Below are 230,686 nucleotides of genomic sequence, written 5' to 3' on the forward strand. Positions count from 1 at the left end.
TTAATGTTTTTAGCTTCACGGTACTGGTCATTTTTAACATATTTCCATGAAATATTCGTACCATCCCAGCCCTCTAATTTAAATGCCCCATTGTAAATTAAATTTTCACTACTTGTTGCGTATTTATCACCTTTTTCCTCCACCGTCTTTTGATGTTGCGGATAGAACGTCGGTTTAGCTAGTAAAGAACTCAAGTAAGGAATCGGATGATCTAACTCAATTTCTAAGGTGTAATCATCTTTAGCTTTCACTCCTAATTCAGTTGGTGCCTTCTCACCTTTTTTGATTGCCTCGTAATTTTTAAATCCTTCAAACAAATGAGCATACTCAGAAGCCGTCTTCGGATCCGCTGAGCGTTGCCATGAATAAACAAAATCATGAGCCGTCACAGGATCTCCATTACTCCATTTACCGTCTTCTTTCAACTCAATTGTATATTTTTTTCCATCATCTGTAGGTTCAACAACAGCCTTAGCCAAAGCCGGCTGACTCGTGCTATCATCCGCAAACTCATATAACCCTTCCATTACCTGACTAATCGCAGAAAAACTCACCACATCTGTTGCCTTAGATAAATCCATCGAAGGCAACTCTGCAGACTCCACAACTTTTAAGGTTTGACGCTCTGTCTTACTCTCTTTTTTAGTGCTCTTCTTATCCTTTGACTCCTCATTATTACCACAAGCCACCAGTAACGTTAAAGACCCTACCATCATCCCTTGAACCATTCGCTTCATTTTCATCCCTTGTTTCCCCCTTTTTTACATTAAAATATAATTAGAAATATTAGAATTTGATAATAATATTATCTGTGTTCTTTATTAAAGTCAAGAAAATTACCATAACATTTGTCAAAAAACATAAAATATCGTATATTAAACTTAACAAAACTTATAAATACTTAAACAAACAAGAATGAAACTTAAATATAATTAAAGAGGTGATCAGATGAATCAAGACGAAAGACTCATCCAAACGATTCAATTATTAGAAGAAAAGAAACAAATCAAGCAGGAAGAATTAATGAATTACTTTAACATTTCAAAAGATACTGCCAGACGAGATATCTTAAAGTTACTAGAACAAGACCTAGCTGAACGAACAAAAGGAGGTATTAAACTTCCCGTCATCAAACAACAACTGACCGATTACCAAAACCGACTAATTACTCACAGCTTTGAAAAAGAAACACTCACAAAAAAGGCTCACCACTTGATTCAAGAAAACCAAACAATCTGGTTAGATGTATCCACAACCGTTGAGCTACTGGGAAAAGAAAAAACATTTAATAATACCCTTTTTGTGACTAATTCTGTGGATAACGCGGTTCGTTATTCAGAAAACAAAAACAACGTTTATCTATTGAGCGGTTATTACCAACCAGACTCACACTTATTAACAGGTCCTATGATTATTTCTCAACTTAACCATTTTCATTTCGATATCGCCTTTATCGGAGCAAGTGGTGTCTCAAAAGAAGGCATCTTTTTTGATGAATTAGATGACCTTGAGCTTCATCAACAACTAAAACAACAAGCTAAAAAAGTAGTCTTACTAGTAGATAGCACCAAAATAAATCAAACAACTTCCTTTAAAATAAACTGGGAAAATATTGATCTGCTCGTTACAAATCAAACTCTGCCAAACGAAATTCAAAATGAATTACTAGAACACAATATTCAAATCATTTCAGAATAGGAGAAACAATCATGCAAACACTTTTAAAACAAGCAACAATTATCAACAACAACAAAGAACAACTTGTGGATATTATCATTGAGAATCAACTTATTAAAAACATATCCACAGCTTCAGAAGAAATTAACCCAGAAAATTTTGATCACATCATTAACCTTGAAAAACAACTACTTATTCCAGGAATGATTGACGTTCACATTCACGGAGCTAATCATTACGACATGATGGACGGCACAACTAAAAGTATTCAAGAAGTATCAAAGAAATGTTTAGAAACAGGCTGCACAGGTTTTTTAGTCACCTCAGTCACTTCATCATTGGAACAACTTTTAAACATGATCGCAGCAACTAAAAAAGTCATTGGAAAAGAAGAAGGAGCAAAAATTCTCGGTATCCATTTAGAAGGACCTTACCTTAATCCAATTAAAAAAGGGATGCAAGATCCCAATTACCTACGCTTACCAGACCTAACTGAAATCAAAAATATCGTAGAACAAGCTGAAGGTCTCATCAAGATGGTCACCATTGCTCCAGAACTACCGGGAACTGATGAAGTCATTGATTACTTAATCGCACAAAATATCGTGGTTGCAGCCGGACACACAAATGCAACGTATGAAGAAGCCCAAGATGCTTTCAATCGCGGCATTAATCATATCACTCACTGTTGTAATGCCATGCCAGCCATTCACCATAGATCTCCAGGAATTACTACAGCAGCTTTAGAAGATGACCGAGTAAGCATTCAAGCAATAATAGACAATGTACATTTACATCCTGGAATGGTCCGATTAATGCATAAAACAAAACAAGCCAATAATATGGTCTTAATCACAGACGCTCTTCAAGCAATGGGCGTAGGCGATGGACATTATCATTTCGGTGGACATGAGGTTACAGTTAAAGAAGGGATTGCCACACTTAAAGATGGAACACTCGCATCTAGTACAGTGACCATGAACCAAGCCTTAAAAATTAGCACTGAAATGGGAATTCCTTTAGGAGATAGTATCGAAATGGCAGCTAAAACACCTTCTAATCTACTATCATGTCCTACAATAGGGGTTATTCAAGAAGGTTATGATGCAGATCTAATAGCTCTTGACGAAAACTTTAATGTTTCACAAATATTCCTAAAAGGGATTAAAAAATAAAAAGAAAGCAGCCCGAATCAATTGAGATTTGGTCTGCTTTCTTTAGCATAAATTGTGCATTTTTTCCAAAAAAAAAACGCGTACAGCATGGCGACGTCCTACTCTCACAAGGGGAAACCCCTCACTACCCTCGGCGCTAAGAAACTTAACTTCTGTGTTCGGCATGGGAACAGGTGTATCCTTCTTGCCATCATCGCCACACTTACGTGCGTTTTATTTAATTGAGTGATTGTTCACTCAAAACTGAATGTTTTAGTTAGACATCTTTTTTTACTTCACCGTTTTTCTTTGGTTAAGTCCTCGATCGATTAGTACTAGTCCGCTCCGTACATCACTGCACTTCCACTCCTAGCCTATCTACCTGATCATCTTTCAGGGATCTTACTTTCTTAAAGAAATGGGAAATCTCATCTTGAGGGGGCTTCACGCTTAGATGCTTTCAGCGTTTATCCCTTCCACACATAGCTACCCAGCAATGCCCTTGGCAGAACAACTGGTACACCAGAGGTGTGTCCATCCCGGTCCTCTCGTACTAAGGACAGCTCCTCTCAAATTTCCAACGCCCGCGACGGATAGGGACCGAACTGTCTCACGACGTTCTGAACCCAGCTCGCGTGCCGCTTTAATGGGCGAACAGCCCAACCCTTGGGACCGACTACAGCCCCAGGATGCGACGAGCCGACATCGAGGTGCCAAACCTCCCCGTCGATGTGAACTCTTGGGGGAGATAAGCCTGTTATCCCCAGGGTAGCTTTTATCCGTTGAGCGATGGCCCTTCCATGCGGAACCACCGGATCACTAAGCCCGACTTTCGTCCCTGCTCGAGTTGTAGCTCTCGCAGTCAAGCTCCCTTATGCCTTTGCACTCTACGAATGATTTCCAACCATTCTGAGGGAACCTTTGGGCGCCTCCGTTACTTTTTAGGAGGCGACCGCCCCAGTCAAACTGTCCATCTGACACTGTCTCCCGCCACGATAAGTGGCGCGGGTTAGAATGGTCATAACACAAGGGTAGTATCCCACCAATGCCTCCCTCGAGACTAGCGTCCCGAGCTCTACGGCTCCTACCTATCCTGTACATGTGTTACAAACATTCAATATCAAACTACAGTAAAGCTCCATGGGGTCTTTCCGTCCTGTCGCGGGTAACCTGCATCTTCACAGGTACTAAAATTTCACCGAGTCTCTCGTTGAGACAGTGCCCAAATCGTTACGCCTTTCGTGCGGGTCGGAACTTACCCGACAAGGAATTTCGCTACCTTAGGACCGTTATAGTTACGGCCGCCGTTTACTGGGGCTTCAATTCTGAGCTTCGCTACTAGCTAACCCATCCTCTTAACCTTCCAGCACCGGGCAGGCGTCAGCCCCTATACGTCATCTTTCGATTTTGCAGAGACCTGTGTTTTTGATAAACAGTCGCTTGGGCCTATTCACTGCGGCTGAACTTGCGTTCAGCACCCCTTCTCCCTAAGTTACGGGGTCATTTTGCCGAGTTCCTTAACGAGAGTTCTCTCGCTCACCTTAGGATTCTCTCCTCGACTACCTGTGTCGGTTTGCGGTACGGGCCGTTTGTTTCTAACTAGAAGCTTTTCTTGGCAGTGTGATATTAAGACTTCGGTACTAAATTTCCCTCCTCATCACAACTTGTCCTTAGAGGTAAAAGCATTTGACTCTTACCAAGACTTGTTGCTTGAACGCACATATCCAACAGTGCGATCTTGTAACCTACTGCGTCCCTCCATTGTTCAAACAAAACAAACGGGTACAGGAATCTCAACCTGTTATCCATCGCCTACGCCTATCGGCCTCAGCTTAGGTCCCGACTAACCCTGGGAGGACGAGCCTTCCCCAGGAAACCTTAGTCATTCGGTGGACAGGATTCTCACCTGTCTTTCGCTACTCATACCGGCATTCTCACTTCTAAGCGCTCCACCAGTCCTTACGATCTAGCTTCAACGCCCTTAGAACGCTCTCCTACCATAGAACCTAAGTTCTATCCACAGCTTCGGTAATATGTTTAGCCCCGGTACATTTTCGGCGCAAGGGCACTCGACTAGTGAGCTATTACGCACTCTTTAAATGGTGGCTGCTTCTGAGCCAACATCCTAGTTGTTTGTGCACCCTCACATCCTTTTCCACTTAACATATATTTGGGGACCTTAGCTGGTGGTCTGGGCTGTTTCCCTTTCGACAATGGATCTTATCACTCACTGTCTGACTCCCGGACATAAATGAATGGCATTCGGAGTTTATCTGAATTCGGTAACCCGAGACGGGCCCCTAGTCCAAACAGTGCTCTACCTCCATCATTCTAATTCCGAGGCTAGCCCTAAAGCTATTTCGGAGAGAACCAGCTATCTCCAAGTTCGTTTGGAATTTCTCCGCTACCCACACCTCATCCCCGCACTTTTCAACGTACGTGGGTTCGGTCCTCCAGTGCGTTTTACCGCACCTTCAACCTGGACATGGGTAGGTCACTTGGTTTCGGGTCTACGACTACATACTCACTCGCCCTATTCAGACTCGCTTTCGCTACGGCTCCGCTTCTTCAGCTTAACCTCGCATGCAATCGTAACTCGCCGGTTCATTCTGCAAAAGGCACGCCATCACCCATTAACGGGCTCTGACTTTTTGTAGGCACACGGTTTCAGGTTCTATTTCACTCCCCTTCCGGGGTGCTTTTCACCTTTCCCTCACGGTACTGGTACACTATCGGTCACTAGAGAGTATTTAGCCTTGGGAGATGGTCCTCCCGGATTCCGACGGAATTTCTCGTGTTCCGCCGTACTCAGGATACTCATAGGTGTGTTGTCAATTTCGTCTACGGGGCTTTTACCCGCTCCGGCTGACCTTTCCAGGTCGATTCGACTATCCACAACAGCTACCACAGCTGAGTCCTACAACCCCAACAAGCAAGCTTGTTGGTTTGGGCTGTTTCCGTTTCGCTCGCCGCTACTAAGGAAATCGATTTTTCTTTCTCTTCCTGCAGGTACTTAGATGTTTCAGTTCTCTGCGTCTACCTCTAACAAGCTATGTATTCACTTGAAAGTAACATCCTATAAAAGATGCTGGGTTCCCCCATTCGGAAATCTCTGGATCATAGCTTACTTACAGCTCCCCAAAGCATATCGGAGTTAGTCCCGTCCTTCATCGGCTTCTAGTGCCAAGGCATCCACCGTGCGCCCTTATTCACTTAACCTTTTTCTAACCTAATGGTTAGACTTTGTTTATTTAAATCAACTAGCGATAGCTAATTTAAATAATATTTTATGTATCACAATTTTAATAATAAAACTGATCAACTCGGTGTGTTAAAAAAAATGTTGATGTCTAACTTCAACTATCCAGTTTTCAATGAACAATGTTTCTGAGAGTAAACCTCTCAAAACTAAACAAAGTAAGTACAACCATGTGATTTCCGTAATATTCCTTAGAAAGGAGGTGATCCAGCCGCACCTTCCGATACGGCTACCTTGTTACGACTTCACCCCAATCATCTATCCCACCTTAGGCGGCTGGCTCCTAAAAGGTTACCTCACCGACTTTGGGTGTTACAAACTCTCGTGGTGTGACGGGCGGTGTGTACAAGGCCCGGGAACGTATTCACCGTGGCATGCTGATCCACGATTACTAGCGATTCCGGCTTCATGTAGGCGAGTTGCAGCCTACAATCCGAACTGAGAACGGCTTTAAGAGATTAGCTAAACCTCGCGGTCTCGCAACTCATTGTACCGTCCATTGTAGCACGTGTGTAGCCCAGGTCATAAGGGGCATGATGATTTGACGTCATCCCCACCTTCCTCCGGTTTGTCACCGGCAGTCTTGCTAGAGTGCCCAACTAAATGATGGCAACTAACAATAAGGGTTGCGCTCGTTGCGGGACTTAACCCAACATCTCACGACACGAGCTGACGACAACCATGCACCACCTGTCACTTTGTCCCCGAAGGGAAAGCTCTATCTCTAGAGTGGTCAAAGGATGTCAAGACCTGGTAAGGTTCTTCGCGTTGCTTCGAATTAAACCACATGCTCCACCGCTTGTGCGGGCCCCCGTCAATTCCTTTGAGTTTCAACCTTGCGGTCGTACTCCCCAGGCGGAGTGCTTAATGCGTTAACTGCAGCACTGAAGGGCGGAAACCCTCCAACACTTAGCACTCATCGTTTACGGCGTGGACTACCAGGGTATCTAATCCTGTTTGCTCCCCACGCTTTCGAGCCTCAGCGTCAGTTACAGACCAGAGAGTCGCCTTCGCCACTGGTGTTCCTCCATATATCTACGCATTTCACCGCTACACATGGAATTCCACTCTCCTCTTCTGCACTCAAGTCCTCCAGTTTCCAATGACCTTCCTCGGTTGAGCCGAGGGCTTTCACATCAGACTTAAAAGACCGCCTGCGCTCGCTTTACGCCCAATAAATCCGGACAACGCTTGCCACCTACGTATTACCGCGGCTGCTGGCACGTAGTTAGCCGTGGCTTTCTGGTTAGATACCGTCAAGGCGGGAGCAGTTACTCTCCCACTTGTTCTTCTCTAACAACAGAGTTTTACGATCCGAAAACCTTCTTCACTCACGCGGCGTTGCTCGGTCAGACTTTCGTCCATTGCCGAAGATTCCCTACTGCTGCCTCCCGTAGGAGTCTGGGCCGTGTCTCAGTCCCAGTGTGGCCGATCACCCTCTCAGGTCGGCTATGCATCACGGTCTTGGTAGGCCATTACCCCACCAACTAACTAATGCAGCGCGGGCCCATCCAACAGTGACACCCGAAAGCGTCTTTTATTATTCTCCCATGCGGGAAAACAAATTATGCGGTATTAGCACCTGTTTCCAAGTGTTATCCCCCTCTGTTGGGCAGGTTGCCCACGTGTTACTCACCCGTCCGCCACTCTCTGATTTTCGGTGGAGCAAGCTCCGGTGAAAATCAAAGCGTTCGACTTGCATGTATTAGGCACGCCGCCAGCGTTCGTCCTGAGCCAGGATCAAACTCTCAATAAAAGTTGATTAACATCTTGCGATGTTTAGCTCATTAATTTTAAAACTTGCTAGCGAATGTTATTTCACTAAATATGGTTTGTTTCTACTAAGTAGAAACGCCCTATCACATTTGGTTTGTCTTACTTTGTTTAGTTTTCAAAGGTCTAATCTGTGTTGCTTTAACAACTTTTATATCATACCAAGTTGTCAGAAGATTGTCAACACTTTTTAAAAATATTTTTTAAAGAATTTTTTTCTTTAAAATCGGGAAGACAGGATTCGAACCTGCGACCCCTTGGTCCCAAACCAAGTGCTCTACCAAGCTGAGCTACTTCCCGTATCATTCTTAAAAACGCGCCCAAGAGGAGTCGAACCCCTAACCTTCTGATCCGTAGTCAGACACTCTATCCAATTGAGCTATGGGCGCTTGTAAAAATATTATTAAAATGCCGAGGACCGGAATCGAACCGGTACGGTGATCACTCACCGCAGGATTTTAAGTCCTGTGCGTCTGCCAGTTCCGCCACCCCGGCTAAGAACTCATAAAAGCGGAAGACGAGGTTCGAACTCGCGACCCCCACCTTGGCAAGGTGATGTTCTACCACTGAACTACTTCCGCTTATTTAAAGTGCCGGCTAAAGGAGTTGAACCCTCGACCCTCTGATTACAAATCAGATGCTCTACCAACTGAGCTAAGCCGGCTTATTTTTTACAAAAAAAATGACCCGTACTGGGCTCGAACCAGTGACCCTCTGATTAAAAGTCAGATGCTCTACCAACTGAGCTAACGAGTCGTCATTCTTTAAAATGGAGGTTAACGGGATCGAACCGCTGACCCCCTGCTTGTAAGGCAGGTGCTCTCCCAGCTGAGCTAAACCTCCGAATAAAAAAAACGCGTACAGCATGGCGACGTCCTACTCTCACAAGGGGAAACCCCTCACTACCCTCGGCGCTAAGAAACTTAACTTCTGTGTTCGGCATGGGAACAGGTGTATCCTTCTTGCCATCATCGCCACACTTACGTGCGTTTTATTTAATTGAGTGATTGTTCACTCAAAACTGAATGTTTTAGTTAGACATCTTTTTTTACTTCACCGTTTTTCTTTGGTTAAGTCCTCGATCGATTAGTACTAGTCCGCTCCGTACATCACTGCACTTCCACTCCTAGCCTATCTACCTGATCATCTTTCAGGGATCTTACTTTCTTAAAGAAATGGGAAATCTCATCTTGAGGGGGGCTTCACGCTTAGATGCTTTCAGCGTTTATCCCTTCCACACATAGCTACCCAGCAATGCCCTTGGCAGAACAACTGGTACACCAGAGGTGTGTCCATCCCGGTCCTCTCGTACTAAGGACAGCTCCTCTCAAATTTCCAACGCCCGCGACGGATAGGGACCGAACTGTCTCACGACGTTCTGAACCCAGCTCGCGTGCCGCTTTAATGGGCGAACAGCCCAACCCTTGGGACCGACTACAGCCCCAGGATGCGACGAGCCGACATCGAGGTGCCAAACCTCCCCGTCGATGTGAACTCTTGGGGGAGATAAGCCTGTTATCCCCAGGGTAGCTTTTATCCGTTGAGCGATGGCCCTTCCATGCGGAACCACCGGATCACTAAGCCCGACTTTCGTCCCTGCTCGAGTTGTAGCTCTCGCAGTCAAGCTCCCTTATGCCTTTGCACTCTACGAATGATTTCCAACCATTCTGAGGGAACCTTTGGGCGCCTCCGTTACTTTTTAGGAGGCGACCGCCCCAGTCAAACTGTCCATCTGACACTGTCTCCCGCCACGATAAGTGGCGCGGGTTAGAATGGTCATAACACAAGGGTAGTATCCCACCAATGCCTCCCTCGAGACTAGCGTCCCGAGCTCTACGGCTCCTACCTATCCTGTACATGTGTTACAAACATTCAATATCAAACTACAGTAAAGCTCCATGGGGTCTTTCCGTCCTGTCGCGGGTAACCTGCATCTTCACAGGTACTAAAATTTCACCGAGTCTCTCGTTGAGACAGTGCCCAAATCGTTACGCCTTTCGTGCGGGTCGGAACTTACCCGACAAGGAATTTCGCTACCTTAGGACCGTTATAGTTACGGCCGCCGTTTACTGGGGCTTCAATTCTGAGCTTCGCTACTAGCTAACCCATCCTCTTAACCTTCCAGCACCGGGCAGGCGTCAGCCCCTATACGTCATCTTTCGATTTTGCAGAGACCTGTGTTTTTGATAAACAGTCGCTTGGGCCTATTCACTGCGGCTGAACTTGCGTTCAGCACCCCTTCTCCCTAAGTTACGGGGTCATTTTGCCGAGTTCCTTAACGAGAGTTCTCTCGCTCACCTTAGGATTCTCTCCTCGACTACCTGTGTCGGTTTGCGGTACGGGCCGTTTGTTTCTAACTAGAAGCTTTTCTTGGCAGTGTGATATTAAGACTTCGGTACTAAATTTCCCTCCTCATCACAACTTGTCCTTAGAGGTAAAAGCATTTGACTCTTACCAAGACTTGTTGCTTGAACGCACATATCCAACAGTGCGATCTTGTAACCTACTGCGTCCCTCCATTGTTCAAACAAAACAAACGGGTACAGGAATCTCAACCTGTTATCCATCGCCTACGCCTATCGGCCTCAGCTTAGGTCCCGACTAACCCTGGGAGGACGAGCCTTCCCCAGGAAACCTTAGTCATTCGGTGGACAGGATTCTCACCTGTCTTTCGCTACTCATACCGGCATTCTCACTTCTAAGCGCTCCACCAGTCCTTACGATCTAGCTTCAACGCCCTTAGAACGCTCTCCTACCATAGAACCTAAGTTCTATCCACAGCTTCGGTAATATGTTTAGCCCCGGTACATTTTCGGCGCAAGGGCACTCGACTAGTGAGCTATTACGCACTCTTTAAATGGTGGCTGCTTCTGAGCCAACATCCTAGTTGTTTGTGCACCCTCACATCCTTTTCCACTTAACATATATTTGGGGACCTTAGCTGGTGGTCTGGGCTGTTTCCCTTTCGACAATGGATCTTATCACTCACTGTCTGACTCCCGGACATAAATGAATGGCATTCGGAGTTTATCTGAATTCGGTAACCCGAGACGGGCCCCTAGTCCAAACAGTGCTCTACCTCCATCATTCTAATTCCGAGGCTAGCCCTAAAGCTATTTCGGAGAGAACCAGCTATCTCCAAGTTCGTTTGGAATTTCTCCGCTACCCACACCTCATCCCCGCACTTTTCAACGTACGTGGGTTCGGTCCTCCAGTGCGTTTTACCGCACCTTCAACCTGGACATGGGTAGGTCACTTGGTTTCGGGTCTACGACTACATACTCACTCGCCCTATTCAGACTCGCTTTCGCTACGGCTCCGCTTCTTCAGCTTAACCTCGCATGCAATCGTAACTCGCCGGTTCATTCTGCAAAAGGCACGCCATCACCCATTAACGGGCTCTGACTTTTTGTAGGCACACGGTTTCAGGTTCTATTTCACTCCCCTTCCGGGGTGCTTTTCACCTTTCCCTCACGGTACTGGTACACTATCGGTCACTAGAGAGTATTTAGCCTTGGGAGATGGTCCTCCCGGATTCCGACGGAATTTCTCGTGTTCCGCCGTACTCAGGATACTCATAGGTGTGTTGTCAATTTCGTCTACGGGGCTTTTACCCGCTCTGGCTGACCTTTCCAGGTCGATTCGACTATCCACAACAGCTACCACAGCTGAGTCCTACAACCCCAACAAGCAAGCTTGTTGGTTTGGGCTGTTTCCGTTTCGCTCGCCGCTACTAAGGAAATCGATTTTTCTTTCTCTTCCTGCAGGTACTTAGATGTTTCAGTTCTCTGCGTCTACCTCTAACAAGCTATGTATTCACTTGAAAGTAACATCCTATAAAAGATGCTGGGTTCCCCCATTCGGAAATCTCTGGATCATAGCTTACTTACAGCTCCCCAAAGCATATCGGAGTTAGTCCCGTCCTTCATCGGCTTCTAGTGCCAAGGCATCCACCGTGCGCCCTTATTCACTTAACCTTTTTCTAACCTAATGGTTAGACTTTGTTTATTTAAATCAACTAGCGATAGCTAATTTAAATAATATTTTATGTATCACAATTTTAATAATAAAACTGATCAACTCGGTGTGTTAAAAAAATGTTGATGTCTAACTTCAACTATCCAGTTTTCAATGAACAATGTTTCTGAGAGTAAACCTCTCAAAACTAAACAAAGTAAGTACAACCATGTGATTTCCGTAATATTCCTTAGAAAGGAGGTGATCCAGCCGCACCTTCCGATACGGCTACCTTGTTACGACTTCACCCCAATCATCTATCCCACCTTAGGCGGCTGGCTCCTAAAAGGTTACCTCACCGACTTTGGGTGTTACAAACTCTCGTGGTGTGACGGGCGGTGTGTACAAGGCCCGGGAACGTATTCACCGTGGCATGCTGATCCACGATTACTAGCGATTCCGGCTTCATGTAGGCGAGTTGCAGCCTACAATCCGAACTGAGAACGGCTTTAAGAGATTAGCTAAACCTCGCGGTCTCGCAACTCATTGTACCGTCCATTGTAGCACGTGTGTAGCCCAGGTCATAAGGGGCATGATGATTTGACGTCATCCCCACCTTCCTCCGGTTTGTCACCGGCAGTCTTGCTAGAGTGCCCAACTAAATGATGGCAACTAACAATAAGGGTTGCGCTCGTTGCGGGACTTAACCCAACATCTCACGACACGAGCTGACGACAACCATGCACCACCTGTCACTTTGTCCCCGAAGGGAAAGCTCTATCTCTAGAGTGGTCAAAGGATGTCAAGACCTGGTAAGGTTCTTCGCGTTGCTTCGAATTAAACCACATGCTCCACCGCTTGTGCGGGCCCCCGTCAATTCCTTTGAGTTTCAACCTTGCGGTCGTACTCCCCAGGCGGAGTGCTTAATGCGTTAACTGCAGCACTGAAGGGCGGAAACCCTCCAACACTTAGCACTCATCGTTTACGGCGTGGACTACCAGGGTATCTAATCCTGTTTGCTCCCCACGCTTTCGAGCCTCAGCGTCAGTTACAGACCAGAGAGTCGCCTTCGCCACTGGTGTTCCTCCATATATCTACGCATTTCACCGCTACACATGGAATTCCACTCTCCTCTTCTGCACTCAAGTCCTCCAGTTTCCAATGACCTTCCTCGGTTGAGCCGAGGGCTTTCACATCAGACTTAAAAGACCGCCTGCGCTCGCTTTACGCCCAATAAATCCGGACAACGCTTGCCACCTACGTATTACCGCGGCTGCTGGCACGTAGTTAGCCGTGGCTTTCTGGTTAGATACCGTCAAGGCGGGAGCAGTTACTCTCCCACTTGTTCTTCTCTAACAACAGAGTTTTACGATCCGAAAACCTTCTTCACTCACGCGGCGTTGCTCGGTCAGACTTTCGTCCATTGCCGAAGATTCCCTACTGCTGCCTCCCGTAGGAGTCTGGGCCGTGTCTCAGTCCCAGTGTGGCCGATCACCCTCTCAGGTCGGCTATGCATCACGGTCTTGGTAGGCCATTACCCCACCAACTAACTAATGCAGCGCGGGCCCATCCAACAGTGACACCCGAAAGCGTCTTTTATTATTCTCCCATGCGGGAAAACAAATTATGCGGTATTAGCACCTGTTTCCAAGTGTTATCCCCCTCTGTTGGGCAGGTTGCCCACGTGTTACTCACCCGTCCGCCACTCTCTGATTTTCGGTGGAGCAAGCTCCGGTGAAAATCAAAGCGTTCGACTTGCATGTATTAGGCACGCCGCCAGCGTTCGTCCTGAGCCAGGATCAAACTCTCAATAAAAGTTGATTAACATCTTGCGATGTTTAGCTCATTAATTTTAAAACTTGCTAGCGAATGTTGTTTCACTAAATATGGTTTGTTTCTATATAATAGAAACGCCCTATCACATTTGGTTTGTCTTACTTTGTTTAGTTTTCAAAGGTCTAATCTGTGTTGCCTTAACAACTTTTATATCATACCAAGTTATTAAGAGTTTGTCAACACTTTTTTTATTTTATTTTGTTATTTATTTTAAAAACTCTTTTAACAAGAATCTTTAGATATAAACAACGGTTGTATCTAACTGAAACAAAAACTATCTTTCGATTTGTTTTTTTATCTGTCTCAGCGACATGTATTAATATACCAAGTATTCATCGTTTCGTCAACACTTTTTTTATTTTATTTTACACAAACTTTAAATCGTTTTTTGTTTAAATAGTTCGTTTTTGACAACCTAAATCCCGTCGTTCTAACTTTTTTATTACCTGATGTCATTTTTAAACCAAAAACCCTTCAATAAAGCCCTTTCTTATTGAAAAAAAAAGGAGAAAAAATTCTCCTTTTTTTATCTCATTGTTGGGAATAACAGGACATCTCTGATTGATTGAGAGTTAGTTAACAGCATTACTAAGCGGTCAATCCCAATTCCTAAACCACCTGTTGGAGGCATTCCATACTCTAAAGCTTCGATAAAGTCTTCATCAATCCCTTGAGCTTCATCGTTTCCTAAATCTTTTTCTTTCATTTGCGCTTCAAAACGTTCTCTTTGATCGATTGGATCATTTAACTCTGTAAAGGCATTACCATATTCTTTTCCTACTATAAACACTTCAAAACGATCTGTGAAGCGATCATCTTCTGCATTTTTCTTAGCTAATGGTGAAATTGAAGTTGGATGTCCGTAAATGAATGTTGGTTGAATTAATGTTTCTTCTACATATTTCTCAAAGAATTCATTAACCACATGACCGTAATCCATATGCTCTCCTAATTCGATACCATGTTCTTTCGCGATAGCACGTGCTTCTTCGTCTGTCATTTCTTTCCAGAAATCAACGCCAGATTGCTCTTTGATGGCATCAACCATATGAATTCTCTTCCATGGACCTTCTAAGTTTACATCTAATTCGCCATACTTAATTTGTAATGTTCCTAAAACGTTTTGCGCAGCAGTCGTAATGATACCTTCTGTTAGGTTCATAATATCTTTGTAATCAGTATAAGCTGTATAAACTTCTAGCATCGTGAATTCTGGATTATGCGTTGTATCGATTCCTTCATTTCTAAAGACGCGACCGATTTCATACACTTTTTCCATACCACCAACGATTAATCGTTTTAAATGTAACTCTAAAGCAATACGTAAATATAATTCCATATCTAGGGCATTGTGATGAGTAATAAACGGACGAGCCGCTGCTCCACCTGCAATATTATGTAGAGTTGGTGTTTCTACTTCTAGATAGCCATTTGTATTTAAGTAATTGCGGACTTCACGAATAATTTCGCTACGTTTAACAAATTTATCAAAACTTTCGCGATTACTTGTTAAATCTAAGTAACGTTGGCGATATTTTTGCTCAACATTTGTTAAACCATGATATTTATCTGGTAATGGACGGAGTGCTTTTGTTAAGAATGTTAGCGTTGTTGGTTTGATTGTTACTTCACCCATGTCTGTCTTCATCACTTCACCAGTTACACCGATAAAGTCACCTAAGTCAGCTTGTTTGAATAAATCATACTCTTCTTCACCAACAGCATCTTTTCTGACGTAAATTTGGATTTGGCCTTCACGGTCTTGTAAATGGGCGAAGCCAACTTTACCTTTACCACGTTTAGTCATCATACGACCTGCTACTGTCGCTGTTAAACCTAATTCTTGTAATTCTTCTTTTGTATGTTTGTCATATGTTTCATGAAGTTCTTTTGAATTAGTAGTACGTTCAAAGCGAGTACCAAATGGATCTAATCCCTTTTCGCGTAACTCCGCCATTTTTTCTCTACGTACGATTAATTGATCATTCATCTCTTCATGACCTTGGATTTCTTTTGTCACGTTACTTCCTCCTATAGACTATTTTTTTGACAATCTGCTCCCTACTATAATGCCACAAAAAACGAAAAAAAGGCAAGTCAATTTGCCTTTTTGTCTGAATTATTAACATGCAAGTCCTTTTGCAATTAAATTTGCCACATACTCATCTAAAATATCGTTCATTTCTTGTTGCGTTTGCGCTTTATTGATTGCTAATTTTGCTTTAGCTGCTCTTGGTGCGCCTTTTAAATAATAGGCTGCATGTTGACGAAATTCTAGTGAAGCGATTTTCTCACCTTTTAATTTAACCAAGCGATCTAAATGGAGTTTCGCCGTAGCTATTTTTTCTGTAGGTGACGGCTCTTCTAATAACTCACCTGTTTCAAGGTAATGTTTCGTTCGGTAAATCATCCAAGGATTGCCTAAAGCAGCACGCCCAATCATCACACCATCACAACCGACATAATCCAGCATACGTTTAGCATCTTCTGGAGTTCTCACGTCTCCATTCCCCATAAAAGGAATCGTTAAATGTTGTTTCACTTCTTTTAAAACATCCCAGTTTGCTTTGCCTTCATACATTTGGACTCTTGTTCGACCATGCATCGCAACTGCTGAAGCACCTGCTGCTTGGGCAGCTTTCGCATTTTCGACTGCAAAGACATGCTCGTCATCCCAGCCGATACGCATTTTCACTGTCACAGGAATATTAACCGCACTTGAGACAGCTTCCACCATTTCATAAACTTTATTTGGATCAAGCAGCCATCTAGCTCCCGCTTCAGCCTTGATAATCTTACTTACAGGACATCCCATGTTAATATCAATAATATCTGCTGTTGTGTTAGCTTCTACAAATTGAGCTGCTTCGACTAAATTTTCTTTATTGCCACCGAATATTTGTAAACTTAACGGGTGCTCTTCTTCTTCGATATGTAACATATCTAATGTTTTCTTGTTTCTTTGTTGAATCCCTTTATCACTAATCATCTCGCAAACGACTAAGCCTGCGCCAAATTCTTTTACAGTTAATCTAAAGGCCGAATTACTAATACCAGCCATTGGAGCGACAACCACACGATTAGGTATTTCAACATTGCCTATTTTCCACACTAGTCGCGTTCCTCCTTATTTAATGGCTTCATCTCTTAAGACGGTTAATTCAGCTGCGTCATAATTGTATTTTTTACCACAGAAGTGACAAACAGCTTCTGCCCCTTCATCTTCTTCAATCATTTGCGTTAATTCACTTTCACCTAATGTGATGATTGCTGAAGCAAAACGTTCTTTGGAACAATCACAATGGAACTGAACAGGTGTTGTCTCTAAAATCTCAACATTTTCTTCACCTAATAAGCGTTCTAAGATTTTTTCTGGCGTTTCACCTTCATCTAGTAATGTAGATACTTGGGGAATATCCGCTAATCTTCTTTCGATTTCAACTAATGTTGCTTCGCTCGCTCCAGGCATCACTTGAATCATGAAACCACCCGCTGCTTTAACACAATCATCTGCTGTATTGTCGACTAAAACACTTAAACCGACTGCTGATGGTACTTGCTCTGAATTTGCTAAGTAATAAGTAAAATCTTCAGCAATTTCACCTGATACAATCGGTACTTGACCTGTAATAGCTTCTTTAAGTCCTAAATCTTTTACCACGCTGAAAGTTCCGTTTGTACCAACCGCACCACGTACGTCAATTTTTCCTAAAGCATTAGGCGCTAAATTAACTTCTGGGTTTTGAACGTACCCTTTAACATTTCCGTTACTGTCTGTATCCACAACAATTGCCCCTAGAGGTCCGTCTGCTTGAATTTTCACTGTTAGTTTCTCATCGTTTTTGTGCATCGCACCAAGAAGCAGAGTTCCTGTTAATGTACGACCTAAAGCTGCGGTTGCCGCGCGCCAAGTATCATGTAATTCTTGGGCTTCTGTTACGACACCTGTTGTTCTAACTGCCATCGCACGAATCTCGCCATTAAAAGCCAATGCTTTTACTAAATAATCTGTCATATCCATTCTTCCTTTACTTTATATAAGTCTTTCTACAATAGAAAAGTGGGCTACACTTTCGTATATCCCACTTATCATAACTTATTTAATTAAATCTTCAAAACGATTTTACTTATCTTCTGGCTCCATCACTTCACCATCTGGTAAGCCTTGTGACTCTTTAGATTCTTCCTGTTGCTTGTCAGCGTCTTTTCTTTCTAACGCTTCTTTGGCTTCTTCAAAAGAACCATCTTTTTCACTTGGAAATTCTTCAGATTGTTCTTTAGATGGCATCACACCGTCTTCAAACAATGAAGTAATTTCTTTTGCGTTTAACGTTTCAAACTCTAACAATGATTCAGCAATTAATTTATGTTGCTCACGGTGAGCTTCAATAATTTCAACAGCTTTAGCATGTCCACGTTTTAAGATACTGCGTACTTCCTCATCAATTTGGAAAGCCACTTGTTCTGAATAAGCTTTGGTTTGACCGTAGTCACGACCAACAAAGACTTGATGGTTTCCTTCATATTGAACAGGTCCAAGTAAATCACTCATACCGTACTCAGTAACCATTGAACGAGCTAAACTTGTTGCTTGTTCAAAGTCATTACTTGCTCCTGTTGATTGAACACCGAAGACGATTTCTTCAGCAACGCGTCCACCTAAAAGACCAACAATGCGTTCAAACATTTCATTTTTAGTGATTAAGAATTGATCTTCTTTAGGTAAAGAAATCATATAGCCACCAGCACGTCCACGAGGAACGATTGTTACTTTATGGACGATATTAGCATCATCTAGGACTAACCCACAGATTGTGTGTCCCGCTTCATGGTAAGCTACCATTTCACGTTGACGTTTACTAATCACTTTGTTTTTCTTAGCAGGACCAGCAATGACGCGGTCTTGCGCTTCATCAATATCCGTTGCATCGATTTTCTTCTTGTTACGACGAGCCGCTACTAATGCAGCCTCATTTAGAACGTTCTCTAAATCAGCACCTGCAAAACCTGGTGTTTGTTGCGCCACAACTTTTAAATCAACGTCATCTGCAAAAGGTTTGTTACGTGAGTGAACTTTTAAGATTTGCTCACGACCTTTAACATCTGGAACGCCAACTAAAATTTGACGGTCAAAACGACCTGGACGAAGTAACGCTGGATCGAGTACGTCAGAACGGTTAGTCGCTGCAATCACGATAACTCCTTCATTACCACCAAATCCATCCATCTCAACTAGTAATTGGTTAAGTGTTTGTTCACGCTCATCGTGTCCTCCACCCATACCAGCACCACGTTGACGACCGACTGCATCAATCTCATCAATAAAGATAATCGCTGGCGCTGTTTTCTTCGCATTTTCGAATAAATCACGAACACGACTTGCACCAACACCGACAAACATTTCAACAAAGTCAGAACCTGAAATTGAGAAGAATGGTACGCCAGCTTCTCCAGCTACTGCTTTAGCTAATAATGTTTTACCTGTCCCTGGAGGTCCCTCTAAGAGAACACCAGCAGGAATACGAGCGCCTAACTCAGCGAAACGACGAGGATCTTTTAAGAACTCAACCACTTCTACTAATTCTTGTTTTTCTTCTTCAGCACCAGCTACGTCAGAAAAACGAACCGTGATTGATTTTTTATCAGCTTCTTTTGTTTTTGTTTTACCAAAATTCATGACACGACCATTGCCGCCGCCTTGGCCACCTTGACCCATCATCATGTAAATCAAGAACACCATGAAGATTAATGGTAAGAAACTAAATAACAACTGAACCCAGATACCGCTACTTGATTGCTCTTTAATGTCAAATTTTGATTTTGAATCTCTTGCTGCTTTACTAATATCACTCATAGTTGAGTCATTAGGTAAGACAGTTGTTGTAAATTTTGTTGATTTGACTTTAGATTTACCAAATACCGGCAAGCCGCCTGCATCTGTTACTTTTTGTTCTTCGAAATATTCACCAGTTATTTTATAAACACCATTAGATGGTTGAACTGAGAATTCTTTAACTTTTTGATCTTTTAACTGCTCGTAAAATGTCGAATAATTAATGTTAGGGGATTGGTCTCCACCTTTTCCAAAGAAGAAATACACGATCATAATCATTGATAAGAAAACAATGATATAATAAAGTGAATTTTTCATCCCTGAATTCTTCTTATTATTCATACATGGCCTCCTTATATATTTAGTTTTAAGTTTTTAATTGCTAAGTGGCAATTATATCACAAAAAAAGACCTCGTGATATTAATTATTTTCATAAATCTCAGGTTTTAAAACACCGATATATGGTAAGTTACGGTAGTCTTCTGCGTAGTCTAAACCATAACCTACAACAAATTCATTAGGCACTTCAAAGCCAATGTAATCAGCTTCCATGTCTACAACACGGCCTTCTGGTTTATCAAGCATTGTTACGATTTTTACTGAAGCTGCTTTACGGTGTAATAATAAATCAACTAAATATCTTAAAGTACGACCGCTATCAATGATATCTTCAACAATAATAATATGACGTCCCTCAACAACTGTACTTAAATCTTTTAAAATACGAACTTCTCCTGAGGATACTGTCGCATTACCATAACTAGACACATCCATGAAATCCATTTCCATATGAATATTCATTGAACGAACTAGGTCAGCTAAAAATGGAACAGCGCCTTTTAAAACGCCAACTACAAGTGGATTTTTATCCGCATAATCATTACTAATTGCCGCACCTAAAACTTTTATGCGATCTTGGATTTGTTCTTGTGAATAAAATGTTTTTTCTATATCTCTTTCTAACATCAGGATCTCCTTCCAAACTTACTTGTCTTTTTTATAATAGTAGACAAGCTTATACTGTATTTTAGCAGTTTCATCTCGAATACTCAAATAACTTTCCCTAAAAGGAAGCAACCATTTAACAATATCTTCTTGGTCTTTAACCACCCAAGCCGAATCTCTTTTAGCAGTAGCTATTTTTTCGTCAATAAAGTAACGGGAAATTTTCTTTTTTTGCCCCTTCTCGTTCAATATCAAACGATCACCAGGCAGTCTTTTTCTAACAGTTATTGTCTCACTTAATAGTTCTGAAAAAGTCATCTCATGTTTGTCCCAAGAAGTAATTTCTTGTGGGATACAGTATTTATCTACCTCAAAAAAACCAAACCATTCTTCCTTAGATAAATATTTCCCTTCATTAAGTGACACGTTAAAAGAATCTTTGACCTCAGATGGCTTATTTTTTAAATAGATCAACGCCTGCTGATAGTCCTTCTTAAAATACCACTGCTCTTTAAGAGGATAATCAAAATTAGGACGCTCACTTAATAAATTTTGCCAGATTTGTTGTTGCTGTCTCCGACTTAAACTTACGTCCTTCTCTTTCTGAAAAGCCTCTGATAAATAATTTAAAATAAAATGTTGTTCTTTTGATGAATAACTCATGAATAATTCAACATCAATTTTAAACGCATTGCCTAAAAAACAAACACACGCCTCATATTTTGGACGAACCACTTCTTCAATAAGAGCTAAACTAATGTGTAAATCGTCTCTAAACCACAACAAATGTTCCTCAACACGCGAGTTTTCCGCCTTCAAATCAGGAATTATTTTAGTTCTCAAGCGGTTTCTCATATAGGTTAAATCCTTATTACTCTCATCCTCATAGTAGGGAATATCCCGCTCTATAGCATACTCATATAGCCAATCCTTTTTCTGCAAAAGTAAAGGACGGATGATTTCCCCATTCCCAAAGGCGCGAACCTGTTGAATCCCTGTTAAAGATTGCAGGCTATTTCCATTTAAAAGGCGCATTAAAATAGTTTCAACTTGATCATTTCTGTGGTGGGCTGTCACTAATTTATTAATCCCTTTTTTTCCCATGATCTCATGAAAAAAAAGATACCTTATATCTCTGGCTGCTTGTTCTATGTTACTGGTAATTTCTTTTCCCTCAGACCAAGTCGTTGTAAACACAGGAACCTGATGATTCAAGCAATATTGCATCACAAACGCTTCTTCTTCATCAGAAATTTCTCTTAATTGATGATTAATATGTGCCACATGGACCTTAGGACGGTATTCTGCTGGTAAATTTAGTAATAAATCAAGTAGAACCATTGAATCTACCCCACCAGAAACACCTACTAGTATTTTTTCTTCCTTTTTCCACCACTGATTTTCTTTTACCTCTTTAAGTAGTTTCTTTTCTAACATCTTTCCACATCCTTTAACCCCTTAAGAGTATTAAAAATAAAAAGACTGACAATTAGTCAGTCTTTCTATTATTAACTACGTCGACCGCCACGGCCGCCACGTTTACCTTCAGTATTACGTTTAATAGAAGTTAATCTTTCATCGCTATCTTTTAAGAATGAGGTCATCAAGTTATCGAAGCCTTCTTTCTTTGGAGCTTGCGCTGCTGGTTTACGGCCATAGTTACTATTGTTGTTTGATCTCTCAGGTCGGTCAGAGCGATTGTAATTGTTATTTGGACGTTTAGAAAAATCTTTTTTAGGCGCACGTTCTCTAACAGGACGTTCCTCTTCGTTTGCACGTTTGATTGACAAACCAATCTTTCCATCGTCTCCAATAGACATTACTTTTACTTCTACTTCATCACCGACAGTTAAAACATCGTTGATGTCTTTTACAAAACTATTTGATACTTCACTAATGTGAACCAACCCTGTTTTGCCTTCTCCCAAATCAACGAATGCACCAAAATTGGTAATTCCTGAAACTTTTCCAGGTAATTTTACCCCTACTTCAATTGACATAAAAAATTATTTCCTCCTTGAGCCTTCAAAAATATTTATTATTATTTGTTACCACTAGTTTGGGTAGAGCTATTTAAATCCGGGATACTGTAAACTTGTTCTCCCTCTTTTGAGTAAAAATATTTTGCTCGAGCTATTTTCTCAACGTACTCAGTATCATTTAGTAAATCCACTTCACGTTTGAGATTTTTTTGGTCTTTTGCAACTGTTTTGTACTCTTTTTCTACTTGACCGCGACTTTCTTTTAAGGTCAACAAATGCTGGCTATTTCTAAAAAGATTAAAACCAATTAATGAAAACACTAAAAGGGCAGAAGCGAACATAATTCCTAATCTACGGCGTCTGAAAATCATCGTACGTTGGTCTTTTTGCATAGACTTCAAGCTCAGACCCTGACTTTTATCTTTACTGTATTCTAATAATTTACGGTCTTTCTTCATTCTTTCTAGAACTCCATTCTTTTAATTAAAGATGCCTATATTATACCAAGCCATGTTCTTAATGTCTAATGCTAATCTAAACTTTCGTAGCTTGTTTCTCGTGTTTCACTCACAATTTCATACAAATCTTTGGCTTCATCTTTTTTTGTTGTATCTTTTAAATCCAAAACACGAACTTCTAAGGTCTTATTACCAAATAAAATCTTGATTAAGTCCCCAACTTTAACAGATGTTGAAGATTTTGCAATTTGACCATTTACTTGAATACGTCCTTTATCTGCAATTTCCTTCGCAACTGTTCTTCTTTTAATAATTCGTGATACTTTTAAATATTTATCTAAACGCATATTTTTCACCTCATCTAATAAAAATAGTTGATAACTTTCTTTCCAAAGGGTAACATTTCCCATTCATTTTTGGTAAACAAACGACTTTGAATCACACACGCCATGTAAACCGAAAAACCGATGACTACACCAATCAGAGTCATCATCAAACTAGCAAATCTGCCGTACTCTGACCAATTCATCTGCTCAAGAACAAAACGATAACATAATAAAATACCGCTCATTAGACTTAAGCTGATGATTAACTTACTAATGTATTCCTTGGATAATTTAATCTTGTTTTGTTGCCTAATTAAATACTGATGCATGACAAGAAAACAAACACCAAGACCTAGTATAGTACTAATACTAGCACCTTCTGTGTTGAAATAATAGGTTAATGTGGGCGTAAAAATAATTTTTGTAAACAAGCCCAGTAATGCTGCCACAAATTGATAACGCATCAAGCTTTGACTTTGATAAATAGTTTGATAACTCTGAATCATAGAAACAAAGAAAATTGAAAACATGAATAAAACCAGGGTCATCTCACCACTGTTGTCACTAAATAACGCTTTATTAGTATAAGGTAAAACTAAGGCTAACCCTACAGAAGCCGCACTGGCGATTGCTGCTGAAACTTTCAAGTAAGATTGAACCGTTTCTTGGTACTTTTGATGTTGGCGCGTGACATAATATTTAGTCAATGTTGGTAGGAATGTGGCTGTCATACTAATCGCTACAACCAATCCTAGCTGAACTAAAGGTTGCCCTCGGTCAAAAATACCTTTAGCAATCTTTGCACTGGTTTCATCAAACCCGTTAAATACTAAGTACTGCTTCACCGTAAATGAGTCTACTAACTGAAAAATGACGAGATACGCACTAAAAAAACAAAGTGTGCCGCCCTCTATAATCAACCGTTTTGAAAAATGTTTAAACCCTGCTAACTCTCGTCTTGCGAGTTTCGGGGCACTTTTATTTTTCCTTCCATAGCTAAATAGAATAAGTAGGGCGCTTAGTCCACCCACTAAAGCCCCAGCCGTTGCGATTGTTCCCATTTTATAAACAGACCAGTCATTCACTAGAAATAGATAGCCGGCAGCTAAAATGACAATGACCCGACTTCCTTGTTCTACTAATTGAGAAAAAGCTGTCGGTTTCATCTCCATCTTCCCTTGATAAAAACCTCGATAGGTCGACAAAAAGGGCACTAACAGAAACATAAAGGAGACCATTCGAATTAACGGCGCTAATTCCGTGTCACCCATAGCATGAGATAAAAGATACGATCCAAAGTATAAAATGACAAAGCCAACGATGGATAATAGACTCACAATCAAGAAGAAATAATCAACCACTTTGGTTTGCTCTTCCTTCGTTTCTTTTGCTGCTAGTAATTTAGACAGATACACAGGTAAACCAGATAAAGACAAGGTCATGGCAATCCCGTAAATTGGATACACTTGTTGATACACATAGAATCCTTCGTCTCCAACTAAATTTTGAAAAGGGACTCGGTAGACCGCACTTAATATTTTAACAATAAAAGAAGTCACTACAAGGACAACAGCGCCTTGCATCATGCTTTTTTCGATTGTTTTATCTTCCATAAGATCCACCTATTCGCTATCTTTCTTCTCTTTTTTTACGTATTTTTCTTTTCTTAAGGCCGCAATAAATTGAGATAACTCTTGTAACCAAACCACTTCAGACATCTGTTTATTTAATTTTAATTCCACAATTAATTTTTCGTCAGAATTAAGTTCTGCTTTAAGAGTTGTTGCTGATAAAGCTTTAAAAATTTGTTCAATATTATAAGCGTGTGTACCTTCTTTAGATAAACAAACCTGAACAGACATCTGATTCTTTTTAATTTTTTCAACTAAAGCAAAATCACTATTCATCTTAATTAGACCCACTGTTAGAAGATTGGCTACTTGATCAGGATACTCACCAAAGCGGTCCAATAAATCAGCTTCCAATTCATCAAACATCTCTTGATTATCCAGTTGTCTAATTCGTTTATAGATTTCGATTTTTTGGCGTTCATCTTCTATATAATCAGTTGGGATGTACGCATCAATACTTAAATCAATCTCGGTCACTGTCTTGATATCTTTACTTTCTGTTCCTTGTTTACGGTTCACTGCTTCCGTTAACATTTGGGTATACATATCAAAACCAACTGAATCAATAAACCCATGTTGTTGTGAGCCTAAGAGATTACCTGCTCCACGAATAGATAAATCCCGCATAGCAATTTTAAATCCTGACCCAAGTTCCGTAAAATCTTTAATCGCTTGAAGCCTTTTTTCACTAATTTCATTCAATATTTTTTGAGGCTCATACATAAAGTAAGCATAGGCCACTCGGTTACTACGACCGACACGACCTCTTAATTGGTACAACTGAGATAAGCCCATATGATCCGCATTTTCAACAAATAAGGTATTCACATTAGGAATATCCACCCCAGTTTCAATGATTGTCGTTGTCACTAAAATATCGTAATCCCCATTGATAAATTCCATTAAGACATTTTCAAGTTGAACTTCTGTCATTTGACCATGAGCGTAACTGATTCTCGCATCTGGTACTAACGCACGGAGCTCTTCGACTTTTTGTTCAATCGTATCCACTCGGTTGTACAGATAAAATATCTGCCCCCACGAGCAATTTCTCGCTCGCAAGCTTCTCTAATCGCACCTGGATTTTTCTCCATAACATAGGTTTGAACAGGGTAACGGTTAGCCGGTGGTGTTTCGATAACTGATAAATCACGCACACCTAACATGGACATATGCAAAGTTCTTGGAATCGGTGTGGCTGTTAGAGTTAACACATCTACTTGAGATTTTAATTGTTTCAGGCGTTCTTTATGTTTCACCCCAAAACGTTGTTCCTCATCCACAATCAATAAGCCAATATCCATAAATTCAATGTCTTTTGATAAAATACGGTGGGTTCCAACGACTATATCAATCTGTCCTTTTTTCAATTTATCCGCCGTTTCATTTTGTTGTTTTTTGGTTCTAAAACGGCTCATCAAGCCAACGTTTACAGGAAAATTAGCGAAACGATCGCGCATGGTTTCATAATGCTGTTGGGCTAAAATGGTTGTCGGCACTAAAATCGCTACTTGCTTACCATCTCGAACTGCTTTAAACGCCGCTCTAATAGCCACTTCCGTTTTACCATAACCCACATCTCCCACAAGTAGTCGGTCCATTGGGCGCTCTTTTTCCATATCTTGCTTAATTTCTTGAATACTTCTTAGTTGATCATCTGTTTCTGAATACGGGAAATTCCCTTCAAATTCCATTTGATAATCATCATCTGGCGCAAAAGCATAGCCTTTTTGCGCTTCACGTTCAGCGTATAACTGAATTAAATCATCCGCAATGTCTTCAACTTTAGCCGACACCTTGCTTTTAGTTTTAACCCATTCACTACCACCTAATTTATTGACTCGTGGTGTTTTAGACTCTGACGCCACATATTTTTGAATTAAATCAAGTTGTGTGACTGGGATAAATAGCTTGTCATTATTTTTATATAGGATGGTCATGTAATCTTGATGGACACCGCCACTAAGCAAGGTTTCCATCCCGATATATTTACCAATCCCGTGATTAGCGTGAACCACGTAATCCCCAGGTTTTAATTCATTGTAGCTTTTCAGACGCTCCGCATTAGAGATAGTTTGCTTTCTAGCTCTTTTTTTCGTTTGGGTATGTAAAATCTCTTTTTCGACTAATACCACTAACTTTTCTTCAGGAAGTTCAAATCCTGACGCAAGAGACCCTGTTTGAATTTGAATTGTTTCAGGGAGTAGTTTATTACTATTATTCACAACTGCTGAGATTTCAAAGTCCATGAGTAAGGCTTCCACTTTTTGCGTTCTTTCTTCGTTTTCAGCAAAAATAACCACACTTTGTTTTTGTTTTTTCCAACGATCCATTTCCGTTTTTAATAATGGCATTTGTCCAAAGAATTGTTGCATTGTGCGGTATTCAAAAGGATGGATACTTGAAAAACGTAAATTTCCCATACCTTTTTGGAATAAAGAAAAATAAGTCTTCCCTTGTTTAGCGTCTTTTAAAATCCCTCTAAAATCCCCACCTAAAGTATCTTCTTCAAAGAAAACACCTTCTTCTAGTTTAAGCGTGATCCATTCCCCTTCTTCTCTGAGAATTTCTCGTTCACTTTCAACCATTCGGCTATAATCATCCACCATAATAAAATCTGATGGTTTCAAATAATTCGTTAAATAGTGTTTTTTATCAAATAATAAATCACCATAGATTTTAACTTCCTCTGTAGGATGTCCTTGACTCCACTCACTGATAATCGTCTCAAAATAAGCAGCGACTTGTTGTTTTTCTTCACTTGGTGCCATTAAGGAAAGCTTTGTCTCCATTAAGGCCTGCATCTTTCCCGCCCCTTGAACGAGTTGCTCTTTTGTTACAGGGGTATCCATGGCAGGAGATATCATGATTTGATCAATCTCTTCCATTGAACGCTGTGTCTCTGCATCAAACAAACGCAATGATTCGATTTCATCATCAAATAAATCGACCCTAACTGGATAGTCACTTGTTAAAGGATAGATATCAATGATACTTCCTCTAATACTAAACTCACCAGGTTTGCCAATCATTTGTTGTCGCTCATAGCCTAATAAAACGAGGGTTTCTGGAAGGGTTGCTAAATCAACAACTCCCTCTTTTTCAAGCAGTATTGTTTGTTCTTTCCAGACTTTTGGATTGGGTAAGAACCGTCTTAAGCCCGCTAAAGGAGTCACAATGATCCCTGGGTTATTACTAGCTAAAAAATTTAAGGCATTGATTCTATCAGATAGGGCTTCTGGTGAAGAGAATGACATCTCAACCGCCGTCACCTCGTCCACTGGAAAGAAATGTAGATATTTTTCTTCTATTATATGTTGTAAATCATCTACTAATTTATTAGCGTAGTACAAATTAGGTGTGACTACTAACACTTTTTTCTTCTTAGCAAGTAATGTCGCAATGGTTAATGATTTGGCAGAACCGGCTAATCCCGTTATCAACTGTGATGACTCTTTAACAAGTTGTTCTTGCCATGCTTTTATTTTTTCACTTTGATTGAGACGACTTACTAATGCTTTATTTAAATACATCGTCTACCTTCTTTCTTATTTTTTTGAATTGTAATGGTTCATCGTATTCACAAAGTCATGACCACTCGCCCAATAATTGGCAGCTTCTGCCGAATCTTGAACGGCTTTCAACATGTCCTCGTGTGTATTTTTTGGAAACGTACTCAAAACATAAGTCACGACTTCTTGCCCACTTCTCGGACGATCAATCCCGACTTTAATTCGGTTAAACTCTTGTGTTCCAAGATGAGAAATTAAACTCTTAATTCCGTTATGTCCGCCAGCACTCCCCTTTTGGCGCAAACGAATGCGACCGATTGGTAAGTCTAAATCATCATAGATAACTAAAAGATCCTCTTCTGAAATATTGTAATACGTCATAAGCGGACGAACTGAGCGTCCTGATTCGTTCATAAAAGTTTGAGGTTTCGCTAAAATAATTTTTTCACCGTTAATGAAAAACTCTGCAATATCTGCCTCAAATTGATGTTTGTTAAAGGTTACTTTTTCTTGAAAGGCAATCTCATCTAATGTGATAAAGCCTATATTATGTTTTGTTCCACGATATTTACTACCTGGATTACCTAAACCAACGATTAATTTCATGGTTATTTCCTCCATTTATTTATTGATATATAGTTAACAAGAAAATATCCGCACACGTGTAAGTGCCCAGATTCTCACTAATTATACCATAATTCCTCCATAACCCTATCAATATTGACTAATATTTAAACTCTTGTTCCCATATTGTGTTTTTTCACAAAGCTTTCAAAATGACATTCATTTTTTTGAATGTTATAATTGACACCAAATAAGAGCTATACAAAGGAGATTTTTGTATGACAAACCATGTATCATCTCATCAAAAAATTATTGTTATTGGTAATGGCGCAGTTGGTTCAAGCTATACCTTTGCCCTAGTAACTCAAAATATTGCCCAAGAAATCGGTATTATTGATATTGATACCAACAAAGCTGAGGGAGACGCGATTGATTTATCTCACGCCCTTGCTTTCACGTCACCTAAAAAAATCTATGCCGCAAACTACTCAGATTGTCATAATGCTGATATCGTTGTGATAACTGCGGGTGCTGCACAAAAGCCAGGTGAAACTCGTCTTGATTTAGTTAATAAGAACCTAAAAATCTTCCAAAACATTGTGAAAAGTGTGGTTGACTCAGGTTTTAATGGGATTTTCTTAGTTGCTACAAATCCTGTTGATATCCTAACTTATGCCACATGGAAATTCTCAGGGTTCCCACAACATAAAGTCATTGGTAGTGGAACTTCTCTTGATTCAGCTCGTTATCGTCAAGCAATCGCTGAACTTGTTGGCGTTGATGCTAGAAATGTTCATGGTTATATTTTAGGAGAGCACGGAGACACGGAATTTCCTGTTTGGTCTCACGCTAATATTGCTGGCTTACAAATTTATGAATGGATTAAGGATCATCCAAACGTAGACGAAGAAGAACTGGTTAATTTATTCTTCAAAGTAAGAGATGCAGCTTACACGATTATCGAGAAAAAAGGCGCAACTTTCTATGGAATCGCCGTTTCTCTCGCTCGAATTACTAAAGCCATTTTAAATGATGAAAATGCTGTTTTACCACTTTCTGTTTATTTAGATGGTCATTACGGCTTAAACGATATCTTTATTGGTGCACCAGCTGTTGTTAACCGTTCAGGTATTCATGATGTCATTGAGATTCCTTTAACGGATGCTGAACAAGAAAAATTTGACTATTCAGCTAAAAAATTAAAAGAAATCATGGATGATGCTTTTAAACAATTAGATGAAACAAAATAATTATCTAGAAGTTAACGATTTTTGTTAACTTCTTTTTTATTCCTCCTTTTTTAGTAAATATCGGCGCAAAAAAAGGATCTTTAACCTCTGTCACTCGGGTAAAAATAGCCTGAAATCACAAAATCAACTAACTAATAGTCATTGAAAAAAAAAGCTATCTCCGTTAGAATTGAAAACGTGTAAATTTTCAAAGAAATCGTTCGATTTAGGTAGGAGGGGCCTATGAAAAAATATATAAAATACTTAATCGCCTTTTTAGTAATAGAAACAAGCTTAGTCGGTGCTTTTATCTGGAAAACATTTGCTGATGAAGCTGAACAACAACAAGAAAAACAAGTTTCTCTAGCTACTTCAAAGAGTTCTGAAAAACAAACGACTGAAACATCCAGCACCACACAAATAAGTGAGACTCAAACAACTGAAACTGAATCAACTAAAGAAGAACAGCCTAAAGAAGTTGTCAATGAGCGCTCCATTGCCCTAACTTTTGACGATGGACCAAAACGAGAAACAACCAGTCAATTACTCGACATCCTTAGTCAAAAAGGCATTAAAGCAACATTCTTTATTCTTGGTCAAAATATGGCTGGTAATGAAGATTTATTGAAACGTATGAAAGATGAAGGTCATGTGATTGGTAGTCATTCCATGTACCATCACAACTTAAGTCAAATGAATGAACAAACATTAAAACAAGATGTTAACGATATGGATCAAAAAGCTAAGGCGCTCTTCAAAGAACCTTTTAAATATATTCGTCCGCCTTATGGTGCTGCGAATGCCTTAGTGGCTAAAGTGGCTAATCGCCCCTTAATTGAGTGGTCAGTGGATTCAAAAGACTGGTCAAGTAAAAATACGCAAATGATTATCAATCAAGTCACACAAACAACTGGTCCTGGTTCAATTATTTTGATGCATGATATTTACCCTGAAACAATTAGCGCTGTCCCGGCTATCATCGACAATTTAACCCAACAAGGATATAACTTTGTAACCGTAGACGGACTACTGAACCAACCAAAAGAAGCCCTAAATTATTTCGGAACGAATGATTCCAGAGCTGTTAATTAATATAAAAGATTGTGGTTAACTCCTCAATCTTTTTTTATTTACTTATTTCTTAATACTTTATGAACACAAGCAAATCTGCTTGTATTTATTTGCCTATATGTTACAATATTGTTACAAAAAAAGTAGTAAGGGAGTTCTTACATGAGCAAGAAAAAATGGCTATTGGTTCCTCTAGTGCTAGTTCTAGTCCTTGTTATCGGCTATTGCTATCAATCCATTCGTTTCCAAAATCAATTTTTACCTAAAACAACTGTTGGTAATACTGATATTAGTGGACTATCTGAAAAGGATGCCAAAGCAAAATTACAACAAAGTGTTGATGCTGAAAGTTTCAAAGTCCTAAACGATGGTAAAGAGTGGAAAGTCATTCCTAAGAAAGATTTAGGGATGGAATACGACTTGGATCAAACGGTTTCTAAAGCCATGAGTAACCAAAACGCTTGGCTGTGGTTTATGTCTTACTTTAAGACACCAGAAAAAGGTGAATTAATCTCTAAAGGTTATAACCAAAAAGCGGTAGATACAGCCCTAACAGCTGTTCATAAAGAACTTGAAACCTTTAACAAGTCAAGAACAAAAACAACGAACGCATCTGTCGAACACAAAGACGGCAAGTTCCAAATTATTCCTGAAGTTCAAGGAGATTCAATTGATGAAAAAGCCTTTATCGCCGCTGCAAAAGCTGATTTAACAAAAGGTGCGGCTGAAATTGAATTAACGAAATACATTGCTAAACCAACGATTCTTTCAACGGATGAATCATTGAAAAAAGAAATGGATACGATCAACCAGATCGCTGAAATTAATGCGTCATATAGCATTAACGGACAAGATGTGGCGATTCCAAAAGACAAGATTGCTTCTTGGGTGATTTACGAAGATGGTAAAATCAATTTAAAACAAGATGAGGTTAGAAAATACGTAGAAGAGTTAGGTGCGACTTATAACACAAGTACCAATGCTTCTAAGTTCAAAAGTACTAAACGTGGTGAAGTCTCTGTGCCTGCAGGTGCTTTGAGTTGGACCATCGCAACAGATAGTGAAGTGGAAGGATTAACTGAAGCTATTCTAGCTGGAAAAGACTTCAGCGGACGCGTACCTGCTGCTGTTGGTAGTGGCACTCCTGGTGGCACTTTGATCGGAAACACATATATTGAAGTCGACCTACAAGCCCAACATATGTGGTACTATAAAGATGGCGCTGTAGCTCTTGAAACACCCGTTATCACTGGTAAACCAAGTACACCAACACCACCTGGCGTGTTCTATGTTTGGAATAAACAAAAAGATCAAATCTTACGTGGTGGTGAAGTTCCAAGTCCTGTTGATTTTTGGATGCCAATTGATTGGACTGGTGTTGGTATTCATGATTCATCATGGCAAAATCCTGATGCCTATGGTGGCGACTCTCATTTAACAGTCGGTTCTCATGGATGTATTAACACACCTCCAAGTGTCTGTGCCAAATTATATGACATGATTGATGTTGGTGTTCCTGTTATAGTCTTTTAGTATAAACTGGTCAAAAAGGCGCTTGGCTCTGAGCAACTACAAAATCTTTCGACTCAAGACCAAAAGAGGTTTGACGTAATGGAGGCTGCTGAAAAAGTCCCGATTTTCAATTAAGAAAATCGGGACTTTTATTTTTCTACCACATTACTACTATTTACATCTTGAAATAGGTACTCCATTCTCCACAAACCGTCGTTTTCAGTCTAGTATTTTAGGATTCAGAAATCCACTAATTTGAATCTTTGTTATTTTACTATTTTTTCAGCAGCTTCACGTAACGTCAGCCTCTTTTTTAATACTATGGAGGGCTCATCATGAAAAATAAATGGCTAGAAACAGATCGGTTAATTCTTTCTAATTGGTCAAAAGAAGATTTCCCCTTAGCATTTAAGCTTTGGGGAACACAGAGGTCACACGATTTATTGCTAAAGATGGTATCTTTTCAACTGAAGATATTGAAAAGCGGTTAGCATTAGAAATGGCAAACTGGAAAAAACATCACTTACAATATGCGCCTATTTTTACGAAGGAAGATGCTATCTTTATTGGTTGTGCTGGGTTGCGACCTTACGAAGAAAACACTTTAGAAATCGGTTTTCATCTCTTACCAAACGTTTGGGGTAAAGGCTACGGAAAAGAAATTGCTTTAGAAGTGATTGCTTATGCTAAAACTCTAGAAAATATTGATTATTTATTTGCCGGCCATCATCCAGAGAATACAGAATCTGAGGGTTTATTACTAAAATTAGGATTTATTCCTATTGAACCTATTTATTATGAACCAACAGGATTATTTCATCCTTCTTATAGACTAAATTTAAAAAGAGATAGCTAATCAAAATGTTGACTAGCTATCTCTTTTGTATTACTCACTAATAATAATGGTAGGTTGATTTTTGTTTACTGTGTACAATTTAGGGGCTACTTTTAAATACGTTTCAACCAATTCTTTCAGCTCTTCTATCGCCAAATCACTGCGCTCTTTTTGATGTGCATTGATTGACTCAATCACTAAAATCGCCTGAGTTGTACTTTCTGTTAACATGGTGCGCTGTGCTTCACGCCAGTTCATCGAACGACAAATTGCCCCTTCATCATCTGCATAAATGATTTCTTCTGGTAAGGCTGGTGAATCTTCTTCTGCGCCTAATGGTAAAAAGGATTCACCTCCTGTTGCTTTTTTTAATTTCAAATCACCCATGATTGACTCAATATCTTCACCACCACAAGGCACAGCATATTTTAAAGAAACGCTATTGTAGATATCAACTAATGGATTAATCGGCATAAATACTCGGTCTTGATGCACTCGTTTAAGTAAAGCTTCAATTGAAGATCGGGCACCTTTTTTCGTTTTAAATTGACGGAAAGCTTCTCGCCATTCAGCAATCACTTGATTATCTGTAAAGTTCTCTTCTGATAAATGTTTTTTCGCTCCTAAAGCGCCTTCTGCTAATAAAGACAAGTAAGCAGCGTCCTCTGTCTCACCTACTCGGTTATCTATTCCCTCTAAAACTAGCACATTAAATTGAGCCTCTTCAAACACTTCAAAAAAACTTGGTTCTACTGTAAATTTTTTCATTGTTTCAATCCTCTCTATTTTTACTTGGTTTCTTTATTATATCCCTCAATGAGTTAATTTGCGAGAATACAAAAAAGAGAATGGCATAGCATTCTCTACATTTACTTCATATTATAATTTATCTACAACATTTTTAGGGACATCTTCTTTTTTTACTTCTTCCCACGTTTCTACAAATCTACCCTTCGTATCTAACTTAAGGATGGCATTCTCTCTTAGTTCACCAGGAGCATAAAAGGTTAAATCATAGCTTTTTCCACTTTCATTGATTGCCTTTTGTGTATATAAATAGCCACCTGGCTCTTGTTTTGTTCCGTATTTACTATTCGTCACCACATATGATGGTTCCTTTTTAATCGTTACATTAAAGCGATCAAAAACTTGGCCTAAATCATTATTTTGAGTTGAAACCTGTCCTTCTGTTAATTTCGATCCTAAAATCGGTCCTCCTACGACAATTCCGCCAACTAATACTAAACCAAAAATAAATTTTTTCATTTCAAATTCCCCGTTCTTTATCTCTATTTGATAAACCTATTATAACGAGGTTTCTAGCTACTTTAAAAAGGCGGCAGACGGATTTTCATTCCGACTTTGGGCGTAAAAAAACTAGACATGCGAACGAACGTTCTGATATAATGCAAGAATAGCTTTAATTACAGGAGGTCATTATAATGAAAAAAGTAGGTTTTATTTTACTAGATCAATACGCTGATTGGGAAGGTAGTTATCTTTCTAGTATGCTAGCTCAAGAAGGGTGGGCAATTTCAACTTTATCCATCCAAGAAAAAGTCACTTCTATTGGTGGTTTTACTACTCAAGTAGACACATTAATTACTAAGGAAAATCCGATGAATGATTTTGACTTACTTGTTTTAATTGGAGGTAACTCTTGGCATCTTGATTACCCAGAAATCACTCAATTACTGACTCGCTATATTGCTCATAAAAAACCAGTCGCAGCTATTTGTGGTGCGGTGGATTATCTAGCAAGAAACGGTTTATTAACTCACTTTAACCATACAGGTAACGCACAATTCTTCTGGAACGACTTTGAAAATTACCTGAACAAGGAGCAATTTTTAGAACAACAAGCTGTTTTAGATAAAACACTGGTCACTGCAAACGGAACAGCCGCTCTTGATTTCACTGAACTTACTTTAGAGATGATTGGTTTCACTCAAGAAGAGGCTCAGAAAAAAGTTGATATGTTCCGTTTGGGATATTATGCTTTTTGTGAGAAATATGGAAATCCTTATCTTTAAATCACACCAATTTTTTAGAAAAATACAACACTAAATCGTCGTTATTGAGGCAGCTTTCTCCCCTCTGTAATTGACGATTTTCGTACCAAATACCTGAACCATCTGGCACATAACCATTTTTAATATAAAGACGTTGAGCAGCACCGTACCCTGAATGAAGTCCAACACCAATCGTCAAAATATCAGTAGAAAAACTCACTTCATAAGCAGCCCGTTTGATTAATTTTTGCCCGATACTCTTTCTTTGAAATCTCTCAAAAACATTAAAATCAACAATTTCTGGGTAAAGATCTTTAAAAGGACCTTGCTTGGATTTTGAAACAATCGTTAAATAGCCCGCCACTTGATTATCAAGTTCGGCAACTAACACTTGGCGCTTGCCTTTTTCTTGCTCACGTAAATAGTTTTCTAAAATTTCAGTTCGAGCTTCCCATTCCTGTCTGATAAATCCCTGATTAATGGCTAATATATCTGACTTTTTCATCTTTCGAATAACTAATTCCACACTGCTTCCCCCTCATCTTTGTTATGATATCTCTAGTTTATCACAATGATGAGAGTTGATTTTTTTATAATTTAATCGTATGTTAAAGAAAGATAAGTTCATTCATACAAAGGAGAGAAATTATGGAATTAATTATTAATAACGCCCCTTGGCAACGTGCCGCAGCGCTTTACGTTAGAATGTGCGTCTTTGTTTTAGAAAGAGGGATTAGTTTAGCCGACGAGTTTGATGATGCTGATATAGATGGGACGGTTTACGCTGTAATTTACGATCAGGCGCTTCCCATTGCCACAGGTCGCCTTTTAAAAGAAGATGATACACTATGTCGCTTCACTCGAATTGCTACGTTAAAAGAGTATCGAGGGCAACAGCGAGGTGCTAAAATTATCCACGCTTTAGAACAATATGCTATCTCACAAAACTTTAAAAAAGCTCAAATCCATTCAGAATTAACGGCTAAAGTTTTTTATGAGAAACAGGGATATATAGCTGTTTCAGAAGTATATGATGAAGATGGTGTACCTTGTCAGACGTTGGAGAAGGTATTTTCATGATTATCTAGATAAACGGAGCATATGGAGCTGGAAAGACAACCATTGCGGAATTACTTCATCAAAAGTTGAAAGGCTCTTATCTTTACGATCCTGAAAATATCGATGACTTTTTAGCGCCATAATTTACTTTCTCCCATTCAAAAAGGTGATTTTCAAGAGACTACAAGAAAGAAACTCTCATCAAATTACTTCGGGGACGGAAAGAGCAGATGTTATTTTAAAGCATTTTGAAAAAATTGATAATGAAAAAATTACGCCAGAAGAAGTAGTTGAAGTGATTTTAGAAATAGTAAAAAAATATAAAAAAACAAAACATCTTAGTTGATTAAAATGTCTTGTTCTTCATATTAAAAATTTACTCATATAACCCATAACTTCTCTTACATAATAAAGGGAGATAGCTCATTCATTAAATCATAAGTTGAGGATAGTGATAGTATTGATACTATGTTTTTATAGACAATATTGTGATATAATAATATTGTAAGGGACGCATTGGTAGTACGTCCCTAGATAGAACCGTTTAAGACGGTAGCAAGTAATATTATTTAAAAATAACCGTTAACTCGCCAAAGTTACGACGGTTATTTTTTTTTGTCATTTTTCAGAATGAGAACAATAGTTGATACCAATGTTAGTGTAAAACTACCAAAGGCAATCATCAATTGTAAGGCTTCCGATGTGGACAAAAGGCTTCTCCCTTCCTAGATTCAACACTTATTTTCATAAGCATCACCTCGATTCAAAGATAGCCACCGTCATAAACTTTTCTATCTTAAAATTATAACATAAATGAATTGCTATCACTTCTCGACTTTGATTTTAATAAAAAAATTAATTCAGCCAGTTTTGGTTGTTTAAAAAATTATATATAGAAATTATTAATAATATAAGGCGTGAATTACTCAGACTATTCAAGAAGATTCGGAAGCAGTAAAAGAGTTTATAATGATAGTCACTATGTAACTCCGCCCAATATTTATGAGATTCCATTCCATCAACTCCCTGTACTCGCTTTTTCTTTTATTATATACTAAATAAAAAAAGGAGGCTCCAATGAAGAAATCTGATTTAGACAAATACAATCCAAAAGCCGATGAGATGACGGATTTTGATTTTTTTAATCTTGGCAATCTAGCTTCTGAACCAACAATAAATAAAAATAATCTTAGTTTCTGGTTACCTTTTTTCACCTCTTTTGTCGGTCTCTTAATATTACTTTTAAAATCAACTTATTATCTAACCAACTATGGCGATTCTCTGACAGCTTTAGCCATTTCTCTCATCCTTATCCTAATCATAAGCGTCCTTTTTTCTTTGCTAGTTCAAGCTATTTTCAAAAATATATTCACCTAAAAATCCACTTGTTCATACTCCGTTCACAAAAGGTTATTACTCTTAGTGAGAAGAAACTATTTAGGAGGAAATCACATGAACACCATAAAAAAATGGCACCTATTTTTATTAGCCTTTACCACACTACTTATGACTCAATCAGCAAACATCGTTGAAGCTGAGTCTCTCACCAACCAAGATGAAGTCAAAAGCTTTGTCGATACCCATATGGAAAAAGACTTAGACAAGTATCACATTCCAGGTGCTGTTATTGCCATCGTTAAAGATGATGAAATTCTCTATTCAAAAGGCTACGGCATGGCAGATATTTCTAAAGATAAGAAAGTTGATGCTGACAAAAGCATGTTTAGAATTGCTTCTACTACTAAATTATTCACTTGGACAGCTGTGATGCAATTAGTCGAAGCAGGTAAAATTGATCTTGATACAGATATCAATACATACTTAACATCATTTAAAGTTCCTAACACATTTGATAAACCGATTACAATGCGTGACTTAATGACCCATACAGCTGGTTTTGAAGAAGGTGGGGTGGGCTATCAAATCACAACAGATACCAAACGTTTAAACACCACTATTGCAGAAACTCTTGAAAAACATGCCTTGGCTAGAGTTCGACCTCCTGGTGAAAAAGCGTCTTATTCAAATTATGGGGCTGCTTTAGCGGGCTTAATTGTTGAAGATGTCAGCGGATTATCATATACAGATTACATCCAAGAAAATATTTTTAATACTCTTGATATGAAACATGCCACTCTGGCAGAACCTTTACCTAAAAAATATAAGGACAATGAAGTCATCGGCTACAACTACACGAATGAAAAATTTACACCTGGAATACCTACCTATGAAGGAGGATTTAGTCCGGCTGGAGCGGGAACTGTTTCGGCAAATGACATGGCTAAATTCATGCTAGCTCATCTTAACAATGGCACCACACAAGGGAAAAGATTATTAGATAAAAAAACAACTAATACCATGCACCAAACTGCCTTTCGTTTCGATAAACGTTTACCCGGTTCTGCCCTTGGCTTTCAAGAAGGCGAAATAAACGGCAAAAAAACATTATCTCATGCGGGAGCAGATACGATGTTTATCACTGACCTATATCTCGTTCCAGAAGAGAATATTGGTATCTTCTTATCTTATAGTGGCGGTCAAGCCGATGATGCGCTAGCCTCTATGAAGAAACATATTTTTGATTATCTTTTCCCTATAACTAAAAAAGAGTCACCAACGTTTATCCCCTCAACAAAAGAGGAATTAGCTAATTTCACTGGTTCTTATAAGTTCACTCGACGTAACTATAGTCATATTGATAAATTTTTTAGTTTATTAGTAGAAATGAAAGTCGCTCAGGAAAACGGACAACTGGTCATTGGACAAGGCAACGAAAAAGAATATTTCAAAAAAATTGATACTAATTTATTTCAACAAGTTGACGGGCAACAAAAAATTTCGTTTAAAACAGATAAATCAGGAAAAGCGACAGATATGTTGTTAAGCATTATGCCTGATATGCCTCTTGAAAAAACAACTTTTTGGGATCAAAGTAGCGTTTGGTTAATTCTTCTTGCCATATCTATCGCTATCTTTATCATCGTAACGATTATTTTACTTATCCAATTAAAAAGAAATAAAAAAATAAGTCACCATTCTAAACAAACCATTTGGTTGACGATTATTACAGCCATTATTTCCATCCTAACGCTTGGTTTAACGGTCACTAATGTTTTAAACATGGATGTTCTACAAAGACTAAGTGAAGTCACCTTAGCCTTAAAATTATTCTTGTTCTTACCCTTATTTGTCGGAGGATTAACCTGTATTTTACTCGTCAGAAATGGCATGGACTGGTTCAAAAAAGAATCCTCTTTAGTGATTCGAATTCTAACAACCACTGTTTTCTTAGCTGCATTGACGACTAGTCTGTTTTTTATTCATTGGAATTTAATGGGTTGGCTTTTCGGCTAATTGACAATTAAAAAAGGAGCGTGAGAAGTATGAGTCAATTACTCATTGTTGATGACGATACCTCAATACGAGAACTAATGAAACTTTATTTAAAAAATGAGGGATTTGATATCCTTGAAGCAACTAACGGAACCCAAGCTCTATCCATTATCGAATCCCAACAAGTTGTGTTAGTCATTCTAGATATTATGATGCCCGAAATGGACGGTTGGGAATTAACTAAAAAAATCCGAAAAAACTTCTCTGACCTTCCTTTACTAATGGTTTCTGCGAAAGGTGAAACAGTCCATAGAATCAAAGGGTTTCAATTAGGAACAGATGATTATTTAACAAAACCCTTTGATCCTTTTGAATTGGTTCTAAGAGTTAAAGCTCTTTTAAAACGAGCAAAAATCAGCGCTTCTCAACTGGTAGAGTTAGAGACCTTGACTCTAAATAAATTAACCTATGATGTCATTAACAAGGACGAAAAAATCATTCTACCACCAAAAGAATTTGAACTCTTATTTGTCTTAGCAAGCTATCCCAATCAAATATTTACAAGAGAACAGTTAATTACGCGCATTTGGGGCATTGACTATGAAGGAGACAATCGAACGGTAGATGTGCACATTAAACGAATTAGAGAAAAGTTTACTCATGAAAGTGACGTTTTTTTCATTGAATCTGTTCGTGGTCTAGGCTATCGCTTGGTGATTTTATGAGAAAAACACTCTATTCACGCATTGTTTTTGTTTTTATTAGTATCTCTATCATCAGTTTAATGATGTCGACCTTTATTGGACTCTACTTATTTCAACAAAAGATTAATTACGAAGGACAAAACAGCATGATTGAAAAGGGTAAGGAAATGACTGAAATCTATAATGACTCTCAAAAGCAATCGCCTGACTCTTTTTTTAACCAGATGACTCAGCTAACTTCTTATCCCATTCATTTATATGAAACACCGGATAAAAGCCAATTTTTTACCCTAGATAATAACAATGTCGCTGATATCAGCCAAGAAAGTATTCAGGATGTTCTATCAGGTAAGACATACCGTTCGACTAAAAAACAAAAAGACACCTACATTGGCTTCCCTATGATAATTAATGAGAAGCGAGTCGCTGTTTTTTTACAGTTTTCTTATGAAAGTGAAGCGATTTTTAATCTACTTATTCTTTTCATTATTATTAGCACCTTAATTTTAGGTAGTCTATTGATTCTAATGGCTGCACGGTACCTGATTCTTCCTTTAGAAAAACTAAAAAAAGCGACAGAATTAATTGCAGCTGGTGATTTTGATGTGACTCTGGATTTAAAAAGACAAGATGAAATTGGAGAATTGGCTAACAGTTTTAATAAAATGACCTTAGAGTTAAAACAAATTGAGGAAATGCGCCAAGATTTTGTTTCTAATGTCTCACATGAAATCCAATCACCTTTAACCTCCATTTCAGGATTTGCCAAGGCATTAAAAAATGAGCAACTGATTTCTGCGGAGCAAAGGCCTTACTACTTAGATATTATTGTTTCTGAAAGTGATCGTCTCTCTAGATTAGGCGATAATCTTTTAAAATTAGCATCCCTTGATTCAGAACATCATCCATTTAATATCGAAATTTTCGATGTCACTGAACAAATAAGACAAGTCATTTTAACGCTCGAATCACAGTGGTCTCAAAAAAATATCAACTTTATATTTCTAAATGAAACGGCAACACTGATTGAAGGCGATGTTGATTTACTTCAACAAGTTTGGATCAACCTTATTTCTAATAGCATTAAATTTACTCCTGAATTCGGAAATATCACAATTGATCTTGTTTCAGACGACAAACTAGCTGCTACTATTAGTGATACAGGAATCGGCATCCCTGAAAAAGAATTATCTAAGCTATTTCAACGGTTTTATAAAGCTGATAAATCCCGTACATCAACAGAAAGCGGCAATGGTTTAGGTTTAGTCATTGTTAAAAAAATTGTTGAATTACATCACGGAGAGATTCAAGTCAAAAGTCAATTTGAAGCAGGAACACAAGTTAGTCTCGAATTACCTCTTAAACAATAAAACAAAAACCATCACCCAATTTTTCTCTGGATGATGGTTTTCATTTTTATGAATAAATAATTATATATTTTATAGGCCCTAACTTTTTTCAGCTTTCTTAACAGTACTGAAAATTACCAATATTATACTTACTAGCATAGAAAAAAAATATTTAAAAACAGAAAAATTTTCTTTTAATAATTTAGATACATTCTCCCCATTAAAATACGATTCATTTTGAATAAATAATCTAAATACTTTTATAAAATCTAGTCCATCCGCATGTTCCCCTGATAAATACTTAATATTAGTATAATCTATTCCAATAATATTTTTTACAGAATCTAGATATACAAATGGATTATACCCACTTACTGGCGTCCTAATTAACCTAGATAAATAATAACCCAATAAACTTATTATTACTAAGTAAATAAAAGATAAAACAGATTTTTTAAAATATACTACACACAACTGATATAGTACTAATATAAACAAATAATTGATTCCAAAAATAAACATTATCCGCACCCAATACTTCCATATGGGAATAAAAATAGTGGTATTTACCTTAGATATTAAAACTGGATAATCAAAATTACCACTACCATATATCACTGACGATAAGAAAAATCCTAGCACAAGAAAAACAAATAGAAACACCATAGTTTGAATATATGAAATGAATAAATGAGATAATATGAAATTAGCTCTATTTTTAGGTTGCGTAAATGATAATTTTATTTTCTCTGATTCGTAAGCCTTACCAAATGGATCTCCAAATATATATACTAAAAAAAGCATTCCAGGTAAAGAACACATAATATTTACTAAAAAATTTAAAAAACCTACGCCAGTTATTCCATACCGAAGTGATTCTTCTTCTAATCCCAGCCGTTCCAATTTCTCATTACTTAGTACCTTATTTCTAATATAATTATCAGTTAACCGGCTCTCTACATGATTAAGTTCAGTCACTGTTTTATAATCTTTTAAAAAAATATTTTCTATATTTAATGGTACTATTTTTTCACTAACATTTTTTAGATACTCTATTTCTTGATTGTGATAACAAAAAAAGACTTTTCGATCTTCTTTTGGATATTCCAATGACCATTTTTGCAGCTCTTTCTCGGCATTAGTGCTTGAATATATTAACAAAAGGCTTTGATAATCTTCTTTTAAGTAATCCAATCTCGATGTTTGCTCTTTTGAAAGAATACTTTTATTAAAGAATAATAAAAAAGGTAATAAGATAAATAATACAGATAACATGACTATATTTTTTTTAGTTTTAAAAAAATTTTTTATTATTAAATTAGTATTTTCCATATCAAACCTTCTTTATTAATATTTCCAACGTTATTTTTCGAATAATAATTATGACAAAGATGAAACTTATAATAAAATAATAGAATAAATTGGTTGTACTAAAATAATAATTTTTGATAAATAAACTAGCATTAAAAATAAAGAAGAAATAATAACTTACTGGACTAAATATCTTTTCTGATAACATATTAGCAACGTAAATACTTAAAATGCTTATTAGTAACGTTAAATGATAATTCTTTATTATCATAGAAATTAGTTCCACAACAGACATAATCAAAATGACTCCTAGCAAGTTCACCAAAGTAGTAATAACTATATATTTAGAAATCGGTATTATGTGTGTGTTATCTATAAATATTGGATAATCAACACTTCCTTGTCCATTAATGATATATCCTACAACAAAAAAAATTGAAATATACAATAAAAAAACACTTAGATAAAGACAAAAAATTGTTAAAAATTTTTTATTATAATACTTTTTTAACGGACTCGGTTGTACTTTTATTAATTTTATTTGCTGATTTTCCAATTCGCTTGTCCATATATCTGATAAAAACAAAATCAAAAAAAGAATTCCTATCGATCCAAACCATAAATCTAAAGAGAATTTCAAAAAATAAACACCACTCAGCCCTACTTCATTAGAAATTTCTGCCAAATCTTTTCGAGCTAATTCCGTAAAGACCATTCTTTTTTTCAATAAATCTTTTTCTTTAATAAAATCAGTATCATATTCTTTTTGATAATCATAAATCAAGTCATAAAAATCCTTTTCAACTTTAGCTTGCTCAGTTAAATTATTTTCATACTTCATACTTACTATTTCTTCTATCATACCCGAAATATCACTTAGCTTTTCTATTTCTCTACTATTTTTCTTTAAGACACTTTCATTAATTATTTTTTCATTAATTTCATTGTAAAGTTTAATAAATACACTTTCTTTATGATCAAAATAATCCTTATCCACGTTTTTTACATATACTACAGAGGATAATGGTATCACCAAAAATAGTACTAATATGAGTAGGATATTTTTTGTATTTTTTTGTATTTTCACTAGTTCAAATAAATACACTGCTTACCTCCTAACATTCAAATAACATCTTATAGAGTTGATACGTCATATTTTCTTTAAGTTCTATATCAAAGATAGTACATTTATTCTCTTTACATAGTGCAATAAAGTTTTCTTTTTCATACTCGTTCATCCTAATAGTTATTTTATATCGTGAAATCTTCTCAATTTGAAATGCTTTCTTTAACACATTAAATAAACTTGTTGTTATATCTAGAATCACATCATACTCCGTTTTTTGTTTCGAGAAATCTAATAGTAATTGTTGGTTATTACTTGAAATTAATTTACCTGATTTTAAAAATAAAATATCTGTGGTTAACTTTTCTATTTCCTCCAAGTTATGAGAAGATATTATTACTGTTGTTCCTGTAGAATGAAGAGCTAAAATTATTTTTCTGAAAATATCACATTTAGTTACATCCAATCCATTCAACGGTTCATCTAATAATAATAATTTTGGTTTACTCAAAATTGACATAGCCAGTAATAACGTCTGCTTCATTCCTAAAGAATATGTACTGACTTTTTTCTTCACGTATCTCTTCATATCTAAATCACTAATTAGATCTATCGTATTTTCCTGATTTATTTTATGGCATTTAGCTACATATAATAAATGATCCCATCCCGTAAGATTTGTGTATAAAATTTTACTGTCTTGCATATAAGACATTTTATTAAATATCCCACTGGAACTATTTAATTCATCAAAAATGTATATTTCTCCTGAATCTATACTTTCTAAATTACAAATAGCATTAAATAAAGTTGTCTTGCCTGAACCATTAGGAGCTACCAATCCAAGTATTTTAGGCTTCTCTATTTTAAAAAATAAATCATTAAGAATCAAATCATTTTTATAACTCTTATTAACGTTTTTTGCGTTCAAAATCATCACTAACCCACCTTTATATATATAATATTAAAAAAGTTCATAATACGCAAAATTTAATTATATTATAAACGAAATACATAATAATTTTTATAAACATCTAAAAAAAAACATCACCCAATTTTTTTCTGGATGATGGTTTTCTTCTTTATTTAATGTCAGACAATGAAACAAGTTCATCTTCTTCATAAGATTTTTGACAAGCGATGGCTACTTTTGTTGATTGTAAGCCGTCATTCGCATTAACACCTGGTTGGCGTTTTTCTTTGATACAGTTGATAAATTCAGCTGTTTCATTTACGAATGCTTGGCTGAAACGTTCTGGGAAGTTTTGTGAAGTTGGGCGTACCACACCGTGTTCATTCATGATGGTTACTAAATTTTTCTCAGGAACTTGAGCAATTCTTAACATCCCTTTTGTTCCGATTAATTCAGTTTCCACATGGTAACCATGATGACAGTTACGTCCTGCCACTAAAATACCCATTGTTTTGTCTGCCATTTGAAGCATAGCAGCACCTGTTTCAAGTTCGCCAACTTCATCAAGTTGTTTGTAAGCCGCATTTTTACCTAATGCCCACACTTTTTTAACTTCTTGGTTCGTAAACCAACGCACTAAGTCAATATCGTGAATCGACATGTCAGCAAACAAGCCGCCACTATTACTTGCTCCAGCAAATTTAACAAAACTTTCCATGCCGTCACTTGGATCAATGCCGTAACATCTCACTACGGTCAATTCGCCTAACTCACCTTTTTCTACCATTTCTTTTGCGTATTGGTAATCTGCATCATAACGACGCATGAAACCTAGCATAAAGATTTGTTCTGGATGAGCATCAATCACTGCCATTGTTTTTTCAATTTCAGCCACGTCTAAGCCGATTGGTTTTTCAGAGAAAACATGTTTGCCATTTTCCATAGCTTTTTGAATTTGCTCACAGTGAAGTCCTGATGGTGAAACGATAAAAATCGCATCTAGTTCTGGATCTTTAACCATCTCATCATAATTAGCATAAGTTTTTGTCACACCTAATTCTTTTTTAGCATACTCTAATTCTGCTTCCACCATACTACAAGCTGCGTACAACTCACAGTTTGGTACTCTAAATGCTAAGTTGCCTGCATGGACTTTTCCAAGTCGACCTAATCCAATAATTCCTACTTTAATATTTGACATTGTTTTCCCTCCTAGTGATTACCCTAGATGATTGATACGCTCCAAAATACGTTCCACATTCATAGAGATAAATTCATCATCTTGAATGCCAGTAATATGTGAGACACATTTTTTCTTCAATAGGATATCTTTAACTTCCGCTTCATGACGTTTCACTTGTGGTGCTAATAAAATCACGTCGTAATCACGGTAAGATAATTTTTCTTCAACGCGTGCAATTGGGGCATAATCAATCTCATAATCAAGTTGATGTACCTTCACGCTTTCTAACATTTTTGACACAAATAATGATGCACTAATTCCAGACTCACAAATAAAAAGAACACTTTTTCCCATGAGAAACCTCTTTTCTAGATTTTTTTGACTTGAACAGGTTTACCAGTTTTTAATGACTCGTTTGCTGCAAAGGCTAAACGTTGTGCCATAATACCATCTTCATAAGTAACAGGTGTGTCTGTGTCGTTGTGAATAGCAGCCACAAATTCTTCCACTTCTTTAATATAGGCATCGTTGTAACGCTCTAAGAAGAAATGTAATGGTTTTTGGCTATGAACGCCTTCAACTGTTGAAAGAGTCACATTATTCACTAATTCATTTTCTGCTTGAGAGGCACCTTTTGAACCAAATGCTTCTAAACGTTGATCGTAACCATACACCGCTTGACGGCTGTTACTAATGACACCTAAACAACCATTTTCAAAAGTTAATGTCACAACTGCTGTATCCACGTCCGTTCCTTTTAATTCAGAATTAACTAAAGCATCTCCCACAGCATAAACTTCCTTCACTTCACTCCCTGAAATGAAGCGTGCCATGTCAAAGTCATGTATCATCATATCAAAAAATAGTCCGCCTGACGACTCAACATATGATAAAGGTGGTGCCTCAGGGTCTCTTGAATCAATACGTAATAATTGGATATCTCCAATTGAACCATTGGCAACATGCTCTTTAACTTGAGCAAAGTTACGGTCAAAACGACGGTTCACACCAATTTGGAATTTCACGCCTGCTTCTTTAACAATTTGGTAAGTTTCAATCGTTTCTTCATCTGAGAAGCTAATTGGTTTTTCACAGAAGATATGTTTTTTCTTAGCTGCGGCACGTTTGATCATTTCAACGTGGGTATCTGTTGGTGTACAGATAAAGACGATATCAATTTCATCATCATTAAAAATTTCATCAAAATCTGCTACTAATGGGGCACCGTATTCTGCTTCAAAGGTTGGCATTTTATCAGCAAAAATATCTGCTACTTTTTTAACCGTCACACCCGACATTTGAACCAAGTTTCTTGTATGTAATTTTCCAATACGTCCGCCACCGATAACACCGACTACTAAATCTTTTTTCATGTTGACATCTCCTCGTATAATTTTTATCTTGCAAATCCGATTGGTGAGAATAAGATATATGTTCCAACAACAACAACTACAGTGATAATACTAACGACTTTGGTATGTTTCCAAGGGGTAATATCCACTTTCGTGTTGAAGACTTTTAATTCAAAATCGCCTTCTGGTTTTAATTTAGAAACGATTAACATCACAGCTAAATCTAGGAAGAATAACACACTTAATACGTATAAGAAGTGGATATCTTTTAAGAAAAACTTCGATAACGTATAAAGCACGATATGCATATAGATTGTAAATTTCGCTGCAAAGGCTGTTGCTTTTTTAGAGTAGAAAGCAAGTAAGATAATAACAAGTAATGGCATGTTGTAAAGACCATTAAACTCTTGTACAAATTGGTAAAGTCCTGCTGGTGCAAAACTAATTAATGGAGCAATTGCTACAGCTGAAAGACCGATCACAACCGTCATTAATTTACCAAAACGTGTAATTTGAGCATCTGTTGCATCTTTTTTGAAAACTGGTTTGTAGAAATCGAGTGATAATAGTGTTGACGTTGCATTTAAAGCACCTGAGAATGATGATAAAATCGCACCAAAGATAACTGCTGCAAAAATACCGTATAACATTTCAGGGAAGACATGTGTTACAAGTGCTGGGTAAGCTTCATCTGGTGTGTTAATTAATGCATCACCAAAGATGTTTCTTGCAACGATTCCTGGGAATACTAAGAATAAAGCGCCAAAGACTTTGAAGAAACCAACGATGAACACACCTTTTTGAGCTTCTGCTAAGTTTTTACCTGATAAAGCTTTTTGGACGATCATTTGGTTCGTACACCAGAAGTATAAGTTGTTAAACATCATACCTGTTAAAAGAGTTGGCCAAGGCACAACAGCTGAATCAATTGAACCAACTGAATTTAATAACCATGGTGTATTCACGACGATATGGTCTAAACCACCGACGAAACTACCATTTCCAAGCATAATGACACCTAATGCGGGAACAGAAAGACCACAAATTAGTAGTCCAAAGCCATAAACAGTATCTGAATAAGCACTTAGACGTAAACCACCGATTAATAGGTATAAAATACCCACAATTCCAATGGCGATTGATACAAAAATAATAGCGGTTAATGGGGCAACATCTAATAACTCATCAATTCTAAAAATCTTGTTAAATACCAGTGACCCTGAATAAAGTACTACTGGTAAAAATGAGGTAACATAAGTAATAACAAATAACAGTGACACAATTCGTTTGATTTTAGCGTCATAACGAATTTCAATAAAATCCGAAATCGTATTAATTCCGTATTTTAGATACTTCGGTAAAAAGACAGTGGCTAGTAAGACAATCGCAATCGCGGCTGTTACTTCCCAAGCCATAACTTCCATCCCAGCAATATAACTTTGACCATTTTGTCCCACAATTTGTTCTGTCGACAAGTTCGTCATAATAATTGAGCCGGCAATTGGAAGAGCCGTTAAACTACGGCCCCCCATAAAGAATCCTTCTGCCCCTTCAACGGATACGCCTCTTGATTTTTTAAAGGCAAATATCCAAACACACGTGATAATAACTAAAAAACTAATAACCGAAAATGAATTCATATTGGCACCTTACCTTTACAGTTTCGTGATGTCTCGAATATAATTTCGAGCATTCTGAGCATAAATAAACGGATTAGCTTTTGCTGGATCTTGTTCTGCTTCAACCACAATCCAACCTGAGTATTGATCTTTTTCAATTTCTTCCCAAATTGGAGCAAAATCGATCATGCCATCACCAGGAACTGTAAAGACACCTTCTTTCACACCAGTTAAGAAACTTGATTCATTTTGTTTTACTTCTGCCATTTTTGCTTCACGAATATCTTTAAAGTGAATATGGAAAATACGGTCTTTATGCGCGCGGTAAACCTCAATTGGGTTTTCACCAGAAAATACTAAATGACCTGTATCAAATAATAAAGATACTTTATTAGGATCTGTTTCTTTCATTAAGCGGTCGATTTCAGCGGTTGTTTGAACCCCTGTCCCCATATGGTGATGATAAACAATTTTCATGTCCTTCTCAGCAGCCACTTCACCTAATTTTTCTAACCCTGTTGTTAACAGTTTCCAGTCTTCTTCTGAGAAAATTGGTTTTTCTTTAAAAACAGGTGTGTCCATTTGACCTTGGATACTATGCCCTTGTTCTGAAACAACAATCACTTTTGCTCCCATAGCATGTAAGAAATCACGGTGCTTGATGAAAGCTTCTTTTGTTTCTTCATATGGTTTAGTTGTTAATAAGGCACTAAACCATGCACTAGCAACAGAAAGTCCACGAGGTGCTAAGTATGATTTCAAAACTTCTGGATCTTTAGGGTATTTGTTTCCAATTTCTGTCCCTGTAAATCCTGCTAAGGCCATCTCACTAATACATTGTTCGAATGTATTTTCTTTTCCTAATTCTGGCAGATCATCATTTGTCCAAGCAATAGGTGCAATCGCTAATTTTATTGACATAATATCCTCCTACGCGCCCATAAAGCGCTTTCTGTATTTTATTTTTATAAGAGACTAACGTTTAAGCTAGTCTCTATTTATAGTCAGGGGATAAAAAGTCTGCTCCCACGGCAACTTCACGAAAATCGATCAATCAAAAGAGCGATTGTTCGATTTTCCCTCCAGTTGCTCGGAGCAAAACGACTTTTGACCCACCCTGTTTCTTAATATTTCCAAGCATTCTCTAACTTTTCAGCTCGAGCTCTACTTACTTCTAGTACGGTATCCATACCTGATACTTCAGAAACACCCACGTTCCACCAACCACCATAACCATCTGTCATGGTTTTTGGTAACACTTTAATGTCAAAGAGAGTTGAAACAGTTTGTATTTTCGCATCTTTAATCGCAGCAATTAGCTCTTTACGATTATTAATACGGTAAACTTTACAGCCATAACCTTCTGCAACTTTGGCATAATCAATTTGCATAATTTGATTATCTGAATCACGTAGTTCACAGTTAAAGCTGCCACCACCGTTACCCATTTGTAAGTTATTAATACAACCATAACCCGCATTATCAAACAGCATCACATTGATTTTTTGTTTGTATTGAAGAGCTGTCACAAGTTCTGTGTGAAGCATTAGGAAGCTACCATCACCAAGAACGGCATAAACTTCTTCTTTAGGATTTGCTAACTTCGCTCCTAAAGCCCCAGCTACTTCATAGCCCATACATGAATAACCATATTCTAAATGATAAGAATTGACTGTATTTGTTTGCCATAATCTTTGTAAGTCTCCTGGTAAAGAACCAGCAGAAGCTACGACAACACTACTGTCTTCCACTTCATCATTTAAAGTAATTAAAGCATTCGTTTGAGTGAAGGTTGTGTTTAATTTTTCTGCGTACTCATTCATCACGTCTTGATCAAAATGACCTTTCACTTCAGGTGAGAAGTTATCATGATTGAATTCAACCTCTCTTAAACGGTCACGCTCGATTTTCCATTCATCTTGACAAGCTTCAAGTTCACTACCAAATGACGTTTTATAACCCGTTAAACGAGGTGCTAAACTTTCGATGGTTGCTTTTGCGTCTCCCACTAATTGCGTGGCATCGAATTTATAAGCTTGCACACGACTCACGTTGATATTTAAAAACTTCGTTGTGCCGTAGTTAAACGCTGTTTTTGATGATGTCGTGAAATCCGTATAACGTGTCCCAATCCCAATAATTAAATCTGAGGCTTGAACTGCTTTGTTAGCGGCTGATGTTCCTAAGATTCCTGAACCACCTAAGTTATATGGAAAGTTCGTTGGAATCGTTGATTTACCTGCATGTGTTTCCACTAAAGGAATACCATGAGCCGTAGCAAATGCTTCAATCACAGGTCCTGCTTCTGAATATTTCGCTCCCCCACCAACAATCATAACTGGTTTTTTACTTGCTTTAATCACTTCAACCGCCTCATTTAAAGCGCGTTCCACAGGTGTCACACGGTCTAAATAATGAACTCTTTTATTGAAGAAACTAGCATCAAAATCAAAGGCTTCGCCTTCTGTATCTTGAGGTAAACAAATCGTTACTGGACCAGATGTCGCTGGATTTGTCAGCACTTCAAAGGCACGAATCATGGCGCTCATTAATTGCTCTGGACGCTCAATTTTATCCCAATATCTTGAAACAGCTTTAAAAGCATCATTCGTTGTTAAAGCGATACTTGATTCATGTTCCAACTGTTGCAACACTGGATCTGGTTGACGTGTGGAAAATGTATCAGCTGGTAAGAATAACACTGGAATGTTGTTCGCATGAGCTGTTGCTGCTGCTGTGACCATATTTGCTGATCCAGGCCCAGCTGAAGCCGTCACCGCGTAAATTTTACGTCTTAATGATTGCTTTGCATAGCCAATCGCTGCATGGGCCATTCCTTGTTCATTTTTACCTTGAATGACTTTTAAATGGCCTGGATTTTCTTCTAATGCATGTCCTAGACCTAAGACATTTCCATGACCAAAGATATTAAAGACGCCTTCCACAAAAGGAGTTTCAACGCCATCAACTGAAATATATTGTTGATTTAAAAATTTAACTAAAGCTTGCGCCGTCGTTAATCGAACGGTTTCTCTCATCATGACACTTCCTTTTTAAGCTTGTTCTTTCATTAACGCTTCAATTTCAACAACAGTTGGCATTGCTTCTGAAGAGCTATGTTTACTAACAACAATCGCTGCTGAGGCACTACCATATTGCAGGGCTTCTTGGATTGTCTTTCCTTGAATTAACGCATAGATAAAGGCTGCTGCATAAGAATCTCCTGCACCAAATGTTTTTAATACATTTGATTTATAGGCTGTTCCACGAATCACTTCGCCAGCTTTTGTATAAGCGTATGAACCTTCAACACCATGTTTAATAACGATTAATTCTGGGGCATGTTGGAATAAGTAAGCAACTGTTTCTTCGTTTTTACCGCCTTCAATGTTTTCTAACATATCAAACTCATCACGTGTACCAATCACAACATCTGCTTGTTCAGCAACGATTGAGTAATAAACTGAAACTTCTTCACTATTTTTCCATGTGTATGGACGGTAATCTAATTCAAAAATAACTTTTACATCATTTTTCTTAGCTAACGAAACCGCTTTTAAAACTGCTTCACGAGAAGGGCTTTGTGCTAATCCTGTTCCTGATACCACAATATTTTTAGCTTCTTTAATATATTCTTCACTGATTTCATCAGTATCTAAGTAAAGGTCAGCCACTTCATCACGGTACATTAAAATACTACATTCTTCTGGACTTAAGATTTCAGTAAATGCCAAACCTGTTTTCTTACCTGATTGATCCACAACCATGTTACTTGTATCAATCCCAGCATCTTTCATGAAGCCAGTAATGAAACGTCCATGTTGATCGTCTGGAACTTTTCCAATAAAACCACATGATAAACCTAATTTAGAAGCACCAATAGCAATATTTGCTGGTGAACCTCCAACGTATTTAGTAAATGTTACTGTTTCTTCCATTGGGCGGTTATATTCTACAGCGTTTAAGTCAATACACGCGCGACCAATTGCGATTAAATCATATTTTTTTTCAGCCATTATATTAAATTCCCTTCGTCGTTAAGTTCTATGGATAATCCATTCGTGATCTTTATCATTGTTAAATTGCCATTTTTTAATTGGCCCTGCCATAATATTTAAGTAGTAACCATCATAGCCATCTGGTACTGATACTGGATGATATCCTTTTGGTACTAGGACCACATTTTCGTTTTCAACTGCCATAGTTTCATCAATGCTGCGATCATCTGTATAAACTCTTTGGAAAACAAATCCTTGTTTTGGATTCATCTCATGATAGTAAGTTTCCTCTAAGAATGATTCTTCTGGTAAATTGTCTTGATCATGTTTATGTGGTGGGTAACTTGACCAGTTGCCACTATCAGTAAAGACTTCTACCACAATCAATTTATCTGAAATAGGACTTTGATCGTCTAAAATATTGTGAACCATACGTTTGTTTTGATACAACCCGCGATTTTCCACTCGGTTATCTGTTGCTTTAATTAATGTCGTTGGCATATCCACCTTACTTGGTGCGTAACAGAAAATCACTTTAGCGTCACTTTCAGCCACCACTTTAAATTCTTTACCACTTGAAACATAGACACTATCTGTTGGGATTTTTTCAAAAACATCGTCTCTTGTTCCGATGTTTTTAAATTCATCCTCTCCAGAATAAACAGAAACTTTACCCGTTAGAACAACTAAGCAGACTTCTAAGTCTGTTAGTTGTTCTGAGTATTCTCCGCCAGTTTCCATAGCGAGTAATTTCAATTCGATATATTCTAAACCAGCGTCCTTACGTGTAACATGATGTCTTTCAATCACTTTTGGCGCGATTTCTTTATTCGTTGGAATTCTTTTTAAATATGACATGTCGATTTCTCCTTAATTAGATATCGTTTCTTGATAAGCGAGCTGTCACTACTTTGTTTCTTGTGTAGAAGTCAACGCCAGCTTTACCGTTTGCAGGTAAGGTACCGTAGAATGATGATTTCCAGCCCGAGAATGGGAACATTGCCATTGGCGCTGGGACACCTAAGTTAATGCCTAGCATGCCTGCATCCATGTTTTCTCTAAAGTAACGAACTGCTGAAGCGTTATTTGTGAATAAACAACCACCATTAGCAAATTGAGATTTGTTAGCAATTTCGATTCCTTCTTTAAGGTCTTTGATTTTCATCACTGATAATACAGGCGCGAAGATCTCATCTTGCCAAATCTTCATGTCCGTTGTCACACCTTCAAAAATAGTTGGTCTAACAAAGTAACCTGATTCATCCATATCTTCACGACCATCACAAACTAATTTAGCGCCTGATTCAACACCTGATTCAATATAGCTGATCGTACGTTTTAAGTTTTCTTCACGAATCACAGGTCCTAAGAACACACCGTCATCTAAGCCGTTACCCATTTTAATGTTACGAGCTTCTTTGGTTAATCTTTCCATGAATTCATCATAGATACCTTCTTCAACCGTCACAACTGCGGCTGCCATACAACGCTCACCGGCAGAACCAAAGGCTGCACCGATAATTGCTGGTAGGCTATCATCTAAGTTCGCATCATTTAAAACGATGGTATGATTTTTAGCTCCTGTTAATGATTGAACACGTTTCAGATTTTTAGAACCTTCCGTGTAAACATACTCACCAACTGGTTGTGAACCGACAAATGAGATGGCTTTAATGTCTTTATGCTGTAATAAACCGTTTACAACATCATGTGCACCAAATACGACGTTGAAAACACCTTTTGGAAGTCCCGCTTCTTCTAATAAAGAAACCACTTTTTCCATTAACATTGGCGCTTTTTCTGAAGGCTTGATAACAACTGTATTACCTGTCGCAATCGCCATTGGAAACATCCAAAATGGAACCATCATTGGGAAGTTAAATGGTGTAATACCACCAACAACACCGATTGGGTATTTATAAACTGAAGCCTCTACGTCTGTTGCAATTGAAGATAAGTTATCACCCATCATTAAAGTTGGCGCACTTGCCGCAAATTCGACGTTTTCGATTCCGCGTTGTACCTCTCCATAACTCTCAGATAAAGCCTTTCCATTTTCAATTGTGATTAACTTGGCTAACTCGTCTTTTGCTTCGATTAGTAATTGATGGAAGCGATAAAGGATACGTGCGCGTCTTGGAACAGCGACTTCTTTCCACTCTTGAAAAGCAATATGTGCCACGTCGGCTGCTTTATTTATGTCGTCAAATGTTGATAAAGGTACTTGGCAGATAGGTTCTTTCGTTGCTGGATTAACAACTACCTCATACTCACTCGTTGTACTTTCGATCCATTCACCGTTAATATAATTTCTTAATTTTCTAATATCTGACATGATATCCCTCCATTTTTTTAACCAATTTGCTAACAAAACTTTATTAATTTTTGGTTACATTGGTTAACTCACAACAAATATTACATCAACATAATCAATTAGTCAATTGTTTTATTAACTTTAATAAAAAAATAAAACAACTTACTCATTTTTATGGTTAAGTGTTGATTATTTCACATGACTGTGATACATTTTATTCAATAGTAAAATAAAAAGTAAGTGGAGCTAGAATTTATGAAAGAAAAGAGATATGAGTTAATTAAACACTACATCCTCCAAAAGAATCATGTCACATTAAAAGAGTTAGAAGATGAATTTAATGTATCTATGAACACGATTCGAAGAGATGTTAATAAAATTTTAGAAGATTCACGTTTTGAAAAAGTTTATGGTGGGGTAAGTGTTAAAAAGAATACTTTGGTAAACTTCGAAGATCGAAACATCGAAAATAAGGAGATTAAAAAGGGAATTGCTAAAGCTGCTGCTGACTTGATTCAGCCACATGACTTAATTTATATTGATTCCGGAACCACAACTAAATACATCCTAGATTATTTAGATGATGACATTGATATTTCAATCATCACCAACAGCCTAGATGTGATTGTTAAAGCTGAAAAGTTCAAAAATATCCCCATCTTTTTAATTGGTCATGTTTTTAAAAAATCGACCCGCTCATTCGTTGGGGTTGAATCAGATGAACTAACAGCTAAATACAACATTAGTAAAGCTTTTATGGCCGCAACTGCTGTTTCTATGCAAAGTGGTTTGATGAACTCTGATGTGATGGAATATGAAATCAAAAAACAAGCAATTGAAAAAGCAAACAATGTTTTCTTACTTGCAGACGCAGAAAAATTTGATAAGTCGACCTTATTAACCTATGCCAGTTTAAAAGATATTGATTGCATGATTACCAATAAACATTTTAATGAAGAGTACAATGAATTCTTTGCAGAAAACAATATAAAAACAATAGAGACGACTCCTTAATTAAGGAAATCGTCTCTATTTTTTAATTAGTTTTAAGTTTACCAAAGTAATATTTTAATAATGGTGGTGCGATTAATGTGGTTAAGATGACTGAGATAATCACCGTTGTGTAGTATTCTTCAGATAATAAACCTGAAGCAAGACCCGTTGTTGCTAAAATCAAGGCCACTTCTCCCCTTGAAATCATCCCTGCACCGATACTTAATGAAGACAACTTATCAAAACCAGTTGCTTTGGCTCCAATAAAACCACCAATTAATTTAGAAAGAACAGCTACCAGCGTACAGACAATTAAGAATGGTAATTGATTCATCACCCCGTTAAAGGAAACATTTAAACCGACACCAACATAGAAGAATGGAACAAAAATCGCATTGGCGATTGGATCTACTGTATGCTCAATCTCATCTTTGTATTCTGTATCAGAAATGAATAATCCGATAAAGAAGGTTCCAATAATTCCTGCCATACCTAACATCTCTGAAAAATAAGCAACCGCAAAACAAATCGCTACAGCCATTGTTGTCACTGGAACAGTCACTTTGAATTTAGAGGCTGTTTTTAATAAGAAAGGTAAAATATATTTACCAAAGACATAAATCGAAACAAAGAAAATCACTTTTTTAACTAGAACCATTGGAATAGAGACTACTTCATCTCCTCCACCTAAGAATGACATCGCAAAGGCTAGTAAAATAACCACCAAAATATCATCCACCACAGCCGCACCTAATATCGTACTAGCTTCTTTGGTTTTCATGACCGACAATTCTTTTAACACTTGAACCGTAATACTCACAGAGGTTGCGGAAAACAGAACTCCTAGAAAGACGGAATGCTCAAAATCTAATCCAAAAGCTTCTCCGACTAGAAAGGCTGAAAATAATGGAATGATAATTCCAATAACCGCTACAGCAACTGCCGGTTTAAAATTTTCTTTTAATTGCTTGGTGTCTGTCTCAAGGCCTGCTAAGAACATTAACAACAGAACCCCAATCATTGAAAATTCTTGAAAAATATCTGAGGTATTAACCCAAGATAAAACCGCTGGACCTAAGACAATTCCGATAAGTAGCTTTCCTAAAACAGCTGGTTGCCCTAATCTCACAGAAATATGCCCACAAATTTTGGTACTTATTAAAACTAAGACCATTGTTACTATAAATTCCATAATGTATATGTCCCCTCTTCTTTTAAAATCTACACCTACTAACCTACATGAAAACGGTTAGATTGTAAATAGATTTTGAGTAACTTTTGAGTATCTTCACAAAAAGATAAATAACTATTGTTTTAATATTCATATATTTGTCTCCAGAAATTCATACCTCTATTCTATTCTATATACATGAACAAAAAAATTTCTAGGAGGCCCTATAATGGCAAATAACGACAAAGTAATCATCATGAGTTTTGACTCAGAAAGTAAATCATACCAAGCATTCTCAGAAATCAAAGGACTTCACCAAGCACGAACAATTAAAGGTGAACAAATGGCAGTTCTTGAGCACCGTTCTAATCATAATTTAGAACCAAAAGATTTTATCGACTTTACAGGAGCAGACAAAAATTTCAAAGGGAGTATGATTGGGATGTTCGTCGGTATTCTTGGTGGTCCACTAGGTGTTTTACTTGGTTGGTTCACAGGAAGTATCATTGGTTCATCTAAAGATGTAAAAGAAGTCAAAAACGCCATGTCAATTTTCGAAAAAGCTTTGGCGATTATTCCAGAAGGCGACACAGGCTTAATCCTAATCTGTGAAGAAGAAAATACAGGACATATTGATGATGTGGTGGTTAACCAACTAAACGGAACCATCGAACGATTAGATAAAGAAGAGGTTGAAGCTGAATTAGAAGAAGCTCAAAAAACACAAGAAGAAGCAGAAGCTAGCGCTAAAAAACGTTGGTTCAAAAAATAAAATAATATTAAAAAAGCATCGATAGAGTGAATTTTTCATTCTGTCGGTGCTTTTTTTTGACAAAATTTCATTTATTCATTAACATGAAACATACTACAGAATGTTTCACTTTTAAAAGGAGGGAAAAATTGATGAAACAACGATACGATAGTGACCAAACTAAAGAAGATATTTTATTGACTGCTGGAAAATTATTTAGTCAACACGGTTATACAAACACTTCTATTCCAATGATTGTCTCAGAACTTGATGGTTTAACTAAGGGAGCGATTTATCATCATTTTAAATCTAAAGAAGGTATTTTAGATGAATTGATGCGACATTTTATGCCCAGTGAAACAATCATCTCAAGTATTCGGCAAAATGACGCATTCAGTGGGTTAGAAAAAATTCAAGAACTATTCCTAACAGCCATGTTTCATCAGGAAGTTCAAAAATATTTACCTTTTTCACCTCAGCTAATGAAGGAACCTTTACTGTCTTTAAAGTATTTAAAACTAACTCAGACCATTTTTATTCCTGAGATAACAGCATTTATTAAAGAAGGAAACGACGATAAATCAATAGACGCCATTCATCCTGAAGCTATTTCTGAGGTTGTTTTATTCTTACTAACCACTTGGTATAACACCACTCTTTTTACTAATTCTTTAGACAATTTCTATCAAAAATTAGAAACCTCTCAATATATTTTAGAAAGAATTGGTGTGAATGTTTTAAATGAAAGAGTTTTAAATAAAATTCAAACACAAATAAATCAAGGAATTGAGGCACACTCATAATGAAAAAATTTTGGAAAATCTTACGTAATATTTTAATCGGGTTACTCGTTGCTGTCCTACTATTTTTAGGAGGAACTTATTTAAATCATCATCTCAAACTAAAAAGCGAAGCTAAAAAAATTGAAAACTACGGTGAAAAAGTTAAAGTATTCGATGGGGAAATCAACGTGGTTCGAACAGGTTCAGGCAAAGGAAAACAAAGTATTATCCTTTTCCCAGGTTACGGAACCGCCTCTCCTTACTATGACTTTTTACCTCTCACAACTAAATTAAGTAAAGATTATGAAGTTATCACCATCGAGCCTTTTGGTTATGGTTTAAGTAGTGAAACGAAACGAACAAGAAATGTGGATAATATCGTCGAAGAGATGCACGAGGTGGTTAAACAGCTAAACCTTGACCACTATGTTCTAGGAGGACACTCAATTACTGGACTTTACGGGGTTAATTACTTGAATCGATACCCAGAAGAAAAAGTTGATGCCTTTCTTGGAATCGATACCAGCACACCGACCCAAGAAGTTCAAACCATGAATATGGCGCCTTTTAACTTCTTAAAAAAATCAGGTATGATGCGTTTGTTGATTGATGCTAATCCTGCTAAAGGGCTAGGAATGAAGGCTGATGATCCGAATCTGGAACAAGTTCGCATGTTAACACTTAAAAATTCGATTAACGATAACCTAGAAGAAGAATTAGATTTACTCAGAGAAAATTTCAAAGCCACTGAAAAAATGTCGTTACCAAAAGACTTACCAACGATTTTATTTGTAGCGATTAATGATGGTCGTCCAACTTGGGCTGAGGAACATCAAGAGCAAATTAAACAAGTTAGAACAGGGAAAGTCGTTGAGTTAGATGGGCAACATTACCTCCATCACACTCAATCAGAAGCAATTGCTAAAGAGACAAAGCTGTTTTTAGATAGCTTGAAATAACCTAGTAAAAAAGAAACGCACAAAAATTTGAAAGATAATTTTTGTGCGTTTCTTTATTTATTTTGTTTTTGATATTCCTTTGATCGATCCATAATATCTTGGAAGGTTCTCATGATACTGATTTCATAGTCTTTGTTCTCGACTAAATCAGCCACTTGTTTTAACACTTCTTGCTCTCTCGTGCTATCAAGTGTAGCGATGTGTTGCTCTTTTTTGATACGAACAATCTCATCCACACAAGCGTAGCGTTTTTCTAATAACCTCACCAATTCTTGATCGATTTGATTAACTTCTTCCCGAATTTCTTTTAACATACGTACCTTCCCCTTTTTTAATTTTACAACTGACTAAAGAATGTTTCTGCTGATTCTTGAATAAATTCATGTGGATGATGCAACGTAATTGCTTCATTATTAATGACTAAAACTTGACTATTTGGATTGCGATAATCGATTAATCCACTAAATGGATACACTTTAAAACTCGTTCCCACAATCACGATTAAATCTGCCGCTTCTACCCACTCAATCGAGGTCTCAATCGCCTCACTAGACAAGCCTTCTTCATAGAGCACCACATTAGGTCTAATTCTCCCACCACAATTTTCATGGATATCAGATATTAAATAATCTTCACTTGCTACGTTTTTTTGACATGTCATACAATAACAATCATACAAACTACCATGAAAATTTACCACATGTTGGCTTTCCCCTTGATCATGAAGACCATCAATATTTTGAGAAATAATGCGAACATCATGAGCACTTTCTAACTCTTTCATTTTTTTATGAATTATATTTGGCCTGGCTGTTTGATGATACAGTTGCTTTACAAAAGTATAAAATTTCTCAGGTTCTCTCATAAGACACGTGTGACTTAATAAATACTCAGGCTCTTCAATGCCTTGATACACACCTGTCATGGAGCGATAATCCGGAATGCCTGACGCAGTCGAAACACCTGCTCCCGTTAAGAAAACAATCCGTGAACTGTTCTTGATTAAGTTGATTCCACTACCTTCATCCATCTCTCTTTAGCCTCCTTAGTTTTTTACTATTGTAGCACTAACTAATCAAAAAAGTGATCTTTGAGCATTCTTCTTCACGTAACGAGGATATTATTTCCGATTTTTGTCTACTTGATATATAATTAAACTAATAAAAAAACAGAAAGAAGGGATTTGTATGTCAGAAAGAAAAGTAACCATGATTAATAATTGTCTACCTATTAATAGTATCAATCAAGAATTTAATGAAGGTCCAATCGCTACGGAAAAGATGATCAACGTACCTAAACGAGAATTAAAGAATATTAAGGCTGACATCACTTTTCCCGATGAACTAGAAATCAAAAAAAGAAAAGACTAATATTTTCATGACTTTTCAGAAATTGTATGTTATAGTGAAACACAAGAAAGAAAAGAACAGCTGAATAAAAAATCTAGAGGTTGCGAAATATCATGACTTTCAATCGAGCATAAGGATGCTACGACATTGAATCAGAGGGATTTTCGCCGAAATATTGTTAAATTCCTTAAATTAACAATGTTGGGTCTATAGTGAATAACTATAGAACTGTCTCAGTTAAGTCTGGGGTGCGCTATGATTTTTGATAAATTATTTTTTATCAATGATTATTGAAGGAGCAACCTTAAGATATGTTAGGGTTGCTTCTTTTTGTATAGGAAAGGGATTTTAAGATGATAACACACACAAGAAATCAACGATCAAAAATTTTATATTCATTACTTCTTTTTTTAGGTAGTATCTTGATGTTTGGAGGTACTGCATTTGCTGAAAAGGAAACCTTCACTGTTGGGATGGAAGCTGGTTATCCACCTTTCAACTGGACGCAACAAGATGACAGTAACGGAGCAGTTCCAATTAAAGGATCAAAAGAATTTGCTGGTGGTTATGATGTTGAGATAGCAAAAAAAATCGCCGACGGTTTAGGTAAAGAACTGGTTATCTTTAAAACCGATTGGGACGGTTTACCTCCTGCGGTCACTTCTGGTAAAGCAGATGCGATTATCGCCGGAATGTCTCCAACAGAAGAAAGAAAACAAACTTTAGATTTTTCTGATTACTACTATAGTTCTCAGTTAACCATGTTAGTCAAAAAAGATGGTAAATATAGTGATGCAACGTCTTTAAACGACTTTAAAGATGCCAAAGTAACGGCTCAATTAAATACACTTCATTATAATGTTATCGATCAAATTCCTGGGGTGCAAAAGCAAACGGCTATGAGTGATTTTTCTGCCATGCGTGTTGCTTTAGAATCTGGGAAAATCGATGGTTATGTGACTGAGATACCTGAAGGGATTACAGCTGAAAAGTTAAATCCTAATTTTAAAATGATTCAATTCAAAAAAGATCAAGGCTTTAAAACAACAGAAGCCGATAATGCCATTGCCATTGGGATGAAGAAAAACTCCCCTGATTTAGCTAAAGTAAACGAAACATTAGCGGGTATTTCTCAAAAAGAACGTGACGACATTATGGATAAAGCCATTAACTTGCAACCTGATGTTAAAGCAGATCAACCTTGGTATGTATGGGTTAAAAATATTGCCAAAGACAACTGGAAAATGTTCTTACGCGGGGCTGGAACTACTCTTTTAATCGCCTTAGTCGGAACAGTCGTTGGGACAACAATTGGTTTAGGCATCGGGATTTATCGTACCATTCCAACACCTGAAAAAACTGGTTTACGTTGGGCTTATAAAATCTTAAATGGTTTCTTCTCTGTTTATATTGAAATCTTTAGAGGAACGCCAATGATCGTTCAATCAATGGTTATCTTCTACGGTTCTTCTCAACTATACGGCATCGATATGAATCCATTAACAGCCGCCCTAATGATTGTTTCAATCAATACTGGTGCTTACATGACTGAAATCGTTCGTGGGGGAATTTTCTCCGTTGATAAAGGACAATTTGAAGCAGCATCTGCTATTGGGATGACCCACTGGCAAACAATGACAAACGTGGTGATTCCACAAGTCTTCAGAAACACACTACCAGCCATTGGTAATGAGTTTGTTATTAATATTAAAGATACTTCTGTATTAAATGTAATCGCTGTGTCTGAGTTATTCTTTGCTTCAAAAACAGCAGCTGGCGCTAACTTTAGATTCTTTGAAACCTTCTTTATTACCTGTGTGATTTACTTTGTTATGACATTTACAGTCACTCGTATTTTACGCTACGTAGAAAAAAGATTAGATGGTGACGGTTCTTACGCACCATACGCAAACCAAATGCAAACCTCAAAACTAGAAAGAAAGGATAATCGCTAATGACTTCTTTTATCGATATTAATCATTTACAAAAAAGCTACGGAGAAAACCACGTTTTAAAGGACGTGAATGTTTCAATTAAAAAAGGTGAAATCGTGACGATTATTGGTCCTTCTGGTTCTGGTAAGTCAACCCTTTTACGCTGTATTAACTTACTTGAAAAACCTACAGGAGGCGAGATTGTCTACAAAGATGAAAACATCTTAGCTCCTGGTTACAATTTACCTCAATTTAGAACCCATGTAGGCATGGTGTTCCAACAATTCAACTTATTTGATAATCACGATATTTTAAGTAACTGTATGGTGGGTCAAATGAAAGTCTTAGGTCGTTCTAAAGAAGAAGCCGAAAAAATCGCCATTGAAAACTTAGATAAAGTAGGCATGAAACAATTTGCTCATGCTAAACCCTCTCAACTTTCTGGTGGACAAAAACAACGTGTGGCTATTGCACGTGCCGTTTCTATGGATCCCGAAGTGATGCTCTTTGACGAGCCAACTTCAGCTCTTGATCCTGAAATGGTGGGAGAAGTTCTAAAAATCATGCGTGAGCTGACTGAAACAGGACTGACTATGATCATCGTAACTCATGAAATGAAATTCGCCGAAGAAGTTTCTGACCGCGTGATTTTCATGGATAAAGGGGTCGTTGCAGAAGAAGGCGCACCTGACAAAATCTTTAATCACCCGACGAAAGCTAGAACAAAAGAGTTCTTGCAACGTATTTTGGAAGGGTAATAGTCAATAGAAATAGGTATTACGAAACTGAATTAGTTTTGTAATACCTATTTTTTTACTCTTCAAATCTGATAAGAACAAACTTGTTACTCGTTACTAGCCTGCTATTAATTCATTTTTTTTAGAATAATTTTTTATTTTCCCACTGTGGACAAGCTCCCGTTATCCACATAAAGTTTCCCACATTTTTCTACCTTGATATGACTACTTTCCACAAGGTTATGCACACTGTCCACAGAGTTATCCACAGTTTTTTAATATTTTACCCACATTTGACTTTTTCTAAAAAATAATTAACAACTTATTTTTTATTTTTTTAATCTAGTTTTTACTAAAAATAAAAATTTTGTTTTTCAGCTTTATTATTTAAGATACCTATACAAACGTTGATATAACAACGTTATTCGTCAAGCTAAACTACTTAACAAACCTCCGTTCTTATTGACATCCCTTTGATTAAGAGCTTCACTTTTCGAAAGTTATCCACACTTGTCCACAGTTTTTGTGTATAACTTATAATTAAGCGCTTTTTTTAAGTTTTCCACGGGATAAGTCATTTTTTCTTAAACATTCATTCAAATTTTTAGAATATTTTAGGCACATTTTAATCATATTTTGAGGTTATTATATATGTATACCAACAAAACAAACCTAACAAAGCTTTTTCATTTTATTTACTCCTCCAAAGTAAATATATAACCCCTTTTTTCCGCTAGAATGTCTAGCGGTTTTTTTATGCACAAAAAAACTGTGATATAAGAATAAACTTACATCACAGCTTTTATAAACGATGTCACAGAAGTAGCTTCGTCGGAAATAAGCCGAAAATTATAAAAATTTGAAAAACAATTTTCATGATTTCCTTCTTATTTCTTGAAGCTAAACACTTCTGTGACAATCTCTTTAAACGGGGTTCAAAAGGCAACTTCTACAGCGCCTTTTTCACCACCTTAGATTTATTTAATTAAACGATAAATCGCATCTGCGTAGATCACTGTTGCGTTGATTAAGTCATCCACAGAGATAAATTCGTTCTTTTGGTGCATTGTGTCGATACTGTCTGGGAACATTGCCCCATAAGCCACACCACGTTCTAGTAAGCGTCCAAATGTACCGCCACCGATAACTTGTTCATGACCTTTAAGACCAGTATTTTCTTCGTAAACTGCTAATAAAGTTTTCACCAATGGATCTTCTGGAGATACGTAGTGAGGACCTTTACCACCAGGTGTTAAAACAACTTTAGCACTTGTTGCGGCAATTTTTTCTTCGATACGTTTAGCGATTTCTTCTTCTGTCATGCCTTTAGGGTAACGGAAGTTTAAAGTAATTGTATTGTCATCTTTGTTTTCATCAAAGGCAAAGACACCCGCATTCATTGTCACGTCTCCCATGATGTCATCCACATGGTTTACGCCGAATTTTTTACCTTCTGTATCTGTATGAACATAATCAGCTACGATTGTTACAAAATCTTTCGCTGGACCTGAGAAATCATAGTAGCTTAAGAAGTTAGCAAGGTAAGTCCCTGCATTGATTCCTTTAGCTGGCATTGCCCCATGAGCTGCTTTACCAAATAATTTAATCGTTGCTGTATTTCCTTCAGATGTTAATTCACCTGTCACTGGTAATTCAGCTAAGTAATCTTCAAATTCTTTCGCAAATGCTGAAACATCTCCTGACACTTCAACAACTGCCTCTGCTAAGTCTGGTACCATGTTAGCTCTTTGACCTGATGCAAAAGAAACTAAACGAAGTGTGCCTTCATTTTTTCCAGCTACTTTAATTAAAATAGTTGTGTTTCCTTTTTCACCATTAATAATTGGAAACTCAGCATCTGGAGAAAAACCAAAGTCTGGTGTTTCTTCTACTTTTAAGTAGTGATCCATACATTTCCATTCACTTTCCTCATCTGTTCCGATAATCACACGTGTGCGTTTTGAAACAGGTAATTCAAGTTCTTTAATGATTTTTAATGCGTAATAAGCCGCCATTGTAGGGCCTTTATCATCACTAGCGCCACGAGCATAAATACGGTTGTCGCGAATTTCTGGTGAGAATGGTTCTGAATCCCAACCAGATCCCACTGGTACAACGTCCACGTGTCCAAAGATACCTAATGTTTCATCTCCAGCACCATATTCGATGTGTCCTGCATAGTTGTCCACGTTTTTTGTTAGGAATCCATCACGTTCACCAATTTCTAAAAACTTAAGTAAAGCTGCTTTAGGACCAGGTCCTACTGGTGCATCTGCTGTTGCTTTATCATCTTCTCTTACACTTGGTACACGTAATAAATCAAATAAATCTTTCATTAAATCTTCGCGACGCGCTTCTACTTCTTTTCTCCAATCAATTGTCATCCGTAAATCCCTCCATTATTACTTTTAATTTGTTTGTCTCTCTTTTGTTATCATAACACTTTTTTTCGGCTTTGAATAATAAATTAAGAAATTATTCTAATTACCCTACTTTAACTAACCAATCCCTAATATTTTCAACTCTTTTTCAGATAATTCTCTGTATTTTCCTTGTTTTAGTGCTGAATCCAAAAATAAGCCACCCATGCTGAAACGATCCAGTTCTACGACTTTTTTACCGACAGCTTCTACCATTCGTTTGACTTGATGATATTTGCCTTCCACTATTTCTAACTCAATGTGGGAGGTGTTATTTTTCTCATCTACACTTTTGATTGTTAACTTCGCTGGAAGACACTTTTCGTCTCCGCTAATCGTGATGCCTTTTGAAAAAAGTTGAACGTCTTCTTCTGTCATAATCCCTGAAACTTGGGCTTGATACAACTTAGGGACTTTCTTTTTAGGAGACAAAAGTTCATGTGCAAGTTCTCCGTTATTTGTTAGTAGTAGTAAACCAGTCGTATCCTTGTCCAATCTTCCCACAGGAAATAAGCCTTTCACTAGATCTGTTTCTTTGATTAAATCAATAACCGTTCTGTGCTCCCTATCCTCAGTTGCTGAAACGACCCCTTTAGGTTTATTCAACATGTAGTAAGTATATTTTTGATACTCAACGATTTGTTCGTCTACAGTAATAATATCTTGTGTTTCATCAATCGCTTTTTTTCCGTCTTTTTCCATGACCTCATTCACAAAAACTCGCTTTTTCTTTAATAGCTCTTTGACTTCTTTTCTTGAACCAAAGCCAGTGTGACTTAAAAATTTATCTAAACGCATGGGTTTACCTCCTAATTAAAAAGAGAGGGCGACTCAAAAAGTCACCCTCTTATTATTTATACTAACCTATTTTAGTTCCAGTTGCTTGGGGCTAATCGCCTTTTTCACTACTCTATTTTTAGTCCGAGTTCAAAAGGCAACTCCTGCGGCAACTTCACAAATATAAAACAATCCCAAAGGCGCGGATTATTTTATATTTCCTCCAGTTGCTTGGAGCTAACCGCCTTTTTCACTACTCTATTTAACCTTTAATTTTGTTCTAATTTTTCCTACTTTGTCTCCCATTAACTTATCTGCCAAGCGAGTTTTTAGAACTAACCAACCGTAGATGGCAACACCTACAGATACTGAAATTAGCACAATCATAAAGGCTTGGAATTTACGCTCTGGGTTTAAGAACAGGTACAAGAATGATCTCGTTAACATTGTCCCAAAAGACATGATTAAACTAAAAATAAAGATTAAAATCGTTCGTCTCAATGTGATTGAATAATTAAATTTCGAAACTTCATGCACTTTTTTAGTCATTAAGTACGCTGACACCGCAAAGCCAATACCTGAAGCTAATAATGGCCCGTAAACTTCGAACGCTTTTATCATTGGGTATTGTAGAATGAGTTTAATTACTAATCCCACGGCTAGATTGAAAATTGCATCACTGTTTTTATACAAACCTTGAAGAGTCGTTGAAATTAAAATAAAGTAACCCATAATTAGTCCAATATAACTTGCTTGAACTAAAACGCTAACGCCTAACACATCGGGTTCATAAAATAGCACATACATTGGTTCGGCTAGTGTAATCATCCCAAACGTTGCTGGCATCATGATAAAGAACAGCAATTGAATGTTATCACTGATTAATTTAGCTAAACCAACTTCATCCTTTTTAGTAAAGGCTTCTGTCACAAGGGGTAAACTTGTCATCGCCATCCCTGCAGCTAGTGAGATGGTAATCATCACTAGCTTATCAGGATTGGCACTAAAAATACTAAATAAGGCGGACAGTTGATCCGTTGAAAAATTAGTAAAACTTGCCATAATTGGTTCAAAGGTAAATTGATCAATTAATTTGAAAAATGTAATCGCTGATCCCACGATAATAAATGGGACAGCCTCAACTAACATCTCTTTCACTAAACTGTTTTCAGAAATAGATAGTTCATTGTTACTTCCAGAAACTAGTTTGTTCATTTCTGGCTGTTGCTTTTTATAGAAATAAATCAACGCCCCGTAGGCACCAATCATCCCAATAAAAGCAGCAAATGTGGATTGGATCACCGCATCTACATAATCACCTGATCCCATCTTCATGATAATAAATGTCATCAGTAACATGTAGAACACACGCGCAATTTGCTCCACAATTTGAGACACTGCAGAGGGCATCATGTCTTGATTCCCTTGGAAATACCCACGAATAACGCTCATACTTGGAAAAATCAATACTGACACACTCAAAGCTCTCATAACTGGCACAAGATTAGGATCACCTGCTGCAAGTATTGGAGAAATCAAATACATAATTCCTGCACACAGCACCCCAAAACCTGCCATGATGACTAAGGTTCTTTTAAACAACCGTTGACTAATCCCGTACTCATTTTGAGAATTATAATATGATATTTGTTTAGCGATCGCTCCTGGAATTCCGGCTGTAGCAATCATTAAAAATAAGGCATAAACGTTGTAACCTTTATTAAATAGACTATTCGCGACTTTACCGTTTTCGGCCATCATTGCATACCAAGGGATGATATACACTGCCCCTAACAATCTTGATAATACATTCCCGATTGTCATCCAAAGCGAGCCACGAACCATTTTCTCTTTAGCGTTTAACTCTTTTGCTTTGTCATCAAAAGAGGTTTCTTGATTCGTCATGCTTTCTATCCAACTTTCTTAATTATACTGTTATAATTGTAGCGATTTACCCACACTTATGCAAACACTTTTAACAATATTTAAGTACTATTTCACGAATTAAGTTAGTTAGCGACAATGTTTACTAATTTGTTTGGAACTGCGATGACTTTACGGATCGTTTTGCCTTCAATGTTCGCTTTTACTTGCTCATTATTCATAGCTACTGTTTCTAATTCTTCCTTAGATAAGTCACGAGCTACGACTACTTTTGCTTTCACTTTGCCGTTAACTTGGAAGATAACTTCAAGTTCATCTTCGACTAATTCTTTTTCATCGTATTCTGGCCATGCTGCATAGCTGATACTTTCTTTATGACCCATTCTTGCCCATAACTCTTCTGAAACAAATGGTGTGATTGGTGCTAATAATTGTAAGAAGCCATTCATGTATTCAACTGGTAACGCTTCTGCTTTATACGCTTCGTTCACAAAAATCATTAATTGAGAAATCGCTGTATTAAAGTGAAGTTGCTCAATATCTTCTGTCACTTTTTTAACAGTTTGGTGATAAACTTTCGTTAATTGTCCATCATTGTGAGTCGTGATACGGTCACGTAATACAGCATTATCATCAATGTATAAGCGCCAAACACGGTCTAAGAATTTACGACTTCCTTCAAGTCCTTTTTCGCTCCAAGCAACAGAGGCATCAAGAGGTCCCATAAACATTTCGTAAAGTCTTAACGTATCCGCACCAAATTCATTCACTACATCATCAGGATTAACCACGTTTCCTTTTGATTTAGACATTTTTTCATTTCCTTCACCTAAAATCATTCCTTGGTTATAAAGCGTTTGGAATGGCTCTTTGGTTGTCACCACATTAATGTCATATAAGAATTTATGCCAGAAACGAGCATACAATAAGTGAAGAACCGCGTGCTCTGCTCCACCTAAGTAAACGTCCACTGGTAACCATTCTTTTAATTTTTCTGGGTCTGCTAACATTTCCGTATTGTGTGGGTCGATAAAACGTAAGTAATACCATGAACTTCCCGCCCATTGTGGCATTGTGTTTGTTTCACGACGACCTTTCATACCTGTTTTTTCATCAACAACATTGATCCAGTCTTCCATATTAGCCAGTGGTGATTCTCCTGTTCCACTTGGTTTAATATCTGTTGCTTTTGGTAAAACAAGTGGTAATTCAGACTCCGAAACAGCCGTCATTGAACCATCTTCCCAATGGATAATTGGAATTGGCTCACCCCAATAACGTTGACGAGAGAATAACCAGTCACGCAAACGGTAACTTGTTTCTTTCTTCCCAACTTCTTCTTTTTCTAACCATGCTAACATTTTTTCGATGGCATCTTCTTTGTTTAAACCATCTAAAAAGTCTGAATTAATATGTAGTCCATCTTCAGTAAATGGCGCTTCTTCAACATTGCCACCTTCTAGAACAGCAATAATATCTAAATTAAATTCTTTGGCAAATTCATAGTCGCGATCATCATGAGCAGGAACAGCCATAATAGCCCCTGTTCCGTAAGTTGATAACACGTAATCAGCAATCCAAATCGGCATTTCTTTCCCATTAACAGGGTTAACAGCATAAGCACCAGTAAAGACACCTGTTTTTTCTTTTGATAACTCTGTACGGTCTAAATCAGATTTTTTACCTGCTTCTGTAATATACGCATCAATCGCTGCTTTTTGCTCAGGTGCTGCAATTTCCTGTACTAAATCTAATTCAGGGGCAAGAACGGCATAGGTTGCACCAAATAATGTGTCAGGGCGTGTTGTAAATACCGTGAATTCTTTATCTGTATCTTTGATTTTAAAGGTTACATTCGCACCTTCTGAACGACCAATCCAGTTGCGTTGCATGTCTTTAACACTTTCTGGCCAATCAATTAACTCTAAATCATCCACTAAACGATCTGCATAAGCCGTAATTTTAAGCATCCATTGTTTCATTGGTTTACGGAAAACAGGATGTCCCCCACGTTCTGATTTACCATCGATGACTTCTTCATTGGCTAAAACAGTTCCAAGTGCTGGACACCAGTTAACAGCAACTTCTGCTTCATAAGCCAAACCTTTTTCGAATAATTTAGTGAAAATCCATTGTGTCCATTTGTAATAGTTAGGATCAGTTGTATTCACTTCACGGTCCCAATCAAAACTGAAACCTAATGAATTTAATTGACGTTTAAACGTTTGGATATTTTTTTCTGTAAACTCTGCCGGATCATTTCCTGTATCTAAAGCATATTGCTCAGCTGGTAAACCAAAAGCGTCCCATCCCATTGGGTGTAAAACGTTGAAGCCTTTTGAACGTTTGAAACGAGCTAAAACATCTGTTGATGTGTATCCTTTAGGATGTCCTACGTGAAGTCCTTGACCAGATGGGTATGGAAACATATCAAGTGCGTAGAATTTTTCCTTATCTGAGTTGTCCTCTGTTTTAAACGTTTGATCTTTTGCCCAATGTTTTTGCCACTTTTTCTCAATCTCAATATGATTGTATGCCATGTTTCTTCCTCCTAAAATATAATAAAAAAAGCCCTATAAAAGCCTAAAATCAGCTTTTATAGGACGTTGATATCTAACGTGGTACCACCTATTTTTATGTTACACAAAACGTAACATCTCTAATCATGATAACGGGCTGATCCCGGCTTATAATAAGCAAAACTCAGAGCTAAGTTCAGGTTTCTTAAGCTTTATGTGCTTACACCAACCGCACACTCTCTAAAAAAGTTTCCACCTTACTACTTCTCGTCAACGTTCTTAATATTAAACTCATGATAACAGAATCATTTTTACTTGGCAACTAAATCAGGTGACTTAGCCGACTCTTAAATTTTGACCCTTATAGATTACATCACTTGATAATTTGTTCCATGATTTAATTTGAGACACACTTGTGTTGTATTCTTTAGATAATGACCATAGTGAATCCCCAGATTTAACTTCGTGACGTTTCGTTTTGTTTGTTGATTGACGTTTTGCCACTTTCGTTGTTCCTGGAATTTTTAATGTTTGACCCACATAGATTAAATCACTGGTTAAGCCATTGACTACTTTTAAATCATTCACACTCACATTGTATTTAAGAGCGATTTGATATAAAGAATCCCCTCTTTGAACTGTATGAGTTGACGCATTCGTATTAGTCGTTGTCCCAGGTTTTGCTGTTTGATTCGTATTACCTGATGATTGACCATTAATGGCTAATTTTTGACCCACATAAATCATATCACTTGTTAGGTTATTCCATTTTTTAATGTCATTACTGCTGACACCATAACGTAACCCAATGCCGTATAATGTATCCCCACGTTGTACTGTATGAGTTTTACTTCCAGTTGGTGTGGTTGGTTTTGGCTTATTAGTATTACTATTATTATTATTGTTGTTGGTTGTTGTTGATTTTTGTGAATTAACGTTAAGTTTTTGACCCACATAGATTGTATCACTCGATAAGTTATTCCATGATTTTATCTGTGCCACACTCACACCGTATTGTAAGCTAATACCATAAAGCGTGTCGCCACGTTTCACCGTATGGGTTTTGGCATTGCTTGAATTATTATTGTTGTTATTTGTTGGCGTTGTGGGTTTTGGTGGATTCGTTGTATTTCCGCCACCATTTTTTACTTTTAATTTTTGACCCACATAAATCGTGTCACTTGTTAAGTTGTTCCATGATTTAATCTGTGCCACACTCACATTATGTTTCAACGCAATACCGTATAATGTGTCGCCACTTCTTACTGTGTAAGTACTTGCGCTATTATTTGTATTACCATTATCCGTTGGTTTTGTCGGTGTTGTAGGTTTCGGTGGGTTCGTTGTACTTCCGCCACCACTCTTAACTTTTAATTTTTGGCCCACATAAATCGTGTCACTTGATAAGTTGTTCCATGATTTTATTTGCGCCACACTCACATTATGTTTCAATGCAATACCGTATAATGTGTCACCACTTTTTACAGTGTATGTGCTAACGTTATTTGTGTTGTTATTATTATCTGTTGGTTTCGTTGGTGTTACTGGTTTTGGTGGGTTCGTTGTACCGCCTCCACCATTTTTTACTTTTAATTTTTGACCCACATAAATCGTGTCACTTGATAAATTGTTCCATGATTTAATCTGCGCCACACTCACACCATACTGCATGCTAATGCCGTATAATGTATCCCCACTTTTTACAGTGTGTGTGCTGGCATTATTTGTATTATTGTTACTATTATTATTTGAGTTATTGTTATTACCGTTGTTGTTGTTTGATCCTGAATTATTACCACCATTACCGCTACCTGGTGAATCATATTGCGTTAAATTGTGAGTCACAATTAAGTTGTTTAATTTATTGTTATAATTTGGATCTGTTGCATAACGTCCCGTTAACCACTGTGTCGCATCTCGGTAAGAATTTGTTCTTGATTTCCACGCACCAGAATAGAAATAAACACCTGGATAGAATGATGTTGTTTTTAACACACGAGCGTTATCCTCAAAAGATTCACGGTAAGATGGGTATTTTCTAAACTGGGCATTAATAATCACGTTTTGACCATCAAAATGCTCCCATGTCTGCATATTAACAGACTGCCCGTTATAACTTCCTTTAACCCCAAACAAGTTATGGTTTGGTGGTGAAGATAAAGTACTTGAGCCGTAACCACTTTCTAAGATCGCTTGAGCTATCATAACTGAAGCATATAAATCATTCGCTCCCGCCACTTGTTGGGCATGATAAGCGGTATCTTCAATAAATTGCGCTTGAGGTGTAGCAGCTCTTGTTGTAAATGATGCTGGTTTTGGTGGTGCAATTGGTTCAACCGGACCATTCATCATTGGGGCAGCGGCTCTTGCCATTGCTGGTTGTTCTTTTTCTGCTTTTGGTTCTTCTTTTTTCACTTCTTTTTCTTTTGACTCTGTCTCACTCGTTGATTCCGTTGTGCTTGATGTTTCTGTTGTTGATGAGCTTTCAGATGTTTTTGTTTCTGTCGTTTCTTTACTTTCTTCTATTGAAGTCGTTGTACTTTCTGATGTTGATGACGATGTTTCAGTAGTAGAAGGTTTTGTTTCTTCTTTAGTTGTTTCGGTTTCTTTAGAAGAGCTCTCTGTTGTTGATTCTGACGTTTCTTTTTCAGAAGACGTTGTTTCTATTTCTTTACTCGTTTCAGTTGTACTTTCTTTGGTTGACTCAGTTTCTTTTGAAGTACTTTGAACAACCTCTTCTTGAGTCGTTTCAGTTACTTCCTCTATTTTTCGTTCAGTTAAGACATGTTTAGAGATCATACTTTGACCAATTGATGAAGTCACAATTTGTTCAGTTAAATCAAACTTTTTAAACGTCACAGGAACCACTAATTTCGCCTGTGTAAAACCACCTTTAGAAAAAGTTAATTTCACTTGATTCAACGCTTCATCATAGGTATAACTACCAACAACATTCCCTGTTTCATCTTTAATTTGGTTTTTCGTTTCATCCCACACTAAACTAACATTAGGTGATATTTTGATGGTTGTTTCTAAGTTTTCAGTACGTAACGCATTTAAAGTCATCTCTAAATCTAACTGATTGGCTTCTTCGGTTACTTTATCTAAAGATTCAATTTTATTTATTGTCATTGCTTCTGCTTGAGAAGTTTCTTTTAGTTCAGATTCTTGCGTTACTTTTTCTGATGATTCAGTCGTTGAATCCTTTGCAGCATCCGCATAAGCTTTCGTTGTCATTCCTGGTATTAGGACAGATGAAGAAATCATCATTGTTGCACCAAAAAGTGAAACGTTTTTAAGAACTGGTTGTTTAGTTAATAGATCTTTTTTTTCATTCTTTTTCATTTATATTTCTCATCCTTTATCAGTAAATTAAAAAAATCACTCGTTTTTTTAAACGGGATTTTCTATAGATACTACCATTAAAACATCTCGAGAAATAGATAGCAAGGGATTCTACTAGCTAGTAATAATTTGTAATCTCTCCGACATACAACTATTTTTAAATTTCATAAAATTTAAGCTCATACTTTAGCCCGATTTTCGTCTAAGTGCCTTGTTATCAGCTTATTTAGAAGGTATATTTAACTTAATAAAACATTCAAGGAAGGACACTATCATGAACAAAGAGCATTTTTTAATCGAATTAAAATTACATCTACGCCAACTCTCTTTAACAGATCAACAAGCGATTCTTCAAAAATACGAAGACTTATTTGCTGAAAAAATCGCAGAAGGCTTATCTGAATATCAAATTACCAAAGAACTCGCTTCCCTAAAGAGATTGCTATGTCAATTTTAAAAGAATTTAATTTGGAATTAGACTCTCCTAATGCTCATGGTAATGATTGGTTAGAATTTTCAACAGAAGAAAACTACCAACAAGACAATGATCATCCTTATTATCATGAACCACAAATCCAGCGTTCTCATGATTCTGGCTTTATTCGCTTTTTCCAAATTGCAGGAATCATCTTTTTAAACCTTTTCTTTATGTTTTGGCTCATGTTTGGGTGGGGACTTGTTCTCTTTATCGGTTGGGCCTTAACAATTTGCTTCATTGGTAGTCCTGTTATTGGTATCTTCTCTATTTTGGCAGCCGTTAATGCTTTTGGGTTCTTCCAACTTTCTATTTCATTAATTTTATGTGGAGTTGGACTAATCGGCGGACTCATCATGTTCCCATTCACTAAAATAAGTTTTAATCTACTTAAAACTTATTTAAAATGGAACCTACAAGTCTTGAGAGGAGAACGTGCACTATGAAAAAATTTAAAATTGGCGTCTTAGTATTTGCCGTTCTCTTGGTCATTGGCGGAGGAGCTTCAAGTATTGTTTTCTATCAAAAGCTTGAAGCGGAACGAGAGGCAAGCGAAGTTAATAAAAAATTCAAATATGACGGTTCTGACGAACTTGTTTTGGAGATAAAAAATGGAGCAATGGTCTATCTATCACCTTCTCAAGATGACTATGTGCATATGAATAAACAAGGATTAACATTTAGTAATAATAAAAGCGAAGCTACTAATTGGGACATTCAAAAAAAAGACAAGCAAACTGTTGTCACAATTGAGAACAAAAGCCAAAAGAAAAAAGTCCAACCCACAGTTTTTTCTTTCAATGATATTTCCGATGACAGTATTTCTCTTAGATTACCTGAAAAATACAAGAAAATTATTATTAGAGGAGAGAAAGTCGACGTCAATGTGGACAGTCTCTCATTAACTCAGTTAGAAATTCAGACCACTCGTGGTTCGACAAATGTGAACAACGTTTCAGCACAATCTCTGATTGCTAATGGTCATCACGGAGATATCTATGTCTCTGACGCTAAAATCGAGAAAAATATGGCCTTGAATACAACAAGTGGTAATATCTCTACGGCTGATTCTGTTTTTACTGATTTGGAGATGAAAGTCAAAAATGGCGATACGTTTACTGCCAATACTAAGGGGAACGTGACCATTGAAAATCAAAATGGTCATTCTGACATTAACCACACAAAAGGAACTGTTTCGGTAAACAATAAAAACGGGGATATTTTCTATCATTCAAATAACATTACTCATGACACAACCTTAGAAACGACCCACGGAAACATCCAAATGGAGATGGATAAACCGTCTTACAACAAAAATAAAATGGATTTAAAAACAGAATATGGTTCACTTTCAATTTTTAATAAAAATTTATCATCTGAAACAAACTTCTCAAGTAACAAGGGGGATTCCCTAATTAAAGCTATTTCTAAGAACGGTGACATCACTGTTAGTGAGCTAGATCCAGACGATACACAGTATGACTATCATTAATCGATAAAAATCGTGCTATAATAACCAGAGCCCTGAACAAAGGGCTCTTTATTTTATTTTTAATTAACGGAGGATTATTTATGACAAAAAACAAACAACTATATTGGCAATATGCAGGCAGTTTATTTTTATTACTTTTTGCAGCCATCGCTTATTTTGTAAAAGTAAACGAAGCAATCTTATCAAGTATCGACAACCCGATTATCCACTTAGTAAGAGGAAATTTAACAGAAGGCAAAACCTTATTCTTTTCGTATATCACTAAATTCGGCAACACAGTCACTATTGTTCTCTTAACAGGTATTGCCTTTTTACTACTTTTTAAATTTAAAGAGAAGATAGCTGCTTACTGGTTGCTAATAAATATTGTTTTAATTCAAGGAGCTGGTAATGTGCTCTTGAAACTTTTCTTTAACCGTGACCGTCCTTCAGTGGAACATTTAGTCGAAGCTTCTGGAAAAAGTTTCCCTAGTGGTCACTCTTCTGGTAGTATGCTTTTCTTTGGTACTATGATTTTTCTAATGCCTAAATTAATTGATAATAAAAAAATTCGCTTAGCGATTCAAGTCTTACTTGGATTTCTGATTTTAATGATCGGGACAAGTCGAATTTATGTGGGTGTGCATTACCCTACTGATGTGATTGGAGGCTTTTTAATCGGATTAAGCTGGTTATGCCTCTCTTATCCTTATTTCAAAAAATATGATTTTAAACAACAGTTTGAAGGGAAGTAAATAGAATGTTTTCATTCAAAAAAGGAGATTCTAAACGTTACTATACTTGGAACGATGCTCTAAGAGAAACGTTTGATGAAAAAATTTTTAAGGTACCTATTGACGGGGGGTTCGACTGTCCAAATCGTGATGGGACAGTCGCTCATGGGGGTTGTACATTTTGTAGTGTGTCTGGTTCTGGAGATATGATTGTGGCTCCAAGTGATCCATTACCGATTCAATTTCGAAAAGAAGTCGATCAGATGCATAAAAAATGGCCCAATACGAAGCAATATATTGTTTATTTCCAAAATTTTACCAACACACATGCCCCACTAGAAGTCATTAAACATCGCTTTGAACAAGTTGTTAACGAAGAGGGCGTTGTTGGTTTATCCATTGGAACACGGCCTGATTGTTTGCCCGATGATGTGATTGAATACTTGGCTGAATTGAATCAGCGGCTTTATTTATGGGTGGAGCTGGGACTTCAAACAACCTATGAAGAAACCAGTGACATGATTAACCGCGCCCATGATTACCAGACCTATTTAGATGCTGTGGCGAAGTTACGTCAACACAATATCAATGTGTGTACTCACTTGATTAACGGCTTGCCTGGTGAATCTTACGAGATGATGATGGAGAATGTGAGACGTTGTGTGACAGATTCTGATATTCAAGGAATTAAAATCCACCTTCTTCATTTAATGACCAACACAAAAATGGAGAAAGACTATTTGGAAGGCAGATTGCAGCTTTTAACCCAAGAAGAATATACGAACCTCATTTGTGATCAACTAGAGATTATTCCAAATGATATCATTATCCACCGACTCACAGGTGACGCCCCTCGTGACACGATTATTGGTCCAATGTGGAGTTTAAAGAAATGGGAAGTCTTGAATGGTTTTGATACCGAATTAAGACGACGTGGCACCTATCAAGGGATTTATGCTAATGGTGAAAAAGGAGAGATTATTCATGCTTAAAACGTCATTGCGTTACAGTCACGAATTGTTGGAAGCCGTTATTGAAGAGGGCGATATTGTTGTGGACGCTACCATGGGAAATGGAAATGATACTCTTTTTCTTGCCGAACGCGTAGGAAAAAAAGGGCATGTCTACGGATTCGATGTTCAAGAACAAGCACTAGCTAACACAACTAAGCGCTTAGAGGAAAATGATTGCCTAGAACAAGCTACGCTACTCCTTCAAGGACATGAAACAGTTGGATCGATTCTTTTAGATAAAACGATCAAAGCAGCTGTTTTTAATCTAGGTTACTTACCAAAAAGTGATAAACACGTTGTCACACACGAAGCAACCACTATCACTGCATTAATTGCCCTATTGGATCGTTTAGAGGAAAAGGGACGAATTATCTTAGTCATTTACGATGGTCATGATGAGGGCAAAATCGAGAAAAAAGAAGTTCTTTCCTTTGTTTCAGAGCTTCCACAAGAAAAATTTAGTGTCTTAAATTATCAATTTATCAACCAACGAAATAACCCACCTTCATTAATTTGTATTGAGAGAAAAAAAGACTGACAAATTTGTCAGTCTTTTTCTATTTGTGCGAATATCACGCTAATGTAATCTGAAACAAAAAACATTTTATCCGCATTCTTCTTTTTTTATATATTTATAAACAGTTCCAAGTGACACGCCACTTATTTCTGATATTTCTCTATACGTTAGATGTTTGTTGCTTCTTAGATATCTTAATTCTTCTACTAAATTCGTGTCAATTCCTGGTCGACCATGTTTTAAGCCTAATTCTTGGCGCTTCTTGATTTGAGAACGATTGACGCTACTATAAACATCTCTTCTTCCACTTAAACACCCAGTTAAAATTTCATAAAAACAAGCATGCTCACTCTCTGCTGTATCAAAACGAGGGTAAATTGAAATTAACCGGATTGAACGCTCTTGAAAAATCTTAATGGTTTCTTCCAATTGAGATAAACTATACGTTAATGCTGCAAAATCTTCCACAATAAAAATGTCATCTGTCGTTAACTTTGGGAGTACATTTTTCAAATTGACCGATTCATCTGCCTGATCAAAAATCAGAGAATCCACCTCGTATGCATCAAAAAATTCCTTATCGTAATGAAGTAATTGCCCGTCCAATATTTTTAAATAACCGTATTTCATATTTCTCCTCCTTAATATTAATACTTTCCAGTTGCTTAGCTACCACTTAAATTCATAAAACTTTATGGGCTGACCTTTCCCGTCCCCTCTGATTGCATTCATTTCAAAAGAATCAAAATACAGAGAAAGCTCCTGCCTAATAGGTTGAATAACTCGTTTATTAAAATTTGTCTGCGTCAATAAACTATCTGACACGAAAAAAAGTGTTAATAAATCTGCCTTTTTCAAGATGATTTGACCGTGTTCACCTATTTTTTTTAAATGAATATAAACTTTTTTAGCGTAATAAGATTTTATCTGGATTAGTTCAGATAAATCTTTTGTTGTAAAATGCCACTGTAAAAAAGTTTTTTCTAAAATATAGCTGTACTCTTCTGATACAAATATTTCCAGTTGTACATTATTTGCCAAAAATTGTTGGAATATAGGAATAATTTTTATTTGCTCTTTGTCATTTTCAATATAGGAAAGATTAGTAAATTTTAGGGCTAACGTTCTAAATTTTTTGAGACACATTTTGTCATCCATCGTGTCCAGTCCCAAAATCTGTTTAAATTCTTCTATTGTGTAGACTATTTTGTAATTCCTATCCTTTTTAAATGTTTCAGTTATCTGGCAAAAAAAATCTAACTCTTCATATGTCCACTGTTTCATCACAACTGTATTAAAGTATCCGTTTGCTATATTAGGTCAACCCCTTATATTTTTTTAGACCCTTTTTTAAACAAATGATTAAAATAAAAAGACTACTTCTCAATTTTTCAATTAACCAACAGAATAAGCTTGAGATATGCTTCTTTTTATATGGTACAAAACTCACTTTTGTTTGGCTTTGGGTCGCTGACAAAAAAATTAAAACACAATTTAGTTTTCTTCGCAACTAATTGAAACTAATTCTCACTATTTTAAATAAATTTATAAAATCTCTAATTTCCAAAAAGTTATCGACGATAAAAGTTATAACCTACTCTATTTAATTAATCGGTAACATTTTCTTTTTTTTAATATTATTTACAAATTTATGAAAAAATTCTAATTTAAAAAGGCTAACTCTCTTGAGCTAACCTTTTTGTTTCCATAATTTGTGAAATTCTAATTTTTATTCTCTTTCTTGAGGGAAATGTAGGATAAATGTTGTACATCCTTTATCGCTCATTGCTGAAATCTCCCCATGGTGAGCTTCTATAATTTCTTTAGCAATAGCAAGGCCTAATCCTGCTCCCCCACTATTACTAGATCTTGCACTATCTAATCGGTAAAATTTATCAAAGATAACCTCTAATTTTTCAGGTGGAATCGTCTGACCTTCGTTTGTAATAGTGATCTCTAATTGATTCTTATTTGATGAAACGTCTAAATGAATCTTACTTCCTTCAAATCCATACGCTGAAGCATTTTTAAGTAGATTATTGAAAACACGGACTAATTTTGTTGAATCACCATCCACTAAACAGCTATCAGAAATCTTCATCTCCAACATCTGATCTTTTTTCTTAAGAATAGGATAAAACTCTTCATTTAGTTGTTGCAGTAAAAGAGTTAAATCAAATTTAGAGTAATCCAAGACAATATTTTGAAAGTTAAATCTCGTGATGTCAAAAAATTCATCAATCAAATACTCTAATCGGTACGCTTTATCTAAGGCAATTCCTAAATATTTAGCTCGTGTTTCTGTGGATATTTCAGGTGAATCTATGAGTAAATTTAAGTAACCTATGACAGACGCAAGAGGCGTTCGTAAATCATGAGCTAAGAACGTCACCAAATCCTTTGTTCTCTGAGTTTCTTGCATTAAGGCATCTTGATTTTTTTGATTCGTTAGTTTTATTTTTTCTAATTCGTTTTGAATTTCTCTGTATTCTAAATCTAAGGTAGGCAAATCTTCTGGTTCAAGAGATTGTTGCAACAATCCGACAATATATCGGCGGTCTTTTTTTAGTAAATATTGGCTAATCCAATACGTCAATCCACCTACAATGACAATCGCAAAAATCGCAATAGAAATCACAAATGATTTAAACTTCAACCAATTGACCTGACTCACTTCACCACTGGGACTATTGGAAAAAATAATAAACGCATCACTAATTACCCGACCAAAACCTTTACCAATAAATGTTTGAGTGGCCATGACATAAAGAATAATCGCGCAAACAACAACAATTGATAAACTCTTAAAAAAAGAATTCCTAGCTTGTTTAGTCAATTTTATAACCTACTCCCCAAACTGTCTTGATGTACTTTGGTTTTTCCACGGCATCTTTCATTTTTTCTCTTAAATGTCTAATGTGAACCATGATCGTGTTGTTAGAGGCCGTATAATATTTTTCTTGCCAAACTGCTTCAAAAATAGCTTCTGAATCTAGAGCGACACCTTGGTTTTCCATTAATAATTGCAAGATGCTATATTCTTTTGGTGTAAGCTCCACAACTTCCTCATTTAATGTTACTAACCGTTTATCAAGATTCATTTCTAAGGCTTTATTCGTTAATATTCGACTAACTTTTTCTTGATTTTGATTGTACTGGTTAAAACGTCTCAGTTGTGCTTTCACCCTAGCAACCACTTCTAAAGGTTTGAATGGTTTAGTAATATAATCATCTGCTCCAAAAGAAAGGCCTGTGATTTTATCGATTTCATCATCTTTTGCCGTCAACATAATCACAGGATAATTTTGATTTTCACGAATCAATTGGAGGAGCTCCAAACCATCCACGTGAGGCAACATAATATCTAATAATGCCAGATCAAATGTATCGTTCATAATTTTTTCTTTGGCTTCCAAACCATCAAAACAAACATCCACATTAAATCCTTCATTTTTTAAATACAGTTCCACTAACTTAGCAATCTCTTCTTCATCTTCCACCAGTAATATTTTTTTCGACACCATACCTCCACGTCCTTTCTGATGTTTTCTCTTAATTTCATTAGACAAAACATCCAAAGAATTGTCAACTATTTCCAATGCTTTGATAGATGAGTCTCGCATCAGCCATATTTAACTGATCTGTTAACGGGCCACCATCTGCTCCTGTTGTAATTAACAAATAAGGGGTTTGATTCACTTCAGCTAAACTAATCAAACATTGTCCAGCTTTCTCAGTGTATCCTGTTTTTCCACCGAGAATTTTTCCGTTACTGATGGTTAAATCCGGAGAGTCTTTTAACATCGTACTCTCAATATAATAACCTTCTGGATTATAAGCTGTCGTATTGGTTTGGTAAGTCGTTGTTAACATCATCTCTTTAAATTGCTCATTCTTTAAAGCGACTACCATTAATTTTTGTAAATCGCTAACCGTTGAATAATGATTCCCTTCATCAAGACCTGTGGCATTTTTAAAATGAGTATTCTTCATTCCTATATTTTGTGCCTCTTGATTCATTAAATCAACAAATTTTTTCTCACTTCCAGCAACATAATTAGCCGCTGTAATGGACGCATCTCCACCTGAAGGTAAGACAATTCCATAAGCCAAATCCTTAATTGTTAACTCATCACCTGGCTGGTACCCTGAAAGTGAGGCACCTTCTTTAACTAAAGAGTCTACTATTTTTTGATCAATGGTTACTTTTTGATTCAAGTCTTTTTCTTTATTAAGTAGTAAATAGACTGTCATTAATTTTGTTAATGAGGCAATCGCTGCTTTTTGATCTTTATTTTTTTCAATTAAAATCTCACTAGTTGCTAAATTTTGAAGTAACACATTTTTGCTATGAATTTTTTCTGTAATCTCTGGTTGATTTTTAAGTTGTGTACTGACTTTTAGTTCTTGTTTATCTAAGCCAATGCCTAATGCTAAATGGTCGTTCAGTAAATAAATCACACCACTACCAACAAGTACAAACAAAACTACTAAACTCACTATTTTTTTCATTTCCCTCACCTCTGACTAAATTTTAGCAAGAAGCTTACTTTTAGGTATAAAGTTAACCTTGCTTATTTCTTATTTTTTCTTAAGAAACAGCTTTCTTTTTTTCAATTAATCTTCTATAATCAGTAACAATACTTAATTTTAAGAGGAGGAGTTACCCATGGATTATTTACTAAAATTACCTGTTACAGATACTATTGATTTTGTTAAACCATCACTACAACACTCAGAAGAATTGTTTCAAGTCATTGATAGTGATCGTAAACACTTAGGTCAATTTCTACCTTTTGTTGAACACACTCAAACAAGTGAGGACACAACGAATTTTCTAAAAGCTAAACTGACTGGTGAAGCAAGTGGAACAGATCAACTTTTTATAATCTATTTTGAAGGACAATTAGCTGGAACCATCGACATTCATTTTATTGATCAGAAAAATAAGCTAGGAGAAGTTGGCTACTGGCTGCATTCGGATTATATTAATCAAGGAATTGTTTCGACTTCAGTGAACAAAATCTGTGACATTGCCTTTAACTATTTAGGTTTAAATAAACTCTCTCTTTTAGCTGATACTGAAAATATTCCCAGCAATAAAGTGGCTCAAAAATGTGGCTTCTCTCGTAAGCGGGAAGTAACCAAGTATATAGTCACATCTAACCTCCTCGGTTATTCTTAAGATACAAATAACGAGGAGGTTTTTCAATGATAGACAAACAAGAAATTGTTCCCGTTTCTTTACAACCGACACCGCCTAAAAGTGCCCCTACACCCAATCAAACCACGCAAAAAATTGCTTTACGAGTCAAACGAGATAATATGGATATTACGATTTACAATGGATGTAATAACTATATTCTTAACGCTGCATTGAAAGAGTTCAATCATGGTTCTTGATTATACGAAGATACAAACTATTTATATTGTTTGTGGTAAGACAGACTTAAGACGTGGGATTGATGGTCTGGCTTCAATTATCATGAATCAATATGAGTTAGATGTTTATTCGGATGCCTTATTTCTATTTTGTGGCAATCGTTCAGACCGGTTCAAAGCACTTTACTGGCAAGGGGATGGTTTTATTCTCCTGTATAAACGGTTTGAAAATGGAAAATTACAATGGCCTAGAAAACAAGAAGAAGTCAAAGAATTAACGCAACAACAACTCCGTTGGTTATTAGAAGGTTTATCCATCGAACAAAGAAAAAAGATATTAAAAGCTAAAACTGGATTTGTTTCTTAATTAGCCGTTTATAATGAAAATTATAGACGGTTTTTCGTCGTATTATTGATAGAATTAGCTATCATATCATGTGTGAATGGAGGTGTTACTTTTGACCGAGTTTGAAGAACGATTGTTAAAACAAAACGAAGCTTTAACTAATGAACTTAAACTTCTAAGAGAACAGAATCAATTTCTTTTAAATAAATTGTATGGACGTTCATCTGAAAAATCAATTGACCCTAATGGGCAATTAGATTTATTTGAAGAGGACTCGTCTTTTAATCTAGCAGAGACAACTGAAGAAAAAACCGTCTTTGAGGAAATTAACTATCAGCGGAAAAAGAAAAAAGGCTACAAAGCAGCCCTCACAAAAGATTTACCTATAAAAGAAGTTCATTGTCAGCTTGAAGGAGAAGACTGCACCTGTGATTGGTGTTGTTCTGATTTAAAAGATATTGGTAAATCTAAAATCCGTGAAGAAGTTATTTTTGTTCCTGCAAAGATGTATAAAAATGTGTACTACCAACATGCCTACGAATGCCCTAATTGTAAAAAAGATGGAGCTGATGCCATAAAAAAAGCCGTTGTTCCTAAACAACCAATCACTCATAGTTTGGCGTCTGCCTCTATCTTAGCTCACTTATTTCATCAAAAAATAGAAATGAGTTTGCCTTTTTATCGACAAGAAAAGGAGTGGGAATCTTATGGATTACGAGTGCCACGTAGAACACAAGCAAACTGGTTCATCACCTCATGTGAAAAATGGTTAACACCTATTTGGGAGGAGCTCAAAAAGAAACTAGTCAAAGAAGAGCTCATCCATGCGGATGAAACTTACTATAATGTTTTATCAAGTGAAAAAGAAAAGTCTTACTTTTGGCTCTTTCGAACCATCGAACAAGCAGAGTATCCAATTATTTTATATCATCATGACCTGAGTCGTAAAAGTAGTGTCGCTCAACAATTTTTAGCCGAATTCTCAGGCTATTTGCATTGTGACGGCTACTCGGCTTACAAATCGATTGAGAATACGACGTTAGTTAATTGTTGGGCTCACGTCCGAAGAAAATTCTTTGAAGCGAAAGATTCCTCTTCTAAAGATACTCCGGCAAGCCAAGGAGTTACCTATTGCGATCAACTCTTTCATATTGAAAAAGAAATGAAGGGATTAAGCCATCAAGAAAGATATGATTTACGGTTGGCAAAAAGCCAACCCATTCTTGATGAATTCTGGCAATGGATCGCTTCTTTCAGAGCTCTTCCAGGTTCGAAATTAGGAAAAGCGGTTAACTATGCGCTTAATATGAAGGCTGGTTTGATGAATTTTCTGGAGGATGGTCGATGTGCCTTATCAAATAATTTAGCTGAGCGAAGTATTCGCCCAACAACGATTGGCAGAAAAAATTGGCATTTTTCTGCGAGTGAACGGGGAGCAACAGCTAACGGAATCGCTTATTCTATCATCGAAACGGCTAAAGCTAATAACTTAGTTCCTGTGAAGTATTTAGAATATTTGTTTAAGCATCTTCCTAATTTAGAAGATAGTTCAAATTCTAAAGCACTTGAGGTTTATTTACCTTGGTCAGAACAGATTCAAGCTACGTGTCGATAAAATAAGGAGCCACTTGTCATATTATGACAGAGTGACGCCTTATTTGGCATATACTCGATTACTTCCCGCTTACCTTCTCTCTTGTTGGAGCTCTTAAAGAAGAGCAGTTAATCAATGAAATTTTTCATGATATGAATTTATATTATTTATTAAAAAGTGGTTATTTAACACGTTAGAATGCTAAATAAAAAAGCTCTGAAAAAGACTATCTCATCTTTTTCAGAGCTTTTATTTATTAACTATTTTTTCTTTTATATCTCATCCCTACAACTAAACCTAGAGCAACTAATAAGATTAAACCGATGATCACTAAATTGTTCATCACTACTTCACCAGTTCTTGGTAACATTCTCTTTTGAGGTGTATTGTAAACTGGTTTGCCTGGAACGACTTTATTTGGTGTTTTTGGTTTATTTGGCTCACCTGGTTTTGTTGGTGCTTTTGGTTCAGGTTTAACAGGTTTATTTGGTTTTTCTTGTTCGTTTGTAACTGTGATGCTTGTTGTATTTTTTGTTGCTACGTCTTTTGTGATTTCTAATTCTTTAGCTGTCTTATCTAATTCATAACCTTTTGGTGCTTCTGTTTCTACTAATGTGTATTTACCTAATGGTAATTTGTTGATACTTGCTTTTCCTGAGGCATCTGTTACTAACTCATATGTTTTATTTGTTGCGATTTCTTTTAATTCAAACTTCGCGCCTTCTAAAACTTTTGTTTTGTCTTTCGCATCAACTTTTGTTACTTCTACTCCACCTAATGGTGTTGATGGTACGATTGGTACCCATGGTGTTGTTTCTGTGTTTGTAACTGTGATGCTTGTTGTATTTTTTGTTGCTGCGTCTTTTGTAATTTCTAACTCTTTAGCTGTCTTATCTAACAAGTAGCCTTTTGGTGCTTCTGTTTCTACTAATGTGTATTTGCCTAATGGTAATTTATTGATGCTTGCTTTTCCTGAGGCATCTGTTACTAACTCATATGTTTTATTTGTTGCGATTTCTTTTAATTCAAACTTCGCGCCTTCTAAAACTTTTGTTTTGTCTTTCGCATCAACTTTTGTTACTTCTACTCCACCTAATGGCGTTGATGGTACGATCGGTACCCATGGTGTTGTTTCTGTATTTTCTACTGTAATGCTTGTTGTATTTTTCGTTGCTGCGTCTTTTGTAATTTCTAACTCTTTAGCTGTCTTATCTAATAAGTAGCCTTTTGGTGCTTCGGTTTCCACTAATGTGTACTTGCCTAATGGTAATTTGTTGATACTTGCTTTTCCTGAGGCATCTGTTACTAACTCATATGTTTTATTTGTTGCGATTTCTTTTAATTCAAACTTCGCACCTTCTAAAACTTTTGTTTTGTCTTTCGCATCAACTTTTGTTACTTCTACTCCACCTAATGGCGTTGATGGTACGATCGGTACCCATGGTGTTGTTTCTGTGTTTTCTACTGTGATGCTTGTTGTATTTTTTGTTGCTACGTCTTTTGTAATTTCTAATTCTTTAGCTGTTTTATCTAATTCATAGCCTTTTGGTGCTTCAGTTTCTACTAATGTGTATTTACCTAATGGTAATTTATTGATGCTTGCTTTTCCATTTTCGTCTGTTACTAATTCGTGTTTTTCGCCTGTTGCTACTTCTGTTAATTCGAATTTAGCTCCTGATAACACTTTGCTTGCATCTTTTGCATCAACTTTTGTTACTTCCACTCCACCTAATGGCGTTGATGGTACGATTGGGATCCATGGTGTTGTTTCTGTGTTTTCTACTGTGATGCTTGTTGTATTTTTTGTTGCTACGTCTTTTGTAATTTCTAATTCTTTAGCTGTTTTATCTAATTCATAACCTTTTGGTGCTTCTGTTTCTACTAATGTGTACTTGCCTAATGGTAATTTGTTAATGCTTGCTTTTCCATTTTCGTCTGTTACTAATTCGTGTTTTTCGCCTGTCGCTACTTCCGTTAATTCGAATTTAGCTCCTGATAACACTTTTGTTTTGTCTTTTGCATCAACTTTTGTTACTTCCACTCCACCTAATGGCGTTGATGGTACAATCGGTACCCATGGTGTTGTTTCTGTGTTTTCTACTGTGATGCTTGTTGTATTTTTTGTTGCTACGTCTTTTGTAATTTCTAATTCTTTAGCTGTTTTATCTAATTCATAACCTTTTGGTGCTTCTGTTTCTACTAATGTGTACTTGCCTAATGGTAATTTGTTAATGCTTGCTTTTCCATCTTCGCCTGTTACTAATTCGTGTTTTTCGCCTGTTGCTACTTCCGTTAATTCGAATTTTGCTCCTGATAACACTTTACTTGCATCTTTCGCGTCAACTTTTGTTACTTCTACTCCACCTAATGGCGTTGATGGCACGATTGGTACCCATGGTGTTGTTTCTGTGTTTTCTACTGTGATGCTTGTTGTGTTTTTCGTCGCTGAGTCTTTTGTAATTTCTAATTCTTTAGCTGTCTTATCTAACAAGTAGCCTTTTGGTGCTTCTGTTTCTACCAATGTGTACTTGCCTAATGGTAATTTATTGATGCTGGCTTTTCCACTTTCGTCTGTTACTAATTCGTGTTTTTCGCCTGTTGCTACTTCTGTTAATTCAAATTTAGCTCCTGATAACACTTTTGTTTTGTCTTTTGCATCAACTTTTGTTACTTCCACTCCACCTAATGGCGTTGATGGCACGATCGGTACCCATGGTGTTGTTTCTGTATTTTCTACTGTGATGCTTGTTGTATTTTTTGTTGCTACGTCTTTTGTAATTTCTAATTCTTTAGCTGTGTTATCTAATTCATAGCCTTTTGGTGCTTCAGTTTCTACTAATGTGTATTTACCTAATGGTAATTTGTTAATGCTTGCTTTTCCACTTTCGTCTGTTACTAATTCGTGTTTTTCGCCTGTTGCTACTTCTGTTAATTCGAATTTAGCTCCTGATAACACTTTTGTTTTGTCTTTTGCATCAACTTTTGTTACTTCTACTCCACCTAATGGCGTACTTGGTACGATTGGGATCCACGGTGTTGTTTCTGTGTTTTCTACTGTGATGCTTGTTGTATTTTTTGTTGCTACGTCTTTTGTAATTTCTAATTCTTTAGCTGTTTTATCTAATTCATAGCCTTTTGGTGCTTCAGTTTCTACTAATGTGTATTTACCTAATGGTAATTTATTGATGCTTGCTTTTCCATTTTCGTCTGTTACTAATTCGTGTTTTTCGCCTGTTGCTACTTCTGTTAATTCGAATTTAGCTCCTGATAACACTTTGCTTGCATCTTTTGCATCAACTTTTGTTACTTCTACTCCACCTAATGGCGTACTTGGTACGATTGGTACCCATGGTGTTGTTTCTGTGTTTTCTACTGTGATGCTTGTTGTGTTTTTCGTAGCTGAGTCTTTTGTAATTTCTAATTCTTTGGCTGTCTTATCTAATAAGTAGCCTTTTGGTGCTTCTGTTTCTACCAATGTGTACTTGCCTAATGGTAATTTATTGATGCTGGCTTTTCCACTTTCGTCTGTTACTAATTCGTGTTTTTCGCCTGTTGCAACTTCTGTTAATTCGAATTTAGCTCCTGATAAAACTTTGCTTGCATCTTTTGCATCAACTTTTGTTACTTCCACTCCACCTAAAACAATTGTTTCTTCATTCGTTACTGTCACACTTGTTTTATTCGCTGTTGTTTCATCTTTCTTCACTTCAATTTCTTGAGGTGTTGAATTTAAGTTATATCCTGCTGGTGCTTCTGTTTCAACTAAGTTATATTTCCCTAATGGCAACTGATCTACGACCGCTTTTCCATCTTCACCTGTTACTAGGTCAAACGTTTTACCTGTAGCAATTTCTGTTAATGTAAATTTAGCTCCTGATAAAACTTTATCCGCATCTTTTGAATCTGTCTTAGTTACTTCGACACTACCAAAGACTTCTTTTGGTGTATTCTCAATATCAATGTTTACATTCGGTTTGTTCACTGAAACAAACACTGAATCTGTTAATAATTTGTATCCTTCTGGTGCTTCAACTTCTTCTAAGTAGTACTCTTCTGGTGCTAATTTATCAACAACAATCTGACCATCTTTATCTGAAACTAGATTATCTTTAACAATATTTCCTTTACTATCTTTTAAAACAAATTTTGCATTTTCTAATGGTAACTTAGAATTAGAATCGCGTTTAACAATCGTTAACTTCGCTGTCTTACTTCCGTCTCCCCATGCATCTGCATTAATATTTTGAATTGTATGAGTGACGCTATCATGTTTCGCATCTTTACCTTCAACTTGGTAATCTGATTCTACTGTATTTTTGAAAAATGCGACTGCCATGTCTTTAATTTCTGATTTGTAAATAATTCTAAATTTATTTTGTGTCGCATTCGCTTGTGGAATCAAAATATTAATTGTTCCATTTTCTACTGAATAATCTACAGTTGCATTGAAATCTCTTCTAAAGTTATCTAGAGCACCTTCACCACGGTATGACTGTGGATTTGCTCCTTCTACATAAATTTCAATTGTTTCGGGTTTTAATTCATGTGCATTTGGGCTTTCTTTCAACGTGTCCACTATTTTCAAGTCGGAATTTAATTTTTCGGCATTGTTATTAACAAAAATATCCCACATCACTTCATTTGGTCGTTCTGGGTATAAACCACCATTTTTAGTTGTGAAATCTTGTGTTCCAGGACCTGGATCGGTTCCTTCTGTTCTAGAGACTGTAATTTCTTTTACTTGGTTACCACCAACAATATTGATTCCTTCAGTGGATGTTCCTTTATTGTAGTTACTCGCAGTTACTTGGAATGTAATACCACCTTTGACTGTTCCTTGATCAAATTGCTCTACAGCTTGATTAAAAGTAATCGTTGCTCCTGTTAATGTTATAACAGCTTTTCCTACTTCTACTCCACTAACTAAAATTGGAATTTCTTTAGCAAAACCTTTGATTTCTACATTGTTCATTTGAGGCCAGCTTAAATTAATTGTGTCCCCATTTTGAATTTTTTTATTATTGTCATTAAACTCTGCAGTAATCTTAAAACGACCACCGTCACTTACATCATTTGCATCTGTTTTTATATTGGCTAATAATTGACTACTAACGTCTTGGATTCCCTCAGCTTGAACAACTGTCACCGCTGAACTCAGAACATTGGACATTAGGACTAACAAAACTGTTAATACTTTTAATATTCTCTTCATTATAAAATTACCCCTTCCCGGATATAAAAAAATTATAAAATATACCTTTTTTAAGGAAAACTGGATTTTTTGCGTAACGATATGTAAATTTAATGTAAAAACCGCCTTCATTCTTTTAATAGATACATCTCGTCACTTTTTAAAAATTTTAAAATAAATGATAAAAAGTAGTGTTTTATAAATAACAAGGGTCTTTTAACTTAACTATGTGAATCAAATCATATAAAAACGTTAAAATACCATTCCCAACTGTATATACAGCTGAAAATTGTTATAATTATCTCTCACAAATGATAGCGTTTTTAGTGACTTAAAAACAATTAAATAACTGAAATGAAAAATAAAATTCTTTTTTATTACTAATAAAGTTTATAATTACATACAAAAAAAACCTAATAAACATTTTTAGTTTATAAAGATCATTTTTTGAAATATTTTTTTTGAAATCTCTTATCTTATCCCTCAAAATAAGTTACACTTAACAAATAAAATATTCATAATCGATTGTTACAATTAGATGGTATAATAAGTACTTAAATATCCATTGTTAATTAGCTATTTTTTGGGGAAGACGAAAGAGGGGAAAATATGGCTATTTTAAATACAAAAGAGCAACGACTTATTTCATTACTTAATTTTTTAGAGAATAATAACGACACAACAATTTCAAATTTAGCAAATTTACTAGAATGTTCAAAATCAACTGTTTTAAATGATCTATCTTTTTTTACTAATAATTGGTCGGAATTAATTGATATCTCAATTAACAAAGAACAAACCGTTATTTTAAAAACAACTTCCAATGGAAACATTAACCAAATTGTTCGAGAGATTATTTCAGGGAGCTTAGAAGTCCAGTTACTTAAAGAAATATTTTTACATCCCTATCAAAATATTTTTTATTACGCAGAAAAACTATATGTCAGCCCATCAACACTTTATCGTAGTATGAAAAAATTAAAGCCTTTTCTTAAAGAGTGGGGGCTTGCCATCACCAATAAAAATAAAACCTATGGCTTGACCTCAAATAATGAAGTTGAATTTGAAATTGTCTTTTTTGTCGTTAAATACTTGGAGGAAATATACGCACTTCAAATTTCTAAACTTAAATTATCTAGTCAATTTGACTATTTTTCAGCTCATTATTCTTATGCTTTAGAAGAAGAACAACATTTTCTATATTTAGTTTGGTATCTTATCCATTCTAAAGACTTAGAAAAAGGACCAACGTTTGATCATTTTGTCGAAATCTATAACGAAATTACGATTGGCGAAAACTTTCATCAAGTCATCAATCACTTTGTTCAAACAGTTTCCAAGTGGGCGATTATTACGCCAAAAGATCATGAAACGCTAAACAGTATTTTTTCTTACTGTAAAAAGAGAGAATCTTTATTCACTTTACCTCAATATATGATTTATAATCGTTATACGTCATTTGTAGATACTTTTGCGAGTCAAAACCCGCATATCTTTGATAAACTGAAAAAAGCCATTCATCACAGTTTAGAACGTCTAGGAATGAATGTTGAGTACCATTTTGACTATCTTTTTTATTTAATTTTAACGAATTGTCATTTGATTATTGATGAAAAATACAATAAAAATTTAATTGTCTGTAGTGATTTAGGTGGCAATCACGGGGAATTTTTAGCTTATTCTATCACTCGAGCTTTCCTTGATGCCCCTTTATCTATTAAAGTGGTAGATAAGTCATTCTTTAATAATTATGACTACCAACCAACAGATTTGATTATTTCTACCACAAAACTGCCTTGTGACGCTCCTGTTTTGTTTGTTAATGATTACTTAACTGAAAAACAATATTATAAACTACGAAAAGAACTAAAAATTGCTCAATAAAAAAGTATGAGATATACCTAGTCAAAACTAGAGGTATCTCATACTTTTTTTCTATAAACCTTCTTTATTATCTTGGAAGTAGTTCAATATAAAAGCAAGAACCATTAAAACAATTCCTACAATATAAACTTGATGCAAATTGTTATACAAAATTTCTCTTAAATCACTTACCAAATGTTTTGGTAAATCAGAAACGGTATGAGGATTAATCAGTTGATTCATCATATTTTTGGTCACACCTAATTCTTTTTTATCCGCTAATCCCTGGTTCATTGAGGCATTTAAAACAAGACCAAAAACTGAAATCATAATCGTTTGACCAATTGTTCTGGATAGAGTAAAGAATGAGGTTGCAACGCCAGTATGTTCTTCGTCCACAGATGTTTGAGCTAAAACAGTTAAAATGGTCATGGTCATCCCAAAACCAACCCCTAAAATAGCTGAAAAGATAAAGAAAATACTATACGCTGTCTCCAGTTGAGCAAACCCTAAAAAGAGTGCGCCAACTAAAATAGGTAACATACTGACAAAAATAGCTTTTTTAGCTGACCATTTCTGCATCACGCGACCACCGGCAAAGGAACCAAACATCCAAATCACTGACATAGGTGCTAAGACAATCCCACCTAAAGCCGCTGACTTACCTAGAACACCTTGCATCCACATAGGAATATAAACTTCAACACCCATTAAAAAACCACTGATAAGGGCTGCTACTAAGTTAACAATGACATAGGTTTTATTCTTAAATAAATCAAGGGTGATAATTGGATCCACCGCTTTTTTCTCCACCTTCACAAAAGCAATCAAACCAAGAATAAATAATCCAAAAGAAATAATTGTTGTTATACTGAAACCTTCACTCAGTGTTTGGAAGCCGTAAAGCAGTGACAATAGAATAATCACTAAACAAAAACTACCTAAATAATCCACTGGTGCTTTTTCTACTTCTCGTTTTTCTTCTATTAAATAGATCCAAACAAGAATCATCAACACAATGCCAATTGGCACATTGATTAAGAAAATCCAATGCCAACTTAACGCATCCACAATAAAACCACCTGCTAAAGGTCCGACAATACTAGCAATACCCCAAGCCGCACTGTTAAGCCCCAAAATACTCGCTCTTTTTTCAACAGGATAAATATCCGCAATAATCGTTAATGACACAGGAACAATTGACCCTGCCCCAATTCCTTGAATGGCTCTAAAAATAATCAACTGAATCATATTTTGACTCATACCTGATAATGCTGAACCAATCATAAAAATTAAAATTCCCACTAAATAAATAGGCTTTCTACCGATCTTATCAGCTAACTTACCGTAAATTGGTGTCATCATGGCATTGGTTAATAAATAAATTGAGAACACCCAATTCATGATTGAAATACCTTTTAATGAGCCTACAATGGTTGGCATCGCTGTTGAGACAATCGTTCCTTCCACTGCTGTCATAAATGTTGCGATAAATAAACAGGCCGTAATGACCTTCACATTTGTTTCCCTTTTCTTTGTCACCTAATCTCCCCCTATACAAAATAAAAAAACCTTCGCTAGGCATTCATACGCTCTAACAAAGGTTTCCTTTTACATACCTAAACTTGTTTTCAATGCTGAGACTTTATCTAATTTTTCCCATGTAAAATCAGCATCTTCACGACCAAAATGACCGTAAGCAGCTGTTTTTTGATAAATCGGACGTCTTAAATCAAGCATCTCAATAATTCCTACTGGAGACAAGTTAAAGTTCTCGCGAATCGCTTCGATTAAAGCTGATTCAGAGACTGTACCTGTTCCAAAAGTTTCAACAGAAATTGATACCGGTTGGGCTACCCCAATGGCATAAGCCAATTGAACTTCACACTTGTCAGCTAATTTTGCTGCCACAATGTTTTTGGCAATGTAGCGAGCGGCATAACTTGCTGAGCGGTCCACTTTGGTTGCGTCTTTTCCTGAAAAGGCACCACCACCGTGTCTTGCGTAACCACCGTATGTATCAACAATAATCTTACGACCTGTTAAACCTGAGTCCCCTTGAGGACCACCAATAACAAATCGACCTGTTGGATTAATGAAATATTTCGTTTCTTCGTCTATTAATTCACTTGGGATAACTTTTGCTATCACCAGTTCTTTGATATCTTTGATAATCGTTTCTAAAGTGACTTCTTCATCGTGTTGGGTACTGACTACAATTGTATCCACACGAGTTGGTTTACCGTCAACATCATACTCAACCGTTACTTGAGATTTCGCATCTGGTCTTAAATACGTTAACGTATCGTTTTTACGTAATTCTGCTAATTTTTCTGTGATTCGGTGACTTAAAGCAATTGGAAGTGGCATAAATTCTGGTGTTTCGTTATTGGCATAACCAAACATCAACCCTTGATCTCCTGCTCCTAAATCCTCTGCTTCATGACTGCTTTCTCTTTTTTCTAAAGAAGCATCCACACCTTGAGCGATATCTGGTGATTGCTCATCAATAGCTACCATGACCGCACATGTGTCTCCGTCAAAGCCGTACTTAGCACGTGTGTAACCAATCCCTTTGATTGTCTCACGAACTACTTTTTGAATGTCCACGTAAGCTGTTGTCGTAATTTCACCAAAAACAAGGACAAGTCCTGTCGTTACTGAAGTTTCACACGCCACACGGGCATTTGGATCTTTTGCTAGAATCGCATCTAAAATGGCATCACTGATTTGATCGGCGATCTTATCTGGATGTCCCTCTGACACTGATTCTGACGTAAATAATTTTTTTTCTAACATTTATATTCCCCCTCTATTTTCTCGGTTACAAGGAATATTTACACTTTTTCTGTGCAAATCCTATCGGGAATCCTGCAACATTGCTAGTATAACAGATATTACTTTTTTTACCTACTTAAATGTTGACCTTTCCCCCTTCATGCCATAAAGTAATATCATACGATAATAAAATGAGGTTAGACTATTGAATAAAACAAAATCAGGCTTACTTGCCTTACCCTTTATCATCATCGTCACACTTTTACAAACCACCATCTCCTTATTACCAGGTGTCCTTTTTTTAAGAGACAGTAGTCGGGGCCCAGCGATTTTAACGTACATGGTTTTGTACTTGTTACTAAGTGATTTTTTCCATCTCATCGGGAAAGCTTCCTATAAAAAGGGAACCTTTATTTCGATTCCTGTTTACGGTGTGAAATTAATTATTTCTTGTTCTTTGATTTTTATGATTTCTAAACAAACAGCGTACCAATTTGCTTTAATTTTACTGGCTTATGAATTATTCCAGTTATTGATTTTTTCTAAACAATTCTTTTACATTGATTCGATTTTTTACTCCTTACTTAATGCATTCTTTAAAGGAATTGTCTTTAATCAATTACTAACAATTAATTATCCTTTTAATTATAATTTTGATTTGATCAAACCCTTTATTTTTGCCTTTAGTTTGATTCTCTTCATTACTATTTTGACTCAGGGAATGTATTCATTTTTATCAAGACAGTCTTGGTTTTTCGTTCTTGCCTTACTGTCATTAGGTTTACTTTACTACTTACTCATCACCCAGTACATGAACCAAGAAACCATTCTTATAAAATTAATTATCTTTGTTGCCTGTAATCTGGGCGCCCTTTACTTCTTTATTAAATCAAAGAATGCTAAGAAAAAAGAGTTAATCTTGAATTTATTTGCTCTTGTTAGTTTGTTTATTTACTACTTCTAAATTAATAGGAAGTTGGCTCACTATGATGCCAACTTCTTTTTATTTTGCCTCTAAAAAGAAGTATACTAATAGTAGTTAACACAAAGGAAAAGGAGTGACTCTAATCATGGATCCAAATCGCAACCCGAAAAAAGAATATATCTACCGTACTGTTTCATTAGGTATCGGAATTTTAATTGCCCTATTTTTGATGAAATATTTATAACAAAGAGTGGTGAAAATCACGTTTAGCTCCAAGCAACTGGAGAAAATGAAAAGTAATCGGCGCTTTTTCCGATTAATTTTTATTTTTGAAGTTGCCGCAGGAGCTGGGATTTGAACCCGGACTACTCAGAGTGGTGAAAGTGGCGTTTAGCTCCAAGCAACTGGAGAACATAAAAAATAATCGGCGCTTTTTCCGATTAATTTTTATGTTTGAAGTTGTCGTAGGAGTTGCCAGTTGAACCCGGACTACTCAGAGTGGTGAAAATCACGTTTAGCTCCAAGTAACTGGAGAAAAAATTTATCTCCTGAGTATTAATTTATCACTTGAGCTTCACACACTGTCAGCCTTTATACTTTAGAAAAAGAGGAGGTTATTATAATGAAAATCAGTCATTTTTCAAAATTAGCCAATACCAGTGTCAGAATGCTACGCCACTATGAGGATTTAGGCTTAATCACTGTCTCTCGTTCTTCAGAGAACAATAATTACCGAGAATACTCAGCAGAACAACTCCCTCGTGTGAACCAAATTAAAAGTTTACAGGAGATGGGATTCTCTTTAAGAATGATTAAAGAAATTTTAGACAATCCTAAAACAAAAACCTTAGAAACGTATTTTGAACTTCAGAAAGACTATCTGAATGAGCAGCTAGAAAAAGTCAGTTATCAACAAAGTCTACTTGAAACAGTATCTGACATGATTACCACTAATAATGATTATTTAAATTATAACGTGGTGTTAAAAGAATTACCTGAAAGACAAATCATGAGTTTGAGAAGAACTGTTTCTGACTACCAAGAAGAACAAGGATTATGGCAAGAATTGTACGAAGAATATTTAGCCCAAAATGTCTCTTTCTCTGAACCTCCACTCGGTCTAACACTTTATCATAATGAAGCGTATGAGGAAGAAAACATTGATTTAGAAATTCAAAGTAGTGTCATAGGTGTTTACCAAGATACGGCGACAGTCACTTTTAAACAGGTTCCTAAAATCACTGTTGCTTCAACGACTTTCCAAGGCTCATTTGAACAAATGCCGCTTATTATGGAAGCTCTTGGTCGCTGGATTGAAGTCAATCAATTAGAAATTGCAGGTCCCATGATTAATATTTATCACGTGACAGCTGCCCAAGACCCAAATCCAGATAATTGGCTGACAGAAGCTTGTTTGGTGGTTAAAACTAAGGAGGAAATATAATGGCTAGAGCGAAAAATAAAGAAGAATTATTATTGCAAGGTGAGGAAAATTATCAAAAGTTAATGACTTTAATTGACTCTCTAAGTGAAGAAGAGCAAGTTGCGATTTTTCCTTTTGAAGGACGAGATCGTCAAATTCGTGATTGTTTGGTTCATTTATATGAATGGCACCAGCTCTTTTTAGATTTTGTTAACAATAATCAACAAGAAGCAATCGTGCCATTCTTACCTGTGCCTTACAACTGGAAAAACTACGGCGAGATGAACATTAAATTTTGGGAGAAACATCAAAATACGTCTCTTGAGAATGCTAAAAATATGCTTGAAACAAGTCACAACAACTGCTTAGATATGATTAAAAAGTATTCTGATGAAGAATTGTTTACGAAAAAATACTATAACTGGACAGGCACAACTAGTTTAGGCAGCTACGGTGTCTCAGCGACAGCCTCTCATTATGATTGGGCACTTAAGACGATTCGGAAGTATAAGAGAAGTTTGAAATAGTAATCTAAAATCCCCCTAAAAGTCACCTGATACTTTAGAGAGATTTTGTTATATATAAATTATTTAGCTTTCTTTAACAAGCTTCGACCGTTCTCACTTTCAATGCCTTCGATAGAACCTTCAGTGTATACTCCATCATCAAACTCTTTACTCTCAATTAAACCTGTCAGATAAGTTTTAATTGGACTAAACGGCAGAGAATAATATATGTTGAAATATAAATCATCATCCATATCTTTCAAATAAACACTATACTCATAACCATTGAATTTAGCAAAGTAGTTTAACTCTGTTTTTCGTATCTTATCTTCTGATATTCCAATACTTAGAGCATGAGCATACAAAGCATTTTTCAACTCATATTCATATCTTTTTTTTACTATTATGTAAGCTGAAAAAATGAATATGATAATAACAGTCACTACGATCAGTTTTTTATTCATGACTCACCTTCTTTCTTATTTTATGAAGTAACTATCTCATTCTTTTATATTTTTTGTAAGCAACCATTAGTTTACATGATGTCAACCAGAGCGAGCATTCCACTTATATCAACATTTAGAATTCCTATTTCTTGGAAAAATTTGCTCCTGATAAAGGTTCTCCATCTGCTCCCATCACAAGAAATTCTCTTACATTCTTTGATTCTTCCCACTCATTCACATCAATTTTGACTGTTTTCTCATTTTTAAAAGTCCAATCAATGCTACTATCCAAATAAATCTCAATAATATCCTTATCGCGAAAACTTGGATTCATCATGTAACTAGTAACACTTCGGTAGAAAGGTAAATTAGTATCGATTTGTACTTTTCCATCCACCATTTCAATTGCTTTTATCTGTTCTGAGTTAGTAATTGGTTGTATTTTTTTAGTTTGATAGAATCCCCCAACTCCTACTAGCAAAACGACTCCTAAAACACAGTACAATACTTTAATTTTTTTGCTTAATTTTTTTCTGACTTGTGTGTCTTCAGCAAACGCTTCTAACATCTCTGTTTCTCCTCTCAATAATTGATCCAGAGAAATATCTAACGTATCAGAAATTGTAACAATCATCTTAATATCTGGATAATTGCGTTCTGTCTCCCAATTAGAAATAGTTGAACGAGAGACACTTAATTTTTGTGCCAAATCTTCCTGAGTAAAATTAAGTGATTATCGTTTTTCTTTGATTAAATTTCCAATAGCCATGACATATCCCTCCTGCTTTTATTTCATCATTTATTGAGTCCTATTACTAGCGCTATACTCACACATCCTATTATATCAAGGATGTTAGTAACACTGACATTCCTAAAAAAATAATTAAAGTATGTTTTTTGATCTAATATTAGTTTAACACACTGATGACTCTCAATTTAAAAAAAGTTATACTTAACCTGTTGACCTTCACGTTACGTCAACCTATATGATAAATGTGTCAGGAGGAATAACTATGGAATATACCATTAAAAAACTAGCTGAATTGTCCGGTGTCAGCACAAGAACTTTACGTTACTACGATGAAATTAGTTTACTCAAACCTGCCCGAATTAATTCATCTGGTTACCGAATTTATGGGCAAGCAGAGGTCGACCGTTTGCAACAAATTTTATTTTACCGTTCACTAGATATGAAGCTAGAAATCATTAAGCTAAGTTTAGACGAAACTGATTTTAATTTTTCACGTGCACTGGAAGATCAATACCAAGAACTCACTAAGAAAAAGGAACAAATCAATCACCTCCTTCTGACGATTGAAAAAACATTACGTTATCATAAAGGAGAAATTAACATGTCAGATAAAGACAAATTTGAAGCATTTAAACAAGAAAAACTAGCTCACAACGAAGCAATTTACGGAAAAGAAATCAGAGAAAAATACGGCAAAGATACAATTGAATCTTCTAATAAGCAGTGGCAAAATTTAAGTAAAGCTGATTTTGAAAAAATGAACCAAGCCGAAAAAGATTTATTTATAGCTTTAAAAGAACTAGTTGAAACAAAAGATATTCATTCAAACAGTGCTAAAACTGTTTTTGAAAAACACAAAGCGTGGTTATCTTACACTTGGGAAACTTATTCAAAAGAAGCCCATATTGGACTAGCCGAAATGTACTTAGCCGATGAACGTTTTACTGCATATTACAATGACCAAGTAGGAAATGAGGCAACTCACTGGTTAACAGAAGCCATCAAAATATATGCATGAAAAAAGAAGCTTGCCGAATTTCGGTAAGCTTCTTTTTTCAATAGTTACTCAGAGCTGAACGCCTTTTCACTACCCTATTTTAGTCGGAGTTCAAAAGGCAACTCATCGGTAACTTCAATAAATCAACTCAATCCAAAAAGCGGATTGGTTTGATTTACCTCCAGTTACTCAGAGCTGAACGCCTTTTTCACTACCCTATTCTTTAATTAATGTTTCTAATCCTACAATCATCATTTCGTCGAATGTTGATTGACGTTCTTCTGAGGTTGTTTCCTCACCTGTTACTAAGTGATCACTAACGGTCATTAAAGCTAATGCTTGAACACCGTATTTAGCAGCTAAGTAATAAATCACGGCTGCTTCCATTTCAACAGCTAACACGCCATGTTCACCTAATTTAAAGGTATCTGATAAATCATCTTTGTAGAAACTATCATCAGATAAAACATTTCCAACATGAATATTAAAATTATGTTCTTTCCCAATAACATGAGCTGTTGATAATAAATCATAATCAGCAATTGGTGAAAATGTATGATTTGGGAAATCAGCTTTCATGAAGGCTGAATTCGTCACAACACCTTGAGCAAGGACTAAGTCACGAACGTTAACATCCTTTTTAATTGCGCCACATGTACCCACGCGAATTAATTTTTTCACATCGTATTCACGGATTAATTCATTCGTGTAAATTGATGCTGAAGGAATTCCCATACCAGTTCCTTGAACCGATACTTTTACTCCTTTATAAGTTCCAGTATACCCAAGCATACCGCGAACTTCGTTGTAACAAACAGGATTGTCTAAGAATTTTTCGGCAATGTATTTTGCTCTTAAAGGATCACCCGGTAATAAAATTTTATCTGCAATTTCGCCTTTTTTAGCGCCAATATGTACACTCATTTTATCTGTCTCCTTAAATTCTTTCTAAAGTAATTTTTACTAACTCTTTAAAGTCAGCTTTCACGCGTTCAGTTGTTTCTACTACTTCTGCATGATTTAAGTTAGCTTGCATACCAGCGGCTAAGTTAGTTACACAAGTGATACCTAAGACACGCATTGACATGTGGTTAGCAACGATTACTTCTGGAACAGTTGACATACCAACTGCATCAGCACCTAAAACACGTGACATTCTGATTTCAGCAGGTGTTTCGTAAGTAGGACCTGAGTAGCCCATGTAAACCCCTTGTTGTAATCTGATTTTAAGTTCAGATGCCACTTTTTTAGTCACTTCGCCGTAAGCTTTGTCGTAAGCTTCTGACATATCTGGGAAGCGAGGTCCTAAGTCATCTTCGTTTAAGCCCATTAATGGATTATCACCAGTGTAGTTGATTTGATCTGTGATTAACATTAAATCACCAGGTGCAAATGATGTATTCACGCCACCAGCAGCGTTTGTTACAACTAATGAATCGGCTCCTAAAGCTTTCATCACACGTACTGGGAAAGTAACTGTTTGCATTGAGTGACCTTCATAATAGTGGAAACGTCCTTGCATTGCTAATACTTTTTTACCAGATAATGTTCCGTAAACTAATTGACCAGCATGTCCAACCACCGTTGAAACTGGGAAGTTTGGAATTTCTTCGTAAGGAATGACTACTTTATCAGTAATTTCGTCTGCTAATTCACCTAAGCCTGATCCTAAAATCAAACCGAAATCGATTGAGCTAACACCTTTGTCTTGGATATATTTTGCCGTTTCTTGTAATTTTGTATTTAATGTCATTGTCAGTAACCCCTTATTTTAATTGATCTAAAAAGCTTGTTCCGTTTTCTGTTTGTTTCACGCCAAAGTTTTCAGCGATTGTTGCTGAAATGTCAGCGTAGAATCCTTGTTTAATTGAACCAGAACCAGTCATGTTTTTGCTGTAAGCAAGTAATGGCACATATTCTCTTGTATGATCTGTTCCTGGGAAGGTTGGATCGTTACCATGGTCGGCAGTGATTAATAATAAATCATCTTCACCCATTGCGTCGTAGATTTCAGGTAAGCGAGCATCAAACTCTTCTAAAGCATTACCGTATCCTTTAACATCGCGACGGTGACCAAATAGTGCATCGAAGTCAACTAAGTTAGTGAAACTTAAACCAGTAAAGTCTTCTTTCATTACGTCGAGTAATTTATCCACGCCATCCATGTTAGATTTCGTACGAACTGAGTCAGTCATTCCTTGACCGTTAAAGATATCGTTGATTTTACCAACAGCGATCACATCTTTACCAGCTTCTTTTAATGAATCTAAAACAGTTTTTCCAAATGGATCTAAGGCATAGTCATGACGATTTGGTGTACGTGTAAAGTTACCAGGTTCACCAACGTAAGGACGAGCAATAATACGACCAATCATGTATGGGTCATTTTTAGTGTATTCACGAGTGAACTCACAAATTTTGTATAATTCTTCTAAAGGAATAATATCTTCGTGAGCGGCAATTTGAAGTACTGGGTCAGCTGATGTATAAATAATCAAATCCCCTGTTTTCATTTGTTCTTCACCGAAATCATCAATTACTTTAGTACCACTGTATGGTTTGTTTGCACCCATAATAACACCGCGACCTGAAAATTCAGTGATTTTATCTAATAATTCTTGAGGGAATCCTTCTGGAAATACTCTGAATGGCGTTTGTATGTTTAAGCCCATGATTTCCCAGTGACCTGTCATTGTATCTTTACCAACAGAAATTTCTTCTAATTTTGTTGCATAGCCTTTGTGATCTTCAACTGCCTTCACGCCTTTAAGAGGTTCAATTGTTCCTAAGCCTAAATTTTCCATGTTAGGAATAGTTAAACCAGCAACTTCTGCAATGTGACCTAATGTGTGACTTCCTAAATCACCAAATTTTTCAGCATCTGGTGCTTCTCCAATACCTACTGAATCAAGTACTACTAAATGAACTCTTTTAAACATATAGATCTGCCTTCTTCCAAAAAATTTTATTTATAGAAAACGTGCCAAAGAGGTTCCCTGGCACGTTCGTAATTATTTTGATTTCACATAAGTTTTACCAATAGCTTTTGGTCCTTGTGATTTACCAATAAATATTACTAGTACAAGTACTGTTAATACGTATGGTGCTGCTTGTAAGTAAACAGCAGGTAATTCTTTAATACCTGGAATTAAGTTTCCGATAACAGCTAAACTTTGAGATAATCCAAAGAAAATCGCTGCAAACATAACGCTAATTGGGTTCCATTTACCAAAGATCATTGCTGCCATTGAGATAAACCCTTGGCCTGCGATTGTTGAAAGTGAGAACTGTCCAGAGATTGATTGAACAGCTACTGCTCCCCCCATACCACCTAAGAAACCAGAGATTAAAACACCAGCATATTTCATGCCATAAACGTTGATACCTAAAGTATCTGCTGCTTGTGGGTTTTCACCAACAGCACGTAATCTTAAACCAAATTTTGTTTTAAAGATGATAAAGTAAGCTAAAATCGCTACTAAAATCGCTACATAAGCTGGCGCTGATGTATCTTTAAAGAAGATAGGTCCAAGAACTGGAATTTTTTCTAATAATGGAAAACTAAATTTACCAAAAGTTTGTTTGATCATGTCTGTTTGTCCATGACCATCAAATAACATTTTTGTTAAGAATACTGTAAGTCCTGGTGCCATTAAGTTAATAACAGTACCACTGACAATGTGATCGGCACGCAGGTTGATCGTTGCCACAGCGTGAATCAGTGAGAATAGAATTCCCACTAAACCACCGAATAACATCGAAATCCAAGGCGTCATTGAGCCAAAAGTACTTGCTGAGTAAAGGTTAAAGATTGTGGCACTAAAAGCACCAACTGTCATAATCCCTTCCAAACCAACGTTTACGACACCACTTCTCTCAGAAAAAGTTCCTCCTAAAGCAGTAAAGATTAAAGGAGCTGAATATACTAATGCAGATGAGACAATAATTGCTAACATTGATACCATGTCTTACGCATCTCCTTTCTTAATCTCTTGTTTTTTAGGTGTTGCTTTATCTAGTAAGTAACGGATAGCATAGCTGATACCTACGAAGAAGATGATTGATGCGATAACGATTTCCACGATTTCATTTGGTACACCGGCACTACCTGGCATACTAAGTCCACCGATTTTTAAAATACCGAATAATAATGCTGAAACTAGGATTCCGATTGGGCTACCACCACCAAGAAGTGATACAGCCATACCGTCAAATCCGATGGTTGGTACTGAACCTAATACGTATAGGTTTTGGAATGTTCCTAAACCTTCAACCACGCCACCCATACCAGCTAAACCACCAGAGATTAACATCGCTAATACGATGTTTTTCTTAGCGTTCATTCCAGCATATTCAGAAGCGTCAGGGTTTAACCCTACTGAACGTAATTCAAAACCAACTGTTGTACGATTCATTAACACCCATACAACAAAAATCATCAAGATTGCTAAGAAGATACCCATGTTTAAACGAGATCCACCTGTCATTTGAGTTAAGAAATCAGCTCTTAAACTAGCGTTTTGACTAATTTGTGCTGTTGTATCTGCGTCATTTGTAAAGACGTTACGTACTAAATGATTACTAATATGTAAAATTGTATAGTTTAACATGATTGTAACGATAACTTCACTTGTTCCAAATTGTGCTTTCAAGAATCCTGCAATACCTGCCCATAAAGCTCCAGCTAATGTTCCTGCAATAACACATAAAGGAACTAAAATAGCTTTTGGTAAATCTGGGAATAACATGGCTAACCAGATTGAAACAATCCAACCAGATAATGCTTGCCCTGACAAACCGATATTGAAGAAACCAGCTGTGTTAGCCACTGCAAATCCTAAACCAGTTAAGATTAATGGTGTTGCTAAACGAATAACTTCACCAATATTATACGTACTACCTAAAGCACCGTTTAACATTGCGCTGTAACCTGCAATCGGGTTATACCCGAATGCTAACATAATAATTGCACCTAACAAAAGTCCGAATACTACAGAAAGAACAGGCACCGCTAAATTTTTAATTGTTGAATCTTGCTTATTCACTAGCTACAGCCCTTTCCTTACTTCCTCAAGTGGCACACCGGCCATTAATAATCCTAATTCTTGCTCGTTAGTTTCAGAAGCGTTCACGATACCAGTAATATTACCTTCAAACATTACGGCAATACGATCTGATACGTTTAAAATTTCATCTAACTCAAAGCTGACTACTAATACACCTTTACCATTATCACGTTGCTCGATTAAGCGTTTGTGAATATATTCAATCGCTCCAACATCCAACCCACGAGTTGGTTGTGAAACCATTAATAAATCTGGATCACGATTAATTTCTCTTGCGATAATTGCCTTTTGTTGGTTACCACCAGATAAAGCTGCTGCTGGAACCAATTCGTTTGGCGTTCTCACGTCGAATTCTTCGATCAATTTTCTTGCATGGGAATTAATTTCTTTATAATTTAATAATCCGTTTTTACTTAGTGGTTCTTTATAGTACGTTTGTAAAGCAATGTTTTCAGATAGTGTCATTGGTAAGACTAAACCAAAACGATGTCTATCTTCTGGCACATGTCCCATACTGTTTTCAGTAATTTCACGAGGGCGTTTGTTTGTCATGTCTTGACCATTAATAATGATTGAACCTGACTCCACTTTACGCATCCCTGCAATTGCTTGAAGTAATTCACTTTGACCATTACCATCAATCCCTGCAATCCCCACAACTTCACCAGCACGAACTTCTAAATCTAAGCCCTTCACTGCATCCAAGCCTCTATTTTCTTTAACAACTAAGTCATTAATTTTTAAAACAGGCTCTGTTGGATTTGATGGTCCTTTCGGTGTCTTAAATGACACCGAACGACCTACCATCAAATCAGCTAATTCTTGTTGAGAAACATCTGCAACTGTTACTGTATCAATACTCTTACCACGACGGATAACCGTACATTGGTCAGCTACTGCTTTAATTTCATCTAATTTATGAGTGATTAAAACAATTGATTTTCCTTCTTTAACTAAACCATGCATAATTTCGATTAACTCATCAATTTCTTGAGGTGTTAATACGGCTGTTGGCTCATCGAAGATTAAAATCTCTGCCCCACGATAAAGAGTTTTTAAGATTTCTACACGTTGTTGCATCCCAACAGAAATGTTACCTACTAATTCATTAGGGTTAATCTTAAATCCATATTTATCCGAAACAGCCATGATATCATCAAAAGCCTTTTTCTTATCAATAGCTACGCCAGCTTTTGTTGGTTCGCTACCTAGAATAATATTTTCTTCAACTGTGAAATTATCAATCAACATAAAATGTTGATGGACCATTCCAATTCCCAGTTTATTAGCAACAGTGGGATTGGCGATTTTTTCTTCTTTTCCATTGATATCAATAGAGCCTGAAGTAGGTTCTAATAACCCAGACAAGATGTTCATCAATGTTGACTTACCAGCACCATTTTCACCTAGTAACGCGTGAATCTCACCTTTTTTTACTTTTAAATTAATATTATCGTTGGCTTTAAACGTTCCAAAAGCTTTTGTAATATTTTTCATCTCGATCACGTATTGTGACTCATTCACTTTCTTCACTTCCTAACTATTTCGGATAAATACTTTGAACTTTTAGTAACTCACTTTTTGTACTTTTTAATGTTGATTATTTACCTGGTTTTTCAGGAACTTCAACTTTACCATCTTTGATTTCTGTTTTAGCAGCATCTACAGCTTTTTGTACGTCTTCAGTTAATTGACCTTTAGTTAAGTCAACACCACCGTCTTTAAGTCCGTAAACTAATGTTTCGCCACCAGGGAATTTGTCTTCGCCAGCTTTTGTAGCGATATCTTTAACAACTGTACCTACACCTTTAAGAGTTGAAGTTAATGTTACGTTTCCGCCATCATATTTACCTTCTTCTTCTTGGTCACGGTCAACTCCGATTACCCAAACTGGATCTTTTGGTTTGCTCTTCATGATGTCACGAGCTTCTGAGAATACACCGTTACCAGTATCTCCAGCAGCGTGGAAGATTACGTCAGCGCCTGATTTGTACATTGCAGCAGCGATTGATTTACCTTTAGCAGCATCCCCAAATGAACCTGCATATTGAGAGTCAACTTTGATTTCTGGATCTACTGATTTAACACCAGCTTCAAATCCAGCTTGGAAACGTCCGATAACTTCTCCTTCTTGTCCACCAACAAAACCAACTTTTTTAGTTTTAGTTGTTTTAGCAGCAGCAATACCAGCTAAGTAAGCAGCTTCGTTATCTTTGAAGACAACTGATGCTACATTATCTTTACCTTCTACAACTGAATCGATAATTACAAAGTGATTGTCTTTTTTGCTTCCAGCGATTTCTTCAATGGCTGGTTGTAATTTAAATCCAATACCAAAGATAGTTTTGAAACCATCGTTGATTGCTTGGTTTAAGTTAGGTAAGAAGTCTGCATCTGATGTTGATTGATAGTAGTTAAAGCCATCTTTACCTTTTTCTTTTTTGTTATCTTTACCCCATTCTTGTAAACCTTCCCAAGCTGATTGGTTAAATGATTTATCATCTACCCCACCAACGTCAGTAACTAAAGCTGCTGAGTGGTTACCTGAATCTTTACCGCCATCTTTTTTTGCATCATCTTTCTTAGCGTTTCCACCACAAGCTGTAAGTGTTAACGTAAGTGCTAATGCTAAACCTGTTTTTAATAATGTGCTTTTCTTCATTGTGTTATTCCCTCCAGAATTTTATATAAAATTTTTAAACACCTTGATTAATGATTCATTTGATCACTTTCAAATGAATAAGGTAAAAGCTTAGAAACAGTTGTTTCCTTCACATCACCTTTTTTGTTGATCAGTGTCACTGGCATCTCTGGTCCACAAAACTCAACCATTACCTGGCGACAAGCACCACATGGAGATATTGGTTCTTCTGTATCTCCTGCAATAACTAAATGACTAAATGAGACGTTACCTTCAGAGACTGCTTTAAAAAAGGCAGTTCTTTCAGCACAGTTGGTTAACCCAAACGATGCATTTTCAATATTACATCCTTGAAAAACCTCACCTGTTTCAGTAATTAATGCTGCTCCCACTGGGAATTTTGAATAAGGCACATAAGCTTTATCCATAGCATCAAGTGCTGTAGCAAGCCACTCTTGTTTTGCTAACATAAAACGAGCTTCCTCTCTTTGTATCAATTTTTAATAACATTGCTTACTTAAAGTTGGTAAAACAGTTTAACTATACCTTTTAGCTCAATTTCATTTTAATTATTCACAAAGTCTAAGTAGCAAACAAATGACTAAGTTAGAAAATAACAATTCTGAACTTAATTAGCCTTCAGGATGTTAAGAAAAAATCCTAACGAATATTAGCCTCCTTTCACTTAATTAAAGCCTCTTCAATTTTACCATTTTTTTACATAATAAACAGTAAAAATAAAGATAAATCTGGGTTAATTCTTTTTTATAGAGATTATCTATTTATTAACATTAAAAAAACGGATATTATTCTATAAAAATGAATCTTTTAGCTTAAATTAGGTAAAAAAGACCTTAATCTATTTACTAACCCAAAAATAAAGATACTATTTTTGGGGCATTTTTTCAACAGCCCTTTCGACTTTTTTTGTGAACATTAGTGAAATAATTTTTTTTATTATTCGGTAATTACTTTATGAATTAAAGTTGGTTCCACTCCATCTTTTCCAATTTCAATGTTTTCGTAAAGCACTTTCTTCACATCTTCCACTTCTTCACGATTCGCATAAATTGTCACTAAAGATTCGCCTTCTTGAACAGCGTCTCCCACTTTTTTGTTTAAGTATAAGCCAACAGCGTAATCGATTGATTCTTCTTTGGTACGACGACCTGCACCTAATAACATTGCAGCGATACCAATCTGATCAGCTACCATTTTAGAAACAACACCAGATTTTTTTGCTGGGACTTCAATCACATATTTGGCTTGAGGTAATTTTTCAGGGTGATCAACGATGCTGTCATCTCCACCTTGATTTCTAATCATCTCTTTAAATTTAGCTGTAGCACGACCATCAGCAATACTTGCTTCAAGCATTTTACGCGCTTCTTCTAATGTGTCAGCTTTTTTAGCTAAAACAACCATTTGACTACCTAAAACGTAAACCATTTCCATTAAGTCTTCTGGTCCATTTCCATTTAATGAATCAATGGCTTCTTTAATTTCGTTAGCGTTTCCAATAGCATTTCCTAAAGGTTGAGACATATCAGAAATGATCGCCATTGTTTGACGGTTAGCCAAGCTACCAATACGAACCATTGTATGAGCTAAGCGCTCAGCGTCTTCAATACTCTTCATGAAAGCTCCGTCACCAGTTGTAACGTCTAATACGATGGCATCTGCTCCTGAAGCAATTTTTTTACTCATAATTGAGCTGGCAATTAATGGAATTGAATCCACGGTTGCGGTTACATCTCTTAAGGCATAAATTTTCTTATCTGCTGGTGCTAAATCTCCTGACTGACCTGTTACTGCTACATAGCTTTCATTAACTAAACGAATAAAATCATCATTTGGTATTTCTACTTCAAATCCTGGGATGGCTTCCAATTTATCAATTGTTCCACCTGTGTGACCTAAACCACGGCCACTCATTTTGGCTACGGCTGCTCCAACTGATGCAACTAAAGGTGCTAAAACAATCGTTGTTGTGTCACCCACACCACCTGTAGAATGTTTATCAACTTTAACTCCGTTGATTTCTGATAAATCAATCACATCTCCTGATTGGCTCATTGCCATTGTTAAACATGTAATCTCTTCATCTGTCATATCTTTAAAATAAACTGACATCAAGAACGCACTCATTTGGTAATCAGTAACATCTCCTGATGTGTAACCTGTAACGATGAACTTGATTTCTTCTTCTGAAAGTGTTCCACCGTCTCTTTTTTTCTGGATCAAATCGACCATTCTCATGAATAAATACCTCACTTCTTTTTTAGTAAAACGATTTACGTAAGAGTAAAAATAAAAAGTAAACCGTTTTACTTCTCGTAGTTATGAATTAACAGCGCTTACAAATTAAAAATAACATGTTTATATCTAGTTGTCAATAGGTGCCGTACTTCCTCTTACAATAAATTCCGTCCCAAAAGTCTTATTAGGAACTTTTTTCTCTGGTTGATTAATCGATTGGAACAAGTAAGTTGCTGCTGTGTAGCCAATTTCAAAGGCTGGTTGCGCCACTGTTGTTAATGGTGGATTCAAATACTGAGAAATTTCTAAATTATCAAATCCGATAATCGATAAGTCCTTTGGAATGTTTAATCCTAATTCATAAGCCGCACGATATGCCCCAATTGCCATCTGATCGTTTCCACAACAAAGAGCCGTAATATCTGTCTTTTCTAACAGCCGTTTCGCTGCTCTATAGCCACCTTCAATGGTCACAGGGCCGTCTTCTAAATAGTTTTCATTATAGGCAATGTGATTATCTTTCAAACACTGACAGTAAGCTTCGTATCTTTCAGACATTGGGTAATAGCCCGATTCATTGGTTAACATGCCGATTTTTTGATGTCCTGCATTGATTAAGTATTGAACGGATTCGTAACTTCCATCGTATTCTTTAACAAGTAAGTTCCCTTCAGTTCGGGTATTTAAACCACGGTCAATCAGGATATACGGGCTTTTTAAACTTGTTTCTAATTCAAGTGAGTTCGGACTTGCCAGTAGAATACCTGCCACCGAACGGTTTAATAGTTGTTTAATATAATCTTTTTCCATTTCGTGAGAATGATTCGAGTTACATAGTAGAATCATGTAATCTTTTTTAGTTAAATAGGCTTCTACCCCTTCAATTACTTTAGAGAAAAATAAATCTGTGACATCTGGAACAATCATCCCAATCGTTTTTGATTCACGATTGACCATGTTTTTAGCAAAGTAGTCAGGATTGTAATCATTTTCCTCAACCGCTTTCATAACTCTGCGACGTGTTTCATCACTAAAGCGTTGTCCCTTGTTATTTAAAATTTGAGAAACCGTTGTTATAGATACGCCTGATATTCTGGCAATATCTTTAATTGTTATTTTCACACCTGTTTCTCCTCTCTTATTTCCAAGATTATCATATCAAAGTTTGGGTAGCTTGGGTAGCGATTTTTTATGAAAATAATCAATCGACCCGTTAATCTGAATAGAACGTAAAATAAACACCCTATAGCCGGCACGCTGTAGGGTGTTTGGTTTTTATTTGAATTTAAAGCTTTTCAGCAATATACGTCTCCAAATTCGGTACTTGATGATATTTCTTCGAGCCTTCTCGGTCTTTCTCAACAATCGCTTTTTCTAAATCAATCCCATTAATAGCAGCAATTGCAACAGTATAGTGAATGACATCTGCTAGTTCGTTGGCTAGGGTATTCGTTTCTTTTTTTCTTTGCGACCTTCTAATTGGTTGATCATTTCAGCCACTTCGCCCATTTCTTCTACTAGCTTCATAAACAAACTCTGTGTTGTTATGGTTCCTTTGTATTTTTGTTCTAAATAATTTTGTAATTGTGTGACGGTTAATTCTTTCATCTTTTATCTCCTTAACTATATAGAAATTACTCTTAGTGCAGACCTAACTTGTCTAAAGGCCAAAGAGACACTTTGGAAACACCTAAAATTTCCTCTTTCTCTATAAAACCAATGGCACGACTATCATTAGAATTTTGGCGATTATCCCCTAATACAAAATACGTATTTTCAGGTACTTCACTTACGCCATACAGACTTTCTAAAGAAAAATCTTCTGTTAAAAATGTATCTACTTTACTTTTATATTCGTCTAAGTAAGGTTCTTCGTATGCTTTTCCATTAACGTATAAGACATCATCTTTATATTCAATCTTATCTCCTGGAAGTCCAATCACTCGTTTAATATAGTTTTTACCTGGCTTATCTGGGGATTTAAAGGGAATAATATCAAACCTTTCAATCGTTGATACTTTGCTAGCAATCATTTTTTCTCGATCCACTAATGTGGGCATCATGGATTCACCACTGACTGTCACAGGAGAAAACAAAAATACTCTAAGAGCTATCAAAATTGAGAACATAGAAACAAACCAAATTAAATCTTTTTTATTTTTGTTAATAAACGTTTTTAATTTCATTTTTATACCACCTATTCTTTTTTAATCACTTATTTATTAATTGTAGCATAATTTGACTATTAAAAAAGCCCTCGAATAACTGATTATCAGTTGTCCGAAAGCTTTTCCTCTATTCTATATTAATTACATCTACCCACCAATTAAAAAGTCTAAGACATTCCAACCGTCAGATGTATTTCCTTTGTACAATTCTGTATACCCACAACGTGTACAACTTACTGTGATAAATTTCTTGTTTTGCACATCAAAAATCTTAGCAAAGTTTCCACCTGTTGCTTGAAATTGATCTGATTCGTACTGATCGTTACCACACTTTTCACAATGATATTGTTTCTTCTCCATTTTTCATTTCTCCCTTATTTCTTAATACAGTCATCATATCACGCTAAGAATAAAAGCTCTATCCATCTTTAGACGCATCTTTTTTTACTTACTTTGTCCCGTGAATGCGGTCTTGTCCGTAAGTACCAAATTTTTCGATGACTTCCTCTAGCTGCTCCTCATTTAATAAAACAGGCGTCCCAATTGATTTAGCACGGTAATACAGTTTTGCGATAAATTCAATATCCTTAGCCACTGAAAAAGCAGAAGCCAAATCTTCGCCAATCGCCAAAGTTCCGTGATTTCCAAGTAAAATACCTTTATCTTGCTTCATCTCTTTAAATGCCACCTCAGCCAACTTAGCTGTGCCAAAGGTTTCATAAGGACAACATCTCACCCGACTACCGATTGAGCCGATAATGTAATGCAGAGGTAAAATAGCCTCTTGAAGGCAAGCAAAGACTGTCGCGTATTCTGAATGAGTATGAACCACCGCATTCACATTAGGTGTTTGTTGGTAAAAAATTCGGTGCATGTCGTACTCACTAGACGGCTTACAATCACCCTCTAAAATCTCCCCTTCTAACGTCATTAAGACAATATCTTCTTCTTTCGTTTCAGGATAAGGAATCCCACTTGGTGTCATCAACATCACATTATCTTCTCGAATAAAAATACTTAAATTGCCACCTGTTCCAGTGGTTAAATTTTCCGTTAACATAGCTTTTCCGTACTCAACTAATTGCTTTCTTTCTGCTTGATACTTCATGAAAAATCTCCTTATCTAATAAAATTGGGTCGTTTCTAACTCAAAATAAGTTTCTAAATCGTAAGGTGAATAAATCCCTTTATCTGTAACGACACCACTAATTCTAGTTGGTGGCGTAATATCAAATGACGGATAAATTCCTTGAACACTAGCTAAAGTATTCGGAATACCACGATACTCTAAAACTTGTTTTGGGTCACGTTCTTCAATTACGATATCTTTTCTTGAAAACTTATCACTATCTGGAATCCCTGTGACAAAATAAGGGACATCATAATGCTGCGCCAAAATCGCGATTTGATTCGTGCCAATTTTGTTGGCGATATGACCGTCACGCGCTATCGTATCAGCAGCCGAAGTAAAGACATCGATGCCTTTATTTTCCATAACATACGCCACCATATTATCCGTAATAACGGTTGTTTCAAATCCTAAATCAGTGGCACAACTTGACGTTAATCTAGCCCCTTGAAGGTATGGTCTTGTTTCAGCACAGTAAACTTTTAACTGATTGCCTTCCTCTTTTGCGGCTCTAAGTAGCGTCCCCACAATGGTTTCCCCAAAACACTGAGTTAAAATCGTACCATTTTTAGGGATTTTTTTTAGTAACGTGCGTCCAACTTTATCCATAATCGTGTAGCGACGATTGAGTGAATCAATGGTCGTTTGGAAAATAGCATCGACTGCGGATTCATTTTTTTCCAAGGCCTGTTTTCCAACTTCAAAACAATTCCCTGTAATTTGAGTCATACGATTAGCAGTTGTCGGTCTAGCATACCCAATCGTGTGTCCTGCATTTTCTAAAAAACTTAGTTGTTCTTCTTTAGTTTTATCTCGGACTTCATAAGCGGCAAGTGCCATTCCCATACCAGCTGCCGTGTAAGGTCCTGCACTTTGAGTCACCATATCTGCAATAGCTTGCGCCACTTCTTTGTGAGTCACACACTCTACAAATTTGATTTCAGTTGGGTAAATTCGCCTGTCCAAGATTCTAACTTTACCATTTTCGTACCATGCCACATGTTCATATTGTAAAAGATAGGGCATGCCTTTATCTGCTCGTTTCATGCTGTTCTCCTTTTTGTGTAATAACTTGCTCTAACATTCGTAATAACTTTTCCCCTGAACCTACTTCATACCGCTTATTAATCAAGTTTTCCCCTAATTTCAAAAGACTCCGCTCCATTTGGATTCGAGTCTCTCCAACAGGCGCTTCTTTCACTTCTTTGACTTGAGAATCACCAATGGTTCGTCTGATAATTTCTGTCCCAGCATAGCCCAGTGAATCCGCCATGATTTCTTGCAAATAATTTTCTTTAAATGCTGTATTTTGATACAAGGAAAGAGTTATTTTTTGATCGTAACTTACTGACAATTTTTCTTTAACTAAATCAAAAATACAGACAATCGTTTCCCGTAACCATTTATCAAAAACCTCATCTTCCTCATAGTATTTATTTTTAATCAACGGAAAGAACAGATTTCCTATCACGTTTCCTATGTCATAGCCCATCGGACCATAGAAAGCGAACTCTGGATCAATGACTTTCATGCCTTGTCGGTTCACAAAAATCGAACCTGAATGAAGGTCTCCGTGAAGCAAAGCTTGGGCATTATTCAAATAATTATTTCGCAGCTTCGCGACTTCTGCGATGAGCTTATCATTTTGATAAATATTCTCTGTGACAAAAGACAGATTTTCAGCTAAGATATTATTTTGTTTTTTATAGTCATTATACGGTTCGGTGAACACTAAATCCTCACTAATATCACACATTTCGATGTTAACAAAATCTTGAACTAGTCGTTTTTTATCTTGGCGATTCCAAACTAAATCCGTTGTCGATAATAAGGTTTCCACTAAAAAGGTACTGATATCTTCAGCTAAATTAGGAAAGCTTTTCTTATTTTCTAATTCATACCGTAAATTTTTAAATGAAGAAACATCCTCCATTACTAGTGTCGCCATCACTTCATCATAATGATAAATTTCAGGAATATATTCTGGCACTAAGTCATACTGCATCGTTAAAATGTCTGCTTCAATTCGATTACGATTAATATCCAATGGTCGACCTGACGAGCGTAACAATGTATCTGCTTGTTTAACGACCACACTTTTACCTGTTCTTTCACTCTTTACCATGAAGACATAGTTAATGTTTCCGTCGCCAATTTCTTTAACAGATAGCACCTCTGATTTTTCAAATAATCCTAAAGCAAAAACATATGCCTTCACATCTTCACCCGACATTAAAAAGTGCTGACTAAATTTTTCTGACATCTATTTCTAACCTACTTTCACAATGAGCCTTATAAAAAGAGGTTACACTGATAACTTGTATCTGCGCAACCTCTTTTTTGATTATTTTAAAATTAAACTTAGTAATAGGCCGATAACTTGAGCCCCGTTAAAAATGATTAAATTTTTAATGGAAATTCCAAAGGTCGTTGCCTTCTCTTGTTTTCGGCTAAAAGTTTGGACATTTTTATGGATTAAAGGAAATGTCCCTAATACGACTAGCATAACCCAATGATAAATCCCTAAAACAACGCCGCCAGCTATAAAGAAATAGCAGCTATACATTAATATTTGGAACAACTTCACGCCATTTTCCTTACCAATATAATAAGGTAATGTGTAACGGTGATTACTAATATCTTGTTCCATGTCACATAAATTATTAGCCAACATAATATTAGCTATGGTAAAAATCATCGGAACCGATGCCCACACAATAAAGAATAATTCTTTAATATTTCCAACTAAAGCAAAATGACCATCCATTAAAGATAGACTTAAAATATCTAATTGAGAAATATTCAAGTAAATGGTAATAAAGAAAATACCGAATCCCATGGTCACACCACTAAAAATCTCACCTAAAGGCATCCGTGATAATGGTACTGGACCAAACGTATAGAAAATACCGATTAAAAAGCACAAGCCACCCATTGCTAAAAGAAGTAAGCTTGTTCGGTATGTTAAATAGATACCGATTAAACTAGAAAAAGCAATCATCCCATAAATCAGATAACTCACTTTATTTTCATCCAACTTAGCAATCCCTACAATATTTGTATTCTCTTGATAGTGATCATTCTTGGCTTTTTTGAAATCCATTAAATTGTTAATAGCTGTGGTTGCCATATCAAAAGTAAACATTGCCACAAAAAACAGCAGCATATTCACTAGATTAAGGGTGCCAAAATAATACGCCGAAAACAATAATCCAACTAAATAAGGAAACAAACTCGCTAATTTGGTTCGAATCTCAACCAACTCTAAAAAAACTTTGACTGTCATGTTACTCCCTCACTATTTTAAATCTTTAATATCTTTGACTTTATAAGGTGAATCTTCATTTAATTTGAAGACATCCTTCACACCACTACTTAAATAAATATCATCGCTTTTTGTAATAAAGATGGCATCAATATCTTTTCTAGCTTCTACATATTTCATACCTTCTTTGACCCCCATTGAAAAAACACCTGTTGATAGACCGTCACCAGCAACCGACGTTTCTGAAATAATGGTCACGCCAGCAATTTCATTATCAAAAGGATAACCTGTTTCTGAGCTGAATAAATGGTGGTAAATTTTGCCATCTACTTCTAAATTACGCTCATAAATTCCAGAGGTTACTAGAGACATATTTTTCTTCTCAACAGAACCTGCGATGGTATTTCTGGCTTCATTCGGATCTTGGATACCGACTTTCCAGTTACCTGATTTATTTTTAGGACTGTCACCTAAAACATAGATATTACCACCTAAATCAACAATCCCTGTTGTCACACCGTTGTCTTTAAGAACTTGGACTGCTTCATCGGTAATAAACCCTTTAGCAATCGCACCTAAATCAAGTTCCATGCCTTTGTCTTCAAGAAAGACGGTTTTTTCTTTTTCATCTAATTTCACTTTGTTGTAATCAACTAATTTTAATTTATCATCAATTTCTTTTTGTGCGGGTTTTCTCGCATCATCAAAACCAATGTGCCATAAACTTGTGATTGGTCCAATGGTTAAATCAAACCCACCCTTAGAATCATCACTATAATAGAGAGAATCCTTTGCTAAACGAAAAACATCATCTGAGACTTTTACTGGTTTAATCCCTGCTTGCTCATTGATTTGATCCACTTCAGAGCCTTTTTGATTCACGGTGATTTTCTTATCTAATTCTTTGATTCGGTCAAAGACTTTGTCTAAAACATCTTCCTTACCTTCATCAAAAATCTGAACTCTCACATACGTTCCCATTAGAAATTCTTCTTTTTTATAAGGATCTTTTAGAACGGATGTGTTCTTTGTTTCTGCTTTTTTTTCTTCCTTAGCAGTTGTGCCACATGATGCTAATGTTAACATCGCCACTGGTACAACTAGTAATGTTAACCAGCGTTTTTTAGTAAGCTTCATTGATTTTCCCCCGTTTTTAGTTATCTGTTACATTTAACTATAATTTTAAGCTTTTTTCAAATTAAAACAAAAAAGAAGCTGTGACTAAGTATAAAAACTTTGTCACAACCTCCTGAATTTAGATCAAATTATTTTTGTTTAAAAACGATGTTGTCTACTTCAATTTTAGCAGTATCGCCTTTTTCTGCAGCATTAATTAATTGTTCTGCATACATTTGGAATGAATGAGTAGAGTGAGTTGCTCCTGTTACTACGTCCATTTCAGATGGTTTTTGTTTTTCAACTAAAGCTTTGTTTAACTCAGGAATATATTTTTCTGGGCTATTTTTTGAAACTTCTTCCATTTTTTTGTTGTATTCAGCATCTTCTTTTTTAGATTTGCCGTCTTTATTTACATTATCATATTTAGATTCTGTAATTTTTTTGTCTTTAACTACCATAGTAAAGACTGTGTGGTAACCGTTAGAATCATTTTTTTCTTCTAATGTGTATTCACCGTCTTTTAATTCAGCGCCATTATCGATTTCGATTTTGTCTGTTTTACCAGCTTGAGCTGCTTGAATTAATTGTTGTGCGTAGTTTTTGAATGAGTCAGTAGAGTGAGTTGCACCAGTTACTACGTCAACGCCGTCAGCAGATTGTGCTGCTAAGAAAGCTTCGTTTAATTCTGGAATAAATTCTTTTGGTCCAGTTTTAGTAACTTCTTTCATTTTTTTGTTGTAGCCTTCATCTTCTGTTTTTGATTTGCCATCTTTGTTGATGTTATCATATTTAGATTCAGCAATTTTACCGTCTTTTACTACCATAGTAAATGTCGCACGGTAACCATTGTTTTCATTTTTTTCTTCTAATGTGTAAGTACCATCTTTAAGTTCGCCACCAGCTTCTTTTTCTTTTGGAGCTGCGTCTTCTTTTTTATCGTCTTTTTTAGCAACTTCAGTTGATTTTGCTGTAGAGCCTTTTGTATCTTTATCTTTACTTCCGCCACAAGCAGCTAATAAAATAGTTGTCATAGCTAAAACTGTCATACCAGTAATTAATTTTTTCATTTTCATAATGATAAAACCACCTTTTATTTTTTTGTTCATGTGAACTTATTTACAGAATTTATTTTATCTCATTCCTCTATAAAAAGCAATTCTTTTTAAAATACAAATTCACTTTTTCACAAATTTCTAATAAAAGGGTGTAACTCTTAAAAAATCTAAATTTTTTCTAAATTTTGTTAGACTTTTTTAGTGCTTGCCTTTATAATTAAATACGATTGTGTATTTTTTTTCACGTAATCATTTTATTATTTTGTATTTTGTATTTATTATTTTTTATTTATGTAAAGGGGAGAAAATTATAATGGCTAAAACAGAGATTGTTGTAGTCGGTGCCGGATATTCTGGAATAGCAGCAGCTAAAATGCTTTCTAAGAAATTGAAAAAAAACAGCGATGCCCACATCACTTTAATTGATCGTCATTCATACCAAACGATGATGACTGAATTACATGAAGTTGCAGGTGGACGTGTTGAACCAGAAGCTATCCAATACGACTTACAAAGACTTTTCTGTAAAAGAAAAAATGTTAGTGTTGTTACTGACTCAGTTGTTAATGTTGATAAAGAAAATAAAGTGGTTAAAACAGAACGCGGTTCTTATTCATTTGACTACTTAGTACTTGCAATGGGTGGAGAACCAAATGACTTTGGAACTCCTGGTGTGAAAGAACATGGATTCACTTTATGGTCAATGGATAACGCGATTAAAATCCGTCACCACATTGAAAAAACAGTGACTCTTGCTTCTATGGAACCAGATGCTGAAAAACGCAAAGCAATGTTAAACTTTGTTGTCTGTGGTTCTGGCTTTACAGGGATCGAAATGGTCGGCGAATTAATCGACTGGAAAAATATCCTTGCTAAGAAAAACAAATTAGATCCAAGCGAAATCAACTTAATGGTTGTTGAAGCAGCTCCTACTATCTTAAACATGTTAGATCGTAACGATGCTGGTAAAGCTGAAAAATACCTAGTTAAAAAAGGTGTTCAAATCTTAAAAGATACACCAATCGTTGAAGTAGCAGAAGATCATATCGTTCTTAAATCAGGCGAAAAAATTCCAACACATACTTTAATCTGGACTGCTGGTGTTAAAGCTAACAGTGATGCTGAAGAATTTGAAATGGAATCAGCTCGTGCAGCACGTTTAGTTGCTAATGAATTTATGCAAGCTAAAGGCTACGAAGATAAAAATATTTACGTGATTGGTGACTTAGTTTACTTTGAAGAAAAAGAAAACATGGCAACACCACAAATCGTTCAGGCAGCTGAACAAACTGGTCATTGTGCCGCTAAAAATATTTTAGCTGACATTAATGGTAGTGAAAAAGTAGCTTATAAAGGTAAATACGATGGATTTATGGTATCAATCGGCTCTAAATATGCTGTAGCATGTGTCTTTGATAAAATCCATATGAGTGGTTTCTTCGCAATGGCGATGAAACACGTGATTAACTTACGTTACTTCTTTGATATCCGTTCTGGATATTATGCTTTCCAATATATCATGCACGAATTCTTCAGAATTGGGGACGAGCGTAACATTATGCGCGGTCACTCTTCACGTAATAGTAACGTGTTATGGTCAGTACCATTACGTGTCTTCTACGGTTCTGTATGGTTAGTTGAAGCAATGAAAAAAGTGGTTGGTAATGGTAAATTACTACAACCTGGTACTTGGTTTGGTGAAGGTTCATGGTTTACGGATAGCGTTGCTTTCCCATTCCCATGGTTACAACAAGCTGCTGATGCGACAAGTGGTGCCAGTGAAGCTGGCGACGCTGCAGGTAGTGCTGTTGATGCTGCCGCTGCTGTAGCTGATCCTGCTTTTGGTTTAAGCTATGCTTATGGTGAAGAACCAATGACAGTTTTCAAACATATGCCTAAATGGTTCTCAAACATCATGGAATTCATGATGCCTAACCAAGACGTTGCTTTGTTCATGCAAAAATTCATGACAATTTTTGAAGTATTGTTAGCATTAGCTATCATTGCTGGTTTATTTACATGGTTAGCTAACGCAACAACGATTGTGTTAGTTGTGATGTTCTGTCTTTCAGGTATGTTCTACTGGGTTAACATCTGGTTCATCTTTGTTGCCTTTGCCTTAATGAATGGTTCAGGACGCTCATTTGGTTTAGATAAATGGGTAATGCCATGGATCCAAAAAACTGCCGGTAAATGGTGGTATGGCGATGTAAAATCTCAATACGGCGATAATGCTTAAGTTATAAATTAAATGAGTTGGTCACAGAAACAATTTCTGTGACACCATTTATTAGTATAGGAGGGATTGTGATTACTCAGTCACAGTCCTTTTCTTTTATAATTAAATAGTATTTTCAGTTGCTTTCAGATTTAAATGATAGTATTCTCACTATGATAGGAGAAACTTAATGAATAAAAATAAAAAATTAATTTATATTGCCTTACTTGTGGCTCAAGGTGTCATCATTGGGCTGCTTGAAAACATGATTCCTTTTCCATTTGCTTTTGCCCCAGGTGCGAAACTTGGTTTGGCTAACTTAATTACCATTATTGCGATTTTCACCATGCCAGTAAAAGACAGCTTTTTACTCGTCATTTTGAGACTTTTCTTAACTACTTTACTAGGTGGGACGGTTTCGACCCTACTTTACAGTGCAGCTGGCGCGATTTTAAGTTATCTAGGTATGCTTTTACTGAAACAATTTGGTCCAAAACGAATTAGTACCATCGGCATTAGTGCGGCTGGCGGTTTTCTTCATAACGTTGGTCAGCTCGTCATGGCAAGCTGGATTGCTAGATCTTGGAACGTCATGCTTTATCTGCCAATTCTTTCTTGGATTGGGATCTTAGCTGGAATTGCCATTGGGATTGCCGCAAATTACGTCATGGAACATGTTAAAACGATTCAAGAATTTAAATTAGAATACGAATAAGACACACCCTACAAAAAGGAGACTATCCATGGAAATTCATGTCATGTGGAATGATTACCCAAAATTAAAAAAAGAGTTAGAAAAAACTCTAGATTTGATGTCATCCTCTATTTCTTTACCAAATAAAGACATCGAAAATACCATTATCGAAATGTTTCACTCTGGTGGTAAATTACTTCGACCTGCTTACCTGTTACTTTTTTCAAAATTAGCCAAACAGCCGGATTCGAAAAAAAGTATTGCTCTAGCAGCTGCCATGGAAACCTTACATACCGCAACTTTGATTCATGATGATATCATTGATGAAGCTGATTTAAGACGCGGGGTAACTACCCTCCAAACTAAATTTGATAAAGATGTGGCTGTTTATTCTGGCGATTATTTATTTATTGTCTGTTTTAAACTTCTCGTTCAATATACTGATTCTTTGCGTAGTATCAAGCTTAATACAGCTAGCATGGAAAAAGTGCTTCTCGGGGAACTTGGTCAAATGGATACTCGTTATCACATGGATATTACAGTGGACGAGTACATTCAAAATATTTCAGGTAAAACTGCCGAGCTTTTTGCTTTAAGTTGCTTCTTGGGCTATTTTGAAAATGGTGGTTCTAAAAAAGTAGCGGCTAATTGTCGTGAAATTGGTAAATCCATTGGTTTAGCTTTCCAAATCGTGGATGATATTTTAGACTACTCACAAGACACCGTAAGTATTGGAAAACCTGTTTTGGAAGATGTGAAACAAGGGGTTTATAGCTTACCTCTCATCTGTGCTTTAAAAGAAAATAAAGCTTACTTTGAACCTTTGCTTTCTAAAAAAGAGCAAATGACGGATGAAGATGCTATCAAAGTTCACGAAGGGGTTGTTCAGTTTAAAGGCGTTGAAAAAGCCTATGAATTGGCTGATTATTATACAGAAGAAGCTTTACGTTTAATTCAAAGTTTGCCGGATAATAAAGCTCACACAAAAGATACCATTTATGAGATTACTAAAAACATCTTAACAAGACAAAACTAAAAAAAGATTGCCCATTCACTTGAGCAATCTTTTTTTAGTTATCTATCTTATATCCTGCTTCAATATTATGTTGAATCATGTCCTCAATATCTTTGTCTGGTGGCAAGTAATGGAAGTATTGCCCAATCCGCTTTTTCGATTCGTCTAAATCTTTTGATAAGGTAATGACTTTTGAAAATTTACTCTTACCTGTTGTAATTTCAGCGTCCACTCCTTGATGCTTTTTCTTTTTTTGATGGTAATCAATGTCCGTCATTGGAAAAGAATAGGCTTTGTCTGTGCCTGACTTAAACCAAGCCACGTAGGTAATCTCACAATTGTGAATGTTATTTACCACGTCTTCGATTTTATCTTCGGCAATCTCTTCCCCATTTAACATGGTTTTTCTTTTTCTAACTTCATCTTGCCAGGTTTTGTAATCTTCTTTGGTCGTAATCAACATATTATGACCCCCTTCAAAATGCTGTCCCATATCATATACAACCATCATTTCATCTTTAGGAATATGAAATTTTTCTTCAAACAACACATAACTATCACGAGTTAATTGCTCTTTGAAAAAATAATAGCCAATATGATGAGACACAAACATTAAGATTGGAAGAGACGTAATAAGAGTCAAGAGAACATGTTTGATTCGTTTGTCTTTACTCTTTATTCCGCGAAATAAAAAATAACTAGGTGTTGCAATTAAACAAAAAATAATAAGATAAATCATCTATCAGACTCCTTTTTTGAGTATTATAGCACAATCCCTTTTTACTTTCTTGCATTCCCACGAGAAGCCCGATATAATCGAAAGGACACAATAAATTAGTTTAAAGAAAAAGTGAGGGATTACATGATTACCGTATCAAATGTTAGTCTGCAATTTCCAGATAGAAAATTATTTGAAGATGTAGATATTAAATTTACACCAGGAAATTGTTATGGGTTGATTGGTGCCAATGGTGCTGGAAAATCAACTTTCTTAAAAATCTTATCTGGAGAAATTGAACCATCAACAGGAAATGTTACTTTAGGACCTGATGAGCGTTTAGCAACCTTAAAACAAAATCATTTTGATTATGAGGACCAAACCGTTTTACACACTGTTATGATGGGACACAAACGTCTCTATGAAGTAATGCAAGAAAAAGACGCTATCTATATGAAAGCTGATTTTTCTGACGAAGACGGTATTAAAGCTGCTGAGCTTGAAGGTGAATTCGCTGATTTAAATGGTTGGGAAGCAGAACCAGAAGCAGCAAGTCTACTTCAAGGATTAAATATTCCAGAAAGCTTACATGACTTAAAAATGGCTGAATTAACAGCTGGTCAAAAAGTGAAAGTTTTACTTGCCCAAGCATTATTTGGACAACCTGACGTGTTACTTTTAGATGAGCCTACCAATGGATTAGACCGTGATTCAATTGCTTGGTTAGAAGAATTTTTAATCAATTCAGAAAACACCATTATCACTGTTTCCCATGACCGCCATTTCTTGAATAAAGTATGTACACACATGGCTGATTTAGACTTTGGTAAAATCAAATTATTCGTTGGTAACTACGATTTTTGGTTAGAATCAAGTGAACTTGCAGCAAGACTTCAATCAGATCAAAACACTAAAAAAGAAGAAAAGGTAAAAGAATTACAAGCCTTTATCGCAAGATTTAGTGCCAACGCTTCTAAATCTAAACAAGCAACGTCTCGTAAGAAAATGCTTGATAAGATTGAATTAGATGATATTCAACCATCATCACGTCGTTACCCATTCGTTGGTTTTAAAGCAGAACGTGAAATTGGTAATGATTTATTACAAGTTGAAAATATTTCTAAAACAATCGACGGTAAAAAAATATTAGACAACATCACATTCACTCTTAGAAAAGATGACAAAGCGGCCTTCATCGCTAAAGATGATATCACAACAACCGTTCTTTTCAAAATTATCATGGGTGAAATGGAACCTGATTCAGGATCTGTTCGCTGGGGTGTGACAACTAGCCAAGCTTACTTGCCTAAAGACACGTCTCATGAATTTGATACAGATCAATCAATCGTTGACTGGTTACGTCAATATGCCTCTAAAGAAGAATCTGATAATACCTTCTTAAGAAGTTTCTTAGGTCGTATGTTATTCTCTGGAGAAGATGTTTTAAAATCAGTAAATGTCCTTTCAGGGGGCGAAAAAGTGCGTTGTATGTTATCTAAATTAATGCTTTCTAAAGCAAATGTTTTAGTTTTAGATGACCCAACAAACCATTTAGATTTAGAGTCAATCACAGCCTTAAATGATGGTTTAATCGGCTTTAATGGTTCACTATTATTCTCTTCTCATGACCACCAATTTATCCAAACAACAGCTAACCGTATCGTTGCTGTTTCAGATAAAGGTGTCGTGGATCGTGCAGAAACAACGTATGATGAATTCTTAGATAACGAAACAGTTAAAGAACAAATGAAACAAATGTTTTAATAAGAGTGGTGAAAAAGGCACTTAGTTCCGATTAACTGGAGTGAATACTAAACAATTCATGCTCTTTGAATATAAAAATATTTCTACAAACAAAAAAGTGAGACTAATCCAAGATTAATCTCACTTTTTTTATTTGTATATCGCCCAATAACGCAAAGCTTCACTTTGAATTTCACTCTCTTTAAAGGCTCTTGTTGTATGTTTCTTTTTAACGGAGTCACTTGGATTATTCACCCAAAACGTGTTATTCTTTTCATCATATCCTGATAAGACCATGACATGACCAATTTCCGTGAAATACCCAGGTTTTACAGACACCACCACAGGATGTCCTTTCAATAAATGTTTTTTAGCCTCTGAAATTTGATCTCCTAAATCTTCAAATTCAAACTTCTTAGCTGCCGCATAGTCATTAAAAATTTGCCAAACAGTTCCTTCTTTTTGATCGTAATAACGATTACCCGACCATTTCAACACATCTAATGGTGTTTCTTCCTTTTTATCTAAGTAGGAACCGACCATTGCTAAAGCCGTAATGGCACACCCATTAATCTCAATGGTATTTTTGATTGGATCACTACCCTCTTCACCATAGAATTCGTTTTTCCAAGGCTCCACCGTTTGAAGAATCAGCGGTATTTGTAGCCTATTTTTAAATTCTTTTTGAGAGATTTTATCATTCATTTTCTCATCATACGGTTTTCTAGCTTCTTTTTCGGCGGCTAATTTTTGTTTCTCTTCTTTTTTTCTAACAATCTCGGCTTCCCTGGCTCGTTGGTGTGAAAACACACGTGTCAAATAGACTGAAAAAAATAACGAAATAATGGCTAAAGTTGTTAACGTTAATAATAAGATAGATTGGTTCTTTTTCAGAAAAAATGCACCTCCTAATTCCCCTACTCTTATATTATGCCACAAAGTATAAAAAAAAATCGCTAAATAAGCGATTTTTTATTTTTCAATTCCAAAAGAGAAAATAGCAATAGCCCCATACCCTGTATGGCTAGCAATGGTTGGTCCCATTGGCAATAATTCCACAGCTTTCACCGGAATCGTTTCTTCAATTAATTGTTTTGTATATTCTGCTGCTTCTAAATCTCCTGCGTAAGCAATCAAGATCGTTTGCTCTTCACTATTCAAAATAGTTCGTTTTGTCTCTGAAACAATTTTGTCTAAAGATTTTTTACGTCCACGGGTTTTACCCACATTGACTAGTTTGCCTGTTTCATCAATATTAATAATTGGTTTAATTTTAACCAAACTACCGATAGCCGCTGATGTTTTAGAAATTCTTCCGCCACGTTCTAAATGATTTAAATCATTAACCGTCACCCAAGCATGCACTCGGTTGATATTTTCATCTAACCAAGCTAAGACTTCTTCTAAGCTCTTACCTTCATTTCTTTGCTTGATCACTTCTTTGATTAAGATACCTTCTGCAAGGGACGCTGCTTTTGAATCCACAACTGTCACAGAAACAGAGTCATTGTCCTCTTCAAGAAGTCGCAAAGCTGAATGAGCATTTCTTTGTGAGCCGCTTAATTCAGAAGAAAAAGCAACATATAATAAAGGTTTCTCGGCGTTTATGTATTGGCTAAAAACATCTGAGTACGTCCCAATATTAATTTGTGAAGTACTTGGCATTGCTTCAGCCTTTAACTGTTCCATGAACCAATTGTAATCAAATTTTTTCCCTAAGTCGTCGATATACTCCTTATGAGTTAAATTAATAATCATACTAACTAGTTGAACATTATTCTGTTCTAAATAGTCAAAAGGTAAGTCACAACACGAATCGACCAATAAATCAAATTTTTCTGTCATTTTACAACCTCCTCTACACATCTTACTACCTTTTAGTAAAAAAAAGAAGAAGTTTTTTAACTCCTCCTTTTTTATGTTTATTTAAATTTGTGCCCAAACACTTTCTAAAACGTTTGTTTGAGTTCTATCTGGACCAACTGAAAATGTTGAAATTCTAACACCCACTAATTCAGAAACGCGGTGAACGTAGTTTCTAGCATTTTCTGGTAATTCAGCTAATGTTTTACATCCAGTAATATCCTCTGACCAACCTGGTAACTCTTCGTAGACTGGTGTACAACGAGATAATTCTTTCAAGCTTGCTGGGTAGTGGTAAATTTCTTCTCCATCTAATTCGTAAGCTGTACAGATTTTAACTGTTGGTAAGCCAGTTAACACATCGATTGAGTTTAAAGATAAGTTAGTAATACCTGATACACGTTTAGAGTGGCGCATTACTACTGTATCAAACCAACCCACACGACGTGGACGACCTGTTGTTGTTCCGTATTCACGGCCTACTTCACGAATTTGTTGACCAGTTTCGTCGAATAATTCAGTTGGGAATGGACCGTCTCCCACGCGTGATGTGTAAGCTTTACAAACTCCTACGACACGGTTAATTTTTGATGGTCCCACACCACTACCGATTGTCACCCCACCGGCAACTGGGTTAGATGAAGTAACAAATGGATATGTTCCTTGATCGATATCAAGCATAACCCCTTGTGCGCCTTCAAATAACACACGACGACCTTCGTCTAACGCATCATTCAAGATAACTGAAGTGTCTGTGACATATTTTTTGATTTCTTGACCATATTGGTAGTACTCTTCAAAAATATCATCAAACGCTAAAGCTTCTGAGTCAAACATTTTAACAAATTGACGGTTCTTTTCTTCTAAATTAATTTTTAAGCGTTCTGCAAAAATTTCTTTATCTAATAAGTCAGCAATACGGATACCCACACGAGCTGCTTTATCCATGTAAGCTGGTCCGATTCCTTTAATCGTTGTTCCAATCTTGTTTTCACCTTTAGCATCTTCTTGTAATTGATCCAATTTGATGTGGTAAGGTAAAATCACGTGAGCACGATCAGAAATTCTTAAGTTATCTGTATTGATGTTGTGATCTGCTAAATATTTCAATTCTTTTGTAATTGATTTAGGGTTGATAACAACACCGTTTCCAATCACACTAATTTTTTCTTTGTAAAAAATACCTGATGGAATTAAATGCAGTTTATATGTCGTTCCATCAAATTGAATAGTATGACCTGCGTTGTCTCCACCTTGATAACGTGCAATGACTTCAGCATTTTCACTTAAAAAGTCGGTAATCTTTCCTTTTCCTTCGTCGCCCCACTGAGTTCCTACTACTACAACTGATGACATTTAAACACTCCATTCTTATTTTCAATAATACTTAACTATTCTAGCAAAATCGAACTTGTTTTACAATAAAATCGAACATTATTTTTATTAAATTTATATAAATAATTAAAAGACGAACATTAAAACTCTTCACGAGGTGAAAGGGACGAGAATTTATTGTACTCTTTAATAAAGAGTAGCTCTACCGTTCCCCTAGCACCACTACGGTTTTTTTCGATAATCACTTCAATCACATTGTTTGTTTCAGGTGGTTCCTCGTCTTCCCCTTCTTCACTTCGGTAATAATCATCCCGGTAAAGAAAGGCTACGATATCCGCATCTTGCTCGATTGATCCCGATTCACGAATATCACTTAATACTGGACGTTTGTCCTGACGTTGTTCTACCCCACGTGATAACTGAGATAAGGCGATTACAGGACAATGTAATTCTTTAGCTAATTTTTTCAACTGTCTCGAAATTTCCGAAACTTCTTGTTGTCTGTTCTCGCGACCCGTTCCCTCAATTAACTGTAAGTAGTCAATGAGGATTAAACCTAAATCTCCTTGTTCTTGTGCTAACTTACGGCACTTAGCACGAATCTCAGATATCTTAATACCAGGTGTATCATCAATAAAAATGTTAGCCTTTGAAAGACTACCCATAGCAACGATGATATTATCCCATTCTTCATCTGATAACTGACCTGTTTTTAAATGGCCCGCTTCAACTAATCCTTCCGAACATAACATCCGGTTAACTAATGACTCGGCACTCATTTCTAAACTAAAGATAGCTACTGATTCATCTGTTTTGGTTCCCACATTTTGGGCAATATTCAAGGCAAAAGCTGTCTTCCCTACGGCTGGTCGAGCAGCTAAAATAATTAACTCTTCCGCTTGAAGTCCTGCTGTCATTTTATCTAAGGCATGATAGCCCGTTGGTAGTCCAGTGATAGCTTCTCCTTGTTGGGAACGTTTTTCGATTTGGTTAATCGAGTCTCCCAACACATCCGCAATCGCTAAAAAGCCACTTCGATTTCTTTTTTCTGACACTTCAAGAATTTTTCTTTCCGCATCATCTAAAATACTTTCAACATCTTCATCTTGTTCAAATCCGCTTGTCACAATATCAGTTGCCGTTTGAATTAAACTTCTAAGCAGTGATTTTTGTTCTACGATTTGAGCATAGTATCCCACATTAGCAGCTGTTGGTACACTCAAAGTTAGCTCTGATAAGTAACTAATACCACCAATATCTTCAATCATCTTTTTCTGTTCAAGTTGCTCTTTAACAGTAATCGCATCAATTGCTTCGTTACGATTGTTTAAATCAACCATAATCTGAAAGATGGTTTGATGTCCACGACGATAAAAGTCTTTGGCTTCAATGTACTCCATTGCTTCCACTATTGATTCTGCATCTAAAAAGACTGAACCTAAAACAGCTTGTTCTGCTTCAACACTTTGTGGTGGTATTCTATCTTGTTGGATAAGTTCCATGTTTGTTTTTCCCCTACCCTTATCTTTTATTCAGTAATGACATGAACACGTAACTTAGCAGTCACTTCTTTGTGTAATTTAGTTGGTACATTAGTATAACCTAGTGCCTTAATTGGTTGTTTTAAATCCATTTTACGTTTATCTACTTTGATTTTGTGTTGTTTTTCTAAGGCTTCGGCGATTTGTTTTGAAGGAATTGAACCAAATAAACGGTTATCTTCTCCAGCTTTAGATTTAATAATCACTTCAAAATCTTCAGCCTCAATAACATCTCTTAATTTTTTAGCATCTTCTAAAATTTCTGCATCTTCTTTATCTTTAGCATTATTTTTACCTTTTAATTCACTTAATGATTGTGCTGTTGCTTCTACAGCTAATCCTTTTTTTAATAAAAAGTTTTGTGCGTAACCTACAGCTACCTCTTTAACTTCACCTTTTTTGCCTTTACCTTTAACATCTTGTAAAAATATAACTTTCATATAAGAAACACTCCTTATCTACTTTAAAATTTAAGTCTGTACCCTTTCATTTTACCATAAGATTAATGTTTCATAAAACAAATATATCATTTCACTGTTTCACGTGAAACAAAAAAAGACATTCATTTAGAATGAATGTCTCCTAAAAATTATTGTTCTTCACCAACGAATGGTAATAGACCCATAATTCTTGCGCGTTTGATTGCGATTGTTAATCTTCTTTGATGTTTAGCACAAGTACCAGTCACACGACGTGGTAAAATTTTACCTCTTTCAGAGATAAATCTTGATAATAATTCAACATCTTTATAATCGATATTATCGATATGGTTAGCTGTAAAGTAACATACTTTACGACGTTTTTTTCCGCCTCTTCTTTGTTGAGCTGCCATTTTATGCCCCTCCTATTCTATTTTTAGAATGGTAAATCGTCATCCGAGATATCAATTTGTGATGAGCTTCCAAAAGGATCACTATCACGATCGAAATTCGGCATTTCGTTTTTACTTGAAGATTGGCCAAATGATTGACTATTTTGATTTTGAGAAAAATTATTAAAATTATTTCCTGCATCTTGATTCCCAAAGCCACCAGGTTGCTGTTGTCTTTGTTCTGATGCGTTACGTGATTCTAATAATTGGAAATTATCACATACTACTTCGGTAACATATACTTTTTGACCTTGTTGATTTTCGTAATTACGTGTTTGAATACGTCCAACCACACCTAGTAAAGTACCTTTTTTAGCGTAATTTGCTAGTGTTTCAGCTGGTTTTCTCCAAATAACACAATTAACAAAATCAGCTTCTCTTTCGCCACTTTGATTAGTAAAGTTACGATTGACAGCCAAGTTAAAAGTTGCTACTGCTGATCCGTTTGAGGTAAATCTCAATTCTGGGTCACGAGTAAGTCTTCCTACTAGTACAACGTTGTTAATCATTTGTCGATCTCCTCTCGTTCTTTAATGTTTCACGTGAAACAATTGATTAGTTTTCTTCTTTAACGATCATGTGACGTAAAATGTCAGCATTGATTTTAGCTAAACGATCAAACTCGCTGATTGCAGCTGCGTCTGTAGCTGAAGAAACTTTAACGATATGGTAGATTCCTTCATGGAAATCTTGGATGTCGTATGCTAAGCGGCGTTTGCCCCATAACTTAGATTCCAATACCTCTGCACCGTTATCTTTCAAGATAGAATCGAAACGATTTACAAGAGCAGTCTTTTCTTCCTCATCAATGTTTGGACGAATTATGTACATAATTTCGTATTTAGTTGCATCTTTCATTGATTTTCACCTCCTTATGGACTAAAGGTTCCTAATTTAATAGGAACAAGGAGAGTAAACATTTCTATTTACTCACATTTCAATATTTTACTATAGATACTAATTAAAAGCAACAATTAATCTTTATTTAAATTCTTTTTCGCAAATTCGTAAAATTCTGTTATTTTCTCTGGATCATTATTTTTTTTATGCCACAAGAGCCAGATCATGCGTTCACACTTAGGTTCTTCGATTTTTAAAAAGGTAGGCATTGTATTAGTTAATAAATTTTTCCATGTATTAGGAATTAAGGTAATCCCATGTCCTTCATTAACTAAGTGAATCGTAAAGTCAAAACTCTCCATCTCAAATTGAATATTCGGGATAAAACCTGCTGAGAGGCAAATGTCTCTGGTAATTTTGCCAAAACTAAAATCATTGGATATCGCAACAAAGGGCTCATCTTTTACTTCTGTTAATTTAATGCTTTTTCGATTGGCTAATTTATGTTCTGGCGGCACTGCTAGAAGGATTTCTTCCGTCCATAGTAACTGACTTTCAATTTCAGGGTGATGAACTGGATAATAAAATAAGCCGAAGTCTATTTCTTGTGACAACAATTTATCTTTGATTGCTTGTTGATTGGATAGATGTTTAATGCTAAAGGTTCTTTTCTCTGCCGATTCTCTAACATAATCAGAGAAAAGTGGCTCCAATAAACGGGATGATGGTGTGCCAAAAGATAGGTGCTTCTCTTCTTCTAACGCCATCTCAACAAGATTCTTTTTGCCTTCTTCCAGTTCTTTAAAAATAGTGTTAACAATTTTTAAGTAGTAGTTACCTTTTGAATTAAGATGTAACACCCTACCTTTTCGCTCAAACAGAGATACTGTTAGTTCGTCTTCTAATTGTTTTAAAATCTTGCTGAGAGCTGGTTGAGACACATGCAATTTTTTGGCAGCTTCTGTCATACTCTCAGATTCAGCGATGGTTTTAAAATAAAATAAATGAGTAAAGTTCATACTCTCTCCTTACTTATACTTTTTTAGTTATCAGTATATACATATTTATATATTTTTATATATCATTTTTTGCACTTATAATCAAATACATGATTCAAAAAAGATAGGAGATCATTATGAAACAAACATCTATATGGACAAAAGATTTTTTTACCATTAGCTTTATCAATTTTATTATTTATCTTGTTTACTACTTACTCATCGTTATTATTGCTGAATACAGTATGACTGAAATTGGGGCTTCACCTAGCCAGGCTGGTTTAGCGAGTGGCATCTTCATTATCGGAGCACTTATTGCTAGAATGCTCACAGGAATCAAAATTAATCAATACGGTGAAAAGAAAGTCTTACTCATTGGATTAATCATTTACTCCTTTATGGGACTTGGTTACTTTTTCGCTCATCATATTTTTACTTTACTCATCGTGCGTTTCATTCACGGCTTTGGGTTCGGGATTGCTTCTGTGGCAACGGGCACTATGGTTGCTAAAATCATTCCTGCTAACAAACGAGGTGAAGGTATTGGTTTTTACACTTTAAGCACCACCTTAGCCTCTGCTGTTGGTCCTTTGCTTGGAATCTTTTTAATACATCGTTACTCATTTAATCATCTCATTGGCTTAGCTGTGAGTGTCTTATTACTAGCTTTGATTGCTACGCTTGTGACTAAATTTTCACTACCTACTAAACATTCTAGTGAAACGCCACAAACTAAAAAACATCACTTCTTTGAAAAGAAAGTCTTACTTATTTCCTTTATTGGAGCTTGCATGGGAATTGCTTATTCTAGTATTGTGAGTTTTATTTCTCCCTATACAGCGGATATTAATTTAAGCAAAGCAGGTAGTTTGTTCTTTATTGTTTACTCCTTAGCCATTCTCTGCTCAAGACCGATTGCTGGTTACATCATGGATCGTTACAATGAAAATATAATTATGATTCCTTCGTTCCTCTTATTTTCACTAGGGCTTTATGTCTTCAGCGCGGCAAGTTCAGCTATTGCTATTTTTGTTGCTGCTGCTTTTATCGGTATTGGTTTTGGAACTTTCTTTTCTAGCAGTCAAACCATTGCCATTAAATCTGTTAGTGAGGAACGCATCGGGCTTGCAACTTCAACTTTCCTTGCCATTATGGATATTGGCGTGGGAGTTGGTCCTTTTGTTTTAGGCGGACTCGTGACCATGACAGGTTACCGCAACATTTATTTGTTAATGGCTTTCCTTATACTAGTAATATTAGCTTTTTATTTGATATTTAATAAAAAAATTCTAAATAAATAATTATTTGCTGACAAAGCTGTTTGAGAAGGAAGATATTTCTTTATTTCTTCTTAAACAATCTTTCATAAAAAGAAATCACTCTCATCAAACAATCTTCACATTTTCAGACTAATATATAAGTATACCAACAAAACAACCCTAACAATAAACTTTTTCATTTTATTTACTCCTCCAAAGTAAATAAACAACTCCTTTTTTGCCTCTAGCATCGTGCTAGAGGCTTTTTTGTGCTGTTTTAGGGTGACAGGATAGATTGGCTTGTTTTGATATGCCAATTTGGAATAACTAGATTGGAGGATATCCCTTATTTTATTGTCTTTTGATACTTTAGTTTTATTTTTTTTTGAAAATTTTTTTGTGGTATTCAACTTAGAAACCGCGAAAAATTATTCCTAATCTCAGAATTTGTTAAACAGCCTTGAAAATATCCCCTTACTTCTTTTCTTTGAGAGATTTTCCCATTCGGTTAATGCAGGAATTTCGCCATTGTTAAAATAATTTAAAAATAGGCTGATAATCTCATCTTTACTATCCGTTTCATAAGAGTATTGATTAGTTCCATTAAGAGCTGACTCAAATCTAATTTCAACAACAAAATCGTAAATAACTTGCATATAAATACTTTCTTTTATCGGAATTTTAGGCGTTAAAATAAAAAAATCTATGTCATTATCAATCAATTTAGTCACACATTCGGTAATGATCATTTCTGTTACTTCGCCTGAATTGTATACCTCTCCGTCAATAGTCAATGTGAAGCTATTGGTAGAGTTTAAAACATTCCCTTCTTTCATTTTAATTTCTCCTTTTTAACTGATTATACGCCACTTTTTTTATATAGTTGAAGGTCTTTTATTTGAATTTCTTCTTGGAGCTTATTCTTAGTTATACGAAGTTGCTACTTTAAGTTGCTAAAAAAGATATTAAAGAAATAATAAGTTGGTGTCGTTGTGGACTAATTTACTTTATTATTAATTTATTGATAAAGAAAAGGAGGATATATTACATGAGTTTTGGTCAAAATGTTCAATTTTTAAGAAAGATGCGTAAAGGAATGACTCAAGAAGAATTAGCAGAGCAGTTAGGGGTATCTCGTCAAACTATTTCAAAGTGGGAACTTGATAATACTTTTCCAGAAGTCGATAAAATCATAGAAATTAGTAAACTTTTTTCTTGCTCTATAGATCAATTGGTGAGAGAAGATGTGACTATGATTGAAGAAGCTTATTCAAATATTAGAGTAAAAACATTGGACTCATTCTCTTTCGTAAGATACGCTGTTGTAAGCACTGATCCAGAATCGGATGCTATAATCCATCTTAGAGATTGGGCTCATCGTAATGAGATTAATAATCCTGAATTTATAGGATGGGATTTTCCTTGGGTATCTCAAGAGCAAATTAATGTACATAACATGCATGGATATGAAGCAGCGTGTATCTTACCTGAAAATTTCAAAAAATCTTGTGAAGAATTAGAGATGAGAAACCAAAAGCAACAACAATATTCAATCATTACCATAAAGGAACCTTTTTCAGCACCTTTTTATCTTATTCCAAATGCGTATAAAACTCTTATGATGTATCTGGAAATCAATGATTATAAACAAGGTAAAAATAAAGATATTATAAATTGCTTTGAAAAGATATATGAAAAAGAAGGAATCACCTACATGGACGTATATATATCTGTTGAAGATTGATAATTTTAGTAAACTAAGAAATAGTAACGTATTAGTTAATATATCAAAGTAAAAGGCTCTCAGAACTTATCTAAGAGCCTTTTACTTTGATTCGATTGAATATCTGTTTAAAGGACTATAAATTTTCAACTTTTTGTAAAAGCCAACCTCGAACTGCCCCCACTTCATTAGATTTCATATTTGGAAATTTTTTTGTCATTATTAATTGATTATCTAAATCAAGAGAAAATTTATATTGGATAGAATTATCAGCATTTGAATAAGAACTATATCCACTTGCGGTTGTATATGTTCCAGCCAAATCTTGAGGCGTTATAATATCAAGTTGCATTTGCCCAGTGTCATTGTTCTTATAAATGTCTATTTCCATAGGCCAATCTTCTTCTGTAGAAGTCCATTTACCGATCATATACTCTTTAGATAGCTTTACTTTCTTAATTTCAGAAGACGGCAAGCTAGTTGATATGGTACTATCGACAGCTTGCTTATTATTAGAATTACATCCAAACAAAAACAAACTGAAACTTAATAGTGATAAGAAAACAATAGATTTCTTCATACCAAAACCGCCCTTTTTTTAAGTTTACTAATTTTATCATATCTTATTTAATTTACATAACTGGTGATTATGCCAATTTGATTTTTATGATATTATCATTGTAAAGAAAAGGAGCTAAAACTATGAAGAAAAGGCACTTTACCTTAGCTGGACTTATTATACTTTTATTTTGGTTAGGATTTTTTATTTATCAGAAAAACAATCAAGAAGATGATCTTGGAAATCTATCAGTTGGTGGCTATGGAAGTCATCTACAATATTTAGAATGTACAGTAGAAGAAGTAAAAGATATGAATATTTTTATTATAGCTGAAGAAGATTCTTATGAACCTGAAACCTTTAAAAAAGGAGATATGATTAAACTAAATTTTGCATTAATGGAAAATCCAATTAAACCTAATACTTTGGATTTATCTAAAGGTCAAAGAATAAAACTCACATACTTAACAATGGATGAAACTCAAAAGATACCAGAAGTTAGTATGCATTATCCAAGTAGCATTCAAAAATAATAGTTGTTTTTAATTTTTTGTTAACATAATTAAATATTATGTTAAATTAAAATTCTGTTATACTTTTTATAGTTAGTTAAATATAGGAGTGTCTAATTATGACTTATTCGGTAATAGAAAAACAAAAAATTAATGGTGTTGATTTATCTTTTTCAATTAACAAACAGACTAATTCTAATAAACCCATACTCCTTTACTTACACGGGGAACCAGGGGATAGTTGTATTCCTTTAACTCAAAAATTTAACTCAGAATTAGAAAAAGAATTTATCTTTGTTAATTTAGAACAGCGTGGTTCAGGCTTGTCTTATTATAAATTCAGTGATTCAAGTAAGTTATCCATTGAAGATATAGTCAATGATATTTTTGTATTCATCAATTATCTTTTGAAAAGATTTAATCAAGAAAAAGTAATCTTAGTAGGACATTCTTGGGGATCTGTTCTAGCGATTAAGTTAATTCAAAATCATCCTGAAATAATTCTTAAATATATCGGAATTGGGCAAGTCATTAACATGAAAAAAAATATAGAATATCAACAATCTTTTTTAAAAGAAAAAGGAGTAGCTGAAAAAATTATTAATTTTGAAGACGAAAAAGCTCTAATAGCAGATAGTCTATCCCTTACTCGGCTAATTGTAAAAAATGGTGGGTCTTTGTATAAGCAAACTAATTACTCAAAATTAATTTTTCCTTTTCTTTTTTCAAAATCTTATTCATTAAAATCCTTAATTCATCGTGTTAAAGGTTCTAATCAATCTATTCAATATTTTTGGAAAGAATTAATGGATATAAATTTTGAAGAAATTGATCATTTTTCTATACCTATTTACTTTTTTGAAGGCAGGCATGATTATCACGTTTCATCAGAAATGGTCAATGAGTTTTCAAAGAAAATTAAAAGTTCAGTTTCTCTAGTATGGTTTGAAAATTCAGGACATTTTCCTCAATGGGAAGAATCTCAAAAATTTAATCAGTGTATAATTGATATATGCATACATAATGATTGTTAGTTAGTATACTAAGCTAACAGCTCTAGGTTAACATAAATCGTAATTGTACCAAGTTATTTTATTGATTTTTGATAGCGAATAAGCTATCATAAAAGTATGGAAAATAATAAAGTAGAATTTGATTATGTAAAGAGAAAAGACGGAACATCTTATTTTAAAGAGTTTATGGATTCTTTACCTGTTAAAGATAAAGCTAAAATGTTATCAACTATCACTAAAACGCAAGAACATGGTTTATTAGTTGCTCAAAAAATGGAGTGGGTAAAAAAATTAGATAATGATATTTATGAATTACGTTCTAAAGTTGGAAGTAATATACAAAGAGCTTTATATTTTCAAAAGATTGGTAATGAATACTTAATTACTCATGGATTTACAAAGAAAACAAAAAAAACTCCGAAAACGGAAATTGAGCGATCAAAGTCTATTAGAGATAAATATAAGGATGGTGAACTATTATGAGTGGAATTAACGATATGATTCAAGAATTAAGTCAAGATAAAGAATTTAAAGAAGCATATGAGCAAGAACAAACTAAGTTAGATATTGCTGTACAAGTGATGAAATTAAGAGAAGAATTAAACATGACACAAAGGGAAATGGCCTCACTAGTTGGTAAACCTCAATCTACAATAGCAAGAATAGAGAGTGGTAATATGAATCCGTCTATTAAAATTTTAAATGAGATTGCAGAACGTTCAGGCAAAAAATTAACTTTATCATTTAATTAAATCAAAAGCCCTCAGAATCGATTCTGAGGGCTTTTGACAATTATTAGAGTACATACCTTGTTAATTCTCTAAAATCGTTCTAGGTTCACATATCTGGTGATTATACTAAGTTAAATTTAATGTTATTATTTTTATAAATACTTTTTTAAGGAGTAAGCTATGGATAAATGGATAGACAGATTTTCAGATACAATACCTTATTGTGGACACGAGTATTATGCAGAAGTTAAAAGTGGTTACACTGGGTTGCTAATAGAATTGGAATATTTAAAAGATGATATCACTACTGTTACAATAGATTTTGATTTTACAGACGCAGTTCAAATTGTAGAGGAAGGCTATTTTCTTAATAACCATTTCCATGACCCAATCATTGAAAAATATAAAGAAGATGGATTTGAGAGTGTTATTTATGAAATAGTTAATGGAGATTTTGGGAACTTTTTAAATTGTAATAGTGGCGGATTATCTAAATAAAAAAAACAAAAACACTTTGTAAGTTTAACTTTAAATTATGTGATTGAAGTTATAAGTTCCAATGAACCAATAATAAAAGTTAATTTATAGGTTATTTAATTAGATATTTAAAAAAAATAGAAAGTTTGTTAAATCAATCATATCCATTATTTACTCTAGACATTTTTAGTGATGTGAAATAGATTGAATTGAATGGTGGAATATATTCCAAAATAGGAGGGTTCGAAATTGGATAATTCGATTATTAATTGTCTAAATGATCAGTTAGAATATATTGTAGAAGATGGAATTAGTATGGAAATACAAGTTTGGCTGAGAGATATCGACAATGTAAAAGACTATATACTATCACTAGATGAACAAACTTATGTATTAGTTATTGATGTGTATAATAAAAGTAAAATTGAAATTGAACGAGTATTTGAAGAATTTGTTCACAGTATTGAATATCAAAATATGACTATTTATTTTAGACAAATTTCGGTAGATACAATTAGTTATACGATTATATCAGCTAATGAGAAAAAACAGGCGATGAAAATTAGAATGGAATTTCCAGTTTAACATGAAATGGATTATACCAAGTTAAATTTATTGTGATATATTATAAATTAATATGAACTTGAGATAGGGAGGTAAGTTTCTATTGAAAAAATATGGATTAATTTTTTTAGGTGGTATGATAGCATACTTTACAATAACAATAGGGTGGTATTTGTTACAAGAAGAGAAACGATTTACCAAAGATGAAGCCATAACGATGCACGATTTCAAACTAACCAAAGTACCTGATGATAATAGATTTCACACAGATAAACAAACATATAAAAATAATGAAGAAGTAATATTTTATAGAGATGACAAACCTTTAGTAAGTTGGAGATTTATTAAAGTAACAACTAAAAAAATGGAAGATATTTCAGGATTTGGAGATTTAAATAAAGATGACATTATTCGAATGGAGTTTGAGGTTAAAAATTTTAATTACCTTGGAGGTACAGAACCATATTATCCTGTAAGTAGACCTAGCTATGTTTGGGTAACCGATCAAGGAGAAAAACTATTTCAACATGCAGCACTTCCTACTGACCCTACTCCTAAAAACGAAAAAAATATTTATACTCATTTCTTACATTCTGATAGATCTGTCGAAAAAGCTAATAAAGTGTATATGAGATTTTATTATCATGAAGATTTATTGAATCTACCATTAGGAACAAGAGCTAATTATGTTGATTTCGATTTAGATATAACGCATTAAGCTATTTAACAAGTGCGTTAGACATAATTAAATATTAGAACGAGCTGTAGACTTGCCAATAGTCACAATGGTCTACCAAAAATTCAAAATAGGAATCCCTTTAAATAAGGGTTCCTATTTTTCTAACTTAGTGAAAGAGCAACCTCTATTTTTTTAGGTCATCGTTTTGTTAATGTCTAATCTTCAAAGTAATTAAATTCATTAGCAGTTTTACATAGATAAATTAATTTACTTAATTGTTCTTTTTTACCGGAATCCATATTTCACAAAAACAATCTGCCTCTAAATTTTCTGAATATAATTCGAAATCACTATCATCCAACATCGTATATTTAGAAGTTGGAAGAAACTCTGTAAAAATTTTATTCCAAGTTTCGGCTACACAATCTGGCTCTGTTCCGATACATTTAAATACAGCCCAAAGAGTAGATTTAACGTGCCAAATATCAAGATCTGAAGGTATATCATTACCTGCGTACAACATTCCAATACCATAATCAAATGTGGTAGATTCTTTTGAAATAGGGGCACAAACACCATAAAGATCAGGGTGTTTTGCATATTTTTCAATTTGATTAAAAACTTTATTAACACCACATTCTTTCCAAAAATCAGGTATTTCAGTATTATTCTCTTCAGAAATAACTTCATTATTAAAGCTTTTCTTTTTTGTTATTAATGTAAATGGTTCTCTTTCTTCAATTCTATACTCCAAACCATTACCTCCTTCTAAACTTAATTTAATCCTTAAAGGGGTGTATATTTGCAAATTATTCCCTATTTTTCTTGCTTTACTTGGTGAAATTCCATGGAATCTTGTAAAAGCTTTAGAAAAACTTTCAGGTGTTTCATAGCAATATTTTTCAGATAAGTCTATAATTTTCAAACTAGAACCGACAATTTCTTGTCCTGCTAATGATAAACGTCTCTTTCTTATGTATTCCGTAGGTGAAATCCCTGCTATTAAACTAAACGTTCTATGAAAATGGTAATTTGACATGTAAAGGTATTTCGCTACATCTTCATGAGTAATTGGTGTTAACAGATTTTTCTCCATATAATCCAATGCCTGTTCTAATTCATTAATAATATTCATCTTATCTGTCCCTTCTAAGTAACTAAATTTTACAACAAGAACATAAACTGTTCCTGTCTTATCTTGTTTTATTTTGTCTATTTAATTTGATTGGCTCAACTACTTTTTATATACTATAATAACCAATAATCCTCTACGATAAAAACAAAAGGAGCTTAATAACATGACAAAAACACTAGAAACATCTCGCTTAACACTAAGAAAAATGACTGTTGCCGATGCTGAGGAAGTCTTTGAGAATTGGACAAACTCTGAAACAGTCGCTAAATATTTAACTTGGGCTCCTCACACCTCAATCGACGTGACAAAAGAATATCTCGCAGCTGAAGAAGACAGTCGAGAAGAAGGTTGGGGCATTGTTCTAAAAGAAACGAATCAATTGATTGGCAACATTGCTGTTGTTGGAAATAACCCTAAAACAAAAACGAAAACCATGGGATATGTACTTGGTGAAAAATTCTGGAATCACGGCTATATGAGTGAAGCTCTCACAGAAGTCATTGCCTTTTTATTTGCCAACACTGACGTTAACCGAATTGAAGCTGAACATGATATCGAAAATCCTGGCTCTGGTCACGTTATGAAAAAAGCCGGTATGTGTTTTGAAGGCATTTTAAGACAAGCTGGGTTTAACAACCGAGGTATTGTTGATGTGGCTATGTATAGCATTTTACGATCTGATTTGAAGTGAGCTACGTTTTAATAAGATAAAACAATCAATAAATTACTAAAAATTTTGAATACGCTGATGCTTAAACAATTAAAGGATCTCAGACTAATTCTGACATCCTTTTTTTATTGTTTAATATAAGATTAGTTAATGCATAATTTACCTATATTAAATAAATACAATCTTTTAAATAGGTAATAGAGAATTAAGTAATTACTAGCGACAATTAATAACGCATTATGAATGTTAAGCATTCCAAAATAGTTTAATGTTGACATCACTAGTAACACACATAGATTCACTAAAAATGTAATCATTAATACTTGCTTTTCATTTCCAAAAGACTGTAAACAATATTTGTAAACCTCAAAAAAAGGTCTAGCCATACTCACAACTATAGCAAATAATAAAATGGATTCAGCTGACAACAACACCGTCATATCATTGGTAAAAAATGATAGTACAAAATGTCTAAATGTATAAATAATCACACTCGAAAAGAAATAAATACTTATGATAAATAATATACTAACACGAGGTATTAACTCTAGCTCCTTTTTTTGTTTACTTACTAATCTTTCGCCAACCAATACAACGATAGCGTTACAATACATAAACATAGGTGTTAAACTAATATTTATAATATTCACACATACTAAATATGATGCATAGATAATTCCTAATCGATTCAAAAAAACTGTTAATAAGACTTCCATTACTGATCCTTCTAATAACTCTTGTCCAAATAATGGCATACTTTTGATAAATAAAAACTTTTTCTTACTACTTCTAATATTTTTTAATATCCTTATATCTTTTCTAAGTATAAAAACATAAGATATAACTGAAAGTAGCATTGATAAAGTTGCAGCAATCCCAACTCCTAATATTTTATATTCTTCATTAAAAATATTCGTTACTAAAAAAAGTGAAATGACAACTTGGAAAATAGAAGTAATAACTCCTATTTTTAATATTTCATTCGTTTTTTTATTTACTTTAATTTGATTCGACATTGCGAAAATAAGCATATTAAAGAATACTTTTAATGATACTATTTGTGCATACAGTGAACCTGTAAAAAGTTGATTTCCAGAAAACAAATAAATATTTTCTAATAAAAAATGTGCTCCAACAAAAATGATAACAACAAAAACCAATCCAATACATCCATTTAATATTAATATTGATTTAAAATAATCTTTAAACTCAGTGGGATTACTCTCCCTAACCCTTGAAGCATATATATTAAATGATAATGTTCCTACTCCTAACACACCTAAAAGAGTATACATCAATCCATCAATTATTCCTGCTGATACAATTGCTTCTGGAGAAATATTCCCAATAATAGATGACATAATAGTTGCTATTACAACACTAAATAAATTATTTACAATCAATGGTGCCGCAAATATATTCAATTCTTTTGATATTTTATAAAACATAATTTATTCCAACAATTCTAAGTATGTATTATTTTTAACTAAGATATTCATTATTAGCTCAAATTTTTATATTCTGTTTATTCATTTTATAAATTGTTGTATATTTAATCTAAAAGAGGTGCTTGTATGATTTCAGATACTTTAATCATCATTGATATGCAGAATGGAGTTTGTCAAAATGACCATCATTTTATCGAAAATCTAAACGAATGTGTCACGATTATCAATGCTAGAATAGCTACATATCGTTCCCATAATAAACCGATTATATTTATTCAGCACAATGACAGCTCACTAGTAAAAGATGGAATGGCTTGGAAAGTAATTTCTAATATTGAACAAAAAGATTCAGATTTATTTATTCAAAAAACACATGCTAATTCATTCTATAAAACAACTCTAGAACAAACTCTGACTGATTTAAATATCAGAAATATTGAAATATGTGGCGCTCAAACTGAGTATTGTGTCGATTCCACTGTAAAAATGGCACACGGTTTAGGATATAACTTACAGATGCCGCGTGGTGGAACAACTACTTTTGATAATCATTATATGACAGCTAAAGACACGATTAAGTTTTATGAAGGTATTTGGGATAATCGGTTTTTGAAATTATTGATTTAACAAAAATGAAGGAGAATTCTAATGAAATTTACTAAAATCACATGTGAAAACTGTGGGGGAGATTTGAATATCAAGACATTATCTCATATAAAAAATCAAACAGAGACCTGTCCATACTGTGGGGCAACTTATATTATTAATGCTAAACATTCTAAAATTGGTGCAAAATGGGAATTAGAATTAGAACGTTTTAATGAACAGGAAAAGAGGGAAATAACAAAAGCTGAATGGAGTTTTAAAAATAAACAAGAAGAAAGAAAAGATAATAACAAAATCTTATTAGGTTTAAGTATTTTTATGGTTATAGGTTTTTTGAGTCTTAGTATAGGTGCATATCATGAATCTCATCCTAGTGGGGCAAAAATTACTATGAATGCTAAAAAATTTCAGGGTGAAAATTATAAGATAGCTACGGAAAAACTTAAAGATATGGGTTTCAAAAATATAAATACTGAAAAAGTAGCAGATTTAAAATTTGGAATTTTTACAGACGAAGGTGATGTTAAAGAAGTAACAATTGATGGAGATAATGATTTTGAAAAAGATGACTATTTTGATGAAGAATCAACAATAAAAATCTACTATCACGTTTTTAAAGACTAATTTGTTCTTTAGATAATAGAAAAAACAATCAAAAACACCTCTATTTACTCTCTAGATGCCTTATTTTGGTTTATACATATCATAAATCATTTCTACATAAAACACCCTCACAAGCCCAATAAGACGTTTTAAGAAACAGTAAAAAAGAGGGAAATGACAAACATAAGTCATTTCCCTCTTTTCAGTCCGGATTCAAACGGCAGCTCTTGCGACAACTTCAAAAATAAAAATTAATTCAAAGACCACGAATTATTTTTTATTTTCTCCAGTTGCTTAGAGCTAAACGCCGTTTTCACCACTCTTATTCTTCTGTTGTTTCTTGATCTTCAACGACTGTTTCTGTTGTTTCAGTGACTTCTTCCACAACTTCTTCGCTTTCTTTAGCGACTTTCGCCATTGTTGATACGAGAGCATCTTCTTCTAAACGAATCAAACGTACCCCTTGAGTTGAACGGCCTGTTTGAGACACAGTGTCCACGCTAAAGCGGATAATAACCCCTTTATTCGTGATTAACATGATATCCTCTTCACCATCAACCGTTGTTAAACCAGCTAAGTTACCATTACGCTCTGTAATATTAGCCGTCTTAATTCCTTTACCACCACGGCCTTTAACTGGATATTCTTCGGCGGCAGTACGTTTACCATAACCTTTTTCAGTAATGATTAAGACTTCTGATTCTGGACGCAAGATAGCCATGCCAACTACGTAATCATCTTCTCTTAAACGAATACCACGAACACCAGCCGCACTACGACCCATAGAACGAACTTTTTCTTCGTTAAAGGTTGCTGAGTACCCTTTGTGTGTTCCGATAATGATATTTTCTTGACCATTCGTTAAAGCTACATTGATTAATGAATCATCATCTTTCAAGCCGATTGCTTTAAGTCCATTGGTTCTAATGTTTGAAAACTCAGTAACTGATGTTTTCTTCACTGTTCCAAGTTTTGTCGTAAAGAATAAGTAATGATCTGCTTCTGCTTTACCTTCCACATTAATGATTGCTTCAATTTTTTCAGAAGAATCAATGCCTAGAAGATTAATCACAGGAATTCCTTTAGCCGTACGACCGTATTCTGGAATTTCATATCCTTTAGCTTTATAAACTTTACCAGTATCTGTAAAGAACAATAAGCTATCATGAGTTGAACAAGACACTAAGTTTTCAACGAAATCGTCGTCATGAACGCCCATTCCTTGAACACCACGTCCCCCACGATTTTGAGTTCTAAACTCAGTACTTGGCAAGCGTTTGATGTAGCCATTATGAGTTAATGTGATCACGATGTCTTCTTCTTCGATTAAATCTTCGTCCTCAAGACTTAAGACTTCACCCACAAGAAGTTCAGTACGACGCGCGTCACTGTATTTTCTTTGAATTTCATCTAATTCTGTTGCAATGATTTCAAGGACACGATCGTGATTGGCTAAAATATCTTTCAAATCAGCAATCAATAAAAGTAATTCTTGATATTCATTTTCGATTTTGTCACGTTCCAAGCCAGTTAAACGACGTAAACGCATGTCTAAAATCGCTTGTGCTTGACGATCTGATAATTCAAATTTCTCAATCAATGATTTTTTTGCCACATCATCTGAGTTAGAAGAACGAATCGTACGAATAATTTCATCGATATGATCTAAAGCAATACGTAACCCTTCTAAAATATGAGCTCTCGCTTCTGCTTTATTTTTATCAAATTCAGTTCGTCGAACAATCACTTCTTCTTGATGCTCTAAATAATGTTCTAAAATTGATTTCAAGCTTAAAACTTTCGGCACACCTTTAACAATCGCCAACATGTTGAAGCCAAAACTTGTTTGAAGTGGTGTTAATTTATATAAATTATTTAAAATAACTGAAGCACTCACATCACGACGGACTTCAATCACAATACGCATCCCTTCACGAGACGATTCATCTCGTAAATCAGTGATTCCTTCCACACGTTTCTCACGGTGCAAGTCAGCAATACGCTCCACTAATTTCGCTTTATTTACCATGTAAGGAATTTCGGTCACGATAATACGTTCCTTACCGTTTTTCATTTCCTCAATGTTAACTTTTGCTCGAACGATGATTTTACCTTTACCAGACTCATAAGCACGTCTGATACCAGATTTACCCATCACTAAACCACCCGTTGGAAAATCAGGTCCAGGTAAAGCTTCCATCAAATCAGCTGTTGTTGCTTCACCATTAGCCATTAAAACTTTTAAAGCGTCAATGACTTCGGTTAAGTTGTGAGGTGGAATGTTTGTTGCCATCCCCACGGCAATCCCTGTTGTTCCGTTAACTAAAAGGTTAGGGAAACGAGCTGGTAAAACTTCTGGTTCACGCTCTGTTTCATCGTAGTTGTTTTGGAAATTAACCGTATTTTTGTTGATATCTCGCAACATTTCAACGGCAATTTTACTCATACGTGCTTCGGTATAACGCATGGCTGCGGCTCCGTCACCATCCACAGAACCAAAGTTTCCGTGTCCATCCACTAGCATGTTACGGTAGCTAAATGGTTGTGCCATACGAACCATCGATTCATAAATCGCACTATCCCCATGCGGATGGTATTTACCCATAACGTCCCCAACAATACGGGCCGATTTCTTATGAGCTTTATCTGGTGTAACACCCATCTCATTCATTCCGTATAAAATACGGCGATGAACAGGTTTTAATCCATCTCTAACATCTGGTAAGGCACGTGAAACGATAACACTCATGGCGTAATCGATAAATGAGTCTTCCATCTCATCTGTTAGATTGATATCTTTAATATTCTCTTTAAATTCCTCAGACATGAACGATCCCCCTTTTATAATCAAGGAGGCTGACCCAAATATCGGCCTCCATTTTAGTTATCCTAATAATCTTTAATAGTCAGGGGTAAAAAGTCTGCTCCCGCGGCAACTTCACGAAAATCGATCAATCAAAAAGAGCGATTGTTCGATTTTCCCTCCAGTTCCTTGAAGCAAAACAACTTTTGACCCACCCTGAACTTTTTATGACTTAGATATCTAAGTTTTTAACGTAGTGAGCGTTGGCTTCAATGAAGTCACGTCTTGGCTCAACTTTGTCACCCATCAGCATTTCAAACACAGCATCGGCTTTAATCGCATCCTCAACACTCACGCGTAGCATCGTTCTTTGTTCTGGATCCATGGTTGTATCCCATAATTGGTGATCATCCATCTCTCCCAAACCTTTGTAACGTTGAACAGTTGCTTTTGGTGTTGCTGGAAGTGAAGCAACCACTTCTGCTAAACGCTCATCGGCATCTTTACCTGGTTGAACGTAAGTAATGTTTTTCCCTTGTTTCACCCCATATAAAGGTGGTTGGGCAATGTAAACATAACCCGCTTCAACAACAGGACGCATGTAGCGATAGAAAAGAGTCAATAACAAGGTTCTAATATGAGCCCCATCCACGTCCGCATCGGTCATGATAACTAATTTATGGTATCTTGCTTTTGACACATCAAAATCGGCTCCAAAACCAGTTCCCATAGCTGTAAATAACGAACGAATTTCTTGATTCCCTAAAATTTTATCCATCGTTGCTTTTTCAACGTTTAAGATTTTCCCACGAATTGGTAAAATCGCTTGAGTACGACGGTCACGACCAGTTTTAGCTGATCCGCCGGCAGAATCCCCTTCGACGACGAATAATTCGCATTCTTCTGGCGTACGGCTAGAACAGTCAGCTAATTTACCAGGTAAACTACTGATTTCTAAAGCACCTTTACGACGCGTCACTTCACGGGCACGTTTTGCAGCTAGACGAGCTTTGGAAGCTAAAATTCCTTTTTCAACGACTTTTTTCGCTGTAATTGGGTTTTCTAACAAGAATTTATTGAAGGCTTCAGAGAACAGACGATCTGTAACCGTACGAACTTCTGAGTTACCTAATTTCGTTTTGGTTTGACCTTCAAATTGAGGTTCTGGATGTTTGATTGAAATAATCGCAGTGATTCCTTCACGCACATCTTCCCCACTTAGATTTTCTTCATTTTCTTTAATGATTTTTTGTTTTCTAGCATAATCATTAATCACACGTGTTAAAGCAGTACGGAAACCAAATTCATGAGTTCCCCCTTCATACGTATGAATATTGTTAGCAAAACTCAACAAATTCGTATGATAACCATCTGTGTATTGAAGGGCAACTTCAACCGTAATATCTTGTTGCTCACCTTCTGTAAAAATAGGCTCTTCAAAAATAACCGTTTTATTTGTATTTAAAAACTCAACATAGCTTTTAATTCCGCCTTCATAGTGGAATGTTTCAAATTTAGTATCTGCTTCACGTTTGTCTTCAATACTAATTTTTAAGCCTTTGTTTAAGAATGCTAATTCACGAATACGTGTTTTTAATTTATCAAATTCAAAGACCGTTGTTTCTGTAAAAATCTCTGCATCAGGTTTAAAGTTAATCACTGTTCCGTGTTTTTCCGTCTCACCAATCACCTTTAAATCAGCACAAATTTTACCGCGGTTGAATTCTTGGAAATGAATTTTGCCATCTACATGAACTTTAACACTTAAAGATTCAGACAAGGCATTAACAACTGAAGAACCAACTCCGTGAAGACCACCTGATACTTTGTAGCCGCCACCGCCGAATTTACCACCAGCATGAAGCACGGTTAAAACAGTCTCAACTGCAGGACGGCCTGTTTTTTCTTGAATCCCAACAGGAATCCCGCGCCCATCATCGGTGACTGTAATACTATTATTTTCTTCAATTACCACATTAATTTCCGTACAATAACCTGCTAAAGCCTCATCGATAGAATTATCAACGATTTCCCAAACTAAATGGTGCAAACCTTGTGGTCCTGTCGAACCAATATACATCCCCGGTCTTTTACGAACAGCCTCTAATCCTTCTAAAACTTGGATCTGACTAGCATCATAAGCATGTTGTTCATTGTTTTTATTTTCTTCTGTCAACTTATTCACCGTCCCCTTCTATCGTTCCTTCTGAAATGTTGAATATTTCAGGTGTGATACTTAATTTATTGTTTAAATGAGTCAAACTCGTGGTCGTTAAAAATGTTTGTAGTTTGTTTTCGATAAATTCCATTAAATGAACTTGACGCTCATCATCCAGCTCACTCAAGACATCATCTAAAAGTAAAATCGGGTATTCCCCAATCTCTTCATTAATTAACTCAATTTCAGCTAGTTTAACGCTTAAAGCCGTCGTTCTTTGCTGTCCCTGAGAACCAAAATTTTGAACGTTTCGCTCATTTACATAAAAATGTAAATCATCTCGGTGAACACCAACAGAAGTTGTTAAATGCTTCAAATCTTTTTCTGTGGACTCTTTTAACGCCTTCATGAGTGCTTCAAATAAAGCCTCCTCTGACATGTCCTCAGTCACATCTAACTGACTTTTATAGCTAATTTTTAAACTTTCTTTCTGGTAGGTAATTCTCTGATGAATTTCGTTGGCCCAATTTTCTAACTTCATAACAAACTTTAAACGATGGTATAAAACAAAACTACCTGCCTTAGCCAACTGTTCTGATAAAACATCTAAGTAAATCAGATCTTTATTTGAGCTAAAAGCAAGTTTCTTTAAATATTGGTTTCTTTGTTTTAAGACATTTTGATAGATGCTTAAATTATGCAGATATTGCGGATTGATTTGACCAATTTCCATATCTAGAAATTTCCGTCTGTTTTGCGGCGCACCTTTAACCAAAAAAAGATCCTCAGGCGCAAACAAAATAACATTTAAATGCCCAACATAGTGGCTCAGTTTACTTTGTTCTAGGCCATTGACCTTGGTTTTTTTACCTTTGGTCGAAATAATCATCGTTAAATCAAGAGGGCCGTTAAGACGCTTGATTTTTCCTTCGATTCTAGCAAAATCCTTTTGCCAGCCAATCATCTCTTTTTCATTGTTCGTTCGGTGACTTCTTGCTAAAGAAAGAACATAGATACTTTCTAGCAAATTCGTTTTACCTTGAGCATTTTCGCCTAAAAAAACATTTAATTTAGGCGAAAATTTAAGTTCAAGACTGTCATAGTTACGGTAACCATTTAAAGCGATTGTTTCTATAATCATCTGTATTATTCCTTATCTTGTGGCATTTTAGCCATAAAAAAAGTACCTAGGTCAGGTATTTCAATCATCATTTCTGCATATAATTTTCTTCCACGACGATTTTCTAGCTCTCCGTCCACATAAACAGCGTGTTCTTGCAGGTACCATTTCGCCATACCACCACTAGAAATCACATCGACTTCTTTTAAGAACTGTCCGAGTGTGATGTATTCTGTATCGGCTTTTAATAAAAAACTCTTTTTCACAAATTTTCACCTTCTTTTTCAAGGTATATTTATCTACTATTATACCTGTTTTAAGTCATAAAAACAAATATTCTTTCTGTTTAAGCAAATTTAATATTAATCGATAGATTTTTCATTTTTTAGGTTAACTTGCTTAAAACGTCAAATAGGACTGTTTTTTTACAAAAATAAAAAAAACTACCTAAAAGATAGTTTTCATTATTTTTTAATTTGTTCGAACTGGTGTAATTAACTGAATAAAGTTAATCTCGTCATCATTTGGTTGCAGTGTGAAAGGTCTGATTGGTGAGATAAATTTGATCACCACGTCAATCGCTCCAAAAGATTTTAAAGAAGCTTTCATGTAGTCAGGGTTGAAAGAAATATCAATCGGCTCCCCTGTCACTTTAAGATAGTTTAATGCTTCTTCCACGTTACCAATTTCTGGTGAATTTCCGTAGATAATTACTTGCTCTGAATTAATTGATAATTTAACGATGTTGTTGCGACCTTCATGAGATAAAAGTGAAGCACGATCAATGGCTGAAAGTAACTCAGGCACGTTAAATTCAATTTCAGTACTAAAGTTTGTTGGAATCAAGCGATTTGTATCAGGATAATTTCCTTCTAGTAAACGAGAATAGAAATTCATGCCTTCTGTTTTAAAGAGAACTTGGTTTTCCATGATTGAAATCTCAACCATCTCTTCCTCGTCTTTAAACGAGCGTGATAATTCTTGCAAGCTTTTACCTGGAACAACAATATCAAAAGATGTGTTCACATCATTTAAAGTAATTGTTCGTTGGCTAAGGCGATGACTATCTGTTGCGACTGCAAGTAATTCATTGTTTTCTAAGACAAAATGAACCCCAGTTAAAATTGGACGACTTTCATGTTGTGAAACAGAAAAAACCGTTTCACTAACTAATTTGTTCAATACTCTTGCAGATAATTCAAAGGTATTTTGATTATCAATAACTGGTAAATGTGGGTAGTTCTCAGAATTTAAGCCGTTAACGTTAAATAGAGCTTTTCCTGAAGAAATAATCACTTGGTTATTCTCTATTAATTCTAAGGTTAAGGTGCTTTCTGGTAATTTTCTAACAATTTCATTGAAGAAACGGGCTTGTAAAACAATTGAGCCTGTACTTTCAATCACCATGTTCGCATTTTCATCTTCAACGCTTAAAAATGTTTCAATAGAAATGTCTGCGTTACTCCCTGTTAAAGCCAAACCTGATTCACTAAGGTCTACTTTTACTCCGGTTAGGATAGGAATGGTTGTTTTTCCTGAAATAGCTCTTTGAACAGTCGCTAATTCATCTAAAAAAGCATTTCGATTTAAAGTTACTTTCATTAGTTTCTCCTTTTAAATAATATAAATAAATATAGTAATAGTAGTAGGTCCTGTTAGTACTGTGGATAAGTTAAATAAGCTAATATTTTAAAAAGATTTATCCTTGTTAATAACATGTGGATAAGTCATAGGTTAAAATTTTAGTTTTCCACAACCTAAGAAATTAAAATATTCTTCAGTTCGCCGACTTCTTTTTGGATAATTGGATCAGTATCTAACAATTGTTGAATTTTTTCGTGGGCATGAATCACGGTTGTATGATCTTTACCACCAAACTCAGCACCAATTTTAGGTAATGAATTATCCGTTAATTCTCGAGATAAAAACATCGCAATCTGACGAGGGACTACGATTGACTTAACCCGTTTCTTGCCTTTTAAATCTTTTAACTGAAGATGATAGTATTTACAAACTTCTTCTTGAATCAAAAGAATAGACAATTCACTTTTTAATTTAGCTGGTTTCAAACTTTTTAGTGCATCAGCAGCTAAACTCGTTGAAATATCATTTCCGTTCATGGTAGCAAAGGCTTGAACACGCACTAAAGCCCCTTCTAACTCACGAATATTGGAATCAATTTGGCCAGCAATGTAAGAAAGTGTATCATCTGGTATTTCTAAACCTTCTGCATTTGCTCTTTTTCTTAAAATCGCAATTCTTGTTTCTAAATCTGGTGGCGTAATATCAACAGATAAGCCCCAAGCAAACCTTGAAACAAGTCGTTCTTGTAATTTTGGAATTTCATTTGGCAGACGATCACTTGTTAAGACAATTTGATGTCCTTCATTATATAGAGTATTAAATGTATGGAAAAATTCCTCTTGCGTTCCCTCTTTGTCTGCAAAAAATTGAATATCATCCACGAGTAACAAGTCTACATTTCGGTATTCCTGCCTAAAAGCTTCTGAGGTTCTATTTTGAATTGAATTAATATAATCATTGGCGAAAGTTTCGCTGGTGACATATTTTATTTTTGCATCGGGTTGATTTGTGAGCATTTGATGACCAATAGCGTGCATCAAATGGGTCTTACCAAGACCTACTCCCCCGTAAAAGAAGAGTGGATTGTAAGTAGCACCTGGATCTTCGGCCACAACAAGTGCTGCAGCATGGGCCATCTGATTTCCTTTACCAATAACGAACGTATCAAACGTATATTTTGAATTTAATAAGGCTTTTTTACTATTTCGTTTGACGATGTCAGGTAATTCAGTTTGAATAGGCGCGGACTTTTTCTCTGGCTCTTTTTTCTCATTTTCAATAATAAAAACAGGAGTCACTTCTTCTCCTGTTAATCTAAACCCAGTTTCAACGATTTTGGCTGCAAGATTCTTTTCCCAATACTCTCTATGTAAGTTGGAAGGTACTTCAATTGTTAATAAGTTATTGATTAAGCTAATTGGTTTAGCTTGTTCAATCCAAGCATTAAAACTTGGAGGTGTTAATATCTTTCGATAATCGTCTTCCAATTCTTTCCATATATAGTCAATATTGGGCATAACTATCCCCCTAAAAAATAGTTTCTCGTTTATTCTAGCATTTTTATAAAAAGTTTTCCACTGATTTTTAAGCATGTGGATAAGAAAATAACAAATGAGGATAAAAGTTTTCCACAAGCTTAAATTAAATGTGAATAACTAAAATGAAAAACGAGTTTATCACAAAGTTATCAACAGTTATAATCTTTGTTACAAAAACATTTGTAAAGGTTATCAACAAGAAAAATAAAAACTGTTAACAACTTTTAAACACGGTGTTTAACTGTTGATAACTCAAAAACAACTAAATCATAACTTTTTTTAAAAAAGAGAAGTTTAACAGGGCTGTGGATAGTTTTTTTAGAAGATGTGCGCAACTTTTTAAAAATTTCTTTAAAGGCGAGTTGACAAAACTATCATTTTCTTTGTATAATGTCATAGTCTGTCTAAGTGATTTAGAAAGCATATTTAGTTGTAGGAGGTGGATTCAATGAAAAGAACATATCAACCAAAAAAACGTAAGCGCCAAAAAGTGCATGGTTTCCGTAAACGTATGAGCACTAAGAACGGTCGTCGCGTCGTAGCAAGTAGACGTCGTAAAGGAAGAAAAGTATTAGCAGCATAAATCACTGAATCTTAGAGTCAGTGATTTTTTTTTATAAAAAAATGAAAAAAATAGACGCTTTATGCTATGATTATGGTGTTAATAGCGAAATATTATAGAAATTAAAGGGATGTCCAATGAAAAAATCCTACCGTATAAAAAAAGAAAAAGAATTTCAAAAAATTATTTATAAAAAAAATTCTTATGCCAATCGTAATTTTGTGGTGTATATATTTCCTGCAGAAGAAAATAGCCATTTTCGTGTGGGCTTTCTGTCGGTAAAAAGGTCGGTAATGCGGTGACTAGAAATAAAGTCAAGCGTTTAATGCGACATGCTTTATTCGAGTTGAAGGAAGAGATTAACCCTCATTACAATATTGTGTTGATTGCAAGACCTAAGATAGTAGATTTATCTTTTGTCGAAGTCAAAAATAATGTGGAACATGTGTTTAAATTAGCAAATATAATTGAATAAGAGAGGTCTAAACGAGTGAAGAAAAAGAAAAAATGGCTACTAGTCCTAAGTATGTTTGCCCTTGTTTTTGTTTTAACAGGCTGTGGTACAGGGACAGTTGATAGCTCAAGTACAGGACTTTGGGATCGTTACATCGTTTATTATTTTGGCGAGGCGATTAAAGCGTTATCTTTTGGTAATAAAGGTGTCGGTATTATTTTATTCACCATTATTATTCGTATCATTTTAATGCCTTTAATGCATTATCAAACAAAAAGTATGCGAAAAACCCAAGAACTTCAACCGAAAATGAAAGAATTACAGGCCAAATATTCTTCTAAAGATGCTGAAACTGCTCGTAAATTACAAGAAGAGCAACAACGTCTTTATAGTGAGTATGGTGTCAATCCTTTATCTGGTTGTTTACCATTACTTGTTCAAATGCCAATCATGATGGCATTATGGCAAGCAATTTCAAGAGTGCCAGAATTAACTCAAGGAACATTCCTTTGGTTAGAGCTTGGTAAAATTGATCCTTATTACATTTTACCTGTCTTAGCAGCTGTCTTTACATTTGCAAGTACTAAATTAACGTCAATGGGTCAACTTGAAGTTCAAGGTTCAATGAAAGTCATGAATTATATGATGCCTGCTATGATTTTATTCATGGGGATCAATTTAGCCAGTGGGTTGTCACTTTACTGGGTAGTCTCAAATGGGTTCCAAGTTATTCAAACCTTACTAATTAATAATCCATTTAAGATTAGAAGAGAACGTGAAGCGGTAGAACAAAAGAAACGTGATATCGAAAAAGCGTTGAGAAAAGCAAATCAGTCTAAGAAAAAGAAATAAAACTACTTAAATAGGGGGTTCTTATCATGCCAAAATTTACAGGAGAAACCGTAGATCAAGCCATTGAATTAGGATTATCAACACTTAAGCGTTCAAAAGGAGAAGTGGAGATTAAAATTCTTGATGAAGGTAAGAAAGGTTTTCTAGGTATTGGTAGAAAAGAAGCAGTTGTTGTTGTAGAAAGTCTTGAAGCTATCGTAAAAGTTGAAGAAGAAGTATCTGTTGAGGAGCCAGTGGTTGAACTTGAAGAAACAAAAGAAGAGTCAAGGACTGAGCAAAATCAAACAGAAGAGTTAGTTAATTTAAGTGATGATGAAGCTGTCACTGCCTTAGCTGTTTATTTAACTGATATCACAAGAGATTTAGGTGCACCAGCAATGGTTAAAGTATCTAGAACCAAAGAACGCATTATGTTCAGCTTAGAATCAGATAAAAAAGGTTTATTAATAGGCAAACACGGTAAATTACTTAATGCCATTCAATACTTAGCTCAAGTGTATATCCACCGAATTGCTAAAAATCGATTATCGATTGTTGTTAACGTTGGTGATTACCGTGAGCGTCGTGAGGCTATTATTAAACGTTTAGCTAAACAAACATTGAGAACGGTTAGAGAATCTGAACAACCCGTCTTTTTAGAACCAATGCCAGCCTTTGAGAGAAAGCAAGTTCATTCATTGTTAGCAGGTGAGTCAGATATTGCGACTCATTCTGAAGGAAATGAACCCCATCGCTATTTAGTAGTGGAACTTAAAAAATAGTAATAGAAGCTTGAAATTGACTTAATCGTCAGTTTCAAGCTTTTTTATTTTGTCATTAAAATCAAACAATTTTGATTTTGTTTCAAGGGTTTAGATTAAAAAATATTAATTTATCGGTATTATTTTGAATTTTAGTAGATTGTTACTCAAATTATTCATATACTTAAAATAACAATATTTGTAGGAGGAAGGATATGTATAAAAGTAGGAGACAAGCTATTATCAAAAGAATGATTAATGAGAACCACATCAATAATCAAACGGATTTAATCGATCGTTTGGCTAAAGAGAACATCAAAGTCACTCAGGCAACCATTTCACGTGATATTAGAGAGTTAAATATTGTTAAAAATCATGATAACAAAGGTAATTTTTATTATCAGATTATGAATGATTCAGCTCTAGGCATCAAAAAAAGAACGGATGAAGAGCGGTTGATTCATGCTTTAACTGATACCGGTGTTTCCTTAACCCAAGTCGAGTTTACAAATATATTAACGGTTTTACCAGGTAATGGCCAAGTGATTGGTGTGTTGCTGGATAGTGTACACATCTCTTATACAGACATAGTCGGCTGTATCGCAGGAGATGACACAATTTTGATTTTATCAAGAGATCAAGAATCAGCAGAAAAAGTGAATCACTTTTTAAAACAATATTTGTACCTCAATTAACAAAGAAAAAAATGTGATGAATATTTAAAGTTTTTTAAGGATATTTATAAGTGAAAATGTTATCAAACTATTGGAAGCGTTATCTCCAATAGTTTTTTTGTGCTTTTTTATTCGTAAAAAAGAATAATGTTGCATATTTGGTTTTTTAATTGTCGAATCGAGGACATTGTTATTTTTTATTTTTGTTAATCTTGGGGTGTAAATAAATTTAGGAGGTAATGATTTATGAGTCATCCAATTAATGTTTTTTCTGAAATTGGGAAATTAAAAACAGTACTATTGCACCGCCCTGGTAAAGAGTTAGAGAATTTAATGCCAGATTATTTAGAAAGATTGTTGTTCGATGATATTCCTTACTTAGAACAAGCGCAAAGAGAACATGATCAATTTGCAGAATTACTTGTTTCTAAAGGAGTAGAAGTTCTTTATTTAGAAGATTTAGCAGCAGAAGCGCTACTAAATGACGAAATTAAAGAAAAATTTGTGGATCAATATTTAAATGAAGCAAACATTAAGAGTAAAACGGCTAAACAAAAAGCCAAAGAATTATTGTTAGCTTTACCAACTAATAGAGAATTAATCGACAAATCAATGGCGGGTATGCAAAAAGTTGAATTACCTAAATTTGAATTAAGCAGTTTAACTGACATGGTGGAATCTGATTATCCATTCGTTATCGATCCAATGCCTAACCTATATTTCACACGTGATCCATTTGCAACAATTGGACATGGTGTTTCATTAAATCATATGTATGCAGAAACAAGAAACCGTGAAACAATTTACGGTCAATATATCTTTGATTTCCATCCACGTTTTGCAGGTAAAGACTTACCTCGCGTTTATGACCGTGACGATTCTACTCGTATCGAAGGTGGAGATGAGTTAGTTCTTTCTAAAGATGTATTAGCTATCGGTATTTCTCAACGTACAGATGCGGCATCTATTGAAAAAATGGCGAAAAGTATTTTTGCTGAAAACATGGGCTTCAAACATATCTTAGCATTCAACATTGGTGAATATCGCAAATTTATGCATTTAGATACAGTGTTCACGATGGTGGATTACGATAAATTCTCAATCCATCCAGAAATTGAAGGCGAATTAGTTGTTTATTCTATTTCAGAAGGAAAAGATGGCTTAGATATTATCCGTGAAGAAGATTCATTAGAAAACATTTTATGTAAATATTTAAACATTGATAAAGTTCACTTAATCCGTTGTGGTGGTGGTAACTTAACAGCTGCAGCTCGTGAACAATGGAATGATGGTTCTAATACTTTAACAATCGCTCCAGGTGAAGTAATTGTTTATGATCGTAACACAATCACTAACAAGTTGTTAGAAGAAGCAGGCGTTAAATTAAACTACTTACCAGGTAGTGAATTAGTTCGTGGCCGTGGTGGTCCAAGATGTATGAGTATGCCAATTATTAGAGAAGACATTTAATTATAAAAAAAATAAATCTAGGAGTGAAACAAACATGACATCAGTTTTTCAAGGACGTAGTTTATTAGCAGAAAAAGATTTTACAAAAGCAGAATTAGAATATTTAATCAACTTTGGTATTCACGTGAAAGATCTTAAAAAACGTGGCGTTCCTCACCGTTACTTAGAAGGAAAAAACATTGCTCTATTATTCGAAAAAAATTCAACTCGTACAAGAGCTGCATTTACAACAGCTTCAATCGACTTAGGTGCTCATCCTGAATTCTTAGGAAAAAATGATATTCAATTAGGTAAAAAAGAATCAGTTGAAGATACTGCTAAAGTTTTAGGTAGCATGTTTGATGGAATTGAATTCCGTGGATTTAGCCAAGAAGTAGTAGAAGGACTTGCTGAACATTCAGGCGTTCCTGTATGGAATGGTTTAACTGACGAATGGCACCCAACTCAAATGATCGCTGACTTCATGACTGTTAAAGAAAACTTTGGCAAACTTGAAGGCGTAACACTTGTATACGTTGGAGATGGCCGTAACAACATGGCAAACAGCTTACTTGTAACTGGAGCTATCTTAGGTGTTAACGTAAGAATTTGTGCACCAAAAGAATTATTCCCAACTGAAGAAGTGGTTAATTATGCAGAAGGATTCGCTAAAGAATCTGGCGCTGAATTAATGATTACTGATGACGTTGCTAAAGGTGTTAAAGGCGCTAACGTTCTTTACACTGACGTTTGGGTATCAATGGGTGAAGAAGATAAATTTGAAGAACGCGTGAATTTATTAAAACCATACCAAATCAATATGAGCATGCTTGAAAAAACTGAAAACATGGATGGCGATTTAATCGTACTTCACTGTTTACCAGCTTTCCACGATACAGAAACTGAATATGGAAAAATGGTTGAAGAAAAATTTGGTCTTTCTGAAATGGAAATTACTGATGAAGTCTTCAGAAGTAAATATGGTCGTCAATTTGAAGAAGCAGAAAACAGAATGCACTCAATTAAAGCAATCATGGCTGCAACTTTAGGCGATTTATTCATTCCTTACGTACAATAAGAATTAAGTTGAAAGCAGCATGTTTTTTAAATAATTCATGCTGCTTTTTTTGAAAATATTTTATAATGAAAAGAGGATTATTGATGGAAAAAAAAGTCGTAGTAGCCTTAGGTGGTAACGCCATTCTATCGAACGATGCCAGTGCACAAGCACAACAAGAAGCATTAATTCAAACATCAAAACATTTAGTAAACTTAGTCAAAGAAGACTATAAATTGATCATCTCTCACGGGAATGGCCCACAAGTTGGTAATTTATTATTACAACAACAAGCTGCTAATTCTGAGAAAAATCCAGCAATGCCATTAGATACATGTGTGGCAATGACACAAGGAAGTATTGGCTACTGGTTAGCAAATGCCATGACAAATGAATTAAAACAAGCTAATATTTCTAAAGAAGTGGCAACAGTATTAACACAAGTTGTGGTAGACGAAAACGACGAAGCTTTCAAAAACCCAACAAAACCAATCGGACCATTCTTAACAGAAGAAGCTGCGAAAGAAGAAGCTGAAAAAACGGGAGCTACGTTTAAAGAAGATGCTGGCCGTGGTTACCGCAAAGTTGTCGCAAGTCCAAAACCAATCGGTATTCATGAAGCAAAAACAATTAATACATTAGTTAATAATGATATCATTACTATTTCATGCGGTGGGGGCGGGGTTCCTGTTGTTGGTGCTGAACTTAAAGGTGTTGAAGCGGTTATTGATAAAGATTTCGCTTCAGAAAAATTAGCGCATTTAGTAAGTGCTGATATGTTTATCGTTTTAACAGGCGTTGATAACGTGTATATTAATTACGGTAAAGAAAACGAGCAAAAATTAACAAACGTAACTGTTGCAGAATTAGAGCAATATAAAGCAGAAGGTCACTTTGCACCAGGTAGCATGTTACCAAAAATTGAAGCAGCCATTCAGTTTGCTAAAAATAATCCAGGTAAAAAAGCAGTGATTACATCCTTAGAATGTCTAGGAGATTTAACGAAAAATCCAGAGATTGGCACAACGATTGTACTGTAAATAGATGAGATAAGGGCAGGTAGGGGAACCATGAATATAAAACAAGAATTAGGAAAACATCATAAAGACTTTCAATATCTGACAGATCAAGATATTCAAAAACTTCAAGAAGTGAGTGTGGCTCGTTCTTATAAAAAAGGACAAGTACTATTTAATTTTGGAGATGAGAGATCCCATGTTTTTTTTCTAGTATCAGGTGTGATTAAACTTGAGAAAGTGGATGACACAGATACATTTACTTATTTACATTTTAAAAAAGCGAAAGGCTTGTTTCCTCACCTAGATCTCTTCTCAGATAACAAATACTACATTTCTGCGGTTGCACACACAGATATTGAAATTATTTCAATGCCAGTGAAAGTGTTTGAAGAAATTGTTAGTAACAACAATCAACAACTGATTGTTAATTTACAAGAGCAATCACGAATATTACAGACTCAAATTTTAAAGATCCAAAAAGGAACAATGAATAATGCTAATTATCGTGTCATGACCACATTAGCAATTATGTATAGCGAATTAGGAGAAAAGCAGTACCCACAAGGCACAGTTATTGTTCCTTGTCCTATGACGATTAACGACATTGCTAAATCCAGTGGAACGACAAGAGAGACAACCAGTACGGTCATTAAAAAATTAGTGACTGCTAAAAAAATAATGTATAGCCGGAAGCATTTAACCTTTTTGGATGCAAAATTTTTCAATGATACCTTGAAAAATTAATTTGTAAACCATAGAAAGAAAGGAGTTGTGTCACATAGTAGAGGTGACACATACTGCAAAATGGCAAAAGAAAAGAAAAAAAGAAAAGAGCTGACCTCCTTTAGTATTCTCTTTATTATTATTATTGTGTTAGGTCTTATTACGAAGTTATTAAATGGTCAGGCGTTTGCGCCACAAGAATTAAAAGATGGAACGATGGTTGATCATGTGATTGGTGCGAATATTTCAGATATTTTCATGTCACCTTTTAATGGATTTAAAGAAGCCATTGAAATCTGCGTCTTTATTTTAGTATTAGGTGGTTTCTTAAATATTGTAACGAAAACAGGTGCTCTTGAATCTGGTATTCAAAATGTGGTGAAGAAACTTAAAGGAAATGAAATTATTATTATTGTTATCTTAATGATTTTATTCTCAATCGGTGGGTCAACTTACGGTATGGCAGAAGAAACCATTCCATTTTACGCTCTTTTAGGAGCAACGATGGTAGCTTCCGGATTTGACTCCATTGTGACGGTAGCCACGATTCTTCTTGGTTCGGGTTCTGGGGTAATTGGTTCGACGGTGAATCCTTTTGCAACTGGGACAGCAATGGACGCTTTAAAAGGTGTTGGCATTGAGCCACAGGTTGGAACGATTATGATTGTTGGTTTACTCCTTTGGGCAAGCTCAACAACTTTCTCTATTTTTGTCGTAACACGTTACGCGAAAAAAGTTAAAGCTGACAAAGGGTCAACAATCCTATCTCTTCAAGAACAAGAAGACATGGAAGAACATTTTGGCAAACAATCTGCTGAGGATTTAGAATTTACGAAAAAACATAAACGTATTCTAGCTATTTTTGGTATTACGTTCCTAGTAATGATTGTTTCATTGATTCCTTGGGGCGAGTTTGGCGTTAAGATATTTGAAGGTTGGACTTCCTTCTTAACAGGCAATAACTTTGGCGAGTGGTACTTTGGAGACTTGGCAATGTGGTTCTTCATCATGGGTGTTATTATTGCTTTAATCAATAAAGTACCTGAAAAAGAAATTGTGAATCAATTTGTTGCAGGGTGTGCCGACATGTTATCAGTTGTTTTAATTATTGTTGTAGCGCGCGGGGCGTCAGTTTTAATGCAAACAACACATTTAGATTTATTTATTTTAGACCGTGCAGCGGATGTTCTTAAAGGCTTATCACCAGTGTTATTTGTTATTGGTGCCTTTGTCCTTTACTTATTCCTAACGTTCTTAATTCCGTCAACATCAGGTTTGGCTTATGTGTCAATTCCGATCATGGGAGCTTTAGCAAAAGAAGTTGGTTTAAGTCCAGATGTGATGGTCATGATTTTTGTATCAGGTTGTGGTTTAATCAATTTAATTACCCCAACATCAGGTGTTGTGATGGGTGGTTTAGAAATTTCCAAAGTAAATTATTCTACATGGATTAAATTTATTATGAAACCTTTAATTATTCTAGGTGTGATTAATTTAGTTATTCTAGTTATTTCAATGTTAGTGTTTAGCTAGATATTTATAAAATAGTTTGCTATAATACGAGAAAATAGACTAAGTACTTATAAGAGAGACATTGAGTTAGCGATTTTGGAACAGTGAAAGCCAAGACAATGCTTGTAAGGAAGCGCATCTGTGTAACTGATAAAATTAAATAGACTTAAAGTGGTTGGTTTTCCAACAACAAGAGTGGTACCGCGGATGTTCAAGTTCGTCTCTTATGACTAGTTTTTAGTGATAAGAGGCGGACTTTTTAGTTTATCTAGGACTATTTTAAAGAACGAGAGGAGAAAGAAATTTGATGGATTATAAAAAATTAATTGTTGAAGATTTACAAAAAGTAATAGGTGAGGAATTAAGTGCAGAAGTACTTTATAACTCTTTAGAAGTACCAAAAATGAGTACCCACGGGGATTATGCTTTTCCAACATTCTCACTAGCAAAAGTTTACCGTAAAGCGCCTAACATGATTGCTGAGGATTTAATTGAAAAATTAGACAAAGCACATTATGAAAATATCGTGGCTGTAGGAGGCTATATTAACTTCTTCTTAAACAAAGGTGAAGTGAGCCAAACAGTTTTAACGACTATTTTAAATGAAAAAGAACATTACGGAGATGCTAATATTGGACAAGGTCGTAATATACCAGTGGATATGTCTTCTCCTAATATTGCAAAACCAATGTCAATGGGACATTTAAGATCAACTGTTATCGGAAATTCATTAGCTGAATTATCTGGAAAAATTGGCTACCAACCAGTTAAAATCAATCACTTAGGTGACTGGGGAACTCAATTTGGTAAATTAATCGTTGCCTTTAAAAAATGGGGTAGTGAAGAAGCTGTTAGAGAAGAGCCAATTGCTGAATTACTAAAATTATATGTTCAATTCCATGATGAGGCAGAAGAACATCCTGAACTTGAAGAAGAAGGTCGTGCATGGTTCAAAAAATTAGAAGACAATGATCCTGAGGCTGTTCGTTTATGGGAATGGTTCCGTGAAGAGTCATTAAAAGAATTCCAAGCTGTTTACGATATGCTTGATATTACGTTTGATTCATACGCAGGGGAAGCTTTCTACAATGATAAAATGGACCCAATCATTAAAGATTTAGAAGATAAAAACTTACTTGTTTCTGACCAAGGTGCAGATATTGTTGATTTAGAAAAATATGACTTAAACCCTGCTTTAATCAGAAAATCAGATGGGGCAACACTATACATTACTCGTGACTTAGCAGCTGCTAATTACCGTATTGAAAATTATGATTTTGTTGAAGCTTTATATGTGGTTGGTAACGAGCAATCAGGTCACTTTAAACAATTAAAAGCTGTTTTAAAAGAGATGGGACACGACTGGTCTGATAATATCAAACACATTCCATTTGGTTTAATCACATCAGGTGGTAAAAAGCTTTCAACCAGAAAAGGAAATGTTATCCTTTTAGAAGAAGTATTAAACGAAGCAATCAAAACAACTAAAGCCGGAATCGAAGAAAAAAATCCTGGGTTAGAAAACAAAGATGAAGTGGCTCATCAAGTAGGGGTTGGAGCTGTTGTGTTCCACGACCTTAAAAATGACCGTATGAACACCTTTGATTTTAACTTAGATGATATTATCCAATTTGAGGGTGAAACAGGCCCATACGTGCAATATACACGTTCTCGTTGTGAAAGTATCTTAGCAAAAGCAGAATGGACACCAGGTAACGCTGACGCTGCTTTAAGCTTAAATGACGAAGATTCATGGGAAGTTATTAAATGTTTAGACAATTTCCCTAAAAAAATTCAAGAAGCGTATCAAAAATATGAACCATCAGTGATGGCGAAATTCTTGATCGACTTAGCTCAAAAATTCAATAAATACTATTCAAAACATAAAATCTTAGAAAACGACGAACAAAAAGAAGCAAGATTAAGCCTTGTGTATTCAGTGTCTGTTGTTATTAAAGAAGGTTTACGTCTGTTAGGAATTAAATCACCAGATAAGATGTAAGACTGATTTTGATCAGGGGAGTGCGACAAAAGTAAGTCACACTCTCTTTTTAATAAGCTAAACGGTGTCACAGAAGTAGCTTCTGCGGAAATAAGCTGAACACTTCTGTTACAACCTCTTTTTTAGAAAGGTGGAATAAACATGGAAGTCACTGTCAAAACGTTAAATGAATTAACAACAAAAGAATTACTTGAAGTATTGCAAGAGCGGGTAAAGGTTTTTATCGTTGAGCAGAATTGCCCCTATCAAGAAGTGGATGAAGATGACGAAATTGCTCATCACGTCATGTTAAAAGATGAGGGTAAGCTAGTAGCATATACTCGGATTATGGACCGTGGAGAGTTAGTTACTTTTGGACGTGTCTTAGTGGTAAAAGAACACCGTGCTAAAAAATTAGGTAAAAAAATTGTTGAAGAAACATTAACTGAAATTAAACGCCTATACCCAAATAAAGCCATCAAGATATCAGCCCAAAATTACTTGGTTGATTTTTACGCAACCTTTGGCTTTGAAGTGGTCTCAGAGATGTATTTAGAAGATGATATCCCACACATTGATATGTTGCTGAAATAGGGTGGATTAAAAATCGTTTTGCTCCGAGTAACTGGAGTTAAAATCAAACAATCCGCTTTTTGGATTGATTGATTTTAGCGAAGTTACCGAAGGAGCAGATTTTAAATTCCTGACTAAATAGGATGATGAAAAAGGCGTTTAGCTCCAAGCAACTGGAGGAACTACTAAACAATCCACGTATTTCGGATTGATTCGTAGTTGTGAAGTTGCCGCAGGAGCTGCTTTTTGAATCTCGACTAAAAAGAATGGGAGTGTGACAAAAGTAAGTCACCCCCATTCTTTTTTATAGTTGAGTAATTTTGCCATTAATTTTATATTTATAAGCTCCATTAGGCGTTTTATCAATATAATAAATTTCTGCCTCTTGTAATTTTTCAATAGGGTAAAAACCATTTTTGTCTTTATCTGGAATAACTTTGATTGTAACAAACCCGCCTGTTGTTTCAAAAGGAGTAAGTTGGATTTTAGTATTATTTTGTTCAAAAATAGCTTTATTTTCAACTGGATCAATCCACCATCCCGTACCACCACTTAAAACAACCATACTTTCCATAATATTAACATCTTGTGATGGTTGCTCAGAATCATTTTTAACATCAAAGTAAACGGTATAAGCAATGACGTCCTGTTTGTAAAAGTCATCAAAGACTTGTTTCCGTTCAATTTCCTTAAATGTATAGGTCAAACCGTGAATATCACAGGGTTTACCAATCTGAACATCAATTGTTTCAATATCATACCGTTGTAATAAGTAACGATGACTTTTTTGAACGTAGGAGTACCTAAACCCACTTAAGATAATAAAAGCAACGAGTATGCCATTCATCATGTATTTTTTTACCATAAGCTAGCCTCATTAAGTTTGCCATGAGCCATTTTAAAGTGTGTTTGTGTCACATGTTTTAAAAATTCTTTGTCGTGACTAGCGATGATAAAGGTACTCTCTTCCATGGAATGAATTATTTTTATTAATAAGCTGATACCATCTTCATCTAGACCATTTGTAGGTTCATCTAACACAATTAAATCAGGACTCCCAATGATTGCTTGTGCAATACCTAAACGTTGCTTCATCCCTAAGGAGTATTTTTTGTATTTGCGTTTATCTTTAGGGTTCAAACCAACAGTCGTAATAACTTGATTAATCGTATCGTCTCCAATCGATTTAGAAATAAAAGAAAGCAATTTTAAATTTTCAAAGCCAGTAAATTCATTAATAAAACTAGGGTTTTCAATTAATAAACCTAATGAATTTGGAAAGTTTTTGTTACCAATATCTTTAACAGTATCAATTTGAATATTTCCCTTAACAGTCATCAAGCCACAAATAGATCTTAGAAACATGGTTTTACCAGAGCCGTTTGTACCATAAATACCATAATTTCTCCCCATGTCTAAAGAAAGAGAAATATTATCGAGAACCATATCTTTTTTTATTTTTTTTGAAACATTTGTATAGATAATTTTTTTTTCCAAAGTCGTCACCTCTTAATATATTTCTTTTTTTTGTAATATGTAAACACTTAAAATACTTGATATAAAAAAGAACATAAAATTGTATGAAAGAATAATGCTAGTAGCTAATTGATTGGATAGATGTTGAGCCGGCATGTTAATGTTAGCTGGAAAAAAATGATGTGAATTTTTCCAACCTAGAGAATAGATGGTGATGATAACAATAAAAGCTAAAATTTCTTCCAATAATAGGTTAAATAAAATAAAAAATGAAACACTCATTAATTGCCCCAATAACATAAGTAGGTAAAAAAATGAATTAAAGGGAATAGTAAGTAAGTACAAGATTAAAAGATAGAGGATATTAAGAACCAATGTTGCTAAGAGGCTAGATATAATTTTACTTAATAAATACCATTTTTTTTGAGCCAAAATAAAAACAGGAATGCCTTGTGTGGTCAAATCTTGACGAATAAAATCATGGATGAGAATAATTGGTGCTAAAATAATAAAAAACCAAAAGTAAGGAAAAGAAATGAAAAGGGACTCTCGAGCACTCATCTCGGTAATACCACCTGTAAAAAAAGCTAAGTCTGTTAGATTTTTTTTTAAGTGAATGAAAAGTAGTGTAAAAAAGCTAAGTAAAAAAAAGAAATTTCTCTTTTTACTTTTTAAAAAATAGAGATCTCTTTTTAATAGTTGTATAAAATTCATGATTTCCTCCTTAATCTGAAGAATTTAAAAAATCTTTTTTACTAATCTTATAAAAACTAAACCAAAGTAGCGCTTGAGAGATAAAAAGTAAACAAGAACCCGAAGGAATAATATCCCAAAACGTGAGGTTATTTTCTATGTTTGATAATTCTTGTACAATCATGATGTATGAGGGAACACCTAAATAAAAATTTAAAATAATCATGATGAATGGTGTAGAAACACTGACAATAAAAGCAATAATTAAAGAGTTAGTTTGAAAAAAAATCACCAAATATAAGGATGTAACAAATAGAAATAACACCCATGAGCCAATAAATAATTTTAATTCGAATAGAAAGTACAGTGGAGAAACAGAATCAATCAACATACTTAAAAATAATGTGGATATATTATACGAAAGAATGAATAAAGTTGACGTTAAAATGAGTTTAAAAAGTATAAATTTAGCATAATTATCTCGAGAGCCTGATGTGATTAAAATATCTTGCCGAGTATATAAACTAAGTTGCCCAGTAATGACTAAAGATAATATAGGTAACAATAAAAAGATAAAAACATATTTTGAATAATATCGATATTGTAAATTTTTAACTTTAATATCACCATACATAACATGATCAATAATTAAAGGACCTACCACTAGTACAAGTAAAATCATAAATAAAAAACAGAGAATTGTTTTATTAGACCATAAATAATTAAATTTTTTCATTTTTTTTAATTCCTATCAGGTATAAAAAAAATGTCAGAAAAAGAACCGTAAAAATGCTGGTAAAGACATATATTGGGGCAATGATTTGATTTGATACTTGTTTTGAAAATGTGGTGAAAATAAAAGAACTTTGGTATTTAGAATTAGGAACGAAAAGAATCCATACATAATTCAAAACAAAAGGACTTAGAAAAATAAGAAAATCTTTTTTAGGTAAATAAAGACTGCTTGTTAAAGCGATAGAAGAAAAAATACCAGCAACTACAAAAGCAAGTAAGACATAAAACATCATGTGAATAAAAGGATGACTGTAGTATAAACTTGGAAACAAGGTATTGGAATAAAGTAGTGGAACATTCATGTTACCATTAACAAGCATATCTACGGGCTGATTAGGCAGAAACATGAAACAGCCATAAATATTAACTATTAGAGCAGAGGCAACGATAAAACCACCTGCAATAAAATTAAAAATAAATAAAGTAATAAAATAATCTTTTTTAAGTCCCTTACTAAAGAAGTAAGATATTAAACCAGTCTTTTTGTCCTTACTATAAATGTTAGAAAAGGCTAAACTAGAAACAAGGGGCATAAGAAAGAAAAAAATTGTTGGTAGTTCAGATGCTGTGTAAGAACCAAGCCATCTTGTGTATGGATTTCCGTTATAATTAGCATTAGGTATAATGTCTAAGATGACATAAAGTATGGATATTAAGTTAACAATTAATAAAGCGACATAAAAATAATAGTTTCGTAATAATCTTTTAAAAAAAAAGTTGAACACTTCATCATCTCCTAGCATAACCTTTAGATAAGAATTTTAGAGTACTCTTATCTAAAGGTTATTTTTTATAAAACAATTTGATTAAACGTAATCAGGGCTCCATACACCTTGGATGTAGTTATTCATCCTAGGATCAGCACCGGCTTTAATACCAGCTTCATTTCTTTTACTTTCATAAACATAGTTATTCATTAAGTGGATACCTTTATTGTTAAATCGATAATAACTACCGCCCGAATCGTTAGAAGCGTTACCACCATCTTTACGACCCTGTACCCATCCAGAGGCTTTATTTCCAGGATTAGATACTTTATTAATCTTTGCATAAACATAAGATGGTGTGTTCTTTTTTCTGAATCCTGTATGAGCGTAACCGTTAGATGTTGACGTAGGTTTTAAATCTAATGTGAAGGGAGTGTCACCGTGATTAGGCGCAGCGAAAACAGTTGCACCAAATAGTATGCCACTTAAAATAGTCGAAACAAATAAAGTTTTTTTCATGATAATTTCTCCTTTGTAATTGTTTTAAACGATCGTTTTTTGACTAGTCACTTAAGACTATAAATAACAACAAGTGTTATGTATTTTATTTTTAGCAATACTAAGAAATAAGTCAAAAAAAAATAAGAAAAAAATAAGAATAGTTTTTATTAGATAGAAATAAAAGACAATATACCGAAAAAAGTACCTATTTACACTATGAATGAAGCGTAAATAAGGTACTTTTTTATTAAATTAAAATAAATAATGGCTCATATCCCAAATGCTCCAGTATCTTTTCAAAATCATGAAATTGAATCATTAAAGTAGTGGTATTAATATTAGGATGAACGCCAATGGTATCTTCTTTATCAATAGTTTGATCCAAGACAACAGTGATTTGCTTATCTGTGTCATTCGGTAAAGCAAGAGGAGTCACAACCCCACCGTGAACCCCAAGTAACTCAAATAGAGTTTCTTCCGATAGAAAAGAAAGTCGTTTTTCATCCAAAACTTCTGCTAATTTTTTTAAATCTGCTTGTTTCTCATCAGGAAGAATCACCAAATAAATTCGTTTGCCTTTTTTAGCTTTTAAGACTAAATTTTTTACTTGTGGTCCAGGTAAATCAAAAGGTACGTTCTTAACAGAAGTAATCGCCGGATGATCCACACGATGGTAACTAATATCCAACTCATCAAGTAATTGATAGGCTTGTTTTTCAATATCTAACATCTAAAAACTCCTTTCAAAGTGCTAACTATCTAAGATAATCATAACGTAAATGAGCAACAGATTCTGTCTACTACTCGACATTTTCTAGTAAGAATCACTTTTGATAACAAAAAATAAAATTTAGTTCTTTATTAATCTTTTTAAAGTTAAATGATATACTTATTGAATTATAAAGTTTTTTAAGGAGTGTTTTTATTGGAAAAGAAAAAACAAGTAGTAGGAACCATTATTTTATTTTTCTCATTATTTTTAGTCACAGCTTGTAAAGGGTCTGCAGACATTCAAAGTAACTGGTATGCTGTGAATAAGGAGAATCAAAAAGCGCGAATCGAAATCACTGAAAATGAAATTAAAATCAAGCCAGATGGAGCAAAGGAAGAAGTTTACTCTTACAAGCAAGTAGGTACAGGGATTGAAAATAATCGAAGTTATAAAACCTTAGAGGTGGTAAATCAAGGGTCATTATCTGTCGTTTTTCCGAATAGAAAGGACAAAGACAAGGCTGTCTTATTAGTGCCTAATAACTCAGATAGCCCAATGGAAGGAAAAATTAGCTGGTCGCTAGGGAAAGAGGATTATCCAGATTCAGAGATGTTTAATAGTTCGTTGAAAAATTAATTAAAAAAAGTTTAGGTAGATCAAAAGTCATTTAAGGCAAAACGGTTTTTGATCTATTTTTTATTTATTGTTTATAAAAATGCGTAAGTGGTTTGTTTATATACGTAAGTTTGGATAAAAAGAGTTGATAATTGGTATAGGTTGAATGGTATATCTCAGCTGCTTATTAGATTATACATAGAAAAATACCAAAAATGACACACGTTTAAAATTGTCAAAACTACCTAATTATGCTATCATTCTAATGAAATCTAAATACAAGAGAGCAGTCAAAGTGCGTCTCTACTTTTTTTTGTACGGTCAAAAAAGGGTGGAGTAGGCGCTTTTTTATATGCATTTTTTTAAGAAAGGACGCATTTTACATGAATATAACCAAAGAATTTGATACGATTGCTGCTATTTCTACGCCGCCTGGTGAAGGAGCGATTAGCATTGTCCGCATGAGTGGGGATATGGCAGTAACGATTGCAGATAAGATTAGTGCTTATAAACATAAAAAATTAACCGAAGTTCCAACTCATACGATTCATTATGGTCACATTATGGATCCCGATACAGAACAGATTTTAGATGAAGTCATGTTTTCTATCATGTTAGAACCAAAAACTTTCACAAGAGAAAACATTGTAGAAATCAACTGTCATGGTGGAATGGTCGTTGCCAATCAAGTCTTACAATTGCTATTAAGACAAGGAGCTCGATTAGCTGAACCGGGAGAATTTACAAAACGTGCTTTCTTAAATGGTCGGATGGATTTATCTCAAGCTGAAGCTGTGATGGATTTAATTCAAGCTAAAACAGATGAATCAATGAAGCTTGCTTTGAACCAGTTAGATGGAAAATTATCAGGTTTGATTAAAGACTTACGTCAGCATATTTTACAAGCTTTAGCTCAAGTTGAAGTGAACATTGATTACCCAGAGTACGATGATGTAGAAGAGATGACCGCTAACTTGATGAAAGAAAAAGCAGAACAAGTTAAAGGGTCAATCGATCACTTATTAATGACGGCTAAACAAGGAAAAATCCTACGTGAAGGGTTATCTACAGCGATTATCGGACGTCCTAATGTGGGGAAATCAAGTCTATTAAACTACTTGCTCCAAGAAGACAAAGCAATTGTGACTGAAATTGCTGGAACGACTCGTGACGTCATCGAAGAATACGTGAATGTTCGAGGGGTACCGCTTAAATTAATCGATACAGCTGGTATTCGTGAGACAGAAGATATTGTGGAAAAAATCGGGGTGGAGAGAAGTCGTAAAGCGTTAAATGAAGCGGACTTAATCTTACTTGTGTTAAATCAAAGTGAATCCTTAACACCGATGGATATTGAGTTATTGTCTTTAACAAAAGGTATGAACCGCATGATTCTTTTAAATAAAATGGACTTAGAAACGAAGCTAGATCGTCAAGCTTTAGATGAGTTACTGGATAACGAGACAGTACTGAGTATTTCGGTTGCTTCTAGTGAAGGGATTGAAATCTTAGAACAAGCTATTAAAGATCGGTTCTTTTCAAATTCAGGGAAAGAGAAGGATGCCACTTATATTTCTAACTCACGCCACATTGCTTTGTTAGAACAAGCAAACATGGCGCTAGACGAAGTATTAAATGGAATAGAAGCAGGTATGCCTGTTGATTTATTACAAATTGATATGACACGTAGTTGGGATTTACTAGGTGAGATTATTGGAGATAGCGTTCAAGATGAATTAATTACACAATTATTTAGCCAATTTTGTTTAGGTAAATAGTAAGGGAGATAAAAGAATGGAAAACAAAACACAATATGATGTAATCGTTGTTGGCGGGGGACATGCCGGTTCAGAAGCCTCACTAGCAGCTGCAAGAATGGGAATGAAAACTCTTCTTGTGACACTTAATTTAGATATTATTGGCTTCATGCCATGTAACCCATCTATTGGAGGACCAGCAAAAGGCGTGGTCGTTCGTGAGATTGATGCGTTAGGTGGGGAAATGGGGCGTAACATTGATAAAACCTATATCCAAATGCGCATGCTAAATACAGGTAAAGGTCCAGCCGTTAGAGCGTTACGTGCTCAAGCTGATAAATTTGCTTATCAAACAGAACTAAAACATACTCTTGAAAAACAAGAAAACTTAGATTTACGCCAAGGAATCGTGGATAAATTAATCGTTGAAGACGATGTGGTTAAAGGGGTAGAAATTAGTACAGGAACAAAATTCTACAGTAAGGCTGTCATTATTACAGCTGGTACAGCGCTTCGTGGTGAGATTATCATTGGGGAATTAAAATATTCTTCAGGACCAAACAATTCATTACCAGCCATTGGTTTAGCGAATCACTTAAAAGAGTTAGGTTTAGAAATTGAACGATTTAAAACAGGAACACCACCTCGTGTGAAATCTAGTTCAATTAATTATGATGTGACTGAAATTCAACCAGGAGATACAATGCCGAATCATTTCAGTTTTGAAACGGCAGATGATAAATATAAACAAGATCAATTACCATGTTGGTTAACCTATACCAATTTAGATACTCATGAAGTGATTAGAGAAAATCTTCACCGTGCCCCAATGTTCACAGGAATCGTTGAAGGAGTTGGTGCGCGTTATTGTCCATCAATTGAAGACAAGGTGGTTCGTTTTAGCGACAAGCCAAGACATCAAATTTTCTTAGAACCAGAAGGCGCTGAAACGGAAGAAGTTTATGTCCAAGGGTTATCAACGTCACTACCAGAAGATGTGCAACATGATATCGTTCGTAGTGTGGCAGGTCTTGAAAATGCCGAAATCATGCGGAGTGGTTACGCCATTGAGTATGATGTGGTTGTTCCTCACCAATTAAGACCAACCCTAGAAACTATGAAAATCGAAGGGCTATATACAGCTGGTCAAACTAATGGAACCTCAGGCTATGAAGAAGCTGCTTGCCAAGGGTTAATGGCTGGAATCAATGCTGCTTTAAAAATTCAAGGAAAAGAGCCATTAGTATTAAAAAGAAGTGATGCGTATATTGGTGTGTTAATTGATGATTTAGTGACGAAAGGAACGAATGAACCGTACCGCTTACTAACGTCTCGTGCGGAATATCGTTTGTTATTACGTCATGACAATGCAGATTTACGTTTAACAGAGATGGGACACGAGATTGGTTTAGCAGACGAAGAACGTTATACTGATTATGTAGCGAAAAAAGCGATGGTAGAAGCAGAGATGGCTCGTTTAGAAAAAGTTCGCTTGAAACCAACCGAAGAATTACAAACTTATTTAGCAGAAAAAAATAGTGCTGAATTAAAAGATGGTATTTTAGCAGCAGATCTATTAAAACGTCCAGAACTTTCTTACCAAGATATCGCTAAATTTGCAGGAGAAGAAAGCTTAAGCGTCCCACGTTATGTGTACGAACAAGTGGAAATTCAAGTGAAGTATGCCGGCTATATTAAGAAAGCAAACGATAAAGTAGAGAAATTAAAACGTATGGAAGCCAAACGTATTCCAGATAATATCGACTATACCAAAGTCAATAGTTTGGCTACAGAAGCAGTGCAAAAATTAGAGAAAATCCGCCCAGAAACGATTGCACAAGCCAGTCGAATCAGTGGTGTGAACCCAGCAGATATTAGTATTTTGATGGTTTATATCGAACGAGGTAAAATAGCGAAAAGAGATGAAAAAAAGGCTTAGTGATAAGCCTTTTTTTATGCTCAAAATCAATGAATGATAAAATTTTTAGAATTAGAAATAGGATAGAACTTTGAAAGTCTTAACAATACATAATTAATTGTGTATACTTATTTTTAATATGAGACACTAAGGGAAGGGACTTGTTTAAGTGGAAAATTCAAATATTAAAGAATTTATTTCAGGTAAAGAAGGACGTTTTTTTGATAGAAAGAGCGCAAAGATAGCACCTAAAGATATTATTAGACATATTATTGGTTTTGCTAACGCTTCTGGTGGGAAATTGGTTATCGGAATTGAGGATAATGGAGAAGTTACAGGATTTAATTATCAACAAGCTAACTCAGTAGAAGCGTTTAGAGAGTCTATATATGCCAATGTAAGACCAACTCCTATTTTTGAATTTTTTGAGATTCCAGTTGTTAATGGAAATGAAAAAAATGATATAGTTCTTGTGATAGATATTGAAGTAAGTGTGGATAAAGTGATTTTTAATAGTAGAGAAGAATGCTATTTGAGGATGGGGGATAATACAAAAAAACTAACTCATCAGCAAATTACGCAGTTGGAGTACGATAGAGGTCAAAGAAGTTTTGAAGATGAAGTTATTAAAGGGAGTAGTTTAAAGGATATAAATAAAGAATTGCTAACTAGTTATAAAATTCATAGAAATTGTCTAGAATTAAGTGATAGTCAAGTGTTGGAAGCTCGAGGGTTTATGAAAGATGATGAGCTTACTAATGCTGGCATTTTGTTATTTGGAGAAAATCCATTTAAATATTTGCCTAATTGTAGGTTAAGATTTATAAGGTATGATGGAGTGAAAAGTGAAACAGGACAAAGAATGAATATAATAAAAGAATTTAATTATGAAGAACCAATACCTCTATTAATAGAAAGAGCAACTAAAGATATAAAGGGACAATTGAGAGATTTTCAATATCTAGGAGAAGAGGGTTTTTTCAAACAAATATCAGAATATCCTGAATTTGCTTGGTTTGAAGGTATTGTCAATGCGGTAGTCCATCGAAATTATTCATTCACGGGTGACCATGTTCGTGTAGAGATGTATGATGATAGGTTAGAGATACGCAGTCCAGGAAGTTTACCTAATATAGTGACTATTGAAAATATGCGTAAAACAAGGTATTCTCGAAACCCTAGAATTGCTAGAATACTAACAGAATTTGGGTGGGTTAGAGAAATGAATGAAGGTGTTAATCGAATCTATGACGAGATGGAAGCATTCTTTCTGAACAACCCAGTATATAGCGAACCAGCAAGTAATTCAGTATTACTTGTGCTAGAGAATAATATTTTGTCTAGAACTTTAAGAACTACTGATCGAATTGATGATTACATAAAGGAAAACTACGCGGGAAATCTTAATGAGTCAGAATTAGCAGTAATCATTTATTTATATAATAATAAAAAAATTAATAGTACACAAGTAGCTGAAACATTATCTAAAGGCAAAACATATTCTAGAAAAGTTTTGAAAGAGATGTTAGAAAAAAACTTAATAGAGTGGCATGGATCTAGTTCAAGTGATCCTACTCAATATTATAGTTTAGTGAATAAGAGCTAGGTAGAGTTGAGTAAAGTTAGGTAGAGTTGAGTAAAGTTAGGTAGAGTTGAGTAAAGTTATAATATCATCATAATAAAAAAGCCTGACTACTTTTATCAAAAAAGTAGTCAGGCTCTTATAGTTAATTTGATTCAACAACGGCTTCTGGATTTTTCAGAATACTATCATCTAAATTCTTCATCTTGCGACTCGTAATAACACCGGCTAACATACTATCACTCACATTGAGTGCGGTTCTTCCCATATCAATCAAAGGTTCTACAGAAATAACTAAACCAACGATTTCAACTGGTAAATTAAGCGAACCAAGTACAATGAGAGAAGCAAATGTAGCACCGCCACCAACACCGGCAACACCGAATGAACTGATACTAACAACAGCCACAATCATTAAAATATAGCTGATACTATGAACATCTACGCCGACAGTTGGAGCAACAATTGCAGCGAGCATTGCTGGATAAATACCGGCACAGCCGTTTTGACCAATTGATAAGCCAAAACTTGCGGAGAAGTTGGCAATGGCATCATCAACGCCTAATGTTTTTCGTTGTGTTTCAATGTTTAAAGGTAGAGCACCTGCGCTTGAACGAGAGGTAAAAGCGAAACTTAACACTGGAAAAGCTTTTTGAAGATAGGTTTTAGGGTTAACTTGATGAAGAATTAATAAAATTAAATGGATGATAAACATCGTTATTAAAGCCACATAGGAAGCTAAAACGAATTTTCCTAGGTTAACAATCGAGTTTAAATCACTCGTTGCAGTTACTTTTAAGATTAAAGCTAGGATACCATAGGGTGTTAATCGTAAAACTAAAGTAACGATTCTCATTGTAATAGCATCAAGAGCTTGGATAATTTTTAAGAAAAATTGTGCGTCTGTTTCTTTTTTTTGTTTAATGCCAAGATAAGCTAGTCCGACAAAGGTAGAAAAAATCACCACTGCAATGGTACTAGTGCTTCTAGTTCCAGCTAAATCAGCAAAGATATTTTTAGGAATAAATGAAACGATTTGCTGTGGGATGGTTAAATCTTGTACCATCTCTTGTCTTTGAGCAAGTTCAGCAATTCGTGCTGTTTCTTGCGCTCCTTGTGTAAAGGTTGCTCCATCTAAATTAAAAATAAAGACAGTGACAATGCCAATAAGAGCTGCGAGAGCTGTTGTTCCGATTAAAACCGTTAAAACATGAAAACTAATTTTACCAAGATTTTTACTCGTATCAAGCTTGGTAAAAGCTCCGACAATTGAAATGAAAATCAGAGGCATAACAAGCATTTGTAAGAAAGCGACATAGCCATCTCCAACAATACTTGTCCATTCAACGACTTGTTTGGTAACCACATGATCGTTTCCAAAAACAAATTGGAGGATAATACCAAAAAGAATCCCGATTCCAAGAGCGATGAAAACGCGCTTAGAGAATTTGATGTGTTTTGTCTGCATTTTATACAAACTAAACAGTAAAGCAGTAAAAACTAATAGGACGCCGAGCGTCAGTAATATATTTGTCATTTTAAACCTCCTTTATGTCTCAAAATGACAAGAGACAATTAGTCATTGTAAGAGTAAAGGTCTCAGTTATTTCGGGTTTTCCGACCGAAACAACCTAATAAACAACTTGTTATTTATTAGCAATATCAGTTAGTGTACTAAAAGAATAAAAAAATAACAATCAGGTTGTCTCCAATAGTAACAAAATGTTTCACATGAAACATTGTGAGCGGATGTAATCCTTAGACGAAGTGAAATCTTCATGTTAAAATAAAGTAAGACAATCATCTAGGAGGTACATGTTATGAGTAAATGGTATGAAAAGAAACGGTATTTAGTTCCTATTTCAATTGTTACGAGTATTTTAGGTATTGCATGGATTAGTAGTACGTTAGGTGAAAAAGGTGAACCAGAGTTCAATCCTGATTATTATAAGAAAAAAGAAGCGCCGATTTTTATAAAAAAATAATTAATTAAAACTTACAATCAAAAAATTGTAAGTTTTTTCTTATGGATTGAAGTCAAAGCATTGAATTTTGACTTTATTTGCGTTAGAGTAGAGATATCCGTGAAACATTTTTGTTTCACAATAAGGAGCTTACACATGAAACCAGAAATATTTAAACAAGAACTTGCTAAAATAGGTATCGAATTATCAGATACACAAATGCGCCAATTTCAGCGTTATTATGAATTACTCGTTGAATGGAATGAAAAAATTAATTTAACAGCTATTACTGATTTAGAAGAAGTTTATTTGAAACATTTTTATGACTCAATTACTTTGGCAAATGCCTTAGATTTAAAAGATGATAATTACTCAATTTGTGATGTAGGTGCAGGCGCAGGATTTCCTAGTATACCACTTAAAATTGTTTTCCCGAATCTAAAGGTATCCATTGTTGATTCTTTAAACAAACGAATCAAATTTCTGACACTTCTATGTGATGAATTACAGTTAGAAAATGTGAGTTTATACCATGATCGGGCAGAAGATTTCGGTCAAAATAAAGCCCATAGAGAGTCTTATGATTTGGTGACAGCAAGAGCTGTTGCTAGATTAAACGTCTTGTCAGAATTATGTATACCACTTGTTAAAAAAGACGGAAAATTTTTAGCTTTAAAAGCTGCTAAAAGTGAAGAAGAAGTTCTAGAAAGTAAAAAAGCAATTGCAACATTAGGTGGTAAATTAGTAGAAGAAGTGGAAATGACCTTACCATTTATTGAAGACAAACGTTATATTGTTGTGATTGAGAAGAAAAAAGAGACACCTAAAAAGTATCCAAGAAAACCAGGAACACCAAATAAAAAACCCCTTAAATAAAAATTAAGAGCAATGAATATTGGAGGAAGCACGATGGTACGAATCATATCAGTTGCAAATCAAAAAGGCGGCGTTGGTAAAACTACCACGACTGTCAATTTAGGCGCGTGTTTGGCAGATGCAGGTAAGAAAGTGTTGCTTGTTGATATGGACGCTCAAGGCAACGCAACAAGCGGTATTGGTGTTAAAAAATCAGATGTCTCTCAAGATATCTATGATGTATTAGTAAATGAAGTTCCTATTAAAGAAGTAATTCAAGAAACGGCTCGCGAAAATCTACATATTGCTCCAGCTACGATTCAATTATCTGGTGCTGAAATTGAATTAACTTCTATGATGGCACGTGAATCACGTCTGAAACTAGCACTAAAAGAAGTTGAGAAAGAGTATGACTATATTTTAATCGATTGTCCACCTTCATTAGGTCATTTAACGATTAATTCATTTTCTGCCAGTGACTCAATTTTAATTCCAGTTCAGTGTGAGTATTATGCACTTGAAGGATTGAGCCAGTTGCTTAACACGATTCGCTTGGTTCAAAAACATTTCAATCCAGATTTACGAATTGAGGGGGTTCTTCTAACGATGTATGATGCGAGAACTAACCTCGGTTCAGAAGTCGTAGAAGAAGTACGTAAATACTTTAGAGAACGTGTTTATGATACGATCATCCCAAGAAATGTTCGCTTGTCAGAAGCACCAAGTCATGGTAAATCAATTATTGATTATGATCCAAAATCAAAAGGCGCTGAGTTTTATCACGCCCTAGCCAAAGAGGTGATGAATCATGAGCAAGACTAGTAAAGGTTTAGGTAGAGGAATTGATGCGTTATTTAAAGATTTCTCTGACATCGAAGAAGTGGATATCACCAACGAAACAGTCACGGAAATTCCTTTAACAGAGTTAAGACCCAATCCATACCAACCAAGAAAAACATTTGATGAAAAAGCGTTAGAAGAGTTATCGAAATCGATTAAACAATCGGGTGTGTTCCAACCGATTATTGTTAGAAAATCAACGATTAAAGGGTATGAAATTATTGCTGGTGAGCGCCGTTTTAGAGCCTCTAAACTAGCTGGAAAAGAAACAGTTCCAGCGATTGTGCGAGAATTTGATGAAGCTCGCATGATGCAGATCGCGGTTTTAGAAAACTTACAACGTGAAGATTTGAGTCCTATGGAAGAAGCAGAAGCTTACGAAATGTTGATGAAAAATCTGAAATTAACCCAAGTGGAGTTAGCGGAGCAATTAGGTAAAAGTCGTCCATATGTTGCGAACTATTTAAGACTGTTAACCTTGCCACAAGTCGTTAAAGATTTGGTTCAAAAAGAATCATTATCAATGGGACAAGCAAGAACGCTGTTAGCCCTTAAAGATCCAGAACAAATTATCCCTTTAGCTAACCGTGTATTAAAAGAAGGTTTAACGGTGCGTCAATTAGAGCAAATTGTTGCTGATATGAATGATGCTCAAGGAATGCCTACGAAAAAGGCTAAGAAGGCACCTAAAGCGAAACCTTACTATATTAAAGCAAGTGAGGATCGTTTAATGGACAAATTTGGAACCAGTGTGGCCATTCAAGAAAAAGAAGGTAAAGGGAAGATTGAAATTGAATACCTTTCTCAAGCTGACTTAACTCGTATTTTAGATATACTAGAAATTCAATTAGATTCAGATAATTAAAGATAACTATCTCTAAAAGAAAACATAGGCTTTTAGAGATATTTTATTTCTATAGTGGGATCAAAAATTAACAAAGAAAATCCCATTATTTTATGGTAAGATAGAGCCTGTGTGACCTATTTTTGTGAATGAAAAGGAAGGTATCATAAATGTATGAATTAGGCGATGTTGTTGAAATGAAAAAGCCTCACGCTTGCCAAACCAACCGCTTTGAAATTGTGCGAATGGGTATGGATATTAAAATTAAGTGCATCAATTGTCAGCATATTGTCATGATGCCTCGGCGTGAATTTGACAAAAAAATGAAAAAAATTCTTAAAAAAAAGAGCGAAGAAAAATAAAGAAAGAGTGATAATTAAATGGCACTAACAGCAGGAATCGTAGGTTTACCAAATGTTGGTAAATCAACATTATTTAACGCAATTACTAAAGCGGGAGTGGAAGCCGCAAACTATCCATTTGCAACAATTGATCCTAACGTGGGAATGGTAGAAGTTCCAGATAATCGTTTAGATGAGTTAACAAAATTAGTAAAACCTAAAAAAACTGTCCCAGCAACCTTTGAATTTACGGATATTGCAGGGATTGTAAAGGGTGCAAGTAAAGGTGAAGGCTTAGGGAATAAATTCTTAAGCAACATTCGCCAAGTAGACGCTATTTGTCACGTGGTTCGTTGTTTTGATGATGAAAATATTACTCACGTTGAAGGTCGTATCAATCCTTTAGAAGATATTGAAATCATTAACTTAGAGTTGATTTTTGCCGATTTAGAATCAGTGGACAAACGTTTATCACGGGTTTCTAAAATTGCCAAAACAAAAGATAAAGAGGCAGTGGCTGAGCTAGCTGTCTTAGAAAAAATCAAACCAGTTCTTGAAGCTGGAAAATCAGCTCGTTCGATTGAGTTTGCTGATGAAGAATTACCAATTGTTAAAGGGTTATTCTTATTAACAACTAAACCAGTTCTTTATGTAGCAAACGTTGCTGAGGATGAAGTGGCTGATGCAGATAATAATGATTACGTGAAACAAGTAAAAGATTTTGCGGCATCAGAAAATGCAGAAGTTATTTCTGTTTGTGCCCGTGCTGAAGAAGAAATTGCTGAATTAGATGATGAAGACAAAGCTGACTTTTTAGAAGCTTTAGGCATTGAAGAATCAGGGTTAGATAAATTAATCCGTGCCGCTTATTACTTATTAGGTTTAGCAACTTACTTTACAGCCGGCGAGCAAGAAGTGCGTGCATGGACTTTTAAAAATGGTATGAAAGCACCAGAATGTGCGGGTGTTATCCATACTGACTTCGAGCGTGGTTTTATCCGTGCTGAAACAGTTTCTTATGAAGATTTAAAAGAGCATGGAAGTATGCCAGCAGCAAAAGAAGCTGGACGTGTTCGTTTGGAAGGTAAAGAGTACATCGTTAAAGATGGCGACGTAATGTTGTTTAGATTTAACGTTTAAAATCAGAAAATAAAGGTGAGACTAGTGGAAGAAACAAGAGAAGAATTACAACAAAAAGTCGCTCAAAATCGTGAGTTGATGACACAATTAACTAATAAGAACAACCAATTTATTTTTGATTTAAATAAAGCCCTAGAAGGTAGCGACCTTTCAGAAGAGAAAAAAGTATTAGCTCTGAATGACATGTTAAGTGCCTTAGTCGAAGGTCAAAAAACAGGTGTTACAGCTAAGCAACTTTATGGTACACCAACTGAAGCCGTGGATGCCATTTTAAATGCACCAGAACCTTTAGCTGAAATGACGTTTGGTAAAATTATGTTAGATAATTTCTTAATGATGTTTGCTTTCCTTGCGGTAATGGTCGGCTTAATGAGTATGCTTTCAAAAGCAGGTCAACCAGCACAAGGGATTACTGCAACAGTCATTGGAGCAATAGCCGGAGCGTTCTCGTTCTACTTAATTTATCGATACATTTATAGTTACGATTTACCAGGTGCTGATCAAAGTAAACGCCCTGGTGGCTTAAAATCAGGTTTGATTATGGCACTATGCTTCATGCCGTGGTTATTCGTTTATACAATTGCTTCATTCTTACCATCATCAATGAACCCAGCAATCGATCCTGTTTTAAGTATTGCACTAGGTGCGATGTCATTTGCTGTTCGTCATTGGGTTAAGAAGAAATACAACTTAAGAAGCACATTTTTCATGGGAAGATAAACTAGATTGGTGAAAAAGAGGTTTTTCACCACCTAGTTGTTAAATATTACTAAATCTAATCAAAGAACTTGATTAGATTTTTTTGTTTTATCCACTAATAAATTGACTAAATGCGTTTTTTTTGGTATGTTTTTATATAAAAATAAAATTAAAGGAGTGCTATTTTCTAATGACAAACTGGGAAACAAAATTTACTAAAAAAGGTTTTACATTCGATGACGTTTTATTAATTCCGGCTGAGAGTCACGTGTTACCAAATGATGTGGACTTATCTGTGGAGCTTGCCCCAAATTTGAAGCTTAATATCCCAATTATGAGTGCTAGTATGGATACAGTAACAGATAGTAAAATGGCAATCGCTATGGCAAGACAAGGTGGATTAGGTGTTGTTCATAAAAATATGTCAATTGAGAAACAAGCGGATGAAGTAAGAAAAGTAAAACGTTCAGAAAGTGGTGTTATTATTGATCCATTCTTCTTAACGCCAGATAGCTTAGTAGCAGAAGCAGAAAACCTAATGGCAACTTACAGAATTAGTGGTGTGCCAATCGTCGAAACATTAGAAAATAGAAAATTAGTTGGTATCTTAACAAACCGTGATTTACGTTTTATTGCTGATTACCAACAACCAATCAACGATGTGATGACTAAAGAAGAATTAGTTACAGCACCAGTTGGAACATCTTTAAAAGATGCTGAAAAAATCTTACAAAAACATAAAATTGAAAAATTACCAATCGTCGATACGGAAGGTAAATTGAGCGGATTAATCACAATTAAAGATATCGAAAAAGTGATTGAATTCCCGAATGCAGCGAAAGATCAACATGGTCGTTTACTAGTTGCCGCAGCTGTTGGTGTGACAAGTGACACATTTGAGCGTTCAGAAGCTTTAGTTAAAGCGGGTGTGGATGCGTTAATCATCGATACTGCTCACGGACACAGTGCCGGAGTTATCCGTAAAATTAAAGAAATCCGTGACACATTCAAAGACGTAACAATCATTGCTGGAAACGTAGCAACAGCTGAAGGCACACGCGCTTTATATGAAGTGGGTGTTGATGTGGTTAAAGTTGGGATTGGACCTGGTTCAATTTGTACAACACGTGTCGTAGCTGGTGTAGGTGTTCCTCAATTATCAGCTATTTATGACGCAGCAGGTGTGGCTCGTGAATACGGTCGTGCGATTATTGCTGATGGTGGAATTAAATACTCTGGGGATATCGTTAAAGCTTTAGCAGCAGGTGGACATGCCGTAATGCTTGGTTCAATGTTAGCTGGAACAGATGAGTCGCCAGGTGAATTTGAAATTTATCAAGGTCGTCGTTTTAAAACTTACCGTGGTATGGGGTCTCTTGGAGCAATGGAAAAAGGCTCAAGCGATCGTTACTTCCAAAGTTCAGTGAACGAAGCTAACAAGTTAGTTCCAGAAGGTATTGAAGGACGTGTAGCTTACAAAGGTAGTGCTCAAGATATTGTCTTCCAAATGCTAGGTGGCTTACGTGCTGGAATGGGTTATGTTGGCGCTGGTAACTTAAAAGAATTACGTGATGACGCGCAATTTGTACAAATGAGTGGTGCAGGTTTACGTGAATCTCATCCACATGACGTTCAAATTACAAAAGAAGCACCAAACTATTCAATTGAATCATAATAAATATGAAAGGACTTGTGATGAAAAATCGCAGTCCTTTTTTTATAAAAATTAGGAGGTTGTTAAGTATGGGAAAAATAGGAATTATTGGCATGGGACATGTAGGGTCAGACGTGGCGTATACGCTGTGCCGAGAAAAATTAACAAATCATTTAGTATTAATTGATCCACTAAAAGAAAAAGTATTAGCTGAAAAATTAGAATTAGAAGACAGCATGGTAGGCTGGGATTATTCAATAAAAATTGAGACTCAAAATTATGCTAGTTTACAAGATGCAGAGATAGTTGTGATTAGTGTCGGTAGCCAAAATGTGGACAATGAAAATCGTAATTCTGAATTAATCGATAATGTTCAAGCTGTGAGAGAAAGTATTCCTCAAGTTATCGCAAGTGGTTTTAAAGGGATTTTTGTTGTCATCTCAAATCCTTGTGATGTCATAACAAAGCTTGTACAAGAAGTGAGTGGTTTTCCTTATGAACGAGTGATCGGTACAGGCACCTTACTAGATACCTATCGTTTGAAACGAGTGGTTGGGCAATACTTGGAAGTCTCGCCTCAAGATGTCTCTGGTTATGTGCTAGGGGAGCACGGGGAGAATCAATTTGTTCCGTGGTCGATTGTTAGCGTACGTGAGAAAGCAATGCTTCAAGAAATTCAGTTATCAAGTGATGTGCTGTATGAATTGAAGGAAGAAACACGCTTAGGTGGTTGGCGTATTCATGCTGGTAAAGGTTGGACAAGTTACGGGATTGCTTCTGCTTGTAGCCGTTTGATTCAAGCCATTCAGAAAAATGAAAATCGAGTGTATCCAACATCTAGTTATGATGAAGTCGAAGGGTTGTATATCGGTTGGCCAACGGTTATTGGGCATGAAGGTGTGATTAGTCGTTTGCCACTAAATTTACTTAAGGAAGAGAAAGAGGCTTATCAAGCTTCTGCAAAAGAAATAAGAAGTGTGTATGATAGAATTTAAAAAATAAGAGGTCAGACATTGATAATGTCTACCTCTTATTTTTGCTTCTTCCAGTTGCTTGGAGCTGAACGCCTTTTTCATCACTCTTATTTAGTAATTTTTGTTAGGCCGCCCATGTATGGTACTAATGCTTCTGGGACTGTGACGCTGCCGTCTTCGTTTTGGTAGTTTTCTAAGATTGCCGCAACGGTACGTCCGACTGCTAATCCAGAGCCGTTTAAGGTGTGAACAAATTCTGTTTTACCTTCATCATTACGGTAACGGATTTTCGCACGTCTTGCTTGGAAGTTCTCGCAGTTAGAGCAAGAGCTGATTTCACGGTAAGTATCTTGTGCTGGAATCCAAACTTCAATATCATAAGTTTTCGCAGCTGAGAATCCCATGTCACCAGTACATAACGTAATCGTACGGTATGGTAAGTTTAATTTTTGTAGAATCGCTTCTGCGTTTTGTGTCATTTTTTCTAATTCTTCATAAGAAGTTTCCGGTTTACTTAATTTAACCATCTCTACTTTGTTGAATTGGTGTAGTCTGATTAAGCCACGAGTGTCACGACCAGCGCTACCAGCTTCAGAACGGAAAGAAGGGCTAAGAGCTGTAAAGTAAACAGGTAATTGATCGTTAGCTAAAATTTCATCACGGTAGTAGTTAGTCAAAGGAACTTCCGCCGTAGGAATTAATGTGTAGTTGCTATCTTCTAATTGGAAAACATCTTCTTTAAATTTAGGGAATTGTCCTGTTCCAAACATAGAATCAGCGTTCACGATATAAGGAGGAATCATCTCAGTATAACCATGCTCATAAACATGAGTGTCTAACATCAAGTTGTAAATCGCACGTTCTAAACGAGCGCCAATTCCTTTGTAGAAAAGGAAACGGCTACCAGAAACTTTAGCGCCACGTTCAAAATCTAAAATATCTAAACCTTCAGCAATTTCCCAGTGAGGTTTTGCTTCAAAGTCAAATTGACGGGGTGTTTCCCAACGTCTCACTTCGATATTATCATCTTCATCAGCACCAACTGGCACATCAGCATGAGGTAAGTTAGGTAAAGTGTAAGAAATATTTTGTAACTTTTCGTCAATCAAACGAATGGCGTCATCTAAAACTTTAATTTCTTCCCCAATTTTTTTCATCTCAACGATTTTATCATCCGCATTTTCTTTATTACGTTTCAAAGTCGCAATTTCTTGAGATACATCATTTTTGGTTTTCTTCAATGTTTCAGCAAGAACTAAATGTTCACGTCTTTCTTTATCTAAGGTCATAAAATCAGTTAAGACTTCTTCTTTAACCCCACGAGTTAATAATTTTTCTTTCACAATTTCAATATTTTGACGCATAAATTTAACATCTAACATAATACATCCTCCTTAAATTTTTAAAAATAAAAAACCTTTCACACCCAAAAAAGTCATCAAACTTTTTTGGGGCGAAAGGTTAAATTTCACGGTACCACCCAGATTTTGCACAAAAGTGCCTTCATTAGTGAGCAAATAACGGTTTGCATCCGACATAACTTAACCACAAAAGTGTTTTCGTTATATATTCTTTAGGGAAAGTGGATTCCTTAACTCGTTGTATTGACTTTCACCAAGCGTCAACTCTCTAAAACAACTCATTTAAGTACTAATCTTTCAACGTTTAATTATTAGCTAGAGTATAGCGATTTTTTTTTCATCTGTCAAATGAATTATTGTTGAATGAGTGTTTGGTATAAATCTTTTGTTAGTTGGACGTTGCTTTTATTCTCAGTGAACGTATTACTTAAAAAGATAACCGCAGTACTGGCATCCTTATTGAAGGAAACAACCGGTTCATATTTTCTGAAAATACCATGAGCGTAGTAGTATGTTCCTTTATCATAGAAACCAGCTTTATATTCATAAGGGAATAAGGTTGGTTTCTTTTGCAGTGTTTGTTGAAGTGTTTCATAAGATGTTAATTTACCATCTGTCGTTGCTTGAATGATAGTGATAAAGTCAACTGCGGAAATATACATATTTCCAGTGCCTAACTCATTAATATAAGCATATTCAGGTATTTTTACAGGTGGTTCAACAGGACTACCATTTTGATCTTCGTTGTAAGAAGGAATTAAATTTGTATGATCCGTTACTTCGTCATAGAAACCAGTGTGTTTTAACTGAAGTGGCTCTTTTATAACTTCTTTAAAATAATCTTCATATGATTTATTTGAAACTTTTTCGATAATAGCAGCTAGTAAAAAGAAATTGACATCTGAATATCCCCATTTAGTAGGTTCTTCATAAGTAACGTTATGGACAGCATAATCAATACTTTCTTTTTTATTTTTAACTTTATCAGATTTTTCTTTTAGCTTTAATCCAGATGTCATCGAAAGCATTTGATCAATCGTAATATTATTACTATTAGGAATATCTGGGAAATAAGAAGATAATGGCGTATCTAAACTGATTTTTTGTTCATCGATTAATTTCATAATCAAAATAGAAGTGATAAATTTTTGAACAGAAGCTATCATGTATGTGTCTTCCAGTGGTTTATTTGAAATCTCTTTAGCCTTCCCATAGTTATTAAGTAAAACAACTTGGTTATTCTTAATGGCTAAAATTGTCCCAGAAGGATTATACTGCTGAATTGTCTGTTCTAGTTGCTCGTTTAGATTTTTATAAACAGGGGCAACTTGTGAGAAGTTTTTTTCATCGATTCTAGGTGTAATCAGATTCTTTTTTTCGATTTCTGAAGAATCTGTCGTACTTTTAGTTGTTGTTTCCGTTGTAGCCGTTTTTTTAGTCGTTGTTTTATTGTTTTTCAGTGGCATTTGTTTGATAGTTGGTAAATTAAACTCATTTTTCAACCATGGGTACCAGTAATAAACGTTAAAAGCAATAGTCCCACCTAGTAATAAGCCAATAATAAACATAACAAATGTCCGTCTTTTTTGTTTTCTGAGTCGTCTTCGTAGTAAATTTAATGTTACTTTGGAAGTTTCCATGTATCTACCTACCTTTTAAATTGGAATATGCTGTATTGTATCAGAGAATTGTGAAAAAATTTAGAAAAAGTAATTAATGTTATCTTAACTTCTAGTCAACCAGTGCCAACCTTGCATAAAGATATTTTCTTTTTTTATATCATTTTTTAAGACCACATCTACTACGTCTAGTTTTTCATCTTCGGTAGTTAGATAGCCAAGTGTATCTTTCGTATTGTAAACATATTCTTTTCCCACGACGTAGCCTTTGTCTTTTGGTGCAGCTACTTTTTGTTTTCTGGTCACTTGTTTTTTAGTTGTTTCAAAGAATAACTTGATGTCTTTATCTTCTTTATTTGTCCAAACCGCAAGATCCTCAGCTAAAATAATATCAGCTGTTTTTTCTTTTCCGTGATGCACATCAATAGTCTTTTTATCAGCAGGAGCCCCTTTTTTCTTAATGACTTCATACGACCAGTTATCATAAATATAAGTCATTAATTTTCCAGTTTCTTCAAAACGGTTAAATCCTTCCTCAGTACCCATTACCACAGTGATAATCCGGTGACCATTTCGAGTAGCTGTTCCAATAAAACAATCTCCAGCAAGAGGCGTTGTTCCTGTTTTAAGACCATCTACACCTTCCATATAGTAATAAAAGCCATCCAACATACCGTTAGAATTCCAAATTTCGATCCCATCTTTTGTTGAATTTTTTAAAATAGTAGTACTAGGTAACGACGTGATTTCTAAAACTTCAGGGAAATCTGTGATAAGATGTTGTCCGACAATCGCCATGCTTCTTGCGCTCATCATGTTTTCGTCTTTTTTTCCAGATCCAGGATAGATTGTTTTTCCCATATCTTCATTTCCAAGACCAGAGGCAGTTACAAGGGAAGCGTCAGTAATTCCCCAAATTTTAAGTTGGTCATACATTCGGTCAACAAACTTAATTTCAGTTCCTGAAATATGTTCAGCAAGAGCCGAAGTTAGAGAGTTTGCAGAAGAGATTAAAGATCCGTACAAAGCTTCTTTAACCGTGTAAACATGTTTGTCTTCAATGGGAATATTGGAAAGATCAGGATTTTTACTCATTTTTTTTAGAGTGTCACTAATTTTAATTGTATCATCCCAAGCGATGTTGCCTTTGTTGACTTCATCAAAAACGATGTAAGCAGTGATTAATTTTGTCATAGAGGCAATCCCTAAAGGTTCATCGCCGTTTTGGTTGTAAAGAATTTTCCCAGTCTCGTAATCCACAGCAAAAGCAGCGTTAGCTGAAACAGTGAAGTTATCGTTAGCTGCTAAGGTCTGAAAAGGAAGAGAGAAGGTAATAAAAGTAATAATAATAAGTTTAGAATACCATTTTGTTTGTTTCATAAAGTGTGATTCCTTTCTAGTGGACGATAAAGCGTCATTACAAAATTAGCAAAAAAAAAGAGCCAAAGCAATGATTTGGACTCTTTTTTTTATATTTCTATATAGATTTTAATGGGAGGTGAATGACAAAAGAAGTCCATCCATTTTCGGAATTTGCGTAAATATAGCCATTGTGTAAGGTAACAATACTTTGAGCAATAGCCAAACCAAGACCTGTTCCACCAGTTTGTTGAGACCTAGATTCTTCCACGCGGTAAAAACGATCAAATAATAAATCTAATGATTCTTTCGGAATTTCTTGACCATCATTTTTAACAGTGATGACAGACTCAGAGCCAATTCTTTCTGAGTGGATGATAATGCTTTTTCCACCAACACCATATTTCAGAGCGTTAGATAGAAGATTATCAAAGACTCTAACTAATTTTTCGGTGTCGCCTTCCATCATAAGAGAAGAAGGATTCCCTATAAAATCAACGGTTATCCCTTTTTTAGAAGCCTCTAGTTCAAAATCAACCACAATTTGGGCGATTAATTGCTGCATATCAAAGGTAACTAAACTTAAGGGTGTATTAGATTGTCTGACTTTAGTATATTCAAATAAATCATCTACCAATACTTTCATTTGCCTAGATTTCATATAGGCGGTATGAGTGTATTTTAATAAGTCTTCCTCACTAGAAAATTTTCTTTCTTCTATAAGACCTAAATAACCAATGATTGAGGTTAAAGGAGTTCTGATATCATGACTGACATTTGTAATGAGCTCGTCTTTTGATTGTTCAATTCGTCTCTCTTCTTCGATGGCTTCTACAGTGCTATCTACTAAAGCATTAATACTACGAATTAATTTTCCTAAATCCCCATTTAAATCAAAAGGAATCCGATGGTCGTAGTGCCCGTTTGAAATATAGTGAAGTTCACTAATAATATGTCGTTGTTGCATTTGTTTATAGCGACGAATAAGGCGCCAGTAGAGTACACCAATATCGATTAGCCCAAGCATAAAGAAAATAGGCTTTTTCCAAACAAAATAATTAGGATCATAAAAAGTATCATATATAGAAGGAATAAAACTATTTAAGATCTTATCAATCGAAAGACTAGACTGAAAAATTTGGACCAGTAGCATGTATATCACTAGATTTAAAAGGATTAAAAGGATAATAGTAACAATCCCTTCGATTAATAATTCACTTTTCTCTTTCGAAGTAAGTTGAATCCGATTAAATTTTTTTTGATTATCTTTCAATTTTATAACCGACACCCCAAACTGTTTGGATGACTTTTTCACCGTTTGTGGCGTCCTCAATTTTATCTCTTAAATGACTGACATGAACCATAACTGTCTTAGCTGAAATCAAACTTTCCTGTTGCCAAACGCGCTCAAATATCTCGTCTGCACTAAAAACACGATTAGGATGGCTTGCTAGTAGATACAAAATACCAAATTCAAGGGCGGTCAATTGGATATTGGAGCCCTTATCAGTCGTTACCTCATGAGAATCTTTTTTTATAATCAGAGGACCAATTTCTAAAACATCAGGAATATCTGCTTGAACCTGCATGTTTGTTCGACGTAAAAGAGATTTAACTCTCGCCATAATCTCTAAAGGATTAAAAGGTTTAGTGACATAATCATCTGCTCCAGCGATTAAACCTTGAATTTTATCCATGTCAGTCGTTTTAGCAGTTAACATAATAATAGGAATTTGCGATTCTTTTCTAAGTTCCTTAACAACTTCCATTCCATCCATTTTAGGCATCATAATATCCAAAATCATTAGACTGATATCTGGATTAGTGGCTATCTTACTAAGAGCCTCCTTACCGTCATAGGCATTGATAACCTCATAGCCTTCATTCTTTACATATATACTTAATAACTCAACAATTTCTTTATCATCATCAACAACAAGTATCTTCATAAATAAAAACCTCCGCTTCTTTTATATAGTTACATTGTACCAAAATAAAAAGAATAAAAAATAATTTAAAAAAGATGTTTACAATTTTTTAAAAAAGTAGTATATTATTTTCATTGCTATTTTAGTAAAAAACAACTCGAAAAAATAATTATAAAAGTTGTTGACAATCATTTGTCAGTTATGTTATTATTTTGAAGTTGCCTGATAGCGACACGTAATCTTAATTACGAAAACAAAAAACTTTTAAAAAGTTGTTGACAACCACTTAATGATTTGTTATTATTAAAAAGTTGTTACGGCAACGAAATAGATCTTTGAAAACTAAACAAAGTAAGACAAACCAAATGTGATAGGGCGTTTCTATTTTATAGAAACAAACCATATTTAGTGAAATAACATTCGCTAGCAAGTTTTAAAATTAATGAGCTAAACATCGCAAGATGTTAATCAACTTTTATTGAGAGTTTGATCCTGGCTCAGGACGAACGCTGGCGGCGTGCCTAATACATGCAAGTCGAACGCTTTGATTTTCACCGGAGCTTGCTCCACCGAAAATCAGAGAGTGGCGGACGGGTGAGTAACACGTGGGCAACCTGCCCAACAGAGGGGGATAACACTTGGAAACAGGTGCTAATACCGCATAATTTGTTTTCCCGCATGGGAGAATAATAAAAGACGCTTTCGGGTGTCACTGTTGGATGGGCCCGCGCTGCATTAGTTAGTTGGTGGGGTAATGGCCTACCAAGACCGTGATGCATAGCCGACCTGAGAGGGTGATCGGCCACACTGGGACTGAGACACGGCCCAGACTCCTACGGGAGGCAGCAGTAGGGAATCTTCGGCAATGGACGAAAGTCTGACCGAGCAACGCCGCGTGAGTGAAGAAGGTTTTCGGATCGTAAAACTCTGTTGTTAGAGAAGAACAAGTGGGAGAGTAACTGCTCCCACCTTGACGGTATCTAACCAGAAAGCCACGGCTAACTACGTGCCAGCAGCCGCGGTAATACGTAGGTGGCAAGCGTTGTCCGGATTTATTGGGCGTAAAGCGAGCGCAGGCGGTCTTTTAAGTCTGATGTGAAAGCCCTCGGCTCAACCGAGGAAGGTCATTGGAAACTGGAGGACTTGAGTGCAGAAGAGGAGAGTGGAATTCCATGTGTAGCGGTGAAATGCGTAGATATATGGAGGAACACCAGTGGCGAAGGCGACTCTCTGGTCTGTAACTGACGCTGAGGCTCGAAAGCGTGGGGAGCAAACAGGATTAGATACCCTGGTAGTCCACGCCGTAAACGATGAGTGCTAAGTGTTGGAGGGTTTCCGCCCTTCAGTGCTGCAGTTAACGCATTAAGCACTCCGCCTGGGGAGTACGACCGCAAGGTTGAAACTCAAAGGAATTGACGGGGGCCCGCACAAGCGGTGGAGCATGTGGTTTAATTCGAAGCAACGCGAAGAACCTTACCAGGTCTTGACATCCTTTGACCACTCTAGAGATAGAGCTTTCCCTTCGGGGACAAAGTGACAGGTGGTGCATGGTTGTCGTCAGCTCGTGTCGTGAGATGTTGGGTTAAGTCCCGCAACGAGCGCAACCCTTATTGTTAGTTGCCATCATTTAGTTGGGCACTCTAGCAAGACTGCCGGTGACAAACCGGAGGAAGGTGGGGATGACGTCAAATCATCATGCCCCTTATGACCTGGGCTACACACGTGCTACAATGGACGGTACAATGAGTTGCGAGACCGCGAGGTTTAGCTAATCTCTTAAAGCCGTTCTCAGTTCGGATTGTAGGCTGCAACTCGCCTACATGAAGCCGGAATCGCTAGTAATCGTGGATCAGCATGCCACGGTGAATACGTTCCCGGGCCTTGTACACACCGCCCGTCACACCACGAGAGTTTGTAACACCCAAAGTCGGTGAGGTAACCTTTTAGGAGCCAGCCGCCTAAGGTGGGATAGATGATTGGGGTGAAGTCGTAACAAGGTAGCCGTATCGGAAGGTGCGGCTGGATCACCTCCTTTCTAAGGAATATTACGGAAATCACATGGTTGTACTTACTTTGTTTAGTTTTGAGAGATCTATTTTTTTGAAATAAATCCTTAAACAAGGGGCCTTAGCTCAGCTGGGAGAGCGCCTGCCTTGCACGCAGGAGGTCAGCGGTTCGATCCCGCTAGGCTCCATTAGTATTGTTATAATACTAAAACATATTGTTCATTGAAAACTGGATAGTTGAAGTTAGACATCAACATTTTTTTTAACACACCGAGTTGATCAGTTTTATTATTAAAATTGTGATACATAAAATATTATTTAAATTAGCTATCGCTAGTTGATTTAAATAAACAAAGTCTAACCATTAGGTTAGAAAAAGGTTAAGTGAATAAGGGCGCACGGTGGATGCCTTGGCACTAGAAGCCGATGAAGGACGGGACTAACTCCGATATGCTTTGGGGAGCTGTAAGTAAGCTATGATCCAGAGATTTCCGAATGGGGGAACCCAGCATCTTTTATAGGATGTTACTTTCAAGTGAATACATAGCTTGTTAGAGGTAGACGCAGAGAACTGAAACATCTAAGTACCTGCAGGAAGAGAAAGAAAAATCGATTTCCTTAGTAGCGGCGAGCGAAACGGAAACAGCCCAAACCAACAAGCTTGCTTGTTGGGGTTGTAGGACTCAGCTGTGGTAGCTGTTGTGGATAGTCGAATCGACCTGGAAAGGTCAGCCGGAGCGGGTAAAAGCCCCGTAGACGAAATTGACAACACACCTATGAGTATCCTGAGTACGGCGGAACACGAGAAATTCCGTCGGAATCCGGGAGGACCATCTCCCAAGGCTAAATACTCTCTAGTGACCGATAGTGTACCAGTACCGTGAGGGAAAGGTGAAAAGCACCCCGGAAGGGGAGTGAAATAGAACCTGAAACCGTGTGCCTACAAAAAGTCAGAGCCCGTTAATGGGTGATGGCGTGCCTTTTGCAGAATGAACCGGCGAGTTACGATTGCATGCGAGGTTAAGCTGAAGAAGCGGAGCCGTAGCGAAAGCGAGTCTGAATAGGGCGAGTGAGTATGTAGTCGTAGACCCGAAACCAAGTGACCTACCCATGTCCAGGTTGAAGGTGCGGTAAAACGCACTGGAGGACCGAACCCACGTACGTTGAAAAGTGCGGGGATGAGGTGTGGGTAGCGGAGAAATTCCAAACGAACTTGGAGATAGCTGGTTCTCTCCGAAATAGCTTTAGGGCTAGCCTCGGAATTAGAATGATGGAGGTAGAGCACTGTTTGGACTAGGGGCCCGTCTCGGGTTACCGAATTCAGATAAACTCCGAATGCCATTCATTTATGTCCGGGAGTCAGACAGTGAGTGATAAGATCCATTGTCGAAAGGGAAACAGCCCAGACCACCAGCTAAGGTCCCCAAATATATGTTAAGTGGAAAAGGATGTGAGGGTGCACAAACAACTAGGATGTTGGCTCAGAAGCAGCCACCATTTAAAGAGTGCGTAATAGCTCACTAGTCGAGTGCCCTTGCGCCGAAAATGTACCGGGGCTAAACATATTACCGAAGCTGTGGATAGAACTTAGGTTCTATGGTAGGAGAGCGTTCTAAGGGCGTTGAAGCTAGATCGTAAGGACTGGTGGAGCGCTTAGAAGTGAGAATGCCGGTATGAGTAGCGAAAGACAGGTGAGAATCCTGTCCACCGAATGACTAAGGTTTCCTGGGGAAGGCTCGTCCTCCCAGGGTTAGTCGGGACCTAAGCTGAGGCCGATAGGCGTAGGCGATGGATAACAGGTTGAGATTCCTGTACCCGTTTGTTTTGTTTGAACAATGGAGGGACGCAGTAGGTTACAAGATCGCACTGTTGGATATGTGCGTTCAAGCAACAAGTCTTGGTAAGAGTCAAATGCTTTTACCTTTAAGGACAAGTTGTGATGAGGAGGGAAATTTAGTACCGAAGTCTTAATATCACACTGCCAAGAAAAGCTTCTAGTTAGAAACAAACGGCCCGTACCGCAAACCGACACAGGTAGTCGAGGAGAGAATCCTAAGGTGAGCGAGAGAACTCTCGTTAAGGAACTCGGCAAAATGACCCCGTAACTTAGGGAGAAGGGGTGCTGAACGCAAGTTCAGCCGCAGTGAATAGGCCCAAGCGACTGTTTATCAAAAACACAGGTCTCTGCAAAATCGAAAGATGACGTATAGGGGCTGACGCCTGCCCGGTGCTGGAAGGTTAAGAGGATGGGTTAGCTAGTAGCGAAGCTCAGAATTGAAGCCCCAGTAAACGGCGGCCGTAACTATAACGGTCCTAAGGTAGCGAAATTCCTTGTCGGGTAAGTTCCGACCCGCACGAAAGGCGTAACGATTTGGGCACTGTCTCAACGAGAGACTCGGTGAAATTTTAGTACCTGTGAAGATGCAGGTTACCCGCGACAGGACGGAAAGACCCCATGGAGCTTTACTGTAGTTTGATATTGAATGTTTGTAACACATGTACAGGATAGGTAGGAGCCGTAGAGCTCGGGACGCTAGTCTCGAGGGAGGCATTGGTGGGATACTACCCTTGTGTTATGACCATTCTAACCCGCGCCACTTATCGTGGCGGGAGACAGTGTCAGATGGACAGTTTGACTGGGGCGGTCGCCTCCTAAAAAGTAACGGAGGCGCCCAAAGGTTCCCTCAGAATGGTTGGAAATCATTCGCAGAGTGCAAAGGCATAAGGGAGCTTGACTGCGAGAGCTACAACTCGAGCAGGGACGAAAGTCGGGCTTAGTGATCCGGTGGTTCCGCATGGAAGGGCCATCGCTCAACGGATAAAAGCTACCCTGGGGATAACAGGCTTATCTCCCCCAAGAGTTCACATCGACGGGGAGGTTTGGCACCTCGATGTCGGCTCGTCGCATCCTGGGGCTGTAGTCGGTCCCAAGGGTTGGGCTGTTCGCCCATTAAAGCGGCACGCGAGCTGGGTTCAGAACGTCGTGAGACAGTTCGGTCCCTATCCGTCGCGGGCGTTGGAAATTTGAGAGGAGCTGTCCTTAGTACGAGAGGACCGGGATGGACACACCTCTGGTGTACCAGTTGTTCTGCCAAGGGCATTGCTGGGTAGCTATGTGTGGAAGGGATAAACGCTGAAAGCATCTAAGCGTGAAGCCCCCCTCAAGATGAGATTTCCCATTTCTTTAAGAAAGTAAGATCCCTGAAAGATGATCAGGTAGATAGGCTAGGAGTGGAAGTGCAGTGATGTACGGAGCGGACTAGTACTAATCGATCGAGGACTTAACCAAAAAAAAACGGTAAAGTAAAAAAAGATGTCTAACTAAAACATTCAGTTTTGAGTGAACAATCACTCAATTAAATAAAACGCACGTAAGTGTGGCGATGATGGCAAGAAGGATACACCTGTTCCCATGCCGAACACAGAAGTTAAGTTTCTTAGCGCCGAGGGTAGTGAGGGGTTTCCCCTTGTGAGAGTAGGACGTCGCCATGCAAAGTGTTTTGGAGGTTTAGCTCAGCTGGGAGAGCACCTGCCTTACAAGCAGGGGGTCAGCGGTTCGATCCCGTTAACCTCCATTTAAAATGATGACTCGTTAGCTCAGTTGGTAGAGCATCTGACTTTTAATCAGAGGGTCACTGGTTCGAGCCCAGTACGGGTCATTTTTATATGCGGGTGTGGCGGAATTGGCAGACGCACTAGATTTAGGATCTAGCGCCTAACGGCGTGGGGGTTCAAGTCCCTTCACCCGCACTTAAAATTTAAACGCCGGCTTAGCTCAGTTGGTAGAGCATCTGATTTGTAATCAGAGGGTCGAGGGTTCAACTCCTTTAGCCGGCACTTTTTAAATAAGCGGAAGTAGTTCAGTGGTAGAACATCACCTTGCCAAGGTGGGGGTCGCGAGTTCGAACCTCGTCTTCCGCTTTTATGAGTTCTTAGCCGGGGTGGCGGAACTGGCAGACGCACAGGACTTAAAATCCTGCGGTGAGTGATCACCGTACCGGTTCGATTCCGGTCCTCGGCATTTTAATAAAATACACAAGCGCCCATAGCTCAATTGGATAGAGTGTCTGACTACGGATCAGAAGGTTAGGGGTTCGACTCCTCTTGGGCGCGTTTTAAGTAATACGGGAAGTAGCTCAGCTTGGTAGAGCACTTGGTTTGGGACCAAGGGGTCGCAGGTTCGAATCCTGTCTTCCCGATTTACATAATTTCGCGGTGTAGCTCAGCTGGCTAGAGCGTCCGGTTCATACCCGGGAGGTCGGGGGTTCGATCCCCTCCGCCGCGACTAATATTTTGGAACTTGGACCTTTAGCTCAGTTGGTTAGAGCTCCCGGCTCATAACCGGGCGGTCGTAGGTTCGAGTCCTACAAGGTCCATTATAGATCTTTAAAGCCATGGAGGATTACCCAAGTCCGGCTGAAGGGAACGGTCTTGAAAACCGTCAGGTGTGTAAAAGCACGCAAGGGTTCGAATCCCTTATCCTCCTTTTTAATTAAATATCGCGGAGTGGAGCAGTTAGGTAGCTCGTCGGGCTCATAACCCGAAGGTCATAGGTTCAAATCCTGTCTCCGCAATTAGGTTCCGTGGTGTAGGGGTTAACATGCCTGCCTGTCACGCAGGAGATCGCGGGTTCAAATCCCGTCGGGACCGTTTGTTTTTGCTACACGCGGGTGTAGTTTAGTGGTAAAACTACAGCCTTCCAAGCTGTTGTCGCGAGTTCGATTCTCGTCACCCGCTTCTTCTTTTTGAAGAAAAAAGGGGCCTATAGCTCAGCTGGTTAGAGCGCACGCCTGATAAGCGTGAGGTCGATGGTTCGAGTCCATTTAGGCCCATTATTTTAGGATGGAGAAGTACTCAAGTGGCTGAAGAGGTGCCCCTGCTAAGGGTATAGGTCGGGTAACTGGCGCGAGGGTTCAAATCCCTCCTTCTCCATAGTGTTTTTCTTAATTTAGGCCCGTTGGTCAAGCGGTTAAGACACCGCCCTTTCACGGCGGTATCACGGGTTCGATTCCCGTACGGGTCATTATATTTTTGGAGGATTACCCAAGTTCGGCTGAAGGGAACGGTCTTGAAAACCGTCAGGTGTGTAAAAGCACGCAAGGGTTCGAATCCCTTATCCTCCTTTTTAATTAAATATCGCGGAGTGGAGCAGTTAGGTAGCTCGTCGGGCTCATAACCCGAAGGTCATAGGTTCAAATCCTGTCTCCGCAATTAGGTTCCGTGGTGTAGGGGTTAACATGCCTGCCTGTCACGCAGGAGATCGCGGGTTCAAATCCCGTCGGGACCGTTTTTTTTGGCGCAGTAGCTCAGTTGGTAGAGCAACGGATTGAAGCTCCGTGTGTCGGCAGTTCGATTCTGTCTTGCGCCATTTAACTACACGCGGGTGTAGTTTAGTGGTAAAACTACAGCCTTCCAAGCTGTTGTCGCGAGTTCGATTCTCGTCACCCGCTTCTTCTTTTTGAAGAAAAGGGGCCTATAGCTCAGCTGGTTAGAGCGCACGCCTGATAAGCGTGAGGTCGATGGTTCGAGTCCATTTAGGCCCATTATTTTAGGATGGAGAAGTACTCAAGTGGCTGAAGAGGTGCCCCTGCTAAGGGTATAGGTCGGGTAACTGGCGCGAGGGTTCAAATCCCTCCTTCTCCATAGTATTTTTCTTAATTTAGGCCCGTTGGTCAAGCGGTTAAGACACCGCCCTTTCACGGCGGTATCACGGGTTCGATTCCCGTACGGGTCATAAAGCTCAGAATTGATTAATTCAATTCTGAGCTTTTTTTATTATATTGAAATTAAAAGGAGTTTTCTAAAAATGAAGAATGAACTAACGATGAAGGAAAGGTTGTTTGTGGGATCCCTTATATTTGGGTTGTTTTTTGGTGCTGGTAACTTAATTTTTCCGATTCAGATGGGACAAGAGGCAGGAGCTCATATTGTTCAGGCTAATTTAGGCTTCTTGATAACAGGTATTGGGTTGCCATTTTTAGGTATTATTGCATTTGGTTTATCATCTAGTCGTGATCTGTATGAGTTATCTAGTAAAGTTGGAAAGAAATACGGATTGATATTTACGACTGTTTTATATTTAGTGATTGGCCCTTTTTTTGCGATGCCAAGACTAGCCAGTACTTCATTTGAAATTGCTTTGGCACCTTTTTTACCTAGTGGTAGCCAAAAAATAAGTCTTCTTCTATTTAGTGTCCTGTTCTTTTTTATTGTTTGGTTTTTTTCCAGAAAGCCAAGTAAAATCTTAGATTATGTGGGGAAATTTTTAACCCCTTTATTTTTAGTTTTATTATTCTCCTTATTATTGTTAGCTTTTATCAATCCACTTGGAAGTATTAATGGGAGTCCTGTTCAAACGGCATATGAGTCAAATGCTTTCTTTAAAGGATTTACAGATGGTTATAATACGCTAGACGCTTTAGCGGCTTTAGCCTTTGGGATGATTATTATCGAGAATATTCAAAGTTTAGGTATAACAAAACCTAGTCTTGTAGCTAAAGAAGCGACGAAATCTGGTTTAATGGGAATTATTTTGATGGGTGTTATTTATACGTTACTTTCATTTTTAGGAACAATGAGTTTAGGGACGTTTACATTGAATAAAAATGGTGGGATCACTTTAGCTCAAGTAGCGCAACATTATTTAGGAACGGCAGGTAGTGTCTTACTTGCGGCAATCGTTATCGTAGCGTGTTTGAAGACAGCCATAGGACTCAGCACAGCTTTTGGTCGAACGTTTAATGAATTGTATCCTTCTAAATCATATTCGGTCTTTACGGTATCTTGCATATTGCTAGCAACATTGATTGCTAATGTTGGTTTAGATTTGATTATTCAAATTTCAATTCCTGTATTAATGTTTATCTATCCTTTAGCGATGACTTTGATTTTAATGGGGGTATGTAATCAGTGGATTGGGAAAAAGAAATTGATCTTCCAGTGTGTCACTTATCTGACGATGTTTGCTGGTTTCTTTGATGCTTTAAATAGTTTACCTATGTCTTTAAAAGAAACCTCTTTAGTTTCTAGTTTACTTAAATTTGCTGAGACATTTATTCCGTTTTTCTCAAGTGGTTTAGGTTGGGTAACAATTGCCTTGTTGGGACTAGTTATTGGGTTACTCATAGATAAAAAGAAGAAGAGTTTGTCATAGTGACAAACTCTTCTTTTTTATAGGTAATATTTTTTGATTAATGTTAAATCATCATTCAATTCATAGACGAGTGGCTGACCTGTTGGAATTTCTAGATCCATAATATCATCGTCAGAAATGTTCTCGATGTGTTTTGCTAGTGCTCGTAGTGAATTTCCGTGAGCTGCTACTAACACTGTCTCACCTTTCAATAAAGAAGGGGCAATATGATCTTCCCAGAATGGTAAAGCGCGTTCCAAAGTTACTTTAAGATTTTCTCCACCAGGGACACTTCTTTTATCTAGCAAGGCATATTTTGGATCTTTTGTTGCTGATGCTGGATCGTTTTCATCTACTAATGGTGGCAATGTATCATAAGAACGTCGCCAAAGTTGGACTTGATCCGCACCGTATTTATCAGCTGTTTCTTGTTTATTAAGACCTTGTAAAGCACCGTAGTGACGTTCGTTAAGACGCCAAGATTTTATTTCAGGAATGAAAAGTTGATCGGACTCTTCCAATACATAGTGTGATGTTTTAATGGCGCGTTTTAAGTAAGAAGTATAAGCTATATCAAAATGAATACCAGCTTCTTTAATTTTCTTGCCGGCATCCTTGGCTTCTTCAATTCCTTTATCACTTAAATCCACGTCTTCCCAACCAGTAAATAAATTCAAAGCATTCCACTGGCTTAATCCATGTCTTACAAAAACTAATTTTCTCATCTTGTTCATCCTCTCTAAGTTATCTAGATACTTCGATCGTTTGAACTCCTTTGTCAGAAGTACCTATGATGACTGTTGTTGCCATATCTAAGAAAAGACCGTGTTCCACAACCCCAACTTGATGATCTAACCAAGTAGCTAAATCTTTAGGGTTTTCGATTTTTTCTAGGTACAAGTCAATAATATAGTTTTTACTATCAGTTAGCAAAGGATTACCATTATCTTGTCGTCTAATTTTTGGGTTGTAGCCTTTTGAATTAAATAAGCGAACTAATTGATCACTACCATAAGGAATCACTTCTACAGGTAATGGGAATGCGCCTAAATGCTCTACCATTTTTGATTCGTCTACAATCCAGATTGTTTTATTCGAATACGTTGCTACGATTTTTTCGAATAACAGGGCAGCACCGCCACCTTTAATGCCGTGATAATCATTAGAAATTTCATCTGCTCCGTCAATCGTTACATCCACATGATCAACTTCATCAATGCTTTTTAAAGGGATACCCAATTCTGACGCTTGTTTTTCTGTTGCGTTAGAAGTGGTTACACCAGTGATGCTTAAGCCTTCCTCACGCATACGTCGGCCGATTTCCTCTACCATAAAAAAGGCAGTCGAACCGGTACCTAAACCAACCGTCATTCCGTCTTTGACATATTTTGCTGATTCGATTCCAACCATTTTTTTTAAATTCATAAGTCGCCTCCAAATATGTTTTGTTAACTCTTTCATTGTAATCATATCTACAAAAAAAGGAAAGTTAGAAATAATTTAAAATAAATTTCTTGAAAACTATTGACAATTTTTGAAATGCTATGCTATAGTTACAAAGGTGCTTGGACAGGTCTCGTTAAGACGTGCTAACTAGTAAGAAGGCACGAGCTAAATGCAGGTAACCTTGCATTAATTTTTTTAAATAAAAAAAAGAACCACCTGGATGTGTGGGTCTATAAGAAGTTTTAAGGAAGGAGGAACTATCATGCCTACAATTAATCAATTGGTACGTAAGTCTCGTAAATCACAAACTACTAAATCTGGCTCTCCCGCTTTAGGAAAGAGCTACAATAGTTTCAAAAAATCTCAAACAAATGTGAACTCTCCACAAAAACGTGGGGTTTGTACACGTGTGGGAACGATGACACCTAAAAAACCTAACTCGGCGTTACGTAAATATGCCCGTGTTCGCTTGTCTAACTTAATTGAAGTGACAGCTTACATTCCTGGTATTGGACATAACTTGCAAGAGCATAGTGTTGTTTTAATTCGTGGTGGACGTGTGAAAGATTTACCTGGAGTACGTTACCATGTTGTCCGTGGAGCTTTAGATACTGCTGGTGTTACAGATCGTAAACAAAGCCGTTCTAAATACGGAACTAAAAAACCTAAGAAATAAATCTTTTTAAAAAAATAAAAATACTTGGAAGGAGGAGTTACACATGCCTCGAAAAGGTCCTGTTACAAAACGTGAAGTTTTACCAGATCCGATTTATAATTCTAAATTAGTTACCCGTTTAATCAACCGCGTAATGATTGATGGTAAGCGTGGTGTTGCTTCAAGCATTATTTATGATGCATTCGATATTATTAAAGAATCTACAGGAAATGATCCGTTAGAAGTTTTCGAACAAGCTATGGAAAACATTATGCCTGTTCTTGAAGTTAAAGCTCGCCGTGTTGGTGGTTCTAACTATCAAGTACCAGTTGAAGTTCGTCCAGAGCGTCGTTCTACTTTAGGCTTACGTTGGTTAGTTAACTATGCACGTTTACGTGGAGAGCACACTATGGATCAACGTTTAGCTAAAGAAATCATGGATGCTGCTAACAATTCTGGCGCTTCTGTTAAGAAACGTGAAGATGTACATAAAATGGCTGAAGCCAACAGAGCATTTGCACATTATCGTTGGTAAAATCCTCTTATCCATAGTTGGCTTAGCTGACTATGGATTAAGTATTAATTACAATGAACTACAATAAGAGAGGAGAAACAATTTAAGATGGCAAGAGAATTCTCGTTAGATAATACACGTAATATTGGAATCATGGCCCATGTTGATGCTGGTAAAACAACAACAACTGAGCGTATCCTTTATTATACAGGTAAAATCCACAAACTTGGTGAAACTCATGAAGGAGCTTCACAAATGGACTGGATGGAACAAGAACAAGAACGTGGTATCACAATCACTTCTGCAGCAACAACTGCACAGTGGAAAGGTTACCGAGTTAACATTATCGATACTCCTGGTCACGTGGATTTCACTATTGAAGTTCAACGTTCACTACGCGTATTAGATGGTGCTGTAACAGTTCTTGATTCACAATCAGGTGTTGAGCCTCAAACTGAAACAGTTTGGCGTCAAGCAACTGACTATAAAGTTCCACGTGTTGTTTTCTGTAACAAAATGGATAAAATTGGTGCTGACTTCTTGTATTCTGTAAAAACTTTACATGACCGCTTGCAAGCCAACGCTCATCCAATTCAATTACCAATTGGTGCAGAAGATAACTTCACAGGGATTATTGATTTAATCACTATGAAAGCTGAAATCTATACAAATGACTTAGGAACAGACATCCGTGAGGAAGAAATTCCTGAAGAATATATGGAACAAGCAATCGAATGGCGCGAAAAATTAGTAGAAGCAGTAGCTGAAACTGATGAAGACTTAATGATGAAATACTTAGATGGAGAAGAAATCTCTATCGAAGAATTAAAAGCTGGTATCCGTCGTGCGACGATCAATGTTGAATTCTTCCCAGTAATGGCTGGATCTGCGTTTAAAAACAAAGGTGTTCAGTTAATGCTTGATGCGGTATTAGATTACTTACCAGCTCCAACAGACGTTGAAGCTATTAAAGGAATTGATACTAAAACAGAAGAAGAAACTGTTCGTCCAGCTGACGATAGCGCTCCTTTCTCATCATTAGCATTTAAAGTTATGACGGATCCATTCGTTGGACGTTTAACTTTCTTCCGTGTTTATTCTGGAACTTTAGAAAGTGGTTCATATGTATTGAACGCTTCTAAAGATAAAAAAGAACGTATCGGACGTATCCTACAAATGCATGCAAACAGTCGTGAAGAGATAAACCAAGTTTTCTCTGGAGATATTGCTGCAGCTGTTGGACTTAAAGATACAACAACAGGTGATACTTTATGTGCACTTGATGCACCAGTTATCTTAGAATCAATTGAGTTCCCAGAACCAGTTATTCAAGTAGCTGTAGAACCTAAATCTAAAGCTGACCAAGATAAAATGGGTGTTGCTTTACAAAAACTTGCTGAAGAAGATCCTTCATTCCGAGTTGAAACAAACGTTGAAACTGGAGAAACAGTTATCTCTGGTATGGGTGAGTTACACTTAGACGTTTTAGTAGACCGTATGAGACGCGAATTTAGAGTAGAAGCTAATGTAGGAGCACCTCAAGTTTCATACCGTGAAACATTTAGAGCACCTCTTACTCAAGCAGAAGGTAAATTTGTACGTCAATCGGGTGGTAAAGGTCAATACGGACATGTCTGGGTTGAATTTACACCAAACGAAGAAGGTAAAGGTTTTGAATTCGAAAACGCAATCGTCGGTGGTGTGGTTCCTCGTGAATACATCCCAGCTGTTGAAAAAGGATTAGCAGAATCTATGAACAATGGTGTTCTTGCTGGTTATCCGTTAGTAGATATTAAAGCTAAACTTTATGATGGTTCATACCATGATGTCGATTCAAATGAAACGGCATTCCGTGTGGCAGCATCTATGGCATTACGTGCCGCAGCTAAGAAAGCTCAACCAGCAATCTTAGAACCAATGATGAAAGTTACTGTAACAGTTCCTGAAGAATATTTAGGAGACATTATGGGACACGTAACAAGTCGTCGTGGACGTGTTGAAGGAATGGAAGCTCATGGAAATTCACAAATTGTTAACGCACTTGTGCCATTAGCTGAAATGTTTGGATACGCAACAACATTACGTTCTGCAACTCAAGGACGTGGTACATTTATGATGGTATTTAACCACTATGAAGACGTACCAAAATCTATTCAAGAAGAAATCATCAAGAAAAATGGTGGATCTGCTGATTAGAATGACTAGGCATTTTCCTAGATTTCATGTAAAATGAATAGTCGAAGGAATAAAAATTATTTTTTGTTCCTTCTTCACTATAATATAAAAATAACTTTCATCTTTTAGGAGGAATTATACAAATGGCAAAAGAAAAATTTGACCGCTCGAAATCCCATGTAAACATCGGTACTATCGGACACGTCGATCACGGTAAAACAACTTTATCTGCAGCAATCGCTACAGTATTAGCAAAAAATGGTTTCGGTGAAGCTCAAAACTACGCTGATATCGATAACGCTCCAGAAGAAAAAGAACGTGGAATCACGATCAACACTTCTCATATCGAATATGAAACAGAAACTCGTCACTACGCTCACGTGGATTGTCCAGGACATGCGGATTATGTTAAAAACATGATCACTGGTGCTGCTCAAATGGACGGCGCTATCTTAGTAGTATCTGCTGCTGATGGCCCAATGCCACAAACTCGCGAGCATATCCTTTTATCTCGTAACGTTGGTGTACCATACATCGTTGTTTTCTTAAACAAAATGGACATGGTTGATGACGAAGAATTATTAGAATTAGTTGAAATGGAAGTTCGTGACTTATTATCAGATTACGATTTCCCTGGTGATGACACTCCAGTTATCGCTGGTTCAGCTTTAAAAGCTTTAGAAGGTGAAGCTTCTTACGAAGAAAAAATCTTAGAATTAATGGCTGCAGTTGATGAGTATATCCCAACTCCAGAACGTCAAACTGACAAACCATTCATGATGCCAGTTGAGGATGTATTCTCAATTACTGGACGTGGTACTGTTGCTACAGGCCGTGTTGAACGTGGTGAAGTACGTGTTGGTGACGAAGTTGAATTAGTTGGTATTGCTGAAGCTACTGCTAAATCAACAGTTACAGGTGTTGAAATGTTCCGTAAATTATTAGATTACGCTGAAGCTGGCGATAACATCGGTGCTTTATTACGTGGGGTAGCTCGTGAAGATATCCAACGTGGACAAGTATTAGCAGCTCCAGGAACAATCACTCCACATACGAAATTTAAAGCGGAAGTTTATGTTTTATCTAAAGAAGAAGGTGGACGTCATACTCCATTCTTCACTAACTACCGCCCACAATTCTATTTCCGTACTACTGACGTAACTGGCGTTTGTCAATTACCAGAAGGTATCGAAATGGTTATGCCTGGTGATAACGTAGCTATGGAAGTGGAATTAATCCACCCAATCGCTATCGAAGATGGTACTCGTTTCTCTATCCGTGAGGGTGGACGTACTGTTGGTTCAGGTGTTGTATCTGAAATCTTAGGATAATTTCCGAATTATCTTTCAAATAAGTAACAAAGTAACACGTGTCCGGACGTAAGGTTGAAAACTTTTGTTTTCAACCTTTTTTTGTTATGTTATAATTTAATACTGTATGATAAATTTAGATAACACACGGAAAGTGAAATGTGCAAGGAGGAGTACCAAGAATGAAAAAAATAAATAAAGTCGTTTGGTTGTTTATTTCTATTGTTTTTGCAATGGGGGCATTTGTCGTAGGTAGTAAGTATGAGAAAGCGCAGACGAATAAATTAGGGGACACATCTAAAACAGAAGCGAAAGAGTCAAAGGAACCTAAGTCTAAATCAAAAGATAAAACCGCATCTAAAACAAGTCAGGATTTAACGTCGTTATATTCTGATCAAAAAAAGGGCTTTTTAGCAAAAGATGTTACAAAACAAAAGATTAACTCATTTGAAAAAAATGCAAAAAGTGAAGATGAACAAAAGTTAATGAAAGACTTAAATAAACGATTTAATCTTCAGTCAAGATTTAATGAGTTGTTTACTGAACCAGTTCTTGTCGGGGAAGAATTTAAAAAAGATGTAGCGCTTAAAGAGGGAACTTCAGAGGATAAAAAAGAATTAATGAAAGATCTTAATGAAGTTAAAGACAAAGATGAATTTTACGAAGGTATGTTAAAATATCTTGGAGGTCAAGATGTTGATTCAGATTCTGATTCAAACTCTGAAAAATCAGCTAATGGACAAGTAGCTCAAGAAGTTATCAACCGTATTATTATTAACGGACAAGTTCAATCTGATTTCACCTTAGATGATTACTATGCAGCTAAGTCAGCTGTAGATGCTTTACCACAAGGTGCTGAAAAAGATAGTTTGATGAAGCAAATTGAGCAAATTCAAACAGCTTTAACTAACATGGGAATCACTTATTAAAAAAAATAAAAAAACTCTAAAAAAAAGCTTGTCATCAGGCTTTTTTTTTAGTATACTTTTAAAAGTGCTGAAATAAAAAAAGTATGTCGGTATGATTTAGAGAATACCACGGCTTTGAAGCGAGAGGTTGCGACACGCCAGGGAGCATTGCCATGGTGGTGTGTTGGAGATTTTCGTGGAGCTAGTCTACTTAACTAAAATAGACGAAGGAGGGAACAAAATGGCAAAACAAAAAATTCGTATCCGTTTAAAAGCGTATGAACACCGAGTATTAGATCAATCTGCAGAGAAAATTGTAGAAACAGCAAAAAGAACAGGGGCAGAAGTTTCTGGACCAATTCCATTACCAACTGACCGTTCAGTTTATACAGTAATCCGCGCGACTCATAAATACAAAGATTCACGCGAACAATTCGAAATGCGTACTCATAAACGTCTAATCGACATCGTGAGTCCAACACCTAAGACAGTTGATGCTTTAATGAAGCTAGACTTACCAAGCGGTGTAAATATTGAAATTAAATTATAATAAAATCATGGAGGTGTACTCATGACTAAAGGAATCTTAGGAAAAAAAGTAGGTATGACACAAGTCTTTACTGAAAATGGCGAATTAATCCCAGTTACTGTTGTAGAAGCAACACCAAACGTTGTTTTACAATTAAAAACAATGGCTACTGATGGTTACGAAGCTATTCAAGTTGGCTTCCAAGATAAACGTGAAGTTTTATCTAACAAACCTGCTAAAGGTCATGTTGCAAAAGCAAATACTGCTCCTAAGCGCTTCATTAAAGAATTCAATGATGTTGAGCTTGGAGATTACGAAGTAGGACAAGAAATTAAAGTTGATGTATTTCAAGTAGGAGATATCGTTGATGTTACAGGAACGACTAAAGGACATGGTTTCCAAGGCGTTATCAAACGTCACGGACAATCACGCGGACCAATGTCACATGGTTCACGCTACCACCGTCGCCCTGGGTCAATGGGAGCTGCATCAGATCCATCACGTGTATTTAAAGGTAAAAAACTTGCAGGACGTATGGGTGGAGATCGTGTAACGATTCAAAACTTAGAAATCGTAAGAGTTGATACTGATAAAAATGTTATTTTAATCAAAGGTAATGTACCTGGCGTTAAAAAATCATTAATCGAAATCAAAACAGCAGTTAAGGCTGCTAAATAATTGCGAGAGGAGGAACTAAAGAATGACATCTGTAGCATTATTTAAACAAGATGGAACTCAAAATGGCGAAGTTACTTTAAACGAAGCTATTTTCGGTATTGAACCAAATGAAAATGTTGTCTATGATGCAATCATCATGCAACGTGCTTCATTAAGACAAGGAACACATGCTGTTAAAAACCGTAGCGCAGTACGCGGTGGCGGTCGTAAACCATGGCGTCAAAAAGGAACTGGTCGTGCACGTCAAGGATCAATTCGTTCACCACAATGGCGTGGAGGTGGAGTTGTCTTCGGACCAACACCACGTTCATACAGCTATAAATTACCTAAAAAAGTTCGTCGTTTAGCAATTAAATCAGTTTTATCTGAAAAAGTTGCTGAGAACAAATTGGTTGTTGTTGAAGGTTTATCATTTGATGCACCAAAAACAAAAGAATTCAAACAAGTTTTAACTAACTTGAGTGTAGATACAAAAGTATTAGTTGTTTTAGAAAGTGGCAATGATTTTGCAGCTTTATCAGGACGTAACTTACCTAACGTTTCAATCGTTGAATCAAATAACGTAAGTGTTCTTGATGTAGTAGCAGCAGACAAAATGTTAATTACTAAAGCAGCTCTGACTCATGTAGAGGAGGTACTTGCATAATGGAATTAATCGATGTAATTAAACGCCCAGTTATCACTGAAATGTCAGTGGCAGCGATGGACGAAAAAAAATACACGTTTGAAGTGGACACAAGAGCCAACAAAACATTAGTTAAGCAAGCCGTAGAATCTGTTTTCGATGTTAAAGTTAAAAAAGTGAATATCATGAACGTTAAACCTAAGTTCAAAAGAATGGGTAAATACGCTGGATACACTAAAAAACGTCGTAAAGCAATCGTACAATTAACTGAAGAATCAAAAGATATTCAAATTTTTGACGCTGAATAATAAAATGTGTCATATAAAGTAGGAGGGAATCACGTGGGCATTAGAAAGTATAAACCTACCACAAATGGCCGTCGTAACATGACTGGTTCAGATTTTGCTGAAATCACAACATCTACACCAGAAAAAACTTTGTTACAACCACTTAAAAAGAACGCCGGACGTAACAACCAAGGTAAAATTACTGTTCGTCATCAAGCGGGTGGACACAAGCGCCAATATCGTGTAATCGATTTTAAACGTAACAAAGATAATGTGGTCGGACTTGTAAAAACTGTAGAATATGATCCAAATAGATCTGCAAATATTGCATTAATCCATTACACTGATGGAATCAAAGCTTACATCTTAGCACCTAAAGGTCTTAACGTAGGCGACAAAATTGAATCAGGAGTTAATGCTGATATCAAAACTGGTAACGCGTTACCATTAAGTAACATCCCAGTAGGTACTGTTATTCATAACATCGAATTAAAACCTGGTAAAGGTGGACAATTAATTCGTTCTGCTGGTACAAGTGCACAAGTACTTGGTAAAGAAGGTAAATATATTTTAGTTCGTTTAAATTCAGGAGAAGTTCGTATGATTTTAGGAACTTGTCGTGCAACAATCGGTACTGTTGGTAATGAACAACACGAATTAATTAATATTGGTAAAGCTGGCCGTAGCCGTTGGATGGGTAAACGTCCTACAGTACGTGGTAGCGTAATGAACCCTAACGATCACCCACACGGTGGTGGTGAAGGTAAAGCTCCAATCGGACGTCCATCACCAATGAGTCCATGGGGTAAACCAACACTTGGATACAAAACACGTAACAAAAAAGCAAAATCAGACAAACTTATCGTACGTCGTCGTAAAACTAAATAATGATAAACTCTTAACGGAGTTTGAAATCTTGAGAGGAGGTTCACCATGGGTCGCAGCTTAAAAAAAGGACCTTTTGTAGATGAACACTTAATGAATAAAGTGGAAGCTCAAAAAGATCTTTCAAAGAAAAAAGTTATTAAAACATGGTCTCGACGTTCAACAATTTTCCCTAACTTTATCGGATATACTATCGCAGTATATGATGGAAGAAAACACGTTCCTGTTTACATCCAAGAAGATATGGTAGGACATAAATTAGGTGAATTCGCACCAACAAGAACTTATCGTGGTCATGTAAATGACGATAAGAAAACAAAACGCTAATTAGAGGGAGGCAACGAACATGTCAGAAAGAATTACTTCAGCGAAAGCAACTGCTAAAACAGTTCGCGTTTCACCTCGTAAATCAAGATTAGTGATTGACTTAATTAGAGGTAAAAGCGTAGGAGAAGCAATTTCAATCTTGAAATTCTCACCTAACAAAGCGGCAGGAGTTATCGAAAAGGTACTCATGTCAGCAATTGCAAATGCAGAAAATAATTTTGACTTAGATGTTGAAGATTTATTTGTATCAGAAGCTTTTGTTAACGAAGGACCAACAATGAAACGTTTCCGTCCACGTGCAAAAGGATCTGCTTCACCAATCAACAAACGTACAAGTCATTTAACAGTAGTAGTATCAGAAAAATAGGAGGAGGGACAACTAGTGGGACAAAAAGTACATCCAATTGGAATGCGTGTCGGAGTCATTCGTGACTGGAACGCTAAATGGTATGCAGAAAAAGAATATGCTGAATACCTACATGAAGATTTAAACATTCGTAAATTTATCGCGACTAGATTGGCTGATGCTTCTGTTTCTACCATTGAAACTGAACGTGCTGCAAACCGCGTGAACGTTTCAATTCATACTGCTAAACCAGGTATGGTAATCGGTAAAGGCGGATCTGAAGTTGAAGCTTTAAGAAAAGAATTAAACAAAATCACTGGTAAAAGAGTTCACATCAACATCGTTGAAATCAAAAAACCAGATTTAGATGCAAAATTAGTGGGTGAAGGAATTGCACGTCAATTAGAAAACCGTGTTGCATTCCGTCGTGCACAAAAACAAGCTATCCAACGTACTATGAGAGCTGGAGCTAAGGGTATTAAAACTCAAGTTTCAGGTCGTTTAAATGGTGCTGATATGGCTCGTTCTGAAGGTTATTCTGAAGGAACTGTTCCTTTACATACTTTAAGAGCAGACATTGATTACGCTTGGGAAGAAGCAGATACAACATACGGAAAACTAGGAGTTAAAGTGTGGATTTATCGTGGAGAAATTCTTCCAGAAAAGAAAAACACTGAGAAAGGAGGGAAATAATCATGTTAGTACCTAAACGCGTGAAACACCGTCGTGAGTTCAGAGGTAAAATGCGTGGTGAAGCTAAAGGTGGTAAAGAAGTATCTTTTGGTGAATTCGGCTTACAAGCTGTAGAATCACACTGGATTACTAACCGTCAGATTGAAGCTTCTCGTATCGCAATGACCCGTTACATGAAACGTGGTGGGAAAGTATGGATTAAAATTTTCCCTCACAAATCATACACATCTAAAGCAATTGGTGTTCGTATGGGTTCTGGTAAGGGTGCTCCTGAAGGATGGGTTTCTCCAGTAAAACGTGGAAAAATCATGTTTGAAGTTGCAGGCGTTCCTGAAGAAGTAGCTCGTGAAGCTTTAAGACTTGCTTCTCACAAATTACCTTTAAAAACAAAAATTGTAAAACGTGAAGAAATGGGTGGTGAATCGAATGAAGGTTAAAGATATCAGAGAATTAACCACTACCGAAATGATCGCTAAAGAAAAAGAATTTAAAGCAGAATTATTCAACTTAAGATTCCAATTAGCTACAGGTCAATTAGAAAATACAGCGCGAGTTTCTGAAGTTCGTAAATCGATTGCACGCATCAAAACAGTTTTGCGTGAAGAAACAGCTAAGTAATAGTGGAAGGAGGCCATTTATAGATGACTCAAGAGAGAAATGAACGTAAAGTTTACACTGGACGTGTGGTTTCAGACAAAATGGATAAAACTATCGTTGTTGTTGTAGAAACTAAAAAAACTCATAAAATCTATGGTAAACGTGTTAAATATTCTAAGAAATATTACGCACACGATGAAAACAACGTAGCAAAAATGGGAGACATCGTTAAAATTATGGAAACTCGTCCATTATCTGCGAAGAAACGCTTCCGTTTATTAGAAGTTGTGGAAGAAGCCGTAATTATTTAATTCGAATTTTCCTATAAAAGAATAGAAAGTTTGAGAGGAGGATACCCAAGTGATCCAACAAGAAAGTCGTATGAAAGTTGCTGATAACTCAGGAGCTCGTGAAGTATTAACTATTAAAGTACTTGGTGGTTCTGGACGTAAGACTGCAAACATCGGTGATGTAGTAGTTTGTACAGTTAAACAAGCAACACCAGGTGGAGTTGTTAAAAAAGGCGAAGTAGTTAAAGCTGTTATCGTTCGTACAAAATCTGGAGCTCGTCGTCCTGACGGTTCATATATCAAATTTGATGAAAATGCCTGTGTGATTATCCGTGATGATAAGAGTCCACGTGGAACTCGTATCTTTGGACCTGTTGCTCGTGAATTACGCGACAACAACTTCATGAAGATAGTCTCATTAGCACCAGAAGTATTATAATATAAACTCATTGTTTAAAGGAGGTGCGAAACAAGATGTTCGTTAAAAAAGGCGATAAAGTAAAAGTTATCTCAGGTAAAGATAAAAGTAAAGAGGGAATCGTTCTTCAATCATTTCCGAAAAAGATCGCGTCATCGTTGAAGGTGTTAACGTTATGAAAAAACACCAAAAACCTAGCGCATCAGCTCCTCAAGGAGGAATTATCGAAATGGAAGCATCTATTCACGTTTCTAATGTAATGGTGATTGATCCGTCAAACGGAGAGCCAACACGTGTAGGATACAAAGTAATAGATGGTAAAAAAGTACGTATTTCTAAGAAAACTGGCGAAGTTTTAGACAAATAATTCGTGAGGAAGGAGGACAAATCTAGATGAACCGCTTAAAAGCAAAGTATATCGGTGAAGTAACACCTTCATTGATGGAAAAATTTAACTACTCATCAGTAATGCAAACACCGAAAGTTGATAAAATCGTTATCAACATGGGTGTGGGTGATGCTGTTTCAAATACTAAAAACCTAGATAAAGCTGTTGAAGAATTAGCTTTAATCTCAGGACAAAAACCAATCATCACTAAAGCTAAGAAATCTATCGCAGGTTTCCGCTTACGTGAAGGTATGCCAATTGGATGTAAAGTAACTTTACGTGGAGAAAGAATGTACGAATTTTTAGATAAATTAGTATCTGTCTCTTTACCTCGTGTACGTGACTTCCATGGTATCAGTAACAAATCATTCGACGGTCGTGGAAACTATACTTTAGGTGTTAAAGAACAATTAATCTTCCCTGAAGTTGACTACGATTTAGTAGATAAAGTTCGAGGAATGGACATTGTTATTGTTACAACTGCTAACAGTGACGAAGAAGGTCGTGAGTTATTAACTCAACTTGGAATGCCATTCCAAAAATAATTTAAGGAGGCGAACTACGTGGCTAAAAAATCAATGATCGCTAAGAATAAACGTCCTGCAAAATTTGCAGTACAAGAGTACACACGTTGTGAACGTTGTGGACGTCCACATTCAGTATATCGTAAATTTAAACTTTGTCGTATTTGCTTCCGTGAACTTGCCTATAAAGGACAAATTCCCGGCGTGAAGAAAGCAAGCTGGTAAAAATAGTAAACCGCTAAAAGGAGGTAAATAAATCAATGGTGATGACAGATCCAATTGCAGATTTTCTAACACGCATTCGTAATGCCAACATGGTAAAACACGAATCATTAGAATTGCCTGCATCAACTATCAAACTTGAAGTCGCAAAAATCTTACAACGTGAAGGTTTTGTGCGTGACGTAGAATTCATCGAAGATGACAAACAAGGCATCATCCGTGTTTTCTTAAAATATGGTAAAAACGACGAACGCGTTATTACTAACTTAAAACGTATCTCAAAACCAGGTTTACGTGCTTATGTAAAAGCAAATGAAGTACCTAAAGTATTAAACGGTTTAGGTATCGCAATTATCTCAACTTCTGAAGGTATCGTTACTGATAAAGAAGCAAGAGAACGTAACATCGGTGGAGAAGTATTAGCATACGTTTGGTAAAAAATATTTAAACAAGGAGGTGTCCTAGAATGAGTCGTATTGGAAATAAACCAGTCGTTGTTCCTGCAGGTGTAACTGTTACACAAAGCGGAACTACTGTAACTGTAAAAGGACCTAAAGGTGAATTAACTCGTGAGTTTTCACCTAAGATTACTTTAAACATTGCAGAAGGCGTTGTTACATTAACACGTCCTAACGATGACAAAGAAAATAAAACAATGCACGGTACTATGCGCGCTAACTTAAACAACATGGTTGTTGGAGTTACTGAAGGCTTTACTAAAGCATTAGAATTAATTGGGGTTGGATACCGTGCTCAATTACAAGGTAAAAAACTTGTACTTAGCGTTGGATATTCACATCCAGTAGAATTCGAAACACCAGAAGGCATCGAAATCGAAGTTCCTTCAAACACATCTATTATCGTTAAAGGATCTAACAAAGAAGTTGTTGGAGAATTAGCTGCTAATATTCGTGGAACACGTCCTCCAGAGCCTTATAAAGGTAAAGGAATTCGCTATGTTGGCGAACACGTAAGACGTAAAGAAGGTAAAACTGGTAAATAACAAATAAAAAGAAATTTGAGGTGACAAGTGTGATTACAAAACCAGATAAGAATAAAACTCGCCAAAAGAGACATGCTCGTGTGCGTAGTAAAATCTCTGGTACTGCAGAGTGCCCACGCTTGAACGTATACCGTTCTAACAAAAACATCTACGCTCAATTAATTGATGACGTAGCGGGTGTGACACTTGCAAGTGCCTCTACTGTAGATAAAACTATCTCAGGAGAAAACAAAACTGAATTAGCAAAAGCTGTAGGTTCAGCAATTGCTACTAAAGCAACAGAAAAAGGTATTAAAGAAGTAGTCTTTGACCGTGGTGGATACCTTTACCATGGACGTGTAGCTGCATTAGCTGAAGCAGCACGTGAAAATGGATTAGAATTTTAAGAAAAGGAGGAATACCATTCATGACTAATATTGATGCTAGACAATTTGATTTAGAAGATCGCGTTGTTGCAATTAACCGCGTTTCTAAAGTTGTTAAAGGTGGACGTCGTCTACGTTTTGCTGCTTTAGTAGTAGTTGGTGACAGAAACGGACATGTAGGATTTGGTACTGGTAAAGCTCAAGAAGTTCCAGAAGCAATCCGTAAAGCCGTTGAAGACGCTAAGAAAAACTTAATCGAAGTACCAATGGTTGGCTCAACAATTCCTCACGAAGTTATCGGTTCTTTCTGTGGTGGCCGCATTTTAATGAAGCCTGCAGTAGCCGGTTCTGGAGTTGCCGCTGGTGGACCAGTTCGTGCCGTACTTGAGTTAGCAGGTATCTCTGATATCACAAGTAAATCTTTAGGATCTAACACACCTGTAAACGTTGTTCGCGCAACTGTTGAAGGATTAAACAGATTAAAAAGAGCAGAAGAAGTTGCGGAATTACGCGGCATTTCTGTTGATAAATTAATCGGATAAGGGGACCAAAAATGAGCGAATTAAAAATTACTTTAAAACGTAGTATCATTGGACGTCCTCAAAACCAACGTGATACAGTTAAAGCTTTAGGTTTAAACAAAATGCACGCAACTGTAGTTAAACCTAATAACGAAGCCATCAAAGGTATGGTTAACACTGTTTCACATTTAGTGGACGTAGAAGAAATTTAATTAAAGATATTTTCAAAACTAGTTATAAGGAGGTGCCGAGTTAATGAAACTTCATGAATTACATCCGGCAGAAGGATCAAGACACGTACGCAATCGCGTTGGACGTGGATCATCATCTGGTAACGGTAAAACATCAGGTCGTGGACAAAAAGGTCAAAAATCACGTTCAGGTGGTGGCGTACGTCTAGGATTTGAAGGTGGTCAAACACCATTATTCATGCGTTTACCAAAACGTGGATTTACAAACATCAACCGTAAAGATTTTGCAATCGTCAACTTAGACGTATTGAACCGCTTTGAAGATGGTACCGAAGTAACACCGACTACTTTAATCGAAGCAGGAATCGTGAAAGATGCTAAATCGGGAATTAAAATTTTAGGAAACGGCGAGTTAACTAAAAAATTATCAGTGAAAGCTGCTAAATTCTCAAAATCTGCACAAACTGCTATTGAAGCAGCTGGTGGATCAATAGAGGTGATCTAATGTTTAAACTGTTGAAGGATTCGTTTAAAGTGAAGAGTATCCGTAGTAAGATATTTTTCACGCTATTCATTCTCTTCGCGTTTAGAGTTGGGGCCCATATTACTGTTCCAGGCGTTGATGCTAAAGCGTTATTAGAACTTAACGACTTAGCATTAGTGGCGATGTTTAATCAAGTTAGTGGTAATGCTATGGAAAGATTCTCATTGTTCGCAATGGGAGTTTCGCCGTATATCACGGCTTCGATCATCATTCAATTACTTCAAATGGATATCGTTCCAAAATTTGTAGAGTGGTCAAAACAAGGGGAAGTTGGTCGACGTAAGTTGAATCAAGCGACTCGTTACTTAACACTTGTGTTAGGTTTTGTTCAATCGATTGCGATTACAGCAGGTTTTAACTTCTACACAAATGCAGGTCTTGTAAAAGAACCTAATCCAATGACTTATATTAGTATCGGTATTATTTTAACTGCTGGTACGATGTTAGTAACTTGGATGGGTGAGCAGATATCTGAAAAAGGTATTGGTAATGGTGTATCAATGATTATCTTTGCTGGTATCATTGCGAAACTACCTAGCAGTATTAAAGAAATATATGAAGCTTATTTTGTCAATATTGATAAAGCTGATTTGACTCGTTCATTCATCTTTATTGGAATTTTAATTGTTGCCGTGTTGTTAATTGTTACTATGGTAACTTATGTACAACAAGCAGAAAGAAAAATTCCGATTCAATATACAAAACGTGTTGCTGGAGCACCACAAAGTAGTTATTTACCGTTAAAAGTAAATGCTGCAGGAGTTATTCCTGTTATCTTTGCAAGTTCTTTCATCGCAACACCGTCGACAATATTAACTGCATTTAAAACAAGCCATGGTGGAGAAGCCTGGTTTAAAGTACTAGAACAAATATTTAACTATTCAACTATTCCTGGTGGAATAATTTATACAATACTGATTATTGCTTTTACATTCTTTTATGCATTTGTTCAGGTTAATCCTGAAAAAGTTGCTGAGAATTTGCAGAAGCAAGGAAGCTATATTCCAAGTGTCCGACCTGGTAAAGCAACGGAACAATTTATCTCAAGTTTATTAATGAAGTTGAGTACAGTTGGTTCATTGTTCTTAGGGTTAGTAGCAATTTTACCTATTATTGCTCAAAACGTTTGGAACCTACCTCAATCTATCGGATTGGGTGGGACAAGTTTATTGATTGTTATTAGTGTGGCACTTGAAACTAACAAACAGCTTGAAGGGTTATTATTAAAACGTCAATATACTGGTTTTATCAGAGAGTAAGAGTGGTGTGTTGGGGATTTTCCTCAGCACTTTTCTCGAACTTAAGGAGGAAAACAAATGAATCTCATCCTAATGGGATTGCCAGGAGCAGGTAAAGGGACACAAGCAGAGAGAATAATCGATGTTTATGGAATTCCCCACATCTCAACTGGAGACATGTTTCGTGACGCAATGAAGAATGAAACGGAATTAGGCCTTTTAGCTAAATCATTTATTGATAAAGGTGAATTGGTTCCTGATGAAGTAACAAACGGTATTGTGAAAGATCGTCTATCTCAAGACGATACAGAAAAAGGTTTCCTATTAGATGGTTTCCCTCGTACACTAGCTCAAGCAGAAGAATTAGATACAATTTTAGAGGAATTAGGTAAAAAAGTAGACAACGTCTTAAACATTCATGTTGAATCAGAAGTTTTAATTGATCGTTTAGCGGGTCGTTTTATCTGTAAAGATTGTGGTGCAACTTATCATAAATTATTCAATTCACCAAAAGTGGAAGGAACTTGTGATCGTTGTGGAGGCCATAACTTCTTCCAAAGAGAAGACGATAAACCAGAAACGGTTAAAAACCGTTTGGAAGTTAACATCAAAAACTCTGAGCCGATTCTAGCTTATTATGAAAACTTAGGTGTGGTAAGCACTATTGATGGTGATCGTGATATTCAAGAAGTTTTTAACGATATCGAAAAGATACTCGGTTCTAAAAACTAGTCATTTATCTAGCTATCTATTATTCTTTGAGAATCAGGCCTTTTTCTTGCTAAAAAAGTTGAATTAAGGAAAATTTTTCCTCTCAACTTTATTTTGTTTTACAGTTATGCTATAATACAAAAGTTGGAAAGAAATAGGTTGAATTCTATTTTTGTCAATTTGTCGCATATGTCAGATGCAAACAATGTATAAGGAGGTACTAGTTGTGGCGAAAGAAGATATGATTGAAATTGAAGGTACAGTCGTCGAAACTTTGCCGAATGCAATGTTTAAAGTTGAATTAGAAAATGGCCATGTTGTTTTAGCACATGTTTCAGGAAAAATTAGAATGCACTACATTCGTATTTTACCTGGTGATAAGGTAACAGTTGAATTATCTCCGTATGATTTAACACGCGGTCGCATTACTTATCGCTTTAAATAGTTGTACTCCGTAAAATTCAAGGAGGTATAATCATGAAAGTAAGACCATCAGTAAAACCCATTTGTGAAAAATGTAAAATAATTCGTCGTAAAGGTCGAGTTATGGTTATCTGTGAAAACCCAAAACATAAACAACGTCAAGGATAAAAGGAGGTTAACGTAAAATGGCTCGTATTGCAGGTGTAGATATCCCTCGTGATAAACGCGTTGTTATTTCGCTTACTTATATTTTTGGAATCGGAAAGAAAACTTCTCAACAAGTTTTAGCTGAAGCAGGAGTTTCTGAAGAAATCCGTGTACGCGATTTAACTAACGAACAAACAGATTCAATCCGTGCAGCGATTGATAAATTAAAAGTTGAAGGTGACTTACGTCGTGAAGTAAACTTAAACATCAAACGCTTAATGGAAATTGGTTCATACAGAGGTATGCGTCATCGTCGTGGATTACCAACTCGTGGACAAAACACGAAAAATAATGCACGCACAAGAAAAGGACCAGCTCGTTCTATCGCTGGTAAGAAAAAATAAGAATTAAAGTGAAGGAGGTATAAAGCTTCATGGTAGCAAAAAAAGTTTCTAGAAAACGTCGTGTGAAAAAGAATATTGAAGCAGGTGTGGCACATATCCACTCTACATTCAATAACACAATCGTAATGTTAACAGATGTTCATGGTAATGCAATTGCATGGTCATCAGCAGGTTCATTAGGATTTAGAGGAAGTAAAAAATCAACACCATTCGCAGCTCAAATGGCAGCAGAAGTTGCAGCTAAAGCAGCAATGGAACATGGTTTAAAAACTGTTGACGTAACTGTAAAAGGACCAGGTTCTGGTCGTGAAGCAGCTATTCGTTCATTACAAGCAACAGGATTAGAAGTGACAGCAATTCGTGACGTGACTCCAGTTCCTCATAATGGATGCCGCCCTCCAAAACGCCGTCGTGTTTAGTGAGTGAGTTTATTCTAATGAGTAGAACTTTTGCGACATTGAGCAGGACACTTTTCGTTTTGAAAGGGGTATAGACAAGAATGATTGAATTTGAGAAACCAAGAATCACAAAGATTGATGAAGATAGAGATTATGGCAAGTTCGTCATCGAGCCACTTGAAAGAGGCTATGGAACTACGTTAGGTAATTCATTACGCCGTATTTTATTGTCATCTCTTCCAGGTGCTGCAATCACAAATCTTCAAATTGATGGTGTATTACATGAGTTTTCTACTGTCAAGGGAGTGCGTGAAGATGTCACTCAAATAATTTTAAACATCAAAGGCTTAGCACTTAAATTATATGCTGAAGAAGAAAAAACTTTAGAGATCGATATTACTGGTCCAGCTAATGTTACTGCCGGTGACATTATTACTGATAGTGATGTTGAAATCATGAACAAAGATTTATTCATCTGTAGTGTATCTGAAGGTGCAACATTCCGCGCTAGTTTAACTGTTAAACCAGGCCGTGGTTATGTACAAGCTGATGAAAACAAAAGTGAAGATATGCCAATTGGTGTTTTACCAGTGGATTCTATCTACACACCCATTACTCGTGTTAACTACCAAGTAGAAAATACGCGTGTTGGACATCGTGAAGATTTTGATAAATTAACTTTAGATGTTTGGACAGACGGTTCTATTGCACCGCAAGAGGCTATCAGTTTATCTGCTAAAATCTTGACAGAGCATTTAGATATCTTTGTTAACTTAACTGACGAAGCTAAGAACGCTGAAATCATGATCGAAAAAGAAGAAACACAAAAAGAAAAAATGTTGGAAACAACTATAGAAGAATTAGATCTATCTGTTCGCTCTTATAACTGTTTGAAACGCGCAGGCATCAATACATTACAAGAATTAACAAATAAATCTGAGGCTGAAATGATTAAAGTCCGTAACTTAGGTCGTAAATCACTTGAAGAAGTAAAAGCTAAATTAGCTGATTTAGAACTAGGATTACGTCAAGACGATTAATCGTTAATTGACTAAGGAGGGAATACGACGTGAGTTATCGTAAATTAGGCCGCACAAGCAGCCAAAGAAAAGCTATGTTACGTGATTTGACAACTGATCTTATCATCAACGAACGCATTGAAACAACTGAAGCTCGTGCCAAAGAAATCCGCTCAACTACTGAGAAAATGATTACTTTAGGTAAACGTGGAGATCTTCATGCCCGTCGTCAAGCCGCAGCTTATGTAAGAAACGAATTACTAGAAGCTCGTTTAGACGAATCAGGAGAAGTAATCATCCAAGAAACAGCTTTACAAAAATTATTTAATGACTTGGGACCTCGTTACCAAGATCGCCAAGGTGGTTACACACGTATCCTTAAAAAAGGACAACGTCGCGGTGACGCTGCACCTATGGTAATTATTGAATTAGTTTAATAATACTGTTTAAATATGTTGCATCACTTTATAGATGATTCTTTTAGAGTGTTATGATGTTGGAAATTAATTTTTCCGAGTCTAGCTCGGTGCTGGTCCCTTAGTTTTTAACTAGGGGGCACGCGCTCATCATATAAAGTGCTTTTTTTATACCCGAATGTAATGCGCTTTAATTGTCAAATAGCTGAATATCGACTAAGATAAATGAGTGTTTGTCTTGGTTCACAAGAATGTTTCCTTGTATTTTTAATAATTATATTATTAAGAATAGAATGAAACATTTTTTTAAAATAAAGAAATAAAGAATAGGGAAGAATTGATATGGAGACACCTTTAATTGAATTAAAAAATATTACGTTTAAATATCACGGTGAAGAAGAAAAAAATGCACTGAATGATGTTTCCTTAAATATATATCCAGGAGAGTGGGTGGCTTTAATTGGTCACAACGGATCTGGTAAATCAACCTTAGCAAAAACAATCAACGGTTTAATTGTCCCAAATGCTGGGGATATTTTTGTGAAGGGTGAAAAAGTGACAGAGGAGACACTTTGGGATATTCGCCGAATGATTGGTATGGTTTTCCAAAATCCTGATAATCAATTTGTGGGTTCAACGGTTGAGGATGATGTGGCCTTTGGTTTAGAAAATCAAGGTGTTCCTCGTGAAGATATGTTAACTCGAGTTAAGGATGCTTTAGAGAAGGTGCGTATGTCTGACTTTATGATTAAAGAGCCAGCACGTCTTTCTGGTGGTCAGAAACAGCGGGTGGCGATTGCGGGTGTGATTGCTTTAAGACCTGATGTGATCATTTTAGATGAAGCGACGTCTATGTTAGATCCTCAAGGACGTAAAGAAGTGATTGATACTATCCGAAAAATTAAAGAAGAATCTAATTTAACAGTTATTTCGATTACTCATGATATTGATGAAGCGGCGTATGCTAATCGTGTGTTAGTGATGCGTGAAGGTGAGATTATTCAAGAGGGAACACCGGGAGAGATTTTTTCTCATGGTGAAGAGTTAATCGAACTTGGCTTAGATGTTCCGTTTCCTGAAAAATTAAAAGCGGCTTTAAAAGAGCGTGAGATTGATGTGCCTGATACGTATTTAACTGAGGAAGGGATGGTGGACTGGTTATGGACATCCGGTTTGAACAAGTAGATTTTACTTACCAGCCTAATAGCCCTTTTGAACAGAGAGTGCTTTTTGATGTTAATTTAGATATACCAAGTAACAGCTATACAGCGATTGTTGGTCACACTGGTAGTGGTAAATCTACATTACTCCAACATTTAAATGCCTTACTGAAACCGACTAAGGGGAAAGTAACCATTGGAGACCGTGTGATTACACCTGAAACAGATAATAAAAATTTAAAACCGATTCGTAAAAAAGTGGGGATTGTGTTCCAGTTTCCAGAGTCTCAGCTATTTGACGAAACAGTGGCACGTGATATTGCTTTTGGACCAAAGAACTTTGGTGTTTCTGAAGAAGAAAGCATGAAATTAGCAGCTGAAATGCTCGATTTAGTTGGTTTAGACGCTTCTTACATGGAAAGATCACCATTTGACCTATCTGGTGGACAAATGCGTCGTGTGGCCATTGCGGGGGTTTTAGCCATGGAGCCTGAAGTGGTGATTTTAGATGAGCCAACAGCAGGACTTGATCCACGTGGTCGTAAAGACATGATGGAAATGTTCTACCGTCTTCATAAAGAAAAGGGCATTAATATTATTTTAGTCACCCATTTAATGGATGATGTGGCAGAATACGCTGATTACATGGTGGTTCTTGAAAAAGGAAAAATCCATAAAAAAGGTCATCCTCGTGAAATTTTTGAAGATGTGACTTGGTTAAATGAAAAGCAACTCGGTGTGCCAACTGCGACTGATTTTGCGTTTAAATTAATGGATAAAGGCTACGAATTTAGTCAGTTACCATTAACAGCCACAGAGCTTGCAGATGAGTTAGCCCGTGATTTGAAAGTGGGTGACGCTCATGATGAATAAACTAATTTTAGGACGTTATATTCCTGGGGATTCATTCATTCATAATTTAGACCCGAGAGCCAAACTGGTAGCCAGTTTTTATTTTATTGCTATTATTTTCTTGTGTAATAATTTTGCGTCATTTGGATTAATGTTTGCTTTTACGCTTTTTGCGATTCTTTTATCAAAAATAAGTGTGCGTTTCTTTATTAAAGGTGTGAAACCCTTAATCTGGTTAATTTTATTCACGGTGATCTTGCAAGTTCTCTTTTCGCAAGGTGGAGAAGTTTACTTCAAGTGGGGGATTTTCACGATTAGTGAGTGGGGCCTTAAAAATGGTGCTTACATCTTCATTCGTTTTGTGTTGATTATTTTTATGTCAACCTTACTTACTCTGACAACGCCACCTTTATCACTGGCTGACGCCATTGAGTACTTACTGCGTCCGCTAAAAGCGATTAAGTTTCCAGCTCATGAAATTTCATTGATGCTATCGATTGCTTTGCGTTTTGTTCCGACATTAATGGATGAAACGGAAAAAATCATGAACGCTCAACGTGCTCGTGGTGTAGACTTTGGTGAAGGTAACTTGATGCAGAAAATGAAAGCCATCGTACCATTGTTAATTCCTCTTTTTGTGAGTAGTTTTAACCGAGCGGAAGATTTAGCGATTGCCATGGAAGCTAGAGGTTACCAGGGCGGTGAAGGTCGTACGAAGTATCGTGTCTTACATTGGGAAAAGAATGATACTTTCGTTGTGATTGGTTTTGCGATTTTAACAGGTCTTTTGATCTGGTTACGAGGATAAAAAAGAGGGACTGTGACGATTAATGTCATGGTCCTTCATTTGTGAAATTAGGGAGGAAATACTATGCCACGTTATAAAGCAGTGATTAGTTATGATGGAACCAACTATGCAGGTTTCCAAGTTCAAAATAATGCCCACACGATTCAAGCTGAAATTGAAAATACGTTGAGACGAATTAATGGAGGGAAATCGATTACGATTCATCCTTCTGGTCGAACGGACTCTGGGGTTCATGCGAAGGGACAGGTGATTCACTTTGATTACCCACACGAGAGGGACGGGGAGAAATTCCGCTTTGCACTAGATACTCAAACCCCAGCAGACATTTGTTTCCAATCAGTGGAGCAAGTAGATGACGAATTTCATGCCCGTTATTTGGCAAAAGAAAAGATTTATCATTACCATGTGGATTTGGGTCAATCACCGGATCCATTTAAACGCCTGTATTCGGCTCACTACCGCTATCAACCTGATTTAGAGATAATGAGGCAGGCTGCTAAATATATTGAAGGAGAGCACGATTTTAGCGTCTTCTGCGCAACTGGTAGTGCGGTTCAAGATAAAACAAGAACAGTTCATGAGGTAACCATTGAAAAAGTGAGTGAAACAGAACTTGTTTTTATTTTTAGAGGAAATGGTTTCTTATATAAGATGGTTCGGATGCTTGTGGGAACCCTTTTAAAAATCGGCAACGGTCAATTACCAGTAGACGCGATTGAAAAAGCCTTACTTAATCAAGATAAGAAGATGACCGGACCAACAGCCCATCCTGAAGGTCTCTTCTTAATGAATGTGAGCTACAAATAATTTTGAAAAAAATTAAAAAAATGCAATGAATTTTATTGACATATCAATGAAATCACGATAATATGATAAATGGTATTGTTTGACCACAACATGGTGAGCCCCGGAAACTTATTATGTAATGCCCAAACAACGTAAAGAAAATATTGGAGGAAAAATACCCATGCGTACAACATATATGGCCAAAAATGGCGAAATTGATCGTAAGTGGTTTGTAGTAGACGCGACAGATATTCCTTTAGGTCGTCTATCTACAGTCGTAGCATCTATCTTACGCGGAAAAAATAAACCAACATTCACACCACATGTAGACACAGGTGACTATGTCATCGTAATCAATGCAGACAAAATTAAATTAACTGGTAAAAAAGCAACTGACAAGATTTACTACCGTCATAGCCAACACCCAGGTGGTTTAAAAGCTATCACTGCTGGTGAATTACGCGACAAAAACTCACGCCGTTTAGTTGAAAACTCAATTAAAGGTATGTTACCAAAAAATACTTTAGGACGCCAACAAGGCTCTAAATTATTCGTTTATGGTGAAGCTGAACACAAACATGAAGCACAACAACCAGAAGTATTAGATATCACTAACTTAATTTAAGGAGGGAATTTCATTGGCTAAAGTACAATATTTAGGCACAGGCCGTCGTAAAACATCTGTAGCTCGCGTACGCTTAGTACCCGGTACAGGTAAAATTATCATGAACAAAAAAGACATTGAAGAATATATTCCACATGCTGATTTACGTGAAGTAATCATGCAACCACTAGTATTAACAGAAACTAAAGGCGCATATGACGTATTAGTTAACGTTGACGGTGGAGGATACGCAGGACAAGCTGGGGCAACTCGCCACGGTATCTCTCGCGCTCTTTTACAAGTAGATCCAGATTTCCGTCCAGCTCTTAAACGTGCAGGATTGTTAACTCGTGACGCTCGTATGGTTGAACGTAAAAAACCAGGTCTTAAAAAAGCTCGTAAAGCATCACAATTCTCTAAGCGTTAATTACGATTATCGTTCGAGATTTCGAGTTACGAGAATCGTACTGGGCGAAGCTTTGCTGAGCGCAGTTACTATAATCATGACTTTCAAGGCATCTTCCATTTGGAGGGTGTCTTTTTTTGATATATACAACCTTCATAATCGGCTAAAGTATCAAAAACTTATCTTATCAATGGGATATCTCAGCTTATAAAATTATTTGATGCTATATTTCTAATATTTGGGTGGCTTTTCTAAATCTACCCAATAATTTGATTAAATGATATTTAAAAAATTTATCATAATTAAGTGGAATAATATTATTAAGAAATTTAATCCGCGAAACATCTTTTATTTCAAACATAGATCTTGTTGAAATACCTTTTATATGCGATCCTAAAGTAGCAGATAAAAAGTATAAGAGGTATGAAATCATGAAAAAAGAGATTAATGTTGTGGGAGCAATTATTATTAAAGATAAAAAAATCCTTTGTTGTCAAAGAGGTCCTGGGAGAGCTTTAGCGAATCTTTGGGAGTTTCCTGGTGGAAAGATAGAAGCGGATGAATTAAAAGTTCAAGCTTTAAAACGCGAGATTAAAGAAGAGTTAAAAGTTCAAGTGGATATAGTGGAAGAAGAGTTTGCTTTTTGTCGGTATGAATATGATTTTGGTTATGTTAATTTAACGACGTTCATCTGTTATTTGAAGTCGGGTGAACCACAATTAACGGAGCATCTCCAAGTTAAGTGGCTACAGGCAGAAGAACTAAATTCATTAGAATGGGCACCTGCTGATATTCCAACGGTTGATAAATTAATGAATGAGGAAATCGAGGACTTGTGAGATGGATTTATTAGAAACAGCGTTAAAAAGAGCATTTATCAATAAGTTAGTTCCTAGTGATACCTTAAATCCTAAATTTATCATTAATAATCCTAAGAAGAAGGATTTTTTATTAACAACGGTTCAAAGTGATTTAGATAAGTGTCAATCTTTTGTTATCTCCGTTGCTTTCATTACTCAAAGTGGGTTAAACGCGATTAAGGTTCAGTTGGCTGATTTGGAACAGCGAGGGATTAAAGGGCGTATTTTGACATCTACTTATTTAGGCTTTAATCAGCCAGAGGTTTTTGAGTCTTTAATGAGAATACCGAATGTTGATATTCGGATTTCGGAGAAAGAAGGATTTCACGCTAAGGGTTATTTGTTTGATATGGGAGATTATCAGAGTTTTATTATTGGTAGTTCTAATTTAACCATGGCCGCGTTAAAGCAAAATTATGAGTGGAACGTTAAGCTAACTTCTTATGATAATGGTGAGATGATTACCACAATTCAAGAGCACTTAGAAAACGAATGGCGGACGGCAGTGCCTTTGACCGATGACTGGCTAACAAAATTCAAAAAGTCTTATCGTCCGATTATTAATTCCCAAATAATCAGACAAGAAAAAACAATTTTAGCGGAAGAGGATTCTGTCTATATTACCCCTAATAAGATGCAGAAAGCTGCTCTTAGTAGTTTGAAAGATTTACGTGAAACGGGTGCTAGTAAAGGTTTGGTTATCTCGGCTACTGGAACTGGGAAAACTTATTTAGCGGCGTTAGATGTGGCATCATATGAGCCTAAACGAATGTTGTTTATTGTGCATAGAGAGCAAATTCTAAAAAAAGCGATGGCTTCATTTAAAAAAGTGATAGGTGGTAAGGATTCAGATTATGGAATTTTATCTGGTAATTCAAAAGAAACAGAGGCTAAATATTTATTTGCGACCATTCAAACTATCTCAAAAGATAATTATCAAGAACTTTTAGGCAAGTCAGCTTTTGATTATATTTTAATAGATGAAGTTCATAAAGCAGGGGCTGAAACATACCAAAAAGTTATTGAGTATTTCACACCGGATTTTTTACTAGGGATGACAGCAACCCCTGAACGAACAGATGGTTTTAATGTTTTTGAATTATTTGATTATAATGTGGCTTACGAGATTAGGCTTCAGGAAGCACTTGAAGAGGATATTTTATGTCCTTTTCATTATTTTGGTGTGACGGACTATGAGAAAAACGGACTTCTGATTAATGAAACGTCAGAGCTTAAATATTTAGTTAATCAAGAACGGATTGATTTTCTGATTAATAAAATTGATTATTATGGTTGCTCTGGAAATCAGGCAAAAGGGTTGGTTTTTTGTAGTAGAAAAGAAGAAGCCAAAGAACTGTCACTGCTTTTTAATCAGAGAGGAATTCCGAGCGCTTATCTTTCTGGAGATGATAAACTAGATGTTC

214 protein-coding genes, 33 tRNA genes, 9 rRNA genes, 6 pseudogenes, 2 riboswitches and 2 other annotated features (2 of these 266 only partly in view) are annotated in these 230,686 nt (G+C 36.1%); of the genes and pseudogenes, 148 read left to right on the plus strand and 114 right to left on the minus strand.

The window, feature by feature from the left end:
• A protein-coding gene (locus G7082_RS04490; protein WP_238842693.1) for a peptide ABC transporter substrate-binding protein crosses the window boundary here: on the minus strand, positions 1-743 show its beginning. It extends 901 nt beyond the left edge of the window; 743 of the gene's 1,644 nt are visible here — the first part of the coding sequence; the start codon lies at positions 741-743; its stop codon lies beyond the left edge, outside the window.
• Positions 744-948: 205 nt separating this feature from the next.
• Here G7082_RS04490 and G7082_RS04495 point away from each other — a divergent pair, with 205 nt between their 5' ends.
• Positions 949-1,698, plus strand: a complete 750-nt coding sequence (locus G7082_RS04495) for a DeoR/GlpR family DNA-binding transcription regulator (protein WP_166034024.1) — start codon at positions 949-951, stop codon at positions 1,696-1,698.
• Between the two features lie 11 nt (positions 1,699-1,709).
• Positions 1,710-2,852 carry an N-acetylglucosamine-6-phosphate deacetylase gene (gene nagA, locus G7082_RS04500; protein WP_166034025.1) on the plus strand — a complete coding sequence of 381 codons (1,143 nt, stop codon included), beginning with the start codon at positions 1,710-1,712 and terminating at the stop codon, positions 2,850-2,852.
• A gap of 85 nt (positions 2,853-2,937) precedes the next feature.
• On the opposite strand, the gene rrf (G7082_RS04505) is transcribed toward nagA, so the two are convergent.
• The 25 genes and pseudogenes from rrf (G7082_RS04505) to pth all read right to left on the minus strand — a co-directional run bounded on the left by rrf (G7082_RS04505) (position 2,938) and on the right by pth (position 28,950).
• Positions 2,938-3,053, minus strand: a 5S ribosomal RNA gene (gene rrf / locus G7082_RS04505).
• A gap of 87 nt (positions 3,054-3,140) precedes the next feature.
• Positions 3,141-6,050, minus strand: a 23S ribosomal RNA gene (locus tag G7082_RS04510).
• Positions 6,051-6,285: 235 nt separating this feature from the next.
• Positions 6,286-7,846: ribosomal RNA gene (locus G7082_RS04515) — 16S ribosomal RNA — on the minus strand.
• A gap of 243 nt (positions 7,847-8,089) precedes the next feature.
• Positions 8,090-8,163, minus strand: a tRNA-Pro gene (locus G7082_RS04520).
• 15 nt (positions 8,164-8,178) lie between these two features.
• A tRNA-Arg gene (locus G7082_RS04525) sits at positions 8,179-8,252 on the minus strand.
• A 20-nt stretch (positions 8,253-8,272) separates the two neighbouring features.
• Positions 8,273-8,358: transfer RNA gene (locus G7082_RS04530), tRNA-Leu, on the minus strand.
• A gap of 14 nt (positions 8,359-8,372) precedes the next feature.
• Positions 8,373-8,444 (minus strand) — tRNA-Gly (locus tag G7082_RS04535).
• Between the two features lie 10 nt (positions 8,445-8,454).
• Positions 8,455-8,527: transfer RNA gene (locus tag G7082_RS04540), tRNA-Thr, on the minus strand.
• 19 nt (positions 8,528-8,546) lie between these two features.
• Positions 8,547-8,619 (minus strand) — tRNA-Lys (locus G7082_RS04545).
• Between the two features lie 14 nt (positions 8,620-8,633).
• Positions 8,634-8,706: transfer RNA gene (locus G7082_RS04550), tRNA-Val, on the minus strand.
• Positions 8,707-8,726: 20 nt separating this feature from the next.
• Positions 8,727-8,842 (minus strand): 5S ribosomal RNA (rrf, locus tag G7082_RS04555).
• Positions 8,843-8,929: 87 nt separating this feature from the next.
• Positions 8,930-11,840: ribosomal RNA gene (locus G7082_RS04560) — 23S ribosomal RNA — on the minus strand.
• 234 nt (positions 11,841-12,074) lie between these two features.
• Positions 12,075-13,635, minus strand: a 16S ribosomal RNA gene (locus G7082_RS04565).
• 547 nt (positions 13,636-14,182) lie between these two features.
• On the minus strand, positions 14,183-15,646 hold the full coding sequence (lysS, locus tag G7082_RS04570) for a lysine--tRNA ligase (protein ID WP_166036019.1): 1,464 nt from the start codon (positions 15,644-15,646) through the stop codon (positions 14,183-14,185).
• Between the two features lie 132 nt (positions 15,647-15,778).
• Positions 15,779-16,768 (minus strand): tRNA dihydrouridine synthase DusB, encoded by a 990-nt coding sequence (gene dusB / locus G7082_RS04575; RefSeq protein ID WP_166034026.1) that lies wholly within the window; start codon positions 16,766-16,768, stop codon positions 15,779-15,781.
• Between the two features lie 15 nt (positions 16,769-16,783).
• Positions 16,784-17,671: an Hsp33 family molecular chaperone HslO gene (gene hslO, locus G7082_RS04580; RefSeq protein WP_166034027.1), complete on the minus strand. Its 888-nt coding sequence runs from the start codon at positions 17,669-17,671 to the stop codon at positions 16,784-16,786.
• Between the two features lie 108 nt (positions 17,672-17,779).
• Positions 17,780-19,831: an ATP-dependent zinc metalloprotease FtsH gene (gene ftsH, locus G7082_RS04585; protein ID WP_166034028.1), complete on the minus strand. Its 2,052-nt coding sequence runs from the start codon at positions 19,829-19,831 to the stop codon at positions 17,780-17,782.
• A 79-nt stretch (positions 19,832-19,910) separates the two neighbouring features.
• Positions 19,911-20,456, minus strand: coding sequence for a hypoxanthine phosphoribosyltransferase (gene hpt / locus G7082_RS04590; protein ID WP_166034029.1), 546 nt, complete (start codon positions 20,454-20,456; stop codon positions 19,911-19,913).
• A gap of 18 nt (positions 20,457-20,474) precedes the next feature.
• Positions 20,475-21,872 (minus strand): tRNA lysidine(34) synthetase TilS, encoded by a 1,398-nt coding sequence (gene tilS / locus G7082_RS04595; RefSeq protein ID WP_166034030.1) that lies wholly within the window; start codon positions 21,870-21,872, stop codon positions 20,475-20,477.
• A 71-nt stretch (positions 21,873-21,943) separates the two neighbouring features.
• Positions 21,944-22,435 (minus strand): S1 domain-containing RNA-binding protein, encoded by a 492-nt coding sequence (locus G7082_RS04600; RefSeq protein ID WP_166034031.1) that lies wholly within the window; start codon positions 22,433-22,435, stop codon positions 21,944-21,946.
• 41 nt (positions 22,436-22,476) lie between these two features.
• Entirely contained in the window at positions 22,477-22,875 is a 399-nt protein-coding gene (locus G7082_RS04605) for an FtsB family cell division protein (RefSeq protein WP_166034032.1), read from the minus strand.
• Between the two features lie 71 nt (positions 22,876-22,946).
• On the minus strand, positions 22,947-23,222 hold the full coding sequence (locus G7082_RS04610; RefSeq protein ID WP_166034033.1) for an RNA-binding S4 domain-containing protein: 276 nt from the start codon (positions 23,220-23,222) through the stop codon (positions 22,947-22,949).
• A gap of 14 nt (positions 23,223-23,236) precedes the next feature.
• Complete coding sequence (locus G7082_RS04615; protein WP_166034034.1) at positions 23,237-24,814, minus strand: putative polysaccharide biosynthesis protein; 1,578 nt, start codon at positions 24,812-24,814, stop codon at positions 23,237-23,239.
• 9 nt (positions 24,815-24,823) lie between these two features.
• Positions 24,824-28,365: pseudogene (gene mfd, locus G7082_RS04620) on the minus strand (transcription-repair coupling factor).
• 15 nt (positions 28,366-28,380) lie between these two features.
• Positions 28,381-28,950, minus strand: a complete 570-nt coding sequence (gene pth, locus G7082_RS04625) for an aminoacyl-tRNA hydrolase (protein WP_166034035.1) — start codon at positions 28,948-28,950, stop codon at positions 28,381-28,383.
• A 236-nt stretch (positions 28,951-29,186) separates the two neighbouring features.
• On the opposite strand from pth, the gene G7082_RS04630 reads away from it, so the two are divergent.
• The 4 genes from G7082_RS04630 to G7082_RS04645 all read left to right on the plus strand — a co-directional run bounded on the left by G7082_RS04630 (position 29,187) and on the right by G7082_RS04645 (position 33,576).
• Positions 29,187-30,158 (plus strand): L-lactate dehydrogenase, encoded by a 972-nt coding sequence (locus G7082_RS04630; RefSeq protein WP_166034036.1) that lies wholly within the window; start codon positions 29,187-29,189, stop codon positions 30,156-30,158.
• A 222-nt stretch (positions 30,159-30,380) separates the two neighbouring features.
• Positions 30,381-31,229, plus strand: a complete 849-nt coding sequence (locus G7082_RS04635) for a polysaccharide deacetylase family protein (RefSeq protein WP_166034037.1) — start codon at positions 30,381-30,383, stop codon at positions 31,227-31,229.
• Positions 31,230-31,370: 141 nt separating this feature from the next.
• Positions 31,371-32,741: a L,D-transpeptidase family protein gene (locus G7082_RS04640; protein ID WP_166034038.1), complete on the plus strand. Its 1,371-nt coding sequence runs from the start codon at positions 31,371-31,373 to the stop codon at positions 32,739-32,741.
• Between the two features lie 394 nt (positions 32,742-33,135).
• Positions 33,136-33,576 (plus strand): GNAT family N-acetyltransferase, encoded by a 441-nt coding sequence (locus G7082_RS04645; protein ID WP_238842694.1) that lies wholly within the window; start codon positions 33,136-33,138, stop codon positions 33,574-33,576.
• Positions 33,577-33,606: 30 nt separating this feature from the next.
• Here G7082_RS04645 and G7082_RS04650 read toward each other — a convergent pair whose 3' ends face one another.
• Positions 33,607-34,323 carry a B3/B4 domain-containing protein gene (locus G7082_RS04650; protein WP_166034039.1) on the minus strand — a complete coding sequence of 239 codons (717 nt, stop codon included), beginning with the start codon at positions 34,321-34,323 and terminating at the stop codon, positions 33,607-33,609.
• 111 nt (positions 34,324-34,434) lie between these two features.
• Complete coding sequence (locus tag G7082_RS04655; protein ID WP_166034040.1) at positions 34,435-34,821, minus strand: YxeA family protein; 387 nt, start codon at positions 34,819-34,821, stop codon at positions 34,435-34,437.
• A 176-nt stretch (positions 34,822-34,997) separates the two neighbouring features.
• Between G7082_RS04655 and G7082_RS04660 the strand changes: the two genes are divergently transcribed.
• Entirely contained in the window at positions 34,998-35,588 is a 591-nt protein-coding gene (locus G7082_RS04660; RefSeq protein WP_166034041.1) for a DJ-1/PfpI family protein, read from the plus strand.
• A gap of 1 nt (position 35,589) precedes the next feature.
• On the opposite strand, the gene G7082_RS04665 is transcribed toward G7082_RS04660, so the two are convergent.
• The gene (locus G7082_RS04665; RefSeq protein ID WP_202983132.1) at positions 35,590-36,093 is read right to left on the minus strand and encodes a GNAT family N-acetyltransferase; all 504 of its coding nucleotides are present in this window, start codon (positions 36,091-36,093) and stop codon (positions 35,590-35,592) included.
• A gap of 119 nt (positions 36,094-36,212) precedes the next feature.
• Here G7082_RS04665 and G7082_RS04670 point away from each other — a divergent pair, with 119 nt between their 5' ends.
• Complete coding sequence (locus G7082_RS04670) at positions 36,213-36,647, plus strand: GNAT family N-acetyltransferase (protein ID WP_420825028.1); 435 nt, start codon at positions 36,213-36,215, stop codon at positions 36,645-36,647.
• Between the two features lie 8 nt (positions 36,648-36,655).
• Positions 36,656-36,760: pseudogene (locus G7082_RS15180) on the plus strand (adenylyl-sulfate kinase); the annotation flags it as partial.
• 471 nt (positions 36,761-37,231) lie between these two features.
• On the opposite strand, the gene G7082_RS04675 reads toward G7082_RS15180, so the two are convergent.
• Complete coding sequence (locus tag G7082_RS04675) at positions 37,232-37,336, minus strand: putative holin-like toxin (protein ID WP_166034043.1); 105 nt, start codon at positions 37,334-37,336, stop codon at positions 37,232-37,234.
• A 367-nt stretch (positions 37,337-37,703) separates the two neighbouring features.
• Here G7082_RS04675 and G7082_RS04680 point away from each other — a divergent pair, with 367 nt between their 5' ends.
• From G7082_RS04680 to G7082_RS04695, 4 genes are all read left to right on the plus strand, one after another.
• Entirely contained in the window at positions 37,704-38,003 is a 300-nt protein-coding gene (locus G7082_RS04680) for a hypothetical protein (protein WP_166034044.1), read from the plus strand.
• A gap of 75 nt (positions 38,004-38,078) precedes the next feature.
• Positions 38,079-39,980, plus strand: a complete 1,902-nt coding sequence (locus tag G7082_RS04685; protein WP_166034045.1) for a serine hydrolase domain-containing protein — start codon at positions 38,079-38,081, stop codon at positions 39,978-39,980.
• 29 nt (positions 39,981-40,009) lie between these two features.
• The gene (locus G7082_RS04690) at positions 40,010-40,684 is read left to right on the plus strand and encodes a response regulator transcription factor (RefSeq protein WP_166034046.1); all 675 of its coding nucleotides are present in this window, start codon (positions 40,010-40,012) and stop codon (positions 40,682-40,684) included.
• Entirely contained in the window at positions 40,681-42,033 is a 1,353-nt protein-coding gene (locus tag G7082_RS04695) for a sensor histidine kinase (RefSeq protein WP_166034047.1), read from the plus strand. Before G7082_RS04690 ends, G7082_RS04695 begins: the two co-directional genes overlap by 4 nt.
• 78 nt (positions 42,034-42,111) lie before the next feature.
• On the opposite strand, the gene G7082_RS04700 is transcribed toward G7082_RS04695, so the two are convergent.
• From G7082_RS04700 to G7082_RS04755, 12 genes are all read right to left on the minus strand, one after another.
• Positions 42,112-43,344, minus strand: a complete 1,233-nt coding sequence (locus G7082_RS04700; RefSeq protein WP_166034048.1) for a hypothetical protein — start codon at positions 43,342-43,344, stop codon at positions 42,112-42,114.
• Position 43,345: 1 nt separating this feature from the next.
• Positions 43,346-44,428, minus strand: coding sequence for a hypothetical protein (locus tag G7082_RS04705; protein ID WP_166034049.1), 1,083 nt, complete (start codon positions 44,426-44,428; stop codon positions 43,346-43,348).
• Positions 44,429-44,438: 10 nt separating this feature from the next.
• Positions 44,439-45,326 (minus strand): ABC transporter ATP-binding protein, encoded by an 888-nt coding sequence (locus tag G7082_RS04710; protein ID WP_166034050.1) that lies wholly within the window; start codon positions 45,324-45,326, stop codon positions 44,439-44,441.
• A gap of 145 nt (positions 45,327-45,471) precedes the next feature.
• Positions 45,472-46,503 (minus strand): inositol 2-dehydrogenase, encoded by a 1,032-nt coding sequence (iolG, locus tag G7082_RS04715; protein WP_166034051.1) that lies wholly within the window; start codon positions 46,501-46,503, stop codon positions 45,472-45,474.
• 18 nt (positions 46,504-46,521) lie between these two features.
• On the minus strand, positions 46,522-46,839 hold the full coding sequence (locus G7082_RS04720; protein WP_086951676.1) for a PTS sugar transporter subunit IIB: 318 nt from the start codon (positions 46,837-46,839) through the stop codon (positions 46,522-46,524).
• Between the two features lie 14 nt (positions 46,840-46,853).
• Positions 46,854-47,858 carry an inositol 2-dehydrogenase gene (gene iolG / locus G7082_RS04725; protein WP_166034052.1) on the minus strand — a complete coding sequence of 335 codons (1,005 nt, stop codon included), beginning with the start codon at positions 47,856-47,858 and terminating at the stop codon, positions 46,854-46,856.
• A gap of 23 nt (positions 47,859-47,881) precedes the next feature.
• Positions 47,882-49,477, minus strand: coding sequence for a solute:sodium symporter family transporter (locus G7082_RS04730; protein WP_166034053.1), 1,596 nt, complete (start codon positions 49,475-49,477; stop codon positions 47,882-47,884).
• A 15-nt stretch (positions 49,478-49,492) separates the two neighbouring features.
• Positions 49,493-50,377 carry a myo-inosose-2 dehydratase gene (iolE, locus tag G7082_RS04735; RefSeq protein ID WP_166034054.1) on the minus strand — a complete coding sequence of 295 codons (885 nt, stop codon included), beginning with the start codon at positions 50,375-50,377 and terminating at the stop codon, positions 49,493-49,495.
• 203 nt (positions 50,378-50,580) lie between these two features.
• Complete coding sequence (gene iolD, locus G7082_RS04740) at positions 50,581-52,494, minus strand: 3D-(3,5/4)-trihydroxycyclohexane-1,2-dione acylhydrolase (decyclizing) (RefSeq protein ID WP_166034055.1); 1,914 nt, start codon at positions 52,492-52,494, stop codon at positions 50,581-50,583.
• Between the two features lie 15 nt (positions 52,495-52,509).
• A complete protein-coding gene (gene iolC, locus G7082_RS04745) occupies positions 52,510-53,472 on the minus strand; it encodes a 5-dehydro-2-deoxygluconokinase (protein WP_166034056.1) in 963 nt (320 codons plus the stop codon).
• A gap of 21 nt (positions 53,473-53,493) precedes the next feature.
• Positions 53,494-54,312 (minus strand): 5-deoxy-glucuronate isomerase, encoded by an 819-nt coding sequence (gene iolB / locus G7082_RS04750; protein ID WP_166034057.1) that lies wholly within the window; start codon positions 54,310-54,312, stop codon positions 53,494-53,496.
• A gap of 16 nt (positions 54,313-54,328) precedes the next feature.
• Complete coding sequence (locus tag G7082_RS04755) at positions 54,329-55,789, minus strand: CoA-acylating methylmalonate-semialdehyde dehydrogenase (RefSeq protein ID WP_166034058.1); 1,461 nt, start codon at positions 55,787-55,789, stop codon at positions 54,329-54,331.
• Positions 55,790-56,023: 234 nt separating this feature from the next.
• On the opposite strand from G7082_RS04755, the gene G7082_RS04760 reads away from it, so the two are divergent.
• Positions 56,024-56,782, plus strand: a complete 759-nt coding sequence (locus G7082_RS04760; RefSeq protein WP_166034059.1) for a DeoR/GlpR family DNA-binding transcription regulator — start codon at positions 56,024-56,026, stop codon at positions 56,780-56,782.
• A 22-nt stretch (positions 56,783-56,804) separates the two neighbouring features.
• Here the strand turns inward: G7082_RS04760 and G7082_RS04765 are convergent, their stop codons facing one another.
• The gene (locus G7082_RS04765) at positions 56,805-57,953 is read right to left on the minus strand and encodes a cation:proton antiporter (RefSeq protein ID WP_166034060.1); all 1,149 of its coding nucleotides are present in this window, start codon (positions 57,951-57,953) and stop codon (positions 56,805-56,807) included.
• 208 nt (positions 57,954-58,161) lie between these two features.
• On the opposite strand from G7082_RS04765, the gene G7082_RS04770 reads away from it, so the two are divergent.
• The 3 genes from G7082_RS04770 to G7082_RS04780 all read left to right on the plus strand — a co-directional run bounded on the left by G7082_RS04770 (position 58,162) and on the right by G7082_RS04780 (position 60,424).
• Positions 58,162-58,704 (plus strand): DUF1269 domain-containing protein, encoded by a 543-nt coding sequence (locus tag G7082_RS04770; protein WP_166034061.1) that lies wholly within the window; start codon positions 58,162-58,164, stop codon positions 58,702-58,704.
• Positions 58,705-58,835: 131 nt separating this feature from the next.
• Positions 58,836-59,486, plus strand: a complete 651-nt coding sequence (locus G7082_RS04775) for a TetR/AcrR family transcriptional regulator (RefSeq protein WP_238842714.1) — start codon at positions 58,836-58,838, stop codon at positions 59,484-59,486.
• A complete protein-coding gene (locus tag G7082_RS04780) occupies positions 59,486-60,424 on the plus strand; it encodes an alpha/beta fold hydrolase (RefSeq protein WP_166034063.1) in 939 nt (312 codons plus the stop codon). The genes G7082_RS04775 and G7082_RS04780 overlap by 1 nt, the downstream gene beginning before the upstream one ends.
• A gap of 53 nt (positions 60,425-60,477) precedes the next feature.
• Here G7082_RS04780 and G7082_RS04785 read toward each other — a convergent pair whose 3' ends face one another.
• Both G7082_RS04785 and G7082_RS04790 read right to left on the minus strand, forming a co-directional pair.
• Positions 60,478-60,738 carry a chorismate mutase gene (locus tag G7082_RS04785; protein WP_166034064.1) on the minus strand — a complete coding sequence of 87 codons (261 nt, stop codon included), beginning with the start codon at positions 60,736-60,738 and terminating at the stop codon, positions 60,478-60,480.
• Positions 60,739-60,761: 23 nt separating this feature from the next.
• A complete protein-coding gene (locus G7082_RS04790; protein ID WP_166034065.1) occupies positions 60,762-61,454 on the minus strand; it encodes an NAD-dependent protein deacylase in 693 nt (230 codons plus the stop codon).
• A 157-nt stretch (positions 61,455-61,611) separates the two neighbouring features.
• Here G7082_RS04790 and G7082_RS04795 point away from each other — a divergent pair, with 157 nt between their 5' ends.
• The 3 genes from G7082_RS04795 to G7082_RS04805 all read left to right on the plus strand — a co-directional run bounded on the left by G7082_RS04795 (position 61,612) and on the right by G7082_RS04805 (position 64,465).
• A complete protein-coding gene (locus tag G7082_RS04795) occupies positions 61,612-61,794 on the plus strand; it encodes a hypothetical protein (protein WP_166034066.1) in 183 nt (60 codons plus the stop codon).
• A 66-nt stretch (positions 61,795-61,860) separates the two neighbouring features.
• A riboswitch (Lysine riboswitch) is annotated at positions 61,861-62,037 on the plus strand.
• 89 nt (positions 62,038-62,126) lie between these two features.
• Positions 62,127-63,728 carry an ABC transporter permease subunit gene (locus G7082_RS04800; RefSeq protein ID WP_202983133.1) on the plus strand — a complete coding sequence of 534 codons (1,602 nt, stop codon included), beginning with the start codon at positions 62,127-62,129 and terminating at the stop codon, positions 63,726-63,728.
• Positions 63,728-64,465: an amino acid ABC transporter ATP-binding protein gene (locus G7082_RS04805; RefSeq protein ID WP_086951660.1), complete on the plus strand. Its 738-nt coding sequence runs from the start codon at positions 63,728-63,730 to the stop codon at positions 64,463-64,465. The genes G7082_RS04800 and G7082_RS04805 overlap by 1 nt, the downstream gene beginning before the upstream one ends.
• A gap of 956 nt (positions 64,466-65,421) precedes the next feature.
• On the opposite strand, the gene pepV is transcribed toward G7082_RS04805, so the two are convergent.
• The 5 genes from pepV to G7082_RS04830 all read right to left on the minus strand — a co-directional run bounded on the left by pepV (position 65,422) and on the right by G7082_RS04830 (position 75,389).
• On the minus strand, positions 65,422-66,828 hold the full coding sequence (gene pepV, locus G7082_RS04810) for a dipeptidase PepV (RefSeq protein ID WP_166034067.1): 1,407 nt from the start codon (positions 66,826-66,828) through the stop codon (positions 65,422-65,424).
• Between the two features lie 114 nt (positions 66,829-66,942).
• Complete coding sequence (locus tag G7082_RS04815; protein ID WP_166034068.1) at positions 66,943-67,662, minus strand: pseudouridine synthase; 720 nt, start codon at positions 67,660-67,662, stop codon at positions 66,943-66,945.
• 237 nt (positions 67,663-67,899) lie between these two features.
• Positions 67,900-69,546: a putative polysaccharide biosynthesis protein gene (locus G7082_RS04820; protein WP_166034069.1), complete on the minus strand. Its 1,647-nt coding sequence runs from the start codon at positions 69,544-69,546 to the stop codon at positions 67,900-67,902.
• A 104-nt stretch (positions 69,547-69,650) separates the two neighbouring features.
• On the minus strand, positions 69,651-72,065 hold the full coding sequence (leuS, locus tag G7082_RS04825; RefSeq protein WP_166034070.1) for a leucine--tRNA ligase: 2,415 nt from the start codon (positions 72,063-72,065) through the stop codon (positions 69,651-69,653).
• Between the two features lie 56 nt (positions 72,066-72,121).
• Positions 72,122-72,327, minus strand: a binding site (T-box leader).
• A gap of 53 nt (positions 72,328-72,380) precedes the next feature.
• Complete coding sequence (locus G7082_RS04830; RefSeq protein ID WP_166034071.1) at positions 72,381-75,389, minus strand: LysM peptidoglycan-binding domain-containing protein; 3,009 nt, start codon at positions 75,387-75,389, stop codon at positions 72,381-72,383.
• Positions 75,390-75,663: 274 nt separating this feature from the next.
• Between G7082_RS04830 and G7082_RS15105 the strand changes: the two genes are divergently transcribed.
• The 6 genes from G7082_RS15105 to mnmM all read left to right on the plus strand — a co-directional run bounded on the left by G7082_RS15105 (position 75,664) and on the right by mnmM (position 79,620).
• Positions 75,664-75,846 carry an HAAS signaling domain-containing protein gene (locus tag G7082_RS15105; protein ID WP_166034072.1) on the plus strand — a complete coding sequence of 61 codons (183 nt, stop codon included), beginning with the start codon at positions 75,664-75,666 and terminating at the stop codon, positions 75,844-75,846.
• Positions 75,834-76,310 carry a DUF1700 domain-containing protein gene (locus G7082_RS04840; protein ID WP_166034073.1) on the plus strand — a complete coding sequence of 159 codons (477 nt, stop codon included), beginning with the start codon at positions 75,834-75,836 and terminating at the stop codon, positions 76,308-76,310. The genes G7082_RS15105 and G7082_RS04840 overlap by 13 nt, the downstream gene beginning before the upstream one ends.
• A complete protein-coding gene (locus tag G7082_RS04845; RefSeq protein WP_166034074.1) occupies positions 76,307-77,356 on the plus strand; it encodes a DUF4097 family beta strand repeat-containing protein in 1,050 nt (349 codons plus the stop codon). The genes G7082_RS04840 and G7082_RS04845 overlap by 4 nt, the downstream gene beginning before the upstream one ends.
• 80 nt (positions 77,357-77,436) lie before the next feature.
• Positions 77,437-78,090: a phosphatase PAP2 family protein gene (locus G7082_RS04850; protein WP_166034075.1), complete on the plus strand. Its 654-nt coding sequence runs from the start codon at positions 77,437-77,439 to the stop codon at positions 78,088-78,090.
• Positions 78,091-78,095: 5 nt separating this feature from the next.
• Positions 78,096-79,061, plus strand: coding sequence for a tRNA modification radical SAM protein MnmL/YtqA (gene mnmL / locus G7082_RS04855; RefSeq protein WP_166034076.1), 966 nt, complete (start codon positions 78,096-78,098; stop codon positions 79,059-79,061).
• Positions 79,054-79,620: a tRNA 5-(aminomethyl)-2-thiouridylate-methyltransferase MnmM gene (gene mnmM / locus G7082_RS04860; protein WP_166034077.1), complete on the plus strand. Its 567-nt coding sequence runs from the start codon at positions 79,054-79,056 to the stop codon at positions 79,618-79,620. Before mnmL ends, mnmM begins: the two co-directional genes overlap by 8 nt.
• 66 nt (positions 79,621-79,686) lie before the next feature.
• Here mnmM and G7082_RS04865 read toward each other — a convergent pair whose 3' ends face one another.
• The 5 genes from G7082_RS04865 to G7082_RS04885 form a co-directional block, all read right to left on the minus strand.
• On the minus strand, positions 79,687-80,229 hold the full coding sequence (locus tag G7082_RS04865) for a winged helix-turn-helix transcriptional regulator (protein WP_166034078.1): 543 nt from the start codon (positions 80,227-80,229) through the stop codon (positions 79,687-79,689).
• A 39-nt stretch (positions 80,230-80,268) separates the two neighbouring features.
• The gene (locus tag G7082_RS04870) at positions 80,269-80,757 is read right to left on the minus strand and encodes a hypothetical protein (protein ID WP_476718524.1); all 489 of its coding nucleotides are present in this window, start codon (positions 80,755-80,757) and stop codon (positions 80,269-80,271) included.
• Positions 80,758-81,328: 571 nt separating this feature from the next.
• On the minus strand, positions 81,329-82,435 hold the full coding sequence (locus G7082_RS04875) for a sensor histidine kinase (protein WP_166034080.1): 1,107 nt from the start codon (positions 82,433-82,435) through the stop codon (positions 81,329-81,331).
• The gene (locus G7082_RS04880) at positions 82,428-83,120 is read right to left on the minus strand and encodes a response regulator transcription factor (RefSeq protein WP_166036022.1); all 693 of its coding nucleotides are present in this window, start codon (positions 83,118-83,120) and stop codon (positions 82,428-82,430) included. Before G7082_RS04880 ends, G7082_RS04875 begins: the two co-directional genes overlap by 8 nt.
• A 64-nt stretch (positions 83,121-83,184) precedes the next feature.
• On the minus strand, positions 83,185-84,111 hold the full coding sequence (locus tag G7082_RS04885; RefSeq protein ID WP_166034081.1) for a D-alanyl-D-alanine carboxypeptidase family protein: 927 nt from the start codon (positions 84,109-84,111) through the stop codon (positions 83,185-83,187).
• A 157-nt stretch (positions 84,112-84,268) separates the two neighbouring features.
• On the opposite strand from G7082_RS04885, the gene G7082_RS04890 reads away from it, so the two are divergent.
• From G7082_RS04890 to tnpC, 4 genes are all read left to right on the plus strand, one after another.
• Positions 84,269-84,784, plus strand: a complete 516-nt coding sequence (locus G7082_RS04890) for a GNAT family N-acetyltransferase (protein ID WP_166034082.1) — start codon at positions 84,269-84,271, stop codon at positions 84,782-84,784.
• Positions 84,785-84,810: 26 nt separating this feature from the next.
• Positions 84,811-85,002 (plus strand): hypothetical protein, encoded by a 192-nt coding sequence (locus tag G7082_RS04895; protein ID WP_166033528.1) that lies wholly within the window; start codon positions 84,811-84,813, stop codon positions 85,000-85,002.
• The gene (gene tnpB, locus G7082_RS04900) at positions 84,992-85,348 is read left to right on the plus strand and encodes an IS66 family insertion sequence element accessory protein TnpB (protein WP_166033529.1); all 357 of its coding nucleotides are present in this window, start codon (positions 84,992-84,994) and stop codon (positions 85,346-85,348) included. The genes G7082_RS04895 and tnpB overlap by 11 nt, the downstream gene beginning before the upstream one ends.
• Before the next feature lie 91 nt (positions 85,349-85,439).
• A complete protein-coding gene (gene tnpC, locus G7082_RS04905) occupies positions 85,440-86,942 on the plus strand; it encodes an IS66 family transposase (protein ID WP_166033530.1) in 1,503 nt (500 codons plus the stop codon).
• Between the two features lie 235 nt (positions 86,943-87,177).
• Here tnpC and G7082_RS15110 read toward each other — a convergent pair whose 3' ends face one another.
• The gene (locus G7082_RS15110; protein WP_166034083.1) at positions 87,178-92,133 is read right to left on the minus strand and encodes a SpaA isopeptide-forming pilin-related protein; all 4,956 of its coding nucleotides are present in this window, start codon (positions 92,131-92,133) and stop codon (positions 87,178-87,180) included.
• A 588-nt stretch (positions 92,134-92,721) separates the two neighbouring features.
• Here G7082_RS15110 and G7082_RS04915 point away from each other — a divergent pair.
• On the plus strand, positions 92,722-93,996 hold the full coding sequence (locus tag G7082_RS04915; RefSeq protein ID WP_166034084.1) for a helix-turn-helix domain-containing protein: 1,275 nt from the start codon (positions 92,722-92,724) through the stop codon (positions 93,994-93,996).
• Between the two features lie 51 nt (positions 93,997-94,047).
• On the opposite strand, the gene G7082_RS04920 is transcribed toward G7082_RS04915, so the two are convergent.
• Both G7082_RS04920 and metK read right to left on the minus strand, forming a co-directional pair.
• On the minus strand, positions 94,048-95,454 hold the full coding sequence (locus tag G7082_RS04920; protein ID WP_166036023.1) for an MDR family MFS transporter: 1,407 nt from the start codon (positions 95,452-95,454) through the stop codon (positions 94,048-94,050).
• 132 nt (positions 95,455-95,586) lie between these two features.
• Positions 95,587-96,774 (minus strand): methionine adenosyltransferase, encoded by a 1,188-nt coding sequence (gene metK / locus G7082_RS04925; protein WP_166034085.1) that lies wholly within the window; start codon positions 96,772-96,774, stop codon positions 95,587-95,589.
• Positions 96,772-96,857: riboswitch (SMK box riboswitch) on the minus strand. It overlaps the preceding gene by 3 nt.
• A gap of 101 nt (positions 96,858-96,958) precedes the next feature.
• On the opposite strand from metK, the gene G7082_RS04930 reads away from it, so the two are divergent.
• The 3 genes from G7082_RS04930 (at position 96,959) to G7082_RS04940 (ending at position 99,628) form a co-directional block, all read left to right on the plus strand.
• The gene (locus tag G7082_RS04930; protein WP_166034086.1) at positions 96,959-97,717 is read left to right on the plus strand and encodes a hypothetical protein; all 759 of its coding nucleotides are present in this window, start codon (positions 96,959-96,961) and stop codon (positions 97,715-97,717) included.
• 583 nt (positions 97,718-98,300) lie between these two features.
• Positions 98,301-99,122 (plus strand): MerR family transcriptional regulator, encoded by an 822-nt coding sequence (locus tag G7082_RS04935; protein ID WP_166034087.1) that lies wholly within the window; start codon positions 98,301-98,303, stop codon positions 99,120-99,122.
• Entirely contained in the window at positions 99,122-99,628 is a 507-nt protein-coding gene (locus G7082_RS04940; RefSeq protein ID WP_166034088.1) for a ClbS/DfsB family four-helix bundle protein, read from the plus strand. Before G7082_RS04935 ends, G7082_RS04940 begins: the two co-directional genes overlap by 1 nt.
• Before the next feature lie 59 nt (positions 99,629-99,687).
• On the opposite strand, the gene G7082_RS04945 is transcribed toward G7082_RS04940, so the two are convergent.
• Together G7082_RS04945 and G7082_RS04950 are read right to left on the minus strand one after the other, a co-directional pair.
• The gene (locus tag G7082_RS04945; protein WP_166034089.1) at positions 99,688-100,071 is read right to left on the minus strand and encodes a DUF3139 domain-containing protein; all 384 of its coding nucleotides are present in this window, start codon (positions 100,069-100,071) and stop codon (positions 99,688-99,690) included.
• 124 nt (positions 100,072-100,195) lie between these two features.
• Positions 100,196-100,771, minus strand: a pseudogene (locus G7082_RS04950) (helix-turn-helix domain-containing protein); the annotation flags it as partial.
• 295 nt (positions 100,772-101,066) lie between these two features.
• On the opposite strand from G7082_RS04950, the gene G7082_RS04955 reads away from it, so the two are divergent.
• Entirely contained in the window at positions 101,067-101,822 is a 756-nt protein-coding gene (locus G7082_RS04955) for a MerR family transcriptional regulator (protein ID WP_166034091.1), read from the plus strand.
• A gap of 195 nt (positions 101,823-102,017) precedes the next feature.
• On the opposite strand, the gene deoD is transcribed toward G7082_RS04955, so the two are convergent.
• The 19 genes and pseudogenes from deoD to pplA form a co-directional block, all read right to left on the minus strand.
• Positions 102,018-102,725: a purine-nucleoside phosphorylase gene (gene deoD, locus G7082_RS04960; protein WP_166034092.1), complete on the minus strand. Its 708-nt coding sequence runs from the start codon at positions 102,723-102,725 to the stop codon at positions 102,018-102,020.
• Positions 102,726-102,738: 13 nt separating this feature from the next.
• Entirely contained in the window at positions 102,739-103,554 is an 816-nt protein-coding gene (locus G7082_RS04965; RefSeq protein ID WP_166034093.1) for a purine-nucleoside phosphorylase, read from the minus strand.
• Between the two features lie 13 nt (positions 103,555-103,567).
• Entirely contained in the window at positions 103,568-104,740 is a 1,173-nt protein-coding gene (gene deoB / locus G7082_RS04970; RefSeq protein WP_166034094.1) for a phosphopentomutase, read from the minus strand.
• Between the two features lie 72 nt (positions 104,741-104,812).
• A complete protein-coding gene (locus tag G7082_RS04975) occupies positions 104,813-105,766 on the minus strand; it encodes an ABC transporter permease (RefSeq protein ID WP_166034095.1) in 954 nt (317 codons plus the stop codon).
• A 3-nt stretch (positions 105,767-105,769) separates the two neighbouring features.
• The gene (locus tag G7082_RS04980) at positions 105,770-106,846 is read right to left on the minus strand and encodes an ABC transporter permease (protein ID WP_338064238.1); all 1,077 of its coding nucleotides are present in this window, start codon (positions 106,844-106,846) and stop codon (positions 105,770-105,772) included.
• A gap of 3 nt (positions 106,847-106,849) precedes the next feature.
• A complete protein-coding gene (locus G7082_RS04985) occupies positions 106,850-108,391 on the minus strand; it encodes an ABC transporter ATP-binding protein (protein ID WP_420825019.1) in 1,542 nt (513 codons plus the stop codon).
• A gap of 76 nt (positions 108,392-108,467) precedes the next feature.
• Positions 108,468-109,529, minus strand: coding sequence for a BMP family lipoprotein (locus G7082_RS04990; RefSeq protein WP_166034096.1), 1,062 nt, complete (start codon positions 109,527-109,529; stop codon positions 108,468-108,470).
• 47 nt (positions 109,530-109,576) lie between these two features.
• Complete coding sequence (locus tag G7082_RS04995; RefSeq protein WP_166034097.1) at positions 109,577-109,978, minus strand: cytidine deaminase; 402 nt, start codon at positions 109,976-109,978, stop codon at positions 109,577-109,579.
• 487 nt (positions 109,979-110,465) lie between these two features.
• Positions 110,466-111,767, minus strand: a complete 1,302-nt coding sequence (locus tag G7082_RS05000; protein WP_166034098.1) for a pyrimidine-nucleoside phosphorylase — start codon at positions 111,765-111,767, stop codon at positions 110,466-110,468.
• 126 nt (positions 111,768-111,893) lie between these two features.
• On the minus strand, positions 111,894-112,889 hold the full coding sequence (locus G7082_RS05005; protein WP_166034099.1) for a LacI family DNA-binding transcriptional regulator: 996 nt from the start codon (positions 112,887-112,889) through the stop codon (positions 111,894-111,896).
• Between the two features lie 163 nt (positions 112,890-113,052).
• A pseudogene (locus G7082_RS05010) lies at positions 113,053-113,375 on the minus strand (MazG nucleotide pyrophosphohydrolase domain-containing protein).
• Positions 113,376-113,407: 32 nt separating this feature from the next.
• The gene (gene lepB, locus G7082_RS05015) at positions 113,408-113,959 is read right to left on the minus strand and encodes a signal peptidase I (protein WP_420825029.1); all 552 of its coding nucleotides are present in this window, start codon (positions 113,957-113,959) and stop codon (positions 113,408-113,410) included.
• A gap of 123 nt (positions 113,960-114,082) precedes the next feature.
• The gene (locus tag G7082_RS05020; protein ID WP_166034101.1) at positions 114,083-114,295 is read right to left on the minus strand and encodes a zinc ribbon domain-containing protein; all 213 of its coding nucleotides are present in this window, start codon (positions 114,293-114,295) and stop codon (positions 114,083-114,085) included.
• Between the two features lie 88 nt (positions 114,296-114,383).
• The gene (locus tag G7082_RS05025) at positions 114,384-115,043 is read right to left on the minus strand and encodes an L-fuculose-phosphate aldolase (RefSeq protein WP_166034102.1); all 660 of its coding nucleotides are present in this window, start codon (positions 115,041-115,043) and stop codon (positions 114,384-114,386) included.
• 15 nt (positions 115,044-115,058) lie between these two features.
• Complete coding sequence (locus G7082_RS05030) at positions 115,059-116,111, minus strand: s-methyl-5-thioribose-1-phosphate isomerase (RefSeq protein ID WP_166034103.1); 1,053 nt, start codon at positions 116,109-116,111, stop codon at positions 115,059-115,061.
• A complete protein-coding gene (gene mtnK, locus G7082_RS05035; RefSeq protein ID WP_166034104.1) occupies positions 116,095-117,327 on the minus strand; it encodes an S-methyl-5-thioribose kinase in 1,233 nt (410 codons plus the stop codon). The genes G7082_RS05030 and mtnK overlap by 17 nt, the downstream gene beginning before the upstream one ends.
• Positions 117,328-117,408: 81 nt before the next feature.
• Complete coding sequence (gene menA / locus G7082_RS05040; protein ID WP_166034105.1) at positions 117,409-118,350, minus strand: 1,4-dihydroxy-2-naphthoate polyprenyltransferase; 942 nt, start codon at positions 118,348-118,350, stop codon at positions 117,409-117,411.
• A 12-nt stretch (positions 118,351-118,362) separates the two neighbouring features.
• Positions 118,363-119,466 (minus strand): FAD:protein FMN transferase, encoded by a 1,104-nt coding sequence (locus G7082_RS05045; protein WP_166034106.1) that lies wholly within the window; start codon positions 119,464-119,466, stop codon positions 118,363-118,365.
• 128 nt (positions 119,467-119,594) lie between these two features.
• Entirely contained in the window at positions 119,595-120,521 is a 927-nt protein-coding gene (pplA, locus tag G7082_RS05050; protein ID WP_166034107.1) for an extracellular electron transfer flavoprotein PplA, read from the minus strand.
• 295 nt (positions 120,522-120,816) lie between these two features.
• Between pplA and G7082_RS05055 the strand changes: the two genes are divergently transcribed.
• From G7082_RS05055 to G7082_RS05065, 3 genes are all read left to right on the plus strand, one after another.
• A complete protein-coding gene (locus G7082_RS05055) occupies positions 120,817-122,742 on the plus strand; it encodes an NAD(P)/FAD-dependent oxidoreductase (RefSeq protein ID WP_166034108.1) in 1,926 nt (641 codons plus the stop codon).
• 169 nt (positions 122,743-122,911) lie between these two features.
• Positions 122,912-123,436: a Gx transporter family protein gene (locus G7082_RS05060; RefSeq protein WP_166034109.1), complete on the plus strand. Its 525-nt coding sequence runs from the start codon at positions 122,912-122,914 to the stop codon at positions 123,434-123,436.
• A 28-nt stretch (positions 123,437-123,464) separates the two neighbouring features.
• On the plus strand, positions 123,465-124,451 hold the full coding sequence (locus G7082_RS05065) for a polyprenyl synthetase family protein (RefSeq protein WP_166034110.1): 987 nt from the start codon (positions 123,465-123,467) through the stop codon (positions 124,449-124,451).
• A gap of 34 nt (positions 124,452-124,485) precedes the next feature.
• Here the strand turns inward: G7082_RS05065 and G7082_RS05070 are convergent, their stop codons facing one another.
• A complete protein-coding gene (locus tag G7082_RS05070; RefSeq protein WP_166034111.1) occupies positions 124,486-125,169 on the minus strand; it encodes a hypothetical protein in 684 nt (227 codons plus the stop codon).
• A gap of 123 nt (positions 125,170-125,292) precedes the next feature.
• Here G7082_RS05070 and G7082_RS05075 point away from each other — a divergent pair, with 123 nt between their 5' ends.
• A complete protein-coding gene (locus tag G7082_RS05075; RefSeq protein WP_166034112.1) occupies positions 125,293-126,912 on the plus strand; it encodes an ABC-F family ATP-binding cassette domain-containing protein in 1,620 nt (539 codons plus the stop codon).
• A gap of 129 nt (positions 126,913-127,041) precedes the next feature.
• On the opposite strand, the gene G7082_RS05080 is transcribed toward G7082_RS05075, so the two are convergent.
• The 9 genes from G7082_RS05080 to G7082_RS05120 form a co-directional block, all read right to left on the minus strand.
• Positions 127,042-127,830, minus strand: coding sequence for a C39 family peptidase (locus tag G7082_RS05080; protein ID WP_166034113.1), 789 nt, complete (start codon positions 127,828-127,830; stop codon positions 127,042-127,044).
• Between the two features lie 33 nt (positions 127,831-127,863).
• Positions 127,864-128,736, minus strand: a complete 873-nt coding sequence (locus G7082_RS05085) for a DegV family protein (RefSeq protein ID WP_166034114.1) — start codon at positions 128,734-128,736, stop codon at positions 127,864-127,866.
• 81 nt (positions 128,737-128,817) lie between these two features.
• Positions 128,818-130,110: an adenylosuccinate synthase gene (locus tag G7082_RS05090; RefSeq protein ID WP_166034115.1), complete on the minus strand. Its 1,293-nt coding sequence runs from the start codon at positions 130,108-130,110 to the stop codon at positions 128,818-128,820.
• Positions 130,111-130,229: 119 nt separating this feature from the next.
• Positions 130,230-131,591: a replicative DNA helicase gene (gene dnaB, locus G7082_RS05095; RefSeq protein ID WP_166034116.1), complete on the minus strand. Its 1,362-nt coding sequence runs from the start codon at positions 131,589-131,591 to the stop codon at positions 130,230-130,232.
• A 26-nt stretch (positions 131,592-131,617) separates the two neighbouring features.
• Positions 131,618-132,070 (minus strand): 50S ribosomal protein L9, encoded by a 453-nt coding sequence (rplI, locus tag G7082_RS05100; protein ID WP_166034117.1) that lies wholly within the window; start codon positions 132,068-132,070, stop codon positions 131,618-131,620.
• A 149-nt stretch (positions 132,071-132,219) separates the two neighbouring features.
• Positions 132,220-132,462 (minus strand): 30S ribosomal protein S18, encoded by a 243-nt coding sequence (rpsR, locus tag G7082_RS05105; RefSeq protein WP_166034118.1) that lies wholly within the window; start codon positions 132,460-132,462, stop codon positions 132,220-132,222.
• Between the two features lie 23 nt (positions 132,463-132,485).
• Complete coding sequence (gene ssb / locus G7082_RS05110; protein WP_166034119.1) at positions 132,486-133,010, minus strand: single-stranded DNA-binding protein; 525 nt, start codon at positions 133,008-133,010, stop codon at positions 132,486-132,488.
• Between the two features lie 46 nt (positions 133,011-133,056).
• Complete coding sequence (gene rpsF / locus G7082_RS05115) at positions 133,057-133,359, minus strand: 30S ribosomal protein S6 (protein WP_166034120.1); 303 nt, start codon at positions 133,357-133,359, stop codon at positions 133,057-133,059.
• Between the two features lie 116 nt (positions 133,360-133,475).
• Entirely contained in the window at positions 133,476-134,360 is an 885-nt protein-coding gene (locus G7082_RS05120) for a LysR family transcriptional regulator (RefSeq protein ID WP_166034121.1), read from the minus strand.
• Between the two features lie 116 nt (positions 134,361-134,476).
• Here G7082_RS05120 and G7082_RS05125 point away from each other — a divergent pair, with 116 nt between their 5' ends.
• Complete coding sequence (locus G7082_RS05125; RefSeq protein WP_166034122.1) at positions 134,477-135,640, plus strand: MFS transporter; 1,164 nt, start codon at positions 134,477-134,479, stop codon at positions 135,638-135,640.
• Positions 135,641-136,038: 398 nt separating this feature from the next.
• Here the strand turns inward: G7082_RS05125 and G7082_RS05130 are convergent, their stop codons facing one another.
• Positions 136,039-136,434: a hypothetical protein gene (locus tag G7082_RS05130; protein WP_166034123.1), complete on the minus strand. Its 396-nt coding sequence runs from the start codon at positions 136,432-136,434 to the stop codon at positions 136,039-136,041.
• A gap of 212 nt (positions 136,435-136,646) precedes the next feature.
• On the opposite strand from G7082_RS05130, the gene G7082_RS05135 reads away from it, so the two are divergent.
• Positions 136,647-137,342: a helix-turn-helix domain-containing protein gene (locus G7082_RS05135; protein ID WP_166034124.1), complete on the plus strand. Its 696-nt coding sequence runs from the start codon at positions 136,647-136,649 to the stop codon at positions 137,340-137,342.
• A 115-nt stretch (positions 137,343-137,457) separates the two neighbouring features.
• On the opposite strand, the gene G7082_RS05140 is transcribed toward G7082_RS05135, so the two are convergent.
• Positions 137,458-137,901, minus strand: coding sequence for a hypothetical protein (locus G7082_RS05140; RefSeq protein WP_166034125.1), 444 nt, complete (start codon positions 137,899-137,901; stop codon positions 137,458-137,460).
• 122 nt (positions 137,902-138,023) lie between these two features.
• Here G7082_RS05140 and G7082_RS05145 point away from each other — a divergent pair, with 122 nt between their 5' ends.
• The 7 genes from G7082_RS05145 to G7082_RS05175 all read left to right on the plus strand — a co-directional run bounded on the left by G7082_RS05145 (position 138,024) and on the right by G7082_RS05175 (position 141,895).
• Complete coding sequence (locus tag G7082_RS05145; protein ID WP_166034126.1) at positions 138,024-138,413, plus strand: hypothetical protein; 390 nt, start codon at positions 138,024-138,026, stop codon at positions 138,411-138,413.
• Between the two features lie 98 nt (positions 138,414-138,511).
• The gene (locus tag G7082_RS05150; protein WP_166034127.1) at positions 138,512-139,426 is read left to right on the plus strand and encodes an alpha/beta fold hydrolase; all 915 of its coding nucleotides are present in this window, start codon (positions 138,512-138,514) and stop codon (positions 139,424-139,426) included.
• Between the two features lie 96 nt (positions 139,427-139,522).
• On the plus strand, positions 139,523-139,888 hold the full coding sequence (locus tag G7082_RS05155) for a type II toxin-antitoxin system RelE/ParE family toxin (protein ID WP_166034128.1): 366 nt from the start codon (positions 139,523-139,525) through the stop codon (positions 139,886-139,888).
• A complete protein-coding gene (locus G7082_RS05160) occupies positions 139,885-140,157 on the plus strand; it encodes a helix-turn-helix domain-containing protein (protein ID WP_166034129.1) in 273 nt (90 codons plus the stop codon). The genes G7082_RS05155 and G7082_RS05160 overlap by 4 nt, the downstream gene beginning before the upstream one ends.
• A gap of 159 nt (positions 140,158-140,316) precedes the next feature.
• On the plus strand, positions 140,317-140,634 hold the full coding sequence (locus G7082_RS05165) for a hypothetical protein (RefSeq protein ID WP_166034130.1): 318 nt from the start codon (positions 140,317-140,319) through the stop codon (positions 140,632-140,634).
• A 228-nt stretch (positions 140,635-140,862) separates the two neighbouring features.
• Positions 140,863-141,198, plus strand: coding sequence for a hypothetical protein (locus tag G7082_RS05170; RefSeq protein ID WP_166034131.1), 336 nt, complete (start codon positions 140,863-140,865; stop codon positions 141,196-141,198).
• 82 nt (positions 141,199-141,280) lie between these two features.
• A complete protein-coding gene (locus G7082_RS05175) occupies positions 141,281-141,895 on the plus strand; it encodes a hypothetical protein (protein ID WP_166034132.1) in 615 nt (204 codons plus the stop codon).
• 232 nt (positions 141,896-142,127) lie between these two features.
• Here the strand turns inward: G7082_RS05175 and G7082_RS05180 are convergent, their stop codons facing one another.
• Positions 142,128-142,991 (minus strand): AraC family transcriptional regulator, encoded by an 864-nt coding sequence (locus G7082_RS05180; RefSeq protein ID WP_166034133.1) that lies wholly within the window; start codon positions 142,989-142,991, stop codon positions 142,128-142,130.
• Between the two features lie 163 nt (positions 142,992-143,154).
• On the opposite strand from G7082_RS05180, the gene G7082_RS05185 reads away from it, so the two are divergent.
• Entirely contained in the window at positions 143,155-143,682 is a 528-nt protein-coding gene (locus tag G7082_RS05185) for a GNAT family N-acetyltransferase (protein WP_166034134.1), read from the plus strand.
• Positions 143,683-143,804: 122 nt separating this feature from the next.
• Here the strand turns inward: G7082_RS05185 and G7082_RS05190 are convergent, their stop codons facing one another.
• Complete coding sequence (locus G7082_RS05190; RefSeq protein ID WP_166034135.1) at positions 143,805-145,109, minus strand: MATE family efflux transporter; 1,305 nt, start codon at positions 145,107-145,109, stop codon at positions 143,805-143,807.
• Positions 145,110-145,235: 126 nt separating this feature from the next.
• Between G7082_RS05190 and G7082_RS05195 the strand changes: the two genes are divergently transcribed.
• Both G7082_RS05195 and G7082_RS05200 read left to right on the plus strand, forming a co-directional pair.
• Entirely contained in the window at positions 145,236-145,736 is a 501-nt protein-coding gene (locus tag G7082_RS05195; protein ID WP_166034136.1) for a cysteine hydrolase family protein, read from the plus strand.
• Positions 145,737-145,757: 21 nt separating this feature from the next.
• The gene (locus G7082_RS05200) at positions 145,758-146,339 is read left to right on the plus strand and encodes a hypothetical protein (RefSeq protein ID WP_166034137.1); all 582 of its coding nucleotides are present in this window, start codon (positions 145,758-145,760) and stop codon (positions 146,337-146,339) included.
• A 301-nt stretch (positions 146,340-146,640) separates the two neighbouring features.
• On the opposite strand, the gene gyrA is transcribed toward G7082_RS05200, so the two are convergent.
• The 6 genes from gyrA to dnaA all read right to left on the minus strand — a co-directional run bounded on the left by gyrA (position 146,641) and on the right by dnaA (position 155,500).
• Complete coding sequence (gyrA, locus tag G7082_RS05205; RefSeq protein ID WP_166034138.1) at positions 146,641-149,145, minus strand: DNA gyrase subunit A; 2,505 nt, start codon at positions 149,143-149,145, stop codon at positions 146,641-146,643.
• Between the two features lie 208 nt (positions 149,146-149,353).
• Positions 149,354-151,297 (minus strand): DNA topoisomerase (ATP-hydrolyzing) subunit B, encoded by a 1,944-nt coding sequence (gene gyrB, locus G7082_RS05210; RefSeq protein ID WP_166036026.1) that lies wholly within the window; start codon positions 151,295-151,297, stop codon positions 149,354-149,356.
• 1 nt (position 151,298) lies between these two features.
• The gene (gene recF / locus G7082_RS05215; protein WP_166034139.1) at positions 151,299-152,420 is read right to left on the minus strand and encodes a DNA replication/repair protein RecF; all 1,122 of its coding nucleotides are present in this window, start codon (positions 152,418-152,420) and stop codon (positions 151,299-151,301) included.
• 5 nt (positions 152,421-152,425) lie between these two features.
• Entirely contained in the window at positions 152,426-152,665 is a 240-nt protein-coding gene (gene yaaA / locus G7082_RS05220) for a S4 domain-containing protein YaaA (RefSeq protein WP_166034140.1), read from the minus strand.
• A gap of 205 nt (positions 152,666-152,870) precedes the next feature.
• Entirely contained in the window at positions 152,871-154,001 is a 1,131-nt protein-coding gene (gene dnaN, locus G7082_RS05225) for a DNA polymerase III subunit beta (protein ID WP_166034141.1), read from the minus strand.
• Positions 154,002-154,156: 155 nt separating this feature from the next.
• A complete protein-coding gene (dnaA, locus tag G7082_RS05230) occupies positions 154,157-155,500 on the minus strand; it encodes a chromosomal replication initiator protein DnaA (protein ID WP_166034142.1) in 1,344 nt (447 codons plus the stop codon).
• Positions 155,501-155,969: 469 nt separating this feature from the next.
• Here dnaA and rpmH point away from each other — a divergent pair, with 469 nt between their 5' ends.
• The 12 genes and pseudogenes from rpmH to G7082_RS05290 all read left to right on the plus strand — a co-directional run bounded on the left by rpmH (position 155,970) and on the right by G7082_RS05290 (position 167,138).
• Positions 155,970-156,104, plus strand: a complete 135-nt coding sequence (gene rpmH / locus G7082_RS05235; RefSeq protein ID WP_086952559.1) for a 50S ribosomal protein L34 — start codon at positions 155,970-155,972, stop codon at positions 156,102-156,104.
• A gap of 116 nt (positions 156,105-156,220) precedes the next feature.
• Positions 156,221-156,558 (plus strand): annotated as a pseudogene (rnpA, locus tag G7082_RS05240) (ribonuclease P protein component).
• Positions 156,559-156,573: 15 nt separating this feature from the next.
• The gene (locus tag G7082_RS05245) at positions 156,574-157,389 is read left to right on the plus strand and encodes a YidC/Oxa1 family membrane protein insertase (protein ID WP_166034143.1); all 816 of its coding nucleotides are present in this window, start codon (positions 156,574-156,576) and stop codon (positions 157,387-157,389) included.
• Between the two features lie 26 nt (positions 157,390-157,415).
• Entirely contained in the window at positions 157,416-158,150 is a 735-nt protein-coding gene (gene jag / locus G7082_RS05250; RefSeq protein WP_166034144.1) for an RNA-binding cell elongation regulator Jag/EloR, read from the plus strand.
• Between the two features lie 194 nt (positions 158,151-158,344).
• The gene (locus tag G7082_RS05255) at positions 158,345-158,824 is read left to right on the plus strand and encodes an arginine repressor (RefSeq protein WP_166034145.1); all 480 of its coding nucleotides are present in this window, start codon (positions 158,345-158,347) and stop codon (positions 158,822-158,824) included.
• A 225-nt stretch (positions 158,825-159,049) separates the two neighbouring features.
• Positions 159,050-160,273, plus strand: coding sequence for an arginine deiminase (gene arcA / locus G7082_RS05260; RefSeq protein WP_166034146.1), 1,224 nt, complete (start codon positions 159,050-159,052; stop codon positions 160,271-160,273).
• Between the two features lie 34 nt (positions 160,274-160,307).
• Positions 160,308-161,330 (plus strand): ornithine carbamoyltransferase, encoded by a 1,023-nt coding sequence (gene argF / locus G7082_RS05265; RefSeq protein WP_166034147.1) that lies wholly within the window; start codon positions 160,308-160,310, stop codon positions 161,328-161,330.
• 83 nt (positions 161,331-161,413) lie between these two features.
• Positions 161,414-162,349 (plus strand): carbamate kinase, encoded by a 936-nt coding sequence (gene arcC, locus G7082_RS05270; protein ID WP_202983134.1) that lies wholly within the window; start codon positions 161,414-161,416, stop codon positions 162,347-162,349.
• A gap of 30 nt (positions 162,350-162,379) precedes the next feature.
• Positions 162,380-163,072 carry a Crp/Fnr family transcriptional regulator gene (locus G7082_RS05275; RefSeq protein WP_166034149.1) on the plus strand — a complete coding sequence of 231 codons (693 nt, stop codon included), beginning with the start codon at positions 162,380-162,382 and terminating at the stop codon, positions 163,070-163,072.
• Between the two features lie 60 nt (positions 163,073-163,132).
• Positions 163,133-164,584 carry a YfcC family protein gene (locus G7082_RS05280; protein ID WP_166034150.1) on the plus strand — a complete coding sequence of 484 codons (1,452 nt, stop codon included), beginning with the start codon at positions 163,133-163,135 and terminating at the stop codon, positions 164,582-164,584.
• A 286-nt stretch (positions 164,585-164,870) separates the two neighbouring features.
• Positions 164,871-166,565 (plus strand): arginine--tRNA ligase, encoded by a 1,695-nt coding sequence (argS, locus tag G7082_RS05285; RefSeq protein ID WP_166034151.1) that lies wholly within the window; start codon positions 164,871-164,873, stop codon positions 166,563-166,565.
• 141 nt (positions 166,566-166,706) lie between these two features.
• Positions 166,707-167,138 (plus strand): GNAT family N-acetyltransferase, encoded by a 432-nt coding sequence (locus tag G7082_RS05290; RefSeq protein WP_166034152.1) that lies wholly within the window; start codon positions 166,707-166,709, stop codon positions 167,136-167,138.
• Between the two features lie 283 nt (positions 167,139-167,421).
• On the opposite strand, the gene G7082_RS05295 is transcribed toward G7082_RS05290, so the two are convergent.
• From G7082_RS05295 to G7082_RS05325, 7 genes are all read right to left on the minus strand, one after another.
• Entirely contained in the window at positions 167,422-167,982 is a 561-nt protein-coding gene (locus tag G7082_RS05295) for a hypothetical protein (RefSeq protein ID WP_166034153.1), read from the minus strand.
• Entirely contained in the window at positions 167,976-168,614 is a 639-nt protein-coding gene (locus G7082_RS05300) for an ATP-binding cassette domain-containing protein (protein ID WP_238842695.1), read from the minus strand. Before G7082_RS05300 ends, G7082_RS05295 begins: the two co-directional genes overlap by 7 nt.
• Positions 168,615-168,626: 12 nt before the next feature.
• Entirely contained in the window at positions 168,627-169,154 is a 528-nt protein-coding gene (locus G7082_RS05305; protein WP_166034154.1) for a hypothetical protein, read from the minus strand.
• A gap of 163 nt (positions 169,155-169,317) precedes the next feature.
• Positions 169,318-170,022 carry a hypothetical protein gene (locus G7082_RS05310; protein ID WP_166034155.1) on the minus strand — a complete coding sequence of 235 codons (705 nt, stop codon included), beginning with the start codon at positions 170,020-170,022 and terminating at the stop codon, positions 169,318-169,320.
• On the minus strand, positions 170,009-170,806 hold the full coding sequence (locus tag G7082_RS05315) for a hypothetical protein (RefSeq protein ID WP_166034156.1): 798 nt from the start codon (positions 170,804-170,806) through the stop codon (positions 170,009-170,011). The genes G7082_RS05310 and G7082_RS05315 overlap by 14 nt, the downstream gene beginning before the upstream one ends.
• A gap of 81 nt (positions 170,807-170,887) precedes the next feature.
• Positions 170,888-171,307 (minus strand): hypothetical protein, encoded by a 420-nt coding sequence (locus G7082_RS05320; RefSeq protein WP_166034157.1) that lies wholly within the window; start codon positions 171,305-171,307, stop codon positions 170,888-170,890.
• Between the two features lie 229 nt (positions 171,308-171,536).
• Positions 171,537-172,019 (minus strand): prolyl-tRNA synthetase associated domain-containing protein, encoded by a 483-nt coding sequence (locus G7082_RS05325; RefSeq protein ID WP_166034158.1) that lies wholly within the window; start codon positions 172,017-172,019, stop codon positions 171,537-171,539.
• Positions 172,020-172,214: 195 nt separating this feature from the next.
• Between G7082_RS05325 and G7082_RS05330 the strand changes: the two genes are divergently transcribed.
• The 4 genes from G7082_RS05330 to G7082_RS05345 all read left to right on the plus strand — a co-directional run bounded on the left by G7082_RS05330 (position 172,215) and on the right by G7082_RS05345 (position 177,897).
• Positions 172,215-172,637 (plus strand): hypothetical protein, encoded by a 423-nt coding sequence (locus G7082_RS05330; protein WP_166034159.1) that lies wholly within the window; start codon positions 172,215-172,217, stop codon positions 172,635-172,637.
• A 362-nt stretch (positions 172,638-172,999) separates the two neighbouring features.
• Positions 173,000-174,394 carry a tRNA uridine-5-carboxymethylaminomethyl(34) synthesis GTPase MnmE gene (gene mnmE, locus G7082_RS05335; RefSeq protein ID WP_166034160.1) on the plus strand — a complete coding sequence of 465 codons (1,395 nt, stop codon included), beginning with the start codon at positions 173,000-173,002 and terminating at the stop codon, positions 174,392-174,394.
• A 16-nt stretch (positions 174,395-174,410) separates the two neighbouring features.
• Positions 174,411-176,312: a tRNA uridine-5-carboxymethylaminomethyl(34) synthesis enzyme MnmG gene (mnmG, locus tag G7082_RS05340; protein ID WP_166034161.1), complete on the plus strand. Its 1,902-nt coding sequence runs from the start codon at positions 174,411-174,413 to the stop codon at positions 176,310-176,312.
• A 148-nt stretch (positions 176,313-176,460) separates the two neighbouring features.
• Complete coding sequence (locus G7082_RS05345) at positions 176,461-177,897, plus strand: ATP-binding protein (protein ID WP_166034162.1); 1,437 nt, start codon at positions 176,461-176,463, stop codon at positions 177,895-177,897.
• A gap of 121 nt (positions 177,898-178,018) precedes the next feature.
• On the opposite strand, the gene G7082_RS05350 is transcribed toward G7082_RS05345, so the two are convergent.
• The gene (locus tag G7082_RS05350; protein ID WP_166034163.1) at positions 178,019-179,410 is read right to left on the minus strand and encodes an L-cystine transporter; all 1,392 of its coding nucleotides are present in this window, start codon (positions 179,408-179,410) and stop codon (positions 178,019-178,021) included.
• Positions 179,411-179,693: 283 nt separating this feature from the next.
• On the opposite strand from G7082_RS05350, the gene G7082_RS05355 reads away from it, so the two are divergent.
• The 9 genes from G7082_RS05355 to G7082_RS05395 all read left to right on the plus strand — a co-directional run bounded on the left by G7082_RS05355 (position 179,694) and on the right by G7082_RS05395 (position 187,205).
• Positions 179,694-179,858 (plus strand): hypothetical protein, encoded by a 165-nt coding sequence (locus tag G7082_RS05355; RefSeq protein ID WP_166034164.1) that lies wholly within the window; start codon positions 179,694-179,696, stop codon positions 179,856-179,858.
• A 135-nt stretch (positions 179,859-179,993) separates the two neighbouring features.
• Entirely contained in the window at positions 179,994-180,713 is a 720-nt protein-coding gene (gene rsmG, locus G7082_RS05360) for a 16S rRNA (guanine(527)-N(7))-methyltransferase RsmG (protein ID WP_166034165.1), read from the plus strand.
• Between the two features lie 33 nt (positions 180,714-180,746).
• Positions 180,747-181,514, plus strand: a complete 768-nt coding sequence (locus tag G7082_RS05365) for a ParA family protein (RefSeq protein ID WP_166034166.1) — start codon at positions 180,747-180,749, stop codon at positions 181,512-181,514.
• On the plus strand, positions 181,501-182,397 hold the full coding sequence (locus G7082_RS05370) for a ParB/RepB/Spo0J family partition protein (protein WP_166034167.1): 897 nt from the start codon (positions 181,501-181,503) through the stop codon (positions 182,395-182,397). The genes G7082_RS05365 and G7082_RS05370 overlap by 14 nt, the downstream gene beginning before the upstream one ends.
• A gap of 149 nt (positions 182,398-182,546) precedes the next feature.
• Entirely contained in the window at positions 182,547-182,738 is a 192-nt protein-coding gene (locus G7082_RS05375; RefSeq protein WP_166034168.1) for a DUF951 domain-containing protein, read from the plus strand.
• Positions 182,739-182,756: 18 nt separating this feature from the next.
• Positions 182,757-183,857 (plus strand): redox-regulated ATPase YchF, encoded by a 1,101-nt coding sequence (ychF, locus tag G7082_RS05380; protein ID WP_166034169.1) that lies wholly within the window; start codon positions 182,757-182,759, stop codon positions 183,855-183,857.
• 24 nt (positions 183,858-183,881) lie between these two features.
• Positions 183,882-184,577 carry a DUF1129 domain-containing protein gene (locus G7082_RS05385; RefSeq protein ID WP_166034170.1) on the plus strand — a complete coding sequence of 232 codons (696 nt, stop codon included), beginning with the start codon at positions 183,882-183,884 and terminating at the stop codon, positions 184,575-184,577.
• A 169-nt stretch (positions 184,578-184,746) separates the two neighbouring features.
• On the plus strand, positions 184,747-186,231 hold the full coding sequence (gene guaB / locus G7082_RS05390; protein ID WP_166034171.1) for an IMP dehydrogenase: 1,485 nt from the start codon (positions 184,747-184,749) through the stop codon (positions 186,229-186,231).
• A gap of 68 nt (positions 186,232-186,299) precedes the next feature.
• Positions 186,300-187,205, plus strand: coding sequence for a lactate/malate family dehydrogenase (locus tag G7082_RS05395; RefSeq protein WP_166034172.1), 906 nt, complete (start codon positions 186,300-186,302; stop codon positions 187,203-187,205).
• Between the two features lie 86 nt (positions 187,206-187,291).
• On the opposite strand, the gene serS is transcribed toward G7082_RS05395, so the two are convergent.
• From serS to croR, 5 genes are all read right to left on the minus strand, one after another.
• The gene (gene serS / locus G7082_RS05400; RefSeq protein WP_166034173.1) at positions 187,292-188,566 is read right to left on the minus strand and encodes a serine--tRNA ligase; all 1,275 of its coding nucleotides are present in this window, start codon (positions 188,564-188,566) and stop codon (positions 187,292-187,294) included.
• A gap of 64 nt (positions 188,567-188,630) precedes the next feature.
• Positions 188,631-188,855 (minus strand) — a binding site (T-box leader).
• A 43-nt stretch (positions 188,856-188,898) separates the two neighbouring features.
• Positions 188,899-190,185 carry a serine hydrolase domain-containing protein gene (locus G7082_RS05405; RefSeq protein WP_166034174.1) on the minus strand — a complete coding sequence of 429 codons (1,287 nt, stop codon included), beginning with the start codon at positions 190,183-190,185 and terminating at the stop codon, positions 188,899-188,901.
• Between the two features lie 84 nt (positions 190,186-190,269).
• Positions 190,270-191,544 carry a serine hydrolase gene (locus G7082_RS05410; RefSeq protein ID WP_166034175.1) on the minus strand — a complete coding sequence of 425 codons (1,275 nt, stop codon included), beginning with the start codon at positions 191,542-191,544 and terminating at the stop codon, positions 190,270-190,272.
• Positions 191,545-191,641: 97 nt separating this feature from the next.
• Positions 191,642-192,796, minus strand: a complete 1,155-nt coding sequence (locus tag G7082_RS05415) for a sensor histidine kinase (protein WP_166036028.1) — start codon at positions 192,794-192,796, stop codon at positions 191,642-191,644.
• Complete coding sequence (croR, locus tag G7082_RS05420; protein WP_166034176.1) at positions 192,786-193,472, minus strand: response regulator transcription factor CroR; 687 nt, start codon at positions 193,470-193,472, stop codon at positions 192,786-192,788. Before croR ends, G7082_RS05415 begins: the two co-directional genes overlap by 11 nt.
• A gap of 453 nt (positions 193,473-193,925) precedes the next feature.
• Here croR and G7082_RS05425 point away from each other — a divergent pair.
• The 30 genes from G7082_RS05425 to brnQ all read left to right on the plus strand — a co-directional run bounded on the left by G7082_RS05425 (position 193,926) and on the right by brnQ (position 202,610).
• A 16S ribosomal RNA gene (locus G7082_RS05425) occupies positions 193,926-195,486 on the plus strand.
• An 86-nt stretch (positions 195,487-195,572) separates the two neighbouring features.
• A tRNA-Ala gene (locus tag G7082_RS05430) sits at positions 195,573-195,645 on the plus strand.
• A 190-nt stretch (positions 195,646-195,835) separates the two neighbouring features.
• A 23S ribosomal RNA gene (locus tag G7082_RS05435) occupies positions 195,836-198,746 on the plus strand.
• 87 nt (positions 198,747-198,833) lie between these two features.
• Positions 198,834-198,949 (plus strand): 5S ribosomal RNA (gene rrf, locus G7082_RS05440).
• Between the two features lie 10 nt (positions 198,950-198,959).
• A tRNA-Val gene (locus tag G7082_RS05445) sits at positions 198,960-199,032 on the plus strand.
• Positions 199,033-199,043: 11 nt separating this feature from the next.
• Positions 199,044-199,116 (plus strand) — tRNA-Lys (locus G7082_RS05450).
• Positions 199,117-199,125: 9 nt separating this feature from the next.
• Positions 199,126-199,207, plus strand: a tRNA-Leu gene (locus G7082_RS05455).
• Between the two features lie 14 nt (positions 199,208-199,221).
• Positions 199,222-199,294, plus strand: a tRNA-Thr gene (locus tag G7082_RS05460).
• 12 nt (positions 199,295-199,306) lie between these two features.
• Positions 199,307-199,378, plus strand: a tRNA-Gly gene (locus tag G7082_RS05465).
• 14 nt (positions 199,379-199,392) lie between these two features.
• Positions 199,393-199,478 (plus strand) — tRNA-Leu (locus G7082_RS05470).
• 18 nt (positions 199,479-199,496) lie between these two features.
• Positions 199,497-199,570 (plus strand) — tRNA-Arg (locus G7082_RS05475).
• 12 nt (positions 199,571-199,582) lie between these two features.
• A tRNA-Pro gene (locus G7082_RS05480) sits at positions 199,583-199,656 on the plus strand.
• A 12-nt stretch (positions 199,657-199,668) separates the two neighbouring features.
• Positions 199,669-199,742 (plus strand) — tRNA-Met (locus tag G7082_RS05485).
• A gap of 17 nt (positions 199,743-199,759) precedes the next feature.
• Positions 199,760-199,833, plus strand: a tRNA-Ile gene (locus G7082_RS05490).
• Positions 199,834-199,853: 20 nt separating this feature from the next.
• Positions 199,854-199,943 (plus strand) — tRNA-Ser (locus G7082_RS05495).
• Between the two features lie 14 nt (positions 199,944-199,957).
• Positions 199,958-200,031, plus strand: a tRNA-Met gene (locus tag G7082_RS05500).
• A 3-nt stretch (positions 200,032-200,034) separates the two neighbouring features.
• Positions 200,035-200,107: transfer RNA gene (locus tag G7082_RS05505), tRNA-Asp, on the plus strand.
• 16 nt (positions 200,108-200,123) lie between these two features.
• Positions 200,124-200,194: transfer RNA gene (locus tag G7082_RS05510), tRNA-Gly, on the plus strand.
• A gap of 21 nt (positions 200,195-200,215) precedes the next feature.
• Positions 200,216-200,289: transfer RNA gene (locus G7082_RS05515), tRNA-Ile, on the plus strand.
• Positions 200,290-200,301: 12 nt separating this feature from the next.
• Positions 200,302-200,389, plus strand: a tRNA-Ser gene (locus G7082_RS05520).
• A 19-nt stretch (positions 200,390-200,408) separates the two neighbouring features.
• A tRNA-Glu gene (locus tag G7082_RS05525) sits at positions 200,409-200,480 on the plus strand.
• Between the two features lie 10 nt (positions 200,481-200,490).
• Positions 200,491-200,580 (plus strand) — tRNA-Ser (locus G7082_RS05530).
• 14 nt (positions 200,581-200,594) lie between these two features.
• A tRNA-Met gene (locus G7082_RS05535) sits at positions 200,595-200,668 on the plus strand.
• Between the two features lie 3 nt (positions 200,669-200,671).
• Positions 200,672-200,744 (plus strand) — tRNA-Asp (locus G7082_RS05540).
• 8 nt (positions 200,745-200,752) lie between these two features.
• Positions 200,753-200,825, plus strand: a tRNA-Phe gene (locus G7082_RS05545).
• A gap of 11 nt (positions 200,826-200,836) precedes the next feature.
• Positions 200,837-200,907, plus strand: a tRNA-Gly gene (locus tag G7082_RS05550).
• 19 nt (positions 200,908-200,926) lie between these two features.
• A tRNA-Ile gene (locus tag G7082_RS05555) sits at positions 200,927-201,000 on the plus strand.
• Positions 201,001-201,012: 12 nt separating this feature from the next.
• Positions 201,013-201,100: transfer RNA gene (locus G7082_RS05560), tRNA-Ser, on the plus strand.
• Positions 201,101-201,119: 19 nt separating this feature from the next.
• A tRNA-Glu gene (locus tag G7082_RS05565) sits at positions 201,120-201,191 on the plus strand.
• A 72-nt stretch (positions 201,192-201,263) separates the two neighbouring features.
• Positions 201,264-202,610, plus strand: coding sequence for a branched-chain amino acid transport system II carrier protein (brnQ, locus tag G7082_RS05570; protein ID WP_166034177.1), 1,347 nt, complete (start codon positions 201,264-201,266; stop codon positions 202,608-202,610).
• Between the two features lie 17 nt (positions 202,611-202,627).
• Here brnQ and gpmA read toward each other — a convergent pair whose 3' ends face one another.
• Complete coding sequence (gpmA, locus tag G7082_RS05575) at positions 202,628-203,314, minus strand: 2,3-diphosphoglycerate-dependent phosphoglycerate mutase (RefSeq protein WP_166034178.1); 687 nt, start codon at positions 203,312-203,314, stop codon at positions 202,628-202,630.
• 19 nt (positions 203,315-203,333) lie between these two features.
• On the minus strand, positions 203,334-204,014 hold the full coding sequence (gene rpiA, locus G7082_RS05580) for a ribose-5-phosphate isomerase RpiA (RefSeq protein WP_166034179.1): 681 nt from the start codon (positions 204,012-204,014) through the stop codon (positions 203,334-203,336).
• Between the two features lie 283 nt (positions 204,015-204,297).
• On the opposite strand from rpiA, the gene rpsL reads away from it, so the two are divergent.
• The 42 genes and pseudogenes from rpsL to G7082_RS05790 form a co-directional block, all read left to right on the plus strand.
• Positions 204,298-204,711: a 30S ribosomal protein S12 gene (gene rpsL / locus G7082_RS05585; RefSeq protein ID WP_086950532.1), complete on the plus strand. Its 414-nt coding sequence runs from the start codon at positions 204,298-204,300 to the stop codon at positions 204,709-204,711.
• Between the two features lie 43 nt (positions 204,712-204,754).
• Positions 204,755-205,225: a 30S ribosomal protein S7 gene (gene rpsG, locus G7082_RS05590; protein WP_086340779.1), complete on the plus strand. Its 471-nt coding sequence runs from the start codon at positions 204,755-204,757 to the stop codon at positions 205,223-205,225.
• A gap of 87 nt (positions 205,226-205,312) precedes the next feature.
• Entirely contained in the window at positions 205,313-207,400 is a 2,088-nt protein-coding gene (gene fusA, locus G7082_RS05595; RefSeq protein ID WP_166034180.1) for an elongation factor G, read from the plus strand.
• Positions 207,401-207,522: 122 nt separating this feature from the next.
• Entirely contained in the window at positions 207,523-208,710 is a 1,188-nt protein-coding gene (gene tuf, locus G7082_RS05600; RefSeq protein WP_166034181.1) for an elongation factor Tu, read from the plus strand.
• 161 nt (positions 208,711-208,871) lie between these two features.
• Positions 208,872-209,618 carry a hypothetical protein gene (locus tag G7082_RS05605; protein WP_166034182.1) on the plus strand — a complete coding sequence of 249 codons (747 nt, stop codon included), beginning with the start codon at positions 208,872-208,874 and terminating at the stop codon, positions 209,616-209,618.
• A 220-nt stretch (positions 209,619-209,838) separates the two neighbouring features.
• Complete coding sequence (gene rpsJ, locus G7082_RS05610) at positions 209,839-210,147, plus strand: 30S ribosomal protein S10 (RefSeq protein WP_071457767.1); 309 nt, start codon at positions 209,839-209,841, stop codon at positions 210,145-210,147.
• Between the two features lie 21 nt (positions 210,148-210,168).
• The gene (gene rplC / locus G7082_RS05615; RefSeq protein WP_166034183.1) at positions 210,169-210,804 is read left to right on the plus strand and encodes a 50S ribosomal protein L3; all 636 of its coding nucleotides are present in this window, start codon (positions 210,169-210,171) and stop codon (positions 210,802-210,804) included.
• Between the two features lie 22 nt (positions 210,805-210,826).
• The gene (rplD, locus tag G7082_RS05620; RefSeq protein ID WP_166034184.1) at positions 210,827-211,450 is read left to right on the plus strand and encodes a 50S ribosomal protein L4; all 624 of its coding nucleotides are present in this window, start codon (positions 210,827-210,829) and stop codon (positions 211,448-211,450) included.
• Positions 211,450-211,737, plus strand: coding sequence for a 50S ribosomal protein L23 (rplW, locus tag G7082_RS05625; RefSeq protein WP_166034185.1), 288 nt, complete (start codon positions 211,450-211,452; stop codon positions 211,735-211,737). Before rplD ends, rplW begins: the two co-directional genes overlap by 1 nt.
• A 33-nt stretch (positions 211,738-211,770) precedes the next feature.
• Positions 211,771-212,604 carry a 50S ribosomal protein L2 gene (rplB, locus tag G7082_RS05630; RefSeq protein ID WP_166034186.1) on the plus strand — a complete coding sequence of 278 codons (834 nt, stop codon included), beginning with the start codon at positions 211,771-211,773 and terminating at the stop codon, positions 212,602-212,604.
• A gap of 45 nt (positions 212,605-212,649) precedes the next feature.
• Entirely contained in the window at positions 212,650-212,928 is a 279-nt protein-coding gene (gene rpsS, locus G7082_RS05635) for a 30S ribosomal protein S19 (protein WP_166034187.1), read from the plus strand.
• Between the two features lie 19 nt (positions 212,929-212,947).
• Entirely contained in the window at positions 212,948-213,295 is a 348-nt protein-coding gene (rplV, locus tag G7082_RS05640) for a 50S ribosomal protein L22 (RefSeq protein WP_086950522.1), read from the plus strand.
• A gap of 15 nt (positions 213,296-213,310) precedes the next feature.
• Positions 213,311-213,967 (plus strand): 30S ribosomal protein S3, encoded by a 657-nt coding sequence (gene rpsC / locus G7082_RS05645; protein WP_086950521.1) that lies wholly within the window; start codon positions 213,311-213,313, stop codon positions 213,965-213,967.
• Positions 213,968-213,969: 2 nt separating this feature from the next.
• Positions 213,970-214,404 carry a 50S ribosomal protein L16 gene (rplP, locus tag G7082_RS05650; protein WP_166034188.1) on the plus strand — a complete coding sequence of 145 codons (435 nt, stop codon included), beginning with the start codon at positions 213,970-213,972 and terminating at the stop codon, positions 214,402-214,404.
• A complete protein-coding gene (rpmC, locus tag G7082_RS05655; protein ID WP_166034189.1) occupies positions 214,394-214,585 on the plus strand; it encodes a 50S ribosomal protein L29 in 192 nt (63 codons plus the stop codon). The genes rplP and rpmC overlap by 11 nt, the downstream gene beginning before the upstream one ends.
• A gap of 23 nt (positions 214,586-214,608) precedes the next feature.
• Positions 214,609-214,875: a 30S ribosomal protein S17 gene (gene rpsQ, locus G7082_RS05660; protein ID WP_086950518.1), complete on the plus strand. Its 267-nt coding sequence runs from the start codon at positions 214,609-214,611 to the stop codon at positions 214,873-214,875.
• A 49-nt stretch (positions 214,876-214,924) separates the two neighbouring features.
• Positions 214,925-215,293, plus strand: a complete 369-nt coding sequence (gene rplN, locus G7082_RS05665; RefSeq protein ID WP_086950517.1) for a 50S ribosomal protein L14 — start codon at positions 214,925-214,927, stop codon at positions 215,291-215,293.
• 35 nt (positions 215,294-215,328) lie between these two features.
• Positions 215,329-215,639, plus strand: a pseudogene (rplX, locus tag G7082_RS05670) (50S ribosomal protein L24).
• Positions 215,640-215,665: 26 nt separating this feature from the next.
• Positions 215,666-216,205 carry a 50S ribosomal protein L5 gene (gene rplE / locus G7082_RS05675; RefSeq protein ID WP_166034190.1) on the plus strand — a complete coding sequence of 180 codons (540 nt, stop codon included), beginning with the start codon at positions 215,666-215,668 and terminating at the stop codon, positions 216,203-216,205.
• An 18-nt stretch (positions 216,206-216,223) separates the two neighbouring features.
• On the plus strand, positions 216,224-216,409 hold the full coding sequence (locus tag G7082_RS05680; protein WP_077275924.1) for a type Z 30S ribosomal protein S14: 186 nt from the start codon (positions 216,224-216,226) through the stop codon (positions 216,407-216,409).
• A gap of 35 nt (positions 216,410-216,444) precedes the next feature.
• Entirely contained in the window at positions 216,445-216,843 is a 399-nt protein-coding gene (gene rpsH, locus G7082_RS05685; RefSeq protein ID WP_086950514.1) for a 30S ribosomal protein S8, read from the plus strand.
• A 29-nt stretch (positions 216,844-216,872) separates the two neighbouring features.
• The gene (rplF, locus tag G7082_RS05690) at positions 216,873-217,409 is read left to right on the plus strand and encodes a 50S ribosomal protein L6 (RefSeq protein WP_166034191.1); all 537 of its coding nucleotides are present in this window, start codon (positions 216,873-216,875) and stop codon (positions 217,407-217,409) included.
• A 29-nt stretch (positions 217,410-217,438) separates the two neighbouring features.
• Positions 217,439-217,795 carry a 50S ribosomal protein L18 gene (rplR, locus tag G7082_RS05695; protein ID WP_166034192.1) on the plus strand — a complete coding sequence of 119 codons (357 nt, stop codon included), beginning with the start codon at positions 217,439-217,441 and terminating at the stop codon, positions 217,793-217,795.
• A gap of 20 nt (positions 217,796-217,815) precedes the next feature.
• Complete coding sequence (gene rpsE / locus G7082_RS05700) at positions 217,816-218,316, plus strand: 30S ribosomal protein S5 (RefSeq protein WP_166034193.1); 501 nt, start codon at positions 217,816-217,818, stop codon at positions 218,314-218,316.
• An 11-nt stretch (positions 218,317-218,327) separates the two neighbouring features.
• Complete coding sequence (gene rpmD, locus G7082_RS05705) at positions 218,328-218,507, plus strand: 50S ribosomal protein L30 (protein ID WP_086950510.1); 180 nt, start codon at positions 218,328-218,330, stop codon at positions 218,505-218,507.
• 43 nt (positions 218,508-218,550) lie between these two features.
• Complete coding sequence (gene rplO, locus G7082_RS05710) at positions 218,551-218,991, plus strand: 50S ribosomal protein L15 (protein WP_166034194.1); 441 nt, start codon at positions 218,551-218,553, stop codon at positions 218,989-218,991.
• Entirely contained in the window at positions 218,991-220,289 is a 1,299-nt protein-coding gene (gene secY / locus G7082_RS05715) for a preprotein translocase subunit SecY (protein WP_166034195.1), read from the plus strand. Before rplO ends, secY begins: the two co-directional genes overlap by 1 nt.
• Positions 220,290-220,346: 57 nt before the next feature.
• Positions 220,347-221,000, plus strand: coding sequence for an adenylate kinase (locus G7082_RS05720; RefSeq protein WP_166034196.1), 654 nt, complete (start codon positions 220,347-220,349; stop codon positions 220,998-221,000).
• Between the two features lie 205 nt (positions 221,001-221,205).
• Complete coding sequence (gene infA / locus G7082_RS05725; protein ID WP_086950506.1) at positions 221,206-221,424, plus strand: translation initiation factor IF-1; 219 nt, start codon at positions 221,206-221,208, stop codon at positions 221,422-221,424.
• A 32-nt stretch (positions 221,425-221,456) separates the two neighbouring features.
• Positions 221,457-221,570: a 50S ribosomal protein L36 gene (gene rpmJ / locus G7082_RS05730; RefSeq protein WP_071457744.1), complete on the plus strand. Its 114-nt coding sequence runs from the start codon at positions 221,457-221,459 to the stop codon at positions 221,568-221,570.
• Positions 221,571-221,587: 17 nt separating this feature from the next.
• The gene (gene rpsM / locus G7082_RS05735; RefSeq protein ID WP_086950505.1) at positions 221,588-221,953 is read left to right on the plus strand and encodes a 30S ribosomal protein S13; all 366 of its coding nucleotides are present in this window, start codon (positions 221,588-221,590) and stop codon (positions 221,951-221,953) included.
• Between the two features lie 29 nt (positions 221,954-221,982).
• Positions 221,983-222,372 (plus strand): 30S ribosomal protein S11, encoded by a 390-nt coding sequence (gene rpsK, locus G7082_RS05740; RefSeq protein WP_086950504.1) that lies wholly within the window; start codon positions 221,983-221,985, stop codon positions 222,370-222,372.
• A gap of 80 nt (positions 222,373-222,452) precedes the next feature.
• Positions 222,453-223,391 (plus strand): DNA-directed RNA polymerase subunit alpha, encoded by a 939-nt coding sequence (locus G7082_RS05745; protein ID WP_086950503.1) that lies wholly within the window; start codon positions 222,453-222,455, stop codon positions 223,389-223,391.
• 29 nt (positions 223,392-223,420) lie between these two features.
• Positions 223,421-223,807 carry a 50S ribosomal protein L17 gene (rplQ, locus tag G7082_RS05750; protein ID WP_166034197.1) on the plus strand — a complete coding sequence of 129 codons (387 nt, stop codon included), beginning with the start codon at positions 223,421-223,423 and terminating at the stop codon, positions 223,805-223,807.
• Positions 223,808-224,128: 321 nt separating this feature from the next.
• On the plus strand, positions 224,129-224,971 hold the full coding sequence (locus G7082_RS05755) for an energy-coupling factor ABC transporter ATP-binding protein (protein WP_166034198.1): 843 nt from the start codon (positions 224,129-224,131) through the stop codon (positions 224,969-224,971).
• Positions 224,947-225,819, plus strand: coding sequence for an energy-coupling factor ABC transporter ATP-binding protein (locus G7082_RS05760; RefSeq protein WP_166034199.1), 873 nt, complete (start codon positions 224,947-224,949; stop codon positions 225,817-225,819). Before G7082_RS05755 ends, G7082_RS05760 begins: the two co-directional genes overlap by 25 nt.
• Entirely contained in the window at positions 225,809-226,606 is a 798-nt protein-coding gene (locus tag G7082_RS05765) for an energy-coupling factor transporter transmembrane component T family protein (RefSeq protein WP_166034200.1), read from the plus strand. Before G7082_RS05760 ends, G7082_RS05765 begins: the two co-directional genes overlap by 11 nt.
• A gap of 63 nt (positions 226,607-226,669) precedes the next feature.
• Positions 226,670-227,413, plus strand: a complete 744-nt coding sequence (truA, locus tag G7082_RS05770; protein ID WP_166034201.1) for a tRNA pseudouridine(38-40) synthase TruA — start codon at positions 226,670-226,672, stop codon at positions 227,411-227,413.
• 160 nt (positions 227,414-227,573) lie between these two features.
• Positions 227,574-228,017: a 50S ribosomal protein L13 gene (rplM, locus tag G7082_RS05775; RefSeq protein ID WP_166034202.1), complete on the plus strand. Its 444-nt coding sequence runs from the start codon at positions 227,574-227,576 to the stop codon at positions 228,015-228,017.
• A gap of 13 nt (positions 228,018-228,030) precedes the next feature.
• Complete coding sequence (rpsI, locus tag G7082_RS05780) at positions 228,031-228,423, plus strand: 30S ribosomal protein S9 (RefSeq protein ID WP_086950496.1); 393 nt, start codon at positions 228,031-228,033, stop codon at positions 228,421-228,423.
• Positions 228,424-228,833: 410 nt separating this feature from the next.
• Positions 228,834-229,241, plus strand: a complete 408-nt coding sequence (locus G7082_RS05785; RefSeq protein ID WP_166034203.1) for a (deoxy)nucleoside triphosphate pyrophosphohydrolase — start codon at positions 228,834-228,836, stop codon at positions 229,239-229,241.
• A 1-nt stretch (position 229,242) separates the two neighbouring features.
• On the plus strand, positions 229,243-230,686 hold the 5' end (the start) of the coding sequence (locus tag G7082_RS05790) for a DEAD/DEAH box helicase (protein WP_166034204.1). 1,445 nt of this gene lie beyond the right edge of the window; the window shows 1,444 of its 2,889 coding nt (coding positions 1-1,444); the start codon lies at positions 229,243-229,245; its stop codon lies off the right edge, out of view.

Origin of the sequence: Vagococcus hydrophili (assembly GCF_011304195.1) — a bacterium.
In the GTDB taxonomy this organism is placed as follows: Bacteria; Bacillota; Bacilli; order Lactobacillales; family Vagococcaceae; genus Vagococcus; species Vagococcus hydrophili.

Excerpts from the sequence above, each read along its gene's own strand:
- G7082_RS04495 (WP_166034024.1), top strand. The coding sequence starts at position 949 with ATGAATCAAGACGAAAGACTCATCCAAACGATTCAATTATTAGAAGAA.
- nagA (WP_166034025.1), top strand. The coding sequence starts at position 1,710 with ATGCAAACACTTTTAAAACAAGCAACAATTATCAACAACAACAAAGAA.
- lysS (WP_166036019.1), bottom strand. The coding sequence starts at position 15,646 with ATGAATGATCAATTAATCGTACGTAGAGAAAAAATGGCGGAGTTACGC.
- hslO (WP_166034027.1), bottom strand. The coding sequence starts at position 17,671 with ATGACAGATTATTTAGTAAAAGCATTGGCTTTTAATGGCGAGATTCGT.
- ftsH (WP_166034028.1), bottom strand. The coding sequence starts at position 19,831 with ATGAATAATAAGAAGAATTCAGGGATGAAAAATTCACTTTATTATATC.
- hpt (WP_166034029.1), bottom strand. The coding sequence starts at position 20,456 with ATGTTAGAAAGAGATATAGAAAAAACATTTTATTCACAAGAACAAATC.
- tilS (WP_166034030.1), bottom strand. The coding sequence starts at position 21,872 with ATGTTAGAAAAGAAACTACTTAAAGAGGTAAAAGAAAATCAGTGGTGG.
- G7082_RS04600 (WP_166034031.1), bottom strand. The coding sequence starts at position 22,435 with ATGTCAATTGAAGTAGGGGTAAAATTACCTGGAAAAGTTTCAGGAATT.
- G7082_RS04605 (WP_166034032.1), bottom strand. The coding sequence starts at position 22,875 with ATGAAGAAAGACCGTAAATTATTAGAATACAGTAAAGATAAAAGTCAG.
- G7082_RS04610 (WP_166034033.1), bottom strand. The coding sequence starts at position 23,222 with ATGCGTTTAGATAAATATTTAAAAGTATCACGAATTATTAAAAGAAGA.
- G7082_RS04615 (WP_166034034.1), bottom strand. The coding sequence starts at position 24,814 with ATGGAAGATAAAACAATCGAAAAAAGCATGATGCAAGGCGCTGTTGTC.
- pth (WP_166034035.1), bottom strand. The coding sequence starts at position 28,950 with ATGAAATTAATCGTTGGTTTAGGTAATCCAGGTAGTAAATATCGTGGA.
- G7082_RS04630 (WP_166034036.1), top strand. The coding sequence starts at position 29,187 with ATGACAAACCATGTATCATCTCATCAAAAAATTATTGTTATTGGTAAT.
- G7082_RS04635 (WP_166034037.1), top strand. The coding sequence starts at position 30,381 with ATGAAAAAATATATAAAATACTTAATCGCCTTTTTAGTAATAGAAACA.
- G7082_RS04640 (WP_166034038.1), top strand. The coding sequence starts at position 31,371 with ATGAGCAAGAAAAAATGGCTATTGGTTCCTCTAGTGCTAGTTCTAGTC.
- G7082_RS04650 (WP_166034039.1), bottom strand. The coding sequence starts at position 34,323 with ATGAAAAAATTTACAGTAGAACCAAGTTTTTTTGAAGTGTTTGAAGAG.
- G7082_RS04655 (WP_166034040.1), bottom strand. The coding sequence starts at position 34,821 with ATGAAAAAATTTATTTTTGGTTTAGTATTAGTTGGCGGAATTGTCGTA.
- G7082_RS04660 (WP_166034041.1), top strand. The coding sequence starts at position 34,998 with ATGAAAAAAGTAGGTTTTATTTTACTAGATCAATACGCTGATTGGGAA.
- G7082_RS04680 (WP_166034044.1), top strand. The coding sequence starts at position 37,704 with ATGAAGAAATCTGATTTAGACAAATACAATCCAAAAGCCGATGAGATG.
- G7082_RS04685 (WP_166034045.1), top strand. The coding sequence starts at position 38,079 with ATGAACACCATAAAAAAATGGCACCTATTTTTATTAGCCTTTACCACA.
- G7082_RS04690 (WP_166034046.1), top strand. The coding sequence starts at position 40,010 with ATGAGTCAATTACTCATTGTTGATGACGATACCTCAATACGAGAACTA.
- G7082_RS04695 (WP_166034047.1), top strand. The coding sequence starts at position 40,681 with ATGAGAAAAACACTCTATTCACGCATTGTTTTTGTTTTTATTAGTATC.
- G7082_RS04700 (WP_166034048.1), bottom strand. The coding sequence starts at position 43,344 with ATGGAAAATACTAATTTAATAATAAAAAATTTTTTTAAAACTAAAAAA.
- G7082_RS04710 (WP_166034050.1), bottom strand. The coding sequence starts at position 45,326 with ATGATTTTGAACGCAAAAAACGTTAATAAGAGTTATAAAAATGATTTG.
- iolG (WP_166034051.1), bottom strand. The coding sequence starts at position 46,503 with ATGTCAAATATTAAAGTAGGAATTATTGGATTAGGTCGACTTGGAAAA.
- G7082_RS04720 (WP_086951676.1), bottom strand. The coding sequence starts at position 46,839 with ATGGGAAAAAGTGTTCTTTTTATTTGTGAGTCTGGAATTAGTGCATCA.
- iolG (WP_166034052.1), bottom strand. The coding sequence starts at position 47,858 with ATGAAAAAAGATTTAGTAGTCGGTGTTATCGGTGGCGGACGTATTGGA.
- G7082_RS04730 (WP_166034053.1), bottom strand. The coding sequence starts at position 49,477 with ATGAATTCATTTTCGGTTATTAGTTTTTTAGTTATTATCACGTGTGTT.
- iolE (WP_166034054.1), bottom strand. The coding sequence starts at position 50,377 with ATGTCAATAAAATTAGCGATTGCACCTATTGCTTGGACAAATGATGAT.
- iolD (WP_166034055.1), bottom strand. The coding sequence starts at position 52,494 with ATGAGAGAAACCGTTCGATTAACGACGGCGCAAGCTTTAGTTAAATTT.
- iolC (WP_166034056.1), bottom strand. The coding sequence starts at position 53,472 with ATGGCTGAAAAAAAATATGATTTAATCGCAATTGGTCGCGCGTGTATT.
- iolB (WP_166034057.1), bottom strand. The coding sequence starts at position 54,312 with ATGTCATATTTAAAAAGAATTCCAACGAATAAAGAAATCGCGCCAAAA.
- G7082_RS04755 (WP_166034058.1), bottom strand. The coding sequence starts at position 55,789 with ATGTCAGATATTAGAAAATTAAGAAATTATATTAACGGTGAATGGATC.
- G7082_RS04760 (WP_166034059.1), top strand. The coding sequence starts at position 56,024 with ATGAAAGAAAAGAGATATGAGTTAATTAAACACTACATCCTCCAAAAG.
- G7082_RS04765 (WP_166034060.1), bottom strand. The coding sequence starts at position 57,953 with ATGGAATTTATAGTAACAATGGTCTTAGTTTTAATAAGTACCAAAATT.
- G7082_RS04770 (WP_166034061.1), top strand. The coding sequence starts at position 58,162 with ATGGCAAATAACGACAAAGTAATCATCATGAGTTTTGACTCAGAAAGT.
- G7082_RS04775 (WP_238842714.1), top strand. The coding sequence starts at position 58,836 with ATGAAACAACGATACGATAGTGACCAAACTAAAGAAGATATTTTATTG.
- G7082_RS04780 (WP_166034063.1), top strand. The coding sequence starts at position 59,486 with ATGAAAAAATTTTGGAAAATCTTACGTAATATTTTAATCGGGTTACTC.
- G7082_RS04785 (WP_166034064.1), bottom strand. The coding sequence starts at position 60,738 with ATGTTAAAAGAAATTCGGGAAGAAGTTAATCAAATCGATCAAGAATTG.
- G7082_RS04790 (WP_166034065.1), bottom strand. The coding sequence starts at position 61,454 with ATGGATGAAGGTAGTGGAATCAACTTAATCAAGAACAGTTCACGGATT.
- G7082_RS04795 (WP_166034066.1), top strand. The coding sequence starts at position 61,612 with ATGTCAGAAAGAAAAGTAACCATGATTAATAATTGTCTACCTATTAAT.
- G7082_RS04800 (WP_202983133.1), top strand. The coding sequence starts at position 62,127 with ATGATAACACACACAAGAAATCAACGATCAAAAATTTTATATTCATTA.
- G7082_RS04805 (WP_086951660.1), top strand. The coding sequence starts at position 63,728 with ATGACTTCTTTTATCGATATTAATCATTTACAAAAAAGCTACGGAGAA.
- pepV (WP_166034067.1), bottom strand. The coding sequence starts at position 66,828 with ATGACAATTGATTGGAGAAAAGAAGTAGAAGCGCGTCGCGAAGATTTA.
- G7082_RS04815 (WP_166034068.1), bottom strand. The coding sequence starts at position 67,662 with ATGCGTTTAGATAAATTTTTAAGTCACACTGGCTTTGGTTCAAGAAAA.
- G7082_RS04820 (WP_166034069.1), bottom strand. The coding sequence starts at position 69,546 with ATGACGAATCAAGAAACCTCTTTTGATGACAAAGCAAAAGAGTTAAAC.
- leuS (WP_166034070.1), bottom strand. The coding sequence starts at position 72,065 with ATGGCATACAATCATATTGAGATTGAGAAAAAGTGGCAAAAACATTGG.
- G7082_RS04830 (WP_166034071.1), bottom strand. The coding sequence starts at position 75,389 with ATGAAAAAGAATGAAAAAAAAGATCTATTAACTAAACAACCAGTTCTT.
- G7082_RS15105 (WP_166034072.1), top strand. The coding sequence starts at position 75,664 with ATGAACAAAGAGCATTTTTTAATCGAATTAAAATTACATCTACGCCAA.
- G7082_RS04840 (WP_166034073.1), top strand. The coding sequence starts at position 75,834 with ATGTCAATTTTAAAAGAATTTAATTTGGAATTAGACTCTCCTAATGCT.
- G7082_RS04845 (WP_166034074.1), top strand. The coding sequence starts at position 76,307 with ATGAAAAAATTTAAAATTGGCGTCTTAGTATTTGCCGTTCTCTTGGTC.
- G7082_RS04850 (WP_166034075.1), top strand. The coding sequence starts at position 77,437 with ATGACAAAAAACAAACAACTATATTGGCAATATGCAGGCAGTTTATTT.
- mnmL (WP_166034076.1), top strand. The coding sequence starts at position 78,096 with ATGTTTTCATTCAAAAAAGGAGATTCTAAACGTTACTATACTTGGAAC.
- mnmM (WP_166034077.1), top strand. The coding sequence starts at position 79,054 with ATGCTTAAAACGTCATTGCGTTACAGTCACGAATTGTTGGAAGCCGTT.
- G7082_RS04865 (WP_166034078.1), bottom strand. The coding sequence starts at position 80,229 with ATGAAATACGGTTATTTAAAAATATTGGACGGGCAATTACTTCATTAC.
- G7082_RS04870 (WP_476718524.1), bottom strand. The coding sequence starts at position 80,757 with ATGGATGACAAAATGTGTCTCAAAAAATTTAGAACGTTAGCCCTAAAA.
- G7082_RS04885 (WP_166034081.1), bottom strand. The coding sequence starts at position 84,111 with ATGAAAAAAATAGTGAGTTTAGTAGTTTTGTTTGTACTTGTTGGTAGT.
- G7082_RS04890 (WP_166034082.1), top strand. The coding sequence starts at position 84,269 with ATGGATTATTTACTAAAATTACCTGTTACAGATACTATTGATTTTGTT.
- G7082_RS04895 (WP_166033528.1), top strand. The coding sequence starts at position 84,811 with ATGATAGACAAACAAGAAATTGTTCCCGTTTCTTTACAACCGACACCG.
- tnpB (WP_166033529.1), top strand. The coding sequence starts at position 84,992 with ATGGTTCTTGATTATACGAAGATACAAACTATTTATATTGTTTGTGGT.
- G7082_RS15110 (WP_166034083.1), bottom strand. The coding sequence starts at position 92,133 with ATGAAGAGAATATTAAAAGTATTAACAGTTTTGTTAGTCCTAATGTCC.
- G7082_RS04915 (WP_166034084.1), top strand. The coding sequence starts at position 92,722 with ATGGCTATTTTAAATACAAAAGAGCAACGACTTATTTCATTACTTAAT.
- G7082_RS04920 (WP_166036023.1), bottom strand. The coding sequence starts at position 95,454 with ATGACAGCAGTGGAAGGAACGATTGTCTCAACAGCGATGCCAACCATT.
- metK (WP_166034085.1), bottom strand. The coding sequence starts at position 96,774 with ATGTTAGAAAAAAAATTATTTACGTCAGAATCAGTGTCAGAGGGACAT.
- G7082_RS04935 (WP_166034087.1), top strand. The coding sequence starts at position 98,301 with ATGAAAATCAGTCATTTTTCAAAATTAGCCAATACCAGTGTCAGAATG.
- G7082_RS04940 (WP_166034088.1), top strand. The coding sequence starts at position 99,122 with ATGGCTAGAGCGAAAAATAAAGAAGAATTATTATTGCAAGGTGAGGAA.
- G7082_RS04945 (WP_166034089.1), bottom strand. The coding sequence starts at position 100,071 with ATGAATAAAAAACTGATCGTAGTGACTGTTATTATCATATTCATTTTT.
- G7082_RS04955 (WP_166034091.1), top strand. The coding sequence starts at position 101,067 with ATGGAATATACCATTAAAAAACTAGCTGAATTGTCCGGTGTCAGCACA.
- deoD (WP_166034092.1), bottom strand. The coding sequence starts at position 102,725 with ATGAGTGTACATATTGGCGCTAAAAAAGGCGAAATTGCAGATAAAATT.
- G7082_RS04965 (WP_166034093.1), bottom strand. The coding sequence starts at position 103,554 with ATGACATTAAATACAAAATTACAAGAAACGGCAAAATATATCCAAGAC.
- deoB (WP_166034094.1), bottom strand. The coding sequence starts at position 104,740 with ATGTTTAAAAGAGTTCATTTAGTAGTACTTGATTCAGTAGGTATTGGA.
- G7082_RS04975 (WP_166034095.1), bottom strand. The coding sequence starts at position 105,766 with ATGGTATCAATGTTAGCAATTATTGTCTCATCTGCATTAGTATATTCA.
- G7082_RS04990 (WP_166034096.1), bottom strand. The coding sequence starts at position 109,529 with ATGAAGAAAAGCACATTATTAAAAACAGGTTTAGCATTAGCACTTACG.
- G7082_RS04995 (WP_166034097.1), bottom strand. The coding sequence starts at position 109,978 with ATGTTAGCAAAACAAGAGTGGCTTGCTACAGCACTTGATGCTATGGAT.
- G7082_RS05000 (WP_166034098.1), bottom strand. The coding sequence starts at position 111,767 with ATGAGAATGGTCGATTTGATCCAGAAAAAAAGAGACGGTGGAACACTT.
- G7082_RS05020 (WP_166034101.1), bottom strand. The coding sequence starts at position 114,295 with ATGGAGAAGAAACAATATCATTGTGAAAAGTGTGGTAACGATCAGTAC.
- G7082_RS05025 (WP_166034102.1), bottom strand. The coding sequence starts at position 115,043 with ATGAAGTATCAAGCAGAAAGAAAGCAATTAGTTGAGTACGGAAAAGCT.
- G7082_RS05030 (WP_166034103.1), bottom strand. The coding sequence starts at position 116,111 with ATGAAACGAGCAGATAAAGGCATGCCCTATCTTTTACAATATGAACAT.
- mtnK (WP_166034104.1), bottom strand. The coding sequence starts at position 117,327 with ATGTCAGAAAAATTTAGTCAGCACTTTTTAATGTCGGGTGAAGATGTG.
- menA (WP_166034105.1), bottom strand. The coding sequence starts at position 118,350 with ATGACAGTCAAAGTTTTTTTAGAGTTGGTTGAGATTCGAACCAAATTA.
- G7082_RS05045 (WP_166034106.1), bottom strand. The coding sequence starts at position 119,466 with ATGAAGCTTACTAAAAAACGCTGGTTAACATTACTAGTTGTACCAGTG.
- pplA (WP_166034107.1), bottom strand. The coding sequence starts at position 120,521 with ATGAAAATGAAAAAATTAATTACTGGTATGACAGTTTTAGCTATGACA.
- G7082_RS05055 (WP_166034108.1), top strand. The coding sequence starts at position 120,817 with ATGGCTAAAACAGAGATTGTTGTAGTCGGTGCCGGATATTCTGGAATA.
- G7082_RS05060 (WP_166034109.1), top strand. The coding sequence starts at position 122,912 with ATGAATAAAAATAAAAAATTAATTTATATTGCCTTACTTGTGGCTCAA.
- G7082_RS05065 (WP_166034110.1), top strand. The coding sequence starts at position 123,465 with ATGGAAATTCATGTCATGTGGAATGATTACCCAAAATTAAAAAAAGAG.
- G7082_RS05070 (WP_166034111.1), bottom strand. The coding sequence starts at position 125,169 with ATGATTTATCTTATTATTTTTTGTTTAATTGCAACACCTAGTTATTTT.
- G7082_RS05075 (WP_166034112.1), top strand. The coding sequence starts at position 125,293 with ATGATTACCGTATCAAATGTTAGTCTGCAATTTCCAGATAGAAAATTA.
- G7082_RS05085 (WP_166034114.1), bottom strand. The coding sequence starts at position 128,736 with ATGACAGAAAAATTTGATTTATTGGTCGATTCGTGTTGTGACTTACCT.
- G7082_RS05090 (WP_166034115.1), bottom strand. The coding sequence starts at position 130,110 with ATGTCATCAGTTGTAGTAGTAGGAACTCAGTGGGGCGACGAAGGAAAA.
- dnaB (WP_166034116.1), bottom strand. The coding sequence starts at position 131,591 with ATGGAACTTATCCAACAAGATAGAATACCACCACAAAGTGTTGAAGCA.
- rplI (WP_166034117.1), bottom strand. The coding sequence starts at position 132,070 with ATGAAAGTTATATTTTTACAAGATGTTAAAGGTAAAGGCAAAAAAGGT.
- rpsR (WP_166034118.1), bottom strand. The coding sequence starts at position 132,462 with ATGGCAGCTCAACAAAGAAGAGGCGGAAAAAAACGTCGTAAAGTATGT.
- ssb (WP_166034119.1), bottom strand. The coding sequence starts at position 133,010 with ATGATTAACAACGTTGTACTAGTAGGAAGACTTACTCGTGACCCAGAA.
- rpsF (WP_166034120.1), bottom strand. The coding sequence starts at position 133,359 with ATGAAAGATGCAACTAAATACGAAATTATGTACATAATTCGTCCAAAC.
- G7082_RS05120 (WP_166034121.1), bottom strand. The coding sequence starts at position 134,360 with ATGAACTTTACTCATTTATTTTATTTTAAAACCATCGCTGAATCTGAG.
- G7082_RS05125 (WP_166034122.1), top strand. The coding sequence starts at position 134,477 with ATGAAACAAACATCTATATGGACAAAAGATTTTTTTACCATTAGCTTT.
- G7082_RS05130 (WP_166034123.1), bottom strand. The coding sequence starts at position 136,434 with ATGAAAGAAGGGAATGTTTTAAACTCTACCAATAGCTTCACATTGACT.
- G7082_RS05135 (WP_166034124.1), top strand. The coding sequence starts at position 136,647 with ATGAGTTTTGGTCAAAATGTTCAATTTTTAAGAAAGATGCGTAAAGGA.
- G7082_RS05140 (WP_166034125.1), bottom strand. The coding sequence starts at position 137,901 with ATGAAGAAATCTATTGTTTTCTTATCACTATTAAGTTTCAGTTTGTTT.
- G7082_RS05145 (WP_166034126.1), top strand. The coding sequence starts at position 138,024 with ATGAAGAAAAGGCACTTTACCTTAGCTGGACTTATTATACTTTTATTT.
- G7082_RS05150 (WP_166034127.1), top strand. The coding sequence starts at position 138,512 with ATGACTTATTCGGTAATAGAAAAACAAAAAATTAATGGTGTTGATTTA.
- G7082_RS05155 (WP_166034128.1), top strand. The coding sequence starts at position 139,523 with ATGGAAAATAATAAAGTAGAATTTGATTATGTAAAGAGAAAAGACGGA.
- G7082_RS05160 (WP_166034129.1), top strand. The coding sequence starts at position 139,885 with ATGAGTGGAATTAACGATATGATTCAAGAATTAAGTCAAGATAAAGAA.
- G7082_RS05165 (WP_166034130.1), top strand. The coding sequence starts at position 140,317 with ATGGATAAATGGATAGACAGATTTTCAGATACAATACCTTATTGTGGA.
- G7082_RS05180 (WP_166034133.1), bottom strand. The coding sequence starts at position 142,991 with ATGAATATTATTAATGAATTAGAACAGGCATTGGATTATATGGAGAAA.
- G7082_RS05185 (WP_166034134.1), top strand. The coding sequence starts at position 143,155 with ATGACAAAAACACTAGAAACATCTCGCTTAACACTAAGAAAAATGACT.
- G7082_RS05190 (WP_166034135.1), bottom strand. The coding sequence starts at position 145,109 with ATGTTTTATAAAATATCAAAAGAATTGAATATATTTGCGGCACCATTG.
- G7082_RS05195 (WP_166034136.1), top strand. The coding sequence starts at position 145,236 with ATGATTTCAGATACTTTAATCATCATTGATATGCAGAATGGAGTTTGT.
- G7082_RS05200 (WP_166034137.1), top strand. The coding sequence starts at position 145,758 with ATGAAATTTACTAAAATCACATGTGAAAACTGTGGGGGAGATTTGAAT.
- gyrA (WP_166034138.1), bottom strand. The coding sequence starts at position 149,145 with ATGTCTGAGGAATTTAAAGAGAATATTAAAGATATCAATCTAACAGAT.
- recF (WP_166034139.1), bottom strand. The coding sequence starts at position 152,420 with ATGATTATAGAAACAATCGCTTTAAATGGTTACCGTAACTATGACAGT.
- dnaN (WP_166034141.1), bottom strand. The coding sequence starts at position 154,001 with ATGAAAGTAACTTTAAATCGAAATGCTTTTTTAGATGAATTAGCGACT.
- dnaA (WP_166034142.1), bottom strand. The coding sequence starts at position 155,500 with ATGCCCAATATTGACTATATATGGAAAGAATTGGAAGACGATTATCGA.
- rpmH (WP_086952559.1), top strand. The coding sequence starts at position 155,970 with ATGAAAAGAACATATCAACCAAAAAAACGTAAGCGCCAAAAAGTGCAT.
- jag (WP_166034144.1), top strand. The coding sequence starts at position 157,416 with ATGCCAAAATTTACAGGAGAAACCGTAGATCAAGCCATTGAATTAGGA.
- G7082_RS05255 (WP_166034145.1), top strand. The coding sequence starts at position 158,345 with ATGTATAAAAGTAGGAGACAAGCTATTATCAAAAGAATGATTAATGAG.
- arcA (WP_166034146.1), top strand. The coding sequence starts at position 159,050 with ATGAGTCATCCAATTAATGTTTTTTCTGAAATTGGGAAATTAAAAACA.
- argF (WP_166034147.1), top strand. The coding sequence starts at position 160,308 with ATGACATCAGTTTTTCAAGGACGTAGTTTATTAGCAGAAAAAGATTTT.
- arcC (WP_202983134.1), top strand. The coding sequence starts at position 161,414 with ATGGAAAAAAAAGTCGTAGTAGCCTTAGGTGGTAACGCCATTCTATCG.
- G7082_RS05275 (WP_166034149.1), top strand. The coding sequence starts at position 162,380 with ATGAATATAAAACAAGAATTAGGAAAACATCATAAAGACTTTCAATAT.
- G7082_RS05280 (WP_166034150.1), top strand. The coding sequence starts at position 163,133 with ATGGCAAAAGAAAAGAAAAAAAGAAAAGAGCTGACCTCCTTTAGTATT.
- argS (WP_166034151.1), top strand. The coding sequence starts at position 164,871 with ATGGATTATAAAAAATTAATTGTTGAAGATTTACAAAAAGTAATAGGT.
- G7082_RS05290 (WP_166034152.1), top strand. The coding sequence starts at position 166,707 with ATGGAAGTCACTGTCAAAACGTTAAATGAATTAACAACAAAAGAATTA.
- G7082_RS05295 (WP_166034153.1), bottom strand. The coding sequence starts at position 167,982 with ATGGTAAAAAAATACATGATGAATGGCATACTCGTTGCTTTTATTATC.
- G7082_RS05305 (WP_166034154.1), bottom strand. The coding sequence starts at position 169,154 with ATGAGTGCTCGAGAGTCCCTTTTCATTTCTTTTCCTTACTTTTGGTTT.
- G7082_RS05310 (WP_166034155.1), bottom strand. The coding sequence starts at position 170,022 with ATGAAAAAATTTAATTATTTATGGTCTAATAAAACAATTCTCTGTTTT.
- G7082_RS05320 (WP_166034157.1), bottom strand. The coding sequence starts at position 171,307 with ATGAAAAAAACTTTATTTGTTTCGACTATTTTAAGTGGCATACTATTT.
- G7082_RS05325 (WP_166034158.1), bottom strand. The coding sequence starts at position 172,019 with ATGTTAGATATTGAAAAACAAGCCTATCAATTACTTGATGAGTTGGAT.
- mnmE (WP_166034160.1), top strand. The coding sequence starts at position 173,000 with ATGAATATAACCAAAGAATTTGATACGATTGCTGCTATTTCTACGCCG.
- mnmG (WP_166034161.1), top strand. The coding sequence starts at position 174,411 with ATGGAAAACAAAACACAATATGATGTAATCGTTGTTGGCGGGGGACAT.
- G7082_RS05350 (WP_166034163.1), bottom strand. The coding sequence starts at position 179,410 with ATGACAAATATATTACTGACGCTCGGCGTCCTATTAGTTTTTACTGCT.
- G7082_RS05355 (WP_166034164.1), top strand. The coding sequence starts at position 179,694 with ATGAGTAAATGGTATGAAAAGAAACGGTATTTAGTTCCTATTTCAATT.
- rsmG (WP_166034165.1), top strand. The coding sequence starts at position 179,994 with ATGAAACCAGAAATATTTAAACAAGAACTTGCTAAAATAGGTATCGAA.
- G7082_RS05365 (WP_166034166.1), top strand. The coding sequence starts at position 180,747 with ATGGTACGAATCATATCAGTTGCAAATCAAAAAGGCGGCGTTGGTAAA.
- G7082_RS05370 (WP_166034167.1), top strand. The coding sequence starts at position 181,501 with ATGAGCAAGACTAGTAAAGGTTTAGGTAGAGGAATTGATGCGTTATTT.
- G7082_RS05375 (WP_166034168.1), top strand. The coding sequence starts at position 182,547 with ATGTATGAATTAGGCGATGTTGTTGAAATGAAAAAGCCTCACGCTTGC.
- ychF (WP_166034169.1), top strand. The coding sequence starts at position 182,757 with ATGGCACTAACAGCAGGAATCGTAGGTTTACCAAATGTTGGTAAATCA.
- guaB (WP_166034171.1), top strand. The coding sequence starts at position 184,747 with ATGACAAACTGGGAAACAAAATTTACTAAAAAAGGTTTTACATTCGAT.
- G7082_RS05395 (WP_166034172.1), top strand. The coding sequence starts at position 186,300 with ATGGGAAAAATAGGAATTATTGGCATGGGACATGTAGGGTCAGACGTG.
- serS (WP_166034173.1), bottom strand. The coding sequence starts at position 188,566 with ATGTTAGATGTTAAATTTATGCGTCAAAATATTGAAATTGTGAAAGAA.
- G7082_RS05405 (WP_166034174.1), bottom strand. The coding sequence starts at position 190,185 with ATGGAAACTTCCAAAGTAACATTAAATTTACTACGAAGACGACTCAGA.
- G7082_RS05410 (WP_166034175.1), bottom strand. The coding sequence starts at position 191,544 with ATGAAACAAACAAAATGGTATTCTAAACTTATTATTATTACTTTTATT.
- croR (WP_166034176.1), bottom strand. The coding sequence starts at position 193,472 with ATGAAGATACTTGTTGTTGATGATGATAAAGAAATTGTTGAGTTATTA.
- brnQ (WP_166034177.1), top strand. The coding sequence starts at position 201,264 with ATGAAGAATGAACTAACGATGAAGGAAAGGTTGTTTGTGGGATCCCTT.
- gpmA (WP_166034178.1), bottom strand. The coding sequence starts at position 203,314 with ATGAGAAAATTAGTTTTTGTAAGACATGGATTAAGCCAGTGGAATGCT.
- rpiA (WP_166034179.1), bottom strand. The coding sequence starts at position 204,014 with ATGAATTTAAAAAAAATGGTTGGAATCGAATCAGCAAAATATGTCAAA.
- rpsL (WP_086950532.1), top strand. The coding sequence starts at position 204,298 with ATGCCTACAATTAATCAATTGGTACGTAAGTCTCGTAAATCACAAACT.
- rpsG (WP_086340779.1), top strand. The coding sequence starts at position 204,755 with ATGCCTCGAAAAGGTCCTGTTACAAAACGTGAAGTTTTACCAGATCCG.
- fusA (WP_166034180.1), top strand. The coding sequence starts at position 205,313 with ATGGCAAGAGAATTCTCGTTAGATAATACACGTAATATTGGAATCATG.
- tuf (WP_166034181.1), top strand. The coding sequence starts at position 207,523 with ATGGCAAAAGAAAAATTTGACCGCTCGAAATCCCATGTAAACATCGGT.
- G7082_RS05605 (WP_166034182.1), top strand. The coding sequence starts at position 208,872 with ATGAAAAAAATAAATAAAGTCGTTTGGTTGTTTATTTCTATTGTTTTT.
- rpsJ (WP_071457767.1), top strand. The coding sequence starts at position 209,839 with ATGGCAAAACAAAAAATTCGTATCCGTTTAAAAGCGTATGAACACCGA.
- rplC (WP_166034183.1), top strand. The coding sequence starts at position 210,169 with ATGACTAAAGGAATCTTAGGAAAAAAAGTAGGTATGACACAAGTCTTT.
- rplD (WP_166034184.1), top strand. The coding sequence starts at position 210,827 with ATGACATCTGTAGCATTATTTAAACAAGATGGAACTCAAAATGGCGAA.
- rplW (WP_166034185.1), top strand. The coding sequence starts at position 211,450 with ATGGAATTAATCGATGTAATTAAACGCCCAGTTATCACTGAAATGTCA.
- rpsS (WP_166034187.1), top strand. The coding sequence starts at position 212,650 with ATGGGTCGCAGCTTAAAAAAAGGACCTTTTGTAGATGAACACTTAATG.
- rplV (WP_086950522.1), top strand. The coding sequence starts at position 212,948 with ATGTCAGAAAGAATTACTTCAGCGAAAGCAACTGCTAAAACAGTTCGC.
- rplP (WP_166034188.1), top strand. The coding sequence starts at position 213,970 with ATGTTAGTACCTAAACGCGTGAAACACCGTCGTGAGTTCAGAGGTAAA.
- rpmC (WP_166034189.1), top strand. The coding sequence starts at position 214,394 with ATGAAGGTTAAAGATATCAGAGAATTAACCACTACCGAAATGATCGCT.
- rpsQ (WP_086950518.1), top strand. The coding sequence starts at position 214,609 with ATGACTCAAGAGAGAAATGAACGTAAAGTTTACACTGGACGTGTGGTT.
- rplE (WP_166034190.1), top strand. The coding sequence starts at position 215,666 with ATGAACCGCTTAAAAGCAAAGTATATCGGTGAAGTAACACCTTCATTG.
- rpsH (WP_086950514.1), top strand. The coding sequence starts at position 216,445 with ATGGTGATGACAGATCCAATTGCAGATTTTCTAACACGCATTCGTAAT.
- rplF (WP_166034191.1), top strand. The coding sequence starts at position 216,873 with ATGAGTCGTATTGGAAATAAACCAGTCGTTGTTCCTGCAGGTGTAACT.
- rpsE (WP_166034193.1), top strand. The coding sequence starts at position 217,816 with ATGACTAATATTGATGCTAGACAATTTGATTTAGAAGATCGCGTTGTT.
- rpmD (WP_086950510.1), top strand. The coding sequence starts at position 218,328 with ATGAGCGAATTAAAAATTACTTTAAAACGTAGTATCATTGGACGTCCT.
- rplO (WP_166034194.1), top strand. The coding sequence starts at position 218,551 with ATGAAACTTCATGAATTACATCCGGCAGAAGGATCAAGACACGTACGC.
- secY (WP_166034195.1), top strand. The coding sequence starts at position 218,991 with ATGTTTAAACTGTTGAAGGATTCGTTTAAAGTGAAGAGTATCCGTAGT.
- G7082_RS05720 (WP_166034196.1), top strand. The coding sequence starts at position 220,347 with ATGAATCTCATCCTAATGGGATTGCCAGGAGCAGGTAAAGGGACACAA.
- rpmJ (WP_071457744.1), top strand. The coding sequence starts at position 221,457 with ATGAAAGTAAGACCATCAGTAAAACCCATTTGTGAAAAATGTAAAATA.
- rpsM (WP_086950505.1), top strand. The coding sequence starts at position 221,588 with ATGGCTCGTATTGCAGGTGTAGATATCCCTCGTGATAAACGCGTTGTT.
- rpsK (WP_086950504.1), top strand. The coding sequence starts at position 221,983 with ATGGTAGCAAAAAAAGTTTCTAGAAAACGTCGTGTGAAAAAGAATATT.
- G7082_RS05745 (WP_086950503.1), top strand. The coding sequence starts at position 222,453 with ATGATTGAATTTGAGAAACCAAGAATCACAAAGATTGATGAAGATAGA.
- G7082_RS05755 (WP_166034198.1), top strand. The coding sequence starts at position 224,129 with ATGGAGACACCTTTAATTGAATTAAAAAATATTACGTTTAAATATCAC.
- G7082_RS05760 (WP_166034199.1), top strand. The coding sequence starts at position 224,947 with ATGGACATCCGGTTTGAACAAGTAGATTTTACTTACCAGCCTAATAGC.
- G7082_RS05765 (WP_166034200.1), top strand. The coding sequence starts at position 225,809 with ATGATGAATAAACTAATTTTAGGACGTTATATTCCTGGGGATTCATTC.
- truA (WP_166034201.1), top strand. The coding sequence starts at position 226,670 with ATGCCACGTTATAAAGCAGTGATTAGTTATGATGGAACCAACTATGCA.
- rplM (WP_166034202.1), top strand. The coding sequence starts at position 227,574 with ATGCGTACAACATATATGGCCAAAAATGGCGAAATTGATCGTAAGTGG.
- G7082_RS05785 (WP_166034203.1), top strand. The coding sequence starts at position 228,834 with ATGAAAAAAGAGATTAATGTTGTGGGAGCAATTATTATTAAAGATAAA.